Annotated in this window: 201 protein-coding genes, 2 tRNA genes and 6 pseudogenes; 88 read left to right on the top strand and 121 right to left on the bottom strand. The window is 72.4% G+C overall.

Going from position 1 to position 217,968, the window contains the following annotated elements; all coding sequences use genetic code 11:
• Window positions 1–1,154 (bottom strand): flotillin family protein (locus ACZ62B_RS09405; RefSeq protein ID WP_469689609.1); only part of this gene is annotated, 1,154 nt, incomplete at its 3' end.
• A gap of 766 nt (window positions 1,155–1,920) precedes the next feature.
• Here ACZ62B_RS09405 and ACZ62B_RS09400 point away from each other — a divergent pair.
• Window positions 1,921–2,931, top strand: coding sequence for a PucR family transcriptional regulator (locus tag ACZ62B_RS09400; protein WP_468890016.1), 1,011 nt, complete (start codon window positions 1,921–1,923; stop codon window positions 2,929–2,931).
• A 119-nt stretch (window positions 2,932–3,050) separates the two neighbouring features.
• Window positions 3,051–3,392, top strand: coding sequence for a hypothetical protein (locus tag ACZ62B_RS09395; RefSeq protein WP_469689607.1), 342 nt, complete (start codon window positions 3,051–3,053; stop codon window positions 3,390–3,392).
• A gap of 89 nt (window positions 3,393–3,481) precedes the next feature.
• On the opposite strand, the gene ACZ62B_RS09390 is transcribed toward ACZ62B_RS09395, so the two are convergent.
• From ACZ62B_RS09390 to ACZ62B_RS09375, 4 genes are all read right to left on the bottom strand, one after another.
• Window positions 3,482–3,805, bottom strand: coding sequence for a hypothetical protein (locus ACZ62B_RS09390; RefSeq protein ID WP_344559765.1), 324 nt, complete (start codon window positions 3,803–3,805; stop codon window positions 3,482–3,484).
• Window positions 3,806–3,999: 194 nt separating this feature from the next.
• Window positions 4,000–4,689: a potassium channel family protein gene (locus ACZ62B_RS09385; protein ID WP_468883134.1), complete on the bottom strand. Its 690-nt coding sequence runs from the start codon at window positions 4,687–4,689 to the stop codon at window positions 4,000–4,002.
• Entirely contained in the window at window positions 4,682–5,983 is a 1,302-nt protein-coding gene (locus ACZ62B_RS09380) for a TrkH family potassium uptake protein (RefSeq protein ID WP_468883193.1), read from the bottom strand. The genes ACZ62B_RS09385 and ACZ62B_RS09380 overlap by 8 nt, the downstream gene beginning before the upstream one ends.
• Window positions 5,984–6,446: 463 nt before the next feature.
• Window positions 6,447–7,475 (bottom strand): hypothetical protein, encoded by a 1,029-nt coding sequence (locus ACZ62B_RS09375; RefSeq protein WP_469689604.1) that lies wholly within the window; start codon window positions 7,473–7,475, stop codon window positions 6,447–6,449.
• Window positions 7,476–7,720: 245 nt separating this feature from the next.
• On the opposite strand from ACZ62B_RS09375, the gene ACZ62B_RS09370 reads away from it, so the two are divergent.
• From ACZ62B_RS09370 to ACZ62B_RS09345, 6 genes are all read left to right on the top strand, one after another.
• Entirely contained in the window at window positions 7,721–7,885 is a 165-nt protein-coding gene (locus ACZ62B_RS09370; RefSeq protein ID WP_344559773.1) for a hypothetical protein, read from the top strand.
• A 510-nt stretch (window positions 7,886–8,395) separates the two neighbouring features.
• Window positions 8,396–9,511 carry a MerR family transcriptional regulator gene (locus tag ACZ62B_RS09365; RefSeq protein ID WP_344559775.1) on the top strand — a complete coding sequence of 372 codons (1,116 nt, stop codon included), beginning with the start codon at window positions 8,396–8,398 and terminating at the stop codon, window positions 9,509–9,511.
• 88 nt (window positions 9,512–9,599) lie between these two features.
• The gene (locus ACZ62B_RS09360; RefSeq protein WP_344559777.1) at window positions 9,600–10,304 is read left to right on the top strand and encodes a 2-phosphosulfolactate phosphatase; all 705 of its coding nucleotides are present in this window, start codon (window positions 9,600–9,602) and stop codon (window positions 10,302–10,304) included.
• 50 nt (window positions 10,305–10,354) lie between these two features.
• Window positions 10,355–10,429 (top strand) — tRNA-Leu (locus ACZ62B_RS09355).
• 342 nt (window positions 10,430–10,771) lie between these two features.
• Window positions 10,772–11,623 (top strand): SCO4651 family lipoprotein, encoded by an 852-nt coding sequence (locus ACZ62B_RS09350; RefSeq protein ID WP_344559779.1) that lies wholly within the window; start codon window positions 10,772–10,774, stop codon window positions 11,621–11,623.
• A gap of 102 nt (window positions 11,624–11,725) precedes the next feature.
• Complete coding sequence (locus tag ACZ62B_RS09345) at window positions 11,726–12,433, top strand: response regulator transcription factor (RefSeq protein ID WP_344559781.1); 708 nt, start codon at window positions 11,726–11,728, stop codon at window positions 12,431–12,433.
• Here ACZ62B_RS09345 and ACZ62B_RS09340 read toward each other — a convergent pair.
• On the bottom strand, window positions 12,402–14,066 hold the full coding sequence (locus ACZ62B_RS09340) for a sensor histidine kinase (RefSeq protein WP_469689601.1): 1,665 nt from the start codon (window positions 14,064–14,066) through the stop codon (window positions 12,402–12,404). The two genes, ACZ62B_RS09345 and ACZ62B_RS09340, sit on opposite strands and share 32 nt — an antisense overlap.
• 270 nt (window positions 14,067–14,336) lie before the next feature.
• Here ACZ62B_RS09340 and ACZ62B_RS09335 point away from each other — a divergent pair, with 270 nt between their 5' ends.
• A complete protein-coding gene (locus ACZ62B_RS09335) occupies window positions 14,337–14,690 on the top strand; it encodes an SH3 domain-containing protein (protein ID WP_344559785.1) in 354 nt (117 codons plus the stop codon).
• Window positions 14,691–14,767: 77 nt separating this feature from the next.
• Here the strand turns inward: ACZ62B_RS09335 and ACZ62B_RS09330 are convergent, their stop codons facing one another.
• From ACZ62B_RS09330 to ACZ62B_RS09285, 10 genes are all read right to left on the bottom strand, one after another.
• Window positions 14,768–15,997, bottom strand: a complete 1,230-nt coding sequence (locus ACZ62B_RS09330) for an ABC transporter permease (protein WP_468721728.1) — start codon at window positions 15,995–15,997, stop codon at window positions 14,768–14,770.
• Window positions 15,994–16,740: an ABC transporter ATP-binding protein gene (locus ACZ62B_RS09325; RefSeq protein WP_344559789.1), complete on the bottom strand. Its 747-nt coding sequence runs from the start codon at window positions 16,738–16,740 to the stop codon at window positions 15,994–15,996. The genes ACZ62B_RS09330 and ACZ62B_RS09325 overlap by 4 nt, the downstream gene beginning before the upstream one ends.
• On the bottom strand, window positions 16,737–17,996 hold the full coding sequence (locus ACZ62B_RS09320; RefSeq protein ID WP_469689597.1) for a peptidoglycan-binding protein: 1,260 nt from the start codon (window positions 17,994–17,996) through the stop codon (window positions 16,737–16,739). Before ACZ62B_RS09320 ends, ACZ62B_RS09325 begins: the two co-directional genes overlap by 4 nt.
• A 14-nt stretch (window positions 17,997–18,010) precedes the next feature.
• Window positions 18,011–18,583 (bottom strand): hypothetical protein, encoded by a 573-nt coding sequence (locus ACZ62B_RS09315; protein WP_344559793.1) that lies wholly within the window; start codon window positions 18,581–18,583, stop codon window positions 18,011–18,013.
• A 136-nt stretch (window positions 18,584–18,719) separates the two neighbouring features.
• Complete coding sequence (locus ACZ62B_RS09310) at window positions 18,720–19,265, bottom strand: sigma-70 family RNA polymerase sigma factor (protein ID WP_469689628.1); 546 nt, start codon at window positions 19,263–19,265, stop codon at window positions 18,720–18,722.
• 114 nt (window positions 19,266–19,379) lie between these two features.
• Complete coding sequence (locus tag ACZ62B_RS09305) at window positions 19,380–20,111, bottom strand: hypothetical protein (RefSeq protein ID WP_344559795.1); 732 nt, start codon at window positions 20,109–20,111, stop codon at window positions 19,380–19,382.
• A 311-nt stretch (window positions 20,112–20,422) separates the two neighbouring features.
• On the bottom strand, window positions 20,423–23,602 hold the full coding sequence (locus tag ACZ62B_RS09300; RefSeq protein WP_469689596.1) for an AfsR/SARP family transcriptional regulator: 3,180 nt from the start codon (window positions 23,600–23,602) through the stop codon (window positions 20,423–20,425).
• A gap of 164 nt (window positions 23,603–23,766) precedes the next feature.
• Window positions 23,767–24,756: an NAD(P)-dependent alcohol dehydrogenase gene (locus ACZ62B_RS09295; RefSeq protein WP_344559799.1), complete on the bottom strand. Its 990-nt coding sequence runs from the start codon at window positions 24,754–24,756 to the stop codon at window positions 23,767–23,769.
• A 91-nt stretch (window positions 24,757–24,847) separates the two neighbouring features.
• Window positions 24,848–25,543, bottom strand: a complete 696-nt coding sequence (locus ACZ62B_RS09290) for a TetR/AcrR family transcriptional regulator C-terminal domain-containing protein (protein ID WP_344559801.1) — start codon at window positions 25,541–25,543, stop codon at window positions 24,848–24,850.
• An 80-nt stretch (window positions 25,544–25,623) separates the two neighbouring features.
• On the bottom strand, window positions 25,624–26,031 hold the full coding sequence (locus ACZ62B_RS09285; protein ID WP_344559897.1) for a VOC family protein: 408 nt from the start codon (window positions 26,029–26,031) through the stop codon (window positions 25,624–25,626).
• Between the two features lie 153 nt (window positions 26,032–26,184).
• On the opposite strand from ACZ62B_RS09285, the gene ACZ62B_RS09280 reads away from it, so the two are divergent.
• Window positions 26,185–26,472, top strand: coding sequence for a zinc-ribbon domain-containing protein (locus tag ACZ62B_RS09280; protein WP_344559803.1), 288 nt, complete (start codon window positions 26,185–26,187; stop codon window positions 26,470–26,472).
• Here ACZ62B_RS09280 and ACZ62B_RS09275 read toward each other — a convergent pair.
• Both ACZ62B_RS09275 and ACZ62B_RS09270 read right to left on the bottom strand, forming a co-directional pair.
• Complete coding sequence (locus tag ACZ62B_RS09275) at window positions 26,469–27,221, bottom strand: TIGR03943 family putative permease subunit (protein WP_468883196.1); 753 nt, start codon at window positions 27,219–27,221, stop codon at window positions 26,469–26,471. The two genes, ACZ62B_RS09280 and ACZ62B_RS09275, sit on opposite strands and share 4 nt — an antisense overlap.
• Before the next feature lie 8 nt (window positions 27,222–27,229).
• Window positions 27,230–28,258 carry a permease gene (locus ACZ62B_RS09270; protein WP_468889945.1) on the bottom strand — a complete coding sequence of 343 codons (1,029 nt, stop codon included), beginning with the start codon at window positions 28,256–28,258 and terminating at the stop codon, window positions 27,230–27,232.
• Between the two features lie 193 nt (window positions 28,259–28,451).
• On the opposite strand from ACZ62B_RS09270, the gene ACZ62B_RS09265 reads away from it, so the two are divergent.
• Window positions 28,452–30,347 (top strand): NAD-binding protein, encoded by a 1,896-nt coding sequence (locus ACZ62B_RS09265; protein WP_469689624.1) that lies wholly within the window; start codon window positions 28,452–28,454, stop codon window positions 30,345–30,347.
• A 320-nt stretch (window positions 30,348–30,667) separates the two neighbouring features.
• Here the strand turns inward: ACZ62B_RS09265 and ACZ62B_RS09260 are convergent, their stop codons facing one another.
• A complete protein-coding gene (locus tag ACZ62B_RS09260; protein ID WP_344559807.1) occupies window positions 30,668–32,515 on the bottom strand; it encodes a S9 family peptidase in 1,848 nt (615 codons plus the stop codon).
• Between the two features lie 157 nt (window positions 32,516–32,672).
• Here ACZ62B_RS09260 and ACZ62B_RS09255 point away from each other — a divergent pair, with 157 nt between their 5' ends.
• On the top strand, window positions 32,673–33,515 hold the full coding sequence (locus tag ACZ62B_RS09255; protein ID WP_468721716.1) for an SURF1 family protein: 843 nt from the start codon (window positions 32,673–32,675) through the stop codon (window positions 33,513–33,515).
• Between the two features lie 69 nt (window positions 33,516–33,584).
• Here ACZ62B_RS09255 and ACZ62B_RS09250 read toward each other — a convergent pair whose 3' ends face one another.
• The 8 genes from ACZ62B_RS09250 to ACZ62B_RS09215 form a co-directional block, all read right to left on the bottom strand.
• Entirely contained in the window at window positions 33,585–34,790 is a 1,206-nt protein-coding gene (locus ACZ62B_RS09250) for a hypothetical protein (RefSeq protein WP_468721714.1), read from the bottom strand.
• Entirely contained in the window at window positions 34,787–35,362 is a 576-nt protein-coding gene (locus tag ACZ62B_RS09245; protein WP_030863114.1) for a SigE family RNA polymerase sigma factor, read from the bottom strand. Before ACZ62B_RS09245 ends, ACZ62B_RS09250 begins: the two co-directional genes overlap by 4 nt.
• 519 nt (window positions 35,363–35,881) lie before the next feature.
• A complete protein-coding gene (locus ACZ62B_RS09240) occupies window positions 35,882–36,955 on the bottom strand; it encodes an aspartate-semialdehyde dehydrogenase (RefSeq protein WP_344559813.1) in 1,074 nt (357 codons plus the stop codon).
• Window positions 36,955–38,232, bottom strand: a complete 1,278-nt coding sequence (locus ACZ62B_RS09235; protein WP_344559814.1) for an aspartate kinase — start codon at window positions 38,230–38,232, stop codon at window positions 36,955–36,957. Before ACZ62B_RS09235 ends, ACZ62B_RS09240 begins: the two co-directional genes overlap by 1 nt.
• A 238-nt stretch (window positions 38,233–38,470) precedes the next feature.
• Entirely contained in the window at window positions 38,471–38,836 is a 366-nt protein-coding gene (locus ACZ62B_RS09230; protein ID WP_344559815.1) for a cupin domain-containing protein, read from the bottom strand.
• Complete coding sequence (locus ACZ62B_RS09225; protein WP_344559816.1) at window positions 38,833–39,492, bottom strand: DUF5063 domain-containing protein; 660 nt, start codon at window positions 39,490–39,492, stop codon at window positions 38,833–38,835. Before ACZ62B_RS09225 ends, ACZ62B_RS09230 begins: the two co-directional genes overlap by 4 nt.
• The gene (gene recR, locus ACZ62B_RS09220; RefSeq protein WP_030863096.1) at window positions 39,485–40,084 is read right to left on the bottom strand and encodes a recombination mediator RecR; all 600 of its coding nucleotides are present in this window, start codon (window positions 40,082–40,084) and stop codon (window positions 39,485–39,487) included. The genes ACZ62B_RS09225 and recR overlap by 8 nt, the downstream gene beginning before the upstream one ends.
• A 95-nt stretch (window positions 40,085–40,179) precedes the next feature.
• Window positions 40,180–40,521: a YbaB/EbfC family nucleoid-associated protein gene (locus tag ACZ62B_RS09215; protein ID WP_073933095.1), complete on the bottom strand. Its 342-nt coding sequence runs from the start codon at window positions 40,519–40,521 to the stop codon at window positions 40,180–40,182.
• A gap of 272 nt (window positions 40,522–40,793) precedes the next feature.
• Between ACZ62B_RS09215 and ACZ62B_RS09210 the strand changes: the two genes are divergently transcribed.
• Window positions 40,794–41,540: an SLATT domain-containing protein gene (locus tag ACZ62B_RS09210; RefSeq protein WP_344559817.1), complete on the top strand. Its 747-nt coding sequence runs from the start codon at window positions 40,794–40,796 to the stop codon at window positions 41,538–41,540.
• Between the two features lie 36 nt (window positions 41,541–41,576).
• Here ACZ62B_RS09210 and ACZ62B_RS09205 read toward each other — a convergent pair.
• From ACZ62B_RS09205 to ACZ62B_RS09190, 4 genes and pseudogenes are all read right to left on the bottom strand, one after another.
• Window positions 41,577–43,156 (bottom strand): annotated as a pseudogene (locus tag ACZ62B_RS09205) (substrate-binding domain-containing protein).
• Between the two features lie 99 nt (window positions 43,157–43,255).
• Window positions 43,256–45,439, bottom strand: a complete 2,184-nt coding sequence (locus tag ACZ62B_RS09200; RefSeq protein ID WP_469689621.1) for a serine/threonine-protein kinase — start codon at window positions 45,437–45,439, stop codon at window positions 43,256–43,258.
• A 75-nt stretch (window positions 45,440–45,514) separates the two neighbouring features.
• Window positions 45,515–45,985, bottom strand: a complete 471-nt coding sequence (locus ACZ62B_RS09195; protein ID WP_469689590.1) for a MarR family winged helix-turn-helix transcriptional regulator — start codon at window positions 45,983–45,985, stop codon at window positions 45,515–45,517.
• Window positions 45,982–46,587, bottom strand: coding sequence for a type 1 glutamine amidotransferase family protein (locus ACZ62B_RS09190; RefSeq protein WP_344559819.1), 606 nt, complete (start codon window positions 46,585–46,587; stop codon window positions 45,982–45,984). Before ACZ62B_RS09190 ends, ACZ62B_RS09195 begins: the two co-directional genes overlap by 4 nt.
• A 157-nt stretch (window positions 46,588–46,744) precedes the next feature.
• Between ACZ62B_RS09190 and ACZ62B_RS09185 the strand changes: the two genes are divergently transcribed.
• The 3 genes from ACZ62B_RS09185 (at window position 46,745) to ACZ62B_RS09175 (ending at window position 49,725) form a co-directional block, all read left to right on the top strand.
• Window positions 46,745–48,100, top strand: a complete 1,356-nt coding sequence (locus tag ACZ62B_RS09185) for an aminotransferase class III-fold pyridoxal phosphate-dependent enzyme (RefSeq protein ID WP_468721704.1) — start codon at window positions 46,745–46,747, stop codon at window positions 48,098–48,100.
• A 150-nt stretch (window positions 48,101–48,250) separates the two neighbouring features.
• Window positions 48,251–49,030 (top strand): GntR family transcriptional regulator, encoded by a 780-nt coding sequence (locus tag ACZ62B_RS09180; RefSeq protein WP_344559821.1) that lies wholly within the window; start codon window positions 48,251–48,253, stop codon window positions 49,028–49,030.
• 44 nt (window positions 49,031–49,074) lie between these two features.
• Window positions 49,075–49,725 (top strand): hypothetical protein, encoded by a 651-nt coding sequence (locus ACZ62B_RS09175; RefSeq protein ID WP_344559822.1) that lies wholly within the window; start codon window positions 49,075–49,077, stop codon window positions 49,723–49,725.
• A 3-nt stretch (window positions 49,726–49,728) separates the two neighbouring features.
• Here the strand turns inward: ACZ62B_RS09175 and ACZ62B_RS09170 are convergent, their stop codons facing one another.
• Window positions 49,729–50,019, bottom strand: coding sequence for a hypothetical protein (locus ACZ62B_RS09170; RefSeq protein WP_344559901.1), 291 nt, complete (start codon window positions 50,017–50,019; stop codon window positions 49,729–49,731).
• 99 nt (window positions 50,020–50,118) lie between these two features.
• Window positions 50,119–51,402 carry an adenylosuccinate synthase gene (locus ACZ62B_RS09165; RefSeq protein WP_073933105.1) on the bottom strand — a complete coding sequence of 428 codons (1,284 nt, stop codon included), beginning with the start codon at window positions 51,400–51,402 and terminating at the stop codon, window positions 50,119–50,121.
• 188 nt (window positions 51,403–51,590) lie between these two features.
• Between ACZ62B_RS09165 and ACZ62B_RS09160 the strand changes: the two genes are divergently transcribed.
• A complete protein-coding gene (locus ACZ62B_RS09160; protein WP_468727352.1) occupies window positions 51,591–52,463 on the top strand; it encodes a diacylglycerol kinase in 873 nt (290 codons plus the stop codon).
• A 28-nt stretch (window positions 52,464–52,491) separates the two neighbouring features.
• Here ACZ62B_RS09160 and ACZ62B_RS09155 read toward each other — a convergent pair whose 3' ends face one another.
• Window positions 52,492–52,989, bottom strand: coding sequence for a GbsR/MarR family transcriptional regulator (locus ACZ62B_RS09155; RefSeq protein ID WP_468727350.1), 498 nt, complete (start codon window positions 52,987–52,989; stop codon window positions 52,492–52,494).
• A gap of 114 nt (window positions 52,990–53,103) precedes the next feature.
• Between ACZ62B_RS09155 and ACZ62B_RS09150 the strand changes: the two genes are divergently transcribed.
• Window positions 53,104–54,108 (top strand): ABC transporter ATP-binding protein, encoded by a 1,005-nt coding sequence (locus tag ACZ62B_RS09150; protein WP_344559824.1) that lies wholly within the window; start codon window positions 53,104–53,106, stop codon window positions 54,106–54,108.
• Window positions 54,105–55,760 (top strand): ABC transporter permease, encoded by a 1,656-nt coding sequence (locus ACZ62B_RS09145; protein WP_469689587.1) that lies wholly within the window; start codon window positions 54,105–54,107, stop codon window positions 55,758–55,760. The genes ACZ62B_RS09150 and ACZ62B_RS09145 overlap by 4 nt, the downstream gene beginning before the upstream one ends.
• A 35-nt stretch (window positions 55,761–55,795) precedes the next feature.
• Here the strand turns inward: ACZ62B_RS09145 and ACZ62B_RS09140 are convergent, their stop codons facing one another.
• The 20 genes from ACZ62B_RS09140 to ACZ62B_RS09045 all read right to left on the bottom strand — a co-directional run bounded on the left by ACZ62B_RS09140 (window position 55,796) and on the right by ACZ62B_RS09045 (window position 76,272).
• The gene (locus ACZ62B_RS09140; RefSeq protein WP_468727343.1) at window positions 55,796–56,389 is read right to left on the bottom strand and encodes a Uma2 family endonuclease; all 594 of its coding nucleotides are present in this window, start codon (window positions 56,387–56,389) and stop codon (window positions 55,796–55,798) included.
• Between the two features lie 87 nt (window positions 56,390–56,476).
• A complete protein-coding gene (locus ACZ62B_RS09135; RefSeq protein ID WP_469689585.1) occupies window positions 56,477–57,697 on the bottom strand; it encodes a cytochrome P450 in 1,221 nt (406 codons plus the stop codon).
• 39 nt (window positions 57,698–57,736) lie between these two features.
• Window positions 57,737–58,402 carry a response regulator transcription factor gene (locus ACZ62B_RS09130; protein ID WP_344559828.1) on the bottom strand — a complete coding sequence of 222 codons (666 nt, stop codon included), beginning with the start codon at window positions 58,400–58,402 and terminating at the stop codon, window positions 57,737–57,739.
• Window positions 58,399–59,784, bottom strand: a complete 1,386-nt coding sequence (locus ACZ62B_RS09125; protein ID WP_469689583.1) for a sensor histidine kinase — start codon at window positions 59,782–59,784, stop codon at window positions 58,399–58,401. Before ACZ62B_RS09125 ends, ACZ62B_RS09130 begins: the two co-directional genes overlap by 4 nt.
• A 102-nt stretch (window positions 59,785–59,886) precedes the next feature.
• Window positions 59,887–60,549: a response regulator transcription factor gene (locus ACZ62B_RS09120; RefSeq protein WP_344559830.1), complete on the bottom strand. Its 663-nt coding sequence runs from the start codon at window positions 60,547–60,549 to the stop codon at window positions 59,887–59,889.
• Window positions 60,546–61,868 (bottom strand): sensor histidine kinase, encoded by a 1,323-nt coding sequence (locus ACZ62B_RS09115; RefSeq protein ID WP_469689581.1) that lies wholly within the window; start codon window positions 61,866–61,868, stop codon window positions 60,546–60,548. Before ACZ62B_RS09115 ends, ACZ62B_RS09120 begins: the two co-directional genes overlap by 4 nt.
• Window positions 61,861–63,036 carry an acyltransferase family protein gene (locus tag ACZ62B_RS09110; protein ID WP_469689579.1) on the bottom strand — a complete coding sequence of 392 codons (1,176 nt, stop codon included), beginning with the start codon at window positions 63,034–63,036 and terminating at the stop codon, window positions 61,861–61,863. Before ACZ62B_RS09110 ends, ACZ62B_RS09115 begins: the two co-directional genes overlap by 8 nt.
• The gene (locus ACZ62B_RS09105; RefSeq protein ID WP_469689578.1) at window positions 63,033–63,956 is read right to left on the bottom strand and encodes an alpha/beta hydrolase; all 924 of its coding nucleotides are present in this window, start codon (window positions 63,954–63,956) and stop codon (window positions 63,033–63,035) included. The genes ACZ62B_RS09110 and ACZ62B_RS09105 overlap by 4 nt, the downstream gene beginning before the upstream one ends.
• 410 nt (window positions 63,957–64,366) lie before the next feature.
• Window positions 64,367–65,236, bottom strand: a complete 870-nt coding sequence (locus ACZ62B_RS09100) for an alpha/beta hydrolase (protein WP_344559834.1) — start codon at window positions 65,234–65,236, stop codon at window positions 64,367–64,369.
• Window positions 65,237–65,404: 168 nt separating this feature from the next.
• On the bottom strand, window positions 65,405–66,610 hold the full coding sequence (gene kynU / locus ACZ62B_RS09095) for a kynureninase (protein ID WP_469689575.1): 1,206 nt from the start codon (window positions 66,608–66,610) through the stop codon (window positions 65,405–65,407).
• Window positions 66,603–67,436, bottom strand: a complete 834-nt coding sequence (locus ACZ62B_RS09090) for a tryptophan 2,3-dioxygenase family protein (protein ID WP_344559836.1) — start codon at window positions 67,434–67,436, stop codon at window positions 66,603–66,605. The genes kynU and ACZ62B_RS09090 overlap by 8 nt, the downstream gene beginning before the upstream one ends.
• Window positions 67,437–67,593: 157 nt before the next feature.
• Window positions 67,594–68,007, bottom strand: coding sequence for a DUF3151 domain-containing protein (locus tag ACZ62B_RS09085; protein WP_344559837.1), 414 nt, complete (start codon window positions 68,005–68,007; stop codon window positions 67,594–67,596).
• Window positions 68,008–68,024: 17 nt separating this feature from the next.
• Entirely contained in the window at window positions 68,025–69,494 is a 1,470-nt protein-coding gene (locus tag ACZ62B_RS09080; protein ID WP_344559838.1) for an MFS transporter, read from the bottom strand.
• A 62-nt stretch (window positions 69,495–69,556) separates the two neighbouring features.
• Window positions 69,557–70,588 (bottom strand): class II fructose-bisphosphate aldolase, encoded by a 1,032-nt coding sequence (fbaA, locus tag ACZ62B_RS09075; RefSeq protein WP_344559839.1) that lies wholly within the window; start codon window positions 70,586–70,588, stop codon window positions 69,557–69,559.
• 172 nt (window positions 70,589–70,760) lie between these two features.
• On the bottom strand, window positions 70,761–71,309 hold the full coding sequence (pyrE, locus tag ACZ62B_RS09070) for an orotate phosphoribosyltransferase (protein WP_344559840.1): 549 nt from the start codon (window positions 71,307–71,309) through the stop codon (window positions 70,761–70,763).
• A gap of 10 nt (window positions 71,310–71,319) precedes the next feature.
• Window positions 71,320–72,111 (bottom strand): aldose epimerase family protein, encoded by a 792-nt coding sequence (locus ACZ62B_RS09065; protein WP_469689570.1) that lies wholly within the window; start codon window positions 72,109–72,111, stop codon window positions 71,320–71,322.
• 339 nt (window positions 72,112–72,450) lie between these two features.
• Window positions 72,451–73,266: an SRPBCC domain-containing protein gene (locus tag ACZ62B_RS09060; protein WP_469689568.1), complete on the bottom strand. Its 816-nt coding sequence runs from the start codon at window positions 73,264–73,266 to the stop codon at window positions 72,451–72,453.
• Between the two features lie 87 nt (window positions 73,267–73,353).
• Complete coding sequence (locus ACZ62B_RS09055; RefSeq protein ID WP_344559843.1) at window positions 73,354–75,027, bottom strand: polyamine aminopropyltransferase; 1,674 nt, start codon at window positions 75,025–75,027, stop codon at window positions 73,354–73,356.
• Between the two features lie 126 nt (window positions 75,028–75,153).
• Window positions 75,154–75,672 (bottom strand): DUF2617 family protein, encoded by a 519-nt coding sequence (locus tag ACZ62B_RS09050; RefSeq protein ID WP_344559844.1) that lies wholly within the window; start codon window positions 75,670–75,672, stop codon window positions 75,154–75,156.
• Between the two features lie 369 nt (window positions 75,673–76,041).
• Complete coding sequence (locus tag ACZ62B_RS09045) at window positions 76,042–76,272, bottom strand: hypothetical protein (protein ID WP_344559845.1); 231 nt, start codon at window positions 76,270–76,272, stop codon at window positions 76,042–76,044.
• Window positions 76,273–76,586: 314 nt separating this feature from the next.
• On the opposite strand from ACZ62B_RS09045, the gene ACZ62B_RS09040 reads away from it, so the two are divergent.
• Both ACZ62B_RS09040 and ACZ62B_RS09035 read left to right on the top strand, forming a co-directional pair.
• Entirely contained in the window at window positions 76,587–76,811 is a 225-nt protein-coding gene (locus tag ACZ62B_RS09040; protein ID WP_469689565.1) for a hypothetical protein, read from the top strand.
• A gap of 65 nt (window positions 76,812–76,876) precedes the next feature.
• Entirely contained in the window at window positions 76,877–78,070 is a 1,194-nt protein-coding gene (locus ACZ62B_RS09035; RefSeq protein WP_468727325.1) for a pyridoxal phosphate-dependent aminotransferase, read from the top strand.
• Between the two features lie 20 nt (window positions 78,071–78,090).
• Here ACZ62B_RS09035 and ACZ62B_RS09030 read toward each other — a convergent pair whose 3' ends face one another.
• The 5 genes from ACZ62B_RS09030 to ACZ62B_RS09010 all read right to left on the bottom strand — a co-directional run bounded on the left by ACZ62B_RS09030 (window position 78,091) and on the right by ACZ62B_RS09010 (window position 80,994).
• A complete protein-coding gene (locus tag ACZ62B_RS09030; RefSeq protein WP_469689619.1) occupies window positions 78,091–78,396 on the bottom strand; it encodes a type II toxin-antitoxin system PemK/MazF family toxin in 306 nt (101 codons plus the stop codon).
• Window positions 78,397–78,422: 26 nt separating this feature from the next.
• Window positions 78,423–78,770 (bottom strand): hypothetical protein, encoded by a 348-nt coding sequence (locus tag ACZ62B_RS09025; protein WP_344559849.1) that lies wholly within the window; start codon window positions 78,768–78,770, stop codon window positions 78,423–78,425.
• Between the two features lie 85 nt (window positions 78,771–78,855).
• Window positions 78,856–79,704, bottom strand: a complete 849-nt coding sequence (locus ACZ62B_RS09020; protein WP_468727323.1) for a hypothetical protein — start codon at window positions 79,702–79,704, stop codon at window positions 78,856–78,858.
• A gap of 281 nt (window positions 79,705–79,985) precedes the next feature.
• Window positions 79,986–80,117: a DUF397 domain-containing protein gene (locus ACZ62B_RS09015; protein WP_468889883.1), complete on the bottom strand. Its 132-nt coding sequence runs from the start codon at window positions 80,115–80,117 to the stop codon at window positions 79,986–79,988.
• A complete protein-coding gene (locus ACZ62B_RS09010) occupies window positions 80,080–80,994 on the bottom strand; it encodes a helix-turn-helix domain-containing protein (RefSeq protein ID WP_468889870.1) in 915 nt (304 codons plus the stop codon). The genes ACZ62B_RS09015 and ACZ62B_RS09010 overlap by 38 nt, the downstream gene beginning before the upstream one ends.
• 178 nt (window positions 80,995–81,172) lie before the next feature.
• Between ACZ62B_RS09010 and ACZ62B_RS09005 the strand changes: the two genes are divergently transcribed.
• Both ACZ62B_RS09005 and ACZ62B_RS09000 read left to right on the top strand, forming a co-directional pair.
• Window positions 81,173–81,610, top strand: coding sequence for an ATP-binding protein (locus tag ACZ62B_RS09005; RefSeq protein WP_344559852.1), 438 nt, complete (start codon window positions 81,173–81,175; stop codon window positions 81,608–81,610).
• Between the two features lie 155 nt (window positions 81,611–81,765).
• Window positions 81,766–82,458, top strand: a complete 693-nt coding sequence (locus ACZ62B_RS09000) for an SCO4225 family membrane protein (protein WP_469689561.1) — start codon at window positions 81,766–81,768, stop codon at window positions 82,456–82,458.
• Between the two features lie 70 nt (window positions 82,459–82,528).
• Here ACZ62B_RS09000 and ACZ62B_RS08995 read toward each other — a convergent pair whose 3' ends face one another.
• A complete protein-coding gene (locus tag ACZ62B_RS08995) occupies window positions 82,529–83,059 on the bottom strand; it encodes a YbjN domain-containing protein (protein ID WP_030862980.1) in 531 nt (176 codons plus the stop codon).
• 178 nt (window positions 83,060–83,237) lie between these two features.
• Window positions 83,238–85,835, bottom strand: a complete 2,598-nt coding sequence (gene clpB / locus ACZ62B_RS08990; RefSeq protein WP_344559854.1) for an ATP-dependent chaperone ClpB — start codon at window positions 85,833–85,835, stop codon at window positions 83,238–83,240.
• A 128-nt stretch (window positions 85,836–85,963) separates the two neighbouring features.
• On the opposite strand from clpB, the gene ACZ62B_RS08985 reads away from it, so the two are divergent.
• Window positions 85,964–86,380 carry a pyridoxamine 5'-phosphate oxidase family protein gene (locus tag ACZ62B_RS08985; RefSeq protein WP_344559855.1) on the top strand — a complete coding sequence of 139 codons (417 nt, stop codon included), beginning with the start codon at window positions 85,964–85,966 and terminating at the stop codon, window positions 86,378–86,380.
• Window positions 86,381–86,549: 169 nt separating this feature from the next.
• Here ACZ62B_RS08985 and ACZ62B_RS08980 read toward each other — a convergent pair whose 3' ends face one another.
• Complete coding sequence (locus ACZ62B_RS08980; RefSeq protein WP_073933142.1) at window positions 86,550–86,885, bottom strand: Rieske (2Fe-2S) protein; 336 nt, start codon at window positions 86,883–86,885, stop codon at window positions 86,550–86,552.
• Between the two features lies 1 nt (window position 86,886).
• Window positions 86,887–87,099, bottom strand: a complete 213-nt coding sequence (locus ACZ62B_RS08975) for a hypothetical protein (RefSeq protein ID WP_327379183.1) — start codon at window positions 87,097–87,099, stop codon at window positions 86,887–86,889.
• A 105-nt stretch (window positions 87,100–87,204) separates the two neighbouring features.
• Here ACZ62B_RS08975 and ACZ62B_RS08970 point away from each other — a divergent pair, with 105 nt between their 5' ends.
• Both ACZ62B_RS08970 and ACZ62B_RS08965 read left to right on the top strand, forming a co-directional pair.
• Complete coding sequence (locus ACZ62B_RS08970; RefSeq protein ID WP_344559856.1) at window positions 87,205–88,224, top strand: helix-turn-helix transcriptional regulator; 1,020 nt, start codon at window positions 87,205–87,207, stop codon at window positions 88,222–88,224.
• On the top strand, window positions 88,221–89,198 hold the full coding sequence (locus tag ACZ62B_RS08965) for a helix-turn-helix transcriptional regulator (RefSeq protein WP_344559857.1): 978 nt from the start codon (window positions 88,221–88,223) through the stop codon (window positions 89,196–89,198). The genes ACZ62B_RS08970 and ACZ62B_RS08965 overlap by 4 nt, the downstream gene beginning before the upstream one ends.
• Here ACZ62B_RS08965 and ACZ62B_RS08960 read toward each other — a convergent pair.
• The 7 genes from ACZ62B_RS08960 to ACZ62B_RS08930 all read right to left on the bottom strand — a co-directional run bounded on the left by ACZ62B_RS08960 (window position 89,161) and on the right by ACZ62B_RS08930 (window position 97,029).
• A complete protein-coding gene (locus ACZ62B_RS08960; RefSeq protein ID WP_344559903.1) occupies window positions 89,161–90,192 on the bottom strand; it encodes a helix-turn-helix transcriptional regulator in 1,032 nt (343 codons plus the stop codon). The genes ACZ62B_RS08965 and ACZ62B_RS08960 overlap by 38 nt on opposite strands.
• Window positions 90,193–90,324: 132 nt before the next feature.
• Window positions 90,325–91,431 carry a sugar ABC transporter substrate-binding protein gene (locus ACZ62B_RS08955; RefSeq protein ID WP_344559858.1) on the bottom strand — a complete coding sequence of 369 codons (1,107 nt, stop codon included), beginning with the start codon at window positions 91,429–91,431 and terminating at the stop codon, window positions 90,325–90,327.
• Between the two features lie 277 nt (window positions 91,432–91,708).
• The gene (locus ACZ62B_RS08950; protein ID WP_344559859.1) at window positions 91,709–92,158 is read right to left on the bottom strand and encodes a heat shock protein transcriptional repressor HspR; all 450 of its coding nucleotides are present in this window, start codon (window positions 92,156–92,158) and stop codon (window positions 91,709–91,711) included.
• A gap of 6 nt (window positions 92,159–92,164) precedes the next feature.
• Window positions 92,165–93,346, bottom strand: coding sequence for a molecular chaperone DnaJ (dnaJ, locus tag ACZ62B_RS08945; RefSeq protein ID WP_344559860.1), 1,182 nt, complete (start codon window positions 93,344–93,346; stop codon window positions 92,165–92,167).
• Window positions 93,347–93,382: 36 nt separating this feature from the next.
• The gene (gene grpE / locus ACZ62B_RS08940; protein WP_344559861.1) at window positions 93,383–94,057 is read right to left on the bottom strand and encodes a nucleotide exchange factor GrpE; all 675 of its coding nucleotides are present in this window, start codon (window positions 94,055–94,057) and stop codon (window positions 93,383–93,385) included.
• Entirely contained in the window at window positions 94,054–95,898 is a 1,845-nt protein-coding gene (gene dnaK / locus ACZ62B_RS08935) for a molecular chaperone DnaK (RefSeq protein WP_468720771.1), read from the bottom strand. Before dnaK ends, grpE begins: the two co-directional genes overlap by 4 nt.
• Window positions 95,899–95,991: 93 nt before the next feature.
• The gene (locus ACZ62B_RS08930; protein WP_344559863.1) at window positions 95,992–97,029 is read right to left on the bottom strand and encodes an MraY family glycosyltransferase; all 1,038 of its coding nucleotides are present in this window, start codon (window positions 97,027–97,029) and stop codon (window positions 95,992–95,994) included.
• Window positions 97,030–97,298: 269 nt separating this feature from the next.
• Between ACZ62B_RS08930 and ACZ62B_RS08925 the strand changes: the two genes are divergently transcribed.
• The gene (locus tag ACZ62B_RS08925) at window positions 97,299–99,581 is read left to right on the top strand and encodes a (Fe-S)-binding protein (RefSeq protein ID WP_344559864.1); all 2,283 of its coding nucleotides are present in this window, start codon (window positions 97,299–97,301) and stop codon (window positions 99,579–99,581) included.
• Between the two features lie 62 nt (window positions 99,582–99,643).
• Here the strand turns inward: ACZ62B_RS08925 and ACZ62B_RS08920 are convergent, their stop codons facing one another.
• Window positions 99,644–102,535, bottom strand: coding sequence for an AAA family ATPase (locus tag ACZ62B_RS08920; RefSeq protein WP_469689557.1), 2,892 nt, complete (start codon window positions 102,533–102,535; stop codon window positions 99,644–99,646).
• Between the two features lie 482 nt (window positions 102,536–103,017).
• On the opposite strand from ACZ62B_RS08920, the gene ACZ62B_RS08915 reads away from it, so the two are divergent.
• The 3 genes from ACZ62B_RS08915 to ACZ62B_RS08905 all read left to right on the top strand — a co-directional run bounded on the left by ACZ62B_RS08915 (window position 103,018) and on the right by ACZ62B_RS08905 (window position 106,537).
• Entirely contained in the window at window positions 103,018–103,701 is a 684-nt protein-coding gene (locus tag ACZ62B_RS08915; protein ID WP_079194863.1) for a helix-turn-helix transcriptional regulator, read from the top strand.
• A gap of 164 nt (window positions 103,702–103,865) precedes the next feature.
• Complete coding sequence (locus ACZ62B_RS08910) at window positions 103,866–104,510, top strand: Pvc16 family protein (RefSeq protein ID WP_344559866.1); 645 nt, start codon at window positions 103,866–103,868, stop codon at window positions 104,508–104,510.
• Window positions 104,507–106,537 (top strand): ATP-binding protein, encoded by a 2,031-nt coding sequence (locus tag ACZ62B_RS08905; RefSeq protein WP_344559867.1) that lies wholly within the window; start codon window positions 104,507–104,509, stop codon window positions 106,535–106,537. The genes ACZ62B_RS08910 and ACZ62B_RS08905 overlap by 4 nt, the downstream gene beginning before the upstream one ends.
• 31 nt (window positions 106,538–106,568) lie before the next feature.
• Here the strand turns inward: ACZ62B_RS08905 and ACZ62B_RS08900 are convergent, their stop codons facing one another.
• Complete coding sequence (locus ACZ62B_RS08900) at window positions 106,569–107,942, bottom strand: ricin-type beta-trefoil lectin domain protein (RefSeq protein WP_344559868.1); 1,374 nt, start codon at window positions 107,940–107,942, stop codon at window positions 106,569–106,571.
• A 9-nt stretch (window positions 107,943–107,951) separates the two neighbouring features.
• Window positions 107,952–108,839 (bottom strand): eCIS core domain-containing protein, encoded by an 888-nt coding sequence (locus ACZ62B_RS08895; protein ID WP_469689553.1) that lies wholly within the window; start codon window positions 108,837–108,839, stop codon window positions 107,952–107,954.
• 221 nt (window positions 108,840–109,060) lie between these two features.
• Here ACZ62B_RS08895 and ACZ62B_RS08890 point away from each other — a divergent pair, with 221 nt between their 5' ends.
• From ACZ62B_RS08890 to ACZ62B_RS08815, 16 genes are all read left to right on the top strand, one after another.
• The gene (locus ACZ62B_RS08890) at window positions 109,061–110,662 is read left to right on the top strand and encodes a phage tail sheath family protein (RefSeq protein WP_468720777.1); all 1,602 of its coding nucleotides are present in this window, start codon (window positions 109,061–109,063) and stop codon (window positions 110,660–110,662) included.
• Window positions 110,663–110,731: 69 nt separating this feature from the next.
• Window positions 110,732–111,175 carry a phage tail protein gene (locus tag ACZ62B_RS08885; RefSeq protein ID WP_344559871.1) on the top strand — a complete coding sequence of 148 codons (444 nt, stop codon included), beginning with the start codon at window positions 110,732–110,734 and terminating at the stop codon, window positions 111,173–111,175.
• Window positions 111,175–111,723 (top strand): hypothetical protein, encoded by a 549-nt coding sequence (locus ACZ62B_RS08880; RefSeq protein ID WP_344559872.1) that lies wholly within the window; start codon window positions 111,175–111,177, stop codon window positions 111,721–111,723. Before ACZ62B_RS08885 ends, ACZ62B_RS08880 begins: the two co-directional genes overlap by 1 nt.
• Complete coding sequence (locus ACZ62B_RS08875) at window positions 111,720–111,878, top strand: DUF6760 family protein (RefSeq protein WP_095534630.1); 159 nt, start codon at window positions 111,720–111,722, stop codon at window positions 111,876–111,878. Before ACZ62B_RS08880 ends, ACZ62B_RS08875 begins: the two co-directional genes overlap by 4 nt.
• 165 nt (window positions 111,879–112,043) lie before the next feature.
• Entirely contained in the window at window positions 112,044–115,271 is a 3,228-nt protein-coding gene (locus tag ACZ62B_RS08870; protein WP_469689549.1) for a DNA polymerase III subunit gamma/tau domain-containing protein, read from the top strand.
• Between the two features lie 51 nt (window positions 115,272–115,322).
• A complete protein-coding gene (locus tag ACZ62B_RS08865; protein WP_085576488.1) occupies window positions 115,323–115,748 on the top strand; it encodes a phage tail protein in 426 nt (141 codons plus the stop codon).
• A 74-nt stretch (window positions 115,749–115,822) separates the two neighbouring features.
• A complete protein-coding gene (locus tag ACZ62B_RS08860; protein WP_344559874.1) occupies window positions 115,823–116,560 on the top strand; it encodes a CIS tube protein in 738 nt (245 codons plus the stop codon).
• The gene (locus tag ACZ62B_RS08855; RefSeq protein WP_468720783.1) at window positions 116,560–118,470 is read left to right on the top strand and encodes a VgrG-related protein; all 1,911 of its coding nucleotides are present in this window, start codon (window positions 116,560–116,562) and stop codon (window positions 118,468–118,470) included. The genes ACZ62B_RS08860 and ACZ62B_RS08855 overlap by 1 nt, the downstream gene beginning before the upstream one ends.
• Window positions 118,470–118,928 carry a GPW/gp25 family protein gene (locus tag ACZ62B_RS08850; protein ID WP_344559876.1) on the top strand — a complete coding sequence of 153 codons (459 nt, stop codon included), beginning with the start codon at window positions 118,470–118,472 and terminating at the stop codon, window positions 118,926–118,928. The genes ACZ62B_RS08855 and ACZ62B_RS08850 overlap by 1 nt, the downstream gene beginning before the upstream one ends.
• Window positions 118,928–120,886, top strand: a complete 1,959-nt coding sequence (locus tag ACZ62B_RS08845; protein WP_344559877.1) for a putative baseplate assembly protein — start codon at window positions 118,928–118,930, stop codon at window positions 120,884–120,886. The genes ACZ62B_RS08850 and ACZ62B_RS08845 overlap by 1 nt, the downstream gene beginning before the upstream one ends.
• Complete coding sequence (locus ACZ62B_RS08840; RefSeq protein WP_469689545.1) at window positions 120,883–121,479, top strand: phage tail protein; 597 nt, start codon at window positions 120,883–120,885, stop codon at window positions 121,477–121,479. Before ACZ62B_RS08845 ends, ACZ62B_RS08840 begins: the two co-directional genes overlap by 4 nt.
• The gene (locus ACZ62B_RS08835) at window positions 121,476–122,981 is read left to right on the top strand and encodes an NADase-type glycan-binding domain-containing protein (RefSeq protein WP_469689543.1); all 1,506 of its coding nucleotides are present in this window, start codon (window positions 121,476–121,478) and stop codon (window positions 122,979–122,981) included. The genes ACZ62B_RS08840 and ACZ62B_RS08835 overlap by 4 nt, the downstream gene beginning before the upstream one ends.
• Before the next feature lie 220 nt (window positions 122,982–123,201).
• Window positions 123,202–124,656 (top strand): FG-GAP-like repeat-containing protein, encoded by a 1,455-nt coding sequence (locus ACZ62B_RS08830; protein ID WP_344559880.1) that lies wholly within the window; start codon window positions 123,202–123,204, stop codon window positions 124,654–124,656.
• A gap of 339 nt (window positions 124,657–124,995) precedes the next feature.
• Window positions 124,996–126,447 carry an FG-GAP-like repeat-containing protein gene (locus ACZ62B_RS08825; protein ID WP_468720788.1) on the top strand — a complete coding sequence of 484 codons (1,452 nt, stop codon included), beginning with the start codon at window positions 124,996–124,998 and terminating at the stop codon, window positions 126,445–126,447.
• Window positions 126,448–126,485: 38 nt separating this feature from the next.
• Window positions 126,486–127,910 (top strand): hypothetical protein, encoded by a 1,425-nt coding sequence (locus ACZ62B_RS08820; protein WP_469689541.1) that lies wholly within the window; start codon window positions 126,486–126,488, stop codon window positions 127,908–127,910.
• A 118-nt stretch (window positions 127,911–128,028) separates the two neighbouring features.
• Entirely contained in the window at window positions 128,029–129,036 is a 1,008-nt protein-coding gene (locus ACZ62B_RS08815) for a Yip1 family protein (RefSeq protein ID WP_469689539.1), read from the top strand.
• Window positions 129,037–129,102: 66 nt separating this feature from the next.
• Here ACZ62B_RS08815 and ACZ62B_RS08810 read toward each other — a convergent pair whose 3' ends face one another.
• Both ACZ62B_RS08810 and dcd read right to left on the bottom strand, forming a co-directional pair.
• Window positions 129,103–129,600 carry a phosphoribosyltransferase gene (locus ACZ62B_RS08810; protein ID WP_344559884.1) on the bottom strand — a complete coding sequence of 166 codons (498 nt, stop codon included), beginning with the start codon at window positions 129,598–129,600 and terminating at the stop codon, window positions 129,103–129,105.
• Window positions 129,597–130,172: a dCTP deaminase gene (gene dcd / locus ACZ62B_RS08805; protein WP_030827650.1), complete on the bottom strand. Its 576-nt coding sequence runs from the start codon at window positions 130,170–130,172 to the stop codon at window positions 129,597–129,599. Before dcd ends, ACZ62B_RS08810 begins: the two co-directional genes overlap by 4 nt.
• A 511-nt stretch (window positions 130,173–130,683) precedes the next feature.
• Between dcd and ACZ62B_RS08800 the strand changes: the two genes are divergently transcribed.
• Window positions 130,684–130,757 (top strand) — tRNA-Gly (locus ACZ62B_RS08800).
• A gap of 79 nt (window positions 130,758–130,836) precedes the next feature.
• On the opposite strand, the pseudogene ACZ62B_RS08795 reads toward ACZ62B_RS08800, so the two are convergent.
• From ACZ62B_RS08795 to ACZ62B_RS08785, 3 genes and pseudogenes are all read right to left on the bottom strand, one after another.
• Window positions 130,837–131,052 (bottom strand): annotated as a pseudogene (locus ACZ62B_RS08795) (integrase); the annotation flags it as partial.
• 60 nt (window positions 131,053–131,112) lie between these two features.
• A pseudogene (locus tag ACZ62B_RS08790) lies at window positions 131,113–131,454 on the bottom strand (IS5 family transposase); the annotation flags it as partial.
• Window positions 131,455–131,491: 37 nt separating this feature from the next.
• Window positions 131,492–132,433, bottom strand: coding sequence for an aldo/keto reductase (locus tag ACZ62B_RS08785; RefSeq protein ID WP_344562874.1), 942 nt, complete (start codon window positions 132,431–132,433; stop codon window positions 131,492–131,494).
• 91 nt (window positions 132,434–132,524) lie between these two features.
• Here ACZ62B_RS08785 and ACZ62B_RS08780 point away from each other — a divergent pair, with 91 nt between their 5' ends.
• Window positions 132,525–133,127, top strand: a complete 603-nt coding sequence (locus tag ACZ62B_RS08780; protein ID WP_344562876.1) for a TetR/AcrR family transcriptional regulator — start codon at window positions 132,525–132,527, stop codon at window positions 133,125–133,127.
• Window positions 133,128–133,911: 784 nt separating this feature from the next.
• Here ACZ62B_RS08780 and ACZ62B_RS08775 read toward each other — a convergent pair.
• The gene (locus tag ACZ62B_RS08775; RefSeq protein ID WP_344562878.1) at window positions 133,912–134,235 is read right to left on the bottom strand and encodes a helix-turn-helix domain-containing protein; all 324 of its coding nucleotides are present in this window, start codon (window positions 134,233–134,235) and stop codon (window positions 133,912–133,914) included.
• Window positions 134,235–134,603 (bottom strand): type II toxin-antitoxin system RelE/ParE family toxin, encoded by a 369-nt coding sequence (locus tag ACZ62B_RS08770; protein WP_344562880.1) that lies wholly within the window; start codon window positions 134,601–134,603, stop codon window positions 134,235–134,237. Before ACZ62B_RS08770 ends, ACZ62B_RS08775 begins: the two co-directional genes overlap by 1 nt.
• Before the next feature lie 244 nt (window positions 134,604–134,847).
• Here ACZ62B_RS08770 and ACZ62B_RS08765 point away from each other — a divergent pair, with 244 nt between their 5' ends.
• From ACZ62B_RS08765 to ACZ62B_RS08755, 3 genes are all read left to right on the top strand, one after another.
• Window positions 134,848–135,132 carry a hypothetical protein gene (locus ACZ62B_RS08765; RefSeq protein ID WP_344562882.1) on the top strand — a complete coding sequence of 95 codons (285 nt, stop codon included), beginning with the start codon at window positions 134,848–134,850 and terminating at the stop codon, window positions 135,130–135,132.
• A 209-nt stretch (window positions 135,133–135,341) separates the two neighbouring features.
• Window positions 135,342–135,743, top strand: coding sequence for a hypothetical protein (locus ACZ62B_RS08760; protein WP_469689534.1), 402 nt, complete (start codon window positions 135,342–135,344; stop codon window positions 135,741–135,743).
• 64 nt (window positions 135,744–135,807) lie between these two features.
• Window positions 135,808–136,266, top strand: coding sequence for a hypothetical protein (locus ACZ62B_RS08755; protein WP_344562886.1), 459 nt, complete (start codon window positions 135,808–135,810; stop codon window positions 136,264–136,266).
• A 134-nt stretch (window positions 136,267–136,400) separates the two neighbouring features.
• On the opposite strand, the gene ACZ62B_RS08750 is transcribed toward ACZ62B_RS08755, so the two are convergent.
• Complete coding sequence (locus ACZ62B_RS08750) at window positions 136,401–136,730, bottom strand: hypothetical protein (RefSeq protein ID WP_344562888.1); 330 nt, start codon at window positions 136,728–136,730, stop codon at window positions 136,401–136,403.
• A gap of 265 nt (window positions 136,731–136,995) precedes the next feature.
• On the opposite strand from ACZ62B_RS08750, the gene ACZ62B_RS08745 reads away from it, so the two are divergent.
• A complete protein-coding gene (locus ACZ62B_RS08745; protein ID WP_469689533.1) occupies window positions 136,996–137,484 on the top strand; it encodes a DUF6650 family protein in 489 nt (162 codons plus the stop codon).
• Between the two features lie 405 nt (window positions 137,485–137,889).
• On the opposite strand, the gene ACZ62B_RS08740 is transcribed toward ACZ62B_RS08745, so the two are convergent.
• The 4 genes and pseudogenes from ACZ62B_RS08740 to ACZ62B_RS08725 all read right to left on the bottom strand — a co-directional run bounded on the left by ACZ62B_RS08740 (window position 137,890) and on the right by ACZ62B_RS08725 (window position 139,406).
• Entirely contained in the window at window positions 137,890–138,333 is a 444-nt protein-coding gene (locus ACZ62B_RS08740; protein WP_344562890.1) for a PIN domain-containing protein, read from the bottom strand.
• On the bottom strand, window positions 138,330–138,596 hold the full coding sequence (locus tag ACZ62B_RS08735) for a ribbon-helix-helix protein, CopG family (RefSeq protein ID WP_093549204.1): 267 nt from the start codon (window positions 138,594–138,596) through the stop codon (window positions 138,330–138,332). The genes ACZ62B_RS08740 and ACZ62B_RS08735 overlap by 4 nt, the downstream gene beginning before the upstream one ends.
• 182 nt (window positions 138,597–138,778) lie before the next feature.
• Window positions 138,779–139,188, bottom strand: a pseudogene (locus tag ACZ62B_RS08730) (PIN domain-containing protein).
• Entirely contained in the window at window positions 139,185–139,406 is a 222-nt protein-coding gene (locus ACZ62B_RS08725; protein ID WP_344562893.1) for a type II toxin-antitoxin system VapB family antitoxin, read from the bottom strand. The pseudogene ACZ62B_RS08730 and the gene ACZ62B_RS08725 overlap by 4 nt, the downstream one beginning before the upstream one ends.
• Window positions 139,407–140,209: 803 nt before the next feature.
• Between ACZ62B_RS08725 and ACZ62B_RS08720 the strand changes: the two genes are divergently transcribed.
• Window positions 140,210–141,043, top strand: a complete 834-nt coding sequence (locus ACZ62B_RS08720) for a PIG-L family deacetylase (RefSeq protein ID WP_344562895.1) — start codon at window positions 140,210–140,212, stop codon at window positions 141,041–141,043.
• A 445-nt stretch (window positions 141,044–141,488) separates the two neighbouring features.
• Here the strand turns inward: ACZ62B_RS08720 and ACZ62B_RS08715 are convergent, their stop codons facing one another.
• The gene (locus ACZ62B_RS08715) at window positions 141,489–142,397 is read right to left on the bottom strand and encodes a nitroreductase/quinone reductase family protein (RefSeq protein ID WP_344562897.1); all 909 of its coding nucleotides are present in this window, start codon (window positions 142,395–142,397) and stop codon (window positions 141,489–141,491) included.
• A gap of 392 nt (window positions 142,398–142,789) precedes the next feature.
• Here ACZ62B_RS08715 and ACZ62B_RS08710 point away from each other — a divergent pair.
• Window positions 142,790–142,942 (top strand): annotated as a pseudogene (locus tag ACZ62B_RS08710) (PIN domain nuclease); the annotation flags it as partial.
• A 250-nt stretch (window positions 142,943–143,192) separates the two neighbouring features.
• Here ACZ62B_RS08710 and ACZ62B_RS08705 read toward each other — a convergent pair.
• From ACZ62B_RS08705 to ACZ62B_RS08685, 5 genes are all read right to left on the bottom strand, one after another.
• Window positions 143,193–143,756, bottom strand: a complete 564-nt coding sequence (locus ACZ62B_RS08705) for a hypothetical protein (RefSeq protein ID WP_469689529.1) — start codon at window positions 143,754–143,756, stop codon at window positions 143,193–143,195.
• 265 nt (window positions 143,757–144,021) lie between these two features.
• The gene (locus ACZ62B_RS08700) at window positions 144,022–145,041 is read right to left on the bottom strand and encodes a hypothetical protein (RefSeq protein WP_468883461.1); all 1,020 of its coding nucleotides are present in this window, start codon (window positions 145,039–145,041) and stop codon (window positions 144,022–144,024) included.
• Between the two features lie 216 nt (window positions 145,042–145,257).
• Entirely contained in the window at window positions 145,258–145,887 is a 630-nt protein-coding gene (locus ACZ62B_RS08695) for a hypothetical protein (RefSeq protein ID WP_344562900.1), read from the bottom strand.
• A complete protein-coding gene (locus tag ACZ62B_RS08690) occupies window positions 145,884–147,512 on the bottom strand; it encodes a HAMP domain-containing sensor histidine kinase (protein ID WP_344562901.1) in 1,629 nt (542 codons plus the stop codon). The genes ACZ62B_RS08695 and ACZ62B_RS08690 overlap by 4 nt, the downstream gene beginning before the upstream one ends.
• Entirely contained in the window at window positions 147,509–148,195 is a 687-nt protein-coding gene (locus tag ACZ62B_RS08685) for a response regulator transcription factor (RefSeq protein WP_344562903.1), read from the bottom strand. The genes ACZ62B_RS08690 and ACZ62B_RS08685 overlap by 4 nt, the downstream gene beginning before the upstream one ends.
• A 305-nt stretch (window positions 148,196–148,500) precedes the next feature.
• Between ACZ62B_RS08685 and ACZ62B_RS08680 the strand changes: the two genes are divergently transcribed.
• The 5 genes from ACZ62B_RS08680 (at window position 148,501) to ACZ62B_RS08660 (ending at window position 153,873) form a co-directional block, all read left to right on the top strand.
• Window positions 148,501–149,247, top strand: a complete 747-nt coding sequence (locus ACZ62B_RS08680; protein WP_468720836.1) for a DUF3152 domain-containing protein — start codon at window positions 148,501–148,503, stop codon at window positions 149,245–149,247.
• Window positions 149,248–149,403: 156 nt separating this feature from the next.
• The gene (locus tag ACZ62B_RS08675) at window positions 149,404–150,354 is read left to right on the top strand and encodes a hypothetical protein (protein WP_469689525.1); all 951 of its coding nucleotides are present in this window, start codon (window positions 149,404–149,406) and stop codon (window positions 150,352–150,354) included.
• Entirely contained in the window at window positions 150,351–151,865 is a 1,515-nt protein-coding gene (locus tag ACZ62B_RS08670) for a peptidoglycan-binding protein (protein WP_469689523.1), read from the top strand. Before ACZ62B_RS08675 ends, ACZ62B_RS08670 begins: the two co-directional genes overlap by 4 nt.
• On the top strand, window positions 151,862–152,584 hold the full coding sequence (locus ACZ62B_RS08665) for an ABC transporter ATP-binding protein (RefSeq protein WP_469689522.1): 723 nt from the start codon (window positions 151,862–151,864) through the stop codon (window positions 152,582–152,584). The genes ACZ62B_RS08670 and ACZ62B_RS08665 overlap by 4 nt, the downstream gene beginning before the upstream one ends.
• Before the next feature lie 95 nt (window positions 152,585–152,679).
• Complete coding sequence (locus ACZ62B_RS08660) at window positions 152,680–153,873, top strand: ABC transporter permease (RefSeq protein ID WP_344562913.1); 1,194 nt, start codon at window positions 152,680–152,682, stop codon at window positions 153,871–153,873.
• Between the two features lie 162 nt (window positions 153,874–154,035).
• Here the strand turns inward: ACZ62B_RS08660 and ACZ62B_RS08655 are convergent, their stop codons facing one another.
• From ACZ62B_RS08655 to ACZ62B_RS08645, 3 genes are all read right to left on the bottom strand, one after another.
• Window positions 154,036–154,683, bottom strand: a complete 648-nt coding sequence (locus tag ACZ62B_RS08655) for a hypothetical protein (RefSeq protein ID WP_469689519.1) — start codon at window positions 154,681–154,683, stop codon at window positions 154,036–154,038.
• A gap of 465 nt (window positions 154,684–155,148) precedes the next feature.
• Window positions 155,149–156,234, bottom strand: coding sequence for an SPFH domain-containing protein (locus ACZ62B_RS08650; RefSeq protein ID WP_344562916.1), 1,086 nt, complete (start codon window positions 156,232–156,234; stop codon window positions 155,149–155,151).
• A gap of 29 nt (window positions 156,235–156,263) precedes the next feature.
• Window positions 156,264–156,701 carry an NfeD family protein gene (locus ACZ62B_RS08645; RefSeq protein WP_344562917.1) on the bottom strand — a complete coding sequence of 146 codons (438 nt, stop codon included), beginning with the start codon at window positions 156,699–156,701 and terminating at the stop codon, window positions 156,264–156,266.
• A 222-nt stretch (window positions 156,702–156,923) separates the two neighbouring features.
• On the opposite strand from ACZ62B_RS08645, the gene ACZ62B_RS08640 reads away from it, so the two are divergent.
• The 3 genes from ACZ62B_RS08640 (at window position 156,924) to ACZ62B_RS08630 (ending at window position 159,595) form a co-directional block, all read left to right on the top strand.
• Complete coding sequence (locus tag ACZ62B_RS08640; RefSeq protein WP_468720842.1) at window positions 156,924–157,925, top strand: TIGR00341 family protein; 1,002 nt, start codon at window positions 156,924–156,926, stop codon at window positions 157,923–157,925.
• Window positions 157,926–158,362: 437 nt separating this feature from the next.
• Complete coding sequence (locus tag ACZ62B_RS08635) at window positions 158,363–159,346, top strand: TerC family protein (RefSeq protein WP_344562921.1); 984 nt, start codon at window positions 158,363–158,365, stop codon at window positions 159,344–159,346.
• A 12-nt stretch (window positions 159,347–159,358) separates the two neighbouring features.
• Window positions 159,359–159,595: a hypothetical protein gene (locus tag ACZ62B_RS08630; protein ID WP_344562923.1), complete on the top strand. Its 237-nt coding sequence runs from the start codon at window positions 159,359–159,361 to the stop codon at window positions 159,593–159,595.
• A gap of 48 nt (window positions 159,596–159,643) precedes the next feature.
• On the opposite strand, the gene ACZ62B_RS08625 is transcribed toward ACZ62B_RS08630, so the two are convergent.
• The 6 genes from ACZ62B_RS08625 to ACZ62B_RS08600 form a co-directional block, all read right to left on the bottom strand.
• Window positions 159,644–160,864: an FAD-dependent monooxygenase gene (locus ACZ62B_RS08625; protein WP_469689516.1), complete on the bottom strand. Its 1,221-nt coding sequence runs from the start codon at window positions 160,862–160,864 to the stop codon at window positions 159,644–159,646.
• Window positions 160,861–162,267, bottom strand: a complete 1,407-nt coding sequence (locus ACZ62B_RS08620; RefSeq protein ID WP_344562927.1) for an MFS transporter — start codon at window positions 162,265–162,267, stop codon at window positions 160,861–160,863. Before ACZ62B_RS08620 ends, ACZ62B_RS08625 begins: the two co-directional genes overlap by 4 nt.
• Window positions 162,268–162,373: 106 nt before the next feature.
• Window positions 162,374–164,917 carry an FtsX-like permease family protein gene (locus ACZ62B_RS08615; RefSeq protein ID WP_468720851.1) on the bottom strand — a complete coding sequence of 848 codons (2,544 nt, stop codon included), beginning with the start codon at window positions 164,915–164,917 and terminating at the stop codon, window positions 162,374–162,376.
• Window positions 164,914–165,795 carry an ABC transporter ATP-binding protein gene (locus ACZ62B_RS08610; RefSeq protein ID WP_469689514.1) on the bottom strand — a complete coding sequence of 294 codons (882 nt, stop codon included), beginning with the start codon at window positions 165,793–165,795 and terminating at the stop codon, window positions 164,914–164,916. Before ACZ62B_RS08610 ends, ACZ62B_RS08615 begins: the two co-directional genes overlap by 4 nt.
• A gap of 134 nt (window positions 165,796–165,929) precedes the next feature.
• Entirely contained in the window at window positions 165,930–166,637 is a 708-nt protein-coding gene (locus tag ACZ62B_RS08605) for a response regulator transcription factor (protein WP_344562933.1), read from the bottom strand.
• A gap of 12 nt (window positions 166,638–166,649) precedes the next feature.
• Complete coding sequence (locus ACZ62B_RS08600) at window positions 166,650–167,882, bottom strand: sensor histidine kinase (RefSeq protein WP_469689512.1); 1,233 nt, start codon at window positions 167,880–167,882, stop codon at window positions 166,650–166,652.
• Window positions 167,883–168,328: 446 nt separating this feature from the next.
• On the opposite strand from ACZ62B_RS08600, the gene ACZ62B_RS08595 reads away from it, so the two are divergent.
• The 5 genes from ACZ62B_RS08595 to ACZ62B_RS08575 all read left to right on the top strand — a co-directional run bounded on the left by ACZ62B_RS08595 (window position 168,329) and on the right by ACZ62B_RS08575 (window position 172,963).
• Complete coding sequence (locus tag ACZ62B_RS08595; protein WP_344562937.1) at window positions 168,329–169,102, top strand: polysaccharide deacetylase family protein; 774 nt, start codon at window positions 168,329–168,331, stop codon at window positions 169,100–169,102.
• Between the two features lie 213 nt (window positions 169,103–169,315).
• The gene (gene sigJ, locus ACZ62B_RS08590) at window positions 169,316–170,260 is read left to right on the top strand and encodes an RNA polymerase sigma factor SigJ (protein ID WP_344562939.1); all 945 of its coding nucleotides are present in this window, start codon (window positions 169,316–169,318) and stop codon (window positions 170,258–170,260) included.
• Window positions 170,261–170,359: 99 nt separating this feature from the next.
• On the top strand, window positions 170,360–171,559 hold the full coding sequence (locus ACZ62B_RS08585; protein WP_469689508.1) for an NAD(P)/FAD-dependent oxidoreductase: 1,200 nt from the start codon (window positions 170,360–170,362) through the stop codon (window positions 171,557–171,559).
• Window positions 171,560–171,606: 47 nt separating this feature from the next.
• The gene (locus ACZ62B_RS08580; RefSeq protein WP_469689506.1) at window positions 171,607–172,026 is read left to right on the top strand and encodes a hypothetical protein; all 420 of its coding nucleotides are present in this window, start codon (window positions 171,607–171,609) and stop codon (window positions 172,024–172,026) included.
• A 100-nt stretch (window positions 172,027–172,126) separates the two neighbouring features.
• Window positions 172,127–172,963: a DUF2182 domain-containing protein gene (locus tag ACZ62B_RS08575; protein ID WP_469689504.1), complete on the top strand. Its 837-nt coding sequence runs from the start codon at window positions 172,127–172,129 to the stop codon at window positions 172,961–172,963.
• 19 nt (window positions 172,964–172,982) lie between these two features.
• Here ACZ62B_RS08575 and ACZ62B_RS08570 read toward each other — a convergent pair whose 3' ends face one another.
• The 4 genes from ACZ62B_RS08570 to ACZ62B_RS08555 form a co-directional block, all read right to left on the bottom strand.
• Window positions 172,983–173,639: a DUF1326 domain-containing protein gene (locus tag ACZ62B_RS08570; RefSeq protein ID WP_468720867.1), complete on the bottom strand. Its 657-nt coding sequence runs from the start codon at window positions 173,637–173,639 to the stop codon at window positions 172,983–172,985.
• Between the two features lie 184 nt (window positions 173,640–173,823).
• Complete coding sequence (locus tag ACZ62B_RS08565) at window positions 173,824–175,371, bottom strand: DEAD/DEAH box helicase (RefSeq protein WP_468720869.1); 1,548 nt, start codon at window positions 175,369–175,371, stop codon at window positions 173,824–173,826.
• 244 nt (window positions 175,372–175,615) lie between these two features.
• The gene (locus ACZ62B_RS08560; RefSeq protein WP_344562951.1) at window positions 175,616–175,819 is read right to left on the bottom strand and encodes a cold-shock protein; all 204 of its coding nucleotides are present in this window, start codon (window positions 175,817–175,819) and stop codon (window positions 175,616–175,618) included.
• A 228-nt stretch (window positions 175,820–176,047) separates the two neighbouring features.
• Window positions 176,048–176,956, bottom strand: coding sequence for a hypothetical protein (locus ACZ62B_RS08555; RefSeq protein ID WP_469689501.1), 909 nt, complete (start codon window positions 176,954–176,956; stop codon window positions 176,048–176,050).
• A gap of 382 nt (window positions 176,957–177,338) precedes the next feature.
• Here ACZ62B_RS08555 and ACZ62B_RS08550 point away from each other — a divergent pair, with 382 nt between their 5' ends.
• From ACZ62B_RS08550 to ACZ62B_RS08540, 3 genes are all read left to right on the top strand, one after another.
• The gene (locus ACZ62B_RS08550) at window positions 177,339–178,430 is read left to right on the top strand and encodes an acyltransferase family protein (protein ID WP_344562955.1); all 1,092 of its coding nucleotides are present in this window, start codon (window positions 177,339–177,341) and stop codon (window positions 178,428–178,430) included.
• 306 nt (window positions 178,431–178,736) lie between these two features.
• Complete coding sequence (locus ACZ62B_RS08545; protein ID WP_469689499.1) at window positions 178,737–181,058, top strand: esterase-like activity of phytase family protein; 2,322 nt, start codon at window positions 178,737–178,739, stop codon at window positions 181,056–181,058.
• Window positions 181,059–181,329: 271 nt separating this feature from the next.
• Window positions 181,330–182,910, top strand: coding sequence for a carbohydrate-binding protein (locus ACZ62B_RS08540; RefSeq protein WP_344563006.1), 1,581 nt, complete (start codon window positions 181,330–181,332; stop codon window positions 182,908–182,910).
• A gap of 69 nt (window positions 182,911–182,979) precedes the next feature.
• On the opposite strand, the gene ACZ62B_RS08535 is transcribed toward ACZ62B_RS08540, so the two are convergent.
• On the bottom strand, window positions 182,980–184,089 hold the full coding sequence (locus ACZ62B_RS08535) for a sugar ABC transporter substrate-binding protein (protein WP_469689618.1): 1,110 nt from the start codon (window positions 184,087–184,089) through the stop codon (window positions 182,980–182,982).
• A 293-nt stretch (window positions 184,090–184,382) separates the two neighbouring features.
• Between ACZ62B_RS08535 and ACZ62B_RS08530 the strand changes: the two genes are divergently transcribed.
• Both ACZ62B_RS08530 and ACZ62B_RS08525 read left to right on the top strand, forming a co-directional pair.
• Entirely contained in the window at window positions 184,383–185,207 is an 825-nt protein-coding gene (locus ACZ62B_RS08530; protein ID WP_469689497.1) for an SCO2400 family protein, read from the top strand.
• 81 nt (window positions 185,208–185,288) lie between these two features.
• On the top strand, window positions 185,289–185,609 hold the full coding sequence (locus ACZ62B_RS08525; RefSeq protein WP_468883509.1) for an antibiotic biosynthesis monooxygenase family protein: 321 nt from the start codon (window positions 185,289–185,291) through the stop codon (window positions 185,607–185,609).
• A gap of 22 nt (window positions 185,610–185,631) precedes the next feature.
• Here the strand turns inward: ACZ62B_RS08525 and bla are convergent, their stop codons facing one another.
• Entirely contained in the window at window positions 185,632–186,552 is a 921-nt protein-coding gene (bla, locus tag ACZ62B_RS08520) for a class A beta-lactamase (protein WP_468720889.1), read from the bottom strand.
• 291 nt (window positions 186,553–186,843) lie between these two features.
• Window positions 186,844–188,472 (bottom strand): penicillin-binding transpeptidase domain-containing protein, encoded by a 1,629-nt coding sequence (locus tag ACZ62B_RS08515; RefSeq protein ID WP_469689494.1) that lies wholly within the window; start codon window positions 188,470–188,472, stop codon window positions 186,844–186,846.
• An 84-nt stretch (window positions 188,473–188,556) separates the two neighbouring features.
• On the opposite strand from ACZ62B_RS08515, the gene ACZ62B_RS08510 reads away from it, so the two are divergent.
• Window positions 188,557–189,522: a LysR family transcriptional regulator gene (locus ACZ62B_RS08510; protein ID WP_468883515.1), complete on the top strand. Its 966-nt coding sequence runs from the start codon at window positions 188,557–188,559 to the stop codon at window positions 189,520–189,522.
• Entirely contained in the window at window positions 189,519–190,421 is a 903-nt protein-coding gene (locus ACZ62B_RS08505) for a serine hydrolase (RefSeq protein ID WP_468883517.1), read from the top strand. The genes ACZ62B_RS08510 and ACZ62B_RS08505 overlap by 4 nt, the downstream gene beginning before the upstream one ends.
• An 80-nt stretch (window positions 190,422–190,501) precedes the next feature.
• Here the strand turns inward: ACZ62B_RS08505 and ACZ62B_RS08500 are convergent, their stop codons facing one another.
• Window positions 190,502–190,705, bottom strand: coding sequence for a cold-shock protein (locus ACZ62B_RS08500; RefSeq protein WP_015607926.1), 204 nt, complete (start codon window positions 190,703–190,705; stop codon window positions 190,502–190,504).
• Between the two features lie 241 nt (window positions 190,706–190,946).
• Entirely contained in the window at window positions 190,947–191,327 is a 381-nt protein-coding gene (locus ACZ62B_RS08495; RefSeq protein ID WP_344563018.1) for a MerR family transcriptional regulator, read from the bottom strand.
• Window positions 191,328–191,660: 333 nt separating this feature from the next.
• Between ACZ62B_RS08495 and ACZ62B_RS08490 the strand changes: the two genes are divergently transcribed.
• Complete coding sequence (locus ACZ62B_RS08490) at window positions 191,661–192,032, top strand: DUF6479 family protein (RefSeq protein WP_344563020.1); 372 nt, start codon at window positions 191,661–191,663, stop codon at window positions 192,030–192,032.
• 2 nt (window positions 192,033–192,034) lie between these two features.
• On the opposite strand, the gene ACZ62B_RS08485 is transcribed toward ACZ62B_RS08490, so the two are convergent.
• Window positions 192,035–192,796, bottom strand: a complete 762-nt coding sequence (locus tag ACZ62B_RS08485; RefSeq protein ID WP_469689491.1) for an Ig-like domain-containing protein — start codon at window positions 192,794–192,796, stop codon at window positions 192,035–192,037.
• A 198-nt stretch (window positions 192,797–192,994) separates the two neighbouring features.
• Here ACZ62B_RS08485 and ACZ62B_RS08480 point away from each other — a divergent pair, with 198 nt between their 5' ends.
• Complete coding sequence (locus ACZ62B_RS08480) at window positions 192,995–193,381, top strand: hypothetical protein (RefSeq protein ID WP_468883521.1); 387 nt, start codon at window positions 192,995–192,997, stop codon at window positions 193,379–193,381.
• A 48-nt stretch (window positions 193,382–193,429) separates the two neighbouring features.
• On the opposite strand, the gene ACZ62B_RS08475 is transcribed toward ACZ62B_RS08480, so the two are convergent.
• Window positions 193,430–195,133: a glycoside hydrolase family 13 protein gene (locus ACZ62B_RS08475; protein WP_344563024.1), complete on the bottom strand. Its 1,704-nt coding sequence runs from the start codon at window positions 195,131–195,133 to the stop codon at window positions 193,430–193,432.
• A 185-nt stretch (window positions 195,134–195,318) separates the two neighbouring features.
• Here ACZ62B_RS08475 and ACZ62B_RS08470 point away from each other — a divergent pair, with 185 nt between their 5' ends.
• Window positions 195,319–195,852, top strand: a complete 534-nt coding sequence (locus tag ACZ62B_RS08470) for a copper chaperone PCu(A)C (protein ID WP_344563026.1) — start codon at window positions 195,319–195,321, stop codon at window positions 195,850–195,852.
• Window positions 195,853–195,876: 24 nt separating this feature from the next.
• Here the strand turns inward: ACZ62B_RS08470 and ACZ62B_RS08465 are convergent, their stop codons facing one another.
• Both ACZ62B_RS08465 and thrS read right to left on the bottom strand, forming a co-directional pair.
• Window positions 195,877–196,860, bottom strand: coding sequence for a nucleoside hydrolase (locus ACZ62B_RS08465; RefSeq protein WP_468887484.1), 984 nt, complete (start codon window positions 196,858–196,860; stop codon window positions 195,877–195,879).
• A 130-nt stretch (window positions 196,861–196,990) separates the two neighbouring features.
• Window positions 196,991–198,214 carry a threonine--tRNA ligase gene (thrS, locus tag ACZ62B_RS08460; RefSeq protein WP_468887482.1) on the bottom strand — a complete coding sequence of 408 codons (1,224 nt, stop codon included), beginning with the start codon at window positions 198,212–198,214 and terminating at the stop codon, window positions 196,991–196,993.
• Window positions 198,215–198,514: 300 nt separating this feature from the next.
• On the opposite strand from thrS, the gene ACZ62B_RS08455 reads away from it, so the two are divergent.
• Complete coding sequence (locus ACZ62B_RS08455; RefSeq protein ID WP_469689488.1) at window positions 198,515–199,327, top strand: hypothetical protein; 813 nt, start codon at window positions 198,515–198,517, stop codon at window positions 199,325–199,327.
• A gap of 36 nt (window positions 199,328–199,363) precedes the next feature.
• Here the strand turns inward: ACZ62B_RS08455 and ACZ62B_RS08450 are convergent, their stop codons facing one another.
• Window positions 199,364–199,573, bottom strand: coding sequence for a 4-oxalocrotonate tautomerase family protein (locus tag ACZ62B_RS08450; protein ID WP_073933229.1), 210 nt, complete (start codon window positions 199,571–199,573; stop codon window positions 199,364–199,366).
• 140 nt (window positions 199,574–199,713) lie between these two features.
• Between ACZ62B_RS08450 and ACZ62B_RS08445 the strand changes: the two genes are divergently transcribed.
• On the top strand, window positions 199,714–200,574 hold the full coding sequence (locus tag ACZ62B_RS08445; RefSeq protein ID WP_468887479.1) for a helix-turn-helix transcriptional regulator: 861 nt from the start codon (window positions 199,714–199,716) through the stop codon (window positions 200,572–200,574).
• A gap of 25 nt (window positions 200,575–200,599) precedes the next feature.
• On the opposite strand, the gene ACZ62B_RS08440 is transcribed toward ACZ62B_RS08445, so the two are convergent.
• Both ACZ62B_RS08440 and ACZ62B_RS08435 read right to left on the bottom strand, forming a co-directional pair.
• Window positions 200,600–200,875 carry a hypothetical protein gene (locus ACZ62B_RS08440; RefSeq protein WP_469689487.1) on the bottom strand — a complete coding sequence of 92 codons (276 nt, stop codon included), beginning with the start codon at window positions 200,873–200,875 and terminating at the stop codon, window positions 200,600–200,602.
• A gap of 27 nt (window positions 200,876–200,902) precedes the next feature.
• On the bottom strand, window positions 200,903–201,646 hold the full coding sequence (locus tag ACZ62B_RS08435) for a GAF and ANTAR domain-containing protein (protein ID WP_344563039.1): 744 nt from the start codon (window positions 201,644–201,646) through the stop codon (window positions 200,903–200,905).
• A 600-nt stretch (window positions 201,647–202,246) separates the two neighbouring features.
• On the opposite strand from ACZ62B_RS08435, the gene ACZ62B_RS08430 reads away from it, so the two are divergent.
• Genes ACZ62B_RS08430 through ACZ62B_RS08420 form a run of 3 tightly spaced genes read left to right on the top strand, consistent with a single transcriptional unit; the run spans window position 202,247 to window position 205,664 of the window.
• Window positions 202,247–204,475, top strand: coding sequence for a glycoside hydrolase domain-containing protein (locus tag ACZ62B_RS08430; RefSeq protein ID WP_344563041.1), 2,229 nt, complete (start codon window positions 202,247–202,249; stop codon window positions 204,473–204,475).
• Window positions 204,472–204,888: a hypothetical protein gene (locus tag ACZ62B_RS08425; RefSeq protein WP_344563043.1), complete on the top strand. Its 417-nt coding sequence runs from the start codon at window positions 204,472–204,474 to the stop codon at window positions 204,886–204,888. The genes ACZ62B_RS08430 and ACZ62B_RS08425 overlap by 4 nt, the downstream gene beginning before the upstream one ends.
• A gap of 17 nt (window positions 204,889–204,905) precedes the next feature.
• Window positions 204,906–205,664 (top strand): hypothetical protein, encoded by a 759-nt coding sequence (locus ACZ62B_RS08420; protein WP_469689484.1) that lies wholly within the window; start codon window positions 204,906–204,908, stop codon window positions 205,662–205,664.
• A gap of 323 nt (window positions 205,665–205,987) precedes the next feature.
• Here ACZ62B_RS08420 and ACZ62B_RS08415 read toward each other — a convergent pair whose 3' ends face one another.
• Window positions 205,988–207,331: a helix-turn-helix transcriptional regulator gene (locus ACZ62B_RS08415; RefSeq protein ID WP_344563047.1), complete on the bottom strand. Its 1,344-nt coding sequence runs from the start codon at window positions 207,329–207,331 to the stop codon at window positions 205,988–205,990.
• A gap of 97 nt (window positions 207,332–207,428) precedes the next feature.
• On the opposite strand from ACZ62B_RS08415, the gene ACZ62B_RS08410 reads away from it, so the two are divergent.
• Window positions 207,429–207,599: a hypothetical protein gene (locus ACZ62B_RS08410; RefSeq protein ID WP_344563049.1), complete on the top strand. Its 171-nt coding sequence runs from the start codon at window positions 207,429–207,431 to the stop codon at window positions 207,597–207,599.
• 45 nt (window positions 207,600–207,644) lie between these two features.
• Here ACZ62B_RS08410 and ACZ62B_RS08405 read toward each other — a convergent pair whose 3' ends face one another.
• The gene (locus ACZ62B_RS08405) at window positions 207,645–208,724 is read right to left on the bottom strand and encodes a hypothetical protein (protein ID WP_344563051.1); all 1,080 of its coding nucleotides are present in this window, start codon (window positions 208,722–208,724) and stop codon (window positions 207,645–207,647) included.
• Between the two features lie 63 nt (window positions 208,725–208,787).
• Window positions 208,788–209,945 carry a PP2C family protein-serine/threonine phosphatase gene (locus tag ACZ62B_RS08400; protein ID WP_468721032.1) on the bottom strand — a complete coding sequence of 386 codons (1,158 nt, stop codon included), beginning with the start codon at window positions 209,943–209,945 and terminating at the stop codon, window positions 208,788–208,790.
• A 162-nt stretch (window positions 209,946–210,107) separates the two neighbouring features.
• Here ACZ62B_RS08400 and ACZ62B_RS08395 point away from each other — a divergent pair, with 162 nt between their 5' ends.
• The 3 genes from ACZ62B_RS08395 (at window position 210,108) to ACZ62B_RS08385 (ending at window position 212,817) form a co-directional block, all read left to right on the top strand.
• Window positions 210,108–210,551 (top strand): hypothetical protein, encoded by a 444-nt coding sequence (locus tag ACZ62B_RS08395; protein WP_344563053.1) that lies wholly within the window; start codon window positions 210,108–210,110, stop codon window positions 210,549–210,551.
• A 326-nt stretch (window positions 210,552–210,877) separates the two neighbouring features.
• A complete protein-coding gene (locus ACZ62B_RS08390) occupies window positions 210,878–211,927 on the top strand; it encodes a hypothetical protein (protein WP_469689481.1) in 1,050 nt (349 codons plus the stop codon).
• Window positions 211,819–212,817, top strand: coding sequence for an endonuclease/exonuclease/phosphatase family protein (locus ACZ62B_RS08385; protein ID WP_469689479.1), 999 nt, complete (start codon window positions 211,819–211,821; stop codon window positions 212,815–212,817). The genes ACZ62B_RS08390 and ACZ62B_RS08385 overlap by 109 nt, the downstream gene beginning before the upstream one ends.
• Window positions 212,818–212,974: 157 nt before the next feature.
• Here ACZ62B_RS08385 and snpA read toward each other — a convergent pair whose 3' ends face one another.
• The gene (gene snpA, locus ACZ62B_RS08380; RefSeq protein WP_344563211.1) at window positions 212,975–213,661 is read right to left on the bottom strand and encodes a snapalysin; all 687 of its coding nucleotides are present in this window, start codon (window positions 213,659–213,661) and stop codon (window positions 212,975–212,977) included.
• 209 nt (window positions 213,662–213,870) lie between these two features.
• Here snpA and ACZ62B_RS08375 point away from each other — a divergent pair, with 209 nt between their 5' ends.
• The gene (locus tag ACZ62B_RS08375) at window positions 213,871–214,794 is read left to right on the top strand and encodes a LysR family transcriptional regulator (protein ID WP_469689477.1); all 924 of its coding nucleotides are present in this window, start codon (window positions 213,871–213,873) and stop codon (window positions 214,792–214,794) included.
• Between the two features lie 24 nt (window positions 214,795–214,818).
• Here the strand turns inward: ACZ62B_RS08375 and ACZ62B_RS08370 are convergent, their stop codons facing one another.
• On the bottom strand, window positions 214,819–216,891 hold the full coding sequence (locus tag ACZ62B_RS08370) for a PhoX family protein (RefSeq protein ID WP_344563064.1): 2,073 nt from the start codon (window positions 216,889–216,891) through the stop codon (window positions 214,819–214,821).
• Between the two features lie 253 nt (window positions 216,892–217,144).
• On the opposite strand from ACZ62B_RS08370, the pseudogene ACZ62B_RS08365 reads away from it, so the two are divergent.
• Window positions 217,145–217,968 (top strand): annotated as a pseudogene (locus ACZ62B_RS08365) (VWA domain-containing protein); the annotation flags it as partial.

Raw genomic sequence — 217,968 nt, 5'->3', positions numbered from 1 at the left:
ACGGCCTGCCGCTGCCGCTCCGCCTCCTCGACCGCCCGCAGCTTCTTGATCGACTCCTCCTGCTCGGCGACCGTACGGTCCACCGCGACCCGCTCGCGGACGACCTCGGCGATCTCCCGCTTCTCCGCCTCGACCTCCTTGTCGGCGGCGATCCGGGTCAGCTGGGTCTCCCTCTCGCGGGCGATGACCTCGAGGAGGCGGTCCTTCTCGATGCGCTCGCTCTCGACGGCGATGACCCGCTCACGGTTCTTCTGCGCGACCGCGACCTCGCGTCCCTGGTTCTCGCGCTGGATACCCAGTTGCTCCTCGGTCTTGAGGAAGGCGGACTGCGCCCGCAGCCGCTCCTCCTCCACCACCCGCGCCGTCTCGGCCTGCTCCCTCGCGCGGACGGTCTCGATCTCCCGCTTCTGCTTGCTCTCTGCGTCGGCCTGCCGGCGCTCCAGTTCCAGGATCGCCTCGCGGGCGTCGACGTCCTGCCGGGTGATCTCCTTCTGCTCGTTGCGCTGGGCCTCGTTGGTGCGGACGTGCTCCACCGCCGTCAGCTCGGTGATCTTGCGGATGCCCTGCGCGTCGAGGACGTTGGCCGGGTCGAGCTGGGTCAGCGGCGTCTGCTCCAAGTAGTCGATCGCCGCGTCCTCGAGGTGGTAGCCGCTGAGGTCGACGCCGATGACCTCGATGATCCGGTACCGCAGCTCCTCGCGCTTGGTGTAGAGGTCGGTGAAGTCCATCTGCTTGCCGACGGTCTTCAGCGCCTCGGAGAACTTGGCGTGGAACAGCTCCTGGAGCGTGTTGCGGTCACTGGCCCGCGCGGTGCCGACGGCCTGGGCGACCTTGATGACGTCGTCGACGGTCTTGTTGACCTTGACGAAGAACGAGATCCGGATGTCCGCGCGGATGTTGTCCCGGCAGATCAGTCCTTCCTTGCCGGCCCGGGTGATCTCGATGGTCTTCACCGAGATGTCCATCACCTCGGCCTTGTGCAGCACCGGCAGCACGACCTGCCCGGTGAAGGTCACGTCGACCTTGCGCATCTTGGAGACGATCAGCGCCTTGCCCTGCTCCACCTTGCGGAACAACCGGGCGACGACGAACAGCACAGCGGCTGCGATCAGGACGCAAACGAGCACGCCGATGCCCAGGGTGCGGTAATCCATAGGAAGTCCTCGAAGTCTGCGAAGAGTTGGCGCCTCCGCGAAGAGGCGGGGCGGCTCGTTCGGCTGCGGGCGGACGCGTCCGCGTCGGCTACGGCTCAGCCGCGGTGGTGGCGACTGCCGGGGTCGTACGGTGAACTGCTCGCCGTGCCCAGCCGTCGCCGCCCGCGGTATGCGTGGCCCAGCCCGGCAGGAAAGGCACGCGACCGTGCCCCGTCCCGGCTTGACAGGAGCGCCGACGGTGCGCAGGGCCCGGCCACCGAGGGCGTGATGCCGGGGAAGGTGAGGAACTGTACGGCGGCATCGTCAACCCGTGCCACGTCCTCACCTCCGATCCGGTCCACGGGTCCCGGTGCCGACGCCCGTTGCCGGGCCCCGGCATCGGGGCCACCCCCTGTTTCTGCCGCACCCATCTTGACCTAGGCATGCTCCATGCCGCATTGCCGCAATACGGCAATTTTTACGCTCTGTTGATGCCGGGCGACGGCACGAGCGGAACGTGACCGCGCTCATCTCCGGGGAAGGCGGAGGTGCACAGCACACGGAAGGACCACGGCCACGATCCCGGGGCGGTGTCATGCCTTCCGCGCGGTACGGCCGTCTGTCCTCGTCTCCCGGATCGGCGCCCCCTCCGTATCACCTCGCGCCCCCACGATCTGTCACTCTTGTCCGGCGCGCGTCAGGAGAACGTTCGCAAGGCGTCAAGAAAACAGGAGGACCAGTGGCAGGACGGGAGATACCCGACGCCTATCTGGAGGGGTACGCCCAGATGCTGGCCGAGGTATGTGCGACGGGCCGCCGCCTCACCCGCAAGGAGTTGGAGTCTCTGCGAGCCCGTGGTGAGCGCGCTGCGGAAGCCGGCTTCGGGCTGCGGGCTCTCGTACGCCGGCACGTGTCCGTGGCCCGCGACACCTGGCCCACGCTGGCGCCCACGTCGGGTGGCCACGTACTCGCCGCCGTCGAGCAGGCGATCGACGCCTTCGCAGAGGGACACGAGCGCGCCCAACTGCTCGCCGTACGGCAGGAGGAAGCGGTACGCCGGGAGTTCATCGACGACCTGCTCTACGGACGCAGCGACCTCGGTCGCCTCGCCGAGCGCGCCGAGCACTTCGGCCTGCTGCTCTCCCGTGCCCACACTGTCGCCGTCGCCCAGGGCGGGACGCCGGTCGAGGACACCCACCCTGCCGCCCGGCAGGTGGAGAGTGCCGTGGTCGCCCGCTTCGGCGAGCGACGCATCCTGCTCACGACCAAGGACGGCCGACTGGTCTGCATCGCGCCCGGTGAACAGGACGACGTACTGTCGTTCTTCGCCAAACAGGCATACGCGGCCACCGACGGAGGGCGGGTCGCCATCGGGCGTCCTCACCCGGGCGCCGGTGGGGTCGTCCACTCCTACGAAGAGGCCCTCAACGCCCTCGATCTCGCCAAGCGGCTGGACATCCAGGAGCCGGTGCTGCGCGCGGCCGATCTTCTCGTCTACCCGGTCCTGACGCGGGACCGGCAGGCGATGGCAGACCTCGTGGAAAGCGCCCTCGGGCCGCTGCAGGACGCGCGCGGTGGCGCTCGTCCGCTGGTCGAGACGCTGACGGCGTACTTCGACGCGGGCTGCGTCGCCGCAGAGGCGGCACGGCGTCTCGGTCTGAGCGTGCGAGCCTTCACCTACCGACTGGAACGCATCCACAGACTGACCGGTGCCGACCCCTCCGACTCCGTCCACCGGTACACCTTGCAGACAGCGGTGATCGGTGCCCGACTGCTCGGTTGGCCCGACGACGTGTGAGCACGGGCCGGCAGGGCTCGGAAACCGAGCAGGACGCATCACCGGGGAACTCCGGACATCCGCAGGGACGGGGCTCAGCTCCCCTCCATGGGCTGGTAGCCACACACGGAGGGGGCGGGTTGAACGGCGAACCGTTGTGCCACTGGATGGCGGTGGTCGTGTCGACCGCGCTCATCCCGCCGATGTCGACAGCGGTCCTGGCGGGGTGGACACCGCCGTGGCTGCGGAAGCGACAGGCCGGGATGCGGCTCCGCGCCTACGGTTCGCTGTGCTGTTACGCCTTCGCACTCCTCAACGTCCTCCCCCGGATCACCGATGCCTCTTACGGAACCGTCACGGCCTGCACCAATGCCGGTTTCGTCCCCATCGCCGCCGCCGTGGTCCTGTTCCTGCTCTCGGAGCGCAAGGACAAAGCGGCTCGGGAGGTCGGCCGCGTCGAGCCTGCGCGACCGCAGCACTAGGGGGCGTCTTCGAGGGCCTACGTCTTCCACGGCACCGTCACCACTGCAGCGATCCGCCCATGGCTCTGGCCGCGATCCTCCGACCTCCTTCAGTTTCCTGGCAGGCCGGCGTGGTCGGAGTTCCGGCGCTGCGGCAGTAGCTGGCTGAGGGCAATAAGGAGAAGTCCTGCCAGCAGAAGGGCGTTTCCGCCGAAGAAGCGGACCTCCCAAGAAACGCTCGGCAGGATGTGAAAGTAGAAGAGACTGTGCAGAAGGACGGACGCGCCCACGAGTAGGGCACCGAAGCCGTGGAGCCGGGGCCTGGTGACGTGACGGCGCGCCGTCGGCAGGAGCCACCCTGTCCGGAGCGTGCTGATTCCCGATGCGACCGCCAGCAGACCTATGAGTACGCCCGTTCCTACCACCCACGCCATAGGGCCGCTCCGCTTCCATCAGGTGAGGTCCGGAACGAGAGTGACGTCCGGTCCGAAGATGCCCACATGCTCGCCGGACCCGGTAGTGCCTGACCATGGCGGTACCAGGCAATCCCCGCGCGTCTTCACTGCCGTCGTTGCACCGACGCCGACCGGCAAAACCCACCGATCACGTCCGGAAGGACAACAGCTACTCACTGGAGTTCGCTGAACCGTTCGGTTGCCCGCGTGCGTCCGGCGACGATGATGGTGTCGTCCGCTTCGACGACGGTTTCGGCGGTGGCGTAGGTGAAGCCTTCGCCGGGGCGTTTGATGGCGACGACGGTGATGCCGTAACGGGTCCGGACGGCGCTGTCGGACAGGGGGAGGCCGATGATGTCGGTGGGCGGGTTGGTTTTGACCATGGCGAAGTCGTCTTCGAACTCGATGTAGTCAAGCATGCGGCCCCGTACGAGGTGGGCGACGCGCTGTCCCATGTCGTGTTCGGGGTAGACGACGTGGTGGACGCCGAGCTGGGTGAGGATGCGGCCGTGGGCTTCGCTGGTGGCCTTGGCCCAGACGTTCTCGATGCCGAAGGAGATCAGCAGCGAGGCGGTGAGGATGCTGGCTTCCAGGTCGGTGCCGATGGCGACGACAGCGCGCTCGAACTCGTGGACGCCGAGCTGGCGCAGGGCGTCCTCCTTGGTGGAGTCGGCCCGCACGACGTGGGTGAGAGACCCGGAGAGTGCCTGGACGACTTCGGCGCTCTCGTCGATGCCGAGGACTTCGGTGTCCTCGTCGACGAGTTCCAGGGCCAGGGCGCGGCCGAAGCGGCCCAGGCCGATCACGACGACGGAGCTCTCCGGGCCGCCGCGCCGCTTCTTGGGGCTGGGTTTCCTAGCCAATGACGGGTCGCTCCTCGGGAAGGTCGTACAGGCGGACACGGGCACGCAGGGCGAGCGCGGAGGCGACAGTGATGGGGCCGAGCCGGCCGATGAACATCAGCGCGATCAGGAGCAACTGCAGACCGGCAGACAGGCTCGCGGTGATGCCGGTGGACAGTCCCACGGTGGCGAAGGCAGAGGTGGTCTCGAACAATGACTGGTCCAGGCTGTGGTCGGTGAAGACCACGAAGGCCAGGGTGGAGACGGCGACGGCGGCCACGGACAGCAGCACCACGGTCAGAGCCTGACGCTGGAGGTCACCGTGCAGGCGGCGGTGGAAGATGTTGACCGCGCCCTCGCCGCGGATCTCGGCGTACATGACGAAGAACAGTACGGCGAAGGTGGTGACCTTGATACCGCCGGCGGTGCCGGCGCTGGCGCCGCCGATGAACATCAGCACATCCGTGCCCAGCCAGCTCGCGGGGTTCATCTGGGAGGTGTCGAGGCTGTTGAAGCCGGCGGTACGCGGCATGACCCCCTGGAAGAACCCGGCCAGCAGTTTTCCGGGGGTGTCGAGGGGGCCAAGGGTGGCCGGGTTGGACCATTCGATCGCGGTGATGAAGGCGCTGCCGCCGACCAGGAAGATCCCGGAGGCCCACAGCACGATCTTGGTGTGCAGGGACCAGGCCCACGGCCGGCGCCAGCGGCGGCGCAGCTCGAACAGCACCGGGAAGCCCAGCCCGCCGGCGATGACCGCCAGCGCGATGGGCAGGCAGATCCAGGGATCGGTGACGAAGCCCATCAGGCTGTCGGAGTACAGCGCGAATCCGGCGTTGTTGAACGCCGAGACGGCATGGAAGACGCCCAGCCACACCGCCCGCGGCCAGGGCTCGTCATAGGCGGTGGCGAACCGCAGGGTCAGCACCAGCGCGGTGACCGCCTCCAGCAGCAGGCTGACCTTGACCACACCGGTCACGACCGAGCGGACATCGCCCAGCCCCAGGGTCTTGGTCTCCGCGGCGGCCGTCAGGCGTGCCTTGAGGCCGATGCGGTGGGAGACCAGCAGGACCAGCAGGGAGGCGAAGGTCATGATGCCGAAGCCACCCACCTGGATGAGCGCCAGGATCACCGCCTGCCCGAACCCGCTCCAGTAGACGGGGGTGTCCACCACGATCAGACCGGTCACACACACCGAGGACGTGGAAGTGAACAACGCCTCCACCGCACTCGCGCCGCCCGGCCCTGCCTTGGCGACCGGCAGCATCAGCAGACCGGTTCCGACCGCGACAGCGGTGGCGAAGCCGGCCACGACCACCTGCGCCGGATGCCTGAGACGCGGCCACTGGCGCGTCACCACAACAAGCCCTCCGCTCCGCGGACGGGCACCACGATTGTTCGCACTGGGAGACGATAGACAACACCCACACGGTTCTCGACAACAGACCCTGTGTCGTGTCCACCCGGTAGAAACTGGCCAGGCAGAAGTGGAGCGCTGCGCTCCGCCTGCGGCGACGGTGACTGTCGCCCTACCGACATCAGCTTGACCAGCCGATCCGGAACGGCCGTTGAGCCGATAACAGAGGGCTTGGGCGGTGGAGCAGGGATGCCGCCTGGCCGACTCACCACCCCGTCCGGCTCTACCGGATGGCCGGGAGGGCCGAAACGGATTTCCCGGCTCATCCGTCTCGGCCTCCCGACATCTGGTGCCCGATCCAACCGTCCCTCCGACCGCTGGCCGGCTTCGGGCAGCCACGGCCCTGGTCCGTGAGGCTTGTGTGTCAGGCAGTGGCGCCGGTGTTGGTGCTCTTGCGGCGGCGCACGATGAACATGGTGCCGACTCCGAGGGCGACGGCGGCGCCGCCCGCGAGGGTGATGGCCGGGAGTGCGGAGTTGGAGCCGGTTTCGGCGAGGCGGCCCTGCGGGTCGATCTGGGTGTTGCCCACCGGCTTGGTCGGCAGCGGCTTGCTGCCGCCCTGCGGCTTGGCGTCACCGGTGTCGGCCGGGGCGGAGCCGACGGCGAGGATGTCGAACTCGTAGTAGCCGTCGTCACCGGAGTAGACGCAGTTGCCCTCGTCGTCGGCGTACATGCCGATGCTGAGGGCGAAGCCGAGGCCGGAGGGTGCCTTCTTGTCGACGCTCAGGCGCAGGTCGATGGAGAAGGACTCCTTGGCCTTGATGTCGGTGTAGCCGAGGTAACCGGCGCCCTCGTCCTCCTCGTCGAGGGAGATGTCGGTCCACGTGCCGGTGGCGGGGTCCTTGTATTGCAGGGTGAGGTAGCCGGTGTCGACGAAGAAGTCGTTCTCGTCGACCTGGGCGGCGAAGACGCCGAGGTCGACGCGCTGGTAGGCGTGGCTTCCCTTGTTGTCGACGTTCAGCTCGAAGCCGTGGAAACCGCTGCCGGCCACGATCTTCGAAGGCAGGCCGGAGAGTCCGGTGCGCAGGTCGTCGTCGAACGTCATGTCCTCATCGCTGCACTCGACCGGGCCGAGTTCGGCGGAGGAATCGGGAGTCGAGGGAGAGGTGGACACGGTCGCCGAAGACGAGGCCCCGAGCGGGGCCGGCTCGGAGGCAGCCGGGCTGGACTCGTCGGCTGCCGGCGTCGACTCCTCCGCAGCCGGAGTGGTGTCCTCGACCGCCGGGGCGGTGTCGTCCGCCGCGGGCGCGGACTCCTCCTCGGTGGTGACCGTCTCGCCGGCGGAGGACGACGGGCCGTCGTCCGTCGCGTAGGCGGCCGGGGCCACGAGCAGAGCGGCCGGGGCCATCACGGCCGTCGCGGCGGCAAGAGCCAGGGAACGGCGAATCTTCATGTGCACCTCAGAGGAGGAAATGACCGATGCGTCACCAAGCAGGACCGACCGAAGAAGCAAAGGGTTGCAGAACCCTCACATTTCCTTTACGTAATGAGCATCACTTGAGAGGGCCGCGACCGTGAAAGCTCGACTGCTGTGATCGCCGGGCGGCCACTCACCTGCCGCCTTTCGGGCAAGACAGCAGGGAAGGCCCGGAACGACGGATTCGAGCACTTTCTGCCGCGTACGTGCCCGCGGGAGTGGTGAAGAAGGACACGGAAGGGAAGATCGACGAAGCCCTGGACATGGTGGCCGCACTCATCCTGGAGACGGACCACCCGCGCGGCGTCCTCGACGAGGTGGTGCGCGTCTGCCGCCAAGTCCGAACCGAGCGGTCGGCGGGTGGGGCTCCCGCCAAGGCGGCCTGAAACAGGCGCACATTCGCCCGTGTAATGCACACGGTCAGGTGATGCCGCCGCGCCCCCTCGCTGCCCGTGGGAGAAATCCGGGAGAGGATCTTCTCCCAGAACCCCTCCGAGGCCACCTCAGACCTACGAAGAGCGACGCTCCGACCTGCACAATCATCGATGATGGCAGCTAGGGCGCGTGCGTGTCCTTCGTCCGGGACGAAGAGGTCGTGGGTTCAGATCCCGCCACCTCGACAGATGGAACACCAGGTCAAGGGCCCGATCCTCTCTGAGGATCGGGCCCTTGTCGCATTTTCCGAACGAGTACGGCCGGGGCCGCAGTCCTGGACACGGTCGCGCAGGTTCGGCTTCGACGGGCCGCGGCCGACGTCGCTCTTGATCGTGGTCGGGCTGGGAGCGTCGCCTGTCCGCAGGTCCACGCGGACATGGCCGGCGCCGCGGTGGAGCCGGGCGCGGTACGGGGAGCGAGGTGCTTGACCCTCACGTGGCGTCATGCCGCATGGTCGGGACATGGAGGAGCACCTGACCGTGGGGCGCGTGGCCGAGCTGGCCGACGTGAGCGTCCGCACGCTGCACCACTACGACGCGATCGGCCTCGTGAAGCCGTCCGCGCGGACCGCGGCCGGGTACCGGGCCTACTCGGCCGGCGATGTGGAGCGGCTGCGTGAGGTGCTCGGCTACCGGCGTCTCGGTTTCGGACTGCGCGAGATCGCGGCCCTGGTGGACGATCCGGCCATCGACGCGGTCGCGCGTCTGCGGCGGCTGCGCGGCCTGCTGCGGGAGCAACGCGATCGCACCGCCGCCATGGTGGCGGCCATCGACAAGGAACTGGAGGCACGGGCCATGGGCATCAGGACGACTCCGGAGGATCAACTGAAGATGTTCGGCGCGCAGTTGTACGATTTCATCGGGTCGGCGTACCCGGCGACGCGGCGCACCGAGCCGCGGATCGCCGCGCGGATCTGGGAGGCGCTCGGGGACGCCCGGACGGTAGTGAACGTCGGGGCCGGCACCGGCTCCTACGAGCCGACGGACCGCGAGGTCACGGCGGTGGAACCGTCGGCGGTGATGCGGGCGCAGCGTCCCGCGGGTGCGGCGCGGTGCGTGGCCGCCAGTGCGGAGCGCCTGCCGTTTCCCGACCGGTCCTTCGATGCCGCGATGGCGGTCAGTACCGTTCATCACTGGCCGGACCCGATCGCCGGGCTGCGCGAGATGCGGCGGGTGGCCCGGCGCGTGGTGGTGCTCACCTACGACGCCAGTACGCCCGGCTGGCTCGAGCGGTTCTGGCTCACCCGCGACTACCTGCCCGAGTTCGCCGGTCTTCTGGCCGGCTGGCCCTCGCCGGCCGACATGACCCGCGCGATCGGAGGCCGCGCGGAGCCGGTGCTCATCCCGTGGGACTGCGCCGACGGCTTCTTCGAGGCCTACTGGCGCCGGCCCGAGGCGTACCTGGACGAACACGTGCGCCGCGCGGTCTCGGTATGGACCAGGGTCGGGCCGCGGGCCGAGCAGCGGGCGGTGGACGGCCTCCGCGACGACCTCTCCTCGGGCCGGTGGGCCGAACGCAACAGGGACCTCGTCGCCCTCGACGCGGCAGAGCTGGGCCTGCGTCTCCTCGTGGCCTGAACCCCCGTGCGGGTCCCCCCCATGCCCGTCGGCGTGATGCGCGTCACCGTCCGGGTGCTTCGGGCCGGGCATGCGTGATCATGACCGGATGGACGCTCGTTTCCTCGGCATCTCCGAACTGGTCGAAGCCCCGTCTGTGGCGGTCGTGGTCGACGTCATGCGCGCCTACACGGTGGCCGCATGGGCCTTCGGCCAGGGGGCGGAGAAGATCGTTCTCGCCGGGTCGCTGGACGAGGCCCTGGCGCTCAAGGCTCGCCACCCGGACTGGGTGGCGCTCAAGGACGGTGCGCCGGCGGACGGGTTCGACATGGTCAACTCACCGGGTCTGCTGCGGTCCGTCGACCTCGGCGGACGGACCGTCGTGCAGAAGACCACGGCGGGGACGGTCGGCGCCCTCGCGGTCAAGGAGGCGTCGCTGGTGCTGTGCGCCGGCTTCGTGGTCGCGGAGGCGACGGCCCGGCTCCTGCGGGCACGTGAGTGCGACAGTGTCACGTTCGTGGTCACCGGCGAGGACGGGCGGGCCGATGAGGACCTGGCGTGCGCTCAGTACATCGCCCGGAGGGCCACCGAGGCCGGCAGGACGGACGCGGCCGAGTTCCTCCGCCGCGCCGGCGAGTCGCGAGCCGCCGCCGAACTGACGGAGGGCGTACGCCAAGGAGCCCACCCCGATGACGTCGCGCTCTGCCTTGAGCTCGACCGGTTCCCCTTCGCCATGGTGGCGGCCTCGGAGGACTCGCTGATGGTCCTGCGTCCGTGCGCCGCGCCTTCGCCGGCCGGCGAGGCTCCGGCCTGACTCGGGCACTCCGACCCGCCGCGGGGCAGGCACGTATGATCACCCGTAAGGCGGGGTCGTAGCACAGAGGTAGTGCGCCGCGACAGCATCTCGGAGGACGTCGGTTCGAATCCGACCGCCCCGCCCCCTCCGGAACCCCGCCCGTCGGCCCGGCTCCGTGGCCGGTGACGGCCATCCGCCTTCGGCGTCCCACGTCTCGATCGAGCGGCCGGGGAAAGGGACGAGAGCAAGGGGGCACCGTCGAGTCGCGCTCCGTCGTGCCCATCGCGATCGACCGGGTCCCGCACACCGGCTCCTGCCGGACTCGGTCCTCTCGGCCTCCGGCTTCCGTCTCGTGCGCCCGCGGGAATCCGGCGGGTCGCGGAACACGCACCGGGATACCCTCACAGCCCTGACAAAGGCCAACCGCGTTGCCACCGGGGAGAATCGTGGGGAATCCATCGTCTGGTTCCGTACCGCGCGGAGTGATGAGCGCGGCGTTCGCCGCCGTACTGGTCGCCGGGGGAGCGGGGGCCTGCGGAGGTGAGGGCGGGAGTGGTTCCGGGAAGGGGGAGCCGTCCGGGGTGACGCCCGCGTCGGCCGTGGCCGAGGCGGCGGCGAACTCCGCGGACATCGTGTCGCTCCACTACCGGATCACCGGGACCGTGCCGGGGACGGGCCGGCTGGAGGCCGACGCGTTCATGAGGACGGACCCGCCAGCGATGAGCATGGAGATGAGCACGGCCGGTCAGGACGGGGACGGCCCGCTGCCGGTCCGGTTCGTCGACGAGGTGATGTACGTCGGCGAGGCGGTGAAGGGCAAGCGGTGGTTCAGGGCGGACCCGGCCGTGTGGGGAGGCCTCACCGTGGACAACGACTCCTACGGCGTGCTGCCCCGTCAGCTGGAGAGCAGCCCGGTCGTGCAGTCCACCCTCCTGACCGGGTCCAAGGACGTGCGGGTGGTCGGGACCGAGACGGTCGACGGCACCAGGACCACGCACTACAGGGGAACGGTCACCTCCGAGGGTCTGCGCGCCGCCCGTGACGCCGCCCCGGACGAGGCGGCCCGGGAACGTCTGATCGAAAGCTTCGACCAGTTCGTGGGGCTGCGCGTCCCCGACACCCTCACCATGGACCTGTGGATCGACGGCGACGACCGCGCCAAGCAGTTCCGGTGGCGGACCCGGATCGACGGCATGCGGACCGGCCCCGACACCAGCACCGGCGGCGGACCGCTCGACCTGACCGTCACCTTCCTCGACGTCGACCGGCCCGTGACCATCGAGGCCCCGCCGGCCGAGGACACCGCCGCTCTCCCTGACGACGCCCAGGAGGGCTGAGCCCGAGCCGGCGAGGGCCCGCCACGCCGCGAACAGCGGCCGGGGGCGGGGCCGGGTGTACTAGCGTTCGGGGGAGCGGAGGATCTTGCTGGGGGAGAATCGGTGAGCGCTCGGATTCTGGTGGCCGAGGACGACGAGAAGCAGGCCCGGCTGGTCCGGATCTACCTGGAGCGGGAAGGCAACGCGGTGCAGGTCGTGGGTGACGGCCGGGCGGCGCTGGAGAAGGCCCGCTCGTCGAAACCCGATCTCATCGTGCTCGATGTGATGCTGCCGCTGGTCGACGGGCTCGACGTGTGCCGCATCCTGCGGGCCGAGTCCGATGTCCCCATTCTTCTCCTCACCGCCCGCACCACCGAGGAGGACATGCTCCTCGGCCTCGACCTGGGCGCCGACGACTACCTCACCAAGCCCTACAGCCCCCGCGAGCTGACCGCGCGGGTGCGGGCGCTGCTGCGCAGGTCACGGAAGGCCGCCGGGCCGGCGGAGCCCGCGGTGCTGCGGGTCGGCGCGGTGGTGCTGGACACCGCGCGCTTCGAGGTGCGGGTGGCGGGGCGGCCCGTGGTGCTGACCGCCAAGGAGTTCGCCATCCTGGAGGCGCTGGCCCGGGAGCCGGGCAGGGTCTTCACCCGGGCGCAGATCATCGAGCGGGTCTTCGGCTTCGACCACGACGTGCAGGAGCGGACCGTCGACGCGCATGTGATGAACCTGCGCCGGAAACTGGAGGCGGACCCCGGGCGCCCGCGCCATCTGGAGACGGTGTACGGCCGGGGCTACCGCCTCAACGACGGTCCGGACCCGGCGTCCTCCTGACGTCCGCACGTCCGCCGCCCGGGGCCATGGGCAGCGTGACGGTGAACGTCGTGCCCGCCCCGACGGTGCTGCGCACCTCGATCGTGCCCCGGTGGTCGGTGACGATCTGGCGGGCGATGGACAGGCCCAGGCCGCTCCCGCCGGTCGCCCGGCCCCGGGAGGCGTCCGCCCGCCAGAAGCGGTCGAAGAGGTGCGGCAGGTCCTCCGCCGCTATCCCCTTGCCGGTGTCGCGCACTTCCACGACGGCCAGTTCGCGCCGGGGTGTCAGGGCCAGGGTCACGCTGCCGCCCGCCGAGGTCGCCCGCACCGCGTTGCCGACCAGGTTGCCGACGACCTGACGCAGCCGGTCGGGGTCGGCGGTCACGAACACGGGGCCCGGCGCCTCCAGTTCGAGCGTGACACCCGCCGCGTCGGCCTGGGCGCGGTGGGCCGTGCGGCCGGTCTCCAGCAGCTCCCTCAGATCGACCTCGGCGGGGTGGTAGGTGAGCGCGCCGGCCTCCGCCAGTGCGAGGTCCTGGAGGTCGTCCACGATCCGCTGCTGCAGCAGCGCCTCCTCGTGCAGGGAGGCGAGCAGTTCGGGGGTCGGTTCGACGACGTCGTCCCGCAGCGCCTCCAGATAGCCGCGCAGATTGGCCAGCGGGGTGCGCAGTTCGTGCGCGATGTCGCCGATGAGGCGGCGCTGGCGCTCCTCGCCCGCCTGGAGGGAGTCGGCCATGCGGTTGAAGGCGCCGCCGAGTTGTGCGATCTCGTCCCGGCCGGAGACGGGGACCCTGCGTTCCAGGTCGCCCTCGCCGAGGCCCTTCGCGGCCAGTGTCATGGCCCGGACGGGGCGCAGTACGGCCCTGCTCAGGAGCAGGGCGCCGAGGACGGCGGCGAGGGCGACCCCCATCGCGACGGCCACGGTGGGCGCGGCGGCCAGGGTGGGCGGTGACTCGTCGCGGACGCCGAGGCGGATCTCCAGGCGGGGCGGGGCGACGGAAGCGGTCCGTTCGCCGAACGCCCGTTGCAGACAGGCGGTGGGCCGCCGTTCGGCCCCGCACGGCTGGACCGCGTCGATGTCCTGTGTGGTCGGCGGGTTCTCCCCCGGCTTCGGCTCGGGGCACTGCGCGGGCCGCCGGCCGGTGCTGATCCGGGGGACGCCGATGTCGTTCGCGGCGGCCGTCGGCTTCGCTCCGGCCCCGGTCAGACAGGCCGCGTACGCCACGGTCGCGCGGTAGTCGGCGATCGCCGTGGCGGTGAGTTTCACCGAGATCCGCGGTGCCTGGCCCTCCGGGAACCGCAGGACGGGGCGCGGGTCGACCAGGACCGCGGGCCGGCTGCTCGGCGGGCGGGGGTCGCGGCCGGCGAGGGCGTCGGAGTCGGCGAGCAGGACGTCCGTCTCCGTGACGACCCGGATGCGCTGGCCGGTGTCCCGGGCGAGCCCGGCCACCGTGGGCGACAGCCCCTCCCAGGTGCCGTGCGCGAACCCGTACGCCCGCAGTGCGCCGGTGATCCGGGAGACCTCCTGCTCCCCGGCCGTGACGGTCTCCTGGACCTGGCGGTTGGCCTGGCGCAGCGTCAGCCATGCGGTCGCGGCGGTGGCGGCCAGCGCCACCAGCATGAGCATGCCGAGGACGCGAAGCCGAAAGCTCACCGTGTCTCCCCTCGATCGTTTCCGGAATTCAAGAGGGCGTCATCGGCCAACGCCCACCAGGAATGGCTTATTCCTGTCAATTTGATGTTTTTGGGCCCCTCATGAGCGAAAAGCGGTCACTCCTCAACGGAAGCATTTCTTCACCTCAATTCGGGTGTGATCGTGCATACGGCCGCTCGCATCCCTGCAGATGCGGAGGCCACCGCCTTCGCTCCGGTCTCGTCCGGCGGCGGACGCGGCAGTGACAACACGACACACAGGGGGTACATCATGAAACGACTCGCGGCATTCGTGCCCGTGCTCGCGGCCGTCGCCGTGGCGGTTCCGCTGTCCCTGGCGACGCCGGCCGCCGCGCACGCCTCGTGCGGCACGAACGTCTCCGACAAGGACGGCAGCTCGTGGGGCAAGACGGCCGACGGGGCCAACGAGCGCAGCGGTTCCAGCACCGGCTGCGCCATCAAGGGCGTCGCCTACAGCAGCCAGACGCTGGACTACCACTGCTACACCGTCGGCAACGACAACTACACCTGGACCTACGTCAGAAACGACTCCACCGGTGTCACCGGCTGGATCCGTGACGACCTGCTGAGCGACGGCGGCAGCTACGTCCACTGCGGCTTCTGACGGTCCCTTCGTCACACCGGGCACCACGCAGTGATGCGCGCCGCCGGGTGTCCCCGGCCGGGGACACCCGGCGGCTTTCACGTGCCGGACAGCGCCTCCGTCGGGGACAGCCTGCTCGCGCGGACCGCCGGGTACAGGCCGGCGATCATGCCGATGGCCAGGGTCGAGGCGATGCCCGCCAGGCTCGCCCACGCCGGGACCACCGTCGGCCAGTCGCGGCTGAGGGCGTATCCCGCCGTGATCAGTGTCCCCAGGACCGTTCCGCCGAGGCCCCCGATGAGGGACAGCAGCAGTGACTCCGTCACGAACTGCGTACGGATCTGGCCCTTGGTCGCCCCGAGGGCGCGCCGCAGACCGATCTCGGGACGCCGTTCCAGTACCGAGATGACCATGGTGTTGCCCACGCCCACGCCGCCGACGAGCAGGGCGACCCCGCCCAGACCGAGCAGCAGCCCGGTCAGCGCCGACTCGGTGGCCTCGCGGGCCGCGAGCGCGTCGGAGGGCCGTGAGATCCGCACCTCCCCCGGCTTCTCCGGATACGCCGTGGCCGGGAGCACCGCCCGTACCGCCGCGACCCGGCTGTCCTCCGCGCGGACGTACACCGTCGACGGATGCCCGTCGAAGTCCAGATAGGTCCGGGCCGCCGACCATCCGACCAGGGCGGCGCCGTCGAGTTCCGGCGCCAGCGGTACCGGATCGAGGACGCCGATCAGCGAGAACCAGCGGCCGCCGAGCCAGACCCGGGTACCGGGTGTGTACACGTCGAGCCGCTGGGCGGCGGTGGCGCCGAGCACCACCGCCGGGTACTCGTCGGTCGCGGAGTCCAGCCAGCGGCCCCTGCGGACCTGCCCGCCGACGGCCGGCAGGAGATCGGTGCCGGCCGCGAGCACGGTCAGGGAGCCGGTCCGGCCGATGGCGATGTGGTCGTTGCGGTAGACGTGCGCGTCGGTCGCGCCGGTGGCGGCCACCTGCCGCACCGGCGGGATACGACGGACCATCGAGACGGCCTCGTACGGCAGTTCGGCCTTCTCGCCCGTCAGGGACTCGCCCGGGGCCACCCGCAGCAGATTCGTGCCGAGGGCGTCGAGCCGCCGGTCCACCTCCGCCTGTCCGGAGCCGGAGATGCCGACCACCGCGATCATCGCGGCGACGCCGATGGCGATGCCGAGCGCCGAGAGGAAGACCCTCAGCGGACGCGTCCGCAGCCCCGTACCGCCGAGCCGTACGACGTCCGCGGGCCCGAGCCGGGCGGCCCGCAGCCGGTCGCCCGGTTCCCGCCGGGAGGGTCCGGGGGTGCCGTCCGTCATCGGGTCACCCCGATCGACGGGCCGGCCGACGGGTCGGTGGACGTGCCGACCGGCGTATCGGCCGACGTGTCGGTGACCACGCGTCCGTCGCGCATCTCGATGCGTCGCGGGAGCTGTGCGGCTATCTCGCGGTCGTGCGTGATGACCACGACGGTGGTGCCGGCCGCGTGCAGTTCGCGCAGCAGGGCGAGTACGGCCGCGCCCGACGCGGAGTCGAGGTTGCCGGTCGGCTCGTCCGCGAGCAGCACCGAGGGCCCGCCGACCACGGCACGGGCCACGGCGACCCGCTGCCGCTCACCGCCGGAGAGCTGGTGGGGCAGGTGCCGGACGCGGTGGCTGAGCCCGACCCGGTCCAGCGCCGCCGCGGCCCTGGCCCGGCGCCGCCGCATCGGGACGCCCGCGTAGAGCAGTCCGTCCGCCACCGAGTCCAGGACCGGTACCCCGACCGCGAGGTGGAACTGCTGGAAGACGAAGCCGATCCGGGTGGCCCGCAGCGCGGAGACCTCGCGGTCGGACAGTCTCGCCACGTCGTGGCCGTCGACCAGGACCCGGCCCGAAGTGGGCCGGTCCAGGCTGCCCATGAGGTTGAGCATGCTGGACTTGCCGGAGCCGGACGGGCCGACCACCCCGACCAGTTCCCCGCGTCCGATCCGCAGACTCACGTCGCGGACCGCGGCCACCGGGCCCGGATACGTCTTCGAGACGGCGTCGAACTCGACGACGGCCCGGTCTCCGCCGCTCATTCGGGAATCCTCACCTTCAGTCCCGCGCGCACCGCGGAACCGCTCACTTCCACCTTGCCGTCGGCGAACAGCCCGGTCTTCACGGCGATGAAGCCGCCGTCCGCCGTCTCCAGCCCGTGCCCGCCCTCCGCGAGCGCCACCAGCGCGGCGACCGGCACGGTCAGCACGTCCTTGGCCTCGCGTCCGACGTACTCGACGGTGACGGGGCCGCTCTCCAGCCGGCCCACGGACTTCTGGTCCTCGATGGTGACGGTCACCGGCACGGTCGCCCCGCCCCGCCCCGAACCGTCCTCACCGGAACCGCCCTCGGGCGCACTGGCCTGCCTGCCCACCGACGCCACCTCGCCCCGTACGGTCTTGCCGTCGGGCAGCCGGACCCGGACGGCCGCGCCGCGTACGGCCCAGGAGGCGTCGGCGGCCGAGGCGTCGACGACGACCTTGCGTGCCGTACCGGTGTACGTGAGGGCGTTCTCGGTGACGGCTTCGCCCAGCCGGACGCCCGGCCGGCCGATCCGCACCTTGCCGGCGGAGTAGATGACGTCCCCGATGCCGACCCTGCCGGTCTCGGGCATCCCGAGCGACTTCTGCCACCGCTCGACGGCGTCCGCCGTCCCGTCGGTGAACGTCTCGTCCACCGTGAAGCCGGTGTAGCCGAGCGCGGCCAGGTTCGTCTCGAACTGCAGGACGTCCATGCCCTTGAGCTCCGTCACCGCGGCGGCCCCCGTGTCCGTCGGCGCCGGCGGCGCGGAGGGGCTCGCGGCGGCGCCGCCGCCGGTCCCGCCGTCCGTCTTGCCCTCGCCGGAGGCCGTGGTGCCGCCCTCGGGTGCGGTGTCTCCCCCGGACGCGGTGGCGGTCAGCCCCAGGTCCCGGTACATGGGCAGCGACCCGTACAGCAGCACCACCGGGCGGTCGTCGACGCGCAGCAGTGTGTCGCCGCGCTTCACCGTGGCCCCCGCCTCGGGCAGCCCGGTCACGGTCCCGGTCGCCTTGACCGGCAGGGGTATCTCCGTGCCGTACCCCAACTGGCCGTCCACCTCGGTGCGTTCGGTCAGCGTGGCCCGGACCACCTCGACCAGCGAACCGGTCCGGGGCGGTGCGTCCGCGCTCTCGTCCTCACCACCGCCGAGGCCCAGGGCGCCCACCACGGCGACCGCCGCCACGACGACCACGGCCAGGGCGATCAGCGCCGTACGCCGTCCCCGTCCGCCGCGCGGCGGTTCGGGCACCGCCTCGGACTCGTCATCGATCCGTGTCACCGTATCCGCCACGGTCAGCCCTTGCCGGGGCCCGGGTTCTCCGGAACACCCACGATCGGCCCGCAGATCCGGATGGCCCGCTTCGCACCGGCGGAGCTCTGGTCCCATTCACCCTGTCCGAGGCCGTCGGGGCCCGGGTCGGGGAAGTCGGCGGCGCCGTTCTCCTGCATGCACTTCGCGTACTGCTGCTTCACCTTGATCTGCTCGGCGGTGAGCTTGGACTGGTTGCCCTTCTCGATGCTCTCGGGCACGGCCGCCAGGTACTCGGCGCACTTCTCCGTGGCCGCCCGGAACTTCGCGTCCTTCTTCAGGTCCAGGTTGTCCCCGAAGTCGATGGTCCCCTTCTCGTCCGGGTCCGGGGCGTCGACCCCGTTCTCCCGCAGGCACTTCACGTACTCGCGCTGCGCCTGCACATAGGCGGCCACGTCGTCCCCGCCGCCCTGAGCGTCCGATCCGGCGGACGGCGTGGCCGCGCCGCCGCTCGCGGCCGTCGGGATGTCCGAGTCGCCCTCGTCGCCCCCGCAGCCGGTCAACGCCAGCGCCACGACCGAGGCCGCCGCGGCCAGCAGTACCCGATTCGCCCTCACCGGTTCTCCCGCTCTCCTGCCGAACCCGTCCGCGGACGCGGCGGGCAGACCGACCGTAGGACGGCGTCGATGAAGAACCCTTGAAGAACCTGTCAGCCGTTGATGCGACCGCGGGCGGGCATCACGGCCGGCCCGCTCAGCGCGCCCCGCGTTCCTCCAGGACCGTTCTGAGGCTGCGCAGGGCGTAGTGGACGCGGGACTTCACCGTGCCCTGGGGGACGCCGAGGGTGGTGGCCGCCTGCTGGGTGCTGCGGTCGGCGAAGAAGGTGGCCTCCAGGACCTCGCGGTGGGCGGGGGACAGGGCGCCCAGGGCGTCGCGCAGGACGATGGACGACAGCACGCGGTCGACGTCGTCCGCCTCGGCGCCCAGTTCGGCGAGCCAGGTGACGCCGCCGATCTCCGCGGGCCGGGCCGTGCGCATACGGTGCGCGTCGATCACGATGTTGCGGGCGACGCGGAACATCCAGGGGCGTACGGCCATGCCCTCGTCGTCGGCCAGGTTCCGCTTGGCCCAGCAGCGCAGCAACGTCTCCTGGATGACGTCCTCCGTGAGGTGCGTGTCGCCGCCCAGCATGCGCAGCACGTACGCGTAGAGCGCCGGGCCGTGTTCCACGTAGAGGTCACGCATCGCCCGCTCCTCGGGTGAGGGCGCGTTCGCCGACCCGATGACCGTCACGTTCATGGTGTGCTCCCGCTCCTTGGGGTGTCCGGGCCCGGTCATGGGGGGGACCGCGGGCCGGGGCCTCCGTGGGACGGAGTTTCACTGGGAACGTTCCACATTCGTTTGACGTGCGGTTTACGACCCCGTACATCGGGTCGTCAGTTTCTCCAGCCGCCTGCGGACCCGGCGGGCCAGGTCGGCGTGCTCGGGAGGCATCAGGCCCTCGTCGTGCAGGCTGTCGCACAGCCGCAGGAGTTCGCGTCCGTGGGTGACGGCGACCCGGTCGTCGTCCAGCCGTCGCCAGGCGGCGGCCGCCCGCGCCACCGCCGCGGGGGCCTGCGCGTCGCCGGTCCGGCACAGGGTCCGGGCCACGTCCAGGGCCAGCACCGTGGCCTCGCGGTGGTCACCGCGCAGATGGGCCAGGTACGCCTCCATCGCCCGCGCCTCCAGGGTGTCCGGGTGCTCGGCGCCCAGGGAGGCCGTCAGGTTCCCGCGGAGCGCGGTCGCGGCGGCGGACGCCTCGTCGAGCCGGCCGTCGGACGTCAACGCGTTGATGCGGGTGACGGTTTCGGCCAGGTCGGCCGGCAGCGGAGCGGAGGGCGGCGCCCCCGCGGCGGGCCGGTCCGGGGCCGGGTCCGCGGGGATGACGACTCGGCTGGAGCCGTCGGGGGCGACCTGGAGGACGAAGTGGGTGGTGCCGGGTCCGTCGTTCACCGTCGCCTCGACCGGTGCGCCCCGCTCCTCCGCGTACCGCCGCAGCCGGTCCAGCACGGCCTCGTGCACGGACCGGCCCGCGTCGGGGACCAGGGGCTCCCCGTCGATGCCGGCGAACCCCTCGTCGGAGATGTGCACTTCGAAGCGGACCATGGCTGCTGCTGCCCTCCTCACACGGGCGGAGCGGAATCGACGGAATCCGAAGGATCCAACGAGTCCGGGGGCGCATTGGTTCACGCCGATGGGAAAAATGCGTTCATACCGGCGCCAATAAGAAAATACTGAGGCGGTCGAGGCCGCGCCGGACGGCGCCCACGACGATTCGGCCCGGGAGTTGAACCTTCCTCATCCGCCTCCCGTTGTACGGGTGCCCGGCCGCTGCCTTCCCCCTATGCCGCGGCCGGGTCCTGATCGAAGGAAAGCCGGAGGAGAACCGAAGGAGACGTGTGTCGGACGGTGCGGACTCAGTCCAGTCGGGCGAGTCGCTCGCGGACCTTCTCGGCGTCCGCGTGGTCGCACTCCGAGAGGATCGCCAGCGCCTCCAGCCAACTGCCGCGCGCCGCTTCGGACTCCCCGGCGCCGAACTGGGCGTCCCCGAGGTTGCCCAGGGTGTGGCCCTCCCCCCACCGGTTGCCGATGTCCCGGTGGGTCTTGAGCGCCTGGTGGTAGTGCTCGACCGCCTCGTCGTAGTGGTGGAGCCGGCGGTGCACCGTGCCGAGGATGTCCAGGGTGATGCCCTCGACCCAGCGGTTGTCGTGGGCCCGCAGGATGGCGAGCGCCTGCTCCAGGCAGTCGACGGCCTCGTCGAACCGGCCGAGCCGCTGGTAGGCGTCGCCCAGGTTGGACAGTGCGATGCCCTGGCTCCACACGTTGCCGGTGGCCCGGGCGATGGCCAGTCCCCGGCGCGTGTACTCGACGGCCTTGCGGAGGTGGCCGGCCTGCAGGTACGCGTCGCCCAGGTTGGACACGGTGGCCGTCCTGCCCGCCGCGTTCCCGAGGTCCCGGAAGATGGCCATGGCCTCGCGCAGCGGACCGATGGCCTCCTCCAGTCTGCCGGAGTCGCGCAGCGCCGCCGACCTGTCCGCGAGCGCCTGGGCCTCGCCCTTGCGGTCGTGGGCGGCGCGGGCGGCGGCCAGGCCCGTGGTGGCGGTGTCGAGCCATTCGTGCGTATGGCTGCGGAGGTAGAAGAACCCCCACAGGACGGCGGGCAGCCGCCACGCGATGCCCGGCTGCCCGGACCCGGCGGCCTGGTGCACCGCGCCCACCAGGTTGGGCCGCTCGGTCTCACACCACTCCAGGGCCTCCTCGCGCGTGGTGAACACCAGCGGCCGGCACCCGTCCGGCAGCGGTTCCAGCGGGATCCGGCGGCGGTTGGGGGTGATGTGCGGGTAGGTGGCGTCGGCGGTGTGCAGGTACCAGGTCAGCAGCCGCTCGACGGCCTCGTCCCGCTCCCGTGCCGTCTCCTCGGCGCGGGCCCGTTCGGCGGCGTAGACGCGCAGCAGGTCGTGCAGGGTGCAGCGGCCCGGGAAGTGTTCCGTGAGCAGGTGGGCGCGGGTGAGTTCGCCGAGCAGGCCGCGGGCCTCGCGCGGCGGGAGACCGGCGAGCGCGGCGACGGCGGGTACGGAGATGTCGGGTCCGCAGTGCAGGCCCAGCAGGCGGAACAGCCGGGCGGCCGGGGCGGACAGCGCCTTGTACGACCAGGAGAAGACGGCCCGTACGTCGGTGGTGATGTCGTCGCCCCCGGCGAAGGCGTCGAGGCTGCCGTGGCTGTCCCGCACCTCCTCGGCGATGGCGCTGAGCGGGAAGCCGGGGCGGACCCCGGCGTGGGCGGCGACGATGGCCAGCGCCAGCGGCAGCCGGCCGCACCGCGCGATGATCTCGCCGGCCGCCCGCGGTTCCTCCGCCAGCCGGTCGGTGCCGAGGCGGGCGGCGAGGAGGTCGAACGCCTCGGTGGGCGTCATCTGGTCCAGCGTCAGCGGGTGGGCCCCTTCCCCGGCGATCAGGCCGGACAGCCGGCTGCGGCTGGTGACGATGACCAGGGAGCCCGGGGAGCCGGGCAGCAGCGGGCGGACCTGCTCGGTGTCGCGGGCGTTGTCGAGCAGGACCAGTACCCGCCGCCGCGCGAGCACGCTGCGGTACAGCGCCACCTGGGCGTCGAAGTCGCCGGGGATCCGCTGCGGGGGTACGCCGAGCGCGTCGAGGAAGACACGGACGGCTTCGTCGGGCGTCATGACCGTGCCGGTCGGGTCGAAGCCGCGCAGGTTGATGTAGAGCTGCCCGTCGGGGAAGCGGTCGGCGACCTCGTGGGCCCAGTGCACGGCCAGGGCGGACTTGCCGATGCCGCCCATGCCGCCGATCGCACTGATCACCAGGGTCGCCGGCGGGCTGCCGTCCTCGGGCAACAGGGCACGTATCCGCTGGAGTTCCGCCTGCCGGCCGACGAAGGCCGGCAGGTCGGCGGGCAGTTGCGCCGGGCGGGCGGCCGGGTACTCGACGGGGTCCGGGAAACCGCGCTCGGCCGGGGGAGCCGGTCGCGGGGACGGGTCGGCTGCCGGGGGCGTGGCCGGAGTCGGGGGCGTGGACGCTAACGGACCGGCTGCCGGGAACGGGAACGGACCGGCGGCCGGAGTCGGGCCGACGGCCGGGGGCGGGCCGACGGCCGGGAGCGGGGCCGGAGTCGGAGTCGGGGTCGCGAACGGGTCGGCTGCCGGGGTCGGGCCGACGGCCGGGGACAAGGCCGAGGTCGGGGACGGACCGGCTGCCGGGAACGGGAACGGGCCGGCGTCCGGAGCCGGGCCGACGGCCGGGAACGGGGCCGGAGCCGGGGGCGGGAACGGGGCCGGAGCCGGGGGCGGGAACGGAGCGACGGCCGGGAACGGGACCGGAGTCGGGCCAGGGAGAAGGGACGGATCAGCCGTCAGGATGCGGTGGTGCAGGTCCTTGAGCGGTGCGCCCGGTTCGATGCCCAGCTCGGTCACCAGGGCGTCCCGCGTCCTGCCGTAGGCCTCCAGTGCGCCGGCCTGCCGGCCGGACCGGTACAGCGCCAGCATGAGCAGCCGGCACACCTGCTCGCGCAGCGGGTGTCTGGCGGCCAGCGAGAGCAGCTCGGGAACGACCGTGTCATGGCGTCCGAGCGTGACGTCGATGTCCAGCCGGGTCTCCAGCGCGGTGAGCCGTTGCTCGTCCAGCCATGAGTACTCCGACTCCGCCAGCGGGCCGGGGAGGCCCGCCAGCGCCGGTCCCTGCCATGCGCCGAGCGCCGTGCGCAGCAGTTCACCGGCGGCCGGCAGTTCGCCGGCGGCGTACCGTCTCTTCGCCTCCGCGACCCGCTGTTCGAACACGGTGAGGTCCAGGGAGTCCTCCGGGACCCGGATCGCGTAGCCGTCGCCGACCGAGACGATCAGTGCGGGCGGCCGGCCCGGCTCCCGTCCGGGTTCCAGAACCTTGCGCAGGCGCGACACATAGGTCCGCAGGACGGACACGGCGGCCGCCGGGGGCGTCTCGCCCCAGACGGCACGGATGAGTTCGCCGAGGGCGACCGGGCGTCCCCGGCCCAGCAGCAGCGTCGCGAGCACCACGCGCTGCTGCGGCGATCCGAGGTCCAGCTCCTGTTCACCGCGCCACGCCCGAACCGGCCCCAGCACGGAAAAACGAACGGAAGTTTCATATGCAGGCACACTCGGACTCTATTGACCGACCACTCCGCCATGACCGCTTTGACGGAATGCGCCATTCCATGCCGAATGCCACTTACGCGAATGTTTCCGCCACAGGATCCGGCTTCCTCCCGGTCATCGGACCCCGGCCCTCAGGGAACGGTGACGACGACCTTGCCGCGGGCGTGCCCCCCTTCCACCTCACGCAGGCCCTCGGCCGTCCCGGCCAGCGGGTGCGTCCGGTCGACCACCGGCGCGAGGCGGCCGGACTCGATGAGCGCGGTGACGGCGAGCAGGTCCTCGTGGACGGGACCGGCCGGGGCCGCCGGAAGGATCACCCGGAGCCGCTGCCGGGCGACCGTGTTGACCGCGAGGAGTTTCAGCATGGCCCCCATAGCGCCGAACACGTGGCCGGGTGAGCCGCCGCCGTTGCCCACCAGGGTCCCCGTCGGGGTGAGCGCCCGGCGCAGCCGGCCCAGCGGGTGGTTGCCCACGTTGTCCAGGATGACGTCGTAGCGTGCGCGGCCGTCGGTGAAGTCCTCGCGCGCGTAGTCGATGACGTGCTCGGCGCCCAGCGAGCGCACCAGGTCGGTGTTGCGGGCGCTGCACACGCCGGTGACCTCGGCGCCGAGGGACGCGGCGATCTGCACGGCGAACGTGCCCACGCCGCCGCCGGCCCCGTTGACCAGCACCCGCTGCCCCGCCCGCGCCCGCCCCACGGTCCGGATGCCGCGCAGGGCCGTCACCGCCCCCATCGGTACGGCCGCGGCCTGTTCGAAGGTCAGGTGCGCGGGCTTGGGGACCAGGAGGTCCTCGGCGGTGCACGCGTACTCGGCGAGGGCGCCCGGGCAGAAGCCCAGCACCTCGTCGCCGGGACCCAGCCCCCGCACTCCGGTGCCGACCGCCTCGACCCGCCCGGCCGCGTCGATCCCGGCCACACGTGACTTCGGGCGGGTCAGCCCCACGTCCCCGGTCAGCCGGGCCGCGTACGGGTCGCCGCGCAGCATGTGCCAGTCGTACGGGTTGAGCGCGGCGGCGTGCACCCGCACCAGTACCTGCCCGGCCCCCGGTTCGGGTCGGTCGATGTCTGCCACTTTCAGGACGTCCGGCGGGCCGAAGCGGTCCTGGACGATCGCCTTCATCCGGATCTCCCCCTCACGGATGTACGGGTGTACGGCGTACACCCACCATCATGGGTGTACGCCGTACACCTGACAAGGGCCAGGAAGGATGTCAGGGCAGCAGCCGGGCCAGACCGTCCAGCGTCAGGTCCAGGGCGAACTCGAACTCGTACTGGTCGTCGCAGCCCGAGCCGACGACGGACCCCTCGTCGTGGGTGACCGCCATGGCCAGTTCGGTGATGTGGGGGTAGCGCGCGGCCATCTCCTCGGGCGGCAGCGCGTCCGGGTCCGGCTCACGGCCGGCGCCGTCCTCGAACAGCTCCTGGGAGAAGCCCAGCAGCCGGCTGCCCATGACGTGCATCGCGTGATGGACCAGGTCGAGCGAGAAGCCCCCGGCCCGGAAGATCCCGATCATCGAGTCCAGGTACGCCATCATCACGGGGGTCGGCGCGGCCCGCGCCTTCATCCGCGCCTCGATGACCCCGGGCGCCCACGGATGGCGCAGCAGCATGCGGCGGGCGGAGAGCACCCGCAGCCGGACGGCGGTCCTCCAGTCGGCGTCCGCGACCGGTGGGTCGATCTCACCGACGAGGACGTCGGTCATGCCGTCCAGCAGCTCGTTCTTGTTGGCCACGTGCTTGTACAGCGCCATGGGTACGACGCCGAGCACCTGCGCCAGCTTCCGCATGCTGAGCGCGTCGACCCCGCCCTCGTCGGCCAGGGTGACGGCGGCGGACAGCACCCGCGCCCTGCTCAGGGGGGTGCGGGTCCGGTGGACGGCATCGGCCTGCCTGGCGATCTCCACCATCCCCTCTCGTACGGACCGGTACGGATCAGTACGGACCGGTGCGGGCCGCGGCGGGCCGGCCCCGGTGTACGGCGTCCACCCTAGGCGCCCGCGCCCGCCCCCACCTCGTCGGGGGCCGCCCACTCCACGAACTGGACGACGATCCCGTTGGGGTCGGTGACCTGGAAGAGCCGCTCGCCCCACGGCTCCTTGCGCAGCGGCATGGTGATGGTCACCCCCCGCTCCCGCAGCCGCCGTTCCTCGCCCTCGATGCCGGTGACCGTGAAGGCCAGGACGAGTCCGGCGGCGTGCCGGTCGCGCTGGTCGGCGGGCAGGACCTCGGTGCCCCGGCGCAGCAGGACGATGTCGACGGCCGCGTCGCCCCGGGTCAGTGAGGCGAATCCGTCGGCGGCGGCGATCTCCCGGTAGCCGAGGTGGGCGGTGAAGAACTGCCGCGAGGCGTTCACGTCGTCGACGGTGAGCGACACGGTGGAGACGGTGATCTGCACGGCTGGGGTTCCGGTCATGGGTGCAGCGTGTCAACGCCGAGGGCCGGCGCGCTTGTGCAGGGTGCGGCAGTGTTGTGGCCGGTCACGTTGCCGACCGCGGTCACCGTCTGGTGTGGTGGTTCGGGGGGCCGAGGCCCGGGAAGGATCGACGACATGATCATTTTTGGCACCAAGGGGTACCTGTACCAGCTCGCGATACTGACGCTGGTGTGCGCGCAGTGCGGGAACCCCGCCGCGCACACGCTCAGGAAGCGGGTCACCAAGTTCACCCTGTTCTTCGTCCCGCTGTTCCCGGTCTCGACGAAGTACACGACGCAGTGCACCTTCTGCGGCGCGGAGCAGAAGGTGACCAAGGAGCAGGCCGAGCAGCTCCAGGCACAGGCGATCGGCGGCGGACAGGGCTACGGGCAGCAGTCGCAGCAGCAGCCGTACCAGTCCTAGCCGCTCCACGCCTCGTCGTACGGGTCCTGCGGGACCGGGACCGGTTCGGCGCGGGTGACCTCGAGGTACGGGACGGGGCCGTCGTTGACGGGATCCTTCGTACGGCGCGGCGTGTAGCGGCCGGTGACCTCCAGCCAGGTGTCCGGCCGGAGGACCGGAGGGACCTCGCCGGTGAGGGCGATCTTGACCGGCTGGGCGTCGGCGGCACAGCAGTTGAGGCCCATACGGACCAGGTACGGGGTGCCGGTGCCGTCCAGGGCCACGAAACCGGTGACGGAGATCGAGCGGTCGCGCAGGTGACGGCCGTGGTCGTAGACCGCGCGGGCCGCGTACTCCCCGACCCCGAGACGCAGCGGCCCCCGCTCGGGCAGCTCCGGGTAGCCGAGGGGTTTCTGCAGGGCCGTACCGGTGTGGGTGGCGCTGTAGGAGCCGAGGGCGGGCGGGGCGACCAGGATCAGGGCGAAGAGGGGGAGGGTCAGGAGCCAGGAGACACGGGGTTCCCGGTGCGCCTCCTTCGACTCCTCCGGCTCCGTTGATTCCTTTGATTCCTTTGATTCCTTCGAGCGCGGCCCGCGACGCCACTCGTACCAGACCGTCGCCGCCGCCGTCGCGATCAGTACCGCGCCCGACAGCAGGAGCAGCGGGCGCAGGCCCGCCTTGACGTACCGCAGGTGCAGATCGGTCAGGCCGGCGTGCAGCACGGTCGCGCCGAGGAGGAACAGCAGGGCCGCCTGGGCCTGGTGGTTCAGGGCCGGCTTCACAGCAGCACCGCTCCCGTCAGGGCCGATACGACCACCGCCAGGGCGAAGGTCGCGGGCGCGAAGCGCAGGGCGAAGGCGCGGCCGAACGTGCCCGCCTGCATGGCGAAGAGCTTCAGGTCGACCATCGGTCCCACGACCAGGAAGGCGAGCCGGGCCGTCAGCGAGAACTGGGTGAGCGACGCCGCCACGAACGCGTCCGCCTCCGAGCAGATCGACAGCAGCACCGCCAGGACGGCCAGGGCCAGCACCGACAGCACCGGGCTGCCGGCCGCCGCGCGCAGCCACTCCGCCGGGACCACCGCCTTCAGCGTGGCCGCAGCCATCGCGCCGACCACCAGGTAGCCGCCCGCGTGCATCACGTCGTGCCGTACCGAGCCCCAGAACGCCGCGCCCCTGCCCCGGCCGTCGTACGGCGAACGGGAGGGCGGGCGCAGCCAGTCGGTGCGGCCGAGGCGCTGCCACAGCCAGCCCATCGCACACGCCACCAGCAGGCTCGCGACGAAACGGGCCAGCACCATCTCTGGGTTGCCGGGGAAGGCGACCGCCGTCGCCGTCAGCACGATGGGGTTGATCGCGGGGGCGGAGAGCAGGAACGCCAGAGCGGCCGCCGGCGCCACTCCCCTGCGCACCAGCGCGCCCGCCACCGGCACGGACGCGCACTCGCAGCCCGGCAGCACCGCCCCCGCCGCGCCCGCGACGGGTACGGCCAGCGCGGGGCGCCTCGGCAGGGCACGGGCGAAGAACGACGGCGGGACGAACACCGCGATCGCCGCCGACAGCAGGACGCCGAGCACCAGGAAGGGGAGTGCCTGGAGGACCACCGCCACGAACACCGTCATCCAGCTCTGCGTCACCGGCGTGGCCAGGGCGCGGCGGACGGGGTCCTGGAGCATCACGGCCGTGAGGAGGACGAGGGTGAGGAGGAGGGGGGAGGTGAGGTGGCTGGACTCCTCGTCGTGCGTCTCCTCCCCCCGGCTGCCGTGGGGTTCGGCGGTGCCGTGCGGGGGCGGTTTCGTGATGGCCACGGGCCGGGTGCACCTCCGGTGGATGCGCGTGAGAGAGAACGGGGCCGCGCTCGGGCCCCTACTCCCTTGGTACGGAGGCCGGGACGCGGCCGTTCAGAGGTGACCTGGAACCACCCGTCACCATGAGGCAGTCTTCTCCCCTGTGGTGAGCCTCCTTCCCAACCCGGCCCTGCCCAGCGACCCGTCGGCGCACATGGTGGTGTGCGGCGACGACGGGCTGGCGCACCGACTCGCCGCCGAACTGCGCGGGGTGTACCGCGAGCAGGTGACCCTCGTCGTACCGCCGTCCGGGCGCAGCGGCCGGCAACCGATGGCGGGACGGGCCCGCGCGGCCTCCGCCGCCCTGCTCGACCGGGTCGTGACCGCCGTCAACCGGGGCAACGGCGGGTCCGACGACACCTTGGCGCCCGGCGAACGGGTCGTGGAGGCCGCCGAACCGACCGAGGCCGTGCTCGCCGAAGTCGGGGTGGAACGCGCCGCCGCGCTGGCGCTGGTGTACGACGACGACGAGACCAACATCCGTGCCGCCCTGACCGCCCGCCGGCTCAACCCCCGGCTGCGGCTCGTCCTGCGGCTCTACAACCGGCGACTGGGCCAGCACATCGAGGAACTCCTCGATCAGGCAGCCGTGTTGGCGGGTGGCGGCAGTGGCGGCGGTGCCACGGGACGTGGCGAGGCCGGTGGGGCCGGTGGGGCCGACATCGCCACGACCGTGCTGTCCGACGCCGACACGGCCGCGCCCGCGCTGGTCGCCACCGCGCTCGTCGGCACCAGCAAGGTCGTCGACGCGGAGGGGCTGCTGCTGCGGGCGGTGGAGCGCCGGCCTCCGGGGCCGGGCGAGGTGGCCGATCCGGGACTGTGCACACTCGCGCTGCTCTCCGCGACCAGCAACGACCCCGCTGGGGCCGAGGGTTCGGAGGACAGCGGCGAGCAGGGGCCGCAACTGTTGCCCGACGCGGCGGCGGTGGCGGCGGCGACCGGGCGCGGGACGGTGGTGCTGGAGCAACTGTCCTACTCCGGGCCGTCGTTGCCGGCCGGGCGGGGCGGTCCCCCGTTCGCCTCGCTGTTCTCGCGGCGGCTGCGGTGGTCGCTGGCGGGGCTGGTGGCGGCGGTGATCGCGCTCGCCGTCGCGCTGACGGTGGTGACACAGGACAATCCGCTGCACGCCACGTACGTCACCCTGCTCGACCTCTTCGCGATCAACGAGCCCGCGCACAACCAGTCCACCGGGCGGCAGGTGCTGCAACTGCTGTCCATGCTGGTGGGGTTGCTGCTGCTGCCGGTGCTGCTGGCGGCGGTGCTGGAAGCACTGGGGACGTTCCGCACGGCGTCGGCGCTGCGGAAGCCGCCGCGCGGGCTGGGCGGGCACGTGGTGCTGCTCGGACTGGGCAAGATCGGGACGCGGGTGCTGACGCGACTGCGGGAGCTGCACATCCCGGTGGTGTGCGTCGAGGCCGATCCGGAGGCGCGGGGGATGGCCGTGGCGCGGCGGCTACGGGTCCCGGTGGTGCTGGGTGACGTCACGCAGGAGGGGGTGCTGGAGGCCGCGAAGATCCACCGTGCGGACGCGTTGCTCGCGCTGACCAGTGCGGATACGACGAATCTGGAGGCGGTGCTGTACGCGCGGTCCGTACGGCCCGATCTGCGGGCGGTGCTGCGGCTGTACGACGACGACTTCGCGAAGGCGGTGTACCGGACGCTGCGGACCGCGCATCCGTCGGCGCTGACGCGGAGCCGGAGCGTGTCGCACCTGGCGGCGCCGGCTTTCGCCGGGGCGATGATGGGGCGGCAGATCCTGGGGGCGATACCGGTGGAGCGGCGGGTGCTGCTGTTCGCGGCGGTGGTCGTGGGCGGGCACGCGCAGTTGGAGGGGCGGACGGTGGGGGAGGCGTTTCGGGCGGGGGCCTGGCGGGTGCTGGCGTTGGACACGGCGGGGTCCGCCTCCGGCGGGGAGGAAGCGCCGGGTTCCGGGCTGGTGTGGGACCTCCCTGACACGTATGTGCTGCGTGCCGAGGACCGGGTGGTGCTGGCCGCCACCCGGCGGGGGCTGGCGGAGTTGCTGGGGCGGCGGGCGCGGAGCGCGACGTAGCGCGTGCCGTGTGCCGCTGGGCGGGGGCGGGCTTCACCCACCCCCGCTGCGGGGTGCGCGGGCTGCCGCTGGGCGGGGGTTGGCTTCACTTGCCCGCGTTCGCGAGGTGCCGCTGCGCCCACCCGTGCCGCCCCAGCGGCACGATTGCCCGCAGCTACAGCGGCCCGGTTGCCCGCAGCTACGGCGGTGCGGCTGGCCGCAGCTACGGAGGCGCGGCGCGCCCTGCGGCCGCTGGAGGGTGGGCGCCGCCCCAGCGGCACGATTGCCCGCAGCTACGGCGGTGCGGCTGGCCGCAGCTACGGGGGCGCGGTCGGCCGCGGCTATGCGGGCAGGTGCCGGGCTGCGAACTCGAGTTCCAGGTGGACCTGTTTGATGCGTTCGTCCACTACCAGGGAGCCGTGGCCCGCGTCGTAGCGGTAGACCTCGTGGGGGGCGTCGCGGGACTCCAGGCGTTTGACGTAGTTCTCGATCTGCCGGATGGGGCAGCGGGGGTCGTTGACGCCCGCCGAGATGTAGACCGGGGCCTTCACCTGGTCGACGTAGGTGATGGGCGAGGACGCCTCGAAGCGGTCGGGGACCTCCTCCGGGGTGCCGCCGAGCAGCGTGCGGTCCATCGCCTTCAGCGCTTCCATCTCGTCGTGGTACGCCGTGACGTAGTCGGCGACCGGTACCGCCGCGATGCCCAGCGCCCACGCGTCCGGCTGCGTACCGAGGCCCAGCAGGGTGAGGTAGCCGCCCCAGGAGCCGCCGGTGAGGATCAGCCGGGCCGGGTCGGCGAGACCGGAGGTGATCGCCCACTCCCGCACCGCCGCGATGTCCTCCAGCTCGATCAGGCCCACCCGGTGCTTCAGCGCGTCGGTCCAGGCGCGGCCGTAGCCCGTGGAGCCCCGGTAGTTGACGCGGACCACCGCGTAGCCGTGGTCGACCCAGGCGGCCGGGCCGGCCGCGAAGGAGTCGCTGTCGTGCCAGGTGGGGCCGCCGTGGATGTCGAAGACGGTCGGGAGCGGACCGCTCGCGCCGGCCGGCTTCTGGACGAGGGCGTGGATACGGCCGCCGGGTCCCTCCACCCACACGTCCTCCACCGGGACCGACCCGGGCGACTTCATCCCGGGCGGGTCGAGGACCACTCCGCCCGCCGTGGACCGCACGGCCGGCGGCTGGGCCGCCGACGACCACAGGTACTCCACGCTGCCGTCGGGCCGGGCCGTCGCACCCGAGACCGCGCCGCGCGGGGTGGGGATCTCCACCAGCCGGCGCCCGGCCAGGTCGTAGCGGAACAGCTCGCCGCGGGCCTCGAAGCCGTGCGCGATGAGCAGCCCCGTGCCGTCCGGATACCACTCGGCGCTCACGTCACCGGGCAGCTCCAGCGCGAGGTCGGTCTCCTCCCCCGTCGCCACGTCCCACACCAGCGGCTCCCAGCGTCCGCGCCGCTGGTGACCGATGAGCAGCCGGGTGTCGCCCGCCACCGGCGCGAAGCCCAGCACCTCCAGGCCCAGCTCCCGGGTGCCGCCCTCGGTGTCGTCGAGCTCGGCGACCGTCGTGCCGTCGGGCCGCAGCACCCGCAGCGCGGAGTGCATCGCGTCACCGTGCTCGGTGTGCTCCACGGCGATCAGCGAACCGTCGTGGGAGAGGTCCCCGACGCCCGCCGACTCACGGTGCCGGTAGATCTCCACGGGCCCCTCTCCCGTCCGGGCCAGGTGGATCGTCGTGCCGTCCTCGTCCGTGGAACGGCCCACGACCGCCGTACGGCCGTCCCGGCCCAGCGCGAGACCGGCGGGGTAGGAGGGGTCCAGGCCCGGGGCCGCGAGTTCGTCCTCGCCGCCCGTGAACCGCTGCCGGCGCCACACGCCGAACTCGTCGCCGTCCTTGTCGTCGAACCACCAGATCCACTCGCCGTCCGGCGAGAGCACGCCGTCCGTCGTGCCGTTGGGCCGGTCCGTCACCTGCCGCTGCTCGCCCGTCGCCCGGTCCCAGGCGTACAGCTCGTACGTCCCCGTCGCGTTCGACACGAACAGGGAGCGGTCGGGGGCGTCCTCCGCCCAGTCGGGCAGGGACACCCGGGGCGCCCGGAAGCGCTTCTCCCAGTCGGGCATGCCCGCGCCCTGTTCCACTCGCTCGGTCTGGTGGTCGGCCCGGCCCGGCGCGTCGGACCCGTTGCTCTCAGTCATGACCCCATACTGCCTGTCCGGAAGGACATCGCGCCGCCGAGGTCCCCAGCCTGTGGACAACTTCTTCCCGATCCTTCACCGGCCCCTCGTCGGGGCCGTCCGCCGCACGGTGACCCCGCGGGCCGGGAACCACCCGGGGGCCCGTACCGTTGAAGGCGTGTACCGGTTTCTGCTGACGCCCCGCTGGTGGGGGATCAACGTCTTCCTGCTGCTCTCCATCCCCTTCTGCGTCTTCATGGGGTCCTGGCAGCTGGGCCGGTTCGAGGACAGGGTGGACAACCACCGCGACGCCGAGGCGCGCATCGCCACGGACAAGCGGGAGGCGGCCAGGCCGCTGGACGACCTGCTGCCCGTGACCAAGGCCACCTCCGGCAAACAGGCCACGGTGAGCGGCCGGTACGACACCCAGCTCCTCGTGCCCGACCGCAAGCTGGACGACAGGGACGGCTACTACGTCCTGACCCTGCTGCGCACCGGCACCGGCCGGGCGCTGCCCGTCGTCCGGGGCTGGCTGCCCGGCACCCCCGACCCGGCGAGGACGCCCGCGGCGCCCACCGGCGAGGTCACCGTCACCGGCGCGCTCCAGGCGTCCGAGACACCGGGCAGCAACGGCGTCAGCGCCCGCGGCGGCCTGCCCGAGGGACAGACGGCGGCGATCAGCTCGGCGTCGCTGGTGAACCTCGTGGAGTACGACGTGTACGACGCCTGGCTCACGCTCAACCGCGGCGACTCCGGCATGAAGGCGGTGCCGGCGACCGCGCCGAGCGGCACCGGCCTCGACCTGAAGGCGTTCCAGAACCTCGGCTACACCGCCGAGTGGTTCGCCTTCGTGGGCTTCGTGATCTTCATGTGGTTCCGTCTGTTCCGCCGCGAGCTGGAGTTCGTCCGCGACGCGGAGCTGGGCCTGGTCCCGGACGAGGACGACGGGGACCAGGACAGGGACGACGGGAACGAGGACGGGAAGCGGGAACCGCAGCGGCCGAGTCCGTCGGCGGTCTGACGACAGGCCGACCGCCGGCAGCCGCCGGCGGACCGGGGGCCCGGAGTCCCGCCCCCGCCGTAGGGCCGGTCACACCCCCGACAGCAGCCCCGTGAAGTACACCGTGCCCGCGCACGCGTTGCTCACCGTCGTGGTGGCCGAGCCCGAGCCCGTGGACGACGTGTACGTCACCGCCACACTGCCGTCTCCCGTGCCGTCCTCCCTGACCAGCTGGGTGACCATGCCGCTGTCGGTGCCCGTGGACGCGCCGGTCGTCGTGGTCGGGGCGCCGCTCGGTGTCGGGTCGGGCGAGGGACCCCCGGTGCCGCCGCCGCCCGTGCTGTCGCCCGGAGCCGCGCAGGTCTCGGAGGGCACCCAGGCGAACTTCACCTCGTACGCCGCACCCGGCTTGAGCACCAGCTCCGCGACCTCCAGGGAGGGGTCGGGCAGTCCGGCCGCCGCGTCCCCCGCCACATGCCGCGCCGAGGTCACCTTGGTGGCGTCGGCCGCGCCCTGCGGGGTCGGGGTCACGGTCCCGGCGCCCTCGACGGTACAGCTCGCGGTGGAGACGTTGACGACCCGGAAGGAGCCGTAGACCGCGCCCATGGTGTCGGGTGCGGCGCTGGACGCGGTCGCCGGGCCGAGCTGGGCGGCGGTGCAGGCGGGCACCCCGGCGGAGAGGCTGGCCGAGGGGTCGGCCCCCTCCGTCGCCCCCGTGCCGGAGCCGGTGCTCGTGCCGCCCTTGTCCTGTTCCTTCTTGTCGCCCTTGTCGGTCCCCTCGACCTGGTCCGAGGCGCCGCCCGCGGTGCTCTCCCCGCTCTCCGGGTCCTTGCCCTGACCGGTGCCGCCCTGCGCCTGAGAGGCGTGGCCGACGGCGGAGGGGCTGGCGTCGGAGTCGGTGACGCCGGAGACGTGGACGAGGGCGGGGACGGCGGTGCCGAGGAAGAGGGCGGCGGCGGCCACGCCGACGAGGGCCTGGCGCTTGCGGGCCCGGCGGGCGGGGACGGCCCGGCGCAGATAGTCCAGGGTGCCGTCGCCCGGCTCCACCTCCCGCACCGCGCGGTGCAGCAGGGTGCGCAGTGCCAGCTCGTCCGCGTCGAGCCCCTCGGAGCCCTGTTCGTCCAGGCCGTCGTTCACAGTTCCGTTCCCAGCGTGCGTGTGCTCCGGCTCGTTCCCGTCGCCGGTTTCCCGTACGTCCTCGGGCGCGGGCACGCCCTCGGACTCCCGCGCGGCGTCGGACGGACGCGAGCCCTCCGGCCCGCGCTCCTCGCGCCGCGCGTCCTTGCCCTCGCTCATGCCGGCGCCTCCATGGCCAGCCGCAGCGCCGCGATACCGCGTGAGCCGTACGCCTTCACCGAGCCCAGCGAGATGCCGAGGGTCTCGGCGACCTGCGCCTCCGTCATGTCCGCGAAGTAGCGCAGCACCAGCACCTCGCGCTGACGGCGCTGGAGGCCCTTCATCGCCTTGATCAGCGAGTCGCGCTCCAACTGGTCGTAGGCGCCCTCCTCCGCGCTCGCCATGTCGGGCATGGGCTTGGAGAGCAGCTTGAGGCCGAGGATGCGGCGGCGCAGCGCGGAGCGGGACAGGTTGACGACCGTCTGGCGCAGGTAGGCCAGGGTCTTCTCCGGGTCCCGGACGCGTTTGCGGGCGGAGTGGACGCGGATGAACGCCTCCTGCACGACGTCCTCGCAGGAGGCGGTGTCGTCGAGGAGGAGTGCCGCGAGACCCAGCAGCGAGCGGTAGTGCGCGCGGTAGGTCTCGGTGAGATGGTCGACGGTGGTGCCGGCCGCCACGACGTCGTCGGTGCCGTCACGCTGACCTGGTATGCGGGCGGGGCGCGCTGCGGGCATGGGCGCGATCACCGGCATGCCGCCGCCGGACGCACCGGGCACGCGGGGTCGGCGAGCCTGGCGGGGCGGCCGTAGGGCCGTGCCGCGCGGCGCTGTGAAGTCGAGTACCTCAGCCACGCCAGTTGGACACGCTCCCCCCGGTAAGGGTTGTACGTGCCGGGCGTCACTTTTGCGGCGGCCGGTGTGGCCGGCCGTCCGCCCGCGTCAGGCAGCACCACCGACAGCACATCAAATGCCCTCATGTGTCCCGCTCTTCCCCTGTGTCCCATGTGAACGGACGTCCCCACGCCCGGTTCCGGACGTCCCCACGTCCGGAGAGCAGCGCCCCCACGCCCCCGGTAAGGGTGACCGCAAAGACGCTCCCCGCCCTCCGCGCGGTTGCGGAGAACGGGGAGGTGAATCCTCGTGCAAGCCTCGTACGGGCCTTGCTCAATCCTCCGTCGCCGAAACGGCCTGATCAAGGGGCGTCCGGCCGGGAATCCGGCTCACAAGGCTTACACAGATCCTACAAATGAATCCTGTGCGATCCAGAACTTTTCACCGTTCAACCGCCACGAGTTCGGCGATCTGAGCGGTGTTCAGCGCCGCCCCCTTGCGCAGGTTGTCCCCGCACACGAAGAGCTCCAGCGCGGTGGGGTCGTCCAGGGCCCGCCGCACCCGCCCGACCCAGGTCGGATCGGTGCCGACGACGTCGGCGGGGGTGGGGAACTCCCCCGCGGCCGGGTTGTCGAACAGGACCACTCCGGGCGCGGTGGCGAGGATCTCGCGCGCCTTGTCGACGGTGACCTCGCCCTCGAAGCGGGCGTGCACGGTGAGGGAGTGCGTGGTGATCACCGGGACGCGCACGCAGGTGACCGCCACGGGCAGGGAGGGCAGACCGAGGATCTTGCGGGACTCGTCCCGGACCTTCATCTCCTCCGAGGACCAGCCGTCCTCGCGCGGCGACCCGGCCCACGGCACGACGTTCAGCGCGACCGGCTCCGGGAACGGCCCGGTGTTGTCCCCCACGGCCCGCCGTACGTCACCGGGGTGGGTCCCCAGCTCCGTGCCGGCCACCAGGGAGAGCTGCTCGCGCAGGGTGCGCACGCCCGCGTGTCCGGCGCCGCTGACCGCCTGGTACGAGGAGACCACCAGCTCGCGCAGCCCGAACTCGGCGTGCAGCGCGCCCAGTGCGACGATCATCGACAGGGTGGTGCAGTTCGGGTTGGCGACGATCCCGCGCGGGCGCCTGCGCACGGCGTGCGGGTTGACCTCGGGGACGACGAGCGGCACGTCCGGGTCCATGCGGAACGCGCCCGAGTTGTCGACCACCACCGCGCCCCGCGCGGCGGCGACGGGCGCCCACCGCTCGGCGACCTCGTCGGGCACGTCGAACATCGCGACGTCGACCCCGTCGAAGGCCTCCTCGGTGAGCGCCACGACCTCGACCTCCTCACCGCGCACGGCCAGCTTGCGGCCGGCCGAGCGCGGGGAGGCGATCAGTCGGATCTCGCCCCAGACGTCCGCCCGCTGGGACAGGATCTGGAGCATGACCGTGCCGACGGCCCCGGTCGCTCCCACGACCGCGAGCGTCGGCCGCCCGGAACGTCCGGGTCCCTCGGTCCCGGCCATCAGCGGCCGGTGCCTCCGTAGACCACGGCCTCGTCGCTGTCGGAGTCCAGACCGAACGCCGAGTGCACGGCGCGGACGGCCTCCGGCACGTCGTCCTTGCGGGTGACGACCGAGATGCGGATCTCGGAGGTCGAGATCAGCTCGATGTTCACACCGGCGTCGCTGAGCGCGGTGAAGAAGTCGGCGGTGACGCCCGGGTTGGTCTTCATACCGGCGCCGACCAGGGAGATCTTGCCGATCTGGTCGTCGTAGCGCAGGGAGTCGAAGCCGATGGCGCCCTTGTTCTTCTCCAGCGCGTCGATGGCCTTGCGGCCCTCGGTCTTCGGCAGGGTGAAGGAGATGTCCGTCAGGCCCGTGGACGCGGCGGACACGTTCTGCACGACCATGTCGATGTTGATCTCGGCATCGGCGATCGTGCGGAAGATCGAGGCGGCCTCGCCGGGCTTGTCCGGCACGCCGACGACCGTGACCTTGGCCTCGGAGGTGTCGTGCGCGACACCGGAGATGAGAGCCTGCTCCACCTGCTTGTCCCCTTGCTTCATCGGCTCACTGCTGACCCACGTGCCCTGCAGCCCGCTGAAGGACGAGCGGACGTGGATCGGGATGTTGTACCGGCGGGCGTACTCCACACAGCGGTGGAGCAGCACCTTGGACCCGGAGGCCGCGAGTTCGAGCATGTCCTCGAACGCGATCCAGTCGATCTTCCGGGCCTTCGTCACCACGCGCGGGTCGGCGGTGAACACACCGTCGACGTCCGTGTAGATCTCGCACACCTCGGCGTCGAGCGCGGCGGCGAGGGCGACGGCGGTGGTGTCGGAGCCGCCGCGGCCGAGCGTGGTGATGTCCTTGGTGTCCTGGCTGACGCCCTGGAAACCGGCGACGATGGCGATGTTGCCCTCGTCCACCGAGGCCTTGATCCGGCCCGGCGTGACATCGATGATGCGGGCTTTGTTGTGGACCGAGTCGGTGATGACACCTGCCTGGCTGCCGGTGAAGCTCTGGGCGTTGTGACCCAGGTTTTTGATCGCCATGGCCAGCAGGGCCATGGAGATCCGCTCTCCGGCGGTCAGCAGCATGTCGAGCTCGCGCCCGGCAGGGATCGGGGAAACCTGCTCGGCGAGATCGATCAGCTCGTCCGTCGTGTCGCCCATCGCGGAAACCACGGCGACCACCTGGTGGCCGTTCTTCTTGGCTTCCACGATCCTCTTGGCGACGCGCTTGATGCCCTCGGCATCGGCTACGGAGGAGCCTCCGTACTTCTGCACGACAAGGCCCACGTGCGCTCCTCGCTCAGTCCGTCGTTTTCCACAGTCCGCCCACATATGTGTGCGCTGCGGTCGGCTCAGTCTATCGAGCGCCCGAAAAACCCCTCCGCGATATCGCATGGTGAGACTCCCCGGCGCCCGTGCAGGGGGCTCATGCCCATCCCGACGCGGACCACTCGGAAAAGTGCCCCGCGTCACAGTCGGACTCGGTCGACGAGGCCCTTGAAGGTTCGGTGAACCTCCGCTCCCGTCACTCCGCCACCGCGTAGCCGGGTACGGACGGCCACCGGACGGTCAGCACCACCGATTCCTCCTCCGCGAACCAGGAGTGGTCGGTTCCCCGTCCCCACACGACGTAGTCGCCCTGCTCTGCCAGGAGGACGCTGCGGCCGGGGAGCTCGACCCGGAAACGGCCGCTGACGAGGACCAGGAGGGCCGTGCGTTCCTCGCCCCTCACCCACCGCGCTCGCTCGTCACCACGCGGGTGGACACCCCACTTGATCTCCACCGCCTCGCTGTGGCGAGGGTCCCCGGCGTCCTTGAAGTGCCCGAGGAGCCAGCCCCGGTCCAGCGCCGCGTCCTTGCCCGCGTTGCCCACGTACACGCCGTCGGTCATGTGACCGGGCGCACGCCCAGCGACTCCCCCAGCTCCTCCGCCATGACCTGGCCCGCCTCGAACTCCAGGGTGTCGTCGCCCATGCCCTGGTCGGTGTCGAGGCCGTCGAGTTCGGCCAGGGGCTGGTTCAGGCGGACGTGGGCCACCACCGACTGCAGCGCCCGCAGGGTCGCGGAGGCCGTGGTGCCCCAGTTGGAGAAGTAGGAGAACTGCCACCACCACAGGGCCTCCGTGGTGCGGCCGGCCTTGTAGTGGGCCATGCCGTGGCGGAGGTCGGTGATGACGTCGGTGAGGTCGTCGGAGATGCGGGCCGGGACCGGGGCCTTGCGGGGCTCGTAGGGGTCGAAGACCTCCGAGTAGACGTCGACCGGATCCAGCATGCGGGCGAGGTTCTCGCGGAGTTCGTCCACGTCGGCCTCCGGGCCCATGTCGGGCTCGTAGCGCTCCTCGGGGACGATGTCCTCGTGCGCGCCCAGGCGGCCGCCGGCCAGGAGGAGCTGGGAGACCTCCAGGAGGAGGAAGGGGACCGCCGAGTCCGGCTCGTCGCCCTTCGCGACCTCCGTGACGGCGACCAGGAAGCTCTCGATCTGGTCGGCGATCTGGACGGCGAAGTCGTCGGGGTTCTGGTGCGTCGCGTGCAGCGTGGCGTCAGACATCTAGGAGTCGTCTCCCCTCGAAGGCGCGGCCGAGGGTCACCTCGTCCGCGTATTCCAGGTCGCCACCCACCGGGAGGCCGCTGGCCAGGCGGGTGACCTTCAGGCCCATGGGCTTGATCATGCGGGCGAGGTACGTCGCCGTGGCCTCGCCTTCCAGATTCGGGTCCGTGGCCAGGATCAGCTCCGTGACCGTACCGTCGGCCAACCGCGCGAGAAGTTCTCGTATACGCAGGTCGTCCGGGCCCACCCCGTCGATGGGGCTGATCGCGCCGCCGAGGACGTGGTAGCGGCCCCGGAACTCACGGGTGCGCTCGATCGCCACGACGTCCTTCGGCTCCTCCACGACGCAGATGACGGCCGGGTCGCGGCGGGTGTCGCGGCAGATGTTGCACTGCTCCTCCTGCGCGACGTTCCCGCAGGTCGCGCAGAAGCGGACCTTCGCCTTGACCTCCATCAGCGCGTGCGCCAGACGCCGTACGTCCGTCGGTTCCGCCTGGAGGATGTGGAAGGCGATCCGCTGCGCGCTCTTGGGACCGACGCCGGGCAGCCGCCCCAGTTCGTCGATGAGGTCCTGGACCACGCCTTCGTACAACGGACTGCCGTCCCTTCCTGGTGTTCCTTCAGTACGTACGGTAAGGGCCCGCGGGCCGTCTTCGAAAGGTTCGAAGGGTTCGCGGGTTCAAGAGGTCAGAAGGGGAGACCGGGGAGGCCGCCGCCGCCCAGTCCCTGGGCCAGCGGGCCGAGCTTCTGCTGCTGGAGGGTCTGGGCGTTCTCGTTGGCCGCCTGGACCGCCGCGACGATCAGGTCGGCGAGGGTCTCGGTGTCCTCCGGGTCCACCGCCTTCGGGTCGATGACGAGGCCGCGCAGCTCGCCGGAGCCGGTGACGGTGGCCTTCACCAGGCCGCCTCCCGACTGCCCGTCGACCTCGGTCCTCGCCAGCTCCTCCTGGGCCCGGGCCAGGTCCTGCTGCATCTTCTGGGCCTGCTGGAGCAGCTGCTGCATGTTCGGCTGGCCACCACCGGGGATCACGATTCGGCTCCTTGGTCGGTCCGTCGGTAAGGGTTTTACCGTTCGGCACGAGCCTACGTGGTCGCGGGGGCCGCTGCCCCGACACTCTTTCGAGTGAGTCACGGTGGGGGCCCTATACCTGATCACGGCCATCTTCCGGACGAAAAAGAGCCCGAACCCCCGACGCCGCCACCCATTGGGAGGTAGGAAGGGTCAGGCGCGTGAGCACCTGGCGTCACACTTCATGGACGGACAGTACGCGGAATCAGCAGGGGTCAGTAGGGAGATACCGGGTGGGTCAGCCGGAGATGCAGCCCGAGGGTCGGCCTCAGGACGGGTGGGGCGAAGGGGCGGCCGGGCCCTGGCCGGACGACCTGGAGGGGCGGGAGTTCCCGCTCGGGGACTGGGGCGAGCCGGCGGCCCGGCTGGACGAGCTGTACCGGTGGGTGGAGCGCGGCGCGCTGGACACGGCCGCCTGGTACCTCGCGGAACGGGTGTGGAAGCGGCGGTGCGCGTGGGCGCTGCGGGCCGGGACGGCCGTGGGCGCGCTGACCGGGGCCGCGCTGCCGCTGCTCGACCTGACCGGGGTGGCCGACGGGGCCGCGCCCTGGGGTTATCTGGCGCTGCTGCTCGGGGTGGCCTGTGTGGCCGGGGACCGGTTCTTCGGGATGACGTCCGGCTGGATGCGGGACGTGGCGACCGCGCAGGCCGTGCAGCGGCGGTTGCAGGCGTTCCAGTTCGACTGGGCGTCGGAGTGCGTGCGCGAGGTGCTCGGTCCGGCGGACGGCACGGCGAGCGAGGCGGCCGAGCGGTGCCTGTCGGTGCTGCGGCGGTTCTCGGAGGACGTCACCGAGCTGGTGCGGGTCGAGACGGCCGACTGGATGGTGGAGTTCCGCACGGGGGGCGCGCCGCTGGGCATCCAGACGGCGGTGGCGGGCGCGGGACGCCCGGAGGGTTCCCTCCCGCACGGCCGCTTCCCGTCCCCGCAGGGACCGGCCCGCCCCAACATGCCGCGCCAGCGCCCGCCCGAGCCGCGCTGAACCGGCTGTCCGCCCGAGCCGCGCCGGGCAGGCTCGTCACGGCGTGTCCCGTGCGCACAGCTCCATCCCCTCCGGGGTCCAGCACGGCAGATGGCCGTGGGTGCGGATCACGTCCTGGCCGACGCCGCGCGTGAGGTACGCCAGGAAACCCGACGCCAGTGAGTTCGCCGGCGGCTGCCCGTAGGTGTAGGCGTACTCGATCTCCCGGTACGGGTAGGAGCTCGTCCCGTGCTCGATGGCGTCGACGGACGGGACCTCTTCGTCGAGGTTCAGCCGGTGCAGTCCCTTCGCCCGGGAGGCGCGGGCGTGTTCGCTGTAGCCGATCGCGCCGGGGATGTCGGCGACGGTCTTCAGCACCTGTTCGGTGGAGTCGAGTTCGCAGCGGATGACGGGGGCGTTCGGGTCGTCCTTGTGCACGCAGTCGACGGAGGAGTGGGCGATCTCGCCCCGGCCCAGTACGCGGCGCTGGAAGACCTGTCTCGTACCGGAGTTGGCGTCCCGGCTGACGAGGTGGACCGCCAGGTCCGGGCCGCCGAGCTCGCTCCAGTTCGCGATCTCGCCCCGGTAGAGGCGTCGTACGTCCTCCGTCGGCAGGTTCCGCAGCCCCACGGCGTCGTTCACCACCAGCGCGAACACCGACACCGCCACCTGGTTCCCGCGCAGTTCGGGCAGCCCGCCCGGCTTGGGTCCGTCCGACAGGACCACCAGCGGCGGCGAGCCGTCGTCCGCCTCCGCCCCGGCCGCCACCAGGTCCCGTATCCCGGCCGTCGACCCGTGCGGGTCCACCTCGATGCGCGGTTCCTCGTCCGCGCAGTCCCGCTCGTACTTCTCCGCGACCTCCCGCAGCACCGGCGCGAACGCCGTCGATCCGGTGAGGGTCAGGGTGCCGCTCCTGCAGCCGATGGGCGGCGGGCTGTCGTCCTGGGCCACGACGATCACCGCGAGCGCCACCACGCACAGCGTGAGCGTGATGGTGATCAGCCGTGCCGCCCGGCTGAACAGCGGGGCCTTGTCGTCCGGGGTGGCGCTGCGGTTGCGGTGCACGTCGCCCTCGCTGAGGTCGCCGCTCAGCTGGATACCGTCGCCCACGCGCCCGCCGGAGAGCAGCACCAGCAGTTTGTAGTAGGCGCCCCGGTTCAGCGGGACGCGCGGGAGGCGCAGGGTGCCGTCCTGGTAGCCGAAGCCGCGCTCCTGGGTGAAGTGTTCGAGGAGGTGGCTGGTCTCCGAGGGCTGGGTGACCGAGACGCCGAGGATGGTGCGCTCCGTGAACTCCACGGTCAGGCCGTGGTTTCCCGGGCTCTGGTAGTCGTCGCGGCCGATGGTCTGCGAGCCGTCGTTCTCGATGCGCAGCAGCACCATGCTGGCGTGCGTCATCCCCGCCGAGGCCGTGTCGAACCAGCCCTCCCGCCGGCTGGTGCGGCTCGACCGTTGGCCGTCACCGATCGGGACGTCCAACTGCACGCGGTAGCCGATGCTCCCCCACTGCCTTAAAGGCGTGGGAGGTACCCCCAGCTGCGCGGCACCCGCCGCTCGTACCAGACCATGACGGCGGAGGCGACGACACCGAGGATCGCCGTCGCCACGGCCACCAGGTTCTCCGCGCTCAGCCACTGCATCGTGCCGCCCCCGCCACTGCCCGCACGTCCGACCGGGCAGTCACCGTACGGCCGTACGAAGCGGTCGGCGGTGTGCGTCCCCGGGAGTTCGCCGAACGTTCAGTCCCGCGTGTAGGTGAGCTGTTCGCCGCTGCCGGTGGTCACGCGCCGGAGGGAGCCGCCGGGGAGCAGGGTGACCTCGCTGGCGGAGCCCGGGGTGCAGGCGCCGCTCGGCTGCCCGACCGTCACGGAGGACGGGCCGAGTTCCAGCCGGTCGCCGAAGCCGCCGGTGAGCCGGGCCTCGAAGACGCAGTGGTAGGTGCCGTTGCCGGTGGGCCCGTCGGCGACGAGGGACATGACCGTGTCGCCGACCTCGCCCTGCCGGATGGTCAGCCTGCGGGTGTGCTCGCCGCTCGCGTTGTCGATGGTGGTGGACCAACTGCCCAGGTAGTCGGCGGGAACGGTGCCGTCCGCGGGGGCGGAGGTGCTGGGCCGCCGGGTGTCGTCGGGGGTGGTGGGGGCGGAGCTCTGCGGTGCGCCGCCGGGTGACGGGGGCGCGGTGGGGTCGCCGTCGGCGCGGTTGTCGGCGGTGCCGCCGTTCATCAGCGCGTACACGGTGCCACCGGCGGCGAGCGCGACGACCAGCGCGATCACCACGAGCAGCACGGTGGAACGGTTGTCCCGGCGCGGCTCGGACACCGGCCCGTACGGCGGCGGCCCGTAGGGCGGGGTGTGGCCGGCGGCGGGCCCACCGGAGGGGTAGCCGTACGCGGGCTGCTGGGGATGTCCGTACGGGCCGGGCGCCGAGGGCTGGGCGGGGGCGCCCTGACCGGCCACGAGGGTGGGCAGATGGTCCGCCCCCGGCTGCCCGGGCGGGGGCGGGGAGGCGCTGCCGGCCACGGGCGGCCCGACGGAGTCGTCGGCGGCACGGGCGTGCTCGGGAGGACCCGCGTGGTGGCCCGCCCCGGGAGACGGCGGCTGCCCGGCGGACGCACCAGGACGCGCCGACCCGGGCGGCATCTGCTGCCCAACGGCAGGCCCACCGGGGTACGCCCCCAAAGACGCCGGTCGACCGGCGGCAGGAGCTGCCGTTCCGGCGGGACCGCCGGGCTGCCCTGCGGCACCGCCCTGCCCGGCAGCGGGCACGCCCGGATACCCCGGGTCGGGAGACACCGGCTGCCCGGCGGGACCGCCGGGTGCGGGCGCCTCGGGGCCGGTCGGTCCGGGTGGCGTGGGGGGCCATGCCGCCGGTGCCGAAGCGGCGGCGTGGCCGCCGGGCCGCCCGGCGGGCGGCGTGCCGGGGGCGGCTGCCCCGCCCGGGCCGGGCGGTACCGGTGGCCAGGCGGTGGGAGGCGTGCCCGCCGGTGTGGGTGGCGCCGGGGTTTCCGGGTCCTCCGCGTCCAGGAGGCGGACCGCGTGGCGGCCGAGCTGGGCGACCAGGGCACTCGGCAGCCAGGGGTCGCGGGAGCGGCCGCCGGCCACGGTGTCCTCCGCGCCGGTGCGTTCCAGCACCCGGTCGAGGGTGGGCCGTGCCGCCGGGTCCTTCTTCAGGCAGTCGCGTACGAGGTCGGCGATCCCCTCGGGCACACCGGCCAGGTCGGGTTCCTCCTGGGCGATGCGGAACATCAGCGCGTGCACACCGCTGTTGGCGGTGCCGAACGGGAGCGTGCCGGTGGCGGCGTAGGCGAGCACCGAGCCGAGACAGAACACGTCGCAGGCGGGCGTGATGCGGTCGCCGCGCACCTGCTCGGGCGCCATGAAGCCGGGCGAGCCGACGAGCGCCCCGGTGCGGGTGAGCCCGCCGTCGGTCACCGTCTCCAGCGCCCGCGCGATCCCGAAGTCGATGACGCGCGGGCCGTCGATGGTGACGAGCACGTTGGACGGTTTGAGGTCCCGGTGGATGATCCCCGCGGCGTGGATGTCCTTCAGCGCGTGCGCGAGACCGGCGGCGAGGATGCGTACCGAACGCTCGGGCAGCGCCCCGTGGTCGTGCCCGACCACCTGCTGGAGGCTGGGCCCGGCCACGTACCCGGTGGCCACCCACGGCACGGGCGCCTCGGTGTCCGCGTCGAGCACCGGGGCCGTCCAGTCGCCGCCGACCTGCCGCGCGGCGTGCACCTCCTGGCGGAAGCGCGCCCGGAACTCCTCCTGCTGGGCCAGCTCCCGGCGGATCAGCTTGACGGCGACGGTGCGTCCCCGGTCGGAGCGGGCGAGGTAGACCTGTCCCATGCCGCCGGCCCCGAGCCTGGCCAGCAGCCGGTACGCCCCGATTCCCGGTGGATCCCCGGGCCCGAGCTTGTCCATCGCCACGCCGCCTCCCCCCGATGAGCAACATCCCGAGGATAGTGCGGGGCCGGTACCCGGTGAGCCGGGCGACGTCTACGGTTCCGTAACAGGCGGCCCGAGTGTGTCCAGCACCGCGGACAGGCGTTCCAGCGCCTCCACCGCACGGGCGAGTTCCGCCTCCCCGTACGCCGCTCCGTACGCCTGCGCCAGCCGCTCCGCGAAGGCCGCGTGGCCGGGGTCGATACGGCTGATCGCCGTGTGGCCCCGCTCCGTGGGGGCGAGGAGTTTGGCGCGGCGGTGGGCCGGGTTGGGCCGGTACTCGGCGAGTCCGCGCTCCACCAGCAGGTCGGCGATGCGCTGCACGCTCTGCCGGGTGATGCCCATGGCCCTGGCGATCCCGGAGACCGGCAGCGGCTCGCCGAGGACCGCGCCGAGCACCTGCCACCAGGCGGCGGTGAGCCCGGCGGGCCGGGCCAGCTCCTCGGCGACCGCGAGGAACTGGCCGTTCAGCCGGAAGGTGCCGAGCGCGCCCCTGCTGAGCAGGTCCTGGTGTTCCCCGCTCACCGGGCCGTGGCCTTCGCGTACACGGCGTACGCCTCGGGGTCCGAGTCGTGGAACAGCCGGTACCAGGCGTCGGTCACCGTGTCGTCGTGGACGCCGAGCAGCCGGAAGATCTCGCGGGCGAAGGCGACGGGCTCGGTCGGCCCGGCGGTGACGAGACCGCCGTCGGTGACCGCGTCGGCCTCGACGTACCGGTCGCCGCCCGCGTAGCCGGTCGCGGCGAGGTAGAAGGGGGCGGCGCTGGTGTGCGCGCGGGTGTCGAGCAGTCCTTCCCTGGCCAGCCCGGCGGTGGCGCCGCAGATCGCGGCGACGGGCACACCGGCGTCGAGGAAGGCGCGGGCGGTGCGGGCGAAGGGGGCGAGGTCGTCGCCCTCGTCCCAGCGGTCGGCGCCGGGGAGGATCAGCAGCGCGCTGTCCTCGGGCCGCAGTTCGTCGAGTGTGAGGTCGGACAGGACGCGGAGTCCGCCGATGCCGGTGACGGGCTCCCCGGCCGGGGTGACCGTGCGCACCTCGTAGCCGGCGCGGGCGAGATGCGCGGTGGCGTGACCGGTCTCCCAGTCGGCGAAGGTGTCGTAGAGGGCGAGATGCACGGGCTTGCGGGTCATGACCGCTCCCTTGTGAGAACGCCGATAGATGACAGCATCTTGTCATCACGACAGCTTCCTGTCAATCACTTCCGTCGACACCCTGTCGCGGAAAGTCCCCGACCGCAGACAGGCCGCCGATGTCGCGGCCCCACGGCCCCGGCCTACCCTCGGCCCCATGACCCCTCAGCCGAACCCCGAGGTCGGGGCCGCCGTCAAGGCCGCCGACCGTGCGCATGTGTTCCACTCCTGGTCCGCGCAGGAGCTCATCGACCCGCTCGCCGTCGCCGGGGCGCAGGGGTCGTACTTCTGGGACTACGACGGCCGGCGCTACCTCGACTTCACCAGCGGCCTCGTCTACACCAACATCGGCTACCAGCACCCGAAGGTCGTCGCCGCGATCCAGGAGCAGGCGGCGCGGATGACGACGTTCGCGCCCGCGTTCGCGATCGAGGCGCGTTCGGAGGCGGCCCGGCTGATCGCGGAGCGCACCCCGGGCGACCTGGACAGGATCTTCTTCACCAACGGCGGCGCCGACGCCGTGGAGCACGCCCTGCGCATGGCGCGGCTGCACACCGGCCGCCCCAAGGTGCTCTCCGCGTACCGCTCGTACCACGGCGGCACCCAGCAGGCGGTCAACGTCACCGGCGACCCGCGCCGCTGGCCCTCCGACAGCGGCACCGCCGGGGTCGTGCGCTTCTGGGCGCCGTTCCTGTACCGCTCCCGCTTCTACGCCGAGACCGAGGAGCAGGAGTGCGCGCGGGCGCTGGAGCACCTGGAGACGACGATCGCCTTCGAGGGTCCTTCGACCGTCGCCGCGATCGTCCTGGAGACGATCCCGGGAACGGCGGGCATCATGCCGCCGCCCGCCGGTTACCTCGCGGGCGTGCGCGAGATCTGCGACAAGTACGGGATCGTCTTCGTCCTCGACGAGGTCATGGCCGGGTTCGGGCGGACCGGGAAGTGGTTCGCGGCGGACCTGTACGACGTCGTCCCGGACCTGATGACCTTCGCGAAGGGCGTGAACTCCGGGTACGTGCCGCTGGGCGGTGTCGCGATCTCCGGGGCGATCGCCGACACGTTCGGGAAGCGGCCGTACCCGGGCGGTCTGACGTACTCGGGGCACCCGCTGGCCTGCGCCGCCGCCGTCGCGACGATCAACGTCATGGAGGAGGAGGGGGTCGTCGAGAACGCGGCGGCCCTCGGCGCGTCCGTCGTCGGGCCGGGGCTGCGGGAGCTGGCCGAGCGGCACCCGAGCGTGGGCGAGGTCCGCGGGACCGGCATGTTCTGGGCGCTGGAACTGGTGCGCGACCGGGAGACCCGCGAGCCGCTGGTGCCGTACAACGCGTCCGGTGAGGCGAACGCCCCGATGGCGGCCTTCGCCGCCGCCGCGAAGGAGGCCGGGATCTGGCCCTTCGTGAACATGAACCGCACGCATGTGGTGCCGCCGTGCAACGCGAGCGAGGCGGAGCTGAAGGAGGGTCTCGCGGCGCTGGACGCGGCCCTGTCGGTGGCGGACGGCCACGTGGAGTGACCACCCCGCGAGGTCGGTGCGAACGGGCTCGAGGAGGTTCTCCCACGCGCCCGTTCGAACACCCCGGGACCCGTCCGAACGCGTAAGGTGGCGTGCCCGCGGACATCCGCGGGCACGCCACTCGAACGCGACGAGGGAGACGCCCCGACCATGCCCGGCTTCAGCGGCGGCGGTGCCGTGACCCGCAGCACCCTGCGGCAGCAGATCGCGGACGCGCTCCGTGACGAGGTGCTGGCCGGCCGGCTCCAGCCGGGGCAGGAGTTCACCGTCAAGGAGATCGCCGATCAGTACGGCGTGTCCGCGACCCCCGTCCGGGAGGCGCTGGTCGACCTGTCGGCGCAGGAACTGCTCGACGCCGACCAGCACCGGGGTTTCCGGGTGCACGAGTACTCCGCCGACGACTTCCGGGACATGATCGAGGCCCGCACCCTGGTGACCGACGGGATGTTCCGCGCGCTCACCGACGGCCACCTGGTCCACCTCCGGCCGGACGAGCCCCGGGTCGCCGCCGCCCTCGCCGGGGTGCGCAGGCGCGGCGAGGAGGCGCAGCGCGCGGCCCTCGCCGGGGAGGTCACCGTGCTGATCGGCTACGACCTGCGCTTCTGGCGCGAACTCGGGTCCGTGTTCGGCAACCCGTACCTCACCGACTTCCTGCACCGGCTGCGCGTGCAGACCTGGGTGTGCGTGGTGCAGCACCTGCGGCGACTGCCCGACCTGCGCGGGCACCTGTGGGCCGCGCACACCGATCTGGTCGACGCGCTGTCGCGCCGTGACACCGATACGGCCCGCGCGATCGTCGAGTCGTACAACACGCACGCGCTCTCCCTCGTGGAGGGGCTGACGGGCGGTGGTGTGGGTATGGGTAGGGGACCTGCACAAGGGTCGGCACAGGGGGAGCAGCCCGCGCCGGGCGCCGATACGCTTCCCTGACCACGACGACCATCCCGACGACCGTGCTGTGTGAGGAGCCCTCTTTGGCCTGTGACCTGTGGCTGGTACCGCTCGTCGACGTGTTGTGCCACACGCCCGACAATCCGTTCGCCGAGGAACTCGCGCAGTACAACGCGGTGCTCGCCGAGGCCGGCCTGCCGCCGGTGCCGGTGTACCAGTACATGCCGGGACTGACCGGCGAGGTGGCCCCGGTCGCGGGTTTCGACTACGACGCGCTGCACTTCCTGCGGCGGGTGTACCTGCTCCAGGTGTGCGGGCTGCCGGTCACCCCGGTGGACGAACTGGGCGGCGACTACGAGCAGTTGCTGGAGATGTTCGAGACGACGGCCCAGCAGTCCCACTTGGTGTGGCACTACGACCACGCGGGCGCGTACGTCCCCGTCGACTTCCCGCACCCGCTCGCCAACGACGAACTCCTCGCGGGCGGGGGCCCCTTGGGGTCGTCCCACGCGCTGCTGCGGGAGCTGGAGCTGGTCGCCCCGTCCCTCGGCATCGACCCGGCGAACCCCCCGGCCGCACCCGAGCCCCCGCGCGGTCCGACCGAGCTGGAGGAGCCGGCCGTCCCCGCCCCGTACGACCCCAGCCCCTTCGCCCGGGAACGCCACGTCTGGCTGGGCCTGCACGCGGCGGCCACACGGAGCCTGGCGCAGGGGTCGATGATCGTGTTCAGCTGAGGCTCACCGCATCGCGGAGAGTCCCTTCTGCAGGTCCTCCGCGTTCATGATCGGGGTCACCTCGACGCGGGCGTTCATCTCGGTGAAGAACGGTTCCCCGGTCGGAGGCAGTTCGGAGCTGTCCGCCAGGTCGAAGACCAGCAGGGCCGTACGCTGCCCGCCCACCGGTCCGAAGTACGCCGCTTCCGGCTGGAGCCGGTCGAGCGCCTCCTTCATCACCTCGGGCATCTTCCCGCTGCGGATGAGCTCGTTCGTCTTCTCCGTGTCCATGGTCGCCTTGAGCAGCACGCGCATCGCACTCACCTTCTTCTGGTCGACGCACGCGGCATCCACGGCTTCAGGCTATGCCCGTTCACCGGCGCCCGCGCGGGCGCCGGTGAGGGGCGGGTCCGGCTACAGGAACGAGTTGATCTCGATCGTCTCGTCACGGCCCGGGCCCACGCCGATCGCGGAGATCGGGGCGCCGGACATCTCCTCCAGGGCCTTGACGTACGCCTGGGCGTTCTTCGGCAGGTCGGAGAAGGACTTGGCGCCGGTGATGTCCTCGGACCAGCCCGGGAGCATCTCGTAGACCGGCTTCGCGTGGTGGAAGTCCGTCTGCGAGTACGGCAGCTCCTCGACGCGCTTGCCGTCGATCTCGTACGCCACGCAGACCGGGATCTGCTCCCAGCCGGTGAGGACGTCGAGCTTGGTGAGGAAGAAGTCGGTGAGGCCGTTGACGCGGGTGGCGTAGCGGGCGATCACCGCGTCGAACCAGCCGCAGCGGCGGTCGCGGCCGGTGGTGACACCGCGCTCGCCGCCGATGCGGCGCAGCGCCTCGCCGTCCTCGTCGAACAGCTCCGTCGGGAACGGTCCCGCGCCGACGCGGGTCGTGTACGCCTTCAGGATGCCGATGACCCGGCTGATCTTCGTCGGGCCCACGCCGGCACCCGTGCAGGCGCCGCCCGCGGTCGGGTTGGACGAGGTGACGAAGGGGTACGTGCCGTGGTCGATGTCGAGCAGCGTGCCCTGGCCGCCCTCGAAGAGGACCACCTTGTCCTGCTCCAGCGCCTGGTTCAGCACCAGCACCGTGTCGGCGACGTACGGGGCGAGCTTGTCCGCGTAGCCCAGCAGCTCCTCGACCACCTGGTCGACGGCGATCGCGCGCCGGTTGTAGAACTTGGTGAGCATCTGGTTCTTGACGTCGAGGGCCGCTTCGACCTTCTGGGTGAGGATCGACTCGTCGTACAGGTCCTGGACGCGGATGCCGACGCGGTTGATCTTGTCGGCGTAGGTCGGGCCGATGCCCCGGCCCGTGGTGCCGATCTTGCGCTTGCCGAGGAAGCGCTCGGTCACCTTGTCCACCGTCACGTTGTACGGCGTGATGATGTGAGCGTTTCCGCTGATCAGGAGCTTCGACGTGTCGACGCCGCGCTCGTTCAGCCCGCTCAGCTCGGAGAACAGGACCGACGGGTCGACGACGACGCCGTTGCCGATGACCGGCGTGCAGCCGGGGGACAGGATTCCGGAAGGGAGCAGGTGGAGGGCGTACTTCTGGTCACCCACGACTACCGTGTGGCCGGCGTTGTTGCCGCCCTGGTAGCGCACCACATAGTCGACGGAACCACCGAGCAGGTCCGTCGCCTTTCCCTTGCCTTCGTCACCCCACTGAGCACCGAGCAGCACAAGTGCGGGCACGCGCGTACACCCCTTCCGGGCGGGGCATGTCCAAGGTCAAGGGCGCACACGGAGGATCACCGCCGCGTGCACCGCCGCGACCACCGTTGGCCGCCAACCGTCGGACCGGATGCCCCGGAATAGACGAAGCCCCTGGCGCAATAGCGCAAGGGGCTCTTGCACAAAGATGCTACCCGAGGAAGCGAGGCATGGCCGAGGTGGCGACTTCCAGGACCTTTTCCGCGACGTCCGATCAGCTCCTGGTGGTCATCGATCCGGTCGCCCGACGGGCGGACGGCGAGTCCGTCCGGATCGCGAAGGACGTGATCGGCGCGGGTGCGGCGGGCACGAAGGTGTGTCTGCCGGACGGCCCGGAGGAGTTCGCGCGGGCGCTGGCGCGGCGCGGGTCGCGGCGGCCGGTGGTGGTGGGCGACGACCGGGCCCTGGTGCGGGCGGTGACGCTGCTGCACCGGCGGCGGGAGCTGGCCGACTGCGCGCTGTCCCTGGTGCCGGTGGGGGGCGCGGTCTCCCTCGCCCGGTCGCTGGGGGTGCCGGCGGGTGCGGTGGCGGCGGCGCGGGCGGTGCTGGACGGGGCGGAGCGGCGGATGGACCTGCTGGTGGACGACAGCGACGGGGTGGTGCTCGGTGCGCTGCGGATCCCGCCGCTCGGCGGCACGGCGCGGGTGCGGGCGGCGGGCGGCGGGGCGGGGCGCCCGTGGCTGCGGACGTGCCGGTCGCTCGTACGGACCCTGGTGCCGGCCAGGCCGTCCGGTTCCGTCTCCGCGCCGGAAGCGGGGCCGGCGCGGCTGCGGGTGGAGGTCGACGGGGAGACGCTCGTCGATCTGGGGCAGCCGGTGACGGGCGTCTCCGTCGTGCCCGGCGCCCCGGGGAGTGCCCGGGTGGAGGTGCGTCCGGCGTCGGTGGGGGCGGAGGCGTCCCCGCTGTCGGCGGAGGGCCGCACGGTGACCGTGTCGGGCGCGCACTTCCGCTATCGCGCGGACGGGGTGGTGTCGGGACCGGTGCGGACGCGGACGTGGGTGGTGCGGGAAGGGGCCTGGGGGCTGACGGTGCCGGTGCGGTAGCGGCCGCGCCAGGGGCGTGCCGGACCGGTCACGCCCGCCCGAACCGCTCCTCCCGGTGCACCCGCCAGCGCTCCATCATCGTCTCGATCTCCTTCTCCACGAACTCGAAGAAGGCCAGCGTCTCCGCCAGCCGCCGCCCCGCCGGGGTGTCCGCGCCCAGGCTGATGACGCCCTCGCGGAGGGCGTCCTCCCAGCGCTTGAGGACGGCCTCGCGGTTGGTGAGGGCCTCGTACCACTGGTCGCCGTGGACCCGGTACCGCTCCCGGCGGGAGCCGGGCTCGCGTTCGCGGGACACCATGTGCACCTGGGACAGGTAGCGCACCGCGCCGGACACCGCGGCCGGTGAGACCTTGAGCTGTTCGCCCAGCTCGGCGGAGGTCATGACCCCGGCGTCGGAGGCGAGCAGGGCGCCGAAGACGCGGGCGGGCATGCGCGACATGCCGGCCTCCACCATCTGCGCCGCGAAGTGCTCCACGAACCGTGAGACCGCCTCCGGGTCCCGGGCCGTCCCGCTCGGTTCCGCCATGCTCCGATCATCTCCCCTGCTCAGGCGCCATGGATGCCGTGGATCAAGTCTAGCCGCCGATTTATACGCTTCCTTAACTTCACAAATTTCTGAAAGAAGCGTACGTTCCGAAGCATGACGAAGGCCATCACCGTGTCCGGACTGCACAAGTCGTTCGGCCGGACCCACGCACTGGACGGTCTCGACCTGAGCGTCGAAACTGGCGAGGTCCACGGCTTCCTCGGCCCCAACGGCGCCGGCAAGTCGACCACCATCCGCGTCCTGCTCGGCCTGCTGCGCGCCGACTCGGGCGCCGCCCAGGTGCTCGGGCACGATCCGTGGGCGGACGCGGTCGAGCTGCACCGCCGTCTCGCCTACGTCCCCGGCGACGTCGAGCTGTGGCCCGGCCTCACCGGCGGTGAGGCCATCGACCTGCTCGCGCGGTTGCGTGGAGGGGGCCGCGCGGAGCGCGTCAGGCAGGGTGGTGGTGGGCGACGGGCGGGCGGCATCGACAAGCGGCGCCGCGCCGACCTCATCGAGCGCTTCGACCTGGACCCGACCAAGAAGGGCCGGGCCTACTCCAAGGGCAACCGGCAGAAGGTCGCCATCGTCGCCGCGCTCGCCTCCGACGCCGAACTGCTGCTCCTCGACGAACCGACCGCGGGCCTGGACCCGCTCATGGAGGTCGTCTTCCAGGACGTCATCGTCGAGGCCAAGGCCGCGGGGAAGACCGTGCTGCTCTCCAGCCACATCCTGGCCCAGGTGGAGAAGCTCGCCGACCGGGTGAGCATCATCCGGCTCGGTCGGATCGTGCAGTCCGGCACGCTCGCCGAGATGCGGCATCTGACGCGTACGACGATCGAGGCCGAGACCGAGCGTCCGGCCACCGGCCTGGAGGCGCTGCCCGGCATCCACGACCTGCGCACCGTCGACGGCCGCGTCCGTTTCGCGGTCGACGGCGCCCGGGTCGACGGCGCGGTCCGCAAGCTCACCGAGTTCGGCATCCGCAGCCTGGTCAGCCACCCGCCGACCCTGGAGGAGCTCATGCTCCGCCACTACGGCGACGCGCTGACATCAGCGGCTGCCGCCGCGGGGACCGCCAACGGCCACCCCGGTAACGGCGACGGAGCCGTGAAATGACCGCCACCACCGCCGAGGCCCCCGCGCCCACCGCCCCCGCCACCGTCGGCGACACCCTGGCCGGGACCCGCACCCTGATGCGCTTCGCCCTGCGCAGGGACCGGATCCGGCTCCCCATGTGGATCCTGGCGCTGTTCCTCGGCACGCTCTCGACGGCGAACAGCTACAAGACCCTGTACGCCGACCCCGAGGACCGCGCCAACGTCGTCAGCACCATGGACAGTCCGGCCGGCCTCGCCATGTCGGGCCCACGCCACTACCTCGACGACTACAACTTCGGCTCCATGCTGGGCCACCAGATGATCGGCTTCATGGCCGTCCTCGTCGGGCTGATGAGCGTACTGATCATCACTCGGCACACCCGCGCCGAGGAGGAGACGGGCCGCGCCGAACTGGTGCGCTCGACGGCCGTGGGCCGCCACGCCCACCTCGCCGCCGCCCTGTCGGTCGCGATCCTCGCCAACCTGGTCCTGGCCCTGCTCCTGGCCCTCGGACTGTCCGGCATGGGTCTGGAGGGCGTCGACACCGCCGGGTCGCTGCTGTACGGCCTCACCCACGCGGCCGTCGGCATCGTCTTCGCCGCCGTCGCCGCGATCACCGCGCAGGTCACCGCGCACACCCGCGGCGCGAGCGGGACGGCCCTCGCGGTCATCGGCGTGGCGTTCGTGCTGCGCGCCGCCGGCGACAGCGGCTCCAGCGGCGCCCTGTCCTGGCTGTCCCCGATCGGCTGGGTGCAGCGCACCTACGTCTTCGTCGACAACCGCTGGTGGCCGCTGCTGCTGTGCGCCGCGCTCGCGGTGGCCTGCGCCGCGACGGGCTTCGTCCTCTCCACCCGGCGGGACGTGGGGGCGGGCCTGCGCCCGGAGAAGCTGGGCCGCCCGGTCGCCTCCGAGGCGCTGGGCACGCCGTTCGGCTTCGCGCTGCGGCTGCACCGCGGCATGCTGGCCGGCTTCGGCGCGGGCCTGTTCGTGATGGGCGCGATGTACGGCTCCATCCTCGGGGACGCCGAGGACATGCTGAAGGACATCGACCAGATCCAGGAGGCCCTGGACCGCATCGGCGGCGCCAGTGTCGCCGAGTCGTTCGCTTCGATGGTCATGGTGGTCATCACGGTGGTGGCGGCGGTGTACGTGGTGATGGCCGCCCTGCGGCCACGCTCGGAGGAGACCGCGGGCCGCGCGGAGCCCCTGCTGTCCACCGGCCTCTCGCGCACCCGCTGGGTCGGCGGCCACCTGGCCGTGGCGATGAGCGGCGGCACGCTCGTCCTGCTCCTCGCCGGGCTCGGCTTCGGTGTCTCGGGGGCGGCCTCGGCCGGCGACGGCGCACTGTTCCCGAAGCTGGTCGGCGCGGCTCTGGCCTACGCCCCCGCCCTGTGGGTGACCGTCGGTGTCGCCGTGGTCCTCTTCGGCTGGTTCCCGCGCGCGAGCGCGGCGGCCTGGATCGTGCCGGTGTACGCCTTCGTCGTCGGCTACCTCGGCCAGCTCCTCCAGTTCCCGGACTGGATGAACAACCTCTCCCCCTTCGGCCACGTCCCGCGGCTGCCCGCGGCGGACATGTCCTGGACCCCGATGCTGCTCCTGACCCTCGTCGCGGCGGGACTGGTGTGGCTGGGCCTGGAGGGCTTCCGCCGCCGGGACCTGGAGACGAAGTAGGAACAGGAGGGGGCATGACGACGTGACGGGACCCGTCAGTCCATGTACGGCTTGAGCTCCTCGGTGTCGAATTCGATGCCGACGGGGTCGGGAAGCACGACCCTCTTGCCCAACTGGCGCTTCTGGACGTTCCGGTAGCCGACCACCGGGTCCGGGTCGCTGTGTACGAGGACCGAGCGACGGTCGCGGTCGATCAGCAGGTAGACGGGGATCCCGGATTCGGCGTAGGCCTGGGGCTTCTCCACACGGTCGCGATCGTGCGTGTCCGAGTCGAAGGAGGTGACCTCCACCGCCATCAGCACGCCTTTGGTGTCCGCCCAGTCTCCCTGCCCCGCGAAGTGGGCGACGGGGGCGAGCACCGCGTCCGGCAGGGCCCGGCCCTTGCGGTAGGACTCCACCTTCAGTCCCTGCACCGGGCTGAGATCGAGTTCGGGCCTGGCCTGCATGCACTGACGGACCAGCCACATGATGATCGCGCCGTGATTGCCGTTGGTCACTTTCCTGAGCCCGATCCGTCCGTTGATGAACTCGAACCTGACGGTCTCGTCCTCACGCTCGGCGAACTCGGCGATCCGCTCGAACATGTCCACCGACAACTGGGATGACGCGCGTTCTGCCATAACCGTCATGGTGCCTCCCTCCGCAGGCGGGCACCAGCTTGCCGAGCCATCCACGTCCCTCACCGGAAGTCGGCCGGTGATCATCCGAACGGGTGATCACCCCACCTCCACGGCCAGCCCCTCCAACCCCCTGATCACGAAGTTCGGCTTCCGCTGCGGCTCCGCCGCGAGCCGCAGCCCCGGTGCCTTCTCCAGCAGCGCCGTCATCGACGCCGCCAGCTCGATACGGGCCAGGGGCGCGCCGATGCAGTAGTGGATGCCGGCGCTGAAGGAGATGTGCGGGTTGTCGGCGCGGGTCAGGTCCAGGCGCTCCGGGTCGGTGAAGACCGCCGGGTCGTGGTTGGCGGAGCCGAAGAGCATCGCGATCTCCGCGCCCCTCGGGATCACCCGGCCGTCGATCTCGATCTCGTCGAGGACCCAGCGTTCGAAGAGCTGGAGCGGGGTGTCGTAGCGCATCAGCTCCTCGACGGCGGACGGGACGAGGGAGTGGTCCGCGCGCAGGGCGGCGAGCTGGTCGGGGTTGCGGAACAGGGCCCACCAGCCGTTGACCGTGGAGTTCACGGTGGCCTCGTGGCCCGCGTTCAGCAGCAGGACGCAGGTGGAGATCATCTCCTGCTCGGTGAGCCGGTCGTCCTCGTCGTGGGCGGCGATCAGGCCCGAGATCAGGTCGTCGCCGGGGTTCTCGCGGCGTTCGGCGATCAGGCCGCGCAGGTAGTCGGAGAACTCGACCGACGCCCGGACCGCCTTCGTCGCCGTCTCCTCCGGCGGGTTCAGCTCGTACATGCCGCAGATCTCCGCCGACCAGGGGCGCAGCGGGGCCCGGTCGGACTCCGGGATGCCGAGCATCTCGGCGATCACCGCGACCGGCAGCGGCTCGGCGACGTCCTTGAGCAGGTCGCCGCCGCCCGCCTCGACCAGCGCGGACACCAGGTCGTCCGCGAGTCCGCGGACGTACGGCTTGAGGCGCTCCACCGTGCGCGGGGTGAACGCCTTCGACACCAGGCGGCGGATGCGGGTGTGGTCCGGCGGTTCGAGGTCGAGCATGCCGTGGTCGTTGAGGGTGTGGAACGGCTCGTGCTCCGGCGGCGGGGCGGTGCGGCCGAACTCCTCGTGGGTGAAGCGGTGCTGGTACGTCCGTCCCAGGCGCCGGTCGCGCAGCAGTGCCGAGACGTCGGCGTGGTACGGGACCAGCCACTGGTTCGTCGGCTCGAACCAGTGCACCCGCCCGCGTTCGCGCAGCTCGGCGTAGGCGGGGTACGGGTCGGCGACGAACGCGGGGTCCCACGGGTCGAACGCGAGGTCGTCAAGGGCTGCCATGAACGGACGTTAGCCCGGCACCCCGCCCCCTGGCCAGGGTCAGCCGGGGGTGACCAGCCGCGCCTCGTAGGCGAACACCGCCGCCTGGGTGCGGTCGCGCAGGCCCAGTTTCACCAGGATGCGGCTGACGTGGGTCTTGATCGTGGACTCGGCGACCACCAGCCGTCCGGCGATCTCCGCGTTGGACAGGCCCTGCGCGATCAGCACCAGCACCTCCGTCTCCCGCTCGGTGAGGTCGCCGTACGCCGCCTGCGCGGACGGCATCAGGCGCGGGGCCTCGGACAGCTTGGAGAACTCGGTGATCAGGCGCCTGGTGACGGTCGGGGCGAGCAGCGCCTCGCCGGCCGCGACGACCCGTACGCCGTCGGCGAGCTGGCGGGCGGAGGCGTCCTTGAGGAGGAAGCCGGAGGCGCCCGCGCGCAGCGCCTGGTAGACGTACTCGTCGAGGTCGAAGGTGGTGAGCACCAGCACCTTCGCCGCGCCGTCGGCGGCGACGATCTCCCGGGTCGCCTCGATGCCGTTCAGCTCGGGCATGCGGATGTCCATGAGGACGACGTCGGGGGCGAGCTCGCGGACCCGCTCCACCGCCTCCCGGCCGTTGACGGCCTCGCCGACGACCTCGATGTCGGGCATCGCGCCCAGCAGGACCGAGAAGCCCTCGCGCACCATCATCTGGTCGTCCACGATCAGGACACGGATCGTCATGCGTCACCTTCGTTCACCGTGGCGACCGGCAGGAACACGGCGACCTCGTAGCCTCCGTCGTCCGTCGGTCCCGCCGTCATCTCGCCGTTCAGCATGGTGACCCGCTCGCGCATGCCGGTGATGCCGTGGCCGGCTCCGATCGGAGGGGGCGGGCGAAGCCCTCCTTCAGGGGTGGTGGCCGGGTGGCGGGCGGGCTTGATCAGGTTCGGGGCGGGTGCCGGGTCGTTCACGACGCGCACGCCGAGGCCGCCGAGGACGTACCCGATCTCCACGCGGGCGCTCGCGCCGGGCGCGTGCCGCAGGCTGTTGCTCAGCGCCTCCTGCACGATCCGGTACGCCGACAGCTCCACCCCCTGCGGCAGCTCCCGCACCGCGCCGGTCACCACCTTCTCCACCCGCAGCCCCGCGTCGCGCACGTTGACGAGCAGGGCGTCCAGGTCGGCGAGGGTGGGCTGCGGGGCGTCCGGGGCCTGGTAGTCCTCGGCGCGGACCACTCCGAGGATGCGGCGCAGCTCGGTGAGGGCGGCCACCGCGTTCTCCCGGATGGTGACGAAGGCGCGCTCCAGCTCCGGCGGCGGGTTCTCCACCCGGTACGGCGCGGCCTCGGCCTGGATGGCGACCACCGACATGTGGTGGGCCACCACGTCGTGCAGCTCGCGGGCGATGGTGGTGCGCTCCTCCAGCAGGGTGCGCCGGGAGCGTTCGTGCGCGGTGACGGTCTGCTGGGCGGTCACCTCCTGCTGGGCGGTGTGCCGGACGTGCCAGAGACAGACCACGAGCAGGGCGAACGCGGACGTCACCATCATGGGCGCGCTGTTGGTGTAGTAGTACGACCCGCCGAAGAAGACGTCCGAGAGGAAGGCGTACGCGGCGGTCAGGACCCACATCCAGGCGGCGGTGCGGGGCCTGGTGCGCAGCGCCACGACGACCAGCACGGCCAGGTGGCAGACGAACGCGCCGGGCATCCACGGCCAGTCCCCTCCGTCACCGTTGGTGATCGCGACCACCGGGGTCACGGCGAGGGACAGCCAGAACGCGCCGACCGGCCGGACGAGTGTGGCGAGCACCGGGAGTGCGCACAGGGCGCCGGTCAGCAGGGCCGGTGCGTCACCGCCGGGCAGACCGCCGCCCACCGCGCCCACGCACAGGGCGAGCAGCGCGACCGCGCCCACCACCGCGTGCGGGAGGTGCTGCCCGGCCGACCGCAGCCGGCCGGGCAGCCGGCGCACGAACGGGCCGTCCGTGCGCCGGGGCGGCAGCGGGCGGTAGGCGAAGGGGTCACGGAACAGGTCCTGGCGCAGTCCCCGCAGGGCGTTCTGGGCCAGCCGGTATTCCGGGCTGCGGGTCCCGGCCCCGTGCTGCTGGTGAGTCGTCTCGGTCACGCTCACACGGTAGGCCGACCGGGTGAGGGCGGTCGTCCCCGCTGAGACGGGTTCCCGGGCGTCCGTCTCAGGTACTACGCGGGCCGCGCGCCGGGGCACCCGTCAGTATCCGGAGGGACGCACCAGCCCCGACTCGTACGCGAACACCGCCGCCTGGGTGCGGTCCCGCAGGCCCAGTTTCACCAGGATGCGGCCGACGTGCGTCTTCACGGTCTGCTCGGCCACCACGAGACGTACCGCTATCTCCGCGTTGGACAGGCCCTGCGCGATCAGCGCGAGCACCTCCGTCTCGCGTTCGGTGAGGTCGCCCACGCGCTGCTTGAGGGGGCTGCGGGGGCGGGCGTCCAGCCGGGAGAACTCGGCGATCAGCCGACGGGTGACGCCGGGCGCGAGGAGGGCGTCACCGGCCGCCACCACCCGTACCGCCTCGGCGAGCTGGTCGGCGGAGGCGTCCTTCAGCAGGAACCCGGACGCCCCGGCGCGCAGCGCCTCGTACACGTACTCGTCGAGGTCGAAGGTGGTCAGGACGAGCACCCTGACGTCCGGGGTGGCGTCGGTGATGAGGGCGGTGGCCTCGATGCCGCCGAGTTCGGGCATGCGGATGTCCATCAGGACGACGTCCGGGGCGAGTTCGGCGACCCGAGCGACCGCGTCCACCCCGTTCACCGCCTGGCCGACGACCTCGATGTCGGGCTGCGTGTTGAGGAGCACGGTGAAGCCCTGCCGGACCATCTGCTGGTCGTCGGCGATCAGTACGCGGATCATGCGGTGCCGTCCTGGGGAGGGGGTTCGGTGGCGGGCGGGGCGGAGACCGGGAGGTAGGCGTCGACCTTGTAGCCCTTCCCGGCCCAGGGACCGGCCGTCAGTCTGCCGCCCAGCATGACGGCCCGTTCCCGCATGCCGAGCAGCCCGTGTCCGGCGCCGGCGGACGGCGGTGCCTCCCGGGTCGGGCCGGTGTTGACGACCGTCACCCGCAGCCCCCGCGGATCGTAGGCCAGGGTGACGTGGGCGGTCGCGCCGGGCGCGTGCCGCAGCACGTTGCTCAGCGCCTCCTGCACGATCCTGTACGCCGACAGCTCCACGCCGGGCGGCAGCGGGCGGTGTTCCCCGCTGGTCCCGGTGGTCACGGTCAGTCCGGCGGCGCGGGTGTTCTCCACCAGCGATTCGAGACGGTCGAGGGTGGGCTGCGGGGCGTCCGAGCGCTCGCCGGGGGCGGGGTGTTCGGAGCGCAGCACGTCGAGGACGCGGCGCAGCTCGGTCAGCGCCTCGACGGCGTTCTGCCGGATGCCGGCGAGGTTCTCCCTCAGCTCGTCGGGCGGGTCCTGGACCAGGTGCGGGGCGACCTGCGCCTGGATGGAGATCACCGACATGTGGTGGGCGACCACGTCGTGCAGCTCCCGGGCGATCCGGCTGCGTTCCTCCAGGAGGGTGCGGCGGGCGCGTTCCTCGGCGGTGAGGGTGGTCTGCCGGCCGAGTTCGGCGCGGGCCTCGCGGCGGCCGCGCAGGGCGATGCCGAGGACGACGGCGACGGCGAACAGGACGACGGCGGTCTGGCCGGTGGACGAGTAGTTCCACGCGCCCCAGAGTCCCTGGAGGACATAGGTGAGCAGGGCCGTCACAGTCAGCGCCTCGACGGAGACGCGGGTGGGCACGCGCAGGGCGAGCAGCAGCAGCACGAGCAGGTGGGCCGCGATCCCCCAGGCGTGCCAGGGCCATGGGAATCCGTCGATCTGGCCGGCCATCAGCATGCGGCGCGCCAGGACGGCACCCGCCAGCGAAGCGGTGAGCGACAACCACAGCGCCGGCACCGGACGCCGCAGCGCGAGAACGGCCGCCCCGCACTGTCCGACCGCGATCATCAGGGCGTTACTGTGGCCGATCTTCCCGTACCCCTGGAGCTGGTTCAGATCGCCGAAGAAGATGACGAACGCGGCCAGGCACACGAATCCGTGCGGCACCCAGCGCAGCCACATCGACGGGGGCAGCGGGTCCGAACGCACCGTCAGCAGGTCGTCCCGCAGCACGCCCAGCCACCGCCGAGCCGACCCCGCCCCCTTGTCCGTCACGCGGTCCAGCCTAGACATGCCGTACTCCCTTCTCCGTCGGCCGGTGGGTGCGGACCACCCGGGACCGGCCGCCGCCCGCCCGTTCCCAGGACCGGAACGCCGCCCAGCAGACCGTGAGGGCGAGGACGAACACCGGCAGCCACAGCAGCCGGGCGGCGACCCAGCCGAGGCCGTCGGGGACGGTGTGCAGGCCGGGGAGGCGGCCGGCGAGGAGGCCGGTGGCGGTGGTCGCCATCAGGGCGGTCTGGTGCCAGAGGAAGATCGTCATCGCGGAGAGGTTGACCAGCGCCACCGCCGCCCACGCCACGGGACGCCGCATCGCGCCGCGCAGCCGGTCCCGCAGCAGCAGTGCCAGCCCGCACTGGGCGAGGCCGAAGGTGACGGCGGCCAGCGTCGGCGGGTTGAGGTTGGAGACCCCGGCGCCCGGGACGCCGACCATCGACGCCGGGTAGCCGGCCCAGGCGACGAGCGCGGCCGTGACGGCCGTACTGGAGAGGAGAAGGACCCAGCCGGTCCTACGGCGTTCCAGCTCGCCCCGTGTCCAGGCCGCGCCCAGGGTGTACGGCACCAGCCAGCCGGCCGCCAGGTTCAGCCAGCCGAGCCCGTCGGGGGCGCCGAGGCCGAAGCGGAGCAGGTCGACGTGGAGGACGACGGCGAGCGGCCACAGCGGGTGGAGCCGGGCGAGGAGCGGGGTCGCGGCGGTGAGGGCGGCGAAGACCAGCAGGAACCACATCGGCGACAGGGCCAGCTTCACCAGCGTGCGCACGGTGGCGTACTCGGCGCCGGAGAGCAGCAGGGCGGTCGCGACGGCCGTCCACAGGGTGAGGACGGCGGCGACCGGTGTGAACAGCCGGGCCAGCCGGCCGTGCAGCCAGCGGTGGTACGGGATGCCGCGGGCGCGGGAGGAGGCGTACCCGCGGGTCGCCACATGCCCGCCGACCAGGAAGAACACGGCGAGGGTCTGGAACGCCCAGGAGACGGGGGCCAGCCACGGCAGGTGCTGGAGCGGGCTGGCCGTGTGCAGGGTGCGGCCGTCCGCGACGAGGGCGGTGACCAGCCAGTGGCCGAGGACGACACCGAGGATGGCGCCGGCGCGCAGGGCGTCCACGGCACGGTCGCGGTGGCCGGGGGTGGCGGCGTCGACGCGTCCGGCGGCGGCACGTACCGCGGTGGTGAGGCGGCTCATGAGGTCACCGCCCGGGTCTCGCCGAGGACGATCCGGGTGAGGTTGGCCAGGGAGGTGGAGCCGGGGTCGAAGTAGTCGCTGTGGCCGCCGTCGCCGGCCGCGAAGACCCGGGCGCCGAAGGCCGGGGAGACGGGGTCGGTGCCGAAGCCGACGGTGGTGCCGAGGAGGCCGACGCTGAGGTGCGGGACGTTCCCGACCCAGTCGTCGGCGCCCCGGGCTGCCCAGATCCTGGCCCGGGTGTGCAGGCCGGCGGCGGTGTCGGAGCCGGTGCCGGGGCTGCCGAGGAGGGCGATGTCGTCGACGTCGAGACCGTCGGCGGCCTCGGCGCAGACGACGGAGCCATAGGAGTGGCAGAGGAGGGAGATGCGGGCGCCCGGCCCGGCGACGTCACGCAAGTCGCCGACGAGGCGCCGAAGTTCGGGGGCTGCTTCCTCCGCACGGTCGGTGGTGGCGGCGGTGGCGCTGACGGTGGCGGGGGTCTCGTAACCGAGCCAGGCCACGACGGCGGCCCGCGTACCGAGCCGCTCGTGCAGGGCGAGGGCGGCGGCACGGAACCGCCCGTAGGTGTCGATGCCGGTGTCGGAGCCGGGCACGAGGACGGCGACACGGTCGGCGTGCGCGAGGTCGCCGAGCACCTCGGTGACCAGCCCGGCGCCCCGCCCGTCGAAGTCCAGCAACTGCCGCCCGGCCAGCGCACGGTCGGCCCCGGCCCGCCGCCGGTTCCCGTACTCGGCGGCCATACGGGCGGCTTCCTCGGCGTTGGCCCGGTTGGCGGCGTAGACCGCGTCGAGGTTCGCCGCGGACGGCCCGGCAACCACGGCAGGCGAAGGCGCGGGCACCTGCGGCCGAGCCGCCCCGGCGAGGGGTACGGCGACCGCGCAGGCGACCAGCACCGCGAGCGCACTACGCCGCCACCGCACCGACGGCCTCCGCCGACCGTGGACAGTCGTGCCACCCCTCCCGCGGGGGTGCCCTGCGTCGAGGTCGACCGGGGGGTGTTCACGCAGCCCGGCGCTTGCGGGGTGCCTCCCCCACTCTCGGCTTCGCTCGAGCGGGGGGACCCCCATCGCCCACCCGTGCCGCCCCAGCGGCACGACTGCCCGCGCAAGCGCCGGCCCGCGCGCCCCACCCCCGGCCCGCGCCCCCGCCGGTTCCCCCTCGCGCCCGCGCACCATGGTGGTCGTACCTCCCCCTCCGCCCGCCCATCGGGCTCACCGGAAAAGGAAGTTACGGAGCGTCGCGGGTAACCCGCGTCCCACCAGGGGACTCACCTGCGGGGCAGCTCTCAGGTACTACGGGTATGACTGGCCGACCCCGTCAAAAGGGTTGCTCACCAGGCCAGTTGAGCGATCTCCTCCGCCACCACCGCACACGCGTCCGCCCCCGGATCGATCAGCGGAAAGTGCCCCACGTCCTCCAGCAACGTCACCCCCACCACCTCCCCCGCCTTCGCCGCCGCCTCCGCGTACGCCTCGGCGACCGCCTGCGGAACCACGTCATCGGTACGCCCCTGCACCAGGGTCGTGGCGATCCCGGTGGGCAGCAGCAGCCCGGGATCGGCATGCGGCCGACGCTCGGCGAAGCGGTCGTCGCCCCCGAGCAACTGCCGCGCCGCACCCCCGCACACACCCAGCTTGTCGGCGACCTCGAAGTCCGCGATCGGCGCGAGGGCGACGACGCCACGCAGCGGCGCGGGCCCGTCCGTCCGCCAGGGGGAACCGGCCGGCAGGACGTGCCGCGCGGCGGCCCACAACGCCAGGTGCCCACCGGCCGAGTGCCCGGTGAGCACGACCCTCCGCAGGTCGGCCCCCGGCACGCGCTCCCGTATCAGCCCCGGCAGCGCGTCCGTCGCGGCGGCGACGTCGTCGAAGGTGTCGGGCCACCGCCCCGCGACCGGATCACCACCGCCCGGCTCCCCCGCCCCGCGCCGGTATTCGACACTGGCCACGGCGAACCCCCGCCCGGCCAGGAAGGCCGCGAACGGGCTGATGTGGCGTCGGTCGTACGGCGCCCGCCAGGCACCGCCGTGCAGCACGACCACCACCGGCGCGGGCCCGCCCTCCCCACGCGGCGCGTAGAAGTCGACGATCTGGTCCGGGTCGTCGCCGTAGGCCGCCGTGGCGTCGGGGTCCACGGGCGGGTGGGAGAAGACCGACTCCTCCTCGGCGGCGGCCCGGGCGGCTGCGACGTCGTCCGTCATTGCTCCAACCTCTCAGCGACAGAACACGGGTGACGGTCCGACGGGAACGCGGCCGTTCGGCCGGGACGGTATCAGCACGCCCGCATGCGCCGACATGCGGATGTCACGCTCGGTCAGCGGACCCGGGGGGGGTGACGCCGTACGACGTCACCCCCCGGCCCCGGAGGACTACGCCAGCACCTCCGCCAGCACCTCCGCCAGCACCCGCGCCGCCCGCTCCACGTCCGCGAAGCCGACGTACAGCGGGGTGAAGCCGAACCGGAGCACGTCCGGGTGGCGGAAGTCCCCGACCACACCCCGCTCGATCAGCCGCTTCATCACGTCCCCGGCGTCCGGGCAGCGCAGGGCGATCTGGCTGCCCCGCTCCCCGTGCGCACGCGGCGTCACGCACTCGACCCTGCCCTCGGGGACGTACGTCCCGACGCACTCCAGGAAGAAGTCCGTCAGCGCGAGGGACTTGGCGCGCACCGCCTCGACCGTCACCCCGTCCCAGACCCCGAGCGCCGCCTCCAGGGCGAGCATGGAGAGGATGTCCGGGGTGCCGACCCGCCCGCGCACCGCGCCCGCCGCCGGCTCGTACCCCGAGCGCATCCCGAAGGGCTCGACGTGCGAGTTCCACCCGGGCAACGGGGAGTCGAAGCGGTCCTGGAGGTCCGCGCGCACGTACAGGAACGCCGGTGAACCGGGCCCGCCGTTCAGGTACTTGTAGGTGCAGCCGACCGCCAGGTCCACGCCGTGCTCGTCCAGGCCGACCGGCAGCGCGCCCGCGCTGTGGCACAGGTCCCAGACCACCACCGCCCCCGCCGCGTGCACGGCGGCCGTCAGCGACGGCAGGTCGTGCAGCCGGCCGGTGCGGTAGTCGACGTGGTTGAGCAGCACGGCGGCCGTACGGTCACCGAGCGCGCCCGGCACCTCGGACGGGGCCACCGGACGCAGCGTGCACCCGGTCATCCGGGCCGCCGACTCGGCGATGTAGCCGTCCGTGGGAAAGGTGGTCGCGTCGACCACGATCTCGTCCCGCGCCGCATCGCCCGACCGGGCCAGCCGTACCGCGCCCACCAGCGCCTTGAACACGTTGACGCTGGTCGAGTCGCCGACCACGATCTGCCCGGCCGCGGCGCCGACCAGCGGAGCGATCCGGTCACCGATCCGTTCCGGCGCCGTCCACCAGCCGCCCTCGGTCCAGGACCGGATCCGCAGCTCGCCCCACTGCCGGCGCACCACGTCCTCGACCCGGCCGGGTACGGCGACGGGCAGCGCGCCCAGCGAGTTGCCGTCGAGGTAGACCACGTCGTCGAGGACGAACTCGGCCCGCTTGGCGGCCAGTTCGTCGGAGGCGTCCAGCTTCTCCGTCTTCGTCGAAAGCTCAGACATAGGACCTTGCCGTCCACAGCTCGGGGAACACGCTCTTCTGCGCCCGCTTCTCCAGCCAGGCCACCCCGGCGGAGCCTCCCGTACCGGCCTTGGCGCCCATCGCGCGGCGGGTGGCGACCAGGTGGTCGTTGCGCCATCGCCACACCAGTTCGGCGACATCGGTCAGCGCCTCACCGAGACGGGCGACCTCGTCCCGCTCGTCGCCCGCGTAGACGGCCGTCCAGACCGCCTCCACCTCCGCCGACGGCTCGTGCTTCCGTGACACGTCGCGCCGCAGCACGTCCTGAGGGATGGCGTGCCCGCGCCGGGCGAGCAGCCGCAGCACCTCGTCGTACAGGCTCGGCTCGTGCAGCGCCTTCTCCAGCTCGGCGTGCACGCGCGGCGCTCCCCGGTGCGGGACCAGCATGGACGCCGACTTGTCGCCGAGCAGGAACTCCATGCGCCGGTACATCGCCGACTGGAAGCCGGAGCCCTCGCCGAGGGCGCCGCGGTAGGAGTTGAACTGCGCCGGGGTGAGTCCGCTCAGCGGCTTCCAGGAGGCGTTCAGCGCCTCCAGCTCCCGTACGGACCGCTTCAGCGCGTCGACCGCGACCGGGACGTCGTCCTGGCGCAGCGCCTTCGCCGCGGTCTCCCACTCGTGGACGATGACGGTGAACCACAGCTCCATGACCTGGGTGGTGACCAGGAAGACCATCTCTCCGGGATCGTCGGAGAGGGTGTGCTGCAAGTGGGTGAGGACATCGGCCTTGACGTAGTCCTCGTAGGGGGTCGTCCCCTCGAAGTCGAGATGCGGGGTCTCGGGCTGCTCGTGAGCCTCGTGGGACATCGCTGTCTCCTGTACATGTACTCCGGGTAGCGGTCCGCCCCTGCCGTTACCGGCACGGGGGCCCCGGTCCCCACGGTGCATCCTGCGCAATCGTCCCCCACGACCGCAAGGCCCGCCCGCTCACGGACGGGCCCCGGAGACATCACAGGTCAGCCGGTCAGCCCAGGACCTGGGCCGCCGTCGGCGAGGAGTCCTTCAGGAACTGGGAGCAGCGCTCGTGCTCCTCCTGCTCACCGATCGACTGCGCGGCGCGGGCGAGGGCGTGCAGGGCGCGCAGGAAGCCGCGGTTGGGCTCGTGCTCCCACGGCACCGGGCCGTGGCCCTTCCAGCCGTTGCGGCGCAGCGCGTCCAGTCCGCGGTGGTAGCCCGTACGGGCGTACGCGTACGACTCCACGACGCTGCCCCGCTCGAAGGCCTCGTCGGCCAGCCGGGCCCAGGCCAGCGACGAGGTGGGGTAACGGGCGGCGACGTCGGCGGGCGTGGCGCCGGAGGCGAGCAGTTCGCGCGGGCCCGGGTCGTCGGGGAGGTGGGTCGGGGGCGGGCCCCCGAGGAGGTTCTCGTGAATCGACATGGGTCCAGTCTCGTACATCAGCGGGGCCGGCTGCCGTCCTCCTCCCCCGCCTCCAGCGGGGGCACCGCCACGCTGCCGTGGGTGTGGCACTCGGGGTGCTTGCAGTCGGGTGCCGGGCGGCGTACGGTCGCCCACGCGATGGCGGATCCCACCACCAGGACGGCCGCGCACAGCACCATCGCCCGCCGGAACGCGTCGTCGAAGGCGTCGGGGAGCCGGTACGCCTCCGGGCCCATCCCGGCGAGCAGCGGCAGCGCGGCCACCGCGACCAGACCGGCCGCGCGGGCGGCGGCGTTGTTGATGCCGCTGGCCAGGCCCGCCCGCGTGGTGTCCACGGAGGCGAGGACCGTCGCGGTGAGCGGCGCGACCAGGGTGACCATGCCGAGGCCGAGCACCAGCAGCGCGGGCAGCACCTCGGCGGCGTACGAGGCACCGGGCCCGACGCGCAGCATCAGCAGCATCCCGGCGGCGCACAGCAGCGGTCCGACGGTGAGCGGGACGCGCGGGCCGATCCGGTCGCCCAGCTCGCCCGAGCGGGCGGAGAGCAGCAGCATCAGGGCGGTCGTGGGCAGCAGCGCCGTACCGGCGGCGAGGGCGGACCAGCCGACGACGACCTGGAGCTGGAGCGCGGCGAGGAAGAAGAACCCGCCGAACGCCGCGTACACGCACAGCGTGACCACGTTGACCGCCGAGAACTGGCGGGAGGCGAAGATGTCGAGCGGCATCATCGGGTGCGGGCGGCGCTTCTCGACGAGGACGAAGGCGACCGCGGCGGCCAGTCCGGCGACGGCGGAGACGGCGACCACGAGGGACCCCTCGTCGGCCTCGATCAGCGCGTACGTCACCAGGGCGAGGGCGATCGCGCCGAGCGCGGCGCCGAGGACGTCGAAGCGGCCCTCGGCCTTCCCGCCCGCCGACTCCGGCACGTGGCGCACGGCGATGGGGGCGCAGAGCAGGGCGAGCGGCACGTTGAGCAGGAACACCCAGCGCCAGCCGGGCCCGTCGACCAGCCAGCCGCCGACGAACGGGCCGACGGCCGCGCCGATGCCGCCGAAGCCGGACCACAGGCCGACCGCGCGGCCCCGGTCGTCGGGGTGGAAGGATGCCTGGATGAGGGCGAGGGAGCCGGGGGTGAGCAGCGCCCCGCCGACGCCCTGGAGGGCGCGGGCGGCGATGAGGACGCCGGCGTTCGGGGCGATGCCGCACAGCAGGGAGGCCGCCGCGAACCACAGCACGCCGACGACGAACACCTTCCGCCGTCCGAAGCGGTCGCCCAGCGCCCCGCCGAGCAGGATCAGCCCGGCCAGCGTGACCATGTAGGCGTTGACGGTCCACTGGAGTGCGGCGAGGTCGGCGTCGAGGTCGCGGCCGATGCGCGGGAGGGCGACGTTGACCACGGTCGAGTCCAGCAGGGCCATGCTGGAGCCGAGGACCGTGGTGAGCAGGATCCACTTGCCCTGCGGGGAGGACAGCCGGACGTCGGGCATGCGGCGAGCATACGGAAGAGCCCGGCACCGCGTGCGGTACCGGGCTCACACTCCAAGAGGTGTCACTTGAGGCGGGTGCCCGTGGAGCGCAGGTTCCGGCAGGCCTCCACGACGCGGGCCGACATGGACGCCTCGGCCAGCTTGCCCCAGGTGCGCGGGTCGTAGGTCTTCTTGTCGCCGACCTCGCCGTCGACCTTCAGGACGCCGTCGTAGTTGCGGAACATGTGGTCGGCGACCGGACGCGTGAACGCGTACTGGGTGTCGGTGTCGATGTTCATCTTCACGACGCCGTTCTCCAGCGCGGTGAGGATCTCCTCCTCGGTGGAGCCCGAGCCGCCGTGGAAGACGAAGTCGAACGGCTGGGAGCCGGCCGGCTTGCCGTACTTGGCGGCGACGCCCTCGTTGAGCTCCTTCAGCAGCTCGGGACGGAGGACGACGTTGCCCGGCTTGTACACGCCGTGCACGTTGCCGAAGGACGCGGCGAGCAGGTAGCGGCCCTTGTCGCCGAGGCCGAGGGCCTCGGCGGTGCGGACCGCGTCGTCGACCGTGGTGTAGAGGGAGTCGTTGATCTCGTGCGTGACGCCGTCCTCCTCGCCGCCGGTCGGGGTGATCTCGACCTCCAGGACGATCTTCGCGGCGCGGGCGCGCTCGAGGAGTTCCTGGGCGATGGAGAGGTTGTCGGCGAGGGTCTCCGCGGAGCCGTCCCACATGTGGGACTGGAACAGCGGGTTGCGGCCGGCCTTGACGCGCTCCTCGGACAGCGCGAGCAGCGGGCGGACGTACCCGTCGAGCTTGTCCTTCGGGCAGTGGTCGGTGTGCAGGGCGATGTTGACGTCGTACTTCTCGGCGACGATGTGCGCGAACTCGGCGAGCGCGACCGCGCCGGTCACCATCTCCTTCTTGTGCTGGCCGCCCAGGAACTCGGCGCCGCCCGTCGAGATCTGGACGATGCCGTCGCTCTCCGCCTCGGCGAAGCCGCGCAGTGCCGCGTGCAGGGTCTGGGACGAGGTGACGTTGATGGCCGGGTAGGCGAACTTCTCCGCCTTCGCCCGGTCGAGCATCTCGTTGTAGACCTCGGGAGTTGCGATGGGCATCTGTCCGCTCCTTATGCGTGCGGTGTGGCGTACTGCGTACGGTCGGCCCTGACCTGGAACCTTGGATGCGACGTCATTGTCGGGGCCATCTTCCCAGACTTGTCCGGCCGGTCGACGGCGCAGGTCAAGTCGTTATGCGGCGGGATGCCGGACCCGGCGGGCCGGCGCGGCCTCAGTCGAGGCCGAGCTCGTCCTTGTCGTAGGCGAACAGGTACGGCACCCCGGCGCCCTCCTGGATCTTCTCGGCGGCGCCGGTCGCCCGGTCGACGATCGTCGCGACGGCCACGACCTCCGCGCCGGCCTCGCGCACGGCCTCGACGGCGGTGAGCGGGGAGCCACCGGTGGTGGAGGTGTCCTCGACGACGAGGACGCGGCGGCCCTTGATGTCCGGGCCCTCGACGCGCCGCTGCAGCCCGTGCGCCTTGGCGGCCTTGCGGACGACGAAGGCGTCCAGCCTCCGGCCGCGTGCGGCGGCGGCGTGCAGCATGCTCGCCGCCACCGGGTCGGCGCCCATGGTCAGCCCGCCCACCGCGTCGAACTCCAGCTCCGCGGTCAGGTCCAGCAGCACCTGCCCGACCAGCGGGGCGGCCTCGCCGTCGAGGGTGATGCGGCGCAGGTCGACGTAGTAGTCGGCCTCCAGACCGGAGGAGAGGGTCACCTTGCCGTGCACCACGGCCTTGTCCTTGATCTGCTGCAGCAGCGCGCCGCGTACTTCGCTCATGACAGCCAGCTTAGAGGCGGGTCCAGGTCCAGGTCGTCGAGGCCTCCAGCGGCTCCAGCGGGGTGACCAGGCGCGGGTGGGTGTTCAGCCCGTTCGGCGGCCCGGTCTGCGGCTCCACGCACACGGCCTCGCGCTGCTCGTCGTAGACCACGACCCACTCCTCGCGGCTGGTCACCTTCAGCTCCAGCCGCCCCGGCCAGGTGAGGGTGACGTCGACGCCGCCGGGCATCCCGAAGCAGTCGTCCCACGGCCCGGGCCTCGGGTCGACGCGCCGCCCGGTCGGCAGATGGTCGTCCCCGCGCTCCTCCTGCCAGGCGGGCGCGAAGTCGATCTCCACGTCCTCGCCGCCGCCGAGGCTGCGGTTGAACCACGGGTGCCAGCCGATCTGCGCCGGGAAGGACGACTCGTACGTCTCCACGCTCATCGTCAGCGTCAGGGAGTCCCCGGTCAGCGCGATCTGCTGGGTGACGCGCCCGGAGTACGGCCACGGCTCGACGAGGTCGTACGTCATCACGGCCTCGTCGGTGCTCGTACGGGCGGTGTGCCAGGCGGCGTCGCGGGCGGTGCCGTGGATGGCGTTCGGCGGGGCGTTGAGCGGCATCTGGTGCACGGCCGCGCCGTCCCGGAACCGCCCGTCCCGGATCCGTCCGCACCAGGGCACCATCGGGAAGCACCCGAACCGCTCCCCCTGCCGCAACAGCTCGACGCCTCCGACCCGCAGTCCTCCGACCCGCCCGCCGTTCCCCGGCAGCACGGTCACCTCCGCGTCACCCGCGGTCAGCGTGATGTCTCCGTTACTCACGCGACGACCCTACTGGGACGATCAAGAGCGCGCCGTCGACCGCGGGCGGTCGCGCCACTGGGCGGGGCCCGATCTCGCTCACCGGCGCTCGCCGGGCGCCGCTGCGCCCACCCGTGCCGCCCCAGCGGCACGACTGCCCGCAGCTACGGCGTTCCCGCGGACACACGACTGCCCGCAGCTACGGCGTTCCCGCGGACACACGCCTGCCCGCGACTACGACGCTCCCGCGGGCATGCGACTGCCGCAGCTACGGCGTTCCCGCGGGCAGTCGTGCCGCAGGGCGGCACGGGTGGGCGCGACGGCACCCCGCAAACGCCGGGCTGCGTAACCCCCACCACCTCAGCGACGTCGACGGAGCGCTCTGATCGCGACGACCGCCGAGGCCACCGCCAGCGCCGCCGCCGGCGCGGCCCACCGCAGGGGCGTGCCGGAGGCGACGGTCTGCGGTGCGGGAACGGGCGCGTAGCGCCCGCGCGGCGGGGCGTGGTCCACCTCCTCCGCACTGCGGCCGATCATCGTCCGCCGGGCATGCGCCGCCTCGGCGACGGAGTCGTCGTCCCCCTCGTCGAGGGAGGACGGCGGAACCTCCACGTCGAAGACGGACGACGACGGCGACGGCGGCGGCGGCGCGTCGTCCGCGTCCGGCGTGGTGTCGAAGTCGGTCGTCGCCTGCGGTTCGAAGTCCCCCGTCGACAACAGCTCGGGCGACTCCGGCTCACCCGATCCCCGCTCCGCCGCGTCGACCCCCAGATTCTCCGCGAAGCGGTTCAGCAGGCGGGCCACCGCGGAGGCCACCGCGTCCGCCGGAAAGTCCTTGACCCGGCCGTCGGCCGTCGCCGTCCCCTCGATCGTGAGAGCGGTACCGCCCTCCACGGACCGCAGCCGCAACCGCAGCGCGAGCTTCACCGAGCCGCTGCCGCGGGCCTCCGCCGCATCACCCTCGACGGCATAGGAGCCGTCGTCCCGCGCGGACACCCGCACGGCCCCCCGATAGGTGACGGAGTGGCCGCCCACGCGGATCTTCAGCCGTCCGGCGACGGGATCCGCCCCGGCGTCGTGCTGGAGCCCGGGCACCGCCCGGGCGACCCGCGCGGGGTCGTCCAGCACCTCCCTGAGCCGCTCCGCCTCGGCCGGAACGAACACCTCGTGCTCCATGACTGCGGAGCCTACCCACGCGGCGGCGGACCGCACCCCCGTCGACGGGAAGTCGCGGCGCGTCGGCACGGAACGTAGTAAAGGGGTTCAGCCGGTGTACCGGGGGTGCACCAGCGTGGACGGCGGCAGACCGGTGACCCGGGTGCGCTCCGCCGCCCGGACGTCCGCCGCGAGGGAGGCGTCGGTGAGCGTGCGCGGACGCGGCCCGGCGGGGTCGAGACGTGGTTCCGGAACGTTCCGGGCGGCCAGTACGAACCCCCAGTCGCGGTGGACGTGGGCGGTGGCCGTGGCCCCCCGGTCGGGCCCGGCGGCGAAACCGGCCCGCCGGCCGCTCACCCGGTACGCGGCGGTACGGAGTCCCGCCGCGCGGAGCGTCGAGTCCACCGTCCAGAAGTCGCGGGGCCGGGTCGCCACCGCACCCCCGTGCACCACGAGCCGCCCGCCGGGCGCCAGCACCCGCCGGGCCAGCCCGTAGAACTCCTGCGAGTACAGCTTCGTACTCGCGGTGATCCCGGGATGCGGCAGATCCGAGACGACGACGTCGTACGCCGCCCGGGGCGCCCCGCGCAGCCAGTCGAAGGCGTCCGCGGTGGTCACCCGTACGCGTGGATCGTCGAGGGCGTGCGCGTTCAGCGCGGACAGCGCCGGGTCGCGGCGGGCCAGCCGCACCACGCCCGCGTCGATCTCGACGACGTCGACCCGGCGCGCACCGGTGTGGCGCAGCACCTCGCGGACGGCCAGCCCGTCACCGCCGCCGAGGACGAGCACGCGCGCGTGCGGCCCGTGCATGGCGGGGTGCACCAGCGCCTCGTGGTACCGGAGTTCGTCCCGGCCGCTGACCCGCAGCCGCCCGTCGAGGAACAGGTTCAGGGGCCGCCCGTCCCGCCCGCCGGTGAGCAGCACCTCCTGGACGTCCGTCCGCAGGGCCACCCGTACGTCGGAGCCGTACATGGCGTGCCGGGCGGCCCGTTCGAAGTCGTCGACGAGGACGGCGGCCGAGGCGAGGACCGCGAGCACGCACACGTTGGCGGTGACCAGCAGCCGGCGGGCGCGCCGGGTGAGGTCCTGCCGGAACAGCCCGAGCACCAGCGCCCCGCCCACGACCGCGTTGACGGCCCCCGTGATCAGCGCGCCGGTCAACTGGCCGAGCAGCGGCAGGAGGAGGAAGGGGAAGGCGAGCCCGCCGACGAGCGCGCCGACGTAGTCCGCGGCGGACAGGTCGGCGACCGCGCCGCCCGCGTCCTGCCGGCGGATCCGCTGGATCAGCTCCATCAGCAGCGGCACCTCGGCCCCGATCAGCAGCCCGGTGGCGAGGGAGAAGGCGACCAGCAGCGCGCGCGGGCCGCTCGCCCACACGCCGCCCCAGTCACCCGTCCAGGCGAACACGGCGTACAGCGCCATCGCACTGCACCCGCCGACGAGGGCGAGGGCCGCCTCGACGGCGCCGAACCCGGCCGCCGCGTGCCGCCGCAGCCGTTTCGCGGCGAGGGAGCCGATGCCCATCGCGAAGACCATCACGGACAGCACGACGGACGTCTGGGCGACCGAGTCACCCATCAAGTACGTGGCCAGCGCGACCAGTTCCAGCTCGTACACGAGTCCGCAGGCCGCACAGACGAACACGCCCGCGAGGACCAGGAACCTCCCCGTGCCCTGCCGCACCGGCAGCCGCAGCGCGCTCCCCGCGTCACCGCCGGGGCCGCCCGGCCCGTCCCAGGACTGCGCGGAGCCGGGCGGTGCGGGGGCCTGCGGTTCGATCACTCCAGCGACGTTACGTTACGCCTCCACCGCACAACGTCACCCACACGTGTGGTCTTTGTTTACGCCTGCCCGATATTGGTACGGGCGACGGCTTCCACGGTCCCGGCCCTGGGCTCCCGTCCGGTCTCACACCGCCGACCTCACCCGCATCCCCACCCTCGTCCGCGTCGCCACGAGCTGCCCGTCCTGCGGGTAGGCGTGCCAGGTCCGCCAGTGCACCTGGCCCTCATGGCTCTGGGCGAGCATCGCCGTGAACGCGTGCGGACTGCCGGGGAAGACCCCGGCGAGGCCCTGCGGATGGTCGGAGACCAGGGCCAGCAACTCCTGGGCGCGGCCCGCGAAGGATCCCGGGGAGAGCATCTCCACCCGGGCGGCGAACTCGTACTCCCAGTCGTCCACCCGCTTGGCCACGCCCAGCGGAAGCGGCGTACTACTGCCCGGAATACACGCCACCGTTTCCGAGCAGAGGCCCCACTCCTCCTCGAGCAGCACCTGGTGGGACGCGCCGAGCAGTCTCAACTGAACCTTTCTTCCGGCCAGTTCGAGATCGAGGGTGGCCAGCGCGGGAAGCGGCTCGCTTCCCAGGGCCCAGGCGAGGTCGGCCGCGCGCGTGTCGGAATAGGAGGTGTTCAGGGTCGTGAGCATGGATCGGCTCCGCTGGCACACAAGGAGAGGAAGACAGGAGGTCGCGCACCCCGGTCGCGCCGGGGGACTCGGCCCGTCAGCCCGGTCGCCCGGCCGGAAGAAGGATCCGCGGGGAGCCCGAGGGCTGCGTCGGTGATTTATAGGCAATCATGAACTGTGGTGCCACCACAGCGTTTTTACCCAACTTCGTGGCCTTTCCATCCCCTGGGGGGCTCCCCAGCTCAACTGTTCAACCTCGGCGTGCGCCCCGAGGTGACGGCGTACGCCGGTGAACCGCGCCCCGGGAACGGCACAGCGGGGCCCGCCCCAGGTGCGGACCCCGCTGTCGCGGATACGTCATCCCCCGATGCGGAGGCGGGCTGCCCCGTGTCAGCCGCCTCCTCCACCGCATCCGCCGCCCCCGCAGGACGACCCGCCTCCGCAGGACGAGCCACCACCGCAGGACGATCCCCCGCCGCTGCCTCCGCCGTCGCCCGTCCACCAGCTGTCGCGGCCCCTGCCGCGACGGACGGCGCCCACCCGCCGCGCGGGCCTGCGCGCCGCGCTCACGACCGCGATCAGCAGCCCGAGAAGCACCACCAGGATGATGCCGATGACCATGGCGTCACCCTCCTTTCGTTCCCCCGTGATCCCCCGAAGCGGCCCCCCGTGGGCGCCTCGCTCACGCGTGTGACCGGGAGATGCCCTCCACCCGTGCGGCCCAAAGCAGAGTTGAGGAACTTCTGAGGGTCCTGTCGGAGAAACCACTTCTGACCTGCGTGAAAGGGAAGTCCGGGGACCGTTCGGATCACACCGGGCCGGTCCGTGGCCTCCGCCGTTGGGGTGGGACATGTGGCCCCGCCCGGCACGACGGGTTATCCATCCGTGCGGGTGTCCCGAGATGCCCGCGTGCCGAAGAGAACGGAGAATCCCTCATGCGCGTTGCCCTGCGCCTGGTCGTCCCGGTCCTGCTCGCCACCGCCGGCGCGATGGCCGCGACGGCTCCCGCCACCGCGGTGGCCGACCCCGCCGCGGTGGTCGCCTGCCTGACCGAAGCTCCCGCCGCCGCCACCGCGCTCGTCGACCCGACGGTCCTCAGCGACCCGGCGGCCCTCCTCGCCCCGGCCGAGCTGCCCGGGGTGTCGTGCCTCGCCCCCTGACCCGCCCTCCCGGCGGACACCCACCCGCGAAGGCGGGTTGAGGAACCCCGGGGCTTCGGCGCAGGATGACCGCCATGACCTCCAGCGCGCGCCCTCTCCTGAACCGCCGGCTCGCCGAGTTCGGAACGACGATCTTCGCCGAGATGTCCGCCCTGGCCCTGCGGACCGGATCCATCAACCTGGGCCAGGGCTTCCCCGACACCGACGGCCCCGAGGAGGTCAGGGAGGCCGCCGTACGGGCCCTGCGGGACGGCCGCGGCAACCAGTACCCGCCGGGCCCCGGCATCCCCGAACTGCGCACCGCCGTCGCCGCGCACCAGCGACGCCGTTACGGCCTCTCGTACGACCCCGACACCGAGGTCCTGGTCACCGCCGGCGCCACGGAGGCCATCGCGGCCGCCCTGCTCGCGCTGCTGGAGCCCGGCGACGAGGTGATCGCCCTGGAGCCGTACTACGACTCCTACGCGGCCTGCGTCGCCATGGCCGGCGGCCGGCGCGTCCCCGTCACCCTCCGCCCCCACGAGGGCCGCTTCCGCCTCGACCTGGACGAACTGCGCGACGCCGTCACCGACCGCACCCGCCTGCTCCTGATCAACACCCCGCACAACCCGACCGGCACGGTCCTCACCCGCGAGGAGCTGACGGCGATCGCCGAGCTGGCGGTGGAACGCGACCTGCTCGTCGTCACGGACGAGGTCTACGAACACCTGGTCTTCGACGACGCCGAACACATCCCCCTGGCCACCTTCCCGGGCATGCGCGACCGCACGGTGACCATCTCCAGCAGCGGCAAGACGTTCTCGTTCACCGGCTGGAAGGTCGGCTGGATCACGGCACCCCCGGAACTGGTCACGGCCGTCCGCTCGGCCAAGCAGTTCCTCACCTACGTCTCCGCCGGCCCCTTCCAGTACGCGATCGCCGAAGCCCTCGCCCTCCCCGAGTCGTACTTCACCGGACTCCGGGACGACCTGCGGTCCAAGCGCGACGTCCTGGCGGCCGGCCTGGAGGAAGCGGGCCTCACGGTCCACCGCCCCTCCGGCACCTACTTCATCACCGCCGACATCCGCCCCCTGGGCGAAACCGACGGCATCACCTTCTGCCGCGCCCTCCCGGAACGCGCGGGCGTCGTCGCCATCCCCACGTCGGTCTTCTACGACCACCACGAGATGGGCGCCCCCTTCGTCCGCTTCGCGTTCTGCAAGAAGCAGTCCGTGTTGGAGGAGGCCGCCCGCCGTCTCAAGGCCGCCGGAGCCCGCTGAACGAGAACCGTCTCCGGTGACTACGCCAGCCCAAGGATCACGCGAACGCACTCCTCCACACGCCGCATCTCGCTCGGCGCCAGCAAGCCGAGACGTCGGCGTAGCCTCGGCTTGTCCACGGTGTGCAGATCGGTGCAGTTCACGTACGACTCGTCGTACTTGGTCACTCCGCAGTCGGGACCGACCGGGACGTGGGTGGATGCCGGGCCGGATGTTCCGGTGATCACGGCGACGGTCAGCGCCGGCAGCGGTTCGGCGATCCGGTTCACCGTGAGGACGACCACGGGGTGCGGTCCGATGGGGCCAGGGAGGGCACACCCCCACACTTCACCCCGCAGTGCGAAGCCGGTGTTCACCACTCGGTCTCGTCCGCTGCCGCCAGTTCGTCCGCTGTCGCGGGTACAACGCCCTCAGGAGTCGGAGCCTGGGCACCACGGTAGAAATCGCGGATCTCTTGAGAGGCTGCGACCTCGGTCGCTTCGCGGGAGAGCAGGCGAAGCCCTTCGCGCAGGGCGTCGGAGAGCGAGTGCAGTTGGAGGGTCCGCATCACCTGCTGCAGATCCGCCATCTCATCCGGGCGCAGCCGTACCTGAGCCACGCTGGTCGCGCCGCTGTCACCCTGCTTCCGGCGCGTCTGCGAGGTCCGCTTCCTGGTCGTGGTGTCCGCGGCGTGGGTCTTCCGCTCGGTCTTCGAGGTCATTCCTGCCTCCCCTCGCGTATGACAAATGTAGTACATCCAGTGTTGTCCTCGTGTCCGAGCTGGTCAAGCGTCCCGCATCGTCGACTCAGGCGGCGGTAGGCAGGCCCTTCCCACGCTCTCGGCAGTCCCGGCAGTGTCCGGGTTCCGGTGCGCGGAACGCCTTGTCGCAGCCGTCGCAGGTCTGGAAGGGGAGGACGGCGGGGCGCTCGTCACGGAGTGCCGACGGGAGGGGCGGGACGGGCAGGGGTGTTTCGCGCAGGCGGTAGGCGAGGATGCCCGCCGGGCGGGTCAGGAAGTGATCGGGGAGGCCTTCGGTCAGCAGCTTGACGATCCGTACCGTTCCCAGACCCGCCGCGAGCCACCGGGAGACGGCCGGCGCCAGCCGTGCGGCCTCCTGTACGGACAGGACGAGGCGGGGGTCGACCCGACACAGTGCGGTGAGTACGGCGAGGGCCTGGGGGTCGGCATCGGCGAGGGACGGCACCGGCTCCGTGTCGACGGGCTGTGGCGTCTCCGGCACGGCCGTGGCCGGTGCGGTGGCGGTCCGCTTCCGGGGTCCTCGCGGGGCAGGTGGTCCGGGCGGCCCGTCCGGTACGTCGTAGAAGTAGGTCCGGGTGCGGATCTGCCCGGTGGACAGGCGCTCGCGGCGGCGTTCCAGGTACCCGGCGGCTTCCAGCTCGCGCAGGGCCCGCGAGATGAGGATCTCGCCCTCGGTGAAGTGCTCGCACAGGGCGGCGATGCTGACGGGAGTGCCGTCGGGGAGGGAGGCGATGTAGACCGCGACGCCGATGGTGACCGCGCTGCCGCGCCGCTGGGCGAGGGCGTTGGAGATCACGGTGAAGTCGGCGGTGAGGCGGGTGCGTACGTGAATCACGCCGGAGGTCGATGCTCCGGCATCGGCGCGCAGGCGCGCGTTAGACTGCGAGTCAGCCATTGGGAAGGGTCGACTTCCTGGTCGGTCAGGCCCTCGTTCCAGGACGGCAATCCTGGGCGGGGGCCGCATTTGTTCGCGGTTGCTGCGGCGAACGTAACCGCCCGCATTCCGCACCTGCAAGCCGGTCACTCGGACGGGTGACGCGGGCTTTTCGGCGGGGAGGGTGGGTGGGCGGGTAGTTCTTTCTCCCGGTTCTTTGGGGAGGTCAGCGGCCGACCGGACCCTCGTGGACAAGGGCCCGGTCGGCCCGGAAGGCGGACGGCGACCGGGGCCCGGCCGGCTCAGAGGCGGTGGTGTTCTGCCTTCAACTCGCCTATGAACGCGGCCCAGGAAGCGCCTTCGAAGCACAGCACCGGACCGTGCGGGGCCTTGCTGTCACGGACGGGGACGACGGCCGGGAACCCGTCGGCCACCTCCACGCAGTTGCCGCCCTCCTGGTTGCTGTAGCTGCTCTTGCGCCAGGCGGCGCCGTTCAGATCGGGACGGGACCTTCGCTCCATGGTGGTTGTCCTCCCTCACGGATCGGATCATGTCGAGCGACATGAGCGGGGGCAGAGCTGCCGCCCGCAGCCGATCGTAGGTCAGGGAGAACCGCCTCACCTCGTCCGGATCCTCGATGAGTTGGCCGTAGTGCGCGCCTTCCGCGTAGGCGACCTCCGAGCCGTCCGACAAGGTGAGGACCGTGAGTGAGCCGCCCATGACCTCGTGCTCGCCCTGGTCGAACGGCAGTACCTGCACGGTGGTGTGGAACTCCTTCGCAGTTCCGAGCAGCCACTCCAACTGCTCGCACATCACCGGCCAGCCACCGACCGGACGCCTGATAACCGCCTCGTCGAGGACCACCCACAACTCGGGGCGATCAGGCGTACCGAGGCGCTTCTGCCGCCCCATACGAGCACTGACCCGCTCTTCCAATTGCTCTTCGCTGGCGAGCGTTCGACCGACTTTCAGCACAGCTCGTGCGTATGCCTCGGTCTGCAACAAGCCAGGGACCACATGAGCCGCGTACTCGCGGACGTCCACCGCCCGCTCCGAGTACTCCATGAACTTCCGCGACCAGTCCGGAAACGCCTCCCGGTACACGTACGGCCACAGCTCGACGAGCAGATCGTCCGCACCCAGGGCCGCGTCCAGCGCACGCGCCAGTTCCAGCGTCGGCTTCGCACCGGACGCCCGCTCGATCTGCGTGATCCGCGTGCCCACCACGTGTGTCCTGGCGCCGAGTTCGGCCTGGGTGAGTCCGGCCGCCGTACGGAGCTTGCGCACCCGTGTACCGAACAGCGCCGCCATCGACGCACTGGGGTCAATTGCGTTGGCCAAAGCGTCACTTCCGTTCCTTATGGCCTGAAAGGTAATACTGCGCCCTCTGTTGAGCGTAGGGCGATCGGACGAAGCTTGGGTACGGAATGTGATGACTCGTATACGCCACGAGACGACCCGGGCTCGACAGAGAAGGACGGACCAAGCCGTGCTCACAGGAACGACCACCTCGGCTGCCGCGCAGTTCACCTCCTCACCACGCGGTGCGCGGCTCGCCCGGCGTTTCGCCGTTCGCCGCATGGAGGCGTGGGGGCACCCGCCCGCGTCGGACGTGTCGTGCGCGATCGCCCTCGTCGTCGGTGAGCTCGCCGCGAACGCCGTGCTGCACGGCCGGGTGCCCGGACACGACTTCGGCCTGCGGCTCGCCCTCGACCCGGCGGCGGGCCTGGTGCGGGTCGAGGTGGCGGACGCCGCCGCCACGAGGCTGCCGCCCGCGTCCGCGCCCTCGTCGTGTCCCGAAGGCGAGTCCGGTCGAGGGCTGCTCCTGGTGGAGGCCCTGGCGGTGCGCTGGGGGTCGGCGCCTCGCCGCCCCCTGGGCAAGACGATGTGGGCGGAGGTGTCCACGGAGGGGCCGGCTCACCTGTGAGAGCCGGCCCGTCCACGCCGAAGTCGCGTAGGGGCGAGGCGCCTTCGGTGGACTAGGTGCCGTCGCCCCGCCGGTGAGTAGCCGTACTCATGCCGGAACGAGCCATCCAGGTCACTGTGGTGATGACCGACCCGTACCGGCTTGAAGGGCCTTCGATGCCGACTTCCCCCAGCTCACGTCTGCGGCGACTTCCCGTGCTCGCCACGGACGGTTGGCTCGCCCGGGGCTATCTGACCGTGTTCGCCCTCGGCGTCCTGGTCATGTTCCTCTTCCCGGAGAGCCCTTACGCCATGATCCCCATGCTGCTCACGGCGCCCCTCTCCTTCCTGCCCGTGCTCTTCCCCTTCGGGCCCGGTACCGAGGGAAGCCCGCCGGTCGAGGCGCTGGCCACCGGCCTCTGGTTCGCGTGGACCCTCCTGTGCGCCCTCGTGAACGCCGCCGCGCTCGGCGCCCTCGCCAGGAAGTCGGACCGGGCCCCCTCCGCACGTCCTCGCCCACGGACCCCGCGTGCCCCACGGGCCCCGCGTGCCCCACGGGCCCTGCTCGCGCCCGCCGTGGACAACTGGCTCGCGCGCGGCTATCTCACCGTGGTCGCGGTGGCGCTGGGATTCTTCCTGTACGCCGTGTTCGTGTCGCAGGACCCGGGGTTCGCGGGGATGTGGCCCGTCATGGCCGCGGCACCGCTCAGCTTCCTCGCCCTGCTGGTGACGGCGCCCGTGGAGTACTCCTCGCCCGCCTGGCTGAGCTCACTGGTCTTCTCCGCCGGGGTGGTCCTGTCGGGACTGGTCAACGCCGTACTGATCGGCCTGCTCGCACACAGGCTGAGGGCCCGCCCCGCGGGGAGGTGAGCACGCGAGAGCCCGGTCCGGACAGTGGCTGTCCGGACCGGGCTCTCGTCACGCCATGCCTGAGGACGGACTACTCGTCGTCCTCGGGCTTGTCGTCCGTCTCGTTGATCTCCTGCTCCAGGCCGAGCTGCTCGACGAGCCACTTGTCGAACTCGATCGCGGCCCGCACCCAGCTGACCGTCGAGGAGACGAAGTGCTCCAGGCTGACGCCCATGCCGATCAGCATCTGGGCCTCACCGATGAGACGGACCGTGCCGTCGTCGTGGGTGTGGGTGTAGACCTTGGGCCACAGCGTGCGCCGGTTCCAGTCGTCGACGGACTCGAGGAGCTGGGGCTTCTCGTCGATCTGGTGCGGCCGGTCGTAGAACGTCCGGACGGAGAAGATCTGCTGGTCGCCCTCGCCACGGAACATGAAGTAGGTGCGGAACTGCTCCCACGGCGCCGCGAGGTCACCCTCGTCGTCGACGACGTACTTGAGCTCCATCTGATCGAGGAGCTGCTTCACGAGGTCCTGATCCGGGACGACGGGGCCCGCCGGTCCTTGCGGCTGCGGCTCGGGCTGGCCCCCGAAATTCGGAATCGAGGACGGGTCGATGGTCACCGTGAATTTCCCTTCGTACGGATCCCGCCATCCTCCCCCATGCGGGGAGGGGGGTGGCAAGCCCCGACGGGCCTGTCAGCCGTGAGCTGACTCGATCCGGTCAATGCCGGGGTACCCGGTACGGGCCGGGCCCAACGTCCCGGGGAGGGGACATCGGGCCCGGAAACGGAATCGTCACTCAGAGTGACTTGCCGGTGGCGGGGCCCACTAGCAGCCCGTCCTCGAAGCGGTCCACGCGGACCGTGTCGCCGTCCTTGATCTCGCCGGCCAGGATCTCCTTGGCGAGGCGGTCCCCGATGGCGGTCTGGACCAGGCGGCGCAGGGGGCGGGCGCCGTAGGCGGGGTCCATGCCCTCCTCGGCGAGCCAGGCCAGGGCGTCGGGGGTGACGTCCAGGGTGAGGCGGCGCTCGGCCAGGCGGCGGGCCAGGCTGTCGAGCTGGAGTCGTGCGATGCGTGCCAGTTCGGGCTTGGTGAGGGCCGAGAAGACGACCAGGTCGTCGAGGCGGTTGAGGAACTCGGGCTTGAAGGAGGCCCGGACCACCTCCAGGACCTGCTCCTTCTTCTCCGTCTCGGTGGTCACCGGGTCGACCAGGTACTGGCTGCCCAGGTTGGAGGTCAGGACGAGGATGGTGTTGCGGAAGTCCACCGTGCGGCCCTGGCCGTCGGTGAGGCGGCCGTCGTCGAGGACCTGGAGCAGGATGTCGAAGACCTCGGGGTGGGCCTTCTCGACCTCGTCGAGGAGGACGACGCTGTAGGGGCGGCGGCGGACGGCCTCGGTGAGCTGGCCGCCCTCCTCGTAGCCGACGTAGCCGGGGGGCGCGCCGACGAGGCGGGCGACGGAGTGCTTCTCGCTGTACTCCGACATGTCGATGCGGACCATCGCCCGCTCGTCGTCGAAGAGGAAGTCGGCGAGGGCCTTCGCCAGCTCGGTCTTGCCGACGCCCGTCGGGCCGAGGAAGAGGAAGGAGCCGGTGGGGCGGTCGGGGTCGGCGATGCCGGCGCGGGACCGTCGTACGGCGTCGCTCACCGCGCGCACGGCCTCGGTCTGGCCGATGAGGCGCTTGCCGAGTTCGTCCTCCATGCGGAGCAGCTTCTGGGTCTCGCCCTCCATCAGGCGGCCGGCGGGGATGCCGGTCCAGGAGGCGACGACGTCGGCGATGTCGTCGGCGCCGACCTCCTCCTTGACCATGGTGTCCCTGGCGGCCTCCTCCTCGGCCTCGGAGGCGGCCTCCAGGTCGCGTTCCACCCCCGGGATCTCGCCGTAGAGGAGTTTGGAGGCGGTGTCGAAGTCTCCGTCGCGCTGGGCGCGTTCGGCCTGGCCGCGGAGTTCGTCGAGCTTCTCCTTCAGTTCGCCGACCCGGTTGAGGGACTGCTTCTCCTTCTCCCAGCGGGCGTTGAGGCCGCGCAGTTCCTCCTCCTTGTCGGCGAGGTCGCGGCGCAGGCGCTCCAGGCGTTCGCGGGAGGCGGCGTCGGTCTCCTTGCCGATCGCCATTTCCTCCATCCGCAGCCGGTCGACGGCGCGCTGGAGTTCGTCGATCTCGACGGGCGAGGAGTCGATCTCCATGCGGAGGCGGCTGGCGGCCTCGTCGACGAGGTCGATGGCCTTGTCGGGGAGGAAGCGGGAGGTGATGTAGCGGTCGGAGAGGGTGGCGGCGGCGACGAGGGCGCTGTCGGCGATCTGGACCTTGTGGTGGGCCTCGTAGCGGCCCTTGAGTCCGCGGAGGATGGCGATGGAGTCCTCGACGGTCGGTTCGGCGACCATCACCTGCTGGAAGCGGCGCTCCAGGGCCGGGTCCTTCTCGATGCGTTCGCGGTACTCGTCGAGGGTGGTGGCGCCGACCATGCGGAGTTCGCCGCGGGCGAGCATGGGCTTGAGCATGTTGCCGGCGTCCATCGCGGAGTCGCCGCCGGCGCCGGCGCCGACGACGGTGTGGAGTTCGTCGATGAAGGTGATGATCTGGCCGTCGGATTCCTTGATCTCGGCGAGGACGGTCTTGAGGCGCTCCTCGAACTCGCCGCGGTACTTTGCGCCGGCGACCATGGCGCCGAGGTCGAGGGCGACGAGCCGCTTGTTCTTCAGCGACTCGGGGACGTCGCCCTTGACGATGCGCTGGGCGAGGCCCTCGACGACGGCGGTCTTGCCGACGCCGGGCTCGCCGATCAGCACCGGGTTGTTCTTGGTGCGGCGGGACAGGACCTGCACCACGCGCCGGATCTCCTGGTCGCGTCCGATGACGGGGTCGAGCCTGCCCTCGCGGGCGGAGGCGGTGAGGTCGGTGCCGAACTTCTCCAGCGCCTTGTACTGGCCCTCGGGGTCGGCGGTGGTCACCCTGCGTGTTCCGCGCGCCTTCTGGAAGGCGTCCTGGAGCTTCTTCGCGGTGGCGCCCTGCCGGGTGAGGACCTCGCCGGCGGCTCCGCCCTTGGCGGCGGTGCCGATGAGGAGGTGCTCGGTGGAGAGGTACTCGTCGCCGAGGTCGCGGGCGCGGGACTGGGCGTCCGCGATGACGGCGAGCAGTTCACGGTTGGGCTGGGGCGGTGCGACGGTGGACCCGGTGACGCTCGGCAGGCCGGCGAGGACGCGCTCGGCCCCGGAGCGTACGGCGGCCTGGTCGGCGTCGACCGCGGCGAGCAGGTCCGTGATGTTCTCGTTCTCCTGCCCGGCGAGCAGGGAGAGCAGCAGGTGGGCGGGGGTGAGGTCGGGGTGCCCCTCGGTCACGGCCCGGTTGCCCGCGGCCTGGATCGCTTCCCGGCTCCGGTTGGTCAGCTCGGCGTCCACGTGTCCGTTCTCCTCCTTGCGGTGACCCTTCAGCGGCCTTCGCGGCTGACTCGGTCAGCGTACACAAACTTGAGTCTATTCCACTCAAGGTGTTGGGCGGGAGTGCGACGGGGGCTAAGTTCCGGTCCATGGCCACCTCGTACTCGGTAGATCCGGGCGATCCGGACGCGTCGTATCTCAGCTTCTGGCGCGAGAAGCACCTGTGCACACTGACCACCCTCCGTCCGGACGGCACCCCGCACGTGGTACCCGTCGCGGTGACGTACGACCCGGAGGCGCGCCTCGCCCGGGTGGTCGCGAACGAGTCGAGCGCGAAGGTGCGGCACGTGCTGGCGGCCGGGGACGGGGGCGCCCTCGTCGCGGCGTGCCAGGTGGACGGCCGGCGGTGGGCGACGCTGGAGGGGCGGGCGGTGGTCCGTACGGAGCCGGAGCGGGTCGCCGAGGCGGAGCGGCGGTACGCGGAGCGCTACGGACGGACGCCGCGGCCGAATCCGTCGCGGGTGGTCATCGAGATCGCGCTCACGCGCGCGATGGGGCGCGGGTGAGGCGAGCGACGCCGTTCGCACCGCCGAGCGATGGCTTCCGGCCATCGCTCGATCGGGTCGATACCCGGAAATGTCCCGGAAAACTGCAGCGGCGTCACCGTGTTCAGGTCACGGTGACGCCGCTGCGGGGGGAAGCACCTGCGCGATCTTTTACGACGGGGGAATCGCGTCAGGCACTGCGGGGGGTGGCCGAGATGGTCCGGGGGACAGGGGAGTCCGACTCCACCTGCCGATGGTCCCGCTGGTCCAGGTTCACAAAGATCATTCCGTACCGGATGGCACACCGTACGGGCTTCGGTGCCCCCCTGGGCCGCCGCAGGCACCGGTACGCCCGTACGTCCCCGTCCTCGTCGCGGGTGACGACGACCGGCTCACCGAAGACGGTCACCATCAACGAGTCACCACTGTGGGGGATGGCGGTGACCAGGTCGATGAAGTGCCATCCGGATCGGTAGGCGGTCGCCATCTCCCGGCGGAAGGAGCGGTCGTCGGGTGGAGTAGTCATGTCAAGCCCACACGCTGTCATCCGTACGCGCGGGGCCGGCCCACACACTGTCGGCCATGACCGCGTCCTCGGCGACGATCGGCGCGACGATCGGCGGCCACACGCTGTCCGCTCTGACGTCCACCTTCGCCTCGGAGAGGCCGCCCGCTATCCCGAAGGCCACACCGACGGAGAAGGCGGCGACAAGCACCGAGCGAAGCATTTTCTTACTCATAGTCGGCTTCGTCCTCACTTGAAGGTCCCCTCTGTCCCCCGTCCAGTACGACGATGGCTCATTCGGGCACATCATGGCCACACGATCGGTGCATCATGTTCCTGCATGTTCAGGACCCTGTGGGGTGGAGATTTGGGAACGAAACAGACCAAGGCGGCACATCCTCACGCGGTGACCGAGCTGTGCGAGGAGGGGGTGCGACTGTACGCGAATGCCCTCCGCGCGGGACGTATCGCCCGCGCCGACGTGGAGCCCGCGCCCTGCTTGATGGACTTCGCCCTCCTTCATCCCGACCCCGACGACGCGCAGTGGCTGCGTCCGGTGCTCCCCTCCATCGCGCTCTCCCAGCGGTTGAGCCCCATAGAACGGGAGATCACCGAACGCCGGCGCCTGTCGATAGAACTCGCCGACACTTTCGAGCCTTTCATGTCCCTGAGCGCCCAGGAGATCGCGCCCACCCACTCGATCACGGTGCTCGAGGGCAACGACCGCATCAACAGCGCGCTGGACCTGGCCACCGCCCAGTGCCGGACGGAGATGCTCACCGTCCAGCCGAGCGGGCACCGGCCCGAACGCAGCCTGCTCCAGGGGTTCGAGCGCGACCGGCTGCTCGTCGAACGCGGCGTGCGTATCCGCACCCTCTACCAGCACACCGCCCGGTTCAACCCCGAACGCCTCTCCTACGTCGAGCAGTTCGCCAACGGCAGGGCGGAGTACCGCACCATCGACGAGCTGGTGGAGCGCCTCATCATCTGCGACGAGACGGTCGCCTTCATCCCCGTGCGCGACGACCGCCAGGTCGCCCTGGAGCTGCGGCACACCGGCCTCGTCCGCTATCTGAGCCAGGTCTTCGAGTTCATGTGGAACCGCGCGGTCCCGCTGACCGCCGGCACCCCCTACGAGACCGCGCCCGACGGCATACCAGAGATACAGCACTCCATCGCCAAGCTCCTGGTGGAGGGCCACGTGGACGAGGCCATCGCCCGCCGCCTCGGCATGAACGTGCGGACGTGCCGCGCCCACATCGCCAAACTCGCCGCCACCCTCGGCAGCGGCAGCCGGGCCCAGCTCGGCTACCTCATCGCGGAGTCCGGGATCCTCCACCAGGAGGGAACACCGCAGTGACCTCGCCGGCGCACGCGGAGCACGGGGCGGAGGAGCTCTGCGCCACGGGTGCCGCCCTGTACGAACGCGCCCTGCGCGAGGGACGGGTGAGCGCCCTGGAGGCGCGGGCGGTGCCCTGCCCGGCCGGCCTGGGCCTGCTGCACCCCTCGGTGGACGATCCGGACGCGTGGGAGCCCGTGGCACCGCACGTCGGCCTGCACCGCCTGCTGCGCGCCTCCGCCGACCGGATCGCCGACGAGCGGCGCCGGGAGGAGCGGCTGGCCGGGGTGTTCGCGCCGCTGCTGGCGGGCGGACCCGACGACGCCCGGACGGCACCCGCGCTCACGCTCCACACCACGCGCGAACGCATCGGCCAGGCCATCGACGAGGCGATGACCGACGCCTCCGAACTCCTCGCCATCCAGCCCCGCAGCACGTACGTCCGCGCCTCCCCGGTCTCCGACGAGCCGGCGATCCGGCGCGACCAGGCACTGCTCAGCCGCGGTGGCCGGATCCGCGTCCTGTACCAGCACACGCTGCGGCACGCCCCCGGGGTCGCCGCCCGCTACGAGCGGCTGCACGGCGACGTCGAGGCCCGCGGCCTGGACGAGGTCACCGACCGGCTCATCGTCGTCGACCGCGCCGTCGCGTTCGTCCCCGCCCGCGCCGACCGCGCCACGGCGCTGGAGATGCGGCACCCGGCGATCGTCGGATACCTCGCCACCACCTTCGACCAGCTGTGGCGGCTGGCCACCCCCATGTACCCGGAGACCGTCCCGCGGCCCTCCGTCGACGGCATCACGCCCCGCCAGCGCGCCATCGCCGAACTGCTCGTCGAGGGACACACCGACGCCGTCGTGGCCGACCGGCTCGGGATGAACGTCCGCACCGCCCGCGTCCACATCGCCAAACTCGCCGCGCTGCTGGGCAGCCGGAGCCGGGCGCAGCTCGGCTATCTCATCGGGCGGTCCGGGATCCTCGACCGGGGACGGTGACGGCGGGGCGCCGGAAGCCGTCCAGGCCGGCCTGGGCGATACGGACGCCGAGCTGCGTACGGCTGGCCGCGCCCAGCGTCTCCGACAGGCGGGCGATGTGCGCCCGGCAGGTCCGCACGCTGATGCCGAGGCGTTCCGCGATCACCGCGTCCTGGTGGCCCTCCGCGAGCAGGGCCGCGATGGACTGCTCCCGGTGCGAGATGCCCTCGATGCCGGTGTCGGGCAGCGGGGCGGTCAGCGGGATGGCGAGCCGCCACAGCCGGTCGAAGACCGTGCCCAGGTACTCCACCAGCGCCGGGTGGCGCAGCTCCAGCGCCATGGTGCGCTCGGCGTTGGCGGGGATGAAGGCGACCGTGCGGTCGAAGAGGATCAGCCGCTCGATCACCTCGTCCAGGGTGCGCGCCTCCACCGCGTCGCCCATCAGCTCCAGATAGCTGAGCAGTCCGTGCCCGTGCCGGGCGACGTGCGTGTACAGGTCCCGCATGCGCACGCCCCGGCCGCGCAGCGCCGTCGCCCGGTGCAGGCCCTCGGACAGCTCCGCCTCGCGCCGGATGCCGCCGGGCTGGACGGTGAGCACCTCGGTGGTGCACGCCTGGGTCGCCTCGTCCATCGCGGCCTGGATGCGGGCGAGCCCGTCCAGCACCCGGATCGCCGGGCCCTCCGCCGTCGTCGGCGAGGCGGGCGTCCGGTGGCCCAGACCGGCGTACCGCTCGAAGGCCTCGACGGCCGAGCCGACCCGGCGCCGGCTCGCGTTCACCTCGTCGTACATCCCGCGCAGCAGCCGGGTCATGACCTCCTGCGGAGGGGTGGGGACGAGCCAGTCCATGTCGTCGGGGTCGGGGTGCAGCAGGGCCAGTTCCAGCAGGCAGGGCACCGGCTCCGCGTCCCGGCGCGGCAGCCGTCCGCGCCGTACGGCCCGGGAATACACGCGATCCCCGGCCTCGCACAGTCGGTCAGCACCGTGTGGATGCCCGTCCGTCCCGTGCCCGGCCATCGCCCATCCCACCCCCGGTTCAGCCACTTTCCGCAGCGCAACTATGCGCGGCCGGAACCGGCTGTGCAACACGGGCAGGGTCCGGCGCCGGTCGGGGGACCGGCGGGTGGCCGGATATCGACGGGTCGGCGGCTACTTCAGCTTGACCGCTTCGCAGGCCGCCGCGAACTCCGCGGTGCAGATGTCCGAGACCTCGTAGATCCCGTCGGCGACCACGGTGTCCTCGATGTTGTCCTTGGTCAGCGCGACCACGGGCACGAGCTGCGCCGGGATGTCCTTGGCGGTGGGGCTGTCCACCCGCTCGCGGGTGAGCGAGTCGAACTGGATGTCCTTGCCCTGGACCTTGGCCACGGCCATCTCGGCGGCGTTCTCGGCCTCGTCCGGGTAGGACTTGTACACGCTCATGTACTGCTCGCCGACGAGGATGCGCTGCACCGCCGCGAGCTCGGCGTCCTGGCCGGTGATCGGGGGCAGCTCGGTCACGCCGGCGGCCTTGAGCGCCTTGACGATGCCGCCCGCCATCCCGTCGTTGGCGGAGTAGACCGCCTCGATGTCGCCCGCGCCGATCGCGTCGATCGCCTCGGCCATGTTGGCCTGGGCGTTCTCCGCCTTCCAGTCCTTGGTGTCGTAGGACTTGGCGATCGTCACCTTGCCCTTGAGCTCGGAGAGCGCGCCCGCCTTGAACTGCTTGGCGTTGGGGTCGGTCGACGAGCCGTTCATCATCACGATCTTGTCGGTGATGCTCGCCTCGCCGCCGAGCGCCTCCAGCAGGGAACGGCCCTGCACCTCGCCGACCAGCTCGTTGTCGAAGGAGATGTACGCGTCGATCGGGCCCTCGGCGAGACGGTCGTAGGCGATGACGGGGATGCCCGCGTCCTTGGCCTTCTGCACGCCGTCCGCGATGGCGTGCGCGTCGACCGCGTCCAGCACGATGACGTCGACCTTGTCGTCGATCATCTGCTGCATCTGGTCGGCCTGCTTGCCGGCGTCCGCCTCGGCGTTGGCGTACTCGACCTTGCCCTTCTTGTTGGTGAGGGACTCCACCTTCGTCTTGAAGATGGGGTAGTCGAACTGCTCGTACCGGGTGTTGCCCTTCTCCGGGAGCAGCAGCCCGACGGTGATGTCGTCGCCCTTGGTCGGACTCGCGTCGTCGCTGCTCCCCGTCGCGTTGAGCGCGCCGCATCCGACGAGCGTGACGGACATGGCGGTGGCGGCCACGGATATGGCGATACGACGCATGCGAGGGCTCACTTCAGGTGCGTTTTGGACGTGGGCACAGCTTTGCGGCCCATGTGACTGAAAAGCCAACGCTTCAGCACCCACCGGAGTCAAGGTCGGCCACTTAACGAGATGGACACGGCACGGTGCGCCGAACTCGTGAGAGACCCGCGGACGTCCGGCGAGAATCATCTGGACACGCAGCCATACGATAGTCACACAGGCAACTGTGCATAAGCCGAGAGGCCCGGAGGTTCGGTGAACCTCCGGGCCTCTCGCGGTACTCCGGGCCGGCGCCTCAGTCCGACTGCTGCCGCTTGGGCCGCCACACCACCAGCGCGCTGGTCTGCTGCACCTCCTGGTAGGGCACCAGGTCACGGCGGTACGAGGCGTGCACCGCGGCCTCGCGCTGCCGCATCGCCGCGGCCGCCCCGTCCAGGGCGTTCTCCAGTTCGGCCGCACGGGCCTGGAGGGCGGCGACCTGGTTCTCCAGTTCGATGATGCGCTTGATTCCGGCCAGGTTGATGCCCTCGTCCTGCGACAGCTGCTGCACCTGACGGAGCAGTTCGATGTCACGGGCCGAGTAACGACGGCCCCGGCCGGCCGTGCGGTCCGGCGACACGAGACCCAGCCGGTCGTACTGCCGCAGTGTCTGCGGGTGCAGGCCGGAGAGCTGGGCCGCCACCGAAATGACGTAGACCGGGGTGTCATGGGTCAGTTCATACGGATTGCGTCGACGGCCGTCCATCTGAAATCAAGCTCCCTTCGCGGCCTGGAACAGCTCCGCCCGCGGATCGTCGTCCGCGGTCGCCTCGCGATACGCCTCCAGTGCGTCACGAGCCTTCCCCGACACGTCCTTGGGAACACTCACCTCCACGGTGACCAGCAGATCGCCGCGGGTGCCGTCCTTGCGGACCGCGCCCTTGCCCCGCGCCCGCATGGTGCGCCCGTTGGGCGTGCCCGGCGGAAGCTTCAGCGTGACCGGCGGACCGCCCAGCGTCGGCACCCGGACCTCGCCGCCGAGGGCGGCCTCGGCGAACGTCACCGGGACCGTGACGGTCAGGTTGTCGTCCTTGCGGCCGAACACCGGGTGGGCGCCGACGTGCACGACGACGTACAGATCGCCGGCGGGGCCGCCGCGCTCGCCCGGCGCGCCCTTGCCGCGCAGCCGGATCCGCTGGCCGTCGCTGACGCCTGCGGGGATGCGCACCTGCATGGTCCGCGAGGACTTGGCCCGGCCGCTGCCCTTGCAGATCTCGCAGGGCTCCTCCGCGATCAGACCGCGGCCCTTGCAGTCGGGGCAGGGGTCGGTGAGCGAGAAGCCGCCGCCGGAGCCCCGCGCCACCTGGCCGGTGCCGACGCAGGTCGGGCACACGCGCGGTGTGCCGTTCTTGTCGCCGGTGCCCGAACAGGCCTTGCAGGGTGCCTGCGAGGACATCCGCAGCGGGACGGTCGCGCCCTCGATCGCCTCGGTGAAGCTGAGCGTCACCTCGGACTCGATGTCCTGGCCGCGCCGCGGCTGGGTGCGCGTGGTGCCCGCGCCGCCCCGGTTGAACAGGCCCCCGAAGACGTCACCGAGGCCGCCGCCGAAGCCGCCGCCCGCCTGCTGGCCGCCGGCCTGACCTCCGAAGAGGTCACCCAGGTCGAAGTTGAAGGATCCGCCGCCGCCCGCGCCCGGCCCCGGCCGGAAGCCTCCGCTGCCGAAGAGGGCGCGCGCGTCGTCGTACTCCTTGCGCTTCTTGGGGTCGCCGAGGACGTCGTTCGCCTCGGAGATCTCCTTGAACCGCTCCTCCGCCTTGGCGTTGCCCTTGTTGGCGTCCGGGTGGAACTCGCGGGCGAGTTTCCGGTACGCCTTCTTGATCTCGGCCTCGGTGGCGTCCTTGGGGACGCCGAGGACCTTGTAGTAGTCCTTCTCGATGAAGTCCTTGGTGCTCATCCCCGACGTCCCTCCTTCCCTGCGTCAGCTATCGCGTCAGCCCTCCTCCGGGCCACCGCTCTCCTTGTTCTCCGACGGTCCGTCCTGCGCCTCGGAGGTGCTCTCCTCGGCCGGCGGAGCCGTCTGCGCGCCGGGCTGCGGCTCGGCGACGGCCACCCGCGCGGGGCGGATGGTGCGCTCGCCGATCCGGTACCCCGGCTGAAGAATCGCCACGCACGTCGTCTCGGTGACGTCCGGCGCGTAGCTGTGCATCAGCGCCTCGTGGATCGTCGGGTCGAAGGGCTCGCCCTCCTTGCCGAACTGCTGGAGGCCCATCTTGGCGATGACCGTCTCCAGCGACTCCGCGACGGACTTGAAGCCGCCGACCAGCTCGCCGTGTTCCCGCGCGCGGCCGACGTCGTCGAGCACGGGGAGCAGCTCGCTCAGGAGGTTCGCCACGGCGACCTCCTTCACGGCGACCCGGTCGCGCTCGACCCGGCGGCGGTAGTTCTGGAACTCGGCCTGGAGGCGCTGGAGGTCGGCCGTGCGCTCGTCGAGCGCCGTGCGCGTCTGGTCCAGCTGGGCCACCAGTGCCGCTTCCTGGCCCGTGTCCCCGGCCGGGGCCGCCCCCTCCTCCGCGGAGGGGGTGGAGGCGGCCTTCGGCTCGGCTTCGTCGGAGGGGACGTCGGGCTGCTGCGACTGCTCGTCGAAGCCCGGGGTCTCCTCGGTCACGCCGCACCGTCCTTGCGGTCCTCGTCGACGATCTCGGCGTCGACGACGTCGTCGTCGGCCTTCGCCTCACCGGCACCGGCGGACGCGCCGCCGGCGGCCTGGGAGGCCTGGGCGTCGGCGTACATGGCCTGGCCCAGCTTCTGGGAGACGGCCGCGACCTTCTCCGTGGCCGTGCGGATCTCGGCGGAGTCGTCGCCCTTGAGCTTCTCCTTCAGCTCGGCGACGGCCGTCTCGACCTCGGCCTTGACGTCGCCGGGGACCTTGTCCTCGTTGTCGCTGAGGAACTTCTCGGTCTGGTAGACGAGCTGCTCGCCCTGGTTGCGGGACTCGGCGGCCTCGCGGCGGGCGTGGTCCTCCTCCGCGTACTTCTCGGCCTCCTGGCGCATCCGGTCGACCTCGTCCTTCGGCAGCGAGGAGCCGCCGGTGACGGTCATCTTCTGCTCCTTGCCCGTGCCCAGGTCCTTCGCGGTCACGTGCATGATGCCGTTGGCGTCGATGTCGAAGGAGACCTCGATCTGCGGGACGCCGCGCGGCGCCGGGGGCAGACCGGTCAGCTCGAACATGCCGAGCTTCTTGTTGTACGCGGCGATCTCGCGCTCGCCCTGGTAGACCTGGATCTGCACCGACGGCTGGTTGTCCTCGGCCGTGGTGAAGATCTCGGAGCGCTTCGTCGGGATCGTGGTGTTGCGCTCGATCAGCTTGGTCATGATGCCGCCCTTGGTCTCGATGCCGAGGGACAGCGGGGTGACGTCGAGCAGCAGGACGTCCTTGACCTCGCCCTTGAGGACACCGGCCTGGAGCGCGGCGCCGATCGAGACGACCTCGTCCGGGTTGACGCCCTTGTTGGCCTCCTTGCCGCCGGTCAGCTCCTTGACGAGCTCGGCGACGGCGGGCATGCGGGTGGAACCGCCGACGAGGACGACGTGGTCGATCTCGGAGAGCTGGATGCCGGCGTCCTTGACGACGTTGTGGAACGGCGTCTTGCAGCGCTCGAGCAGGTCCGCGGTCAGCTGCTGGAACTGGGCGCGGGTCAGCTTCTCGTCGAGGTGCAGGGGGCCCTCGGCGGAGGCGGTGATGTAGGGGAGGTTGATCGTGGTCTCGGTGGACGAGGACAGCTCGATCTTCGCCTTCTCGGCGGCCTCGCGCAGACGCTGCAGCGCCATCTTGTCCTTGGCCAGGTCCACGCCGTGCCCGGACTGGAACTGCTTGACCAGGTAGTCGACGACGCGCTGGTCCCAGTCGTCACCACCGAGGTTGTTGTCACCGTTGGTGGCCTTCACCTCGACGACACCGTCGCCGATCTCCAGCAGCGAGACGTCGAACGTACCGCCACCGAGGTCGAAGACCAGGATGACCTGCTCGTCCTTGTCGAGGCCGTACGCCAGGGCGGCGGCCGTCGGCTCGTTGACGATGCGCAGCACGTTCAGGCCGGCGATCTCGCCGGCCTCCTTGGTGGCCTGGCGCTCGGCGTCGTTGAAGTACGCCGGGACGGTGATGACCGCGTCCGTGACCTTCTCGCCCAGGTACGCCTCGGCGTCGCGCTTCAGCTTCTGCAGCACGAAGGCGCTGATCTGCTGCGGGTTGAAGGGCTTCCCGTCGAGCTCGATCTTCCAGTCGGTGCCCATGTGGCGCTTGACCGACCGGATGGTCCTGTCGACGTTGGTGACCGCCTGGCGCTTGGCCACCTCGCCGACCAGCACCTCACCGTTCTTGGCGAAGGCGACGACGGACGGCGTGGTCCTGGCGCCCTCGGCGTTGGTGATGACGGTGGGCTCGCCGCCCTCCAGAACGCTGACGACGGAGTTAGTCGTGCCCAGGTCGATGCCGACCGCACGTGCCATTTCGATTCCTCCAGCTGACTTGAGTGGAACGGACTCAAGCATGCATGACGTCCGGCGCGGGGTCAACAGAGCTGAGTCGAGCAGACTCAACTCTTATCCGTTCCTTACACGCAACCGCTCTCTGACCTGAGACGACGCCTCGGCAGATCGTTGACGGGGACGAAAAACGGGGGTGACGGGAAGGCGTACGAGCGCGAGTACGACCACCGCGGCGACCGCCGCCACCCACCCCACCGCGCCCCCGGACACCCGCCCGGTGTGCGCGCCCACCCCCACCAGTACCCCGCCCAGCGCGCCGGCGCCGAGCAGCACGGTCACCGCGCGGGGGGCGAGTCCGAGCCGCCGCAGCCGGTGCCCGAGGTGGTCCGGCCGGCCGCGGGTCAGCGGCCACCGGGACAGCCGCCGCGCGAGGACCACCAGTACGGCGTCGGCGCACACCACGGCCGTCAGGGCGAACAACACCCCGGCACCGGCCCCGATTCCCTGCCCGGCCCGCACGAACACCGCCGCCGAGGCCACCACGAACCCCGTGAACAGCGAGCCGCCCGCCCCGAGGCCGGCCCGCGCGGGGTGCCAGTTGTGCAGCAGGAACCCGGCGAGCGCGGCGGCCAGCACGCTCAGCAGGACCGCGATCCCCTCCATCAGCTCGGCCGCCGCGCAGGCCGCCACCCCGAACGCGGTCACCGCCCCCACGGTGCCGGCCAGCCCGTCGGCGTGGTCGAGCCCCCGGAACGCGGCGGTGACCGCCACGACCCACCCCACGGCGAGCACCCCCCGCACCACCCCGGTCTCCGCGTACGGCACGACGAGCGCCGCCGCCACGGCCGTGCCGGCGAGCGGGACCCACCACCGCAGCCGCCACACGTCGGCGGCCAGCCCGAGCACGCCGACCCAGGCCCCGGCGGCCAGCAGCCGGCCGATCCCGGTGCCGAGCGGGGCGTGTCCCGCCCGGTCGCCGAGCCCCGCCACCAGCGCGGTCGCGAGCACGACGGCCGTTCCCCCGGACAGCGGCAGCGCCAGGCGGCGTCTGCGGTCCACGATCCCCAGGCGCAGGGCGGGGACCCGCAGCAGTTCCGCGAGGAGGGCGGAGAGCAGCAGGGCGGTGGCGGCGGCGGCGATCCCGTAGAGCACGGATATAAGTTAGGGGCGTATGGACCGATTTGGCGTGAATAACACGATCGGATCCCGGACGCCATTCGGACGCCCCCGGAGGTGCCGCCATAGGCAACCCTGAGCGATTCAGATCACCCCGTGCCCGGCTACAGTGCGACCGGAGATGGGGGTAATCTCGAACGGACTGCATAAGTTACCGCTTAGTAATTTCGGGGAAGCCGTGATGGAGCCCCCGTCGAAGTCCCGAAAATTCCTCTCCGAACCCCTCGCAGGCCCGAGGAGCCCCCATGCAACTCGCCGCGATCATCGTGTCGCTGGTCCTGACCGTGGTCGGCGTCGCGCTGCTCGCACGCGCGATCGGCCAGTTCGTCCGGTACTTCAAGCTGGGCCAGCCGGTCCCGGCCGGCGCCCGGACCGACAATCCCTACCAGCGCAGTGTGACCCTGGTGCGGGAGTTCCTCGGCCACACCCGCATGAACCGGTGGGGTGTCGTCGGCATCGCCCACTGGTTCGTCGCCGTCGGCTTCCTGACCCTGCCGCCGACCCTCGCCCAGGCCTTCGGCCAGCTCTTCGAGGCCGACTGGGTGCTGCCGGTCATCGGCGGCTTCCTGCCGTTCGAGCTGTACATCGAGTTCATCGGTGTGATGACGATCCTGGGCATCGCCGTGCTCATCGTGATCCGCCTGCTGAGCCTGCCCTCGCGCCCCGGGCGCAAGTCCCGCTTCGCGGGCTCCAAGGCGGGCCAGGCGTACTTCGTCGAGTACGTCATCCTCACCATCGGCCTGGCCATCTACGTGCTGCGCGGCCTGGAGGGCGCACTGCACCACGTGGACCAGTACGAGGCCGCGTACTTCGCCTCGTACCCGCTGGTCCTGGCCTTCAAGGGGCTGAGCGTCGCCGCGCTGCAGAACCTGGTCTACCTGTTCGCGATGATCAAGATCTCGACGTCCTTCATCTGGATGATCGTGGTCTCGCTCAACACCAACATGGGCGTGGCCTGGCACCGCTTCCTGGCCTTCCCGAACATCTGGTTCAAGCGGGAGGCAGACGGCGGGACCGCCCTGGGCGCGCTCCAGCCGATGACGTCCGGCGGCAAGCCGATCGACTTCACCGACCCCGGTGACGACGACGTCTTCGGCGTCTCCCAGGTCGAGCAGTTCTCCTGGAAGGGCCTGCTGGACTTCTCCACCTGCACCGAGTGCGGCCGCTGCCAGTCGCAGTGCCCCGCCTGGAACACCGGCAAGCCGCTCTCCCCCAAGCTCCTGATCATGTCCCTGCGCGACCACGCGCACGCCAAGGCCCCGTACCTGCTGGCCGGCGGCGGCAAGACGATGGAGGGCGAGGAGAAGGCGTCCGAGGAGCAGCTGGCCGGCGTGCCCGCCGCCGCCCTCGCGGAGGCCGAGCGCCCGCTGATCGGCACCGCCGAGGAGAACGGCGTCATCGACCCGGACGTCCTGTGGTCCTGCACCACCTGCGGCGCCTGCGTCGAGCAGTGCCCCGTCGACATCGAGCACGTCGACCACATCGTCGACATGCGCCGCTACCAGGTGATGATCGAGTCCGCGTTCCCGTCCGAGGCGGGCACGATGCTCAAGAACCTGGAGAAGAAGGGCAACCCCTGGGGCCTGGCGAAGAAGCAGCGCCTGGAGTGGACCAAGGAGGTCGACTTCGAGGTCCCGGTCGTCGGCAAGGACATCGAGGACCTGTCCGAGGTCGAGTACCTGTACTGGGTCGGCTGCGCCGGCGCCCTGGAGGACCGCGCCAAGAAGACCACCAAGGCCTTCGCGGAGCTCCTCCACATCGCGGGCGTCAAGTTCGCGATCATGGGCGGCGACGAGAAGTGCACGGGTGACTCGGCGCGGCGCCTCGGCAACGAGCCCCTGTTCCAGGAGCTCGGCATGGAGAACGTCATGTCCCTCAACGCCGCCTTCGGCGAGGAGATGGACGACGACGGCAAGGTCGTGCCCGAGTCGGCGAAGCCCAGGTCGGCGAAGAAGATCGTCGCCACCTGCCCGCACTGCCTCAACACCCTCGGCAACGAGTACCCGCAGCTCGGCGGCGACTACGAGGTCATCCACCACACCCAGCTGCTCCAGCACCTGGTGGACGAGGGCAAGCTGATCCCGGTCACCCCGGTCGAGGGCATCATCACCTACCACGACCCGTGCTACCTGGGCCGCCACAACAAGATCTACACGCCCCCGCGCGAGATCATCGGCAAGGTCCCGGGCCTGCGCAACGAGGAGATGCACCGCCACAAGGAGCGCGGCTTCTGCTGCGGCGCGGGCGGCGCCCGGATGTGGATGGAGGAGCGGATCGGCAAGCGCATCAACAACGAGCGCGTCGACGAGGCTCTTTCGCTGAACCCGGACATCGTCTCCACCGCCTGCCCGTTCTGCCTGGTCATGCTGACCGACTCGGTCAACGGCAAGAAGAACGAGGGCAAGGCCAAGGAGTCCGTCCAGGTCGTCGACGTCGCCCAGCTCCTGCTGGAGTCCGTCAAGACCCCGGCCGACCCGGCGGGCGACGAGGAGAGCGAGAGCGCTCCGGAACCGGAGCCGGTGAAGTAAACGCGACACTCCGCCGAAGGGGCCGCCCGGAAGGGCGGCCCCTTCGCCGTACCCCTTCCGGGTCAGCCCGCGCGGGCCGGAGGGGCGGGCGGGGCGGGGGGCAGGGCTCCGGGCAGTTCCGTGCGGCGGGTGATGCCGAGTTTGCGGTAGGCGGCCGTCAGGTGGGTTTCCACCGTGCGGCGGGCCAGGTGCAGCAAGGCGGCTATCTCCGCGTTCGTGCGGCCCTCGGCCGCGAGGCCGGCGATGCGGCGTTCGCTGCCGGTGAGGGCGGCGGGGCCGGTGCGGGGGGCACCGGCGCGGCGGGCGCCGCCCTCGCGGAGCAGGTCCTCGGCGACGGTGCGCAGCCGGACCGCGCCGAGGCGTTCGGCGTGTTCCGCCGCCTCGCGCAGCGTCTCCCGGGCGTGGGAGCGCTCCCGCAGGGTGTTGAGCAGTCGGCCGTGGGAGATCAGGGCCGAGACCAGCTCCGTTCCGGCCGGTTCCTCGCGCAGGATTCCGACCGCGCAGCCGGTGAGCTCCAGGCCGCGCCGGCCGCCCGTCGCCTCGCCCAGCACGCGCAGCGCGCGGCCCCGTACGCGCGGGGTGTGCCACACCTCGGCGAGCCGCAGCTCCTCCTCGGCGAGGGCCAGCGCCTCCCGCGGCCGGCCGAGCGCCAGCTCGCACTCGGCGGCGGCGACGCGCCAGGGGGCGACCACGGACCTGAACGCCTCGCGGGCCGTCTGGCGCCGTCCGCACTCCGTGAAGTCGTCCAGCGCCGCCGCCGGGTCGCCGGACGCCGCGCGCAGCACCCCCCGCGCGTACAGGAAGCGGTGGGTGCGCCAGGAGTCCGGTGCCGTCCGCAGGTCGAACCCGTCCACGAGACGGGCGGCCTCCTCCAGCCGGCCCGTCTCCACCAGCGCGATCACGGCCTGCGTGTGCGCGCTGGTGGGGCCGGGCCCGGACGGCCCGGACCCGGACGACCGGGCCCTCGGGTCGGCGAGCACGGTGGCGAAGTCCGCGCGGGCCGCCGCGAGATCCACGCGCAGGTCGAGCAGGACGTGGTGCATGGGGTGCAGCAGGAAGGAGTCCAGCGTGTCCAGGGCCCGCCGCACCAGGCGCTCGGCCTCGTCGAGTTCGTCCGCCCAGTGGGCCACGGCGGCGGCCGTGCCGAACAGGAACGGCTCGGCGATCGGGTCGGCCGGCCCCTCCAGGAGCGTGCGGATCTGCGCCATCGCGTCCCGTGCGGAGATCAGGCCGGCCGTCGCCTCGTACCGCACGTTCAGTATCCGGTGGGCCGCGTCGAGCAGGTCCGGGGTGCCCCCGTCAGGACCGGACCGCCGCCGGTACTCCTTGCGCAGGGCGCCCAGTTCCTCGTCGGACATCAGTACGGTGACGGCGCGCAGCGTGCGCACCAGGTCGGGCCGGTCCGCCAGCCGGTGCTCCTCCTCCCGGAGCATGCGCAGCGCCGCCCGGGTCTCCCCGCTGCGGACGAGCGCCGTGGCCAGGGCCACCATCGCCCGCACCAGGTCCCGGGACCCGCCCGGCAGCCGTACGGCCTCCGCGAGCCGGGCGATGCCGCCGGACGGGTACTCGGCGCACTCCAGGGAGCCGAGCTGGATGAGGACGGTGGCCCGGCGGACGGGCGCCATGGGCTCGTCCAGGGCGCGTCTCAGGAACGCCACGGCACCTCGTGGGCAGCCGGCGCGCACCTCGTCGGCCGCGGCCTCGACCAGCACGTCCACGGCCCAGGACTCGGCCACCGCGGAGGCGTGCGACAGGTGCCCGGCCACCACGGCGACCTCGGCGCCCCCGCGCATCAGCTCCTCGGCGGCGGTGCGGTGGGCCGCCCTGCGCCGGCCGCTCGTCCAGCCGCTCAGCACCGCGTCGCGCAGCAGCGGGTGCGCGTACCGGTACGGGCCGTCCGCGTCCTGGCGCAGCAGGCCCAGGCGGGTCATCGCGGTGAGCCAGCCCGCGACCCGGTCGATGTCCGCCTGGGCCATCCTGGCGATGATCCGGGCCTGGGTGTCGCGGCGTTCGGCGGGGCGGCACCCCGGGTACCGGTTCCGCGCGGGCACGGCGCCGTCCGCGGACGGGACCCGTGCGGCCCGTGCGGCACCGTCGTCCGCCTCCCCGCCCTCCAGCACGGCCAGGGAACGGGCGACCCCGGCCGTCGCCCCGCCCGCGCCGGCCAGCCACCAGGACACGGCGTCCGGGTAGGCGCCCGGGTACAGCGCGGCGCAGGTGTCCGGCAGTGCCGCCGGCGGGGCGGACCCGTCGGTGGTGCCCCCGGACGACAGGTCCTCCAGCAGGGCGCGCAGCAGCAGCGGGTTGCCCGCCCCGGCCCGTACGCAGTCGGCCACCCGGTCGGGTGCGGCCCCGGGGAAGGCGGCGCGGACCAGGTCCGTGGCGGCGCCGTCGCTCAGCGGGGCGAGGGTGTGGGTGCGGACGAGGGCGGGGGAGAGCCCGTGGGCGAGGCCGGCGCCGGGCGGGTCGATGTCGTACTGGCTGCGCTCGGTGACCACCAGGAGCACCGGCAGCCCCTCGACGAGCCGGGCCGCCTCCGCCAGCCAGCGGCGCGAGAGCGGGTCGGCGGCGTGCACGTCGTCGACCGCCACGAACAGCGGGGCCTCGGCCGCGTACGTCTCCAGCAGCCGCCACAGCAGCGCGGACCGTGTCCGGTGGTGCGCGGCCCGGGACGTGCCGGGATCCGCCGGGGGGTCGTCGACGAAGTCCGCCTCCGCGCCGAAGAGCTGGTGGACGGCGCACCAGTCCGTACCGCTGTTCTCCGGGGTGCAGCGGGCCCGCAGCACCCACATGCCCCGGTCCGCCGCCTGCTGCGCGGCGGCCCTCAGGAGGGCGGTGCGGCCGGTGCCGGTGGCGCCGCGCAGCAGGAAGAGGCGGCCCGATCCCTCACGGGCGCGTTCGGCCTCCGCGGCCAGCAGCCGCAGGGCGTCGTCCCGTTCGCTGAGGGGTTCCACTGAGGGCAACGGTTCCTCCTGGGCCGGGGCGGATCGTGGTCGTGCGGGGTAAGGGCGGGTGACGGGGGACGGATCTCACGGGTGACCGGACGGAACGGCGGCCGTCCTCTCCTTGGAGGACGTGAAACAGGCCCTGCGGGTGCCCCGACGGGCCGGTCCGGACGGCCTGTTGAGGCAAGAAGCCGAGCCAAGGGGTGAATCCTTGCCACAGGTATGGACGAAGCGCACCGGGTCGTGTTCCATTCCCGCAGAGCCGGACCCCGTCCCCGTTCCCGGGACCGTCCCCGTTCCCGGGACCGTGCGGAAAGCGCGGTGCGCGGGGCACGGCCGGGGGTGTCCGGCGCGTGCCCGGCCGGTGGGCGGTGCGCGTGATCTCGTGGTGCGTCTCGTGGTCCTCCACGATTGTCCGCGTCCCACCCGGCACAGGAGTCTGTGACCGAAGCATCGGACGCGGACGCCACAGTGGTGCCCGCAACTCGGGTATGGGGAATCGGTTGCGCAGCTCGTTCGGAACCTCGGAAACGGCCCCGGCCGCCGGGCAGGGGACCAGGATCCCCGTGGTGGTCGACGCCCCGGACCCCATCTCCCGGGCCGGCGCGGCCAGTGAACTCCGCCGGCACCCGGTCATCGAGCTGGTGGAGGACGGCCGTCCCGGCCCGGACACCGTGGCCCTCCTCATCAACGACCACCTGGACGAAGGCCTGTTGACCAGGATGCGCAAGCTCGTGCGCAGTGACGGCAGCCGCGCCGTGCTCGTGGTCGGCGCGATCCGGGAGAACGAACTCCTCGACGTGGTCGAGTGCGGGGTCGGCGCGATCGTCTGGCGCCACGAGGCCACCGCGCACCGGATGGTGCGTGCCGTCGTGGCGGCCTCCCGCGGCGACGGGGACCTCCCCGGTGACCTGCTGGGCCGGCTGATCAACCAGGTGGGCACGCTGCACCGCACCTCGGCGGGCCATCCCGGCGGCCCCTCCTCCGGACTGACGGCCCGTGAGGCCGACGTCCTGCGCCTCGTCTCCGAGGGCCTGGACACGGGAGAGATCGCCGGAAAACTCTCGTACTCCGAACGTACGGTCAAGAACGTGTTGCACGGCATCACCACCCGGCTGCACCTCCGCAACCGCGCGCACGCCGTCGCGTACGCCCTTCGGGAAGGTTACATCTGACCGAACAGGCAACCGAATTCACCCTCTCGGGCAGCCCGTCGTGCCCGCTCCCGTCCCCGGGGGCGGGCACGGCACCGCGCGTCCGGGGGCACGATCGACGGGGTCCGGCGGCCCGGTGGTCCGGCGGCCGGTGAGCCGCGCGACGGCAGAGCAGGAGTACGACGGTGATCCACGAGGTGGACGAGGTCCTCAAGGGGCTTCTCAACAGCGGCGCCCTGGCCGGCTCGGGCATCGAGGTGTCGCTGGACGCCCCGACCCGGGACTGGGCGGCCCGCCGCAACGCGCCCGCCCTCAACGCCTACCTCTACGACATCCGTGAGGAGGTCTCACGGCGCGAACGCGGCACGGTCGCGGTCACCGACGGCAGCGGCCAGGTCGTGAAGCGCCGTCTGCCCCCGCGCTGGTTCCGGCTGTCGTACCTGGTCACCGCCTGGACCAAGCAACCGCAGGACGAACACCGCCTGTTGTCCGCCGTACTGGCCACCCTGCTGCCCCGCGAGATCCTGCCGCCCGCCGAACTGCCCGGCGCGCTGGGCGCGCTGGGGCTCTCCGTGCAGCTGTCGGTGGCCGGCACCCAGACCGAGTCGCGGTCGCTGGCCGAGATCTGGTCCGCGCTCGGCGGTGAACTCAAGCCGTCGCTCGACCTGGTGGTGATCGTGCCGTTCCCGTCCTTCCCCGAGTACGACGCGGGACCGCCGGTCACCGAGGGCGCGGTCGTACGGGTCCGCTCGGTCGACGGAGCCCAGGACGACCCACCCGGCCGCGGCCACCGCCCGCACCACGTCGAGCGAGGGAAGCGGAACCGTTGAACGGCCACCACCACGCCCCGGCCGAGGCGCTCCTGGAGCGCGTCGCACGGCTCCGGGAACGCGTCGCCCTGCTGGTCGAGCACCGCGCCGCCGGCGACCCGACCGCCGACGACCCGCTCCGCGGCCTGTACCTGTCCGAGGAGGCCGTACGGCACCACCTCCGCGCCCCCTCCGCCCCGTCGGGGGACCACGGGGCGGGGGACGACGACGAGCTCCCCGGTGACCGGCTCGGTCCGCTCGCGCGGCGGCTCGGCCTGCGCCCGCTGGAGGTCTCGGTGCTGCTCGTGGCGCTCGCCCCGGACCTCGACCGCTCCTTCGAGCCCCTGTACGGCTACCTCAACGACGACGTGGGCCGCCGCCACGCCACCACCGGGCTCGCGCTCGACCTGTGCGGCGCCCCCGTGCACCGGCCCGAGGCCCGCGCCGTCTTCCACCCGTCGGCGCCCCTGCGGTCCCTGGCCCTGCTCGACGTCGACGAACCGGAACGCCCCTTCCTCAGCCGGTCGCTGCGGGTCCCGGACCGGCTCCTCGCCCACCTCCTCGGTGACGACACCCCGGATCCGTCCCTCACCGGGCGGGCCCGCCCGCTCACCGTGCCGTCCACCGCGGACGCCCCCGGCGACGACACCTTCACCGGGCGGCTCGCCGCCCGGCTGGCCGCCGCCCCGCTCACCGTCTACCTGCGCGAGCACCGCGAGGGCGAGGGCCTGGCGCACGCCGCGCGGGCCCTCCCCGACGGCGCCCTGCACTACACCCCCCAAGGGCCGCACACCGGGGAACCGCTGACCGCCCTGCTGCGCGAGGCCCGGCTGCGGGACCGCGCCGTGGTCGTCTCCCCGCTCCCGGACGACCCCGGGGCACTCGTGCGGGCACTGTCGGTGCCCGATGTGCCGGTGGTGTTCACCGGCTCCCGGCCGTACGACCCGCAGTGGTGCGACCACGACCCCCTCGTCCTGGACGCCCCCCGGCTGGGAGCGGGTGCCGTGGACACCTGGGCCGCGGCCCTGGAGGACGGGGCGGGACCTGATGCCCGTACGGGCACACCGGACGGTCCCTCCGGCCCCCTCGGCTTCGATCTCGCCGCCACCGTGGCCCCGTACCACCTGAGCACGGACCGGGTGGCGCGGGCCGTACGCGCCGCCCGGCGCCTCGCCGCGTTCGACGGCACCGCCCTCACCCCCGGCCACCTCAGACTCGCCGCACGCCAGCAGTCGACCTCGGGGCTCGAACAGCACGCCCGGCGGATCCAACCGGCGGTGACCTGGGACGACCTGGTGCTGCCCGAGGCGCCCCTGGCCCAGCTGCGGGAACTGGCCCGGCGGGCCCGGCACCGCGACCGGGTGCTCGGCGACTGGCGGCTCAGCGCCGGCGGCGGCCGGGGCCGGGGCGTGCTGGGGCTGTTCGCGGGCGAGTCGGGCACCGGCAAGACGCTGTCCGCCGAGGTCGTCGCCGCCGAACTGGGCCTGGACCTGTACGTCGTACGGCTGTCCTCCGTCGTGGACAAGTACGTCGGCGAGACCGAGAAGAACCTGGAGCGCGTCTTCTCCGAGGCGGACCGCACCGACGCCGTCCTGCTCTTCGACGAGGCGGACGCGGTGTTCGGCAAGCGGTCCGAGGTCAAGGACGCGCACGACCGGTACGCCAACATGGAGAGCGCCTACCTGCTCCAGCGCCTGGAGTCCTTCGACGGCATCGCGCTGCTCACCACCAACCTGCGGGCCAACATCGACGAGGCGTTCACCCGGCGCCTGGACCTGGTGGTCGACTTCCCGTTCCCGGACGCCGGCCAGCGGCTCGCGCTGTGGCAACACAGCCTCTCCCGCGTGCCGTGCGCGGACGGCGTCGACGCGCACGGGGTGGCGCGGGACTTCGAACTGTCCGGCGGTTCCATCCGCAGCGCCGTGGTCACCGCCGCCTACGCGGCCGCGGACCGGGACGGGCCGGTCTCCACGGCCGACCTGCTGGAGGGCGCGCGGCGGGAGTACCGCAAGGCGGGACGGCTGGTGCCGGGCGAGGGCTCCTGGTAGCCGCCCCGGCCGGGGCGGGTCCGGTACCGGGTCAGGCCGACTGCCGCTGCCACTTCTGGTTGGGCGTGCCCCCGCACGTCCACAGGTGCAGCCCCGTTCCGTTCGCGGTGCCGCTCCACATGGCGTCGACGCACTTGTCCGCCTGCGGGTTGACGAGGTCCCACGCGGGGCTCATCACGAAGTCCTGGGCGGGGTTGCCGCTGCACCGGGCCACCTGGATCGTGGCGCCGTCGTTCGTGGAGCCGTTGGCCACGTCCATGCACAGGTCCATGGAGCGGACGGTGCCGTCGCTCCGGAAGTCCCACCGCTGGTTGGCGGCCTCCGGGTCGCAGTCCTGCAGCACCAGACCGGTGCCGTCCTCCGCCTTGCCCTTCCTCAGCGGAATGGTGATGCACCGCTCGGACCCGTTGCCCACGATGAGGTCACCGACCAGGACGGCCGGCTCGTCCTCCTCCTTCTGGCCGCCGCCGTCGCCGGACGGCTCCTCCTTCTCCTCGGAGCCCGCGCCGGCCGAGTCCCCGGTGTCCGCCGGCTTCTCCTGTTCGGGCGCCTTCTCCTCCTGCGACGGCTCGGCGCTCGGCACGGTGACCGGTGCGGACAGCGCGGGGCTGGGGACGGGGATCGCACCGGCTTCGGCCTGCGCCGTCTGCTCGGTGGCCAGGGAACGGACGTCGGGCTTGTACGTCAGCCAGATCACCACGAACGCGACCGCCAGCGCCACCGTCATCCCCAGCACCGTGGCCAGCCAGCCGGGCAGGAAGCCGCGCTGGACGAACTTCCCCTCCACCCCGAGCGGATCGACGCCCGAGCGCTGGACCGCCAGCGTGTACGGGCGTTCCTGCTTCGAGCCGAACCAGATGATCTCCCGCGGCTTCAGCCGCGCCTTGACGAACACCGCCCGCCCGGGCTCGATCTGCACATTGCCCGGATCCAGGTCGAACGAGAGCTGGTCACCGTTGTCGCTCCCGCCGATCGACGCGGTCACCTTCGTGTTCCCGAGGTTGTCCACCGCCAGCTTCGGACGCCCCCGCAGCCGCCCCTTCACCACCGGCGGCACCAACTCCGCCCGCACCTCGGTGAACGGAGTGACCGTCACGTTCCCCTCGGGGACGGCCGTCGCCTCGGGATGCTCCGTCGGCGTGATCCGCACCGCGTACGGATGCGGTCCCGCCACCGCGTCCGGCGTCCGCGGCACGGCGAACGACACCTCCACCGTCCCCGTGGTCCCCGGGTACAACCGCAGCGACTGCGGCTCCACCCGCGTCCACGGCGCGAGATCCCCCACCGGCTCGAACCGGTACTCGTCCACCACGTCACCGGTGTTACGCACCCGCAACCGCACCGTCGTGCCGCCACCGGGGTCCACCGTCGTCGACGCCGGCTCAAGAGAAGTCCATAGGGTCACGCGGCGACGTTACGGACTCCTCCGGGGAGCGTCAGGAGTCCCGGGGGCAGTGTCAAGTGCCCCGCAGGGCCGACCCGTTGCCCAGCCGTCGGGCCGACCGTCCGGGACCGTGCGGCTCACAGGGGCGCGGGCGCTCCGTTGGCGGCCGGCACCAGACGGGCGCAGGAGTCGGCGTTCATCGTTCGGTGGAGGTGCGGCTCCGCGTCCGGTCGGTCTCGCCGTACCGGACACCCGGATCCCGGCCGCCGACGTGGCGGGTCCGGGTACTGCCGTCGAACACCCACACGGTCCGCCGCACGCTCGCCGGTGCCGTGGTGCCCCCGGCCGCCGTCCTGTCGGGGCCGGGCCCGTCCTGCGCGCGTTCTCGACCGCCCGGCGCTCCCCCGAGCCGGAGGGGTCCGAGACCCGCGGGCCCGAACCGTCGTCCGTGCCGGGGACGGGGCCGGTCCGCTGGTCCAGGTGGTGGGTCGGCTCGTGGGCCCGGTCCTCCTTCGGCATGTCGCCGCCGTCGACGATGTGCGAGCCCGAGGTGTACGCCTTCGCCTCGGTCTCGTGAGCGGACCGCTGGGCGACCGCGTCCGAGTGCACGCGTACGCCGCTGGAGTCGGCGCCCTCGAAGCGGGCCTCCGTCTCGGTGCGCAACGGCGTGCCCAGGGGCCGGCCGGGGGCGCGCAGCACCTCGTGCACCGGGGAACTCCGCTGCACGGCCGGGGCGTGACCGCAGTGCGCGTCATGCTGGTGGCGTTCCTCCGCGACGGCCCGGGCCGCCGCCGCGTTCCCCGCCGTGCGCCGCAGGGCGAGCAGCCCGGCCGAGGGCCCCGTGGTGGCGGCCGGGCGGCCCTTCGGCGGCCGGCCGTCGAAGGGCCGCCCGTCGTTGCCCTTGTCCCGCGTGCTCACGGACACTCCCCTGGACGGCGGATACACGTCGGTCCGCGGGCTGCCAGGCCGTCGCGGGGCGGGGAACGACCTTCGGGGCAGCCTCGGGGGCAGGTACGGCGTGCCTTGCCCTTCCGGGCAACAGCGGTGCCCCGGACACGGCACTCGCAGACGTTCCGCGCGTCGCGCCGCGCGCGCGAGGGTGAGTACAGACCTGACTCGTACCCCGAGGAGAGCAGAGCATGCCGTCCTACCTGTCGCCGGGCGTCTACGTCGAGGAGGTGGCCAGCGGCTCGCGCCCCATCGAGGGAGTGGGGACATCGGTGGCGGCCTTCGTCGGGCTCGCACCGTCCGGCCCGCTGAACGAGCCGACCCTGGTGACCAACTGGACCCAGTTCGTGGCCGCGTTCGGTGCCTTCACCGACGGGTACTACCTGGCGCACTCCGTCTACGGCTTCTTCAACAACGGCGGCAGCGCGGCCTACGTGGTCCGTGTCGGCGGCGCCCCGGGCGGTGCCGCGGGCGAGGCGGCCGGCGCCCCCGCCGCGGTGACCGGCGCGGCCGCGCCGGCCGCGCTGCCCGCCGGGACGCCCCAGCAGCTCGGCACGTTCACCGTGAGCGCCGTGGCCGCCGGGTCCGGCCCGCTCAGCGTCGAGGTCTCCGACCCCGAGGGCGAGGGCCCCGCCGAGCGGTTCAGGCTCGTCGTCAAGGACGGCGACCGGCCCGTCGAGAGCTTCGACGTGAGCGCCAAGAAGAGCAGCCGCAACTACGTCGTCACGCAGGTGAAGGAGCGTTCCAAGCTCATCACCGTGCAGGAGGCGGCGCCCGCCGCGCAGCTCGCACGCCCGGAGAACCAGACCGTGGCGCTCGTCGCCCCGGCCGCCGCTCCCGCCGCCCCGGCCGCCCCGGCCGCCGCCGGTGGTGCCGAGAGCCACCCCGGCCCGGCCCAGTACCTCGGGGACTCGGCGGACCGCACCGGCTTCGGCGGTCTGGAGGCCGTGGACGAGATCTCCATGGTCGCCGTCCCCGACCTGATGGCCGCCTACCAGCGCGGCGCCATCGACCTGGAGGCCGTCAAGGCCGTCCAGCTCGGTCTGATCGCGCACTGCGAGCTGATGGGCGACCGGGTCGCCGTCATCGACCCGCCGCCCGGCCTGAACGCCCGTGACATCCGCGTGTGGCGCCAGGAGACCGCCGGCTACGACTCCAAGTACGCCGCGCTCTACTACCCGTGGATCAAGGTCTTCGACCCGGCGAGCGGCCAGAGCAGGACCGTTCCGCCGAGCGGTCACATCGCCGGCATCTGGGCCCGCAACGACTTCGAGCGCGGGGTGCACAAGGCGCCCGCCAACGAGGTGGTGCGCGGCGCCGTCGACCTGGAGCTCCAGATCACCCGCGGCGAGCAGGACCTGCTCAACCCGATCGGCGTCAACTGCATCCGCGCCTTCCCCGGCCGCGGCATCCGCGTCTGGGGCGCCCGCACCCTCTCCTCGGACCCGGCCTGGCGCTACCTGAACGTCCGCCGGTACTTCAACTACCTGGAGGAGTCGATCCTGATCGGCACCCAGTGGGTGGTGTTCGAGCCCAACGACCACCAGCTGTGGGCCAGGATCCGGCGCAACGTCTCCGCCTTCCTCGTCAACGAGTGGCGCTCGGGCGCCCTCTTCGGCGCCCGGCCGGAGGAGGCGTACTACGTCAAGTGCGACGAGGAGACCAACCCGCCGGAGTCCGTCGACCTCGGCCGCGTCATCTGCGAGATCGGCATCGCGCCGGTCAAGCCGGCCGAGTTCGTGATCTTCCGGCTGGCCCAGTTCTCCAGCGGCAGCGGGGAGCTGGAGGAGTAGGGGAGGTCTCCTCCCCCTCTCCCCCGCGGTCTCCGCTCCCCCTCTTCCGAAGGAAAGAAAGACAGATAAATGAGTCTGCAGCCGGGTGACGCCCTCACGTCACACAATTTCGGCCTCCAGATCGACGGTGTGATGGTCGAGTACCTCGCCGAGGTCAGCGGCCTCAGCCTCGAACAGGACGTCATCGAGTACCAGCAGGTCTCGGCCCAGGGCAAGCCCGTCACCAAGAAGATGCCGGGCGTGAAGAAGGCCGGCACCTGCACGGTCGTCCGCGGCATGACCCAGTCCGCCGCGTTCAACCAGTGGATCAACGAGTCGGTCAACGGCGCGATGTCCACGGCCCGCAAGAACGCCACCATCATGGTGATGGACTACCAGAACAATCCGGTCAAGCGGTACAACATGCGCAACGCCTGGTGCAGCAAGATCGACACCAGCACGGTGAAGGCCGGCGAGGCCTCCGCGCTGACCGAGACCGTGACCATCACGTTCGAAGAACTGGTCATCGAGTAATGCGCCGCACCACCGCCCGGCCGGGATCCCTCCCGGCCGGCGCAGCCCCCGCCTCCGTCGACGGGGCCGCCTCCGTCGACGGAGCCGCCGACGGGGGCGGCCAGGGGCCGTTCGCCCAGAACCCGGCGCCCTCACCGGAGCAGGCCGTGCCCGACCCCGTCGGCCCGGCGGCGCAGGTGCTGCGCACCGAGTTCCCGTTCGAGCTGCCGCGCGGGTACGTCGACGACTCCGGGACCGTGCACCGGCACGGGGTGATGCGGCTCGCGACCGCCCGGGACGAGCTGATCCCGCTGCGCGACATCCGGGTGCAGGAGAACCCCGCGTACCTGTCGGTGGTCCTGCTCGGCCGGGTGATCACCAGGCTGGGCACGCTTCCGCTGGTGCACGACGGGGTGGTGGAGAACATGTTCGCCTCCGACCTGGCGTTCCTCCAGGACTTCTACCGGCAGGTCAACGCCGAGGGCCACACCCGGGCCGGCGTGACCTGTCCCCACTGCGAGCAGCCGTTCGAGGTCGAACTCGGCGGGAGCCGCCTGGGGGAATCGTGACGTACGCGACCGACCGGCTGCACGAGGAGATCGCGTACATCGCCTACCACTTCCACTGGAGCCTGGAGGACATCCTGGACCTCGAACACGGCGACCGCCGCCGGTACACGGAGCAGATCACCTCGCTCGTCACCCGCGCCACGGCGGAGGGCTGACGCGGCATGGGATTCCTCGACCGGTTGCGGAGGAACGCGCCGGGGAGGCGGGACGGGACCGGCACGCCCGCCCCGTCCCCGGAGACGTCACCCACATCCGCGGGATCGGCCGATGCCGATACCGGTGGCGGTGGCGGCGATACCGGTGGCGGTGCGTCCGCGGCCGTGGTGCGTACCGCCGGCTGGCCCGGGCTGCCGCCGATCCAGCGGACCACCGCCCGGCCGTCGTGGCCCGTCGCCGACTCCGGGTTCGGCGGCAGGCTGAGCACCTGGCAGAACCCGGCCTTCACGGGCACGCTCTCCCACGCCGTGCTCGACGGCGCGCCCGGCGGGCTGGTCCAGGGTGTCCTCACCGCCTCGGCACGGCCCTCGCCGGGACTCGAACTCCCCGCGCTCTCCCTGCCCGTCGCCGCTCCCGGCGAGCCCGGCACGGAGCAGCCGCCGGTGCGGCGCGCGGCGGTACCCTTCACCGTCGACCGCCCCTCGGGCCCGTCGGTCACCCCCGTCCCCGCCCCGGCCCCCCGGCCTGCGGCCCTGACCCGGACGGCGGCCCCGGCGGCGCCCGTCCAGCGGCGTGCCCTGCCGGTCGTCGCGGGCCGGGGCGGGAGCGGCTCCGGTGCGCGCCCGGCCACCCCGGACATCTCACCGGCCACCCCGGCCACCGGGGGCAGCGCGCCCTCCGGCACGCGTCGCCGGCCGCTGCTCGGCGCGCCCGTGACGGCCCCGCCCCCGGGATCCGCCCCGCTCACGAAGCCCGCGGCCTCCCCCGGCTCCCCGGCCCCGGGTACGCCTTCCGGTGCGCGGGCCGAGGCGGGGGTTCCCCGCGGCGTCGAGGAGGCCGGCCGTCCCGGCGGGCGGGATCCCGTGGTCCAGCGGGCCGTCACGTCCGCGCGGCCGGCGTCCGTACCGCGTGAGGACACCGGGGAAGCGGCGGGGGAACGGGCACCGGCAGCGGCGTCGCCCTCCCCGGCTCCTCCGGTACGGTCCCTGGCGCCGGCCCGCGCGCTGACTCCCGCCGTGCCGTCCGCGCTGTCGCCCGTGGCGCCGAAGTTCCGCCCCGCGCCCGCGGCCGTACCCCTGCGGCAGACCGCGCCCGCCGTGCAGCGGCGGGCGGCCCGGTCCGGCGGCGGTGCCCCGAGCGCGCGGCGGCCCGACGTCTCCGGACCGTCGGGCGGCCCAGGGGCCGAGGGCACCGGGCGGACCGGCACCGCGCCCACGGCCGGTGGCGCCGGCACGGTGGCCCCTGCCGCCGTGCCGTCTTCCGTGCCGACTGCTTCGGCAGGTCCTTCAGCAGGCCCTTCCGCAGGTCCTTCGGGGATACCGGTGGCGTCGCCCGGAGCGCCGACGGTGCGGCGCGCACCGGCCACGCCCGCCGGTCCGTCGGCCGGACCTTCCGGGAGCGCCCGGGGCGACTCACCCGCGTCCGCGCCGGCCACCGTTCCCGTGGCCGCCGTGCAGCGCCTCGCCCGGCCCGGCTCCACGGCACCCGTCGCACCGCTCCGGCGGATCCCGTCGGCCCCGGTGCACCGGGGCACGGACGCTCCCGTGTCCCCCGGGGCCACGTCCTCGTCCGGTTCCTCCGCGTCCGGCGCCGCCGTCGGCGAGGTCCCGGCCGCGTCCGGCACCCGTCGGCCCTCCGCCGCACCCGCCGCCGAGGCGGCCTCCGTCCAGCGGGCCCGGAGCACGGACACCGCGCCGCGACCCGGTGTCCCGGCCACGGTCCCGTCCCCCGGCGCGAACACTCCCGAAGCCACCGCGCGGCGCCGCGCGGACTCCGGAACGGCGACCCCGGCCACCCCCGTTCCCGCACCCACCACCGCCGGCCCCGGCGCCACACCCACCGTCCAGCGCCGCACGAACGCCGGAACAGCGACCTCGGCCGCTCCCGTTCCCGCATCCCCCGCCACACCCGTTCCCGCGTCCCCCGGCGGCACCCCCGGCGACGCACCCGCCGTCCAGCGTCGGACGAGCCCCGGAACGGCGGGCCGAGCCCCCTCCCCCGCTCTTCCCGCCGCCCCCGGCGACACATCCGCCGTCCAGCGTCGTACGAGCCCCGGAGCGGCGGCACCGGCCGTCCCCGTTCCCCCCGTCGCCGCCCTCGGCGACACGCCCACCGTCCAGCGCCGCACGAGCGCCGAGACGACGGGCCAGGTCCTCCCGTCCGTTCTTCCCGTGTCCCCCGCCGCCCTCGGCGACGTACCCCTCGCACCCGGTGCCCCGGCCGGCCCTCCGCCGTCCGGGACGGCGGTTCCGGGAGCCGTCTCCCCCGCCGTCCAGCGCCGTACGGACACCGGGCTGCCGACGGAGGGCGCGGGTCGTGCCGTGCTGCCGCCGCTCGGCTCCACCTCCGTCCCCGTGCCGAAGCCGATGCCGAGGCCGATGCCGAGCAGCACCGCCTCCGCCCCGGCCCCCGCCGCCACGCCCGTCGGGCCCCCCATCCAGCGGCTCTCGGCGACCCGGCCCGCTCCGCCCGCGCCCGCCGCGCCCGTGGTGCAGCGATCCGGTTCCGCCGATCCGGTCGGCGGCAACAGGAGCACCGCACCCGCACCGGGCCCCCGCGCCGGGACGGGCACGCCCGTGCAGCGCCTCGCCCGGCCCGGCTCACCGGTGCCCACCCGGCCCGGCCTCGGTGCTCCCCTCCAACGCCGCACCACGCCCGCGCCCCTGCCCGCACCCGCACCCGCACCGGACTCCGCCCGCAGGAGCTCTCCGGGCGCGCCGGTGTCCGCGCCTCTCGCCAAGCCCGCGTCGCCGCCGCTCGCCCCTGCCCCCGGGCAGCCCGTGCCGCCGCCCGGCGCACAGGCCACCGTCCCCGTCCCCGTTCCCGTCCAGCGCACCTCCGCGCAGAGCCCCGTACCCCCGGCTGCCGGGCCCGCGGTGCCCGCCTCCCCCGGTCCGGTCCCGCTCCGCGCCCCCGCCGCCGTCACCCCGGTCCTTCCGGCCGCCCCCGTCTCCTCCTCCGCGCCGCCCGTGCGGCGGGCCGCCCCGACGGCCGCCCCCTCGGTGGCCCGACCGCACGCCCCCGACGCCCCGGCGCTCCCCGCCCTGCCGGTCCCCGTCCAGCGTGCCGCCGCGCCCGCCGCGCTGAAGTCGCTCTGGAAGAAGGCCGTCGGCCCGGCCCCGTCGAACACCCCCGGACCGCCGCCCGCGCACACCCCCGAGCCGCCCCCGCCGTACGACCCCGGCCCCCCTCCGCCGTACGACCCCGGGCCGCCCCCGCCGTACAGCCCCCACGACCCGCACGCCGGGCAGTCCTTCGATCCGCGTGCCCTGACCGACGGGCAGCTCGACGAGCTGACCCACCGTCTGGTCGGCCCGCTCACCCGTCTCCTCCGTACCGAGCTGCGGATGGACCGGGAACGCATCGGCAGACTCCGCGACCCCCGCACCTGACCCGTACCCGCCCGCCCTGCCCGCCCCCGCCCGCCTCCGAAAGGCCCTCCGATGTCCAGCGATCTCGATCCGGGATCCACCATCTTCTTCACCCTCACCATCGACGGGCAGAGCCTCGGCGCGTTCAACGGCTGTGAGGGGCTGGCGTCGACGGTGGAGGTCGAGCAGTACCGGGAGGGCGGCAACAACGGGTTCGTGTGGCAGTTGCCGACCCGGGTCACCTTCTCCACCATCCGGCTGACCCGTCCGCTGACCCCGGAGACCTCGAAGGTCGCCGCCTGGATCTCCTCCGTGACGACCGGCGTCACCCGCCCCACCGCCCAGATCTCGGCGCTGCGCGCGGACGGCTCCCAGGTGGCGCGCTGGGGACTGATCGACGTACTGCCGGTGAGCTGGCAGGGCCCCTCCCTGGACCCCGCGAACCCGGGCGTGGCCACGGAGGTCCTGGAGATCGCGCACCACGGGTTCACGGACTGACCGCGGCCGGCACCACGCACGACGCACCACGCACGACGCACCACACCGAACACCGAGGACGGAGACGAAGGACCATGGCAGCCAAGGGAGGCAAGGGCTCCAAGGGCGGAGCGGGCAAGAGCCTGGTGCGGGCCACGCTGGCCATCCACGAGCCCCCCATCGGCGACAGCACCACACCGGGCGGTCTGATCAAGACCTTCGACTTCGACTTCAACCCGGCGCAGCTCACCCTCACCCGCCGCGCCCAGTGGAAGAGCACCCCGTCCGCCGCCCTGCGCGACGGCCCGCTGCCCGAGTTCATGGGGGCCGAGGGCCGGAGCCTGTCGATGGAGATCTTCCTCGACTCCTCCGGCGACCCCGGTGACAACAGCGTGCTGAAGAAGGTCGAGGCGCTGTTCTCCTGCTGCGAGGTGACCGCCAAGAGCATCGCGGCGGACCAGCCGTCCACACCGTGGGTGGTGTTCGAATGGGGGTCGTTCTCCACGGCGCGGTTCACCGCGTACATCGGCAGTGTGGGGGCGAACTACACGCTGTTCGGCACCACGGGCGTGCCCATCCGGGCCACCTGCCAGGTGGAGCTGAACGAGATCCCCGGTCAGACCAAGGGGCAGAACCCGACCTCGGGCGCGCTCACCGCGCGGCGCGTGCACCGGGTCGTGGCGGGCGACACCCTGCAGTCGCTGGCCTGGCGGGAGTACGGGGACGCCGCGGCCTGGCGTTCGATCGCCGAGGCCAACGACATCGACGACCCGTCCCGGCTGCCGGGCGGCACCGAACTGATCCTTCCGGCGGCCGGGGAGGTCGCTTTCTGATGGTCAAGCCCTCCTTCTCCAACATCGTCGACGTCACGTTCGACGGCAAGCCCGTGCCGCCCTACTTCGCCCCGCTGCTCGTCGGCGGCTGGGTCGACCTGGGCGCCGGGGTGCCCGGCGCCTTCCGGGTGACGTTCCGGGACGCGCACGGGCTGGTGCTCGGCAAACTGGGCATCAAGTTCGGCACCGAGGTGGTGATCTCCCCCGTCGCCCACGGCAAGGGCGCCGGCGACCCGCTGCTGACCGGCGAGGTCACCGGCATGGAGACCGACTACGACGGCACCGGCACCTTCACCGTGATCCGCGGCTACGACCGGGGCCACCGCATGATGCGCCGCCGCCGGGTCGCCGCCTACCGCAACCAGACGGCGTCCGACATCGCCCGCACCCTGGCCGGGCAGGACGGTGTCACCGTCGGCAAGGTGCAGTCGACCAGGACGGTCTACGAGTTCATCAGCCAGGCCAACGTCACCGACTGGGACTTCCTGTCCCGGCTCGCCGACGAGAACGACATGGTGATGTCCCTCGACGCCAGGGGGAAGTTCCGGTTCGTCGAACCCGACCCGGCCTCCGGCGCGCCCCCCACCAGCACGCCGGGCGAGAAGAGTCCGTTCGTCCTCCAGGCCGGCACCGACGTGCTGCGCTGCCGGGCCGCGGTGACCTCCGCCGACCAGTACGGGCGGGTCGAGGCGCGCGGCTGGGACGTCGTCGCGAAGAAGGAACTGACCGCGACCGCGCCCACCACCGCCCACCCCGGCATCTCCATCGGCACCACCCCGCAGAAGGCCGCCTCGGCGTTCGGGGTCGTCACCCTCGTGGAGACGGAGAAGCCCTACGACCGGCAGAACGAGGTGAAGTTCGCCGCGGACTCCCTCGCCGACGACGTCACCTCGTCCTTCGCCGAGCTGGAGGTCGTCGTGCGCGGCAACCCCAAGCTGCGCCCCGGCGTCCCCGTCACCCTCACCGACGTCGGCGCCCCCTTCGAGGGCAAGTACACGGTGACGTCCGCCCGGCACGTGTTCGGCGACGGCAAGCACTACGAGACCTGGATCACCGTCAGCGGCCGCCAGTGGCGCTCGCTGTTCGGGCTCGCCTCCGGCGGCGGAGGCACCGGTGCGGCGGCCGCCGCACCCCGGCTGCCCAGTGTCGCCAACGCCCTGGTCACCGACGTACAGGACCCGCTCAAGCAGGGCAGGGTCAAGCTGCGGTTCCCGTGGCTGGACGACACGTACGTCTCCGACTGGACCCGTACCGTGCAGCTCGGCGGCAAGCGCGGCGGCGGGATCTTCCCGCTCGACGTGGGCGACGAGGTGCTGGTGGCGTTCGACCGGGGCGCGCTCGACCACCCGTTCGTCGTCGGCGGGCTCTACAACGGCGTGGACAAGCCGTCCCCCGTCCGGGACGTGCCGCTGCACGACGGCGTGAAGCGGCGGGCGATCCGGCACACCCTGTCCGACCGCGACGCCAACCGCGTCGACCTGCTCAGCCAGACCACCGGCGCCCGCAAGCAGGGCGTCCGCGTCGCCTCCGGCGACGACAAGCTGATCATCAACCTGGACCGTACGAAGACGGAGATCACCGTCGACAGCAAGGGCACCGTCGTCATCAAGGGAAGCCGCTCGGTCTCCGTCGAGGCCGGCACCGACCTGACCCTGAACGGCAAGCGGTCCGTGACCATCAAGAGCGGCGGCCCGCTCACCCTCCAGGGCCGCGGCACGGTCAGCCTCAGCTCGGCCGTCGGCGCCGTCAGCGTCGACGCCAAGGGCGCCCTCTCCCTGAAGGCCATGGGCCTGGCCAGCGTGACCGCGCTGGGGAGCGTGCAGATCAACGCGGCGGCCGCCGTGGGCATCCGGGCCGCCACCGTCCCGATCATGGGTCTGCTCACCGCCAACGGAAAGCCGGTGATCTGATGGCCGAGCAGTTCGTCGGGTCCGGCTGGGCGTTCCCCCTGCGCATCGGACCCACCGGGGGCATCGCCCTGGTCAGCGGCGAGCAGGAGATCGAGGAGGCCATCCGGCTGGTGCTGGCCACCGCGCCCGGCGAGCGGCCGATGCGCCCGGAGTTCGGCTGCGCCATCCACGACCTGGTCTTCGCCCCCGTCAACGAGGCCACCGCCGGCCGCATCCAGCACGAGGTGTACGCCAGCCTCGACCGCTGGGAGCCGCGCATCGAGGTCGAGGACGTGGAGGTCACCGCCGGCCCCGGCGAGGGCGTCCTGCACATCGACGTCCGCTACTCCGTCCGCGGGACCAACAACCCGCGCAGCCTCGTCTTCCCCTTCTACGTCATCCCCTCCCACGACGAGCCCGGCACGAGCGGCACGGCCGGTACGGGCGAGTCGGGCCCCCTCCCCGAAAGCGACCGCTGATGGCCCTGCCCTCTCCCCACCTCGACGACCGCCGCTTCCAGCAGTTCGTCGACGACGCCAAGCGCTACATCCAGCAGCGCGCCCCGGAGTGGACCGACCACAACGTCTCCGACCCCGGGGTCACCCTGGTCGAGGCGGTCGCGCACATGGCGGACCAGATCGTGTACCGCCTCAACCGGGTGCCCGAGAAGAACCACCTGGCCTTCCTCGACCTCGTCGGCATCACCCTGTTCCCGCCCACCGCCGCCCGTACCGACGTCACGTTCTGGCTGTCCGCGCCGCAGGACGAACCGGTGGTGCTGCCCGAGGGCACCGAGGTGGCCACCACCCGCACCGAGCGCGACGAGGCCGTGGTCTTCGCCACCGAACGCGAACTCACCGTCGTCCCCAGCTCGCTGAACCGGCTGGCCGTGCAGAACCGGGGCGAGCCGGTCGCCGACCACACCGACGACCTGGCCGAGGGCAAGGACGTGCTCTGCTTCGCCGAGGCACCCCGCCCCGGCGACTGCATGCTGTTCGGCCTGAGCGCCGCCGTCCCGCACTGCGCCGTCGCCCTGGAACTCGACAGCCGCGTCGACGGCGTCGGCGTCGACCCGCGCCAGCCCCCGCTGGTGTGGGAGGCGTGGACCGAGGACGGCTGGACGGAGTGCGAGGTCGACCGCGACGCCACCGGCGGCCTCAACCGGCCCGGCGAGGTCGTCCTGCACGTCCCCGGCGGACACGTCCTCTCCCGCAACGGCGGCCACGAGGGCGGCTGGCTGCGCTGCCGGGTCACCGAACCCCTCGCCGGGCAGCCCTTCTACACCACCTCCCCGTCCGTGCGGGCCGCCGAGGCGTACACCCTCGGCGGCACCACCGGCGCCGTGCACGCCGAGACCGTGCGCGACGAGCCGCTCGGCGAGTCCACCGGCCTGCCCGGCCAGCGGCTGCGCCTGGCCCACGCGCCCGTCGTGGGCGACACCCCGCCCGTCCTGCTGCAGACCGCCGGGCACGACGGCTGGACCGACTGGGAGGTCGTCCCCCACTTCGCCGCCTCCCGCCCGTACGACCGGCACATCACCCTGGACGCCACCACCGGCGAGATCGCCTTCGGCCCCGCGGTGCGCGAACCCGACGGCACCCTGCGCCAGTACGGCGCCGTCCCCCCGAAGGGCGCCGTCGTCCGCGCCCGCCGCTACCGCACCGGCGGCGGCAGGTCCGGCAACGTCGCCCGCGGCGCCGTCCGCGTCCTGCGCCGCTCCGTGCCGTACGTCTCCGAGGTCGTCAACCGGGAGGCCGCGCGCGGCGGCGTCGACGGCGAGACCGTCGAGGAGGCGAAGACCCGGGCGCCCATCACCCTGCGCGCCCAGGAACGCGCGGTCACCCTGCGCGACTACGAGGAGCTCGCCCGCCGCGCCGCCCCCGACACCGCCCGCATCACCTGCCTGGAGGGCGAGGAGAGCGAGCACGGCGCGTACGCGGTCCGGGTGCTGGTCGTCCCGCAGGCCGTGCCGGACCCCGGCGGGCGGCTGCGCTTCGAGCAGCTCGTCCCCGGCGACGCGCTGCTCTCCCGCATCACCCGCTACCTCGACGAACGCCGGCTGATCGGCACCCGCCTCGCCGTCGGCCCGCCGTTCTACCAGGGCGTCACCGTCGTCGCCACCGTGCACGCCTTCCGCGGCACCGACACCGACCGGGTCCGCCGCCAGGCCCACGACGCCCTCTACCGCCACCTCGACCCGCTCACCGGAGGCGCCGACGGCACCGGCTGGCCCTTCGGCCGGCCCGTACAGGCCGGCGAGATCTTCGCCGTGCTCCAGCGCGTACCCGGCGTCGAACTCGTCGACCAGGTCCTCCTGCACCCCGCCGACCCGATCACCGGCAAGCGCGGCGAGGCCACCGACCGGATCGACCTGTCCGCCCCGTCCCTGGTGTTCTCCTTCGACCACCGGGTCCGCGTGATCGGGGACGGCGCGTGAGGGGCTCCATCGACGGGCTGGGCTCCTCGGCGCCGATCGGCGCGACGCTGCCCGCGATCTTCGCCGACGACGATCTGGCGCAGCGCTTCGTCGCCGGGCTCGACGAGGTCCTCGCGCCCTTCCTGGTCGTCCTCGACAACCTGGACTCCTACTTCGACCCCGCGCTCGCCCCGCTCGACTTCACCCGCTGGCTGGCCGACTGGGTCGGCGCCGAGACCGACGGCATCGAGACCGACGGCGCCCCGGTGGGCGGCCTCACGGGGGAGCGGCGGCTGCGGGCCGCCGTCGCCGCCGCCACCTACCTGCACCGGGTACGGGGCACCCGGCGCGGCCTGTCCGAGGCGGTGCGCCTGGTGTTCGGCGTGACGCCGCGGATCACCGAGAGCGGCGCCGCCGAGTGGCACGCCCGCCCGCTCGGCCCGGTGCCCGGCGACCGCCGCCCGCACCTGCACGTCTCGCTGGCGCTGCCCGACCCGACCGCCGCCGACACCCACCGGCTGGACACCCTGGTCGCGGCCGCCCGCCCCGCCCACATGCCCTACACGGTCGAGGTCACCGCCGCGACCACCTCCGAAAGGACCACCGACAGATGACCAGCCAGTCCTCCGGGCCCGGCCGGGCCGCCCCGAGCTGCGCCGAGTGCGGCACCCCGGCGGAGCCCGGCCAGTCCTTCTGCGACTCCTGCGGAGCGGTCCTCGGCTGGGCCGACGACGGCCGGCCGGGACGCACCGAGCCCACGGCACGGACCACGACGGCCCCCGGTACCGGTACCGGTACCGCCAGGACCGACGCCGGCCACGGGGACGGCTCCGACGACCGGGGCCGTACCGCGGTACCGCGGCCCCGTACGGCACCGGCGGACTCCGGCGCCCACGGCACCGCACCGGCAGCGGCACCGGCAGCGGCACCGGCAGCGACGTCACGTGCCGACGACCGGGCCGCCGTACCGGGAACGACCCCGCCCCCCACCCCGTACGGACACCGCGGCGGGCACGACGACGGACACCACGACGGACCCGGCCACGCCACCGGAACCGCCACCACCGCACCCGGCCGGCCCCCCGTCACACCCGCCGACCCCCACCCGGCCGACCCGTACGCCACGGCCCCCGACGACGACACCGAACCCCTGCCGTCCGTGACGGACTCCCCCGAGCCGCCGCCGCAGCAGCAGCACCACCGCCACGACGACGACGCTGCCGCCGCCGAGCGGGCCAGGTCCCTCCTCGTGCCCGTCGCCGACCCGGAGTCCCGCGCCCCGGACGAGCCCGCCGTCGCGCCGGTCCTGCCCGGACGGCCCGTCGCCCACCGCCCCCAGGTCCGCGCCGTGGGCCCGCAGTCCGACGCGGAGGGCGGTGTCCCCTGCCCCTGGTGCTCCACCCTCAACCGCCCCGAACGGCACTACTGCTCCCGCTGCGCCATGTCGATGACCCGCGGCGAGGACGCCCCGGAACGGCTGTCCTGGTGGCGCCGGACGTTCGGCGCCCGGGACGCCGAGTCGGCCTGGGCGGGCGAGCGCCCGCGGCTGCGCCGGGGCTTCGGCCACGTGTGGAACTGGGTCGTCGCCGCCGTCGTCATCGGACTGGCCGTCGCCCTGATCATGAACCTGGGCGCGATGATCCAGGCCACCCGCGACCACTTCGCCAAGCGGGCCCCGATCGGCCCGTCCAGCGTCAAGGCGTCCCGCTCCTTCTCCGAGCACGGCGCGCCCCTCGCCTTCGACAAGCTCAACAACACCTGGTGGGGCCCCGGCATCGCGCAGGCCGGCGAGGGCGAATGGCTGGAGGCCACCTTCGACCGGCCGACCCGCCTGCTGGACCTCGTGATCACCCCCGGCACCTCGACCAAGCCGGACCAGCTCTCGAAGTCGGCGCTCCCGCGTCAGCTCGACGCGCAGATCACCCTCGCCGACGGCAAGAAGATCACCCGCGTCATCACCCTGGACCAGGGCGCAGGCGGTCAGCGCCGCAAGTTCCGGGTCGGTGAGGTGACCGCCGTGCGCTTCGTCCTGCGCTCGGCCTACGGCGCCGACCCGAAGAAGCAGGTGGCGATCGCCGAGATCGAGTTCTTCGGCCCTTCGAGCAACAACACCTGACGGCCACCGGGGCCGCTCCACGCCCGCCCCGGCTTCACCGTTTCGCCATTTCTCTATTTCGCCATGTTCACGTACAACCCTCGGACCCGCTCGGAGGTCTCTTGATCGGCTATCACCCGTGAACCACAGGACAACTCGGGGCGAACACGGGTGACATGCCGCACCAGCATCCGTGGACGGCCGTACCCGGCGGCCGTCCCGCACACCGCAGGAGACCTCCTTGCACAAGAACCTCCGCACCGCTCTCGCGACCGCCACCGCGGCCGCGCTCACCGGCGGCCTGCTGGTCGCCATGGCCGGTCCCGCGTCCGCCGCCCCCTCGGGCGTCGACAGCGACTTCAACGGCGACGGCTACCGGGACGTCGCCGTCACCGCCCCCCTCGCCTCCGTGAGCGGCAAGGGCGGCGCCGGTGCCGTGACGATCCTCTACGGCTCCCCCCAGGGCGCCGGCGCGAGCAAGACCCAGACCCTCACCCAGGACAGCGCGGGCGTCCCCGGCGCCGCCGAGAAGGACGACCAGTTCGGCGCCCACACCGCCCCCGGCGACTTCAACGGCGACGGCTACGCCGACCTGGCCGTGGGCGCCCCGGGCGAGGACGCGGGCACCGACGCCAACGGCGGCACCGTCGTCATCCTGTGGGGCGGCTCCGGCGGCCTGGCCGGCGGCACCACCGTGTCCGACCCCACCCGCTCCATCCACGACTGGTTCGGCCAGGTGGTCGCCGCCGGCGACTACGACGGCGACGGCAAGGCCGACCTCGCGATCGCCTCGGACATCAACAAGATCGACATCTACCGCGGCGGATTCACCAAGTCCGGCTCCACCGGCGGCCTCTACACCGTCACCGCGCCCATCCTGAAGGTCTCGGGCACCGACATCTTCAACCTCACCCCCGGTGACACCAACGCCGACGGCCGCACCGACCTGGTCGTCGACGGCTTCGAGGGCGACAGCCAGAGCGACTACTCGTACAACGCCAACTACTGGCTGCCCGGCTCCTCCTCCGGAATCACCACCTCCGGCGCCCAGAAGCTCCCCGCCGGCGTCATCTCCGACATCGGCGACGTGAACGGCGACGACTACGGCGACATCGTCATCGGCAACTCGTGGGACCCCGGCACGGAGACCCCGGGCACCGCCAAGGGCGGATCGGTGGACGTCGTCTACGGCACGTCGTACGGCCCCGACGGCATCGAGCGCGTCAACCAGAACACCGCCGGCGTGCCCGGCAGCAACGAGACCGGCGACAACTTCGGCTACGAGGTCTCCCTCGGCGACATCAACGGCGACGGACACGACGACCTCGTCATCGGCGCGCCGGGCGAGGACCTGGGCGAGTTCAAGGACGCCGGCATGGTCACCGTGATCTACGGCGGGACCTCCGGCCTCCTGGAGACCGGCTCCCAGTCCCTGCACCAGGACACCCCGGGCGTCCCCGGCGGCAACGAGGAGGGCGACGGCTTCGGCGGCGAGGTCCTCCTCTCCGACGTCACCGGCGACGGAAAGGCCGACCTGACCGTCGGCATCCCGTGGGAGAACGACTCCAACGGCCAGGCCGTCACCTTCAACTCCGACGGCCTGAAGATCAACGCCACCGGCCGCGGCATCGGCCTCGGCACCGTCGGCCTGTCGTCGGCGGGCTACCCGATGTACGGCTTCCACGTCAACGGCTGACCGTCCACGGCTGCTCGAACGCCCCGCGGGCCGGGACCGGCGATCACCGCCGGTCCCGGCCCGCGGCGCACGAAATTCCCGCGCGCCGCGCGCACCGGCCCTCTACGGTTCTCGATCATGCGCCGTGCACGCGCACGCCGCTTCCGCACCCCGCCTCCGTACCCCGCACCACCCACGCGCCGTGCGCGCACGCACGCCGCCTCCGCACCACCACGGCACGTCCCCCTCGCCCTTCCGGCAGTCCCCCTCGCCCTTCCGGCAGTCCCCCTCGCCCTTCCGGCAGTCCCCCTCGCCCTTCCGGCACGCCGCCCGCGTCCGGCCCCCGCAGGAGAACCCCGCATGCACCAGCGCCCCGCACGCCTCGCCCTGGCCACCGCCACCGCCGTCGCACTGACCGGCGGTCTGCTCGCCCTGTCGGCCCCTTCGGCCGTCGCCGCCTCCGGTCTGGCCGGCGACTTCAACGGCGACGGATACCGGGACGTCGCCATCGGCGCGTCCAGTGCCGACGTGGGCTCCGTCCAGAGCGCCGGTGCCGTCGTCGTGCTCTACGGCTCCTCCTCCGGCGTCTCCGCCACGAAGAAGACCGTCATCACCCAGAACTCCACCGGCGTCCCGGGCGCGGCCGAGACCGACGACCGCTTCGGCGAGAGCATGGCCGCCGCCGACCTGAACCGCGACGGCTACTCCGACCTCGTCGTCGGCTCCCAGTACGAGGCCATCGGCGACCGCGACGGCGTCGGCTCGGTCACGGTCCTCTGGGGCGGCAAGTCCGGCCTGTCCGGCGGCTCGGGACTGCCCCAGCCGTCCGGCCTCGCCGAGTGGGGCGGCTACTCCTCCGGCATCGCCACCGGCGACTTCGACGGCGACGGCGACATGGACGTGACCGTCACCGGCCAGAGCCACACCCACCTCTACAACGGCCCCTTCACCCGCACCGGCACCCCCGTGAGCCACCAGGGCGTCGACGAACTCGGCTCCACCTACGAGGTGTTCGCGGGCGACCTGACCGGCGACCGGACGGCCGAGCGCGTCTACCCGTTCGGCGTCGACGGCGATTCGGCCGGCGACATCAGCTACTTCCGCCACGACCCGGGCAACTGGGACGCCCACCCCGAGTCCGACTACGCCCGCGTCAAGCTCCCGTACGCCGACGGCTCCGACGGCGTGATCGCCGACGTCGACAAGGACGGCTACGGCGACCTCGTCCTCGGCGACTACGGCGACCCGAGCGACGGCAACTCGGTCAACGGCCACACGGGCGGGCAGATCACCGTCTGGTACGGCGGCCCGGAGGGCCCCGACCCCGACCAGAAGCCGACCGTGATCCACCAGGACACCGAGGGCGTGCCCGGCGGCGGCGAGTACGGCGACGTGTTCGGCGCCGCGCTGAGCGCCGGCGACGTCAACGGCGACGGCTACGCCGACATCGCGGTCGGCGCCCCGGGCGAGGACCTGGGCACCAAGAGGGACACCGGCACGGTGACCGTCCTGTACGGCTCGGCCTCCGGCCTGACCGGCAAGGGCGCCAAGCAGTACTCCCAGGACACCGCGGGCGTCCCCGGCGCGAACGAGACCGACGACGCCTTCGGCATCTCCGTCCGCCTGGTCGACCTCGACAAGAACGGCAAGGCCGACCTCGTCACCGGCGCCGGCTACGAGAACGGCTACGGCGCCATCACCGTCATGCGCGGCACCGCCTCCGGACTCACCACCTCCGGCGCCGTCTTCCTCTCCGCCCGCGGCGTCTCCCTCCAGGGCAACGCCAACTTCGCCTGGACGATCGCCCAGTGACCCCCCGCCCGCTTCCGCACGCCACCTTGAGGTCCCCCATGCGCCTGCGCACCGCCGCGATCACCCTCGCCGCGGCCACCCTGGCCCCGTTCGCCCTCACGGCCCCCGCCGCGCACGCCGCCACGGCCGCCGTCCCGTACGACTTCAACGGCGACGGCCGCACCGACCTGGCGATCGGCGCCCCGGACGCCACCGTCGGCGGCCACGCGAAGGCGGGCGCCGTCTCCGTCGTGTACGGCGGCACCGGCGGCCCGAACACCTCGGCCCGCACCCTGATCACCCAGGACACCGCCGGCGTCCCCGGCGGCGCCGAGGCCGGCGACGCCTTCGGTGCCGCCGTGGCCTCCGCCGACCTGAACACCGACGGCTACGCCGACCTCCTGGTCGGCGTCCCCGGCGAGGACGTCACCGGCGACACGGGCAGCGGCACGGCCGTCGTCGTCTGGGGCTCGAAGTCCGGCCTGTCCGGCGCCCGGTCCCTCTTCAGCTTCTTCGACGAGGACTACGACCACTACGGCCAGGCCTTCGCCACGGGCGACTTCGACGACGACGGCGACCCCGACGTCGCGGTCGGCTCCACCGGCCCGGTCGTCCTGTCCATCGTGAACGGCCCGATCACCAGGACCGGCGCGCACAACGGCGGTTCCGGCTCGCGGCACGACTGGTGGTCCTCCTCGCCCGGCGTCACCCACCTCACCTCCGCGGACGCCCCCGGCGACGGCCGCGGCCCGGTGGTCCTGCACGGCCGCGCCGCGCACACCGGCGACGCGGCCACCTCCCTGGCCGACCTGCGGATCGGCAACTACACGGACTGGCTGCAGCGGATGCCGGCCGGGTACGTCTCCGCGGCCGGCGACATCGACGGCGACGGCCACCCGGACTTCGCCGTCGGCAACGACCGGGAGACCTCCGCCGACGCCGAGGGCGCGAAGGGCGGCAAGGTCACGGTGGTCTACGGCGGCCCGGAGGGCCTGGACGCCGACCGCGCCCCGCTCGTCCTCACCCAGGACACCGCGGGCGTCCCCGGCTCCTCCGAGACCGGCGACCGCTTCGGCAGCGGCGTCGACCTCGGCGACATCGACGGCGACGGCTACGCCGACCTCGCCGTCGGCGCCGCGGGCGAGAACGGCGGGGCCGGCGCCGTCACCGTCCTGTACGGCTCCGCCTCGGGCCTCACCACCGGGGGCGCCCAGTACTACACCCAGAACACCGCGGGCGTCCCCGGCGCCTCCGAGGACGGCGACCTCTTCGGCACCCGCGTCGTCCTCACCGACCACACCGGCGACGGCCGCGCCGACCTGTCCCTGTCCGCGCCGGGCGAGAACTCCGGCGACGGCTCGGTCTGGTCCCTGCGCGGCTCGGCGACCGGCCTGACGACCACGGGCTCCCTCAGCTTCGGCACGGGCACGACGGGCGTCTCCGCCACCGGCACCCCCCACCTCGGCTCGGTCCTCGGCGGCTGACCACCGTCCGGGCCCGGCGGCGCCCTCCCCGACCGACGCGGGTCTCCGTCCTCCGTAGGACCCGGCCGCACCGGAACCCTCCGGAGGACGGACGACCCGCCTGACGTCCCCTTAGGGGATGTCACAGCTCGGCCGCAAAGCCGGGCCCGAAGGCCGGGGCCCGGCACGCGACCGCCCGGGACCAGGTACGTTCGAGGACGTGGCTGGATTCAGGATCGGACGCGGCCGGAACAACAACGGCGCTCCTCACGCGCGACCGCAACACCCCCCGCACGGGCAGCAGACGCCGCAGGGGCCGTCGTACGGCTACCCGCAGGCGCCGCAGCCGTACCCGCAGCAGCCGTCGTACGGCCACGGCGGTGGCGGCTGGCCGCAGGCGAACGGCGGCCCGGGCGGACCCGGCGGTCACGGCGAGCCGGAGTACTTCGGCGACGGCGCGTACCCGCACGGCGCCCAGGGCGCCCCGCACGACCCGTACGCGGCCAACAACCCGGGTCACACCCAGGCCTTCTCGATCAACGAGGACCCCTACCACCAGGGCGACGCCTACCGCGCCGACGCGGCCCCGCCCCCCGGCCCGGCCGGCCCCCGTCTGCGCTGGAAGGACCTGCTCAAGGGCATCGTCCTGTCCCCCGCCCAGACGTTCCACCAGATGCGCGACTACTCGATGTGGGGCCCCGCCCTCGTCGTCACCTTCCTCTACGGCCTGCTCGCCGTCTTCGGCTTCGACACCGCCCGTGAGGACGCGATCAACGCGACCCTCTCGAACGCGATCCCGATCGTCCTGACGACGGCCGTCGCGATGGTGCTCAGCGCCTTCATCCTCGGCGTGGTCACCCACACCCTGGCCCGCCAGCTCGGCGGCAACGGCGCCTGGCAGCCCACGGTCGGCCTCTCCATGCTGATCATGTCCCTCACGGACGCGCCCCGCCTGGTCTTCGCCATGTTCGCCGGCGGCGACGCCTCCTTCGTCCAGATCCTCGGCTGGGCCACCTGGGTGGCGGCCGGCGCCCTGCTCACGATCATGGTGTCCCGCTCCCACGACCTCCCCTGGCCGAAGGCCCTGGGCGCCTCGGCGATCCAGCTCGTCGCCCTGCTGTCGATCGTGAAGCTGGGCACGTTCTGACGCGGCGGACATGAAGAAGGGGGCTTCCGACCGGAAGCCCCCTTTTTCCTTCTGCTCCCACCGCTCTCAGGCGTCGAGCACCTGCCCGGACCGCTTGACGACCGGCGGCTGAACGGACCACGGGAAGTTGATCCACTCATCGGTCCGCTTCCACACGTACTCGCACTTCACCAGCGACTGCGTCTTCTCGTAGACCACGGCGCTGCGCACCTCGGCGACGGCGTCGAGGCAGAAGTCGCGCACGAGCTTGAGCGTCTTGCCGGTGTCGGCGACGTCGTCCGCGATCAGCACCTTCTTGTCGGTGAAGTCGATGGCGTTGGGCACGGGCGCGAGCATGACGGGCATCTCGAGGGTCGTCCCCACACCGGTGTAGAACTCGACGTTGACCAGGTGGATGTTCTTGCAGTCGAGCGCGTAGGCGAGCCCGCCGGCGACGAAGACACCGCCGCGCGCGATGCTCAGCACCACGTCGGGCTCGTACCCGTCGTCGGCGATCGTCTGGGCGAGCTCACGGACGGCGACGCCGAACCGCTCGTAGCTGAGGTTCTCGCGCATGCCGCTCACACCTGCGTCCGGTGGAAGTTGAGGTAGGACCGGGAGGCCGTCGGCCCCCGCTGCCCCTGGTACCGCGACCCGTACCGCTCACTGCCGTACGGGTGCTCGGCCGGCGAGCTGAGCCGGAACATGCACAGCTGCCCGATCTTCATACCGGGCCACAGCTTGATCGGGAGCGTCGCGAGGTTGCTGAGCTCAAGGGTCACGTGCCCGGAGAACCCGGGGTCGATGAACCCGGCGGTGGAGTGCGTCACCAGCCCGAGCCGCCCCAGCGAGCTCTTCCCCTCCAGCCGCGAGGCGAGATCGTCCGGCAGCGTGATGACCTCGTACGTACTGGCCAGCACGAACTCACCGGGATGCAGGATGAACGGTTCGTCCCCCTCCGGCTCCACGAGCCGGGTCAGGTCCGCCTGCTCGACGGAGGGGTCGATGTGGGGGTACCGGTGGTTCTCGAACACCCGGAAGTAGCGGTCGAGGCGTACGTCGATGCTGGACGGCTGCACCATGGCGTCGTCGTAGGGATCGATACGCACCCGTCCGGCGTCGATCTCGGCCCGGATGTCCTTGTCTGAGAGAAGCACGCCCCGAGAATACGCAAGGCGCGCGGACCGGCCACAATCGGCCGCCCCGCGCGCTGCCACTGCTGCCGGTGCTACCGCCCCGTCTACCGTTTCTGAAGACTCACCGGCACGACACTGCGAAGCCGCGCACAGCGCGGACACCGCAGAAGCCGGCCGGGGCCGAGTCGCTCGGCCTGCTGCATCGGAAACGAGGCGGCGGTGAACACGTGCCCATCGGCACAGCGGACGACGGTGCGCTCCATCAAGTCCAAGAGTCCCTTCCCCAAGAGGCCGCGTCCGGCCAACTGCCCTGACGCCAAAAGCCACATTACGGGATCAAAGGAACACCCCTCCAGGCGGCACCCCGCACTCGCGCCACGCCTTCACGGTACGCCCCAACAGGTGCCCCCCGCAGCCGCATCCACACCCTGAAACAGAGTCAGACCCCCGGGTCCTGAGCACCGGGGGCCTGGCATGGGGTAGAGTGAGCGAGCATCCGGACACCGTCGATCCGACGGGGCCTGGATCTTACGCGGGTGTAGTTTAATGGTAGAACATCAGCTTCCCAAGCTGAGAGCGCGAGTTCGATTCTCGTCACCCGCTCCATGCGAAACCCCCAGATCATCGACCCGGGGGTTCTTTGTTGTCCAGGCCGGTGAGCGGGCACCGCACCACAACCGCACCATTAGCCCGCCGACGACTCCTCCCTGTGGTGCGCACGGTCGCCGGTGTGGTGCTTCGCACGCTCGGCGCGTACGAGGTCGTCGAGCCCGGCCGCGACCTCTCGTTGCCGCTCCTCGTCGGAGTGCTGGTAGATCAACGCCGCCTTCTCGGAGGACTGTCCGGCGCGCACCATCGTGTCCCGGAGGGTGGCGCCCGAGCGGGTCGACAGGGTGTGCCCGGCGGGTTCGGCGTGAGCGTCTGAGCCATGTGCATGGGCCGCGGCCCTTCAGGACTTGGAACGTCGGGTGTTGGTGGCGTGCTGATGAGCACGGTTGATCGTGGAGTCCACGGCCACCCGCCAGTCGATCAGCCCTGCGGCGTCCGCGCTGGTGAGCAGAGCAGCGAGCACGCGGTCCCAGGTTCCATCACCTGCCCATCTGCGGTGACGCGCCCACACGGTCTTCCAGGACCCGTAGCTCTCGGGCAGGTCCCGCCGGGGAACTCCGGTGCGGTACCGGTAAATGATCGCCTCGATGACATTACGGTGGTCGGCCCACGGCCTGCCGCGGCGACCGGCACTGGTGGGAAGGGGCGGCTGGATCCGTTGCCACTGCCTGTCAGTCAGCTGATGGCGGTTCATCGTGGTGCCGGCTGCGGCAACCGTGGCGGAGTGGCCGTCAGGGCCGGCGAAGCCGGCTGAGGAGGCCCCGAACTCCTGCGGCCGGCTTGATCGCGTCCAGGCGCGCGATCTGCTCTCCGGACAGTTCGACCGAGCCTGCAGCGACGTTCTGCTCAAGGTGGGCAATCGAGGTCGTGCCGGGAATGATCAGCACGTTCGGTGCGTGCTGCAGCAGCCAGGCCAGGCCCACCTGCGCGGGACTCGCGCCGACCTCCCGGGCGACCTGCTGCACGACAGGCTCATGGGTCACCTTGGCCGCGCCAGGGAAGGCGCCGCCGAGCGGGAAGTAGGGCGCCCATGAGATGCCCTCGGCGAGTGCGATGTCCAGGACGGGTTCCTGCTTCCGAGATGCGAGGCTGTACTGGTTCTGCACGGTCACGACGCCGGCCGGCAAGGCCGCGCGCAGTTCGACGGCGCTGACCGTGCTCAGACCGATGTGTTCGATGAGACCTTCCTCGCGCATGGCGATCATCTCTGCCATCTGGTCATCGAACTTGACCATCTGGGAGGGGCTCAAAGGGAAGGACCCCGGTGCGATGCGGCGCATGTTGACCACGGTCAGGCGTTCGGCCCTCAGGCTGCGGAGATTGTCGTGCACCTCGGCGCGCAGTTGCTCGGGCCGCTGGGCGGGCACCATGGGCATCGGGCCCCACTTGGCGGGGCGCGCTCCGACCTTGGTCACGATCGCCACGTCGTTCTTGGAGTCCAGAGCTTCGGCGAGGTACCGGTTGGCAGTGCCGTCGCCGTAGAAGTGCGCGGTGTCGAAGTGGTTCACGCCCAGCTCGTAGGCGCGGTTCAGCACCTTACGGGCCGCGTGCGGGTCGCTCATGCGGGGGAGCTGCATCGTGCCGTACCCGACCCGCGCGACGGCCCGGCCGGCCAACTCGAAGGTACCGCCCGGACGAGCAGGACTGACGGATTCGTGGGTCAGGTCGGACATCGTGAATGCCTTCTTCCGCGTGAGACACTGGAGCACATACCGGAGGACCCTCCGGTAAGACCAGAGTGCCATAACCGGAGGCCCCTCCGCTATGAATGAGGTGCGGCAGCCCTCTGAGACGTCCGTCTCTCCGTCCACCCCGCGCCGCCGGCGCTCGGACGCCGAACGCAACCGGCGCGCACTGCTCGACGCTGCCCGCGCAGCCCTGGCCGGCGGCGAGGGCTCGTTCTCCCTGGAGGCCATCGCCCGGGAGGCCGGGGTTGGGATCGGCACGCTCTACCGGAACTTCCCCACTCGTGAGGCCCTGGTGAGCGCAGCCTACGAAGCGCAGGTCGAAGACCTGCTCGCCCAGGCAGGACACCTGCTGCACACGCAGCCCCCACGAGAAGCACTAAGGGCATGGCTGAGCCAGTTCGCCCAGTTCGTGACGACCAAGCGCGGCATGCTCGACGCGCTCCGCCTGGGCATGCTGGAGTCCGCACAGCAGCACGACGTGGCCGGCATACGCGAACGCATGGCCGAAGCAATCGCCCCAATCCTGCAGGCCGGAGCCCGTGAAGGTTCCCTGCGGGCCGAAGTGATGGCCGACGATGTAGTGCTACTGGCCGCAGGGGCCCTCATGCCCATGCAGGTCGATGCCGCCCAGACCGAGCGCCTGCTGCGCATGGTCCTGGACTCCCTGCGCCCGGCCTAGCTCTCGGGCTGCGCAAGCGTTGCCCGGCGGTCAGTTCAAGCACCGTTTTCAGCGGACACGCCTTAGGCGAGGCCACTGACAACGACCGCCGGACGGGCCGTCTCAGTTTCCGTCTCTTTCAGCCGCATTCATCGGCGTTCGGCCGAGGCCCTGAGCCGAATCCGGTCTGGTGATGAGCCACCCATGAACGCAGGTGAACGGCCCTGCACCCGGCCCGGGACGGCACCAACACAGTTGGAAAGCGTGCGCCCCCGAGCAACCTTCTTGGGCCGCCGTGCACCGCTGCGCGGAGCAGTGCGCCTTCCACAGAGGACATGTGCCCGGCAATCCTGCACTGGTCCGCACGACGGTCGAGACCGGGGGTGGGAGACGTGGCTCGTACGCAGTCCAGGTGTGGAGCGCTCACGGAGAAGGGCACTCGGTGCCGGCGGCTGGCGATGGTCGGTGCGTCGCGATGCAACCTGCACCGTGGCGAGTGGTCGTCGTACACCATCGAGAAGCGCAAGGAAGCCGAACGCAAGGCAAAAGCACGCAAGCGTCGTAAGTGACCCCAGCCTGTGTGAGGTGACATCCATGGCTGACATCAACGACAGCGGACAGCAGCGGCGCGGTGCGGTCTGACACAGCCACGGCCGCCCTGCGCAACACGGGAGGACAGGCGGTCAGACCGAACTCCTGAAGCGGGTGTCGCAGGTTCGGATCCTGCCGGGGCACAGAGGGAGGGCATCTACGGACTCGTAGGTACCCTTCGGGGTTCATGGCCGGCAGTTCGTCTGTCGAGGACTCAGGCGGCGTGCGGGGTGAAGGTGACATGTGAGTCGCCTTCGTCGATGGTCAGGTTCAGCGTGCCTTCCAGGGCTTTGGCCAAACGCCGCAGCAGCGGGAGGGTCGGCACGGTGTCGCCGCCCTCCATCCGGGAGATCTGGGGCTGAGTCATCCCGGCCCGCTCAGCCAGCTCGGTCTGGGACAGGCCGAGTTCGATCCGACGGTCGTAGACCGCCTGCCCGAGATCACCGGCCAGCCGCGCGTCGACGTACTCCTGGTCGTACTCCACCGCCTCACCCGCAAGCTGCCGGGCCCGGCGCGTCCTCCACGTGCTGTGATTCATCAGTTCTCCTTGCGCCGCTCGTACGTATGCTGGGCATGACCATGATCAGCCTCGCAGGCCTTCTGGGCCTGGTGCGCACGCTCGACTTCCGCCGCCTCACGCATCCTCGTCTTACGGAAGACCGTCAGCAGCACGATCCGTTGTCCTGGCGCGAGCCAGTACGGGATGCGTACGGCTTCGCCGTCCAACTCGAAGCGGAGCTCACGCAGTTTGCCACCCAGGTGCCGCGAGTACGGCTCTCCGAGGGTCGTCGGCTCGTCCAGCAGCCGGTCCGTCTTGTCCTCGACCCGCCGGTAGAGACGGAACGGAAGCAGCTCCAGCCAGTCCCGCACCTCGGGTTCGATCTCGATCTCCCACCGCTCCGCCATGCAATCAACGGTATATACCTCCAAATGCATAACGCAAGCCGTCACGGACCTCGGCACTGCGCTGCCCCAGACCACGCTGCCACCTCAACCCACCCGAGAAGGTCGCTGCCTCCGGCCGCCCCAGAACGGATGCAGAGGAGGAAACCCGCTTGGGCCGAGGCGGTCGGCTCCATTGCCGAACGTCGTCGAAGCACTTCATCCTGGCGCTATGCCTGTGTCCGCTGAAGTACACGATCTCTGTCGGATGACCTTCGCCGAGAACGAGGTACACCTTGCGCTCCGCGTGCTCAACACGTACGAGGGGGAGCGGTCGGACCGGGTGCACAAGGCCGTGATCAAGCTGAGCAACGGCGACCTGCACCTCTTGGCGTGCTGGGCCGGCGGGGCGACCCAGCAGGATGTTGAACCGCTTCTCTGGTTCGCCGGAGCCACGGAGCCGGGTGCCACAGGGAAACAGATCTTTGGCGCTCAGTGGATGAACAGCTTCTACGACAGGAACCGCCTCGCATCCCCGGGTGACGTTTCCTGACATCAGCGATCGGCCGTTCCAGACGCGTGCCAGGTTGAGCGGGGAGCCACAGGGAACACCGGGAAGCCGATCAGCGCGGCAATGGATCACTAATGTGCTCTACCGCAGGTCAGATACCCAACAGGCCCTGGATCACCTGATCTACCCGAGCTGGGGTTCCCTCGTGAAAGCGGGTCTTGCTGTCAGACTTGCGTTGTACGGTCCGCTCCATGGCTGAGAGACCGACGACGAACTGGCGCAGGAGCATAGCCAAAGAAGCCGCGGAGCTTGTCGCTGGCACCCTGGATCCCGACTGCGCGTGCATGGTCGAGCTGTTCCCTGAAGAGCTCTTGCTGGAGACCGATGCCGTCCTCGACGTGTTCGAGGCCGAGTTGCCCACGCTCGCCGAAGGAGACGACGCACGGATCTTCGCCGCAGTGGAACGCGTTGTCCTGGCCCTGAACGCCGTGAACGAGGTTCACGACGAGTGCGCCTTCGAAACCGATGAACGCGAGCAGTTGTGCGCCTACATCGATGAGGCGCTCACCGAGCAGGGAGTCGACGTCGCGGCCCTGACCGCCAGGCGCGGGCTCGGTCGGCACGAGCTCACGGACCGGTGGCGGAACTGGTGAGCAACCCTCGTCAGGAGAGATCAGGTCGACTGTGGCCAGCGAGCGGAGTGTCTACGATCGCGCGATGAGCTACGACATCTACTTCATGAGCCGACGCAACGGGCAGTCCTGGGATGAGGCCCTGGAGGCGATGGAAGACGCGGCCGAGCGCGGCGAACCGATCCCTGCCCGCCTCCTTGAGGCTTGGGACCGAATAGTGCCGCAGACCCGGATGCTGCTGGGCGAAGTGGACATCACGGAGTACGAGCAGGAGTCGCGAGACCTCAACCACTCGGGCACCGGCATCGACCTGTCCGTCTTCGGTGACGAGGTGAGCATCACTGTGCCCTACTGGCACGCAGGGGACGATGCCGCGGTCGTACTCGGCAAGGTCTTCGCCCTTTCAGCCATCGTCGAGAAGGAAACGGGGCTGACTGCCTACGACCCCCAGACGGAACGTCCGCTGGCGGAGATGCAACCGCAAGGCGCGATAGGGCTGATGTCGAGGATCACCGAGGATCTGCGCAGCCGCTACGGCGGTTGACCAACCGCCGACGGAGGCGTGGCGGAGGCTGGGGGTGCAGCGAGGCACACGCGCGCCTGGTCGGTCGGCGAACCCGCCATCGTGGCGGACTGCCGTCGGCTGAGGTACAGGCCTCAACGGTTCCCCGGCTCTGTTCAGTGTGAAGGCGTGAAGCCGGCGGACTGGTCGAGGTGGAACGCGGAGCCCGGAGCCGTCGGAGACCAGCCCTCGCGCAGGGCAAGCCGAACGGCCGCGGCAACACCGGAGGGCAGCACAGGTTCGGCCTCACGACCGATCCAGTTGCTCGGATGCGGCTGGTCGGTGGTGACCACAAGCGTCACCCCCGGGATGTCCGCATGCTCCACCGCGAACGTACACGGCGACCAGGCCAGGCCCTGGAAGTACGTCGGCCTGCCCCGCAGACGCCAGCGGTAGACCGTGCCGTCGACCACGATCCGTCGTGATCCCTTGCGGACCAGTGCCATGCCCCCTCCTCGACACCAAGGATGCTAGCGAGCCCGGCCCCGCCGTCCGTCTCAGTTTCCGTCTCATTCGGCCCCATTCACGGCCGTTCAGGCGTGACCGAAGGCGGAAGCCGCTCCTAGGACCGGCTGCCCATGAACGCAGGTGAACGCCCCTGCCCCCAGCCCAAGATCGCACCAACACAGTTGGCAAGAGTGCGCGTACTGATTCAAGCCATGCCACCTGTTTCGAGCCCAGCCGCTCACGGGCCTACCTAGGATGCCGAGCGTGAAGGTTCTGGAGATCATGCGACGAATCAAGGGCTTCAGCACGCCGCTCGGCGGTGTGGACTGGGACCTGCCGCTCCCCCAGCGGGCCGTCGCCGAGAAGGTCGTCGTCTACCTTGAGGACCGCCGAGTCCTCACGATGTCGCGTGCTGTCATGCACGCAGTCGAGGAGCCAGACCACTGCGTCGCGTCGGTGTTGCAGATCAGGGAGACGTTGACCCAGATCTTGATGGAACCTGACACCGGAGACGACCTCGCAGAGAATCTCAAGGCGATGCGAGCCGCTTGCCGGCGGTTCCTGGACGCCGTAGGTCCCAACCACTCAGGACATGTTCGCGGGCGCTTCCAGAACGCCACGTTCGGTGCGGCGCTTGGTGAGCTACGCGCGGTTTTCGGTATTCAGCTCGGTGTCATCGCTGCCCGCTACAAACTTGAGCTTTCGGAAGGACTGGCGGCCATCCTTCCCGCCTCTGACACCGATGACGAGTAGGTGCCAGCGACGTCGCGACGTGCACCACTACCGCACCAGAAATGACGGGGAACAGCGGGGAACCATAGTGAAAGAGACCCAGCCCGGAGTGGCTGCACCTTAGCCGTTCGCCCAGGTCAGCGCCCAAACCAACCTCGAATGATCGCAGCTTCCCAAGCTGAGAGCGCGAGTTCGATTCTCGTCACCCGCTCCATGCGAAACCCCCAAGTCATCAGCCTGGGGGTTCAGTCGTCCAGACCTGCAGTGAGGCCAACGTAGCGCGGGCAGCATGGGGGAGACACGGCAGCATCTGTTCTCAGCGACCGTCCCCCCTTCCGCACGACTTCCGTGTGTGTCAGAGCCGCACGAGCCGCCCGAGCCGCCGTCACTGCCCAAGCGAGAAAGGCAAGTTCGGCCCTCCTCGCGTCAGAGCGGGAGATCGTCGGGGAGTACCCGGAACGCCTTGTGGTGGCCCAAGGGGCGTACGGCCCGGAAGTCACGTCGGTCGAGGGTGAGGATCGCGTCCGTGTCGTAGTCGGCGGCGAGCGCCACGTTGACCGCGTCAGCGAGGTCGAGGTCCAGCGCACGGTAGCGGACACGGACGGACTGGGCGGCGCCCAGGTGGTCCTCCGTGATCTCCGGCATGACGACACGCCCCCGGCTCATCCAGCGCCGGAGGTCGTCGACCGCGCCGAGGGCGGCCTCCCTGCCGAGCTCGCGCGTGGCGACGTGATCCAGTTCGGCCAGCAGCAGCGGGGACATGACCAGGAGGCCGGCCGCCATGATCGCCTCGTTCGCCGCCCGGTGTTCCGGGTGAGCCGAGTCCAGGGCCGCCAGGAGACCGGACGTGTCGGCGATGACAATGATCACGCGGCGGTTCCGGAATCCGGGTCGGTCCCACGGCGGACGGCGTCGGCGACCGTGTCACGCACCTCCGATCTGGAGGGCGTGCGTCCCGTCCCCTCGAAGGTGCGCGAGAACAGCGGCTCGTCCCAGACCCTGTTCGCCATGGCCGCGAGGTGGATGCCCTGGCGGATGATCTCGGCCTCGCTTATCCCCCGACGCTTCGCGGCCTCCTTGATGATCGCCAGGTCTTCGGGGTCGGCGTAGACGTTCGTGCGCTTCATGGACATGTACCAAGAGTAGTCCATGTACCGGATTGGCACACGTAGGTGCCTCGTCCGTCGGCTCACCGGAGTGACCGCGAGCCGGCCACCTGGGCAGACACGTACGACTTCAACAGACACGCTGCTCAGGAGAAGACGAAGCGATCATCGGTCCGCCACACGCTGTACCTGTCGGGCGGCAAGGCGCCTCAAGCGATGTCGTGGACGTTGTGCTCAGTCAGGTCGGATGCGCGCCGGGCAATCGCCCGGTAGTCGCATCGTCGTGGAGGACGGCCAGGCCATGGTGGGCCGCGGTGGCGGCGATGAGGAGGTCCACCGCCGAGGCGCTGCGATGCTCCCCTGCCCGAGCCATGCGGTGTTGCACCGCACCGATCCAACGCCCCGCGTTCTTCGGCACCGACACGTCGGGGGAGAGGTCCGTGAACATCTCCGCGATCTCGTCGTACTCCCGTGCGCTGCGGGCGTTGTACAGGAACTCGGCGCGTTGCACGTAGCAGGATGCGATGGCCCCGGCATCGATCGCGTCGTACCAGGCCGATTGCAGTTTCGGATCGCGGAGCAGCCGGACCAGGCCGGACGTGTCGAGCAGGTAGATCACCGGCTGTGCTTCTCCGCCCTGTGCAGACGCTCGGCGTCCTCGACGGCACCCCACTCACGGGCACGCTCGAAGTGACGGCTGATGCGCGCCGCACGCTCCTGCTGCTGCTCGGCGTAGAAGTTCAGAGCGAGATTGACCGCTTCCTTCTTCGTCCGGACGTGGGCCAGAGCCATGACGCGCTCCAGGGCGTCGTCGATGTCGATCTGGGTCACGGACATACCGCACCTCCCACGCAATGTTGGTGATGTGCGTAGAAAAATATGTCACCAACATTCGCCGGTCCACGTGTCGGCTCCCGGTGTATGCAGCCGCGACGGGCCCTCCAGGTCGGCCCCAGAGACGATGCGGTCCGTCCAGTACAGGCGTTGCGCGCTGTGCGGCCCGACTGCTCGTCGCGCTCGCGCCCACAGCGTGCCCGTAACAGTGGGCAGCAACGGTCGGCAGCGGTGCCACCAAGCACTCACGCCTGCGGTCGCAATACGAATCTGTGCAGGTCAGCAGCTGTACGACCACGCAAACGCCGTCGCTTCCCGAGCTGAGAGCGCGAGTTCGATTCTCGTCACCCGCTCCGTGGCGGAGGCCCAGGTCAAAGACCCGGGCCCTTCTGCTGTCCCTGGTTGTCCGTCGCCGCGTGCCGGATTCGCGCCCGAAGGCTCGGCAGGCGGCTTGCCGGTCGCTGCGGCTTCGCCTTCCGGACGGTGGTGGCGAGGCCGGCGCGGATCATCTTCCGTATCGGAACCTCACAGCTGGTGCCGGACGGAAGCCGGAGCCGACGTGGTGCTGAGACGTGCGGGCCGCGTCTGTCCGCCGGCGCGTCGAACGCCGACGCCCGGAAGGCCGAGTGGCCGCGCCGGGAACAGCCGGTGCGTCCGGTGCGGTTGCACCGACCGAGGGGCCGGCGCCGGACGGCGGGAGCACTGAGGCCGCGAGGTCGTCCGCCCCACCAGGATCCGGGCTCCAGGATCGCGGCACGCCCGCCGCGCACTCGGGCCAGGACTTATGTCCACAGGAGGACTGTTTCATGACTGACCGGCCCTTGACGCTCATGGCAGTACACGCCCACCCCGACGACGAGGCCACCGGAACCGGGGGTGTCCTCGCGCGGTACGCGGCGGAAGGCATCCGCACGGTTCTCGTGACGTGTACCGACGGTGGTTGCGGTGACGGGCCGGGGGGTGTCAAGCCGGGCGAGCCCGGGCACGACCCGGCGGCGGTCGCCTTGATGCGTCGTCAAGAACTCGAAGAGAGCTGTGCCGTCCTGAAGGTCAGCGATCTGGAGATGCTGGACTATGCCGACTCCGGGATGGCGGGCTGGCCGAGCAACGACGCCCCCGGATCCTTCTGGCAGACCCCCGTGGAGGAAGGCGCGGCCCGACTCGCGGAACTCATGCGGCACTACCGACCTGATGTGGTCGTCACCTACGACGAGAACGGCTTCTACGGCCACCCCGACCACATCCAGGCCCACCGCATCACGATGGCGGCGCTGGAGATGACCGCGCTGACACCGAAGGTGTACTGGACCACGGTGCCCCGCTCGGGAATGCGGCGGTTCGGCGAGATCATGCGCGAGTTCCATCCGGACATGCCGGAGCCGGACCCGGCCGAGGCCGCCGCGATGGCCGAGATCGGCCTGCCCGACGACGAGATCACCACGTGGGTGGACACCACCGCGTTCAGCGGTCAGAAGTTCGACGCGTTGGCCGCGCACGCCAGTCAGGGCGAGAACATCTTCTTCCTCAAGATGGGAAAGGAGAGGTTCGGCGAGTTGATGGGCGTGGAGACCTTCGTACGTGTCCAGGACGCCACCGGCGCGGCCCTGCCCGAGGACGATCTCTTCGCCGGACTGCGCTGATCCGCCCGTAGGACCGGCCGGGAAAGCGCATCGACCGCACGGCGCGACCGGGCGGGTCGCTCCCAGCGCTTCGGCGGTGCTCCCCGGGAGGACTTCCCGCGCCTTCGGGCCGGCGGCGTGCCCATGGCGTGCCCGTACGACGGGTCGACCACGGCCGACAGCGGTGCGGTCCTGCGCCCGCAGGGGTCACGCCGGAAGCAGACGGCCAGGCCGGAAGCGTCCGGCTGCGCAGGCGCCGTCGCTTCCCGAGCTGAGAGCGCGAGTTCGATTCCCGTCACCCGCTCCACAACGAAACCCCAGGTCAGCGGCCTGGGGTTCCTTGTTGTGCCAGCCCGTTCGAGAATCTTCGCGTCCTCCGCGCGCCTCGAGACGCGCAAACGCGCCCACCGGGGGTGCACGCGGAGCATCGCGGGGGCCGGCATCAGCAGGCCCCGTGGCCGCACTGTCAGGCGGGCGGCACCGGTGGGAAGGGGATTTCCGTGAGCAGCGGGATCAGTTGCTCCTCCTCATGGTCGAGGTGCGCCGTCAGCTCCTTGGTCATCCGTTCCAACTCGGCCCGGAACCGCTCGGGATCGGCCTGTGCGATGTCGGTGAGCAGAGCGGCGAGCTCCTGCTGGAGCCGCGCGACGGTGCGGTGCTCGGAGCGCAGCCTCTCGAAGGTGTCCTTCAGACGAGGGTGCGCGGCCTCCATAGCGGGGAACATGTGCGCGTCCTCGCTCGTGTGGTGGAACTCCAGCGTCTGGCAGAAGGCCAGGCAGTGCTGCCGGATCTGGAGCCCGAGCCCTGGCACCGGCGCGTCGTCCCCGTCCTGCCGGGCGGCCCGTGCCGTGAAGTAGGCGTCCACTTCGGCCCTCACGTGCCGTAGCTGCCCGCGAAGCCAGACGTGGACCTCGATCAGCTTGTCGGCGAGGTTCTCGACCGTGCCGGGCCCCTCGCCGGGTGCCGGGTCGCTCCGCTCCAGCACCACGACGGGCAAGATCCGGTCGGTGTTCTCCTGGTACTCGCCGTAGCCTGGCTCGGCGTTCACCACGTACGAGAACAGGTGGTCGCGGTCCTCCCCCTCGGCGGGCACCGCGACGGCCCCGTATTCCTCCGTCCCGGTCTCCACCCGGACCAGCGGGGTGGCCACGAGGTTGTGGTACCAGGCGGGGTGGCGAGGCCCACCGAGGTTGGAGCCGACGACGAGCAGCCCACGCTCGTGACGGACGTACCCCAGCGGGGTGGTGCGTTCCTCGCCGGATCTGGCGCCGGTCGTGGTGAGAAGCAGCAGATCGCCGCCCTCGAAGGGGCCGCCGACCTTTCCTCCGTTGGCTCGGAACTCCTCGATGACCCATTGGTTGAAGGGCGTGGACATACGAAGTGGGATCTCCTGGATGTGGGACGCGCAAGGCGCGGTACGGGTTACGGCGGGACGGTGCGCCGCGGAAACCGACTGGCTCGTCCGCCTGCACGGCGGAGGCACACGGTCTTCGGTCCCGGGCAGCCAGGTCAGGTCATGGCGTTGCGCCTCGGCACGGCGGGTGGGGCCGGCCTGTCGGCACAACGAGGACGCGGGCGCCCGACAGCGGGGAAGCGGCGCGAGTGCGCCGGATCAGGTTTCGCCTGTGATGGATGAACGCATGGGGGCTGTTCCCTGATGACGGGTGGTCGCCCGATCGCCGGCCGGCCCAAGTCTTCTTGGCCGACGCCACGCGCCACACCTTCATTGGAACGATCAACGCCGGGTGCTGTCAAGGCGATGGAGACGGACAGCACCGCAGCGCCGGGACCGCCGACCTCGTGCTCGCCGCCACGGCCGAACCGCGGGCACCCACCCCGCTGCACGGTGATCGCGACTTCGAGCGCGTCGCCGCCGTCACCGGCCAGGCACTGCAGTGGTACGGCCCCGAAGCCGGCAAGCGGGCCAGGACCGAACGCCCTCCTGTTCCCAGGAAGTCGGTCCCGGGCCAGGGGCGCACCTCGCCGGAAGGCCGCGCGTTCGCGAAGCGTCTCCGAGCCGGTCGGCAACCATGTGGTCACCCACGCTCCACCGGTTCCGCGAGGCGTCCGCCCTCTCGGGCCCCGCCAGGCAGTGTCACCGATGGTCCGGGCGGGCGGTGCCCGCCCGCAGGAGGTACGTGTGGGCCGGACCGGGGAGGACGGCGCCCTGTCACGGGTTCGGCGGTTCTGCTTGGAGACGGCGCTGTTCCACGTCGTCCGCCGCCGTGGCCGTCCGGTGCATGTCGGCGAACCTGCGGACGAGGTCGAGCAGTTCGTCGCGCGCGGTGAGCCCTTCCGCGCCGGGGCGGGACAGCGCCTCGCGCAGGGCGTCCTGAAGCGTGTCGCGGACGCGTGGCCAAGGCCCGGCGAGGGGACGCGCCTGGTCGACGCGATGCCAGAGACGGTTGAGAGCCCGCACCGATTCCTCACCGGGACCCGTCCGGTGATCGTGCAGTTCCAGAGACCATTTCAACGATCGAAGGATGTCGACAGGGATGGGAACCGCCACCGTATCGGCCGTTTCCATGCACTCCATCAGCGAGGAAATACGTTCGCCCTCCAGATGTCGGCCATCGGCAGCGGCCATGCTGCGCAGATCTTCCAGGGCCCGCCGTATCCCAGCCATCTCCATGGGAGGAAAACGCACCACGACGGTTTCCGTCCGCTGCGGCCCGCCCCCAGCACTCCGCCTGTACCGGAACCACTCCCCGAAGACCAGTACATCAAATTCCATGCCTTCTTCTGGGGCCGCTTCAGAGGATGGATTCCTGCGTGCACAGTCTTTCTGCGCAAGGCAGCGGTCGATGTCGTTCCACTCGGGTGGAGGAAGCGGGGACCCCGTGCGGTCTCGAGGCCGGGATTCCCCCTCGGGCAAGACCTCGACAACCATCACCCCACCCTTCAACGCGATGTCGACGGTCCAGGGCCTTCCCGGCTTCAACCGGGCCTTTCCCGGCAGTCTCCAAGCCAACGTCATCGGTGCACCTTCCCGTGATGCTTCAGGACAAGTTGCTCTCGACCCGGTGCAGGTAACTGAATTCGTGTTCGTCACGGGCCCGCGCGAGGGGGCGAACCTCACGGGTGGCCACGTTCAGGGCGTAACCGCCGATCGTGCCGAGGAGCCATCCCATGTCCGGCAGCAGAAGGGCACCCCCCGCCGCAGCCGCGACAGCGACCGACACGGTGACCGAACGATGCACCCAGGCCATCCTGCTACTGCGGCGCGCACCCTGGTAGTCGTGCACGGCCCGGGACAGTTCCACGCGAAATTGAGCGAAAACATCCGCCGGATGTTCATAATCGCGGCGCAATTCACTGAGCATGCGGTGCAGGGCCCGCATCAGCCGGATGCGCTCGTCCGCGTACCTTTCGCGGAAGGCGAGTACGTCGGCCGTGGGAGTGCCCGGAACGGGGACGGGAAGCAGCCGACCGAGTTCCGTCTCCCATGCCAGGGAGGTGACGGAGGAGTGCGGACGCAAGCTGTTCCTGAACGCTTCTTCACTGTCCGTGTACGGAAAGAGGGCGATGTCAGGACTGGCGGCGAGTTCTCGCGCCAGAACCCCGATGATCAGCGTCTGCACCTCCTTCGACACCACGAGGTCCGCCATGATGCTCCTGCGGCCGCGCCTGGCCAGCCCCAGTTCCAGCAGTAATTCCTTGAGCCAGCCGCTGATCTTCGAGGTGTAGATGACGGCTTCCGGCGACGAGGCGGGTGGCGGCGGGTCCGGCCGCTCCGCGATGCGCCTCAGTTCTTCCGCCAGGAGCGACGAAGTCTGCCCCGAGGTCCAGGAGATGTCCTGGCTTCCGGGTTCGGCCAACACGTCCAGGGATTCGTGGGTGAAGGCCAACGGCCTGTACAGGCCCCGCTCCTCCAGTTGCCGCAACTCGCGGCTCGCCACCGCACCGTAGACACGGGGGTCCCGTGGTACGACCGAGGCGAGGCCGTCCCAGTAGAGCAATGCCTGGTGAACGACCTCCGTGGGTGGATTCACGGTCGGGTAGTACAGCAGCAGGCCCATCGGTCCCCCGGCTCATCACTCCTACAGTGAGGCCAACGTAGCGCGGACGGCATGACAAAGACGCCGACCGCTTCCGGGCCGAGAGGGAGCACGAGTTCGGTTCTCGTCACCCGCTCTTCTTGGAGTCCCGGGTCAGTGGCCTGGGGTTCTCTGCCGTCCGGGCCAGTGGCCGGCCTGCCGCTGCGCGGGCGGGCGCGGGGGTGAAGTCGTCGGTGGTCAGCCGGAGGACTCCCACGGGGTCGGTGCTTCCGGCTGCTCCTGCGAAGGGGGCACGACGGGGCACGCGTGGTCCGACTGCGTCATCTCCCATCCGTCCCCGAACACATGGAGGCTGCTGGGCGCGGCGGAACGGCGCGCGGTGTCGCCGTCGGCTTCCGCGTCGGCGCGGGGGACGTCGGTGGGGACCAGCGAAGCCGCGTGGTTCACCGTGCACGTCAGCTGGAGCACGGCCCGACGGCTCAGCGGAGCCGTCGCACCGGGGAGCCGGACGGAGAGGATGCCGTCGCCGTCGATCGCCACCCGTGGCGCGTCCGTCAGGCGGGGCAGCTCCGTGGTGGCCGCCTGGGTCTCGTTCGCGGCCGACGCCTCGAACAGCAGGCGTACGACGGCCTCGAGGTCCCCGGCGTCGTCGATCTGGTAGGGATGGGGCGTCAACTCCCCGTCGCGCAGGAAGAAGAGGGAGATGGTGGCGGGCGTCGAGGGTGGTGTCTCACCGGGGGAGAACATGCCGCTCGCCGGCGCACCGGTCTCGATGACACCGGACGGGGGGACTCCGCACGCCGTGAGCGCGACCGCGGCCACGGCCGTGAGCCCGGACAGCAGCGCTGCCGTCCGCGAGCCCCTCACCGGGTGCCCCCGTCGGCCTCGGTGCCGGTGTCGTCGCGGTGCAGCGGGAGTTCGACCGTGAACACCGCGCCGCCCCGGGGCAGGTTCGCCGCCCGGATGCGCCCCCCGTGCAGGCGCACGTTCTCCGCCGTGATGGCCAGACCAAGGCCGCTGCTCTCGCTCCTGGCCCGTGAGGTGCTCGCCTTGTAGAACCGCTCGAAGATGTGCGGCATGGCCTCCTCGGCGATGCCCGGTCCGTTGTCGGTCACCTCGATGACGGCCCACGCCATGCCCGCTCCGTCCACCCGTACCCCCATGGTCAGCCGCACGGGCGGCGCTCCGTGCCGCAGCGCGTTGCCGATCAGGTTGGCCGTCACCACGTCGAGCCTGCGCGGATCGACGCGCGCGCGGAGCTCACCCGGTCCGGGCAGCCGGGTCTCCACCTGCTCCTGCCGCCACCGGGAGGCGACGGTGCGCCGTACGGACTCGGCCAGGTCGATCTCGTCCCGGTTGAGTTCGGCCGCCCCCGCGTCGAAACGGGAGATCTCCATCAGGTCGTTCACCAATCCGCTCAGCCGGTTCGTTCCCTCGCTGATGAGCCGCAGCGCCTCACCGGTCTCCCCTTCCCCCTCCAGGTCCAGCACGTCGGTGACCGCCGACATCGCCGCCAGCGGCGTGCGCAGCTCGTGGGAGACGTCCGCCACGAAGCGGCGCCCCTGGGCCTCCAGGCGGCGCAGCTCCCGTACGGTCCGCTCCAGTTCGGCCGCCGTCTCGTTGAAGGACTGGGAGAGATCGGCCAGTTCGTCGGAGCCGGTGACGTCCAGCCGTACGTCGAGATGCCCCGCGGCCATCCGGCGCGTCGCCCGGCGCAGCGCCCGTACGGGACGCAGTACGCCGCTCGCGGCGAGCAGCGCCAGGACGACGGCGAGGCACAGGGCCACCAGGGTGGCCCGCTCGATGCCGCTGACCATGGCCTCGACGTACCCCTCCTCGGTGGTCTGCGGGACCTCCAGGTACATCACGAGCCCGGAGAGCCTGGTCTCCAGGCCCTCGCCCCAGGTGTACGTGACGGGCATGCCGACGACGAGACGAGGACGCCCGTCGACGTTCATCCGCTGGAACACCGCGACACGTCGCTCCCGGACGGACCGGAGCATTTCGGGGCTCAGCTCGACGAAACCGGCGCTCGGCGCGTAGGCGCGGTGGTCACCGTACGTGGCCATGATCCGCCAGCCCGACGAACGGTTCGCGTACAGCACCTGGTCCACCGCGGACTGGAGGTCCGTCTGGTCCGGGTCGAAGGGGATGTGGGGCGCGACGGCGTCGACGCTCGTGCGGAACTGGTTGATGACGGAGTCCTGGCTCTGCTGGAGCACCCCCGTGCGCGCCTCGCGGAAGGCGAGGGCCCCGGTGCCCAGGGAGCTGGCCATGGCCACCAGGACGAAGGACGTCAGCAGGCGGGGGCGCAGGCCGCGCAGGGGGAGCGGGACGCGTGCCAGGGCCGCCCGGAGGAACCGCCGGGGGCCGGCACCCGGTGCGGCGGGGGTCTCTTCAGCCGTGGGGACCTCGGGTGCGGTTCTCCGCTCCCCGGCGGCCTTCCGCGTCCGTACGGCCCTCCGTGTCCGCGCGGATGTCCGGTCGCTCATGAGGTGCCGAAGCGGTAGCCGAATCCGCGTACGGTCTGCACGTAACGGGGGTTCCTGCCCTCTCCGAGCTTGTTGCGCAGTCGCTTCACACAGGCGTCCACGAGCCGTATGTCGCCGTGGTAGCTGTGTTCCCAGACCGCTTCCAGCAGCTGCTGGCGGCTGAACACCTGGCCGGGCGAGGCCGACAGGGTCAGCAGCAGCCGCAGTTCGGAGGGGGCGAGGGTGACGGGTTCGCCGCGGTGCGTCACCACGAGCCCGGCGCGGTCGACGACCAGCTCGCCGTGGGTCTCCGCCCGGGGACGGGTGCCGTCCGGCAGCGACGCGTCCTGTCTGCGCAGCACGGCCCGTATCCGGGCGTCGAGCACCCTGGCCTGCACGGGCTTCACCACGTAGTCGTCCGCGCCGGTCTCCAGTCCCACGACCACGTCGATGTCGTCTCCGCGGGCCGTCACCATGATGATCGGCACCTGGTCGCGGTCCCTGATCCGGCGGCACACGTCCAGGCCGGACATGCCGGGCAGCATGAGATCGAGCACGACGACGTCCGGCCGGAAGGGGCGGAGCCGTTCCAGCCCCTCCTCACCCGTCTCCACGGCGAAGACCTCATGCCCCTGGTGCCGCAGACCCAGTTGGACGGCCCTGCGGACGTCTTGGTCGTCTTCGACAATCAGGACCCGTGGCATTTCGGCAGTGTAAGCAGGCCGGATGACGTGACCGACCTGGCCGAGGCCCCTCTCCGGCCGCCGTTACACAACGATCACACGGGACGGGGAGCGCGGGGCGTCGTTATCCTTCCGTGACAACGCCGGCTCATCGCGGTCATCTGGAATCACCAGATTGACCTGCCATGCATTCGGCACGACGGCGGAAATCCGCATCCCCCACCGGCAGCACCGCGGCCGCTCACCGAGCCGGCCGCCGGCGGCGGTCCTCCCATCGCCGGGGACGGCCGCGCCGCCGGGGCCGGAACCTGCTGACCGGCCTGCTGGTGACCGTCGGCCTGCTGGGTTCGGCGGCGTATCTCCTGGAAGGCGGGCGGAGCGACGCGTCGAGCGGTGCTCCGCGCCCGCGGAACACGCACGCCACCCCCACTCCCCCACCCACACCGTCCTCGTCCCCCTCCCCCTCCCCCTCTCCCTCCGCGAGCCGGACCGAGATCGACGTCCCCCCGACGGGCAGCGGGACGTTCGTCACCGCGCAGGCCGGCGGGGAGACGGTGGGCAGCGGTTCCCGCCCGGTGCGCTACGTCGTGCAGGTCGAGACCGGCCTCGACATCTCGCCGTCCCAGGCGGCGAAGGAGATCGCCGGGATACTCGCCGCCCCGCGCGGCTGGACCCACGACCCGGACAACGCGTTCCAGCTGGTGAGCGCGGGATCGCCGCACGACATCACGATCAAGATCGCGACACCGGCGACGGCGGACGCCCTGTGCTGGGCGGGCATCCAGCAGGACACCGGAGGCGAGTACAACTGCGAGGTTCCCGGAGGGGTGGTGGTGAACCTCAAGCGCTGGGTCAAGGGCTCGCCCACCTTCGACGGACCGATCCAGGACTACCGGGCGCTGATCATCAACCACGAGATGGGGCACTTCCTCGGCCACTCGCACGTGACCTGCGGGGGCGCCGGGCGACTGGCCCCCGTGATGATGCAGCAGATCAAGGGCCTGCACGGATGCGTCTCCAACGCCTGGCCCTACGACGAGAACGGTGACCTCGTCACCGGACCGCCCGTATGACCGGCGCCGGCCCCGAAGCCGGCCGGCACGGCGTACGGCCGTTACAGCTCGGTCATGTACCGGCCTCAGGGCCATGAACTGCCGGCACCACTGTGAACTCCGCGTTCTCCTGCGTCCGCAGGCGGAATCCCCCTCCCCCCGATCGGATGGAAGTAGATGACTCGATCCCGCACTGTCCGGAGACTGGCCGCCGCGACGGCGGTCGGTCTGCTGCCGCTGCTGGCGGCTTGTGGCACCGACACCGACACCGGCTCGGAGTCCCACGCGTCGGACGGTGAGAAGACCACGGCCGGATCGTCGGGCCAGCTCGACATCCCCGCCGACGCGAACGCCGATCTCAAGAAGCAGTACCTCTTGGAGAACGCGATCGCGGCCTGCATGAAGAAGCAGGGATTCACCTACACCCCCGTGGCCCCCGAGGATCCCGCCGCCTCCTGGGACACCTACGGGGCGGACTACGCGCTGACGAAGAAGTACCGGCAGAAGTACGGTTTCGGCGTCTACGCGGGCATCGTCTACCCCGACGACGCCGGCGCGTCGGGCAGTGCGGCCGCCCGACAGGACTCGAACAAGACGCCCAACGCGGACTACGTGGACACGCTCACCCCCGAGCAGAAGGCCGCGTACAACGAGGCGTTGGGCGCCATCCCCGACCCGAAGGCCGGTGAGAAGAACTGGACCGGCTGTCAGGGTGAGGCCGACAAGAAGGTCTACGGCTCCTCGTCGGCCCAGGAGCGGGGCACCGAGGCCACGAACCGGAACCAGGCCAACGCTCAGGCGCTCAACGGTGATCCGAAGCTGGTCGCGCTGGCGCAGTCGTACGCCTCGTGCCTGAGGAAGGAAGGCATCTCCGTCACGACCACGCAGCCGACCGGCATCGGGGAGATGGTCAGGCTCCAGGCGCTCGACTCCGCTCCGGCCAGCACCATCCCCGCCGTCGACGAGGACGGGAACACCCAGGAGCCCATGAGCAAGGAGGAGGCCCTCCCGCTGCTCACCAAGGACATCGAGCTGGCGATGCGGGACCTGGAGTGCGGCAAGGAGTTCCGGGCCGCCTACTTCCCGAAGTTCCTGAAGGCCCCGACCAGCGGCGGCGGTGCCGGGTGAGGCAGCGCCCCGAGCCGGCCGGCGCCCGTCCCGGACGGTTCCGCAGGCTGACCGGCACCCGTTCCGGACAGCTGACGGTCGTCGTCGCCGCGGTGGCGCTGGTCGGGGCGGGCGGCTGGTTCGCCGGATCGCGGATGCAGTCGCCCGCGGACGCCGCCGCCTCGCACCGGCCGCCGGAAGCCGGTCCCGTCACCGTCGCGGTCGAGCGGCGCTCGCTCACCGCGAGCGTGGTGGCCCAGGGCTCGGTGGAGTTCGCCTCGCCGCAGAGCGTGACCCTGGCCGGGCCCGTCGGCTCCCCGGACTCCGGGTCCGGTGAAGCGGGGGCCGGCGACGGCGTCGCCCAGCGGATCACCAAGGCACCGGCGGCCGGGGCGGAGGTGAAGGAGGGCGATGTGCTGATGCAGGTGAGCGGACGGCCGGTGCTGGTGCTGCGGGGCACCGTGCCGATGTACCGGACGCTGGGCCCCGGCGCCTCCGGGGACGACGTCGAGCAGCTCCAGCGGGCGCTGACCCGGCTGGGCTTCGACCCCGGTTCGGCGAACGGGACGTACGGGCAGTCGGACGCCGCGGCGGTGAGCCGCTGGTACGAGAGCAAGGGCTACCGCGCCGTGGAGCCCACCGTCGCCGACAAGCAGCAGCTGGGGACGCTCGAAGCGGCGGTGACCACCGCGCAGCAGGCCCTCCTCGCGGCACGGAACCCGGGCGGCGGGTCCGGGGGGACCGCTGGTTCCGGGGAGCCCGGCGGCGGCTCCGGGGAGTCCGGCAGCGGCTCCGGGGAGTCCGGCGGCGGCTCCGGAGACGGGTCGGGCACCGGCGGGGACGCCGCCGAGCTGGAACTCAAGTCGGCGCGGCAGCAGTTGGACGCGGCCAACACCGCGCTCTCCGCCTTCCGGGCCGGTTACGGAACCAAGGTCCCCGCCGGTGAGGTGGTCTTCCTGTCGGAACTGCCGGCCCGGCTGGACAAGGTGTCCGTGAAGACGGGAGACACCCCCTCCGGACCGGTCGCCACGGTGACCAGCTCCAAGGTCGTGGTGCGGGCCGTGGTCCCGGCCGGAGACGCCGAGCTGCTCCACAAGGGCATGCGGGCCCGGGTGGAGACCACCGACGGCACGACGGCGGACGGCGAGGTGGTGGCGCTCGGCGACGACGTGCCGAAGGACGATCCGGCCGGCGCCGGCAAGCAGCAGGGGACCTCGGACGGCGGGAGCGACGGCAGCTCGGCTCCCGTACCGGTGCAGATCTCCGTACCGGCGGGGACGCTGGCGGAGAACGCCGCCGAATCCGCGAAGGTCACCATCGAGGTGGGCTCGTCGGAGGGCGAGGTGCTGACGGTGCCCCTCGCCGCGCTGCACACGTCCGCCGACGGGAAGGCCCGGGTGCGGGTCGTGCGCGGCGGCGAGGTGGTGGACGTCGTCGTCGAGGCCGGGCTCTCCGCGGACGGTCAGGTGGAGGTCACCCCGTCGTCCGGTGCCGCCCTGGCCCCCGGCGACCAGGTGGTGGTCGGACGATGAGCGGTCCGCCATTGCCCGCCGTGCCCGACGCGGACACGGTCATCCGACTGACCGCCGTGAACCGGACCTTCGACTCCGAACCGCCGGTGCACGCCCTGCGCGAGGTGGACCTGACCGTTCGGCGCGGCGAGCACCTGTCGATCGTCGGCCCCTCCGGTTCCGGCAAGTCGACGCTGCTCAACACCCTGGGGCTGCTGGACCGCCCCACCTCGGGCACCTACTGGCTCGACGGGGTGGAGACCAACGCGCTCGGCGACCTGGAGCGCACCTCGTTGCGCGGCAGCCGGATCGGGTTCGTCTTCCAGTCCTTCCACCTGCTGCCGTACCGGACCGTGGAGGAGAACGTCATGCTGGCCGAGGCCTACCGCCGGCCGCGCCCCGGGCGCGGCCGGGCCGGCCGGCGTGCCAGGGCCGAGCAGGCACTGCGACGGGTGGGTCTGGCGCACCGGGCCGGCTTCCGGCCGGACCGGCTCTCCGGCGGTGAGAGACAGCGGGTGGCGATCGCCCGGGCGCTGATGAGCGAACCCGCCCTGCTGCTCTGCGACGAGCCCACCGGCAACCTCGACAGCGAGAACACCGAGTCGGTGCTGGACCTCTTCGGCCGGCTCGGCGAGCAGGGCATGACCCTGGTGGTGATCACGCACGAGGAGGCGGTCAGCGGGCGCGCCCACAGGCGGGTGAGGATCAGCGACGGACGGCTCACCGAGGAGCACCGATGAGGTCCCGGACACGCGCCCCGCGAGCCGCGGCCTCCGCGGGCACCGCACGGGCCGGGAGGAGGGCACGGGCCGGGAGGACCGTCGAGCGTCCCTGGATGGACTTCAGGGACCTGTGGTCCGAAGCGCTGGCGGGGGTGCTCGCCCGTCCGACGCGCTCCGCCCTGACCACGCTGGGCACCGTCCTGGGCATCACCACCCTGGTCATCACCATCGGGGTCTCGTCCACGGCGGGCAACCAGATCGTGGGCCGGTTCGACGCCCTGACCGCCACCTCGGTCACGGTGGGGGTGCCCTCCGTGGCCTCGGCCGGTTCCGGTCCGCTCGTGGACTGGTCGGGGGTCGACGCGGTGCGCCGGCTGGCCGGGGTCGAGTCGGTGGCCGCGATCGCCGACTCCCAGGAGACCGCCGGCGTCGAGGTGCGCGCCAACCACGTGGTCGCCCCCGGCGAGACCACCGGCCAGACCATGGCCGTCGTCGCCGCGTCCCCCGCGCTGCCGGCCGCCGTACGGGGCGGGATGACCGCCGGACGCTTCCTCGACGAGGGGGACATCGCCCGGCACGACCGGGTGGCGGTCCTCGGCGACCAGGCGGCGCGGCTCCTCGGCATCGGCTCGGTCGAGAACGCCCCCGCGGTCTTCCTGAAGGGCCAGGCGTACACGGTGATCGGGATACTCGGCGGAGTGGAGCGGGAACAGCAGCTCGCCACCGCGGTGATCCTGCCGCCCACGACGGCCGCGGACCGGATGGGGCTGGGGACCGTGACCCGGGTGCTGATCAACACCGCGCTCGGCGCGGCCGGCCAGGTCGCCCGCCAGGCGCCGATCGCGCTGGCCCCCGGAGCCGAGGCCTCCCTGACCGTGACGGCACCGCCCGATCCGACCAGGGCCCGCAAGGGGGTGCAGGGGGACGTCAACGGCCTGTTCCTGGTCCTCGGGCTGGTCTCGCTGGTGGTCGGGGCCATCGGCATCGCCAATGTGACGCTGGTGACCGTCATCGAGCGGATCGGGGAGATCGGACTGCGCCGCGCCCTCGGGGCCTCGCGGCGTCAGGTCGCCGGCCAGTTCCTGGTGGAGTCGACGACGATCGGACTCCTCGGCGGTGTCGTGGGCGCCGCCCTGGGCATGGTCGTCGTGGTGGCCGTCTCCGCCGTCAAGGAGTGGACACCGGTCCTGGACGTCCGCCTCGCCCTCGGAGCCCCGGTCGCCGGGGCCCTGGTGGGACTCCTGGCCGGCCTCTACCCGTCACTGCGGGCCTCCCGCATGGAACCGGTCGACGCCCTGCGCTCGTAGTCGTGCCCCGCGGGGAGGCCGGGCGGGCGGGCCGGGCGAGGACAGCCGGTGCGGGCTCCGTGGGGACGGGACGCCCGCACCGGCCCGGACCGGTTCGAGGGCGGCGTACGGCGACCGGTCGCGGTGAGGCACACGGCCGGCCCCGCCCGGCCGTCCGGGGGTTCAGTGCCCGGCCGCGCAGTTCCCCCAGAGCTCGGCCAGCGCCTCGGGGATCTGCGGGACGTCGCCGCAGCCGCGTGGTGCGCGGGGGAAGGCGTCACTGGTGAGGTAGGTCCAGCCGCCTTCGGGTGTGCCGCGGAAGTACTTGGTGGCGCTTCCCTCGTCCTGCATGCCCACGAGTTCCTCGTGCGTGGCGCCGGCGGTGGGCTCGAAGCGGGTGGCGGCGTAGCGGACGCCGCCGCACCGGCCGAGGAAGAACTGGCGCGGCACCGGCCGGACGTGGACGAAGCGGGGGAAGCCGCGCCGGTACGCCTCCGTCACGGCGGCCTTCACTTCGCTGCCGGCCGTCAGATTGCGGCAGCCGGTGCGGTCCGCGGACGGGGAGCGGGTCGCGGCGGGAGCGGGGGACGCGGCGACGGCCGGGACGGCCGAGGCGTGCGACGGCGTGGGCGTGGGGGCCGGCCTCGTGGGCGTGGGCGTCGGAGTGGCGGACGCGGAGGGAGCGGCGGCCGGGGTGTCCGACGGGGCGGAGGCGTGCGCGGACGGCGCGGCCGAGCCGGCGTGGGACCCCGACGAGTCCTGGCACCCCGTCAACCCCAGGACGCCCGCCATCACCGCCACCGCGACCGTCGTACCTCTGAGACCGGGCATGGGAAGTCCTTTCCTCGACCGACGAGGCCTCGGCCGCGTCCCGTGTGACACCGTGACCGTCGTGCCGTCCGCCCCGGTGCCGTCCGCGCGTCGGCCGGAGGGTGGGGCGGCACGCCGCCGGCCGCCCGCGGGGTCACGGTGGCCGCGACGCCCGCGCAGACCCCGTACGCCGCCACGGCCGGGACGGACACCCGGGTGAGCGGACCGGGCGGTCACCGCAGGACGCACCGGACCACGGCGAGGAGCAGGACGTCCCCGAGGCGGTACAGGAGCCGAGCGGTGCGCCGGCCGGGCCGGATCACCCCGGCCCACGGGACCTTACGGGGTCGCGGTCACGTACGGATCACAGTCCCGCTTCGTCCTGTCCGCGCTCACGGGGCCCTCCGCGTCGCCCCGGGGGGAGCGGCGTGCGCGGTCCGTCCGGGGCCCGGGAGCCCCGGACGCCTCACGGCGGGCCCGATGGGCTCAGCCACCGGGCGTCTGCCCCCGGTGCGGCGCCCGGGGCGACTTCGCGGCCTCGACGGCCTCCGCCTTGGCGTCGCTCACCGCGGCGGCGGCCTGCCTCTCGGCCTCGTGAGCGGCCGTGGCGGCGGCGTCGAGTTCCGGCGTCCGGCCTTCGGCCGGCGTGCCGTCGGCGGTGTCCGCCTCCTCCGGCCGCGCGGTTCGGGGAGGACCTTCCGCCGGCTGGTCGCCGAACGCACGGGTGACGGTCCGGACCGCCTCGGTCAGCTCCCCCGGGATCACCCAGAACGTGTTGTTGTCGCTGCTCGCCAGGTGCGGGAGCGTCTCGAGGTACTTGTAGGCCAGGATCTTCGGATCGGCGTTGTTGCGGTGGACGGCCTGGAAGACGAGCTCCACCGCCTTCGCCTCGCCGTCCGCCCGCAGGATCATGGCCTGCTGGGTGCCCTGCGCCTCCAGGATGTCCTTCTGCTTCGTGCCCTCCGCGGTGAGGATCTTGGCCTGCCGCTCCCCTTCGGCGTGCAGGATGGCCGCGCGCTTGTCGCGCTCGGCCCGCATCTGCTTCTCCATCGCCTCCTTGATGGTGGCCGGTGGATCGATGGCCTTGATCTCGACGCGGTTGACCCGGATGCCCCACTTGCCGGTGGCGTCGTCGAGGACGGCGCGGAGCCGGGAGTTGATCTCCTCGCGCGAGGTGAGCGTCTCCTCCAGGTCCATGCTGCCGATGACGTTCCGCAGCGTGGTCACGGTGAGCTGGTCGATCGCCTGCAGGTAGTCGGCGACCTCGTAGGCCGCCGACCGCGGGTCGGTGATCTGGTAGTACAGCACGGTGTCGATGTTCACCACGAGGTTGTCCTCGGTGATCACCGGCCTGGGGTCGGACGAGTAGACCTGCTCGCGCACGTCGAGTTTGGTGTTGACGCGGTCCGCCACCGGCAGGACCAGGTTCAGGCCGGGCTGCAGCGTCCGGCGGTACCGGCCGAACCGCTCGATGTTGTAGCGGCGCGCCTGCGGGACGATCCGCACGGCTGAGGCCATGAGGAAGACGACGACGATGACCGCCACGAGAGTGAGGACGACAACTGGATCCACAGTGCCTCCGTTGCTGCGTGTTCAGCCGTTCATGGAAGGAGTTCGCGGGGGTAGACGAGGGCCGTGGCGCCTTCGATCTCCATGACGTCCACCAGCGCGCCCACCGGGATCACGAGGCTTTCGTCGAAGGCGCGGGCGGACCACTCCTCTCCGGACAGTTTGATCAGGCCGCGGGTCGCGGTGACCTCCTGCACGACCTCGGCCCGCTTGCCGATCAGCGCGTCACTGCCTTCGTGCAGGAGGGGCTGCTGCGCCATGTGGCGCAGCGCGACGGGACGGACGAGGAGGAGGCCCGCCGCCGCTGCCGCCACCAGGGCCAGGAGCTGGCCGAGAAGGCCGATTCCCGCACCGGAGACCACGGCGGCGACCAATGCGGCGCCCGCCAGCAGTCCGAGGACGAGTGTCAGGGTGAGGAACTCGGCGACACCCAGTGCCGCGGCGGCGAGCAGCCATATGAACCACGGCATCGCATTCGCCCTCCTTCAGGGGCCTTGTCCACCAAAGTTACCGCCAGGACCGCCGGACGGAACAGACACGGTGACCGTGGTTCTCGGCCGTGGGCGCCCCCGTCCGGCTCCGGCCGGCTCGTCCCCCACGCACCGGCCGCGCCTCCGGCCAAGGACTGGATTCGATCGCGTGGCCCGTGTCCTTGCCCACCGTGACCACACCGCCTGTGGTTGCTTGAGACCATGCTCAGCGGTCTACGCGCCCATGTTCTGCCGGCCTCCCAGCGCCGCTCGCTGGACGAGCTGGCGCGGGACCTGGTCCTGTCGTCCGGGGACACGAGGTCCAAGCGCTCGGCCTTCTGGACGATGCTGTCCCTGTCGTCGGTCATCGCGGCCGGCGGAGTGCTGACGGATTCGACGGCCACCGTGATCGGGGCGATGATCATCGCCCCGCTGTCCACGCCGATCATGGGCACCGCCCTGGGCTCGGTGCAGCGGCGGCGGACCGGATCGGCGGGAGTCGTCCTGGCGGCCTGCGCGCTGGTGATCGCGTTCGGGGCGGTGTTCTCCCTGGTGCTCCCCGGCGACTACGACCTCCTGTCCAACAGCCAGATCTCGTCACGTACGTCACCGGGGCTGATGGATCTGGTCGCGGCCCTGGCGACCGGCTTCGCCGGCGCGGTGGCGCTCGCCCGGCGGGACGTCGCCGCCGTTCTGCCCGGGGTCGCGATCGCCATCTCCCTCGTCCCGCCGCTGGTGGTGGTCGGCGTGTGCCTGGGGAAGCTGGCGGGATGGCTCGCGCTGGGCGCGCTGGTCCTGTTCGTGTCCAATCTGTTCGCCCTTCTCTTCGGCGGCATGACGACCTTCGCGGCCCTCGGCTACGGCACCCGGGCCGAGAGGACCGCCGGACGCCCCGCGCGCGGCGCCTACGCCGCCATGACCCTGCTGTTCGTCGTCGTGTTCGTCCCGCTGGCGGCCAACACCGCGCTCACGCTCCTGATCGACACCTGGACCGGCCGGGCGAAGAACGCCGCGGACCAGTGGCTCGCCGGCACACCGGGCGCGTCCGTCACCCGGGTCGAGGCGGTGTCCCGGACCCTGCACATCCACGTCCGCTCCCCCGGGGACCTCCCGTCGGTGAAGGCGCTGCTCGACCGTCTCCGGGGACAGGTCCCGGACGGGATCCCGATCGTGGTGGACACGGTGCGCGGCCGGCGCGTCGACGCCGGGAAGGTCGGCGACTGAGTGCCGCGCGGGCCCGGTGCGGCTCGGCGCCCGAGGACCCGCCCCAGGTCGTGTACCGGCGCACGGGCACGCCGGAGAACCGCGTGTCCACGGCCGGAGACCGGGCCTCCTGCCGGGTGCGGTGTTCACTCGCCGCGCGCCGGATCCGGCCGGAACGCTCCTTATGAATACGAAACGTATCGTCTCGTTGCCTTGAACGGTAGCCCATGCGGCACGCTCACACAAGACGGTGCGTCTCGCCTTCGGGCGCGCGTGCGTCAGGCAGGGGGTGAACGCCGCGTTCGACCGGAGCACGACGACCGGTCGCCGTCGTCCGACGGCCGTCATCCGGCAGCGGCGGGCCGGGCCTGGGGAAGTGCGCCGAGGAGACACCCGCCGCCGCATGCACCAGACTCGGAAGGAGACCGCCGGTCGACCACGCCTGGAGGGCCGGGCCCGTGCACGATGTTCCGCTGTGGCTGTGGATGGTCTTCGCCGTCGCCGTACTGGTGTCCCTGACGGTCGATCTGCTCGCGCACCGGCAGGCCCACGTCATCGGGTTCCGGGAGGCCGCCGTCTGGAGCGGGGTCTGGGTGGGACTGGCGATCGCCTTCGGCGCCGTGGTCTTCCTCGTGGTCGGGACGACCGCCGGAGTGGAGTACACCACCGCGTGGCTGCTGGAGAAGAGCCTCTCGGTCGACAACCTCTTCGTCTTCGCGCTGATCTTCGGCTACTTCAACGTTCCGCGCGCCTACCAGCACCGCGTCCTGTTCCTCGGCGTCCTCGGCGCCCTGGTCTTCCGGGGCGTCTTCCTCGCCGCCGGCGTCGCCGTGGTCAGCCGCTTCACCGCCGTCCTGTTCGTCTTCGCCGCCATCCTCTTCTACAGCACCTACAAGATCCTCAAAGAGGAGGAGGACAGCTTCGACCCCGGCAGGAGCATCGCCGTACGCCTGCTCCGCAAGGTCGTCCCCGTGCGGGACGACTACGCCGGCCCCCATTTCTTCGTCAAGGAGGCCGGCAGGCGCGTCGCCACCCCGCTGCTCGCCGTCGTCGCCGCGATCGAAGCGGCCGACCTCGTCTTCGCCGTCGACAGCGTGCCCGCCGTCCTGGCCGTCAGCAGCGACGCCTTCATCGTCTACACCAGCAACGCCTTCGCCATCCTGGGCCTGCGCGCCCTCTACTTCATGCTCGCCGGCCTGCTGGACCGGTTCCAGTACCTGAGCAAGGGCCTGGCGCTCATCCTCGCCTTCATCGGCGTCAAGCTCATCCTCCAGGCGTCCCACGAGATGATCAGCCCCGCCGTGCCCGAGATCCCCTCTCCGCTCAGCCTCGCCGTCATCGCCGTCGTCCTGAGCGTCTCCATCGCGCTCAGCCTGCTGCGCCCCCCGCCCGCCGGCCACGAAGCCCCACCAAAAGACACCCAAAGGGGACTAAAGGGATAGTAATATGCCAGTATGTCCAGAACGAGAGAGCAGCCGACGCCGCCCCGGGTCACGTACGTGTGCCGCTCGTGCGGACACCCCGTGGACGCCGTCCTGGAGCGGCACAAGACGATGGGCGTCTACGTCCCCGCATGGACCGCCGGTCCCTGCCACAACGCGAAGTGCTCCGACTACGTACCCGAACAGGTATCGGTCACCTCCGTACGCGGCGAGACCTGGCGGACGCTCACCGGCTGGCGGCGCGACTGAACCGGAGGGGCGGCCGCCGGCCGGCAGGGGCCCGACCCGGCCCGGCCGTCACGCCGGGCGCGGGGGCTCGGGCAGGGTGAGCGCCGTATGAGCCGGTTTCCCCTCCGCCGGGGGCATGGCGCCGAGGCCGCGGAGCCTGTCGTTCCGCTGCTTCAGGGCCTGGGTGGTGGTGGGGAAGAGCGTGGCGCCGCCCTGGCCGACCAGTTCCTGGTTCAGGGTCACGAACTCCCGGGTGTCGCGTTCGTAGGCGGCGAAGCCCGCGACATGGTCCCGGTCCGCGAGGCGGTCGGCGAGCATGTACGCGCCGACGAGGGCGAGGCTGGTGCCCTGTCCGGTGAGGAACGAGGGCGCGTACGCGGCGTCGCCGACCAGCGCGACCCTGCCGCTGGACCAGCGGGGCATGCGGATCTGGCCGACCCCGTCGAAGAACAGGTCCTCCGCCTCGCGCAGGGCGGCCAGCATGCCCGGGACCTCCCATCCCGCGTCGGCGAAGACCTCGGCGACCAGCTCGCGTTGGGCCCGCGGGTCCCGGAACGCGTCCCTGGGCGGCTCCGGCCGGGCGAAGTTCAGGAAGGCGTGCACCTCGTCGTCGTCCCCCACGGCGTAGAGCGCCGCGGCCCTGCCCGGAGAGTTCCACATCACGGTCTCGTGGGAGAGCCCGAAGGTGTTGTGCATGGTGAACACGGCGAAGCAGTAGCCGAGGTAGTGGTGGAACCGCTCTTCGGGGCCGAACAGCATCTCCCGGGTGCGCGAGTGCATGCCGTCCGCGCCGAACACCAGGTCGAAGGTGCGGCTGCCGCCCCCGCGGAAGGTGACGTCGACCCCGTGGCCGGTCTGGTCGAGGGTGTCGACGGAGTCGTCGAACAGGAACTCCACGTCGTCACGGACCGCCGCGTACAGAGCGTCGGCCAGGTCCCCGCGCCGTACCTCCAGGTCCCGTCCCGCGACGCCTCCGGTGACGGCGTGCGGGTGCAGGGAGGTCACCTCGCCGCCGTCCGCGTCGAGGAAGGTCAGCCGTCGCAGGTCGATGTGCGCGTCCCGCAGCCGCGGCAGGATCCCCATCCTCCGGACGACCTCCAGCGCGGTGCCGCGCACATCGATGGGATAGCCGCCCCCGCGCAGGGTGGGCGCCTTCTCCACGACCGTGACCGCGTATCCGTGGCGGTTCAGCCAGAACGCGAGGGCGGGCCCCGCGATGCTGGCCCCGGATATCAGGACCTTGCGCCTCGGCGTGCCACGGACATCCGTCAACTGATCGGTGAGGGTCATTCCTTGACTCCTTTGGGCATGGTGCGAGTGACGAACAAGGCCAGCGACGTGACGACGCCGGCCAGGACGAAGCCGGTGACGTAGGCCGATTCGGCCGCGACCTCCGACCCGGAAGGGGTCGCGGCGGTGAGGAGCGCACCACCGAGCTGCCCGCCCACGGCGTAGCCGAGTACGCGGCTCACCAGGATCAGGCTGGTGGCGATGCCGGTGTCCTCGGCCCCGACGGCCGTGGCGGTGCTGGTCATCATCGCCGTGACGCACAGGCCGTTGGCCAGCGCGATCAGTGCCTTGCCGACGACGAGGTGCCAGACCTCGGTGTGCACGGACGCCAGGACGACCAGGGAGACGGCCATCATGACGACCCCGGTGTCGACCACGGCACGCGAGCCGAAACGCCGGTCCCCGATCCCGCCGAGCGGCCCGGCCAGCGTCGCGGCGACGGCGCCGGGCAGCAGGAAGAGGCCGATCTCGGTGGCGCCGGCGCCGAATCCGTACCCGTCGCCGCGTTCGTCGAGCAGCTGCGGAACGAGATAGACCGCCATCGAGGTGCCGAGGCAGATCACGAACGTCAGCACGCACGCCTTCCAGATCGCGGGCCGTGCCAGCATGTGCAGATCGATCATCGGGGAGGCCGCACGCCGTTCGACGGCCACCCAGCCGGTGACGAAGACGGCCAGAAGCACGACGAGGGCGCCGAGCACGAGTGGTTGCGAGGCCGCTTCGGGGGCCAGCGCGAGAACGAGCATGAGCGTGACCAGCATCCCGCTCAGGAGCAGCAGGCCGGGCCAGTCGATGCCGGCGTCGTCCGACCCGCCCGGCCGGTCGGACGGCATGAGCCTGTTCACGAGCAGGGTGGCCCCGACGACCGCGATCGTGGGCAGCGCGAACATCCAGTGCCGGGAGAGCCCTTCCGCCACCGGACCGGCCGACAGCATGCCGACCATCCCGCCCCCGACGAAGAGTCCGCTGACCACCCCGATGGCGACCTTCGACTCTCCCGGGGGCAGGTTCTTGCGCACGACGATGAACGACAGGGGCAGCGCCCCCACCATCGCCCCCTGCAACACCTGCCCGAGCAGCAGCACGGGCAGGTTCGGGGCCAGGGCGGACACCGTGCCGCCGACCGCGACGACCGCCATCAGCCGGATCAGGACCCGTTTCCCGCCGTAGCGGTCGCCGAACCTGCCCGCCAACGGCGTGATGAGCGCACCGGTGACGAGGAGCACGATGCTGAGCAGCGCTCCTTCGGACTGGCTCATGTCCAGTTCGCGTTCCAGGAGCGGGATCGTCGGTGACACCACCGACTCCAGAGCGCCGGTGGACAGGGCCAGTAAGCCGAGGGCTCCGACAGCGGCCTTCCCGATGGTGACCGGGGGAGCCGGGGGAGCCGGGGTTGTGGTCATGAGTGTCCTTTCCGTCATTGCCGGATGAGGAAGGGGGCGGCGGGGCGGCACGGGGTGGGAGCCGGGTACGGGAGCCGGTGCGATGCCGGCCGCCGCCCCTGACGGGCTAGGGCCGGCGGCGCAGCGCGGCCCGGGCCGGCAGCGTGACCGCGAGCAGGGCCAGGCCGCCGGCGGCGACCGCGAAGGACCCGTACAGCAGCGGGGGCACGTACGGCAGGTCACCGGTCACGCCGCTCATCATCGGGATCAGCGTGGCCGCGGCGATCGCGGAACCGAGGACCAGGCCCACCACGGCGACCAGCAGGCCCTCCCAGCGGAGCATCGTCATCACCTGACGTCGGGTGGAGCCGACGAGGCGCAGCATGCCCAGCTCGCGGCGGCGGTCCAGGACCGTCATCACCAGGGTGTTGACCGCGGCGACGGCGGCGAACCCGCCGAGGACCGCGGCCATGGTGTTGTTCATCCAGGCGCCCAGCCTCGCGTCGCGGTTCTGCTCGGTGGCGTAGCCGGAGGCGTCGGTGACCTCGCCCAGGGCGGTGAGCGACTGCTCCGAGCCGCCCCGCACCAGGAGCGTGCTGTCGAAGCCCGAGGTGACGTGCCCGGCCAGGGACGCCCGGTCCATGGTCACCGTGGCCAGGCCGAGGCCGCGGCCGTAGACCGCGACGATCTCGGGGCTGACCTCCGTCCCGTCGGGGAGGTAGAGCGGGAGCCGGTCGCCGACGCCGGCGTCCGCCGAGGTCGCCAGGGTCCTGTCGATGGCGATGCGGCCCTCGCCGAGCCGGTCGAGACTGCCGTCGCGTACGTCCAGGTCCTGCACCTTCGCCAGCTCGGCGCCGGAGCCGGTGACGCCCTGGGTGGCCGCGCCCTGGAGCGCCTTGAACTCACCGGAGCCGGTCGGCACGAGCACCTGCGTGTTCAGCAGCCCGACGGCCGCCTCGACACCCGGCGCGCGGGCGGCGCGTGCCACCGCGTCCACCGGGAGCCCGGCCGGGTCCGTCACCACGTGGTCCGCGGTGATGCCCGCGCGCAGCTGCTTGTCCGCGGCGTGGGTCTCGCTCGTGTGCATGAACACGAGGGTCGAGGAGAAGGCCACGGCGAGCACGATCGGGGTGATCGCGGAGGCGAGGCGGCGGGCGTTGGTACGGGAGTTGGCGGCCGCGAGCTCGGCCGCCGGGCCCGCGCCGCGCAGCGGGAGGCCGAACAGACCGGCGCACAGCCGGGCCACCAGCGGGCCGAGCAGCCCGACGGCGAGCATGAAGAGCATGACGACGCCGAGGGCGGCGCCGGCCGCGTCGTCCCCGGTGGAGCGGGCGGACACGCCGGTGAGGATCGCGCCTCCGACGAGGGCGCCGACACCGAGGAGGATGCGGACCGGGCCGGGCCGCAGCCGCTCCACGGACGCCTCCGACAGCGCCTGCCCCGGCTTGATCCTCGCGGGCCGGCGCCCGGCCGCCCAGCCCGCGCCGAGCGCGGTGAGCAGCCCCACGACGACGGCGGCCAGCAGCGGGAGCCCGGAGACGTGCAGGTCCACGGCGCGCGGGACGGCGCCGCGGTCCTGGAGCTGCCCGAACCACCAGTGCGCGAGCCCGATGCCGGGCAGACAGCCGATGATCCCGGCGAGCGGCGCGACGAGCAGTGCCTCGGAGGCGACCGCGCGGCGGACCTGCCGCGGGGTGGCGCCGACGGCGCGCAGCAGGGCGAACTCGCGGGCCCGCTGACCGACCGAGAGCGCGACGGTTCCGGCGGCGGTGAAGACGGCGACGATGGCGGCGATGCCGCCGAAGGAGCCGCCGATCCCGAAGAGCGTCACCTTGGCGTACCCGAGGCCCGGGTCCTCGACGGCACCGCGGTCGTCGCCGGTGTGGACCTGGACGCCGGAGCCGGCCAGGGCCTGCTTCACGGCGTCGGCGAGGGCGCCGGCGCCGGTGCCGTCCTCCGCCAGCACGACGACGGCGTCGGCCTTGCCGGGATGCCCGGCGAGCAGGGGGGCCTGGGAGTCGGCGAACCAGGCCAGGGCGCCCGCCCCGCCGAAGTCGCGGGAGGTCTCCGCGGGGCCGGCCTCGGCGAGGCCCGCGACACGGAAGTCCCGCTGACCGGCGGCGGTCTCCAGTACGACGGTGTCGCCGACCGCGGCGTGCGCGGCGCGGGCCGTGCCCACGTCGAGCACGACCTCCCCCTCGCGGGGCGCGGAGCCGGTGGTCAGCGAGGTGCCGGTGAAGGTGTGCGAGCCCCATCCGTGCGCGGTGAGCACACCGCCCGGAACGGTCGGCGCACGGGCGCCGGAGCCGGCGCCGTCGTCCGACGCGCGCACCGGGAAGGTGAAGTCCGCGACGGCGGTGGCCGCGCCCGGCGCCCCGGCGGCCCTCGCCGCAAGACCGGCGTCCATCCGCGCCGTGTCCGGCAGGGGCGTCGCCTCCTTCTCGCGGTCCTCGCCGCTGCCGGTGACGACGTACTCGTTCTGGTCCGCCGCCACGACGACCGGCGCGTTCGCGTACCGTTCCGGCGGCACGGAGGCGCGCAGACCGGTCTCGAGCAGGATTCCGCAGGCCGAGACGATCAGTGCGGACATCAGCAGCGCGAGGAAGGTCCCCGCGAAGGACGCGGGCTTGAAGCGGACGGCCTCACGGGCGAGTCCGTTGGGGCGCCTCATGCCGCCACCCCCGCCATCGCACCGGCGCGGGAGGCGCGCGAGGTGAGCACGGCCATCCGTGCCGCGATCCGCTCCGCCGAACCGCGCTCGAGGTGGTCGGCGAAGGCGCCGTCGGCGAGGAACAGCACACGGTCGGCCCAGGCGGCCGCGACCGGGTCGTGGGTGACCATGACGACGGTGGCGCCCAGAGCGTCCACGGCGTTGCGCAGCAGGCCGAGGACCTCGGCGGCCGTGCCGGTGTCGAGGGCGCCGGTGGGTTCGTCCGCGAAGATCACGTCGGGGTCGGTGACCAGGGCACGGGCGACGGCCACGCGCTGCTGCTGGCCGCCGGAGAGCTCTCCGGGCCGGCGCCTCGCCTTGTCGGCGAGCCCGACCCGGGCGAGCACCTCCTGCGCCCGGCGCCGGTCCTGGCGCTGCCCGGCCAGGCGCATCGGGAGCAGGACGTTCTGCTCCACGGTCAGCGACGGCAGCAGGTTGAACGCCTGGAAGACGAAGCCGAGCCGGCTGCGGCGCAGCTCGGTGAGCTCGTTCTCGTTCATGCCGGTGATCTCCGTGCCGCCGAGGCGCACGGATCCCGCGGTCGGCCGGTCGAGCCCGGCGGCGCACTGCAGGAAGGTGGACTTGCCGGACCCGGACGGGCCCATGACCGCGGTGAACGTGCCGCGCGGCAGGGCGAGGTCGACGCCCGCCAGTGCGTGCACCGTGCCCGCCCCGCGGCCGTACTGCCGCCGGACGTCACGCAGTTCGACGGCGAGACCGGGCGTGGCGGCCGGGACCTCGGTCCGGTTGTCCGCCTCCGGCCGGTTGTCCGCCTCCGGCCGGCTGTCCGCCTCCGGCCGGTTGTCCGCCTTCTGCCGCTTGTCCCTGCGTAGCCTCATGTCCCGTCTCCCTCGTACGCGCACTTTCCGTGACGGGTGAAGAGTGCGGGGACGGCTGTGCGCAGGGCGTCATACCGGGGAGCCGATGTGGGGGTGCTACCCCGGTAGGGGGTGGAGGAGGGGCGGGGGCGGTCCTACTCGCCCGGGGCCACCAGCCCCGACTCGTAGGCGAAGACCACCGCCTGGGCGCGGTCGCGCAGGTCGAGCTTGGTGAGGACGCGGCTGACGTGCGTCTTCACCGTCTGCTCGGCCAGTACCAGCGTCTGCGCGATCTCCCCGTTCGACTGGCCGCGGGCCACCAGGGTGAGGACCTCGGTCTCGCGTTGCGTCAGGCCCTTGAGCCGCAGCGCGGGCTTGCCCCGGGAGACGGGACGCTGCCTGGCGAAGTCCGCGATGAGGCGGCGCGTCACGGAGGGGGCGAGCAGCGCGTCGCCCGAGGCCACGACGCGGACCGCCGCGATGAGGTCGGCCGGCGGCGCGTCCTTGAGCAGGAAGCCGCTCGCGCCCGCCCGGAGCGCCTCGTAGACGTAGTCGTCGACGTCGAACGTGGTGAGCATCAGCACGCGCGGCCGGTGCTCCCCCACTGCCTGAAGGGCGTGGGAGGTGCCCCCACCACCGGGTGCCGGCTCCAGGATGCGGCGTGCGGCCTCCAGCCCGTCCATCTCGGGCATCCGCACGTCCATCAGCACGACGTCCGGGTGGGTACGCCGGCTCAGCTCGACGCCCTGCGCGCCGTCGGGGGCCTCGCCCACCACGTCGATGTCGCTCTGGGCGGCCAGCAGCGCGGCGAAGCCGGCCCGCACCATGGCCTGGTCGTCGACGATGATGACGCGCGTCGTCACGTGAAGTCCTTTTCAGTCGGGGGGGTTCAGAGGAAGCCGGGCGGCGACCCGGAAGCCGCCGTCCGGCAGCGGCCCCGTGTCGAGGCTGCCGCCGACGAGCCGCACCCGCTCGCGCATGCCGACGAGCCCGTGCCCGGTGCCGCCCGCCTCGAGCGGCCCGCCGGACGGCTGGGGCGGAGGTCCGTTGACGACCAGGACGGTGAGCCGCGCACCGTGCTGCGGATCGGGCTCCGTCACCGACAGCGACACCCGCGTGCGGGCACCCGGCGCGTGCCGGACGACGTTCGCGAGGGCCTCCTGGACGATCCGGTACGCGGACAGGCCCACCGCCTCGGACACCTCGACGTCGCAGGGGGTGAACTCCACCGGCCCCACGGTCCTCGCCGTCGCCTCCACCAGCTGCCCGATCTGCGCCAGGCCCGGCTGGGGCGCGAGCTCGCCGTGCGTCTCCTCGTTCCGCAGCACGCCGAGGAGGCGGCGCATCTCGCCGAGCGACTCCCGCGCGGTCGCCGCGATGGACGTGAACTCCTCCCGCACGTCCGGCGGCAGCCGCTCGAGGCGGTACTCCGCGGTGTCCGCCTGCACCGTGATGACGGACATGTGGTGCGCCACCACGTCGTGCAGCTCGCGCGCGATCCGGGCGCGCTCCTCCAGCAGCGTCCGCCGGCCGCGCTCGGCCTCGCTGATCGTCTCCTGCTCGACCAGCCTGCGCTGCACCTCGTACCGCTCGCGCAGCACGCCGCCCAGCAGGAGCGCGACGCCGCCGAGGATGGTGAACAGCGACTCCTCGGCCCCGAAGCCGTGCGGCGGGACGAACCCCAGGCCGACGTTCGCGCCCGCCGTGGCGAGCCACACCAGCACCAGCGTCCGGCGCCGCTCGCGCAGCCCCAGGGCGAGGCAGAGGGCGACGTACCCGACGAGTTCCATGGGCGGGAACGGCCACAGCAGCCGCTCCTCGAAGTCGACGGCGAGCAGGGCCAGCGCCCCGGCCACGTCCGCGACGAAGACCACGCACCAGGCCTGCAGCGGCCGTACGACGGCGAGCAGCAGCGGCGCAGCCTGCGCGACGGCCAGCCCGCCGGCGACGGCCCCGTTCAGGCCGTAGTCGGCGGTGAGGACCACGATGGTGGTGGGCAGCAGGGCGACGCACAGCACGAACGCCAGAGCCCACGGCAGCACCCGCACCCATCGCCGTGAGGCCCCCGCGAGCAGTGCGCGCGGACGTTCCTCCTCCACCGGGGTCATGGACATCAGCCTATGGCCGCGGGACGGCGTCGGGGGACACGCGACCGCCGGGCGGGCCCCGGGTGCGGGCGTGGCGTGCCGGGGAACAGGTGGTGCTCGATCCTGAGGCGGCGCATCCGTCCGTCTCCCTCCGTCTCGGCCGTGGGAGGACGAGAAGGTAGCGGCGCGGTGGGCACCGGGGCGTCACACCGGGGAGCCAGGACGCGGTGATACCCGGGTAGGGGGTGCGCCGGGCCCGGTCACCGCGCGGCACGGGCCGCACCGCCCCCGTGTCCTGGTGCGTACGCGCCACGGGCCGGCCCGCCGCCCGTCGAGTTGTCCGCGAACTCCCCCGGCATTGTCCGTGATCGGTAACGGACGCAGCCCGAGGGCACCGGACCCCGTCATGTCAGGTGGGCCCGGGGTGACCGGGGTCCGGCGGACAACTACGCGAGGGCGGGGCGGACATGGCACGGCACGGCGGCGGGCGGGGCTGGTACGGCAAGCTGGTCGGGGCGGCGCTCGGGGTGACGGTGCTGGCCGTCGGCGCCTCGGTGTGGACCGCGCAGGCCGACCCCGTGGGCGGCCCGTCGCCGAAGGCGACCGCGTCCGCCGCGCCGGTCGGCGACTCCACGCCGGTCGACAAGAGCATCGTGCACGCCTCGGACGCGGGGGCGCGCGGCGTCAACATCACCATCGACGACGGCCCCGACCCCGCCTGGACGCCCCAAGTCCTCGACATCCTGCGGGAGCACGGGGTGAAGGCCACGTTCTGTGTGACGGGGATCCAGGCCCAGGCCCACCCGGACCTCGTGAAGGAGGTCGTCGCGGCCGGGCACCGGCTGTGCAACCACACGGTGTCGCACGACACCACCATGGACAAGAAGTCCGAGGCCTACCAGTCGAAGGAGATCCTCGACGCCGAACGCATGATCATCAAGGCGTCCGGGGGCGTACGGTCGATGTACTACCGCGCCCCCGGCGGGGCCTTCACCCCCTACAGCCGCGAACTGGCCGCCTCCCGGGGCATGCGCCCGCTGGGCTGGAACGTCGACACCAAGGACTTCGAGCAGCCGGGCGCCGACGCCATCGTCGCCACCGTCCAGCGGGAGATCTCCAACGGGCCGACCGTCCTCTTCCACGACGCGGGCGGCGACCGCGCCCAGACCGTCGAGGCCCTGCGCCGCGTCCTGCCCTGGCTCAAGGAGCAGGGTTACACCTTCGGCTTCCCGGTGCGCTGAGCCCGCGGTCCCTCCGCGACCGCCACGACGCGGAGGGACCGGCGTCCGCCCGGCTCGACGGTGCTGAAGGGGTCCGCCGGAAGCGCGCGTCAAAGCGGCCTCGGGACGCGTTCGTCCCCGGCGGGAACGCCGGGTGCTCCCCGTGGGAGTCCCGGCAGGCGTCCGGAGCCACCGCCCGCGCCCCCGGGACCAAGCCGGGCTAGGATCCGGAGCATGGCCCTGACCGTGGAGGACGTGGACCGGTTCGAGGCCTCCAGGCCCCGTCTGGAGGCCATCGGCTACCGCCTCCTCGGCTCCGCGAGCGAGGCCGAGGACGCCGTGCAGGAGACGTTCCTGCGCTGGCAGGCCGCCGACACCGGCCGCATCGAGGTCCCCGAGGCCTGGCTGACGAAGGTGCTCACCAACCTGTGCCTCAACCAGCTCACCTCGGCCCGCGCCCGGCGCGAGACCTACGTGGGCGAGTGGCTCCCCGAGCCGCTGCTCGCCGGCGACCGGATGCTCGGCCCCGCCGACACCGCCGAACAGCGCGAGTCGGTCTCGTACGCCGTCCTCGTCCTGCTGGAACGTCTCTCCCCCAACGAGCGGGCGGTGTACGTGCTGCGGGAGGCCTTCGACTACCCGCACCGGGAGATCGCCGGGATCCTCGACCTCACCGAGGCCGCCAGCCAGCAGATCTTCCACCGGGCCAGGAAGCGCGTCGCGGACGGCAAGGCCCGTACCGAGATCGACGAGGCCGCCGCCCGGCGGGTCGTCGACGAGTTCCTCGCCGCCGCCACCAGCGGCCGGACCGAGCCGCTCGTGCGGCTGCTCACCCAGGACGCCGTCGCGGTCGGCGACGGCGGCGGGAAGGTCCCGGCCCGCGCCAAGGCGTTCGAGGGCGCGCTCGCGGTCGCGACGTTCATGCGGGGCCTGTTCAAGCCGGGCAAGGCCAAGCGCGACCTCGTGGGCGGCTCGCCCGGCGTCCACGCCACGACCGCCAACGGCGACCCCGCCCTGGTGGCGGTCCTCGACGGGCGGATCGTCGGCATCATGTGCTTCGCGGTCACCCCCGAGGGCATCACCGCGATCCGCAGCCAGGTGAACCCCGACAAGCTGGAGCGCGCGACCCGGCTCTGGGCGGGCACCGACCACGGAGAACCCCTGCTCGTCGCCTTCTGAACATCATGTGACGCACGTCACTCCCGCTCCTGTCAGGAAACGGCGGGCCGCCCGGTTCAAGGGGCGACCCGCCGAAGAGCCGACGACAGGAGCAGGGAAATGCAGCACCGCATCATCGTCCTCGGAGCCGGATACGCCGGAGCCGTCGCCGCCGGGCGCCTGGCCAAGCGGCTGCGCCGCGAAGACGTCGCGATCACCCTCGTCAACGCCGAGCCCGACTTCGTCGAACGCGTCCGCATGCACCAGCTCGCGGTGGGCCAGGAGCTCAGGCCCCGCCCCCTCGGCGAGATGTTCGCGGGCACCGGCGTGGAACCGGTGGTCGCGAAGGTGACGGGCGTGGACGCCGACCGCAGGACGGTCACCGTCACCGACGGCACCGGGGGAAGCGAGGAACTGACGTACGACACCCTCGTGTACGCCCTCGGCAGCGGCTGGGACACCCACGGCGTCCCCGGCACCGCCGAACACGCCCACCAGATCGCGAGCCGCCCCGGCGCCCTCCGGCTGCGCGAGCGCCTGGCCGCCCTGGAAGCGGGACGGCCCGTGGTCGTGGTCGGCGGCGGCCTCACCGGCCTGGAGGCCGCGACCGAGATCGCCGAGTCCCGCCCGGACCTCGACGTCTCCCTCGCCGCCCGCGGCGAACTCGGCGACTGGCTCTCCGCCAAGGGCCGCCGGCACCTGCGCAAGGTCGTCGACGGGCTCGGCGTCACGGTGCACGAACAGACGTCCGTCACCGCCGTCGGGGCCGACCACGTCACCACCGCCGACGGCCGCTCCCTCCCGGCCGCGGTCACCCTGTGGACCACCGGATTCGCCGTCCACCCGCTCGCCGAGGCCACCACCCTGGAGACCACCGGCACCGGCCGGATCGTGGTCGACTCCACCATGCGCTCCCTCTCGCACCCGCAGGTGTACGCCATCGGCGACGCGGCACTGGTACAGGGCCCCGGCGACAAGCCGCTGCGGATGTCGTGCGCCTCGGGCGTCCCCACCGCCTGGCAGGCCGCCGACGCCATCGCGGCCCGCCTGACCGGCGGCAAGCTCCCCAGCACGCCGATGCGCTACTTCAACCAGTGCATCTCGCTGGGCCGCAAGGAGGGCCTGATCCAGTACGTCACCGCCGACGACCGCTCCGTCGACGTGGCCCTGACCGGACGCCTCGCCGCCCTCTACAAGGAACTGGTCTGCAAGGGCGCGGCCTGGGGCGTGGCCAACCCGACCCTCGGCGTTCCGAGCCGCCGCCGCGCCCTGGCCCACGAGCCGGCCGCCCCGGCCACCCCGCTCAGGCCGGCGGCCTGAACGGGGCGGGGCTGTACGCGAGGGAGCGTCTGGTGTTGTGTCGTGGCGTGGACACAACACCGGACGTACCGCGTACCCGCTCCTGCCTGACCGGGGCGGGCGCCGCGCTCTTCGGTGCCGCCGTGGGCGGTGCCGCCTGGTCACTGGCCGTCTGGGCGCGCGCGTACTGCGACGCGGGCTTCGACTCCGGCGGACGGTTCGAACTCAACTTCCTGCTCCCTCTGGTCGTGGGAGCCGAAGCGGTCGCCGGGCTCGCGGCGTGGGCGGTCGGCCGGCGTCTGGCGCCGCACGCGCCGGCGGCGGCGCTCCGGGTCCTCCTGCCCGCGTTGCTGGTGGTCGTCGTGACGGTCTGGCCGGCGTGGTGGTTCTTCGCGACGCGGGGGACTCTGGACGGCTACCCCGGTGACTCGGGCCTCTGCCCGGCGAGCAACGTCCCGCCCCAGTGGCCCGCCTGGATCCCCGCCTGACGTGACGGGCTCTTCGCGCTTCCCCGGCCGCCGCGCGGCGTGAGGTCGCGGCGTGCGGGGATGCGTGCTGTCCTGGAGACGGCGGCAGGAGTACACGCCGATGCGCCACAGCCGGACTTCCCCTCCCACTCCCGCCCGGCCGGCCGCGCCGACCGGGGCGGGCGGGGGTCTGCTGCCGTTCCGGGAGCTCGCGGTCGCCTGGTTCCTGGTCGTCCTGATCGCGGTGCCCGCCTGGGTCCTCACCCTCGGGCAGGCCGGGGACATGGGCGTCGGGCCCGGCACGATGGGGATGGCGCTGCCGCTGTTCCTGCTGCTGTGGGTGACGATGACGGCGGCCATGATGCTGCCGTCCATGGCGCCGGTGGCCCTCACCTGGGTGCGGGGGATCGGCCGGCGGTCCTCCGGCCGGGCGCGGGCCGCGCGCACCGCCGGGTTCGTGGGCGGGTACCTGCTCGTGTGGACCGCCTTCGGGGTCCTCGCCTACGCGGCCCTGTCCCTCACCGGCGACCTGGCGGACGACCGTCCGACGGCGGGACGCTGGATCGGCGCGGTGGCCTTCCTGGTCGCGGGTCTGTACCAGCTCGGCCCCCTCAAGAACGTCTGTCTGCGGCACTGCCGCGACCCCATGGGCCAGCTCGTGCGGTACGCCGCGTTCCGCCGGCCCGCCCGCGACCTGCGGGTGGGCGTCCACCACGGCGCCTACTGCGTCGGCTGCTGCGCGGGACTGATGGCCGTCCTGATCCCGCTCGGCGTGATGAACGTGGCGGCGATGGCGGGACTGGCCGTGGTGATCTTCGTGGAGAAGCTGTGGTCCCGCGGTCCGCTGCTCGCCCGGGTCGTGGGCGTGGCGTTCCTCGTCCTGGCCGTGCTCGCCCCGTTCCAGGACTGGCTGCTGCCCGGCCTGACGGGAACGACGCACCCGATGCCCGGCATGTGAGGGGGCCCGCCCCGGTCCTCTACTCCGGTCCGCTCCAGTCGAACCGGAAGTGCTTGCTCGACTTCCCCGAGCGTTCCCAGGAGAAGCCGAAGGCGTCGGCGCGGTCGGTGGTGGCCCGGCCCCAGGTGGCCACCTGGCCCGGTCCGACCTCGGCGCCGGGCGCGTTGTGCACCTGGACCCGTGCGCCGTCCGGCGTCGTCGGGCCGGTGAGCGCCTCGGCCGTGGCCGTGACCCGGCCGGGGATCTCCGCCCGCCACGCCGCGAGGTCCTCGTCGATCTCCACGTGGACGGGGGCGACGTCCGTGCCGCGCATCTCGGGGTGGAACATCTCCCCGAACTGCGCGGGCCATCCGCCCGCCTCACCGCCGAAGACGGCTCCGAGCGCGGCGCGCTGCCGCTCGTCGGCCCGGTCGTCGAGGAAGACCGCGGCGTAGGAGTCGGTGTGCGTGCCGGCCCAGGCGTTGCCGGTGAAGGAGCCGAGCATCAGGACGTTGAGACCGTCGAGCCGCACGTCGCCGAAGTTGCCTTCCCTGATGTGCCAGACCAGTACGCCTTCGCAGTCGCCGTAGGTCGGGGGCTGGGCGAACGTACAGGGACACGGTATGGCGCACTTGCACACGTCGAACCAGTCGCCGGCCAGGTGCCAGCGCGTACCGGTGGTGACCTGCTCTGTCATCTCGCTTCCCTCCTGCCGGGCCCCAGGGGCCCACTCGGAGTGGCGAGACCGCGTGTCCCGAGCCCGCACCCGGGACGGCGAGGCGGCCTCCCTTCCAGCTTGCACCTCACCACCGGGCGGGGGAACCCCACCCGGTGGCACCCCCTCGCCGCGCCGGAGCACCGTGCTCGCGGTCCCGGCGGTTCTAGGCGGCCGGGCCGGAGTCGGGGCGTCGCTGTGTCCTGCGGCGGCCCTCCTCGCCGGCCGGACGGCCCTGGCCGGCCGGACGGCCCTGGCCCGCGGGACGGCCCTGGCCCGCGCGGCCCCGGCGGCCCCGGCGGCTGCGGGAGGGGGAGGACGTGGCGCTGGGGCGTTCCACGGACGGCACGGCGATGACGACCGGGACACCGGAAGGGGCCTGGGCGCCTGTGATGCGGCTCAGCTCCGCCTCGCCCGAACGCACCTGGGTGATCCGGGGGGTGATGCCCGCCGAGGCCATCAGCCGGCTCATGTCGCGGCGCTGACCGGGCGTCACCAGGGTGACGACGCTGCCGGACTCCCCGGCGCGGGCCGTACGGCCGCCGCGGTGCAGGTAGTCCTTGTGGTCGGTGGGCGGGTCCACGTTGACGACCAGGTCGAGGTTGTCGACGTGGATTCCGCGCGCGGCGACGTTGGTCGCCACCAGCACCGTCACGTCCCCGCTCTTGAACTGGGCCAGGGTCCGCGTGCGCTGCGGCTGGGACTTGCCGCCGTGCAGGGCCGCGGCGCGGACACCGCTGCTCAGGAGGTGCTTGGTCAGCCGGTTCACCGCGTGCTTGGTGTCGAGGAACATGATCACTCGGCCGTCCCGCGCCGCGATCTCGGTGGTCGTTTGGTGCTTGTCCTCGTCGTGCACGTGGAGTATGTGGTGCTCCATCGTGGTGACGGCGCCCGCCGACGGGTCGACGGAGTGGACCACCGGGTCGGTCAGGTAGCGGCGGACCAGACGGTCGACGTTGCGGTCCAGGGTGGCCGAGAAGAGCATCCGCTGCCCGTCGGGGCGCACCTGGTCGAGCAGGGCGGTGACCTGGGGCATGAAACCCATGTCGGTCATCTGGTCGGCCTCGTCGAGGACCGTGATGCCGACGTCGTCCAGCGCGCAGTCGCCCCGGTCGATCAGGTCCTTGAGCCGTCCGGGCGTCGCGACGACCACCTCGGCCCCGGCGCGCAGCGCACCGGCCTGCCGGCCGATGGACATCCCGCCGACGACGCTGACCGGCCGCAGGCCCACGGAGCGGGCGTACGGGGTGAGCGCGTCGGTGACCTGCTGGGCGAGCTCGCGGGTGGGGACGAGGACGAGGGCGAGCGGCCGTCGCGGCTCGGCCCGCCGTCCCGCCGTACGGGCCAGTACGGCGAGGCCGAAGGCGAGGGTCTTGCCCGAGCCCGTACGGCCCCGGCCGAGTACGTCACGGCCGGCCAGGGAGTTCGGCAGCGTCGCCGCCTGGATCGGGAACGGCTCGGTCACGCCTTCGCGGCCGAGCGTGGCCAGCAGCCGCGCGGGCATGTCGAGATCGGCGAACGACTCGACGGCGGGCAGCGCGGGCGTGATCGTCTCCGGCGGCGCGAACTCGCCCTGTACGGCCGTCCGTCCGGCCTGCCGGTTTCCGTGACCCTTGGAACGGCGCGGGCCGCCGGAGCGGGGGGAGCCCGAGCGGGGGGCGCCGGGGCCTCCCCCGGAACGGTCATGGGTGCGGGACGTGCGGGCACGCTTCATGCGGAACCTTCCTTGATGGGGCGCGTACCAAGGAATTCCCGCAGCACATGGGCGGCGCAGAGAATCTCGAGACGAGCCGAAGTCGATGGGGGCCGGGCCGGGCCGGTGGAGCGGCCGACGGAGAATACGTCACCGGCCGGTGAGGTGGTGGAGCCGCCCCGTCACACGACCGGAAACGCGGCGAGCCGGGGCCCGCACCCCAGAGGTGCGGGCCCCGGCTTCGAAGTACGCGTCGACGCCGGTGTCAGGCGGGAACGATGTTCTCGGCCGTCGGGCCCTTCTGGCCCTGCGCGATGTCGAACGACACCTTCTGGCCCTCGTGCAGCTCGCGGAAACCCTGGGCGACGATGTTCGAGTAGTGGGCGAAGACGTCGGGGCCGCCGCCGTCCTGCTCGATGAAGCCGAAGCCCTTTTCCGGGTTGAACCACTTCACAGTGCCGGTAGCCATGTCATTTCTCCTTCGGAGGCGTTATCGGGAATTCACCCTGCGCGAATTCCGTGTCGCCGTGATGATCAACCCGTAGGAAATGAACCCGCTGGCAACCACACCTGCAACCGATACCGACACTAGCACGGTGCGATCGGCCCCGCGTGATCGATAATTCCGTCCCGGTCGACGACCTGGGAATACGTACCGGGCCCGGCACCTATTCCTCCTGTCGCACGCGGATATCGGTCACGGCGTCTCGCCGCGCATCCGCTTCGCGGCCCGGCCCAGCAGGAACATGGCGCCCAGGCAGATCACGGTGACCGTGCCCCCGACGGCGAGGGCCCTGGGCTCGCCGTTCTTGACGCCGTTGACCAGCATCAGCGCACCCACCGCCATGATCACGGAGTACAGGGCACGGCCCACCTTGGCGCCGGCCGGGATGACCCGGAGCAGTTGCGGGATGGTGCTCGCCGCCGCCGCGCCCAGCGCGGCCGGGACGGAGACGCCGAGGAGCAGGGCGCCGAAGCCGAACGAGTTGCCGTAGGCGCCCCATCCGGCACCCATGACGAGCAGCCAGCCGGCGGCTCCCAGGGACAGCACGACGAGCAGGCCGTTGATGTAGGCGGCGAGCGTCGCGGCCTTGCGCGCACCCGGCAGATGCGCGGCCGGGGACCGCCAGGCGTCCGGGGTGATCTGCCGCAGTTGGCGGCGCAGGGCCGCCGACCTCTGGAACCCGGCGGCGCCGACGGCCAGCAGGGCGAGGCCGATGAGCGCGGCGATGAAACCGGCGGGCTGCTCGGTGATGCCGTGGTGAAGTCCGCCGAAGGTGAGCGGGATGCCCAGCACATAGCCGATGGCGAGCATCTTGCTGCTCTTCTGGATCTTCATGACCAACTCGCGCTGGTTCACGGTGAGCCCGGGATCGATCACCATGTGGGCATCACCGACCCGCTGGAGCGGTGTCGGCTGCGGAGACCAGTTGCCCTGCTGGGGCTGCTGGGGTGGGTGGGGCTGGTACGGCTGCTGGGGGTAGGGGCCCTGGGGCGGGTAGGACCCTTGGGGCGGCGGGTACGGCCCCTGGGGCGGGTACGGCCCTTGGGGCGGCGGGTACGGCCCCTGGGGCTGGTACGGCCCCTGCGGCTGCCCTGGATACATGCGTGTCTCCCCCGAAACGGTGCGTGTCGTCGGCCCGCGAGTCTGCCACAGACGCGCCCGCGTCCCCCACCCGTGACGGGAAGCGGCACCGGCGGCCGTCAGCGCCCGGTTCGTCGACGGGCTGCCGTGCGAGCGCGACGGCAGCCGTGCTCTTCGTTCCGCCGACCCGGTGATCGGGGGCGGAAGAGGCATGCGCCCGCGGTTTCCGGAAAGGCGGAACGAGTTACTCCCATGTAGTCGGCAGCGGGGAGCGATCTCGTTCATGGCTCAGGAAGCGGGCCCGGCGACAGCAGAAGGATCCGGTACGGGGACGAAAGCGGCACAGCCGCGCGGACGCGTCAGACCCACCCCGGCGGGAGGCGGCCGGGGCTTTCCGTCCGCGGTGGCGCGCAGCGGGCGGGTGAGCGGCCTGGACGGGCTGCGGACGGTGGCGGTCGCGCTGGTGCTCGTCTACCACGTGTCCCCGGACATGCTGCCGGGCGGCTCGGTCGCCGTGGACCTCTTCTTCACCATCAGCGGCTTCGTCATCACCCGGCTGCTGCTCGCCGAGTACGCCCGCACCGGCGGCGTCGCCCTGCTCCCCTTCTACCGGCGGCGCTGGCTGCGGCTCGTCCCCGCGCTGCTGGCCCTGTGCGCGGTCTGCGCGATCCTGTCGGCGACCACCTCGCTGTGGAGTTTCGACAACTCCCTGCCGGCGGCGGGGCTGTCGGCGCTGTTCCTGGTCAACGTCGTACGGGCCACGGAGTCCGGGCCGTACGGCGACATGATGGGGCCGCTCGCGCACACCTGGTCGCTGGGGGTGGAGGAGCAGTTCTACCTGTTCTGGCCGCTCGTGCTGCTGGTGCTGCTGCGGTACGCCCGTGCCCGCACGGTGCTGCTCTGCACGGCGGCCCTGTGCGCGCTGCCCGTGCTGTGGCGCTTCGCCCTGTGGCAGCCGGACGCGGTCCACCGCATCTACAACGGCACCGACACCCGCGCCGACCAGCTGCTGGCCGGCGCCCTCGTCGCCGTGGTCCTGGCGCGGCTGCGCGCCGACGATCCCCGGCTGGCGGTCCTGCGCACCTGGGCGGGCCGGCTGGCCTGGCCGGCGCTGGGCCTGCTGGCGCTGGCGGCCTGGCGGATGCCGGTGACCGCCGGCGCGGGCCCCTGGACGGCCTGCTGGTACACCGTCGGGTTCCTGCTGGTGGCGGCCCTGTCCGCCACCTTGGTCACGGCCCTCGAACTGCGCCCCGCCCAGGGGCTCTCCCGGCTGCTCTCGCTCACGCCGCTGACCTGGGTGGGCCGCAACCTGAGCTACGGCATCTACCTGTGGCACTACCCCGTCGTACGCCTGCTGGCCTCCCTCGGCATGACGGACGGACTCCTGCCGGCCACGGCCGTACTGACCGTCCTGCTGGCCCTGCTGTCGTACTACGCCATCGAGGCACCGTCCCTGCGCCGGGCCCGGCGCCCCGCACCGGTCCCGGCGCTCTGATCGGCTCCCGCCGGACCCCGGCCCCGCACCGCGTCGGCCGCCGGGTGTTCCCGTCTCGCGTGCGCGTGGTCCCGTCGCGTGGACGACCGGGGGCGGGGGCGAAGCCGCCGCCGCGACGGTCCGGACGGCACGAGCGTCACGGGGCCCCGGCCCGGGACGGCCCGCGACACCGGTCCGCGATACAGGTCCGCCCGCCGGACCGCCTCCGACGTACCCGGTGTTCGCCCGTTGTTCACCGGGGCATCCGCCCGCGCTGGCCCCCGGCTGCGACGATCCGGCTCCGCAGTGGATCACACCGGAGGAACGATGCTCCCGAAGAGAACCCACGCCGCGCTCGCGGCCCTGGCCGTGACCGCGGGCGCCCTGGCGGGCGCGGGCGTGGCGCACGCGGGTCACGGGAAGGGCGCGGACCACGGCCGGCACCGGCCGGCCGCGTTCGAACGCACCGCGACCTATCCGGTCTTCCAGAACCGTCCGGCCGGTGAGGACGCCGCCTCCGAGACCGTCGCCGAGATCTCGGCGACCAGCGAGGACGGCCGCACGCTCGTCTACACGGACGCCGTCGCCCGGCGGATCGGCTTCCTCGACATCAGCGACCCCGACCGGCCCGAGGGCCTGGGCACGCTGTCCCTGGCCTCGCTGGGCGACGCCGAGGACGAGCCGACGTCCGTGACGGTCGTCGGGAGCCATGTGCTGGTGGTGGTGAACACCAGCGCCTCCTACACCGAGCCCTCCGGCCGCCTCGACGTCATCTCGCTGCGCACCCGTACCCGGGTGGCCAGCCACGACCTCGGCGGGCAGCCCGACTCGATCGCGCTGAGCGAGGACAAGCGGTACGCGGCCATCGCGATCGAGAACGAGCGCGACGAGGAGGCCGCCCCGGCCGGCGGCGAGGAGGGGGACCTGCCGCAGGCGCCCGCCGGGTTCGTACGGATCGTCGATCTGAAGGGGTCCTCGCCGGCCGGATGGGACCTCCGGAAGGTCGCGCTGACGAAGGCCGACGGGTCCGCGCTGCCCGTACTGGCCGCCGCCGGGATCGCCGGGCCCACCGACCCGGAGCCGGAGTACGTCTCCGTCAACGGCCGCGGACAGCTCGCCGTGACCCTCCAGGAGAACAACGGCGTCGTCCTCGTCGACCTGCCCACCGGACGGATCACCAAGGCGTTCACCGCGGGCACCGCCTCCGTCGACGGGATCGACACCGTCGAGGACGGCGTGATCGACCAGACCGGCTCGATCACCGACGTGCCGCGCGAGCCGGACGCGGTCGGCTGGATCGACGACCGCTACCTGGCCACCGCCAACGAGGGCGACTGGAAGGGCGGCACGCGCGGCTGGAGCGTCTTCGACAGCCGCACCGGGAAGGTCGTCTGGGACGCGGGCAACACCTTCGAGCACATCGCCGCCCGCCACGGGCTGCTCCCCGAGGACCGCGCCGAGAACAAGGGCACCGAACCCGAGGGCCTGGCGATCGCCGCGTACGACGGCGTGCGGTACGCCTTCGTCGGTTCCGAGCGCGGCAACTTCGTCGCCGTGTACGACATCAGCAGGCCCACCCGGCCGGTGTTCGAGCAGGTGCTGCCGACGACCAACGGCCCCGAGGGGCTGCTGCCGATACCGTCGCGCGGCCTGCTCGCGGTCTCCAGCGAGGAGGACGACGCCGAGGCGGGCGTACGGGCCTCGGTGAGCCTGTTCCGCCTGGGCAGGGGCACGCCCGCACAGCCGTCCCTCGTCTCGGACGAGGACTCCGCCGGCGCGCCGATCGGCTGGGGCGCGCTCGGCGCGCTGTCGGCCGTGCCGGGCCGCGCCCACGAGCTGTACACCGTCACCGACGCCGCGTACGCCACGACGCGCATCCTCACGATCGACACGAAGCGCGAGCCGGCCGTCGTCAAGCGGGAGCTGACCGTCAAGGACGCCGACGGCGCCCCGGCCGGCTACGACGCCGAGGGGATCTTCGCCCGTCCGCAGGGCGGCTTCTGGCTGGCCGTCGAGGGCAGGACCGGTGCCGGGAACCGGCTGGTGCGCCTGGACCGCTCCGGTGTCACCCGGCAGGTCGTCCCGCTGCCGGCGGACGTCGCCGCGCATCTCGGCTCGCAGGGCTTCGAGGGCGTCACCGCCACCACCGACGCCCGTGGCCGCGAGATCGTGTGGGCCACGCTCCAGCGCGAGGTGAGGACGGACCCGGCGGGCGTCGTCCGGCTCGGCCGCTACGACGTCCGGGCCGGCACCTGGAGCTGGTACGGCTACCGGCTCGGCACCACCACCACGGCCGGCGACTGGATCGGGCTGTCCGAGATCACGGTGGTCGGCGACCGGCTCGCCGTCATCGAGCGCGACAAGCTGAGCGGCCCGGCCGCGAAGGTCAAGCGGATCTACACGGTCGCCCTGCCGAGGACCGCCGCCCCGGCGGGCACGCTCCCCGTCCTGCCGAAGCGGCTCGCCCACGACGTGCTGCCCGACCTGCGGGCCACGAAGGGCTGGACGCAGGAGAAGCTGGAGGGCCTCACCGTGGCCGGCGACGGCCGCGTCCACGCCGTCACCGACAACGACGGCCTGAACGACTCCACCGGCGAGACCGTCTTCCTGAACCTCGGCAGCAGCCGCCGGATGTTCGGCCGCGGCTGACCCGTCGCGCACCGCCCGTGCGGCCGCCGGCTCCCACGCCGGCGGCCGCACGGGCGTGAGGGCGGCCACGCCGCCCGCTCCGTCGGCCAGGTCCGGTGCGCGCGGCCGGTGGCACGACCCGGTTGTTCATGAGTGTGAATCTGATTCAACGTCAAAACTATTGACGTGCCCACGGCAGGCCCCTACGGTCCCGGAAAGCGCTTTCTGCGTTCACGCACCCGAACACACCGAGGAACTCGTCCCACCAGCCGACCGAACCTGGAGACGAACGATGCACTTGAGACCCGCCCTCGCCTGCGCCGGCCTGCTGGCCGGTACGCTCGTCGCACTGTCCGGCAACCCCGCGCAGGCCGCCACCGTGCGGTACGAGGCCGAGGGGTCCTCGGCGGTCTGCACCGGCGCCGTCGAGAACGAGTGGGCCGGATACTCCGGCAGCGGCTTCTGCAACGGCACCAACAGCACCGGCGGCTACGCCCAGTTCACCGTCAGCGCCTCCGCCGACGGCACGGCGACGGTCCAGGTGCGCTTCGCCAACGGCAGCGGCAGCGCACGCGCCGCGAACATCGTGGTGAACGGCAGCACGGTCGCGTCCGCCTCCTTCGAGGACACCGGCGACTGGACGGGCTGGACGACGAAGACGCTCACCGTGCCGGTGCGGTCGGGCGGCAACACCGTCCGGTTCACGCCCACCTCGTCCGCCGGGCTGCCCAACCTCGACTACATCGACGTGGAGACGAGCGGCGACACGACCACCCCGCCGCCGCCCGGCGCCACGCTCTACGTCGCACCGGGCGGCAGCGCCGGCGCGTCCGGCACCCAGTCCGACCCGACGACGCTCACCTCCGCGATCGACCGCATCACCCCCGGCGGCACGATCTACCTGCGCGGCGGCACCTACCACCACTCCCAGACGGTCACCATCCCGGCCGGCAACAACGGCACCTCGGGCGACCGGACCGAGCTGGCCGCCTACCCGGGCGAGACCCCCGTACTGAACTTCTCGGCGCAGAGCGAGAGTTCGTCGAACCGCGGGCTCGCCGTGAACGGGTCGTACTGGCACGTCAAGGGGATCGTCGTCGAACGCGCCGGGGACAACGGCATCTTCGTCGGCGGCAGCAACAACGTCTTCGAGCGCACGGTGACCCGCTACAACCGCGACACCGGCCTGCAGCTCTCCCGGATGACCTCCGACACGCCCCGCGACCAGTGGCCGTCCGACAACCTGATCCTGAGCGCGGAGTCGCACGACAACGCCGACTCCGACGGCGAGGACGCCGACGGCTTCGCCGCCAAGCTCACCTCCGGCCCCGGGAACGTCTTCCGGTACGCCGTGGCGCACAACAACATCGACGACGGCTGGGACCTCTACACCAAGTCGGACACCGGCCCGATCGGCGCGGTGACCATCGAGGACTCCCTCGCCTACGAGAACGGCACCCTCTCCAACGGCGGCCAGGCCGGCAACGGCGACCGCAACGGCTACAAGCTCGGCGGCGAGGACATCGGGGTCGACCACGTCATCCGGCGCAGCATCGCCCACGCCAACGGCAAGCACGGGTTCACCTACAACAGCAACCCGGGCTCGATGACCGTGTCGGACAACGTCAGCGTCGACAACGCCGAGCGCAACTTCAACTTCGACGACGGCAGTTCGGTGTTCCGCAACAACACCTCGTGCCGCGGCGACGACGGGACGAACGACAGGATCGTGGGCAACGCCGACGGCTCGAACCAGTTCTGGTCCGGCTCCAACGGCTCCCGGTGCGCCGCCTACTCCGGCGGACTGGGCTGGTCCTTCGCCTCGGACGGCCGCCTGGTCGTCACCTTCGGCGGTGACGTCGTGACGCCGTAAGCGGCGTGGCCGGCGGCCTGCCCCCGGGTGGTGACCGGGGGCAGGCCGTTTCCCGTTCCCACGGCGTTCCTACGACGTCAGGCCGATCTCCGCGCAGTCCGCCGCGTACGCCTCGGTGCAGATCTCCTCGACGGTGTAGACGCCGTCCTGGACCACCGTGGCCTCGATGTTCTCCCTCGTGAGGGCGACCACCGGGACCAGCATCGCCGGGATGTCCTTGCGCGTCGGGCTGTCGACCACGTCACGCGCCAGGGCGTCGAACTGGATCGACCGCTCCTGCACCTTCGCCACCGCCATGTCCGCGGCCCCCGTCGCCTCCAGCAGGAACGACTTGTACACCGTCATGTACTGCTCGCCCGAGACGACCCGGCGCACCGCCGCCAGGTCGGCGTCCTGCCCGGTCACCGGCGGCAGGTCGGTGACGCCCGCGTCCTGGAGCACCTCGATGACGGCACCGGCCATGCCGTCGTTCGCCGAGTACACGGCGGCGATGTTCCCGGCACCGACCTCCTTCACCGCCTCGCGCATGTGCTCCGCGGCGACCTCGGGCAGCCACTTCCTGGTGTCGTACGACTTGACGATGTCCACCTTGCCGTTCAGTTCGCCGAGCGCGCCCTTGCGGAACAGCGCCGTGTTCGGGTCGGCGGGCGCGCCGTTCACCATGACGACCTTGCTGTTCTCGGCGTCCTCGCCGAGCGCGTTCACGAGGGCGCGGCCCTGCACCTGGCCGACGAGTTCGTTGTCGTGGGAGACGTACGCGTCGATCGGGCCCTCGGCGAGACGGTCGTAGGCGATGACGGGTATGCCCGCCTCCTTCGCCTTCTCCACGTCCGGCGCGATCGCCTTGGAGTCCACCGCGTTCACCACGATCACGTCGACCCCGTCGGCGACCATCTTCCGGAACTGCTCGCTCTGCCTGTCCTCGCTGCCCTCGGCGTTGGCGTGGACGACCTCGCCCTGCTTGTCGGTGAGGGACGAGACGCGGTCCTCGATGAGGGGGCGGTCGAACCTCTCGAAGCGCGCCGTGTCCTTGTCGGGCAGCAGCAGGCCCACGGTGATGTCGTAGCCCCTGCTCGGTGACGCGGACGCGTCGTCGCCGCCCACCGCGCCGACGACGCCGCACGCGGTGAGCGACAGGGCCGACAGGCCGGCGGTCAGGAGCAGGGCGGCGCGGCGCACGGAGGCGGCGCGGGTACGGGAGGGGGAGGTGGCGCGGGGGGTGGTACGGGGGGTCACGTGGGGGGGGCCTTCCGGGCGAGTGCTGCGGGGCGACCAGGTGACTGTGTCCGTTGTGCGGTGGTGCGGCGTCCATGCTCACGGCACTCTCGCGGGCTGCGCGGAGAATGTGCGCAGGAGCGGCACACAGGCTGCACACAGTGGGCCGGGAGCGTCGTTAGCGTGGCTGTCCCCTGCTCCGGACCGGTCGCCCCGGCGGGCGTCGGAGTCGGTACGTCAACTCAGGAAGACAGCGGATGGACTACTGCTCCACGTGTCGCCGGCACCTGAACGGCGCCCTGGTCTGCCCGGGCTGCGGTGCCTACGCCCCCGACATCGCGCCCGCCGTCATCGGCGGCCGTACCGTCCCCGGACCGGCGACGGCCGCCGCGCCCGGTGCCGTCGTCACTCCCCCTGCTTCGCCCCCCGGCGACGTGCCGCGGACTCCCGAACCCACGGGCACGGGCCGGGCGGCGCGGCGGCGGCAACTGGTCCGCTGGAAGAAGACCCAGCGGCGGGCCCTGGTCGCGACGGCCGTGGCCCTCGTCGGCGGCGGGCTGACCCTCGCCTCCCTGGACCGGGGCGGCACGGACCGCGCCCAGGCCGCCACGGCACCCGATCTCCGGGGCATGGGCGGCGCGAAGACCCCGGCGGACCGGTACGACGACGGCCTGGACGCCGCCCCGCCGTCCTCCCCGGACCGTACGGCGTCTCCCTCGGCCGACGACGGGCGCGGGCGGACGGACACCGGGGCCGCACCGGCACCCACCGCCCCCGCCGACACCCGCACGGACGGCGCCGCCGCCCCGGAGACGGCGGTGCCGTCGCAGCCGCGTACGGCCTCCCCGGACTCCGTCTCCCGCTCCGGCTCACGCTCGGAGACGGGGCCGGACACGGGATCGGGACCGGAATCCGTACCGGATTCCGAGACGGCCACCCGGCCGCCGACGCAGCCCCCGGCCGCCGACGGCGACACGGGCCAGGACGAGGGTTCCCAGCCCACCCCCGCCCCTCCCGCCACATCACCGTCGGCCGAGCCGGACCCCTCCCGGCTCTGCCTCCTGGTGATCTGCCTCGGCTGACCTCCCGCCGGGGCGCCGCGCCCGCACGGGCCGCGGCGCCCCGCCGCGTGCCCCGGAGCGGCCCTGCGGAACAATCGGGACATGAGCATCGTCAAGATCAACGTACTCACGGTCCCGGCGGAGCAGCGCGAGACGCTGGAGCAGCGGTTCGCCGCGCGGGCGGGGGCCGTGGAGGGTTCGGACGGGTTCGAGTGGTTCGAGCTGCTGCGTCCGGTGGAGGGCACCGACACCTACCTCGTCTACACCCGCTGGCGGAGCGAGGAGGACTTCCAGCGCTGGATGGCCGGCCGCGCCCAGGCCGCCCACGGCGGGGCCCAGGGAGAGAAGCCCCGCCCGGCGGCCACGGACGCCACGCTGTGGTCCTTCGAGGTGGTCCAGCAGGCGGCGCCCAAGCAGGACTGACGCCGGGGCCGTCCCCCTCGGTTCAGAGCAGGGCGGCGAGTGCGCGGCGGGTGGCCTCGGCGACCAGGGCGTCACTGGCGGCGGCCTCGCGGTCGGGCCGCTCGGTCAGGACGGCGATCACCAGCGGGGCGCCGCGCGGCGGCCAGAGCACGGCGACGTCGTTGGCCCGGCCCCAGTCGCCGGTGCCGGTCTTGTCGCCGACCTTCCAGTCCCGGGGGACGCCGGCCCGGACGCGCAGGTCGCCGGTGGTGTTGCGGACCAGCCAGTCCGTCAGCAGCTCCCGCTTCGCGGCCGGCAGGGCGTCGCCGAGGACGAGGGCGCGGTAGTCGGCGGCGACGGCCCGGGGACTGGTGGTGTCGCGCGGGTCTCCCGGCGGGTTTCCGTTCAGCTCGGGTTCGTCGTGGTCGAGGCGGCTCACGCGGTCGCCGAGTCCGCGCAGGTGGGCGGTGAGTGCGCGCGGGCCGCCGATCTCGCGCAGCAGCAGGTTGGCGGCCGTGTTGTCGCTGTACCGTACGGCCGCGTCGCAGAGGTCGCGGAGGGACATGCCGGTCCCGACGTGCTTCTCGGTCACCGGTGAGTAGGCGACGAGGTCGGCCCGGGTGTAGGTGACGCGCCGGTCCAGACCGGCGACCGGGTGCCGGTCCAGGACCGCGGCCGCCGCGAGCGTCTTGAAGGTGGAGCAGAGCGCGAAGCGTTCGTCGGCGCGGTGGACCACGGTGGCGCCGGTCCCGGTCGCGAGGGCGTACACCCCGAGCCGGGCGCCGTACTCGCGTTCCAGGTCGGTGAGGCTCCGGGGGTCCACCGGTGAGGGCGTGGGAGTGCGGCTCGGTGCCGGCGGGCCGGACTGGCCGCGCTCGCGCGCCGGGGTGCCGGTGGCGCATCCCGCCACGGGGGCGAGGGCCGCGGCCAGCAGTAACGCGCGACGGGAGGGACGTGCGGTCACGGGGGTCCCTTTCGGACGTGTTCGGTCAGGACTGTCAGGTCAGGGCGGTCCGCTCAGGACGGCGCGGTCGGGGCGGTCCGGTCAGGACGGCGCGGTCAGGACGGTCCGGTCGGAGCGGTCCGGTCAGGGCGGTCCGGTCAGGACGGTCCGGTCAGGACGGTCCGGTCAGGACGGTCCGGTCGGGGCGGTCCGCTCAGAACGGTCCGGTCGGGGCGGTCCGCTCAGAACGGTCCGCTCAGAACGGCGCGGTCGGGACGGTCCGCTCAGAACGGCGCGGTCAGGACGGCGCGGTCAGGACTCGGGTACGGCGGACAGCAGGGAGCGGATCACCGGTCCCGCCGAGCCGCCTCCGGTGACGCCCTCCTCGACCACGCAGGCCACGGCGACATTGCCCCGGTGGGCGACCATCCAGCCGTTGTTGTCCTGCTCGTCGGAGACCTCCGCGGTACCGGTCTTGGCGCCGACGGCGCCGGGCAGGTCCGCCAGGACGCGCGCGGTTCCCTCGGTGACGGTCGCCCGCATCAGCTCGCGGAGCTGGGTCGCGACCTCCGGCGGGAGCGGGGTCGTGGCGGTCGTGTCCTCGGTGCCGTCGACGAGCGAGGGCTGGTGGAAGGTGCCGGACACGGCCGTCGCGGTGACCGACGCCATGATCAGCGGGTTGGCCTGGACCCGGCCCTGCCCGATCATCGACGCGGCCTTCTCCGTCGCGTCGCGGGGCACCGGCACGGAACCGTCGTACGACGGAACGCCCACGTGCCAGGTCTGGCCGACGCCGAAGTACTTCTTCGCCACGTCCCCGAGCTCCCCCTCGCCCAGCTTGCCGCGCAGGCTGATGAACGCGGTGTTGCAGGACTCGGTGAAGTCCTTGCGGAAGGTGGCGCCCGGGTGTTCGGAGGTCTCCACGTTCTGGAACCGCTTGCCGACCGTGAGGTACTTGGGGCAGTCCACGACGTCGTCCGGGGCGACCGCGCCCTTCAGCAGCAGGGCACTGCTGGTGACGATCTTCCAGGTGGAGCCGGGCGCGTAGGTGCCGGAGACGGCGCGGTTGAAGCCGGAGGCGGGCGAGTTGGCCACGGCCAGGATCTCGCCGTCGTCGATGCGCAGGGCGACGAGCGCGGCGTTCTTGCCGTCGGCCTCGGCGAGGGCGCGTTCGGCGGCGGACTGCCAGTCGGCGTCGAGGGTGGTGCGGACGGGACCGTCGTCCTCGTCGGCGTCCTCGCCGCCGAAGGACGCCTCCGTGCGTTCCACCTCCCCCGTGGCCCGGTCGACGAGCTGCACCGCGCCGCGCGGCCCGCCGCCGTCCCCACCGCCGGCGAGCTGGGCGAGTACGGGGGCGAGGGAGGGGTGGGTGGCGCCCGACAGGGTCGCGCCGTCGCGGTCGGTGGCCTCGACCGGCTCGGTCTCCTCGCGTTCCAGGCGGAACTTCTCCGTGTCGCTGAGCCGCGGGTGGACCAGCGACAGCTTCCAGTCCACCTTCCAGGCGCCGTCGTTCTGCTCCCGCAGCGGCAGCTTCGAGGCGTACGTCCAGGTGCCGAGGCCCTTGACGGGCATCCGCGCGGTGAAGGGCACGGTGACCGTGCTGTCTCCGGTCTCCTCCGGTTTCCCGGCCGTGAGCTTCGGTTTCTCGATGTCGAGCCCGGCGGTGAAACTCCGCAGCACCTCCTCCGCGCGGTCGGGCCCGGTCGTCCGGGCAGCCGCGTCGGGCAGGCGTCCGGCGGCCCAGTCGGCGAGGAAGGCGCGGGCCTCGGCCACCGCCTCCGGGTCGGGGCCGGTCTCCTCCTCGAAGGGGCCGAGACCGGCCGCGTACGCCCCTCCGGCGGCGATCGCGGCCACCACCGCCACGGCGGTGAGGACCTTCGCCGTTCCGCGCGGACGGCGACGGCGGGGGGCGGTGTGGGTGTGGTCGGCGTAAGAAGTCATGCGTCGACCACAGCAGCGGCAGGGCCGTACGTCCAAGACCGATATCGATCATTGATCGATCAACATTGAATATAATTACTGGTCGTGGACCTGATGCGGCACCTGGAGTGCTTCGTGGCTGTTGCAGAAGAGTCACACTTCGGGCGTGCCGCGACCCGCCTGGGGATGGCCCAGCCGCCGCTGTCGCAACGCATCCAGCGGCTGGAACGGGAGCTGGGCGTCCGGCTGTTCGAGCGGACCAGCCGCCAGGTGACGATCACCGAGGCGGGGCGGCTGCTGCTGGCCGAGGCCCGTGAACTCCTCGCCCGTTCCGATGCGTTCCTGGCGACCGCGCGCCGGGTGCGCGACGGCGAGACCGGGCTGCTGCGGGCGGCGCTGCCCCCGGACCTCTCCGGCGAGACCGTGGCCGCCCTGCTCGCCGACTTCGGGCGCCGGCACGGCGGCCTGGAACTGGAACTGCACGAGCTGTCCACCGCACAGCAGCTCGCCCGGCTCGCGGCCCACGAACTGGACGTCGGCATCGTCCACCACCCGTGCGACGTCTCCGGTCTGGAACTGGGCCCGGTGCTGCGGCGCGAACTCGGCGTGCTGCTGCCGCGCACGGCCGGGGTGTCCGGGTTCGACGAGGTGCCGCTGGCCGCGCTGGCCGGCCACGACCTGATCCTGTTCCCGCGCGCCGCGGCCCCGGCCCTCTACGACGACCTGCTGACCACCTGCGCCCGGGGCGGCTTCACCCCCGCCGCCGTGCGCCACGGCCAGGGCGCCAGCTTCGTACGCGGTCTGGTGCTCTCCACCGGGGCCGTCGCCCTGTGCCCGCGCGACGCCCTGCCGCCGCCGGAGGGCGGGGACCCGGACGTCGTGTGGCGCCCGCTCACCGGCGGGGCACCGGCGCTGCGGCACTCCGCCGCCTGGTCCAAGGGGCGCGGCGACGCCGCCGTGCACGCCTTCGCCGAGGCGGCCACGCACGCGCTGCGCACCACCGCCGGAGCGACCTCCGACGTACCGTCCCGCCCGCTGCACCTGCGCCCGGCATCGGAGTACTGGCTGTGACCGACGCCCTCGCCCGCATCCACGCGGCCTTCGCCGACGCCGGGGTCACCGGCCGGCTGCACGCGCTCGACATCGACTCCGGGGCGCAGCTCGACGCCGGGGCGGACCAGCCGGTCCCCACGGCCAGTGTCCACAAGCTGTGCGTCCTGGTCACGCTGCACGAACAGGCGGCGGCGGGCCTGCTGGACCTCACCGAGCAGGTGGAGTGCCCGCCCGCCGGGCGCACCACGGGTCCCACCGGGGTCGCCGCCATGCTGGACGCGGTCCGGATGTCCCTGCGCGACCTGGCGTTCCTGATGATGACGGTCAGCGACAACGCCGCCGCCGACCTGCTGCTGCGCCGGGTGGGCCTCGACGCCGTCAACGCGACGACGGCCCGGCTCGGCCTCACCCGGACGCTCGCCGTGCACTCCTTCGGCGAGATGCTCGCCACCGTGAAGGAGGACGCCGGTCCCGACGGGGCACGGGCGCTCGCCGACCCGCGGGTCGTCGCCCGGCTGCGGGCGCTCGACCCGGCCCGCACCAACCGCAGCACGCCGCGCGACATGACCCGGCTGCTGGCCGCCGTGTGGCGGGACGAGGCGTGCACGCCGGAGCACGGCGCGGCCGTCCGGCGGATCCTGGGGCTGCAGGTGTGGCCGCACCGCCTGGCGTCGGGCTTCCCCTTCGACGACGTGCACGTCGCCGGGAAGACCGGCAGCCTGCCGACCCTGCGCAACGAGGTCGGCGTGGTCGAGTATCCGGACGGGGGCCGTTACGCCGTCGCCGTTTTCACCCGGACCGCGCACACCGCGGCCACTCTTCCGGCGGCCGACGCGGTGATCGGCACGGCCGCGCGGACCGCGGTGGACGCGCTGCGGGCGAAAGGGCTGCGGTCACGTCGGTCCCGCGCCGAATGAAAGCGGATAAGGGGTCGGAAAACAAAGAGCGGGGCCCGCACCGAAGTGCGGGCCCCGCTCTCGCAATCCCTGCGCCAGGGTCAGGCGGGGACGATGTTCTCCGCCTGCGGGCCCTTCTGGCCCTGCGTGACGTCGAAGCTGACCTTCTGGCCCTCCTGGAGCTCACGGAAGCCCTGGGTGGCGATGTTCGAGTAGTGGGCGAAGACGTCGGCGCCGCCGCCGTCCTGCTCGATGAAGCCGAAGCCCTTTTCCGAGTTGAACCACTTCACCGTACCGGTGGCCATATCAATTCTCCTGAGACAGTGCTGGGACTCGCACTTTACGAATCCCTTCATCGTCGCGATGATCACCTGCCCGGAGACCCGGTAGCAAACTGGCAACCACAACTGCAACTGACGTCAGCCTAGCACGGAAAAAGTCAACGGCAAGCGAGGAAAATCACTGGAATAAAACACCGGTGGCGTGTTTAGGGAAAGAGATTTTCTTCAGCGGGAGCGGAAATACTGTTCCGGCGGGGACAGATTTTCAGCGGTGTCCGCGGACCGCCCCCACGTCGCGCCGGCGCAGCTCCTCGTTGGCGCGTTCGGCCTGTTCGAGCTGGTCCTCGAGGCTGATGATGCGGCACGCGGCGTCGACCGGTGTGCCCTGGTCGACCAGTTCGCGGGCCCGGGCGGCCAGCCTGAGCTGGTGGCGCGAGTAGCGGCGGTGGCCGCCCTCCGAGCGCGTCGGGGTGATCAGCCGCGCCTCGCCCAGGGCCCGGAGGAAAGCGGGTGTGGCTCCGACCAGTTCGGCGGCCCTGCCCATGGTGTAGGCCGGGAAGTGGTCGTCGTCGAGCCGGTCGGCGACGGGGAGCCGGTCCTGGTCCGGCTGCCGGCCGTCGGCGTACGGCTGACCTTCCGAGGGCATACGCACCTTTCCGCGGACCACGGTGGGCACGGTCCGCCACGGGGACGGGTTCCCCACGGAGGAACTCTAGTCGGCCCGATGGAAAACCTGCCGTGGCGACGGCAGATGTCCTGCGCCGGGAGGCGGGGGCGCCGGTGCCGTCGGGTGCGGGGGCGGGAAGGCCGGGTACGGGCCCCGAGCTGCACACGTGGGGACGCGACGGCCCGTCCCGGCCTTCCTCTGGGCGCAATCTGTCATGCCGTGGGGACGGGCGCCCGCCGGGACGGGCCACGAGCGTGACGGGATCGGACATTCCGGGCGCTTTATCTCATTTCTTCGGCCATACTCGGAGACATGAACACGGCGACGTATGTGGTTCTGGCCGTCAGTACGCACAGGTGGGCCGTCTTCGCGGCCTTCATCGGCGGGCTGGTCGTGGCCGGTGCGCTGATCTGGGCCGTACGTGTCGGGATGCGGTACATGGACCGGGAGGAGCCCCGCCCCGCCCCGGAGGAGCAGCCGAGACTGCCGGACGGCGGCGCGGTCCACGAGATGCGGGAGATGCGCGAGCCGGACGAGATGCCGGACATGTCGAGGACCGGCTCACGTCTCATGCCCTACGAGCTCCACCACTCCGCGACCAGAACGGGCAAGGACCAGCAGCGCAAGCGCTGGCTGCCCGGCTCCAGCGGCGGCTTCGGCAGCGGAGGCCCCGGGCACGTGTGACGTCAGCGGGCCGGTGCGGCGTCCCCCACGGTGATCTGGATCTGCTCGCTCGACGCGCTCACGCCGTTCAGGGCGGCGGTGGCCTGGAGCCGGTTGGGGCCGGCCGGGAGGGCGGGACCGGGAGCGCAGCTCCAGCGGCCGTCGGGCCCCGCCGTGTCGGCGCACACCGTGCGGCCGTCCTTGTCGGAGACGGTGATCCGCGCGCCCGGGTGGGCCGTACCGGCGACCGTCGGCCGCGCGCCCAGCGGCACACCGGACTCCGGGCGGGTCAGGGCAGGCTCGTCCAGCCCCACGGTCACCTGGCAGCCGCCGGTCGCCCGGACCGCGCCGGCCGCGTCCGCGAGCCGCAGGGCGCATCCGCCCAGCCGGGTCCCGGGCACCGCGCCCGCGGGGACCGCCAGCACGAAGGGGAAGGCGCCCGCCCGCCAGGGCCGCTCCGCCGAGACCGCGGTGTAGACGGCGCCGCGGCCGTCGGCGGCCACGGCGCCCTGGTAGCCGGGGGCGTCGAGGGGGACACCCGTCACCCGGGCCCCGGCGGGGGCGGTCAGGGTCAGCGTGGAACCGGCGCCGAGGGCGGGGCCGGTGGGTCCGGCGGCCTCGACGACGCCGTCCCGGCCGGGCGGGATCGTCACCTCGCCCCACAGCACCCGGTCGCGCGCCGCCGGGGCGCCGTCGGCGGAGGCCCCGCCCGCCGGCCACGCGCCCGCAAGGATCCCGGCCGCCGTCAGCACGGCGGCCGCCGCTGTCCTGCTGGACCTGTTCATCGTCGGCGGGCTCCCTGTACGGCCGTCACGGACACCCCCGGAGCCGATTCTGCCGGGGCGCCCGCGCGGGCCGCCCGCACTGAACGGCCGTACGGGTGGGCCGGGCGCGGAACCCGCTTCCGGACCGGACGGCGGGAGGGGCACAGTGGAACAAAGGGCATTGAAAGGCAGCAAGACGGGCGCGGGAGGTGTTCCGGTGTGATCACCGAGCTTGCCGTCGAACGGGTCGAGTTCACGTGCGGCACGTGCTGGCACCACTGGAGCGTGGACTACGACGTCCAGCGCAACATGGACGGCCGCGGGGAGGAGTGGGAGTACTTCTACCGGGACAACACCGCCGTCCCCTCCCCGTACACCCCCGACGGCGCCCCGTCCTGCGAGCACTGCGGACGCCACTGGGTCGGACACCTGGTCGCCCGCCGTCCGGTACCGCTGCCGGGCGTCTCCGACGCGCCGCGCAGCCGCGTCCCGCCGGAGGGCCTGCACCGTCCGGAGCGCCACCGGGCCCCGCTGCTGGAGGCCGACGGCCATCCGCAGCCGTCCCGGGAGCCCCCGGAGGACCGGCCGGCCACGGACCTGCCCTGACCGCCCCGGTCCCGGCCCGCCGGGGCCGGGACCGGGGCGGTGTGCGGGTCAGCGGCCGAGCCAGGCCGTGGTGTCCGGGCCGAGGCGGCCGTCCTCCAGGGGCGCGCTGGTCAGCAGGACCTCGCCCGCCGGGAGGGGGACCGGATCGGGGGACAGGTTGGTCACGCAGCGCCAGCCGTCGCCGCGGTCGAACTGCAGGACCCCCGCCGGGGTCTCCTCCGCCCAGGTCAGCGTCTCGCCGTCGATCAGCTTGCGGCGGGTGCGCAGGGCCGTGCGGTACAGCTCCAGGGTCGAGCCCTCGGCGCCGTCCTGTGCCTCGACGGCGTACGCGGCGAAGGACGGCGGCTGCGGCAGCCAGGCACCGGCCGCCCCGAAGCCGTACGACGGACCGGTCGTCGTCCACGGCAGCGGCACCCGGCACCCGTCGCGGCCCTTGCGGACGTGCCCCGTCTGTTCCCAGATCGGGTCCTGGAGGACCTCGGTGGGCAGGTCGGCGACCTCGGGCAGGCCCAGCTCCTCGCCCTGGTAGAGGTAGGCCGAGCCGGGCAGCGCCAGCATCAGCAGGGTGGCGGCGCGGGCCCGGCGCAGTCCGGCGTCCGGGTCGACGGCGGGGGCGTGGCCGCCGGACAGCAGCCAGGCGTTCTCGTCCGTGTCCGGCGGCAGCGCCAGCCGGGAGGCGTGCCGGACGACGTCGTGGTTGGAGAGCACCCAGGTCGCCGAGGCGCCCGCGGCGTGCGCGGTCTCCAGCGAGTCGGTGATGACCTGGCGCAGCTCCTCCGCGTCCCACCCGGCCTGGAGGTACTCGAAGTTGAAGGCCTGGCCCAGTTCGTCCGGACGGGCGTACAGGGCGCGCCGGGCGCCGGGGACCCAGGCCTCGGCGACGGCCATCCGGGGCGGGGAGTAGGCGTCGAGGATCTTGCGCCAGTCGCGGTAGATCTCGTGCACCTCGTCCCGGTCGTAGAAGGGGTGGGTGCCGGGCGGGAAGTCGGCGAGGGCGCCCTCGCGGCTCAGCTCGGGGGCGCCGAGGTCGCGCAGCGGCTCGTCGAGGTCCTTGGCGAGGGCGTGCGCGACGTCCACGCGGAAGCCGTCCACGCCCCGGTCGGACCAGAACCGCAGGGTGGTGCGGACGTCGGCGCGGACGTCCGGGTGGCCCCAGTTCAGGTCGGGCTGCTCGGCGGCGAACAGGTGCAGGTACCACTGTCCGTCCGGCACCCGCTGCCAGGCGCTGCCGCCGAACACGGACTGCCAGTCGGTGGGCGGCAATTCGCCCCGCTCCCCCTTGCCGTCGCGGAAGACGTAGCGGTCGCGGGCGGGGGAGCCGGGTCCGGCGCGCAGCGCCTCCTGGAACCAGACGTGCTGGTGGGAGCTGTGGTTGGGGACGATGTCGACGATCACCTTCAGGCCGAGCCGGTGGGCCTCGGCGACGAGCGCGTCGAAGTCGTCGAGGGTGCCCAGGCGCGGGTCGACGTCGCGCGGGTCGGCGACGTCGTAGCCGCCGTCGGCGAGCTCGGAGGGGTAGAAGGGGCTCAGCCACAGGGCGTCGACGCCGAGCGCGGCGAGGTGGGTGAGGCGCCGGGTGATGCCGCGCAGGTCACCGAGTCCGTCGCCGTCGGCGTCGGCGAAGCTGCGGGGGTAGACCTGGTAGACGACGGCCTGCCGCCACCAGTCGGGGTTCCTGGAGGAGAGGTCGGGCGTGGCGTCGGGGGCGGGGTGCGGCGGCCGGGGGTCGGGCGTGGGGGTGCGATCGGTCACGCGGTCTCCTCTGGGTGCGTGCGGGTACCGGCAGAGAATCTGTCCACAACACCGTAAAAGCGAACACACCGACAGCGGGGAGCCATTCCCCGACGGTGTGGCGGGATCCTTTCCGTCCGGTTTGCCGGAGTCCGCCCGGGCTACTCAGCGCGGAGGACGGTGACCCGCGAGAGGAACGAGCGACCATGGCCCTTTCCCGCACACCGCGCGCCCGGCACGGTCTGGCGGCGACCGCGCTCGCCGTCACCCTCGCCCTGGCGGGAAGCGGCTGCGGCGCGGACGAGGACTTCTCCCTCCCGGACTGGGACGCGCCGGGGCAGAACGCCCGCGTCGGTGACCTGATGATCCGGTACGCGCACCTGGCCGAACCGACGGGCGACCCGTGGCAGCCGGGCGACGACGTCCCCGTGTACGTGTGGCTCTACAACAAGGGCGGCGGGGACGACCGGCTGGTGGGCGCGAGTTCGCCGATCGCCGAGTCCGTCGACGTCGTCGACGCCGACGAGGAGCGCCTGCCGGACGGCGTGGAGCTGCCCGAGAACGACCTGGTCGAACTGGAACCCGGCAAGGACCACCTGATCCTGCGGGACGTGCGCCAGGTGATCAGGGGCGGCGACGCCACCGAGATCACCCTGCGGTTCGAGGACGCCGGATCGGCCACCTTCGGCATCCAGGCGCAGCCGCCCGTGTACGACGAGAGCACCGGCCCGAAGCAGTGACCTCCGGCCGCCCCCGGTGAACGGCTACTCCGGGGCGCGCTCGACCGTCGCCAGGTACAGCCGGACATAGCGGGCCACGTCCACGTCCAGGCCGACGTCCACCAGGGGCTGTTCGCGGGTGCCCTCGTGGATCTCGGACTCGCCGGCGCGGGGGCGGCGGTCGACCACGGTCTGGCCCCGGGCCGGTCCGGGGGCCAGGGAGACCTCGACGGGGAGCCGGTGGGTGGTCAGGCCCTCCGGGTCGGCGACCGCGCACAGCGCGCCCGCGTCGCCGAGGCCGCCGGCGTCCTCGGCGGGGTCGTCGGGGCGGCTGCCCGGCGTGGCGGGGCGGTGCGCGAGCAGCTCCCCGGCGAGCCGGGTGCCCGGTTCGCCGCTCGCGCGCAGCCGGCGCACGTCCGCCGCCGGGACGACGACCCGGGTGAACACGTCCAGGCCGTACATCGTGATCGGCACCCCCGCGGTGAGCAGGATCGCGGCGGCCTCCGGGTCGTGCCAGACGTTGAACTCGGCGACCGGCGTGGCGTTCCCGACCGCCGCAGCGCCGCCCATGAACACGATCCGCTCGATGTTGCGGGTGACCTCGGGGTGGGTGCGCAGCAGCAGGGCGATGTTGGTGAGCGGGGCGGTGGGCACGAGCGTGACCGGGCGCGGGGAGGCGAGGATCTCCCGGCGCAGCAGGGTCACCGCGTCCACGTCGGCGGGGGTGCGGCGCGGGGCGGGCAGGCCGAGGTCGCCCATGCCGTCGTGGCCGTGGACGTGACGGGCGGAGCGCGCCGCCTCGATCAGCGGGCGCTCGGCACCCCGCGCCACCGGGATCTCCGGAGCGCCCGCCCGTTCCAGCACGGTCAGCGTGTTGCGGACGACACCGTCCACGTCGGTGTTCCCGGCCACGCAGGTCACCGCGCGCAGGTCGATCCCCGGGTGGCGTACGGCGAACAGCAGGGCCAGGGCGTCGTCGACACCGGTGTCGCAGTCGATGATCACCGGGACGGGCCGACCGTTGGTCACGACGAGGACTCCTTCCGCCTGTGCACGTGACTGCCGACCCTACGCGGCGTCCCGGAGCCCGGCGCCCCGCCCGGCCGCCCCGGCCCCCCGGCCTCCGGGCACCACCCGCTGTGGGTGTGTGCCCGCGGTCTCACGCGGGGTCCCAGAGCGCGGTACCCCGCCGGTCCGCCCGTTCCGCGATCCGCCGCAGCAGCTCCTCCACGGGCAGGGCGCCGGGCCGCCTCCCGTCCCTGAGCCGTACGGCGAGCAGCCCGTCCTCGGCCTCCCGGGTGCCGAGGACCGCCTGGTACGGGACCAGCCGGGACCGGCGGATCCGGGCGCCCAGGCTGCCCTCGCCGGCTGCGGTCACCGCCGCCCGCAGGCCCAGCTCGCCGGCCCGCCGTACGACGTCGTACGCCCGCTCCTCCTGCGCCTCGCCCACCGGCAGTACCGCGAGCTGCACCGGTGCCAGCCACACCGGGAGGGCGCCGCCGTGTTGCTCCAGGAGGTGGGCGACCGCCCGTTCCACGCTGCCGATGACGCTGCGGTGCACCATGACGGGGCGGTGCCGGGCGCCGTCGGGGCCGGTGTAGCGCAGGCCGAAGCGTTCCGGCTGGTGGAAGTCGATCTGCACGGTGGACAGGGTGGACTCGCGGCCCGCCGGGTCGGTGATCTGCACGTCGATCTTCGGCCCGTAGAAGGCGGCCTCCCCTTCGACGGCCTCGTACTCGACCCCGGAGGTGTCCAGGACCTCGCGCAGGAGGGCGGTGGCCCGTTCCCACAGGGCGGGGTCGGCGACGTACTTGCCGCCGCCGCCCGGCAGGGAGAGGCGGTGGCGGGCGGCGCGGACGCCGAGGTCGGCGTAGGCGCGGGAGATGAGCGCGAGGGCGGCGCGGGCCTCCTCGACGGCCTGCTCCAGGGTGCAGAAGATGTGCGCGTCGTTGAGCTGGATGGCCCGTACCCGGGTCAGTCCGCCCAGCACCCCGGACGGCTCGGAGCGGTACATGCCGCCCAGTTCGGCCAGGCGCAACGGCAGCTCGCGGTAACTGCGGGAGCGGGAGCGGTAGATGAGGGCGTGGTGCGGACAGAGACCGGGCCGCAGGACGACCTGCTCCGCGCCCAGCTCCATGGGCGGGAACATGTCCTCGCTGTAGTGGTCCCAGTGCCCGGAGATCTCGTACAGCTCGCGTTTGCCGAGCACCGGCGAGTACACGTGCCGGTACCCGGCCGCGCGTTCCGCCTCGCGGACGTACTCCTCCAGGGTGTGCCGTACGACGGCGCCGTCGGGCAGCCAGTACGGCAGGCCCGCGCCCATCAGCGGGTCGGTGTCGAACAGGCCGAGTTCACGGCCGAGACGTCGGTGGTCGTGCCGCACGGTGGGCTCCTCGTGTCCGGGAGGCGAGCACCACGCGCGACGAAGCCCCGGGGCACTCGCCCCGGGGCTTCGTCAGTGGTCAGCTGTCAGCGCGCCGGGACCTGGTCCGGCGTCGTCGTGCGGGACGAGTGGGCGCGCTGCATACCGGTGACGCTAACAGGGGGAGGGGCGGAGGGCGAGCCGTTTTCCCTCCGGGCGGCTCACCCGGACGGCCCGCCGCGCTGGTGGGGCGGGCGGCCCGGTGGTGCCGTAGGAGCACGTCCGCTCGTGGACGGCCCGGTTCCCCCAGGAGGCACCCCGATGACCCACGCCCCGGCCGCCGCCCGCGCCCTCCTCGCCGCCGCGCTGTCGGTGACGGCCCTGCTGACCGCGGCGGCGTGCGTGGCCGGCGACCGGGAGGTGCCGCGCGCGCTGCCCGCGGGCGTGTCCGAGCCCCCGGCGGCCTCCGCTCCCGCGTCCCCGGCGGCTTCCCCCGCCGCCCGGCCCTCACCCTCCGCTCAGGCGCTGAGCGAGGAGCAGCTGCGGGCGGCACTGATCACGGAGGCGGACCTGGGGGAGCCGTGGATGGCGAGCCGGGGCGCGGCGACCTGGCGGGACGGGATGCTCAAGGCGAGGACGGAGGACGCCGACTGCCGCCGGCTGCTCGACGTCCTCTACACGGAGGAGCTGTTCGGCCCGCCGACCGGACCGAGCGCCGTCTCCACGCTCGACGACGCCTACAACGACTCCCAGCTCCGCTACCAGGTCGCCACGCACCCGCCCGCCGACGTGGACCGCGTCCTGGCCTGGATGAGGACGCTGCCGGAGAAGTGCGAGCGGTTCGAGGCGACCACCGTCCGGGCCGGTGCCCAGCTCGTCGAGGTGGCGGAGCTCCCGCTGCCGGAGGCCGGCGACGCACGGGCGGGACTGCGGCTGACGATGACCGGGAAGGCGTCCGACGGAGCCCCGGCGTACCTCACCGTGAACCTCGCGGCGGTCCGCGTGGGCGAGGACACGATCACCCTCACCAACGGCGGCCTCGGCGCGGTCCTGCCCGAGGTCACCCAGGCGATGACCCAGCTCGGCGCGGACCGCCTGGCGGACGTCGGCCGGCAGGCACGGGTACGGGTCTGACGGGCGGGACCCCTCCTCCGCCTTTCCGGCGGCGGGTCAGGCGTCGCCGTTGAGCATGGCGGCGGTCAGGACGTTGCCGGCCACGCCCCAGCCGCCGTCGGCGACCTCGTCGACGAGGACGACGGTGGTGGGCCGGGCCCGCTCACCGTAGATCTCCGCGTACAGGTCGGTGGTGCGCTCGACGATCTTCTTCTTGTCCTCGGCGGTGAGGGTCCCCGCGGGGACCTTGAAGTGGGCGAAGGGCATGACCGTTACTCCTGTTTCGAGTTCTTCGAGTTCTTCGAGTTCTTCGAAGGTGACGTCCTCCACGGTGCGCGCCGCCGGGCGGCGGAACCAGGGGATGTCGTCCCCTGTGCCGGCCGCCCGGCCGGATGCAGCATGGGGGCATGGGTTCTGTGAGACACGCCGAGCTGGGTGCCTTCCTGCGGTCGCGGCGGGAGCGGATCCGTCCGGCCGACGTCGGGCTCCCCTCCGGGCCCCGGCGCCGGGTGCCCGGGCTGCGCCGTGACGAGGTCGCGCAGCTCGCCGGGGCGTCGGTGGACTACTACAACGAGCTCGAGCGCGGAGCCGGCTCCCAGCCGTCGGAGCAGATGCTCGCCGCGCTGGCCAGGGCACTGCGCCTGACCGCCGACGAGCGCGACCACCTCTACCACCTGGCGAACCGCCCGGTGCCGGTGCAGGGCGGAGCCGCCTCGCACGTGCACCCCGGGATGCTCGACCTGCTCACCCGGCTGACGTCGACACCGGCGCAGGTCATCACCGACCTGCACGTCACCCTCGTACAGAATCCGCTCGCGGTGGCGCTGCTCGGGGACCACTCCGGTTTCCGGGGGGTGCGGGCCAGTTTCGTCCACCGGTGGTTCACCGAGCCCGACGCCCGGCGGATGTATCCGCCCGCCGATCACGCGGCCCAGTCCCGCGCCTTCGTCGCCGACCTGCGCGCGGCCGCCGCCCGGCGGAACGCGAAGGACGCGGAGGTGCGTTCGCTGGTCGGCTCGCTGCTCGACGGCTCCGCCGAGTTCGCCGCCCTGTGGGCCGAGCACGACGTGGCGTTCCGCCGGGACGACCGCAAGCGCATCGTCCACCCCGCCCTCGGCGTGGTCGAGGTCAACTGTCTCAACCTGTTCAGCGAGGACGGCCGGCAGCGGCTCCTGTGGTTCACCCCGGCGGTCGGCACCGACAGCGCCGAGCTGCTCGGTCTCCTGTCGGTCATCGGCACCCAGGAACTCCCCGGGGCGGCCCGCTGACCGCTCGGGCGGGCCGGTGGGCGGTTCAGCCCAGGCGGTCCACCGCCTGCTTGGCCTCGACCAGGTCCGCGCCCGTGTTCTCGCGGTAGAGCTTGATCGCCTGGATCTTCTTGCCCCGGCGTACGAGGTCGAGGATCTCGTCCCTCCCCGGGATCTCCTCGCGGAGGCCCAAGTGCTCCATCACCGCGTCGAGTTTGCGCTCGACGCGGGCGGCGCGGCGGTCCGCCCGGGAGAGGTGGTTCTGGATCGACGCGACGCCGAGGATCACGACGCAGGTGAGGAAGAGGATGGCTATGTCCATGACCGTAAAGAGTAGGCAGGCGCGTGGTCAGGGTGTGTCGAAGCGGCGGTGGTGGGCCACCACGTCCAGGGCGACCTCCAGGGCCGTGCGGCCGTGGGCGAAGGCGTCGGCGCGCAGCCGGGCCAGGGCCTCGTCGGCGCCGACGCCCAGCTGGGCCATGATCATGCCGACGGCCTGGTGGACACGGTCGTGGTCGGCGGCCAGTCCGTTGAGCCAGGGTTCGTCGTCGCCCCGGAGGCCGTACGGCAGGTCCGTCAGCGCCGCCGTCATGACGCCGGCGAGGAGCCGGGCCACCCGGAGCTGGCCGTCGGTGAGTCCGCCGGGGGTGTCGCGGTAGAGGTCGAGGGAGCCGACGCAGACGGCGCCGCTGCCGAGGGGGAGCGCGTACACGGCGCGCACTCCGGCGCCGAGCGCCTGCTGGGCGAAGACGGGCCAGCGGTCGGCGCAGCCGGCGGCGGCGAGGTCGCGTGCAAAAACCGGCGCGCCGGCCTCCAGGACATGGCGGCAGGGGCCGTCGCCCAGGGTGGCCTGGAGCTGGGCCAGACGCGCGGCCTGCGGACCGGAGGCGCCGAGCTGGACGGGCAGCAGCCCGTCACCGCGCAGCGACACGCTCGCGCCGTCCACCGGCAGCAGCTCGACGGCCACCGCGCACAGCCGCCCCGGCACGGCGGCCGGCTCGGTGTCACGCAGCTCCGCGGCGATCGCACCGAGCACCCACTCGTCGTCCCTGTCCGGCTCGCCCCCAGGGTCGTCCCCGGGCCGCACGCCCACCGCCTCCTTCGGTCGTTCACCCCCGGAAGTGAGCCCCCGACTACCCGGACCGCCCCGCTCCGAAACCCGCGCCTCGGCCCGTTCCCGAGCCTCCGACCGGCCCGCACGCGGACGGCGCGGCCACCCGTTCCACCGGGCATGGACATGGTCGGTTTCGCGCCATCCCGTCCCGTGCCCGGCCGACCGGAGCGCCCCGGTCCTCCGTCACCGCACAGGAAGGACGCAGGGAGAACACGGGAAAAAACCGAACGATTGCCCACTTCTCCCCGAACCCCGGCGACGGCGGCGTGATCACGCCATCCTTCTTTACGGATCTTGCACCCTTCCTTCACCGTCCACCTATGGTGATCACCGGGCCGAAGAGGATGACTCCTCGAACTCAGGTTCGACACATCATTCGTTGACGGGGGAGAGCGTCGCCATGGGGGAGTCCGCCTTTCACACCGGTGCCGGCTGCCCGCGTCGTCCGCACCGGCGCAGCCCGTCCCCCCGCCACTGAACGCACCGTGGCCCCGGGCGGCCACGCACGCTCCCCGGCCTGTTCGCCCCTTCGCTCCTCACCTCGCCGAACCGCGACCACTCAAGGAGAAGCCGCTCCCCATGGCCGACGAAATGGTTCTCAACGCCCAGAAGTTCGTCAACCGCGTCTACGGCAGCCGCATAGGAATGACGGTCGAGGAGAACGGGCGCACCGGGTGGCCGGTCATGTACGCCCTGACCCGCGCTCTCCAGTGGGAACTCGGCATCGACACGCTGTCGAACAACTTCGGCCCCGGCACGCTCTCCACGCTGCAGTCGAGACACCCGGTCATCAACGCCTCGACGGCGCCGTCCGCCGACTTCATACGCATCGTCCAGTCCGGTCTGTACTGCAAGGGGTACGACGGCGGCGGCATCGACGGAAAGTACAGCGACCGGGTCGCCTCGTCCGTCGCGCGGCTCAAGGCGGACATGGGCGTGGACTCGGTGTACCCCGGTTCCGACCTGGTTCCGAAGGTCTTCAAGGGCCTGCTGAACATGGACGCCTACGTCACCGTCAACAGCGGCTCCGACACCATCCGTTCGATCCAGCAGTGGCTCAACGGGCACTACATCCACCGCAGGGACTTCTTCGTCATCCCCTGCGACGGCCACCACTCCCGCGACGTCGCCAAGTCACTTCTCTTCGCCATCCAGTACGAGTTGGGGATGGCCGACGGCACCGCCAACGGCAACTTCGGCCCCGGCACCCAGGCCGGCCTGAGGAACCACACCGTCGCGGTCGGCACCGTCGGCACCTGGGCGAAACTGTTCACGGCCGCGATGATCCTCAACGCGCGCAACGTCCCCTTCGGGAACTTCACCGGTGACGTCAAAGTCGGCGTGGAGGCGTTCCAGTCGTTCGTGAAGCTGCCCGTCAGCGGCATCGGCGACTTCCAGACCTGGTCGTCGCTGCTGGTCTCCTACGGCGACCAGTCCCGCAGGGGCGAGGCGTGCGACGGGGTCACGCTGATCACTCCGGCGCGCGCGCAGACACTGAGGTCCGAGGGCATCAAGTACGTCGGACGGTACCTGTACAACCCGGACCCCACCCCCAGCGGCGACCTGGTGCACAAGGAGATCCAGCCGGGCGAGCTGAAGACGATCGCCGACAACGGGCTGCGCTGCTACCCGATCTTCCAGACCTTCGCCGACTCCGCCGACTACTTCCGTCCGGAGCAGGGTACGGCCGACGCCAGACTGGCCGTGGCCCAGGCGGCGAAGCACGGCTTCAAGCACGGCGCGCGGATCTTCTTCGCCGTCGACTACGACACCCAGGACTACGAGATCACCGAGTGGGTCCTGCCCTATTTCCGGGCCATCGCCCAGGAGATGGCCCACATCGACGACGCGTACCGCATCGGTGTGTACGGGACGCGCAACGTGTGCTCCCGCGTCTCGGCCGCCGGGTACGCCTCGGCGTCGTTCGTGTCCGACATGTCGTCCGGCTACTCCGGCAACCTCGGCTACGCCATGCCCGCCAACTGGGCGTACGACCAGATCGTCACCCGCACCGTGGGGTCCGGTGACGGACAGATCGAGATCGACCACAACATCGCGTCGGGGCGGGACATCGGGGAGAACAGCTTCGACCCGATCGCCCCCGACACGCTTCTCGACAGCGAGCTCCCGACGGAGGCGCACGAGGCGCTGCTGCTGGAGATCCGGCAGACGATGAAGGACATCGGCATCGGGGAGACCTCGGCCAACACCAAGTGGTCGATCAAGCAGAGCCTCGACCTGGTGCTGCACAACGACGCGCTGATCACCGGTATGGCCCGTGCCCTGAGGATGCGCAAGTCCCTGATCCAGGTGCCCGTGTTCTGGGAGACCCGCCACTACGACACGTCCCTCGACTACCTGGGCGACATCGGCGTCCGCGTCTACCATTCGGGCGTGCAGACCGTCCCGCCGCTCGCGGACAAGTTCATCAAGCGGGACGCCAGCACCGGACCCGGCCAGATCTTCGCGGCCACCGCCATCAACGCCCGCAACCAGGCCATCAGGGACGGTGTCCTCAGCGGGGCGACACGCGACCCCGCCAGCGACGCCGACGTGTGGGCGATCTGGCAGCAGCTGAACGAGGACCCCGAGTTCAACATCCGGCAGGTCGGCTACGTGCACCGCTACCACGCGGTCAAGTACGGCGTGCCCCGCCCCAGTCTGACCTCCTCGCCCCAGAACGTCTTCGACTACCTCAAGTACTACCAGGGCGACACCTCGAACGCCGAGACGGAGGCGGAGAAGCGGCTCCAGGTGTACGGGACGTTCGAGAAGTACAACGCGCTCTCCCGGGGCGACGTCTGGTGACGGGTGCGGGACGGGGGGAGAACACGGTCCTGGCCGAACTGCGCACCACCCGGAGCCGTGTGACGGCGACCCTCGGTCTCGCCGTCGTCGTCAACCTGCTTCTCGGTTACGTCGGCAACAGCGTCATCGACATGCCGTGGCGCCTCCTCGAGACGTGGGTGCTCCCCCGGCACGGCTGGGCGGAGCAGCCGTCCCCCGCGGACACCGACGACGGCATGGGACCGGCCGTCGCGGCGATCGTCCTCCTCACCGTCCCGTACCTGCTGATGTGCGTGTTCGCGAACTACCTGGTCGTCCAGGCGGTCAACGTCTTCCGCGCCTGGTACGCGCTCGTCGCCGCCGCGGCGCTCGTCGCGCCCGCGGTCGCGTTCACGATCGATCCGATGCTGTACGCCGAGATCCCTCGGCCATGACAGAAAGCCTCCCACACATGCCCATATCGCGTCGTGCCGCCCTGAAGCAGGCCACCGCCGTCGCGGCAGGCATGACTGTCGTCGGCCTCACCGGCAGTCCTGCCCTCGCCGCCACCCCCCTGTCCGCGCCCACCTCACCGACACCGCCCGCCCCGATCGACATCTCGGAGGCCCTGCGCCGTCACCGGGCCGAGCAGGAGCGCGTCCACACCGGCAAGCCGTCCCTCAACGGATGGGAGATGGAGAAGGTCGCCGACGACGCCGGCAGCGTGTGGACCTGCCCCGTCCCCGGCACTCCGCTGCGCGGGGTGCGGCTGCGCCTCGGCGACGTCGAGTCGGTACTGGTGCACGTGATCCGCCGTTTCCACTACGAGGTCGACGAACTCAGAGCCGGCGACGTGATCGGCTGGCGCCACCCGTCGGAGATCCGCGGGGGCCTCGCCGAGTCCAACCAGGCGTCCGGTACCGCGGTGCAGATACGGCCCGGCTTCTACCCCTCCGGCGCCCGGGGCGGGTTCTTCCCGAACCAGCTCACGGTCGTCCGGGGCATCCTCGTCGACTGCGCGGGCGTCGTCCGCTGGGGCGGGGACGACACGGTCCCCGACGAGTCCCTCTTCTACATCGACGCCAAGCCGGGTGACGAGCGGCTCGCCCGTGTGGCGGCCGGGCTCCGTCGCCGGACGGCGGTGCCCGGCCGGGGCGCGGGCTCCGGCCCCGACCCCTTCCGGCCCGAGCGCCGTGAGGCCGCGAAGAGGCTGGCCCGCCGGCAGAGCTGACCGTGGGGGCCCGACCGCGGAAACCAGCGCACGGACCGGTCGGGCCCGCGCTCGCGGACGGACCTCTCCCCCACGGAGAACGGGAACGCGTCGTTCGCCCGGCAGACGCTCCGAGGCCGGCCCCGGTCCCCACCGGGTCCGGCCTCGGACGGCCGGCACCGCCTGCCGGGAGGTCACCCGGGTGGCCGGAGCGGCTGAACGAGGAACGCGAGGCGCTGGACGCGGCCGTGCGGAAGGCCGCCGACGCCGTGGCGGGTTCCTGAGGGGAGGGCCCGACGCCACGGACGCGGGGACGACCGTCCTGCCCGGCCCGCGCCCGCCGTTCACACCGGGGGCTGGGCGGGCGCCGGGCCCAGTGTGGTCGTACCCGGGGCCGTGCGGTGGCCCAGGCCGGTGCGGTAGGCGTCCAGGGCCGCCTCGACGCGGCCGGTGCGGCGCAGCAGGTCACCGAGGAGGCGGCACAGGTCGGCCAGGTCACCGGCGGCGCCCGCGCGTTCCAGCAGGCTCATCGCGCGCACGTAGTGCTCCTCGGCCCGCTCGGCGTCGCGGGCGTCCTCGGCGATGATCCCGAGCAGCCGGTGCGCCGCCGCCGCGTGCACCGCGCCCCGCTCGGGGGAGAGACCGCCGAGCACGTCCTCCAGCAGCGCCGCCGCCTCCCGGGTGCTGCCGCGCCGGCGCAGCACGTCGGCCAGTTCGACGGTCACCTGGCTGCTGTAGAGGGACGCCCGCTTGGCCGACAGCATCGCCAGCGCCTCGCGCATCTCCTCCTCGGCGCGCTCCAGTTCGCCGTTCTGCGCGTACACGTAGCCGCGCATCCAGTGGCAGTTGGCCAGCTCGGTGCGGAGCTGCAGCCCGCGGTACAGCTCGGCCGCCTTGGCCAGCGAGGCGTCCGCCTCGGCGATGCGGCCCTCGGCGAGCAGGGTGCGGGCCACCGACCGGTGCATGCGCGCCACCAGCGCCGGGTCGCCGGACTGCGGCGCGAGCGCCAGCGCGAACTCCGCCGCCTGCGCGGCCCGCGCGTGCGCGCCCATGTCCATGTACGGGCCGATCGCGCTGGCGTAGAGCAGCAGCAGCGCGTCCGGGTCGTGCAGGCCGCCCCGGTTCAGCTCGTCGATCGTGGACTCCAGGAGGTAGACCGCGTACCGCAGTTCGCCCGCGAGGTAGTGGGCGACGGCCCGTCCGCGCAGCGCCGGCACCCGTGCGGGCAGCGGTGCCTCGGCGAGCCGGGCCTCGGACCGCTCGAAGTACTCACGTCCCTCGGCCAGTTCGCCGGTCTCCAGGGCGCACTCCCCGAGCCCGAGCAGCGCGGCGGCCTGCTCCTCGGCCAGGCCGTGCGCCTCCGCCTCGGCGAGCAGCCCGGCGTACTGCTCCACCGCGGCCTCCGTCTCGCCGACGGCGAGCGTGCGCTGCGCCTCGGTCAGCCGCAGGTGCAGCTCGGTCACGAGCCGGGCGGAACGCCCGGTGGCCAGTTCGTCGAACGCGACTCCGAGACGGTCGGCGAGATGCCGTAACGCGTCGTCGGAGGGGCGCACCCGGCCCGCCTCCAGCGTGGAGACGTACGCGGGCGTGTACACCGGCTCCGCCAGCTGTCTCTGCGTCAGCCCGCGCTCCACCCGCAACTGCTGCACCCGCCGCCCGATGGTCGCCGGCTCGTCCCGTTCCCCCACGCCAACTCCCCCAGTGCCTCTTGCCGTTCGTGTCCGACAACCCCTAGGTTAAACCGCGAATTAAACGTGCTTAACCCGTCGCTGTTGGGAGGTCGCCGTGCTGGAACCCACGCGCACCACCGAACGTTACGCCCGTGGTCTCGCCGCGGCCGTCGTCGCGGTCGCGGCGCTGGTCCTGGCGGCCAACGCGGGCCCGGTCGAGGCCGCCGACCCCGAACCGGACCGCCGGACCACGGCACCGGTGGCGGAGGCGGAGGCGGTCCGGTAGGGACACGCATCCCGGCGGGGCGTCGTGTTCCGGGCCGTCCGGCGCTCAGCCCTGCGTCTGCAACTGCCGCAGCTGACGCCGCACATGGTCCAGGGCGCCCTCGCGCCGCCCCGGCACCCGGCCGCGCAGCTCCGCGAGGACCGAGCCGAGTTCGCGGGCACGGGCCGGGTCGCCGATCCGGCCCCACTGGTGGTGTGCCCGGTCCACGGCCGTCTCGACGGCGGGCGCGTCCGCCGGCTGCCCGGCGGTCAGCCGGGCGCTCGCGACGGCCAGCCAGGTACGGCAGCTGCGCGCCGCGTCCCCGGCCAGCATCGCCAGGTCCGCCCGGACCTCCGTCCAGTGCAGCGCCTCCTCGGAGGCGGGCCCGTGCGCCAGGTGGGCCGCCTGCTCCAGCCGCGCGGCGAGCGCGTCGGCGTCCGCGTGCCGGCCGGAGCGCACGGCGGCGGTGACCGCCGCGTGCGGGTCCCCCGGCACCGGACCGGGCCGCGCCAGCAGCAGCTCCGTGCCCGTGCTCTCCGGCGCGATCCGCGTCAGCGCCTGCTGGTGCAGCTCCTCGTCCGGCGGACGCCATCCGCTGCGCAGGATCGTCGCGACCGCCTTCATGTACTCCGGCGCCGCGACCCCGCGACGGGACGGCGGGGGCGCGACACGGCCGTAGACGGCGTTGTCGGGTCCGCAGTCGAGCGGGGACGGGCCCGGCGGGCGCGGCGCGCTCAGCGCCCGCCAGGTCTCCGGGTCGGCGTGCAGATCGAGGAAGAGCGTCGTCGCGCCCGCCGGACGCAGCCGCAGCTCCTCCCGGAACCAGTGCCACGGCAGCCCGGTGTACCGCACGGTGGGCGCGGTCGTCCGGGCCAGCGCGAGGTGCGGCAGCCGCTGGCGGCGGTCGAGCTGGAGCTGGCCGGTGACGTACACGGTCAGCGGTCCGGGCGCCGCGGCGGCGGCGCGCAGCCGGGTCAGTACGGCCTGCGGCTCCAGCGGGTCGGCGAGTTCGACGACGTTCGCGGTCTCCGCGCCGGACAGCACGGCGGGCGGCACCGCCGCGAGGACCGGGAGCACGGACGCCGCGTCCACCAGCCGCCCGCGGCCCAGCGGCGAGGCCGCCAGCAGCAGCACGGTTCCGGGCATGGTCCCCTCCCCTGTCGATCACCTACGGCAGCACGGTAACCGCTGCGGCTGCGAAGGGTGGTGTCAGTAGGGTGAACGTCCCCCTTCGGGGCCTTCGCCCCCCGGCGCGCGGGAGAGGCGGGGCGGGCCGGGCGCGTGGATCCGTCGTACCGCGAAGGCCGTGGTGTCGTCGACCAGGTGCCCCCGGCTGTGCCGCAGCGTCCCGTCCCGTACGACGGCGACCAGCCGGCCCGGCGCGACGACCCGCGGGTCCGCCGCCACCGCCCGGGTCAGGTCGTCGACGAGCCGGTAGAAGTCGCCGGCGCCGTCCCGCGCCTCGGTCACGCCGTCGGTGACCAGCAGCAGCGTCTCACCGTCGGCGACCGGCACCCGGCACACCGGCGGCCGGCCGGGGGCGAGGTCGCGGCAGCCGATCGGGAGCCCCCCGTCGGCCGGCAGGGACCGTACGCCGTCGGGGCCGACGGCCAGCGGGGGCTCGTGCCCGAAGACGACGGCGTCCACGACGTCGGTCCGGTCCGGGGGGAAACCGAGCAGGACGGCGGTGGCGAACCGGTCGCGCTCGCCCCGGCCGAGGGCGGTGGTGTACTCGCGGTGCCGCAGCATCCGGGTCTCCAGCCGGTCCGCGACGACCGTCAGGTCGGCCTCGTGGTAGCCGGCCTCGCGGAACGCCCCGAGCAGCACCGACGCCGTCTCCACCGCGCCCAGTCCCTTGCCCTGGACGTCACCGACGAGCACCCGGGTGCCGTGCGGGCCCGGCTGGATGTCGTAGAAGTCGCCGCCGACGCGGGCCTGGGTGTCCGCGGTGAGGTAGATCCCGGCGTGCTCCAGGCCGCCCCAGTCCGGCGGCAGCGGGCGCAGCACGGTACGCCGTACGGTCTCGGTGACGTCCCGCATGTGCAGCGTGCTGCGCTCACCGCGCACCCGCACCCAGCAGGCCAGCGTGGCGAGGACGCCGCCGGCGGCGACGAGGATGAAGTCGGGCAGCCCCGCCTGGAACTGGTGCGGCCAGGCGCTGTCCACGACGGTGTACGTGGCCACCGCGAGCACGGCGAACAGGGCCGTTCCCCACACCCCGCAGATCGCGGCGGCGATGCCCGGCACCAGCACGATCCAGGAGACGGTCCGGAACTCGCCGCCGGTGTGGTGGTCGATGAACACGATGACGACGAGCAGCAGCAACGGCGGCACCCAGGCGACGCTGCGGCCCCTCAGCCGCAGCATCTCGTGCCGGTGCACGACGTCGCGCGGGCCCTGTCCCCCGCTGCCCTGACTCACGGCCCCAGCGAAACACGGCGTCGTGCGGCCCGCATCCGGTCCCCGGTTGCCGACCGGCCCGGGGAGGTGTGCCCTGGTAGGCGGGGGCGAGGAGAGAGGAGTGCTCTCATGGCGCACGCGGCACCCCGGCCCCGGGGAATGCTCGAGCCGGCCCGCACGACCGACGTCTTCGGCGCACGGACCCACCGGGTGGCGAAGGTCGTCGTACCCGTCCTGCTGGGAGTCGTGTACGGCTACTGGGTGGCGGCCAACCGCCGCTACGGCGGGCCGATCACCGTGGAGAACTTCCTGTACGGCTTCTTCGCCGGCCTCGTGTTCTCGCTGCTGTTCATGGCGCTCCTCGCCCTGGCCCCGAAGGTGCGGCGCGAACTGCACGCGGTGCTCTGGGCCGCCCTCATCGGCAGCGCGCTCGGCTTCCTGGTCATCCAGGCCCCCAGCCCCGGCGTCCTGCGCTCCACGATCCTGGGCCTGCTGGTCGCGGCGGGAGTCTTCGTGACGATGTTCTACCGCTTCTACACCCACGAGGACGCGACGGGCCACCGGGTGGGGTGAGGCGCAGCGCCGGTCCCCTGCGCGGCCGCCCTCGCGCCCGGACGCGTCGCCGGGAGCCCGCGTCGGTGCGGGCCGGGGGCGGCTCGCGCGGCCCGGCGCTCACGGGGTGCCTCCCCCACTCTCGGCTTCTCCCCCACTCTCGGCTTCGCTCGAGCGGGAGGTACCCCCATGAGCGGGAGGTACCCCCACCGCCCACCCGTGCCGCCCTGGGGGTACCTCCCAGGCCTTTGAGGCACTGGGGGAGGCACGACTGCCCGCGGATGACGGACCGCCCGTTCGGGCCGCCAGCACTCGCGCCCCCACCACCCGCCCCCTTGACTGAGGGCGTGGCCCCCCACAGCACCCGCCTCCGCAACACCCTCTCCGCCGCCCTCCTCACCCTCACCTGCCTCCTCACCCCCTGCGGCACCCTTGCCGCCTGGGCGGCGGCCCTCGCCGACACCGGCCGCTACGTCGACACCGTGGCCCCGCTCGCCACCGACCCCGCCGTCCGCGACGCCGTGGCCGACGCCGTGGGGGACGAGGTCGTACGGGAGCTGGACGCGGAGACGACCGGCGCCACCCCCCTCGGACCGTTCATCCGCGAAGCGATCCGCTCCTTCACCCACACCGACGCGTTCCGCACCGCGTGGGAGGCCGGCAACAGGGCCGTCCACGACGCCGTCCTGCACGCCCTGCGCGACGACGCGGCCACCCCCGGCCCGGTCACCGTCGACCTCGCCCCCGTCACCGCGCGGGTACGGGCGCGGCTCGCCGCCGACCACCTGTCCTTCGCCCACCGCATCCCCGTCGAGCACACCGAGGTCGCGGTGGTGCCGGCCGGGGAGGTGGCCGGGCTCCGGAAGGGGTACCACGTGCTGGACGCCGCCGCCTTCTGGCTGCCGCTCGCGGCCGTCGTCCTCGCCGTCACCGGGATCGCCGTCGCCGCCCGCCGCCGGCGCGCGCTCACCGCGACCGGCCTGGGCACGGCCCTGGGCGGCGCCCTGCTCGCCCTCGCGATCGCCGTCGGCCGCCGGCTCACCCTGGCCGACCTGCCCGAACGCGTCCACCGATCGGCGGCGGGCGCGGTCTACGACGCCCTCACCGCCACCCTGCGCACGGCGTCCTGGCTCCTCCTCGCCCTGGGCCTGGCGGTGGCCCTGGCCTCCTGGCTGACCGGCCGCCACGGCAGCCGCCGCGAACCCCCGGCTCCCGCGACCACCCGCCGCACCCCCTCGTCCATGAGGGAGAATCCGGGCATCGCACCCGCGAGCGGAAGGCCGGAACGTTGGACACTGCGACTGCCGACCCGACGGTCACCGGGGACGGGCCGGGGCGGACGGGGGGACGGCGGCGGTTCGGCGCCTGGTGCGCGGGGCTGCTGTTCGCCGGTGTGAGTGTGGTCGTCGGCTGCCGGACCGCCGACACCGACGGCATCACCCCCGTGCCCCAGCTCCTCGCCTTCCTGCCCTGGCTGCTCGTGCCCACGGCCGCCGGACTGCTGTTCACCCTGTTCGCCCGGTGGTGGACCGGCGCGGTGTGGGGCGTGGCCCTGCTGGGGCTGCTGGCCTGGTTCATCGAGCCGTACGGGAAGACCGGCGATCCCACCGGTCCGCCCGTCGCCGAGCTGCGGGTGCTGACCGCGAACGTGGAGTTCGGGCAGGCCACCGGCGCGCTGATCGACGCCGTACGCCGTACGGAACCGGACGTCGTGTTCGTGCAGGAGTGCGAGTACACCTGCGACGCGGCGTTGAAGCGGGAGCTGACCGACGCCTACCCGCACCGGGAGGCGGTGGAGGGCGGCGGCTCCGAGGGCTCGGTCGTCCTCAGCCGTTTCCCGCTGCGCGCCACCGACGGGGTCCCCGGCACCATGGGCATGCCCGGCGCCGTCGCCGACGTCGACGGGCACGCCGTACGGCTCCAGCTCGCGCACCCCATGCCGCCGCTGCCCGACCAGGTGGGCCTGTGGCAGCGGGAGCTCGGCCGGCTGCGGGACGCGGCCGCCGCCGACCGGAAGACTCCGACCGTGCTCGCCGGGGACTTCAACGCCTCCCAGGACCACGCGGCCTTCCGCCGCATCCTCGACACCGGCCTGCGCGACGCGGCCCGCCTGACCGGCGCCGACCGAACCCCGACCTGGCCCTCCCGCACGACCCCGGCCTTCGGCACCCAGATCGACCACGTCCTGGTCTCGGAAGACTTCGCCGCACACCGAGCCCGCTTCCTCGACCTCAAGAACACCGACCACCGAGCCCTGGTAGTCGACCTCACGCTGCACGGCGCGTAACTGGCGGCTCCCGCCGCAGCTGCGGGCAGTCGTGCCTCCCCCAGTGCCTTAAAGGCCTGGGAGGTACCCCCAGGGCGGCACGGGTGGGCGCAGCGGCACCGGCAAGCGCCGCGAGCCGACACACCCCCCGGCCGCCCCCACACCGTGCGGCTACCGGCTACCGCGAGGACTTCTGCAACGCCTTCTCCGCCTTGTCCAACGCCGCGGCGAACCCGTACGCCCACAACTGGTTCACCCGCGACCGCTCCGCGGAGTTGGGGTACGCGTTGGTGCAGGACGGCCCGGGCCCGCCCCCGGACATCAGCTCGCTGCACGGCCCCGAGTAGTGGTCCGGCAGCCCGAGCACATGCCCGGTCTCGTGCGCGGTCACCCGCGTCGAGTTGTAGATCTGGTTCTGCCGGTAGTCGAGGAAGATGTACCCCCGCCCGTGCCCGTCGGTGGACGCGTACGACCCGCGCGAGTCGTTGCCCTCGTAGTACCTGAAGTCGGCACCCGACGTGCCGGCCTGGAGTCTCACGTTCGAGACCGAGCTGTTCCAGATCTGCGTGCTGCGGGATATCTGCGTGGCGAACGACGGCGCCCGGGAGGCGTCGTAGACGACGGTGACGGCGGCCGCGCCCGTCGGGTTCGCGGCCCGCTTCTCGGCCGCCGACTTCAGCACGGCCTCGAAGAAGGCCCGGTTGGCGGCGGCTTCCTCCGACGACCCGTCGTAGGCGGCGTACGAGGCGGACGAGGCGGCGTCGACGGGCGCGGGAGCCGCCGTCGCCGGGGCGGCGCCGAGGCCGAGAGCCGTGAGGCTCAGGCCGGCGGCGGTGAGCACGGACATGGGCACACGCATGCGCATACGCATCGATGACTCCTTGCGGTGGGGGTCGAGTCACATGTCACCGAGGAGTGTGTGCGCCCGCGCGGCGGCTGTGATGATGGCAACCGGTGATAGGACGGCCCTATCGACCGACTCCGGCCACCCGGCCGCACACGCCCGACTCCGCCTGAACGGACGCGGTTTGTGTGTCTGGTGAAACCTGAACTTCCGCCTTACCCTCCCAGGGCATGGAGCTTGAGGTCAGGCACCTCAGGGCACTGTGCGCGATCGCCGACACCGGCAGTCTGCACCGAGCCGCACGCCAACTCGGCGTGGCCCAGCCCTCGTTGAGCACGCAGTTGCGGCGCATCGAACAGGAGCTGGGCGGTGCCCTGTTCGTACGCACGCGCACCGGCTGCCGTCCCACCCCACTGGGCCGGCTGGTGCTCAGCCGCGCCCGCCCGCTCGTCACCGAACTGCGCTCGCTGGTCACCGAGGCCCGTGCCGCCGCCGTCGGCGGCCGGCAGCTGCGCATCGGTTCCACCGCCAGCCGGGCCCTGGCCGGCTGGCTGCGACGGCTGCGCCGGCACTGGCAGGAGCCCACCCTGCACATGGACGTCTCCGCCAACGCCCTGCTGCGCATGGTCGCCGAAGGCCAGCTCGACGTGGCGTTCGTGCACGAGGTCGAGGGCTGTCCGCTGCGCGTCCCCGAGGGCCTGCGCACCCGGGTCCTCGTCGAGCGCGAACCGCAGTGCGTGTCGCTCCCGGCCGACCACCCGGCCGCCGCGCACCCGGTGGTCCACCTGTCCGACCTGGCCGGTGACCGCTGGATGATCGACCCGGCGGTCGACGGCGAGTGGGACGCCGTACGCCGGGTCCTGCAGGCCGCCGGGATCAGCCCGCGCGTGCTGCACGGCGACTACCACACGGCCGCGTCCCTGGTCGCCATCGGCGAGGCCGTCACCGTGTGCCAGCCGACCTCGCTCTCCCGCCCCGAGACGGCGGTACGCCGGCTGCACGGTGACCCGCTGGGCGTACGGCTGCTGCTGGCGGCGCGTACGGAGTCGGAGCTGGAGGGCGTCTATCCCGATCTGGCCGAGGCGTACCGGGAGGTGGCGCGGCAGGCACCGGCGTACCGGGAGTGGCTGGAGGACCCGGTGCCCGGGCCCTGATCCGGCCACTCCCGGACGGCAGCGTCAGACGCCGATGTCGCGGCCGTCCGCGCGCCACACCGCGACGACGGCCGGGCGGACGTACGTACCGGGCCCGTCGGGCCAGGCGCTGGCCGGCTGGTCCACGGTCGCCCCGTCCACCTCGCCCGGGTGCTGTACGGCGACCAGCACCCGCCGGTCCTGGATGACCGGGCCGCAGGTCTCCGCACCGTTGGGCACGGTGAGGAACTGCTTCAGCTCACCGCGCCGGTCGCCGCGCGTGGCGACGCCGAAGAGGCCGTCGTGGGAGCCGAGGGCGCTGCCGTCGGTGGAGATCCACAGGTTGCCGTGGTCGTCGAAGGCGACGTTGTCCGGGCAGGAGATCGGGCTGACGGAGTCCTTCGGGAAGCCGGCGAAGTACGTCGCCGGGTCCTCCGGGTCGCCCGCGACCAGGAACAGCGACCAGGCGAAGCGGGTGCTGTCCGCCCGGTTCCAGCGCTCGGTCAGTTCGAGCACGTGGCCGTGCTTGTTGAGGTTGCGCGGGTTGGCCTCGTCAGCGGCGGCGTAACCGGCCTTGCCGCGGTTGGAGTTGTTGGTGAGGGCCATGTAGACCTTGCCGGTGACCGGGTTGGGCTCGATGTCCTCGGGCCGGTCCATCTTGGTGGCGCCGACCTTGTCACCGGCGAGCCGCGTGAAGACGAAGACCTCCTCGGCGGTCATGCCCTCGACGTGCGAGACGGCGCCGTCGGCGGTGGCGGTGGCCAGCGGGATCCACTGACCGCTGCCGTCGAACTCGCCGTCCTTCGGGAGCTTGCCGGTGCCGTCGATCTCGATGGCCGGGGAGTCGCCGGTGAGCTTGGCGACGTACAGCGTGCCCTCGTCGAGCAGCGTCAGGTTGTGCTCGCGCGCCCAGCGGCTGTTGCCGTGCCGCATCCGCTTGCTGCCGACGAACTTGTAGAAGTAGTCGAACCGCTCGTCGTCGCCCGAGTACACGACCGGGCGCCCGTCGTGCGTCAGCCGCACGGTCGCGCCCTCGTGCTTGAACCGGCCGAGCGCGGTGCGCTTGCGCGGGGTGGAGTCGGGGTCGTACGGGTCCAGCTCGACGACGTAGCCGAACCGGTGCACCTCGTTGGGCTCCTGGGAGACGTCGAACCTCTTGTCGAAACGCTCCCACTTGCGCTCGGTGGCGCCGGTACCGATCCCGTACCGCTTGTCCGTCGCGCGGCTGCTGTTCGCGAAGTACTGGTTGAAGTTCTCCTCGCCGTGCAGGGTCGTGCCCCACGGGGTGGTGCCGCCGGCGCAGTTGTTGAGGGTGCCGAGCACCTTGGTGCCGCTCGGGTCGGCGGAGGTCTTCACCAGGTCGGACCCGGCGACGGGGCCGGTGAGCCGGAACTCGGAGGTGGCGGTGAGGCGCCGGTTGAGGTGGTGCCGCGTGACGGGCGTCAGCTTCCCGCTCCGCCGCTCCTCCTCCACCGCGACGACGGCCAGCCCGTGCGCGGCCCAGGCGATCTCCACCTGCTCGCGGGTGGGGTTGTCGGCGTCGTAGTCCCGGAACATGAGGATCTCGTCGGTGTACTCGTGGTTGGCGACGAGGAGCTGCCGGTCGCGCTCGCCGCGCAGGGGCAGCAGGGCGAGGAAGTCGCAGTTGTACCCGAACTGCCCGGCCTGCGCCTTGGCGCTCTGCTTCTCCGGATCGAAGGCGGGCGCGCCGCGCAGGATGGGCTCGCCCCAGCGGATGACGACGTTCTGCCGGTAGCCCTCCGGCACGGTCACGGCGTCGTTCGTGTTCGGCGCGACGGGCGTGAACCGCAGACCGCGGGCACCCTCGGGCTTGTGGTGGTGGCGGCCCTTCGCGGCCGCGGCCGCCTGCGCCTCGGGAGCAGCGGCGACGCCGACCGCCCCGGCACCGGCGGCGGCCACCGTCACGACGGCGGCGGCGCGCATCATGGAGCGGCGGCTGAGGGCGCCGGCGATGACGTCGCCGACGTACTCGTTGGAGCTGGTGTTGGGCACCTCGTGGAAGCAGGCGTCACCACACCGGAAACGGCAGGTCAGGGCGGACCGGCCGCCGGGGTGGGAACCGGACGGCGTTCCGATCAACGGCAGCAGCTTTCGCACGTTCTCTCTCCTTGGGTGCCCGTGGTGTCAGCGTGACCGTAGGAGTACATATGTGCGGTAGCCGGGCGGCCGGGTGAACGGTGCGTGAACCTGCGGCAGCATCTGGGACGTCGCGCCGGGCCGAATCGCACCCTTGACATATACGATTCCGCAAACCCAACCCTGCCCAAGATCGCCCTTGCGGGCCGCTAACCTTACGTGTCCGTCCTGGCCAGGGATTGACGGGCATCAACTCACGCGAAGGGTTGCGCACATGGGCATTCTCACTCTCCTGCGGAACGCGTTCGGCCGGTCACGCAAAGCGAGGTCCGCCGAAGCGGGGGGTGCGGTGGACGCCGCCGAGACGGCGAGCACGTCCCCGGCATCGCCCACTCCGGCGGAGTCGGCCCCGGAGCCCGCCGCGGAGGCGCCCGCGGCCCCGAAGGTCCCGTCCCCGTCCCCCGAGCCCACCCCCGCGCCCCGCACGGTCCCGGTCCCGGAACCCCGCGAGGAGCACGACCTGGTCTCCGCGGCCTTCGACAACATCACGGTCCCCAAGCCCACCCGCTCGGACGACCCCACACCCCCCGCCCAGGAAACCGACCCGGCCCCGAAGCCCGAACCGAACCCCGAGCCCGCACCCGAGCCGAAGGCAGACCCCAAGCCGGAAGCCGAGCAGAACCCCACGCCTGAGCCGGCCCCCAAGACCGAGCCGGAGCCGACGGCCGAGGCAAAGCCGGAAGCCGAGCCGAAGCCCGAGGCCGAGCCGGAAGCCGAGGCCGAGGTGGAAGCCGAGCAGGAACCGGCATCCGAGGCGAAGCCGGAAGCCAAGGCGGAGCCTGAGGCCAAGGCGGAGCCTGAGGCCAAGGCGGAGCCTGAGGCCGAGCCGGAAGCCGAGGCGAAGCCGGAAGCCGAGGCGGAGCCTGAGGTCGAGCCGGAAGCCGAGCAAGAGCCGATGGCCGAGGCGAAGCCTGAGGCCGAGCAGGGGCCGGCGGCCAAGGCGGAAGCCGAGGCGAAGCCGGAAGCCGAGGCGGAGCCTGAGGTCGAGCCGGAAGCCGAGCAAGAGCCGATGGCCGAGGCGAAGCCTGAGGCCGAGCA

This window comes from Streptomyces sp. NPDC053426 (assembly GCF_055585405.1).
Note: the sequence above shows the minus strand (reverse complement) of the source record. Positions and strands in the feature narration are given on the sequence as shown.

Coding starts and splice junctions, on each gene's coding strand:
- ACZ62B_RS08750 (WP_344562888.1), bottom strand. CDS start 136,730: ATGGCACTGGTCCGCAAGGGATCACGACGGATCGTGGTCGACGGCACG.
- ACZ62B_RS08570 (WP_468720867.1), bottom strand. CDS start 173,639: ATGACAGAGCAGGTCACCACCGGTACGCGCTGGCACCTGGCCGGCGAC.
- ACZ62B_RS08825 (WP_468720788.1), top strand. CDS start 124,996: ATGCACCAGCGCCCCGCACGCCTCGCCCTGGCCACCGCCACCGCCGTC.
- ACZ62B_RS08765 (WP_344562882.1), top strand. CDS start 134,848: ATGACCTTCGCCGAGAACGAGGTACACCTTGCGCTCCGCGTGCTCAAC.
- ACZ62B_RS08715 (WP_344562897.1), bottom strand. CDS start 142,397: ATGTCCACGCCCTTCAACCAATGGGTCATCGAGGAGTTCCGAGCCAAC.
- ACZ62B_RS09185 (WP_468721704.1), top strand. CDS start 46,745: ATGACCCCTCAGCCGAACCCCGAGGTCGGGGCCGCCGTCAAGGCCGCC.
- ACZ62B_RS08420 (WP_469689484.1), top strand. CDS start 204,906: ATGCCCATATCGCGTCGTGCCGCCCTGAAGCAGGCCACCGCCGTCGCG.
- ACZ62B_RS08865 (WP_085576488.1), top strand. CDS start 115,323: ATGTCCAGCGATCTCGATCCGGGATCCACCATCTTCTTCACCCTCACC.
- ACZ62B_RS08615 (WP_468720851.1), bottom strand. CDS start 164,917: ATGAGGCGCCCCAACGGACTCGCCCGTGAGGCCGTCCGCTTCAAGCCC.
- ACZ62B_RS09045 (WP_344559845.1), bottom strand. CDS start 76,272: ATGGTCATCGGCATCATCCTGGTGGTGCTTCTCGGGCTGCTGATCGCG.
- snpA (WP_344563211.1), bottom strand. CDS start 213,661: ATGCGCATGCGTGTGCCCATGTCCGTGCTCACCGCCGCCGGCCTGAGC.
- ACZ62B_RS09155 (WP_468727350.1), bottom strand. CDS start 52,989: ATGGCGGAACCGAGCGGGACGGCCCGGGACCCGGAGGCGGTCTCACGG.
- ACZ62B_RS08525 (WP_468883509.1), top strand. CDS start 185,289: ATGAGCATCGTCAAGATCAACGTACTCACGGTCCCGGCGGAGCAGCGC.
- ACZ62B_RS08885 (WP_344559871.1), top strand. CDS start 110,732: ATGAGTCTGCAGCCGGGTGACGCCCTCACGTCACACAATTTCGGCCTC.
- pyrE (WP_344559840.1), bottom strand. CDS start 71,309: ATGAGCGAAGTACGCGGCGCGCTGCTGCAGCAGATCAAGGACAAGGCC.
- dnaJ (WP_344559860.1), bottom strand. CDS start 93,346: ATGAGCACCAAGGACTTCATCGAGAAGGACTACTACAAGGTCCTCGGC.
- ACZ62B_RS08760 (WP_469689534.1), top strand. CDS start 135,342: ATGGCTGAGAGACCGACGACGAACTGGCGCAGGAGCATAGCCAAAGAA.
- ACZ62B_RS08860 (WP_344559874.1), top strand. CDS start 115,823: ATGGCAGCCAAGGGAGGCAAGGGCTCCAAGGGCGGAGCGGGCAAGAGC.
- ACZ62B_RS09290 (WP_344559801.1), bottom strand. CDS start 25,543: ATGGTGGAGATCGCCAGGCAGGCCGATGCCGTCCACCGGACCCGCACC.
- ACZ62B_RS08775 (WP_344562878.1), bottom strand. CDS start 134,235: ATGAATCACAGCACGTGGAGGACGCGCCGGGCCCGGCAGCTTGCGGGT.
- ACZ62B_RS09375 (WP_469689604.1), bottom strand. CDS start 7,475: ATGAAGATTCGCCGTTCCCTGGCTCTTGCCGCCGCGACGGCCGTGATG.
- ACZ62B_RS08890 (WP_468720777.1), top strand. CDS start 109,061: ATGCCGTCCTACCTGTCGCCGGGCGTCTACGTCGAGGAGGTGGCCAGC.
- ACZ62B_RS09020 (WP_468727323.1), bottom strand. CDS start 79,704: ATGGCTGACTCGCAGTCTAACGCGCGCCTGCGCGCCGATGCCGGAGCA.
- ACZ62B_RS08585 (WP_469689508.1), top strand. CDS start 170,360: ATGCAGCACCGCATCATCGTCCTCGGAGCCGGATACGCCGGAGCCGTC.
- ACZ62B_RS09400 (WP_468890016.1), top strand. CDS start 1,921: ATGCTGGCCGAGGTATGTGCGACGGGCCGCCGCCTCACCCGCAAGGAG.
- ACZ62B_RS08645 (WP_344562917.1), bottom strand. CDS start 156,701: ATGCCGTGGTTCATATGGCTGCTCGCCGCCGCGGCACTGGGTGTCGCC.
- ACZ62B_RS09265 (WP_469689624.1), top strand. CDS start 28,452: ATGGTGGTGTGCGGCGACGACGGGCTGGCGCACCGACTCGCCGCCGAA.
- ACZ62B_RS09120 (WP_344559830.1), bottom strand. CDS start 60,549: ATGATCCGCGTACTGATCGCCGACGACCAGCAGATGGTCCGGCAGGGC.
- ACZ62B_RS09130 (WP_344559828.1), bottom strand. CDS start 58,402: ATGACGATCCGTGTCCTGATCGTGGACGACCAGATGATGGTGCGCGAG.
- ACZ62B_RS08955 (WP_344559858.1), bottom strand. CDS start 91,431: ATGCGTCGTATCGCCATATCCGTGGCCGCCACCGCCATGTCCGTCACG.
- ACZ62B_RS08700 (WP_468883461.1), bottom strand. CDS start 145,041: ATGGGCCTGCTGCTGTACTACCCGACCGTGAATCCACCCACGGAGGTC.
- ACZ62B_RS08845 (WP_344559877.1), top strand. CDS start 118,928: ATGGCCCTGCCCTCTCCCCACCTCGACGACCGCCGCTTCCAGCAGTTC.
- ACZ62B_RS09060 (WP_469689568.1), bottom strand. CDS start 73,266: ATGGAGCACGAGGTGTTCGTTCCGGCCGAGGCGGAGCGGCTCAGGGAG.
- ACZ62B_RS09325 (WP_344559789.1), bottom strand. CDS start 16,740: ATGAGCGGCGGAGACCGGGCCGTCGTCGAGTTCGACGCCGTCTCGAAG.
- ACZ62B_RS08925 (WP_344559864.1), top strand. CDS start 97,299: ATGCAACTCGCCGCGATCATCGTGTCGCTGGTCCTGACCGTGGTCGGC.
- ACZ62B_RS09350 (WP_344559779.1), top strand. CDS start 10,772: ATGAGCGCGGCGTTCGCCGCCGTACTGGTCGCCGGGGGAGCGGGGGCC.
- ACZ62B_RS09305 (WP_344559795.1), bottom strand. CDS start 20,111: ATGGTCCGCTTCGAAGTGCACATCTCCGACGAGGGGTTCGCCGGCATC.
- ACZ62B_RS08720 (WP_344562895.1), top strand. CDS start 140,210: ATGACTGACCGGCCCTTGACGCTCATGGCAGTACACGCCCACCCCGAC.
- ACZ62B_RS09330 (WP_468721728.1), bottom strand. CDS start 15,997: ATGACGGACGGCACCCCCGGACCCTCCCGGCGGGAACCGGGCGACCGG.
- ACZ62B_RS09250 (WP_468721714.1), bottom strand. CDS start 34,790: ATGAGCGAGGGCAAGGACGCGCGGCGCGAGGAGCGCGGGCCGGAGGGC.
- ACZ62B_RS08540 (WP_344563006.1), top strand. CDS start 181,330: ATGCACTTGAGACCCGCCCTCGCCTGCGCCGGCCTGCTGGCCGGTACG.
- ACZ62B_RS08950 (WP_344559859.1), bottom strand. CDS start 92,158: ATGGACGGCCGTCGACGCAATCCGTATGAACTGACCCATGACACCCCG.
- ACZ62B_RS08430 (WP_344563041.1), top strand. CDS start 202,247: ATGGCCGACGAAATGGTTCTCAACGCCCAGAAGTTCGTCAACCGCGTC.
- ACZ62B_RS08565 (WP_468720869.1), bottom strand. CDS start 175,371: ATGAAGCGTGCCCGCACGTCCCGCACCCATGACCGTTCCGGGGGAGGC.
- ACZ62B_RS09260 (WP_344559807.1), bottom strand. CDS start 32,515: ATGACTGAGAGCAACGGGTCCGACGCGCCGGGCCGGGCCGACCACCAG.
- kynU (WP_469689575.1), bottom strand. CDS start 66,610: ATGTCTGAGCTTTCGACGAAGACGGAGAAGCTGGACGCCTCCGACGAA.
- ACZ62B_RS08470 (WP_344563026.1), top strand. CDS start 195,319: ATGGCCCTTTCCCGCACACCGCGCGCCCGGCACGGTCTGGCGGCGACC.
- ACZ62B_RS08975 (WP_327379183.1), bottom strand. CDS start 87,099: ATGAGTAAGAAAATGCTTCGCTCGGTGCTTGTCGCCGCCTTCTCCGTC.
- ACZ62B_RS09145 (WP_469689587.1), top strand. CDS start 54,105: ATGACCGCCACCACCGCCGAGGCCCCCGCGCCCACCGCCCCCGCCACC.
- ACZ62B_RS08685 (WP_344562903.1), bottom strand. CDS start 148,195: ATGCCACGGGTCCTGATTGTCGAAGACGACCAAGACGTCCGCAGGGCC.
- ACZ62B_RS08575 (WP_469689504.1), top strand. CDS start 172,127: ATGCGCCACAGCCGGACTTCCCCTCCCACTCCCGCCCGGCCGGCCGCG.
- ACZ62B_RS09110 (WP_469689579.1), bottom strand. CDS start 63,036: ATGAGCCGCCTCACCACCGCGGTACGTGCCGCCGCCGGACGCGTCGAC.
- ACZ62B_RS09025 (WP_344559849.1), bottom strand. CDS start 78,770: ATGACCTCGAAGACCGAGCGGAAGACCCACGCCGCGGACACCACGACC.
- ACZ62B_RS08850 (WP_344559876.1), top strand. CDS start 118,470: ATGGCCGAGCAGTTCGTCGGGTCCGGCTGGGCGTTCCCCCTGCGCATC.
- ACZ62B_RS08705 (WP_469689529.1), bottom strand. CDS start 143,756: ATGGAATTTGATGTACTGGTCTTCGGGGAGTGGTTCCGGTACAGGCGG.
- ACZ62B_RS08665 (WP_469689522.1), top strand. CDS start 151,862: ATGAGCGGTCCGCCATTGCCCGCCGTGCCCGACGCGGACACGGTCATC.
- ACZ62B_RS09170 (WP_344559901.1), bottom strand. CDS start 50,019: ATGCGCGTGCTGCTCAAGGCGACCATGGACACGGAGAAGACGAACGAG.
- ACZ62B_RS08880 (WP_344559872.1), top strand. CDS start 111,175: ATGCGCCGCACCACCGCCCGGCCGGGATCCCTCCCGGCCGGCGCAGCC.
- ACZ62B_RS08530 (WP_469689497.1), top strand. CDS start 184,383: ATGGACTACTGCTCCACGTGTCGCCGGCACCTGAACGGCGCCCTGGTC.
- ACZ62B_RS09190 (WP_344559819.1), bottom strand. CDS start 46,587: ATGACCCGCAAGCCCGTGCATCTCGCCCTCTACGACACCTTCGCCGAC.
- dnaK (WP_468720771.1), bottom strand. CDS start 95,898: ATGGCACGTGCGGTCGGCATCGACCTGGGCACGACTAACTCCGTCGTC.
- ACZ62B_RS08555 (WP_469689501.1), bottom strand. CDS start 176,956: ATGTATCCAGGGCAGCCGCAGGGGCCGTACCAGCCCCAGGGGCCGTAC.
- ACZ62B_RS08395 (WP_344563053.1), top strand. CDS start 210,108: ATGGCGCACGCGGCACCCCGGCCCCGGGGAATGCTCGAGCCGGCCCGC.
- ACZ62B_RS09295 (WP_344559799.1), bottom strand. CDS start 24,756: ATGAAGGCGATCGTCCAGGACCGCTTCGGCCCGCCGGACGTCCTGAAA.
- ACZ62B_RS08495 (WP_344563018.1), bottom strand. CDS start 191,327: ATGCCCTCGGAAGGTCAGCCGTACGCCGACGGCCGGCAGCCGGACCAG.
- ACZ62B_RS08640 (WP_468720842.1), top strand. CDS start 156,924: ATGCTCAGCGGTCTACGCGCCCATGTTCTGCCGGCCTCCCAGCGCCGC.
- ACZ62B_RS08440 (WP_469689487.1), bottom strand. CDS start 200,875: ATGGACATAGCCATCCTCTTCCTCACCTGCGTCGTGATCCTCGGCGTC.
- ACZ62B_RS08515 (WP_469689494.1), bottom strand. CDS start 188,472: ATGACTTCTTACGCCGACCACACCCACACCGCCCCCCGCCGTCGCCGT.
- ACZ62B_RS09310 (WP_469689628.1), bottom strand. CDS start 19,265: ATGAACGTGACGGTCATCGGGTCGGCGAACGCGCCCTCACCCGAGGAG.
- ACZ62B_RS09040 (WP_469689565.1), top strand. CDS start 76,587: ATGCGCGTTGCCCTGCGCCTGGTCGTCCCGGTCCTGCTCGCCACCGCC.
- ACZ62B_RS08620 (WP_344562927.1), bottom strand. CDS start 162,267: ATGACCACAACCCCGGCTCCCCCGGCTCCCCCGGTCACCATCGGGAAG.
- ACZ62B_RS08980 (WP_073933142.1), bottom strand. CDS start 86,885: ATGACTACTCCACCCGACGACCGCTCCTTCCGCCGGGAGATGGCGACC.
- ACZ62B_RS09365 (WP_344559775.1), top strand. CDS start 8,396: ATGGAGGAGCACCTGACCGTGGGGCGCGTGGCCGAGCTGGCCGACGTG.
- ACZ62B_RS08815 (WP_469689539.1), top strand. CDS start 128,029: ATGTCACAGCTCGGCCGCAAAGCCGGGCCCGAAGGCCGGGGCCCGGCA.
- ACZ62B_RS08545 (WP_469689499.1), top strand. CDS start 178,737: ATGCTCCCGAAGAGAACCCACGCCGCGCTCGCGGCCCTGGCCGTGACC.
- ACZ62B_RS08595 (WP_344562937.1), top strand. CDS start 168,329: ATGGCACGGCACGGCGGCGGGCGGGGCTGGTACGGCAAGCTGGTCGGG.
- ACZ62B_RS08960 (WP_344559903.1), bottom strand. CDS start 90,192: ATGGCCGGGCACGGGACGGACGGGCATCCACACGGTGCTGACCGACTG.
- ACZ62B_RS09100 (WP_344559834.1), bottom strand. CDS start 65,236: ATGACGGACGACGTCGCAGCCGCCCGGGCCGCCGCCGAGGAGGAGTCG.
- ACZ62B_RS09080 (WP_344559838.1), bottom strand. CDS start 69,494: ATGCCCGACGTCCGGCTGTCCTCCCCGCAGGGCAAGTGGATCCTGCTC.
- ACZ62B_RS08655 (WP_469689519.1), bottom strand. CDS start 154,683: ATGCCCGGTCTCAGAGGTACGACGGTCGCGGTGGCGGTGATGGCGGGC.
- ACZ62B_RS09085 (WP_344559837.1), bottom strand. CDS start 68,007: ATGTCGATTCACGAGAACCTCCTCGGGGGCCCGCCCCCGACCCACCTC.
- ACZ62B_RS08400 (WP_468721032.1), bottom strand. CDS start 209,945: ATGCTGCGGCTGAGGGGCCGCAGCGTCGCCTGGGTGCCGCCGTTGCTG.
- ACZ62B_RS09115 (WP_469689581.1), bottom strand. CDS start 61,868: ATGTCTAGGCTGGACCGCGTGACGGACAAGGGGGCGGGGTCGGCTCGG.
- ACZ62B_RS09000 (WP_469689561.1), top strand. CDS start 81,766: ATGCCGACTTCCCCCAGCTCACGTCTGCGGCGACTTCCCGTGCTCGCC.
- ACZ62B_RS09390 (WP_344559765.1), bottom strand. CDS start 3,805: ATGGCGTGGGTGGTAGGAACGGGCGTACTCATAGGTCTGCTGGCGGTC.
- ACZ62B_RS09240 (WP_344559813.1), bottom strand. CDS start 36,955: ATGGCCGGGACCGAGGGACCCGGACGTTCCGGGCGGCCGACGCTCGCG.
- ACZ62B_RS08835 (WP_469689543.1), top strand. CDS start 121,476: ATGACCAGCCAGTCCTCCGGGCCCGGCCGGGCCGCCCCGAGCTGCGCC.
- ACZ62B_RS09180 (WP_344559821.1), top strand. CDS start 48,251: ATGCCCGGCTTCAGCGGCGGCGGTGCCGTGACCCGCAGCACCCTGCGG.
- ACZ62B_RS08450 (WP_073933229.1), bottom strand. CDS start 199,573: ATGCCCTTCGCCCACTTCAAGGTCCCCGCGGGGACCCTCACCGCCGAG.
- ACZ62B_RS08660 (WP_344562913.1), top strand. CDS start 152,680: ATGGACTTCAGGGACCTGTGGTCCGAAGCGCTGGCGGGGGTGCTCGCC.
- ACZ62B_RS09245 (WP_030863114.1), bottom strand. CDS start 35,362: ATGCCGGTGATCGCGCCCATGCCCGCAGCGCGCCCCGCCCGCATACCA.
- ACZ62B_RS08985 (WP_344559855.1), top strand. CDS start 85,964: ATGGCCACCTCGTACTCGGTAGATCCGGGCGATCCGGACGCGTCGTAT.
- ACZ62B_RS08690 (WP_344562901.1), bottom strand. CDS start 147,512: ATGAGCGACCGGACATCCGCGCGGACACGGAGGGCCGTACGGACGCGG.
- ACZ62B_RS09335 (WP_344559785.1), top strand. CDS start 14,337: ATGAAACGACTCGCGGCATTCGTGCCCGTGCTCGCGGCCGTCGCCGTG.
- ACZ62B_RS08770 (WP_344562880.1), bottom strand. CDS start 134,603: ATGGCGGAGCGGTGGGAGATCGAGATCGAACCCGAGGTGCGGGACTGG.
- ACZ62B_RS09135 (WP_469689585.1), bottom strand. CDS start 57,697: ATGGCAGCCCTTGACGACCTCGCGTTCGACCCGTGGGACCCCGCGTTC.
- ACZ62B_RS08675 (WP_469689525.1), top strand. CDS start 149,404: ATGACTCGATCCCGCACTGTCCGGAGACTGGCCGCCGCGACGGCGGTC.
- ACZ62B_RS09200 (WP_469689621.1), bottom strand. CDS start 45,439: ATGGACAAGCTCGGGCCCGGGGATCCACCGGGAATCGGGGCGTACCGG.
- ACZ62B_RS08915 (WP_079194863.1), top strand. CDS start 103,018: ATGGGGAATCGGTTGCGCAGCTCGTTCGGAACCTCGGAAACGGCCCCG.
- ACZ62B_RS09090 (WP_344559836.1), bottom strand. CDS start 67,436: ATGTCCCACGAGGCTCACGAGCAGCCCGAGACCCCGCATCTCGACTTC.
- ACZ62B_RS08405 (WP_344563051.1), bottom strand. CDS start 208,724: ATGCCCGGAACCGTGCTGCTGCTGGCGGCCTCGCCGCTGGGCCGCGGG.
- ACZ62B_RS08610 (WP_469689514.1), bottom strand. CDS start 165,795: ATGAGGCTACGCAGGGACAAGCGGCAGAAGGCGGACAACCGGCCGGAG.
- ACZ62B_RS08375 (WP_469689477.1), top strand. CDS start 213,871: ATGGAGCTTGAGGTCAGGCACCTCAGGGCACTGTGCGCGATCGCCGAC.
- ACZ62B_RS08625 (WP_469689516.1), bottom strand. CDS start 160,864: ATGACCCTCACCGATCAGTTGACGGATGTCCGTGGCACGCCGAGGCGC.
- ACZ62B_RS08630 (WP_344562923.1), top strand. CDS start 159,359: ATGTCCAGAACGAGAGAGCAGCCGACGCCGCCCCGGGTCACGTACGTG.
- ACZ62B_RS08500 (WP_015607926.1), bottom strand. CDS start 190,705: ATGGCCACCGGTACGGTGAAGTGGTTCAACTCGGAAAAGGGCTTCGGC.
- ACZ62B_RS08970 (WP_344559856.1), top strand. CDS start 87,205: ATGTTCAGGACCCTGTGGGGTGGAGATTTGGGAACGAAACAGACCAAG.
- ACZ62B_RS08485 (WP_469689491.1), bottom strand. CDS start 192,796: ATGAACAGGTCCAGCAGGACAGCGGCGGCCGCCGTGCTGACGGCGGCC.
- ACZ62B_RS08780 (WP_344562876.1), top strand. CDS start 132,525: ATGAATGAGGTGCGGCAGCCCTCTGAGACGTCCGTCTCTCCGTCCACC.
- ACZ62B_RS08855 (WP_468720783.1), top strand. CDS start 116,560: ATGGTCAAGCCCTCCTTCTCCAACATCGTCGACGTCACGTTCGACGGC.
- ACZ62B_RS08490 (WP_344563020.1), top strand. CDS start 191,661: ATGAACACGGCGACGTATGTGGTTCTGGCCGTCAGTACGCACAGGTGG.
- ACZ62B_RS09050 (WP_344559844.1), bottom strand. CDS start 75,672: ATGCTCACGACCCTGAACACCTCCTATTCCGACACGCGCGCGGCCGAC.
- ACZ62B_RS08560 (WP_344562951.1), bottom strand. CDS start 175,819: ATGGCTACCGGCACTGTGAAGTGGTTCAACCCGGAAAAGGGCTTCGGC.
- sigJ (WP_344562939.1), top strand. CDS start 169,316: ATGGCCCTGACCGTGGAGGACGTGGACCGGTTCGAGGCCTCCAGGCCC.
- ACZ62B_RS08820 (WP_469689541.1), top strand. CDS start 126,486: ATGCGCCTGCGCACCGCCGCGATCACCCTCGCCGCGGCCACCCTGGCC.
- ACZ62B_RS09160 (WP_468727352.1), top strand. CDS start 51,591: ATGGCCGAGGTGGCGACTTCCAGGACCTTTTCCGCGACGTCCGATCAG.
- ACZ62B_RS08755 (WP_344562886.1), top strand. CDS start 135,808: ATGAGCTACGACATCTACTTCATGAGCCGACGCAACGGGCAGTCCTGG.
- ACZ62B_RS08600 (WP_469689512.1), bottom strand. CDS start 167,882: ATGACCCCGGTGGAGGAGGAACGTCCGCGCGCACTGCTCGCGGGGGCC.
- ACZ62B_RS09140 (WP_468727343.1), bottom strand. CDS start 56,389: ATGACGGTTATGGCAGAACGCGCGTCATCCCAGTTGTCGGTGGACATG.
- ACZ62B_RS09150 (WP_344559824.1), top strand. CDS start 53,104: ATGACGAAGGCCATCACCGTGTCCGGACTGCACAAGTCGTTCGGCCGG.
- ACZ62B_RS08785 (WP_344562874.1), bottom strand. CDS start 132,433: ATGTCCGACCTGACCCACGAATCCGTCAGTCCTGCTCGTCCGGGCGGT.
- ACZ62B_RS09360 (WP_344559777.1), top strand. CDS start 9,600: ATGGACGCTCGTTTCCTCGGCATCTCCGAACTGGTCGAAGCCCCGTCT.
- ACZ62B_RS08445 (WP_468887479.1), top strand. CDS start 199,714: ATGGGTTCTGTGAGACACGCCGAGCTGGGTGCCTTCCTGCGGTCGCGG.
- ACZ62B_RS08735 (WP_093549204.1), bottom strand. CDS start 138,596: ATGTCCATGAAGCGCACGAACGTCTACGCCGACCCCGAAGACCTGGCG.
- ACZ62B_RS08725 (WP_344562893.1), bottom strand. CDS start 139,406: ATGTCCGTGACCCAGATCGACATCGACGACGCCCTGGAGCGCGTCATG.
- ACZ62B_RS09280 (WP_344559803.1), top strand. CDS start 26,185: ATGATCATTTTTGGCACCAAGGGGTACCTGTACCAGCTCGCGATACTG.
- ACZ62B_RS08455 (WP_469689488.1), top strand. CDS start 198,515: ATGACCCACGCCCCGGCCGCCGCCCGCGCCCTCCTCGCCGCCGCGCTG.
- ACZ62B_RS09010 (WP_468889870.1), bottom strand. CDS start 80,994: ATGGCGGCGCTGTTCGGTACACGGGTGCGCAAGCTCCGTACGGCGGCC.
- ACZ62B_RS09225 (WP_344559816.1), bottom strand. CDS start 39,492: ATGTCTGACGCCACGCTGCACGCGACGCACCAGAACCCCGACGACTTC.
- ACZ62B_RS09035 (WP_468727325.1), top strand. CDS start 76,877: ATGACCGCCATGACCTCCAGCGCGCGCCCTCTCCTGAACCGCCGGCTC.
- fbaA (WP_344559839.1), bottom strand. CDS start 70,588: ATGCCCATCGCAACTCCCGAGGTCTACAACGAGATGCTCGACCGGGCG.
- ACZ62B_RS09230 (WP_344559815.1), bottom strand. CDS start 38,836: ATGACCGACGGCGTGTACGTGGGCAACGCGGGCAAGGACGCGGCGCTG.